We start from the raw sequence: 230,686 nt of genomic DNA, 5'->3' as shown, positions 1-230,686 counted from the left end.
GCGCATCGCGATGGCGATGAGCTCGGCGGCGTTACGGTCGAGCGCGTCGGCCACGGCGACCAGCGCTGCAGCCCGGGCGCGCGGTTCGGTCGCGGCGAAGGCGCGCGCGACGGCGGCGGCCCGTTCGGCGACGCGGTCGAGGTCGGATTCGGTGGAAGTCGGCATGGGTCGGTCCGCTCTGTGCTGGAGTTCGGTCACTGCTGGAGTTCGGTCACTGCTGGAGTTCGGTCACTGCTGGAGGTCGGTCACTGCTGGAGGTCGTTGACGGGGATCAGAAGACGAAGCCCTCGGGGAACGGGTCCTCGTCGTCGAGGAAGTACTGGCCGAGCCCCGTCACCCACGCACGACCCGTGATCGTCGGCACCACGGCGGGCAGGCCGCCCACGGTGGTCTCGCGCAGCAGCCGCCCGGTGAACGCGGTGCCGATGAACGACTCGTTGACGAAGTCGGTGTCGAGGGCGAGCTCGCCGCGCGCGTGCAGCTCGGCCATGCGGGCCGAGGTGCCGGTGCCGCACGGCGAGCGATCGAACCATCCCGGATGGATCGCCATCGCGTGCTGCGATCGCACCGCGTCGGAGCCGGGGGCGATGAACTCGACGTGATGCACGTGGTTCGCGCCGTCGAGCTCGGGATGCCGCGGCGGCGCCTCGGTGTTGATCGCCTCCATGATCGCGAGGCCTGCGGCGATGATGTCGTCCTTCCTGGCGCGGTCGAACGGCAGCTCGACGTCATCGAGCTCCACGAGCGCGTAGAAGTTGCCGCCGAAGGCGATGGAGTACGGCACGGCGCCGTAGCCGGGCACGTCGATCGAGGCATCCAGTCGCTCGACGAAGCTCGGCACGTTCTCGATCGTGACGTGCACGGCCCGGCCGCCCTCGACCGCGACGCGGGCGACGACGAGCCCGGCGGGCACGTCGAGCCGGATCTCGGTCACGGGTTCGACGACGTCGACCATGCCCGTCTCGACGAGCACCGTCGCGACGCCGATCGTGCCGTGACCGCACATCGGCAGGAAGCCGCTCGCCTCGATGAAGACGACGCCCCAGTCGGCGTCGTCGCGTGCCGGCGGCTGCAGGAGCGCCCCCGACATCGAGGCGTGGCCGCGCGGCTCGTTCATGAGGAGTCCGCGCAGCCCGTCGAGGTGCTCCATGGCGTAGAGACGCCGTTCGTTCATAGTGGCGCCGGGGATCCGGCCGACGCCGCCGGTGACGACGCGCGTCGGCATCCCCTCGGTGTGCGAGTCGACGGCCGAAACGACCCGGCGCCCCCGCATCAGCGGGCCGCCAGTGCGGCGAGCGCCCGCTCGGTGTCGGCGGTGACCTGGGCGCGGTGCTCGTCGCTGAGCGGGCCGCGCGGCGGACGGGTCGGTCCGCCGTAGGAGTTGCCGCAGATGTCCATCGAGAGCTTGATCGCCTGCACGAACTCGGTGCGCGAGTCCCAGCGGAAGACCGCGACGAGCTGCGTGTAGAGCTCGCGCGCTTCCTGCCACTTGCCGTCGGTGAGCAGGTTGTAGAGCTCGACGGCCTCCTTCGGGAAGGCGTTCGGGTAGCCCGCGAACCAGCCGACGGCCCCGTTCACCATCATCTCGAAGAGCACGTCGTCGGCGCCGGCGATGATGTCGATGTCGCAGCGTTCCTTGATCTCGTAGACCCGGCGCACGTCACCCGAGAACTCCTTGATCGCGACGACCTCGGGGATCTCGGCGAGCTTCGCGACGAGCGACGGCGCGAGGTCGACCTTCGTGTCGAAGGGGTTGTTGTACGCCATGATCGGCAGGCCGACCTTGGCGACCTCCTCGTAGTGCGCGATGACCTCGGCCTCGTTCGCACGGTAGAGCGTCGGCGGCAGCAGCAGCACGCCGTCGGCGCCGTCTTCGCGCGCCCACTCTGCCCACTTGCGGGCCTGGTGGCTGCCGACGCCGTGGGCCCCGGCGATGACGATGCCACGGCCGTCGACGGCCTCGACGGCGACCTGGATCACCTTGCGCCGCTCCTCGTCGGTGAGCGAGGAGTACTCGCCGAGCGAGCCGTTGGGGCCGACCCCGCGGCATCCGTTGCTCATCAGGAAGTCGACGTGCTCGGCGAACTTGTCGTAGTCCACCGCGAGCCCGGCGGGCGCCGAGCTGTCCTCGGTGAAGGCGAGCGTCGTGGCGACGACGACGCCGCCGAGGTCCATGGTGCTGGTCATCTGATCTTCCGTTCTCTGGTCCGCCGTTCGCGGATCGGTAATATGTCACATATTACTACTGGACGTCGACGGCGGCAACCGTCGTTCCGGCATCGTCGCAGCGTGCGGGCTCCGTGTCGACCACGGTGCTTCCCCGCCCGAGCGCCGCAACCTCGCCGAGCCGCACCGGCGCGAGCACCGGCCGCCGGTCGAATCCCTCCGGCGACCCGCCGGCTTCGGCCACGATCGCCTCGACGGCCCGGCCGCAGGTGCGCCCCTGGCACGCGCCGAGACCGGCCCGCGTCGCGAGCTTCATCGCCCGAAGCGGCGCGTCGGCCCGGTCGGCGATCGTGCGGCGCGTGACGTTTTCGCAGCGGCAGATCACGGTGTCATCGGCGAGCCACGACGTCCAGCCCGGCCGGATGCCGTGGGCGCGTTCGAGTCGGGCCGCGAAGGCGCCCATTCGCCGCCGTACCGCGAGCGGCCCGCGCATGCGGTCGTCGTCGAGCGATCCGCCCGCAGCCATGAAGCCGGCCACAGCGCCCTCGGCGAGCGCGGCATCCGCACCGCCGATGCCCGTGATCTCACCTGCCGCGTAGACACCGGACACGCTCGTGCGCTGGGTGTCGTCGACGACGACGAACCGCCCGCGGCGATCCCCCTCGATCGCCGCCCCGAGGGCGATCGCGACCTCGAGGCGCGGCGTGAAGCCGTGCCCGAGCGCCACGGAGTCGCACGCGACCTCGCGCTCGCTCCCGGGAACCGGCCGCCAGTCGGCGTCGAGTGCGGCGATGACGACGCCCTCCACCCGGTCGGTGCCGAGCACGCGCACCACGCCGCTGCCGATCCGATACGGGATGCGGTGGCGGGCGAGGGCGCCGACGTATTCGACGAGTTCGCCCGCCTTGCCGGCGAGCTGCCACGGCCGCGGCAACCAGCCGGCGGCGAGCCCGCCGATGCGGGACGCCTCGTGCACGCCGACGACCTCGGAGCCCGCGATCGCGAGCGACTGAGCGACCGGCAGCAGGAACGGCCCGGCGCCGCTCACGACCGTGCGCCGCCCGACGGTGACGCCGTCGCGCTTGGCGAGCGCCTGCGCGGCGCCGGCGGTCGTGACACCGGGAAGGGTCCAGCCCGGCACGGGGAGGGCGAGATCGTGGGCCCCGGTCGCGACGACCACGGCATCGGCCTCGATCTCGAGCGCCGTTCGCGACGTGGCATCCGCTGGACCGACGACGGCCCGCAGTCGCACCACGCCATCGGATGCCTCGGCCGACCACACGCTCGCACCGGTGTGCACCTCGGCGCGGTCGAGCACTCCCTTGAGCCGTTCGAACCGCGCCCAGCCGTGCTGGAGCCGCCGGTCGGTGAGCTGCTCATGATGCCGCCAGTACTGGCCGCCGAGCCGGCCGCCCTCGTCGAGCAGCGTCACCTCGGCTCCGGCAGCAAGGGCGGCCTGGGCCGCGGCGAGCCCGGCAGGCCCGCCGCCGAGGATCGCCACGCGCCTCGCGCCGGCGCCGGCCGCTGCCGCGCCCGTCACGCCCGCACCTCGCGCTCCACGCGGTCGCCGTCGACGGCCTCGCGCTGGCACGCCCGCACGCCTTCGACGCCGTTCACGGTCACGAGGCAGTCGTGGCACACGCCGATGCCGCAGAACACGCCGCGATCGCCGGTCTGCGCCGAGCGCCACGCGGTGCGGCCGGCCCCGATGAGCACGCCGGCGATGGTCTGTCCGTCGCGCCCCTCGAGCGGTTCGGCGTCGACGGTGATGCGGATCATGCGGTCTCCTGCAGGCTGGCCCGGCCCGGGAGGAACGGGGCCGGGTCGAGAGCGGTGGTCGTGCCGAGCACGGCGTGCGCGACGAGTTCGGCGGTGGCGGGCGCGAGGCCGATGCCCGCGCCCTCGTGGCCGGTGGCGTGCACGAGCCCCGCGACATCGGGGTCCGCGCCGATGACCGGCAGGTGGTCGGGCGCGTACGGACGGAACCCGAAGTAGCTGCGCAGCAGCACGGTCTCCTCGAGGAACGGGAACAGGCGCACCGCCTTCGCCGCGATCGCCGCCGCCGGCGCGACACCCGGCCGATCGTCGAACCCGACCCGCTCGCGGCTCGAGCCGATGAGCACCGTGCCGCCCGGGGTCGACTCGACGACCGTCGAGGTCTGCAGCGCGGCGTCACCCGAGCCCACCGCGCCGACGTAGTCGCTGTCGTAGACCTTGTGGAAGACGCGCTGCGGCATGGGCGTCGTGACGAGGATCACGCCGCGCCGCGGCCGGATGTCGAGGCGGGCACCGAGCCGAGCCGCGACCTCGCCGGCCCAGGGCCCCGCACAGTTCACGACGACGTCGGCCTCGATCGGCCCGGCCGTCGTCGTCACGCCAGAGAGGCCGCCCGGCCGGCCGAGCGGGCCGGTCACCTCGCCGATCACCAGTCGGGCGCCGGCGCGGATCGCCGTGTCGAGCAGGGCCTGCGTCGCCGTCGACGGCTGGATCTGGGCGTCGTCGGGATAGTGCACGGCGTGCACGACCTCGGGCGACAGGAAGGGCTCGGCCGCGGCGAGCGCCGCGACATCCATCGCCTCTGCGCGGATGCCGGTGGCGCGCTGCGCCTCGGCGAACCGCTCGAGCGCGGCCTCACCGCCGCCGAACGCGACGACGATGCCGCCCTTCGCCTCGAACTCCGTCGCCGGCTGGCCGTTCGGTCGATCGGCGTCGAGCCGCTCGGCGAGCGAGCGCCACATCGCGTTCGAGGCGACCGCGAGGTCGGCCTCGGCTCCCGGTGCCTTGTCGCTGACGAGCAGGTTGCCTTCGCAGCGACTGGATGTCTCGCCGGCCACGCCGACCCGGTCGATCACGACGACCTCTGCGCCGCCTTCGACGAGTGCCAGCGCACATGCGGCACCCACGATGCCCGAACCGATCACCGCGACGCGCACGATGCACCTCCTTGCCGCAAGTCAACCACCGAGGTACGCCTCGATGACACGTGGATCCTTCGCGAGATCCGCTGCGGGGCCCTCGAGCGTCGCGCTGCCGGTCTCGACGACGTACGCCCGGTGGGCGATCTTCAGCGCGGCGCGAGCGTTCTGCTCGACGAGCAGCACGGTCGTGCCCGCGGCGTTCACCGCGGCGATGATCTCCATGACCTGCTTCACGACGAGAGGCGCGAGCCCCATCGAGGGTTCGTCGAGCAGCAGCAGCTTCGGCCCGCCCACGAGTGCGCGCCCGATCGCGACCATCTGCTGTTCGCCGCCCGAGAGGGTGCCGCCCTGCTGCGCACGCCGCTCGGCGAGGCGCGGCATCATGGCGTACACCTCGTCGAGTCGCGATGCGATCGCCTTCTGGTCGCGCACCGTGTAGCCGCCGAGCAGCAGGTTCTCGTGCACCGTCATGGTCGAGAAGATCCGTCGCCCTTCCGGCACGTGGATCAGTCCTGCCGTGACGATGTCCCACGGCTTGGCCGTGGCGAGATCCATGCCCTGCCAGGTCACCGAACCCGATCGCGGGCGCACGAGCCCCGAGAGCATGTTCATGGTCGTCGACTTGCCGGCGCCGTTGTTGCCGAGCAGGCACACGATCTCGCCCTCGCCGACCGTGAAGCTCAGTCGGCGGAGTGCGTGCACCCGGCCGTAGACGACGTCGGCGTCGCTCACCTCGAGTGTCGTGGTCATCGTGCATCCTCGCTCTCGTCGACGCCGAGGTAGGCCTCGATGACGGCAGGATCCCGCTTCACGTCCTCCGGAGCGCCGTCGGCGATCTCCTTGCCGTAGTTCAGCACCACGATGCGCTCGGCGAGTTCCATGACGAGCCCCATGTCGTGTTCGATGAGCACGACGGCGACGCCGAGCCCCCTGATCTTGCGGATGAGTCGCATGAGCGCCTGCTTCTCGTTGAAGTTCAGGCCCGCGGCCGGCTCGTCGAGCAGCAGGAGCTTCGGGCTCGTGGCGAGCGCCCTCGCGATCTCGACCCGGCGCTGCTCGCCGTACGGCAACTGCGTGACGTAGAGCTGTTCGTCGTCCTCGAAGCCGACGAAGTCGAGCCAGCCCCGTGCTTCGCGCACGCAGGCCGCCTCGGCTCGGCGATACCCCGGTGTGTGCAGCAGCGTCGCCCAGAAGCCCTCGCGGAGGTTCGCGTGCATCGCCGTGGTGACGTTCTCGAGCACCGAGAGCTCGCGGAACAATCGGAGGTTCTGGAAGGTGCGCGCCATCCCCCACTTCGTGACTCGTGACGGGATCACCCGGTACAGGCCGAAGCTCTGCAGGAGGTTCACGAGCCCGAGCCTGCGCCAGATCCTAGGAACGGTCCGCACGATCGCCTTGCCGTCGAAGACCACGGAGCCGGCGGTCGGCAGGTAGAAGCCCGAGATGCAGTTGAAGGCGCTCGTCTTGCCCGCGCCGTTCGGGCCGATGACGGCGAGGATCTCGCCCGCGCGCACCTCGAAGCTGAGTCCGTCGACGGCCGTGACCCCGCCGAACTGCAGCCTGAGGTCGCGGACCTCGAGCAGGGCGCTCATGCGCGGTCTCCTTCGTGTGCGTCGGTCGTCGGCGTGCCGTCGACCGATTCCATGACGCTCGCCGGCACGGCGGTCGCCTCGGTGAACGCCGGCGGTGTCGGCCGTGTGCGCCGAAGCCACGGGAGCACTGCCGTGGCGGGCCAGAGCCCCGACGGGCGGAACAGCATGACGACGACGAGCAGCACGCCGAAGATGAGGTACCGCCACTCGGCGAAGTCGCGCAGCAGCTCGGGCGCCAGCGAGACGAACAGCGCACCGATGATGACCCCGGGCGTGGAGCCCATGCCGCCGAGCACCACGGCCATGAGGATGAGGGCCGAGTAGAGGAACTGGAAGCTGTTCGGGCTGATCGCCGAGAGGTGCGTCGCCATCAGCTGGCCGGCCATACCGGCCCAGACCGCACCGATGATGTACGCCGAGATCTTGGCGATGTAGGTGTTGATGCCCATCGCCTCGGCGGCGTCCTCGTCGTCGCGCACGGCCTTCCAGGCACGGCCGAGTCGACCCTTCGCGAGACGCCCGGCGCCGATCACGCCGACCACGATCACCACGGCGGCGACGAAGTAGTAGAACACCACGCGCTCGGGGAAGTCGATGCCGAAGAGGTTGAACCCGTCGTCGAAGCTCCACGGTCCGAAGCTCCAGGTCGGGATGCCGTGGATGCCCGAGGGGCCGCCGGTGATCTTCAGGTTGTTGGCGGTGATGCGGATGATCTCGCCGAACCCGAGGGTCACGATCGCGAGGTAGTCGCTGCGCAGCCGCAGCGTCGGCGCGCCGATGATGATGCCCGCCGTGACGCAGGCGACGATCGTCGCGATGAGCGCTGCCCACATGGGCCACCCGAGCACGGTCGTGAAGATGCCCGAGATGTAGGCGCCGACGGCGAAGAACGCGATGTAGCCGAGGTCGAGGAGGCCCGCGTAGCCGACCACCACGTTCAGGCCCATGCAGAGCATCACGTAGATGAGCGCACTCGTGGCGATCGACATCGTGTAGCGCGAGGCATCCATGAACGGCAGCACCGCCACCAGGAGGACCGCTCCGACGCCGAGCGCGCGCATGAAGCCCTGCTGGGAGGTGAAGACGCCCCTCGGCGGCCGGGGCCGCTCGAACCGGGGCGCGGGGGCACGCAACGAAACGTGCTTCAGGGCGTGATCCAGATCGCGCACCATGTCACATCCTCTCCACGACGCGGGCGCCGAGCAGGCCCGTGGGCTTCAGCGTCAGGAACAGGATGAGGAACCCGAAGGCGAACACGTCCCGCCATTCGCCGCCGAACCAGGCTGATCCGAACGACTCGAGCATGCCGAGCAGCACCCCGCCGAGCATCGCGCCGTACAGGTTGCCGATGCCGCCGATCACCGCAGCGGTGAACGCCTTCAGCCCGATGATGAAACCCATGAGGAAGTCGATCGACCCGTAGTAGGCACCGGCCATCACGCCCGCGGCTCCGGCGAGCGCGGAGCCGATGAAGAACACCATCGCGATGACGCGGTCGACGTTGACGCCCATGAGCTGCGCGCCGGTGGGGTCGAGGGCGATGGCCCGCATCGCGCGGCCCTGACGTGTGCGCTCCACGATGTGGGCGAGCACGAGCATGAGCACGGCGGCGATGACGACGAGCACGATCTGCGACGCGGTGACGCGCATGCCGAGCACGTCGAACCCGCTCGACTCCAGGCGGATGGGGAACGCCTCGGGATTCGGACCGAAGATCTGGCGCACGCCGTACTCGAGCGTGAACGAGACGCCGATCGCCGTGATGAGCACCGCGAGCCGCGGACTCCGGCGCAGCGGCCGGTAGGCGATGCGTTCGATGCCGACGCCGATGAGGCCGGTGGTGACCATCGACAGCAGGAGCACGACGAGCAGGAGCGGGATCGAGGTCTCGTTCGAGATGCCGAACGCCGAGAGGGTGAAGAACCCCACGAACGCGCCGAGCATGTAGATGTCGCCGTGCGCGAAGTTCAGGAGCTTGATGATCCCGTAGACCATGCTGTAGCCGAGCGCGACGAGGGCGTAGAACGATCCGACGATGAGACCGTTCCAGATGAGCTGCATCATTGCAGAGGAGTCCTTCCGACGAGTCGGGGCGGGGCCGGAGCCCCGCCCCGCTGCGTCAACCCTGCAGGTCGTCCTCGAGGACGAACGCGCCGGTCGTGGGGTCGATGGCGACGATCACGAATCCGCCGCCCGACAGGGTGTGGGTGTCGGTGAACGTGAGCGGTCCTGCGAAGGTGTCGAAGTCCGAGAGGCCCTCGAGCCCGGCCACGACGTTGTCGAACTCGGTGTCGCCGGCATCCTCGATGGCCTGCGCCATCACCCGCACGGCGTCGTACGCCTGGGTCGAGTAGGGTCCGGGCGGGTCGCCGGCGAGCTCCTCGTAGTCGGCGATCCACTGGTCGGCGCCTTCGATCATGTCGGGCGTCTGCGTGAAGGTGCCCACGACGTTGTCGGTGTAGCCCTCCCCCGCGATCTCGGCGAACTTGGCGTCGACCGAGCCGTCGGCGACGAGGAAGACGCCGTCGAATCCGGCGTCCTGCGACTGACGGGCGATGAGTCCGCCCTCCTGGTAGTAGCCGGTCCAGTACACGAGCGCGGGCTTCTGGGCGGCGAGCGTCGTCGCGACCGCCGAGTAGTCGTTTTCACCCGGGGTGATGGTCTCGCTCACGACGACGTCGAGCCCGGCAGCGGTGGCCTGTTCGGTGAACGCGGCGGCGAGGTCGGCCGAGTAGCTCGTCGCGTCGTCGACGACCGCGACGTTCGTCGCGCCGATCTGCTTCGCATACGTCACTGCCGCTTCGGCCTGCTGGTCGCCGGTGCCGTTGATGAGGAAGACGCCGGGCAGGCCCTGGTCGACGAGTTCGTTCGAGTTCGCCGCCGGGATCACCATCGGGATGCCGGCCTCGTCGAAGATCGGCAGCGTCGGGAGCGTGGCGCCCGAGCAGTAGCCGCCCACCGAGGCGACGATGCCGTCGGTGACGAGCTTGTTGGCGCCGGAGACGGCGGTCGTCGCGTCGCACGCGTCGTCTTCGACGAGCAGTTCGAGGTCGCGCCCGAGCACGCCGCCGTCGGCGTTGATCTCGTTCACGGCGAGCTGCGCGCCGTTCTCCATGTAGGCGCCGAAGGCGGACTCGCTGCCCGAGAAGGGCGCGAGCATGCCGATCTTGATGGGCCCGTCGTCGGCGGCTTCCGACCCTCCACCGGCGAGGCCGCTCGAGCACCCCGCGGTCAGTGCGAGCACGCCGGCTGCGGCGGCGATGTGGAGGACGCGCTTGCGGCGTCGAGATCCGAACTGCATGTGACTCTCCTTCGAGTACGACAGGCCTCATCGCCGAGCGGCGATATGTGACATATTACCGCCAGAGACGCGCCGCGCAAGTCGGAGCACGACGAACGGCGGGGGCGGCCCCGAAGGGCCGCCGATCACCGCGACGGATGCCGCGGCATCACGCCTCGCGACCGCCGATCGCGGCCCTAGTCCTCGTGCTCGCCGCTCCAGATGCCGCCCACGTGCCCGATGTGCCGGCGCATCAGCTCGGTCGCGGCATCGCCCTCACCGTCGAGCAGGAGCTGCACGAGCTCGGCGTGCTCGAGCGCCGATTCGGTCAGGGCGCCCTGCTCCGCGAGCTCGACGAGCCCGGTCAACCGCGTCTGCTGGCGCAGCTCGCCCACCAGCGAGACGAGGAACTGGTTGCCCGTCAGTTCGAGCAGCGACAGGTGGAAGGCGGTGTCGGCCTCGAGGTAGTCCTGGAACCGTCCCTCGTCGCCGGCGCGCACGATCTCCGCAGCGAGCGCGCGCAGCTCACCGGCCGCCTGCTCCGACATCTGCCCGGCGAGCTGGCGCATCGGCGGCACCTCGAGCAGCAGGCGCACCTCACGCAGCTGCCGGAGTTCGTCGAGCGAGACCTCGGTCACGCGGAAACCGCGGTTGCGCATCGGCGACAGGAAGCCGCGGCGCGCGAGGTTCAGCATCGCCTCGCGCACGGGCGTCGCGCTGACCCCGAACTCGGCGGCCATCGTGGGAACCGTGAGCACCGCACCCGGCTCGTACTCACCCGAGACGATGCGCGACGACATCGCGCGCTCCACCTGCTCGCGCAGGCTCACGACCTCCGCCAGCAGCGACGAGTCATTCATGGCCGGCTCCCCTGGTACGTCATGCACCACAGCGTAGTCGTGGCAGCCTCCCCAGATGGCGTACGGTGACCCGCGTGCCACCGCGGATCGACCCCATCGTGAAATGATTGCCGTGCGCCGTGAGGCACGGAAACGGGGGTGCACGCATGGCGATCGAGTTCGCACGATCGGCACGGTCCAGCGTGGGACTCGAATGGGAGATCGCCATCGTCGATCGCACCACCGGTGAACTCGCGTCCGTCGCCGGCCAGGTGCTCGACGCCCTCGATGCGGGGAGCGAGGGCGAGCATCATCCGTTCATCACCTCCGAGCTCTTGACGAACACCGTCGAACTCGTGAGCGACGTGCACGAGACGGTCGCCGGCGCGGTCGCCGATCTCGAGCATCAGCTCGGCGAGGTGCGCGCCGTCATCGACGAGATCGGCGACTACGACCTGATCTGCTCGGGCTCCCACCCGTTCAGCCAGTGGTACGACCAGCACCTCACCGACAAGCCGCGGTACCACAAGCTCATCGAGCGCACGCGCTGGTGGGGTCGCAACATGATGATCTGGGGCGTGCACGTGCACGTGGGCCTCGACGACCGCGACAAGGCGCTGCCCATCCTCGACGGGCTGCTCGCCTACCTCCCGCATCTGCAGGCGCTCTCGGCGTCGAGCCCGTTCTGGGCCGGCGTCGACACGGGCTACGCCTCGAATCGGGCGCTCATGTTCCAGCAGCTGCCGACCGCCGGACTCCCCTACCCGCTCGCCGACTGGCCGGCGTACGAGCGGTACGTCGACGATCTCGTGCGCACGGGCGTCATCGACGACCACAGCGAGGTGCGCTGGGACATCCGCCCCTCGCCGAAGTGGGGCACGATCGAGGTGCGCGTCTGCGACGGCCTCTCGACCGCAGCCGAGATCGCCGCGATCGGCGCCCTCGTGCAGTGCCTCGTGGAGTGGATGAGCACCCGGCTCGACGAGGGCGGCACCCTCACCGTGCTGCAGCCCTGGTACGTGCGCGAGAACAAATGGCGGGCGGCGCGGTACGGGCTCGAGGCCGAGGTGATCACGGATGTCGCGGGCACCGAGCGCCCCGTCGCCGACGACCTGCGCGAACTGCTGACCACCTTGGCGCCGATCGCCGAGCGCCTCGGCTGCGGTGTCGAGCTGCAGCAGGTGCGCGCCATGCTCGACTCCGGCGCGAGCTACGCCCGCCAACTGCGGGTCGCCGAAGCCGCAGGCGGCGATCTCAAGGCCGTGGTCGCCCATCTCGCCCGCGAGCTGCGCGACGGCATCGAGCTTGGTCCGCCCGCGGAATCCGGCACCGCCTGACGACGTGACGAGCGTCGGCTAGCCCGGCAGCCGCCGCGTGCGGATCAGCTCGGCGTACCAGAGCGCGCTGTCTTTCGGCAGACGCTCGAAGGTGTCGTAGTCGACACGCACGATGCCGAAGCGCTTGGAGTAGCCGTAGCCCCACTCGAAGTTGTCCATGAGCGACCACACCTGGTAGCCGCGCAGGTCGACGCCCCGCGCCATCGCGCGGTGCGCCGCGGTGAAATGACGGCGCAGGTAGTCGGTGCGCTCGACATCGTGCACGGCGGGGCCCGCCTCCCCGTCGACCACGACGTCGGGGAAGGCGGCGCCGTTCTCGGTGACCATGAGCGGCAACTCGGGGTAGCGCTCGCTCAGCGAGACGAGCAGGTCTTCGAGGCCCGAGGGGTCGATGTTCCAGCCCATGTCGGTGTACGGGCCGGGCTGCACGAGGAACTCGACGTGCTCCGACCCCGGCCACGGCGTGCCGCCCATGTCCTTGTGGCCGTCGGCGTTCACACGCGGCGAGACGCCGTCCCACATGTCGACGGTCACGGTCGAGTAGTAGTTCACGCCGAGCAGGTCGATGGGCTCGGCGATGAGCTCGGTGTCGCCCGGCAGCACGAACGACCAGTCGGTGACCGCCGCCGTGTCGGCGATGACATCGGCCGGGTAGCCGTCGCCGAGCAGTGGCCCGAGGAACACCCGGTTCGCGAGTCCGTCGATGCGGCGGGCGGCTTCGGCGCCGCCGTCGCCCGAGGGGCGGATCACGTGGAGGTTCAGCGTGATCGAGTAGCCGGGGTCGTTCGTCACGACCCCGCGGAGGGCGGCGATCGCGAGGCCGTGCGCGAGGTTCAGGTGGTGCACCGCGGCGAGCGCCTTCGCGCCGTCCATGAGCCCGGGGGCGTGCGCGCCGGAGCCGTAGCCGAGGTAGGCGCTGCACCACGGCTCGTTGAGCGTCGTCCACACGGCCACCCGGTCGCCGAGCCGCTCACCGACGATGCGGGCGTAGTCGGCGAAGGCGTAGGCGGTCTCGCGATTGGTCCAGCCGCCCTCGTCTTCGAGCGCTTGCGGCAGGTCCCAGTGGTAGAGCGTCGCGATCGGTCGGATGCCGCGGGCGATGAGCCCGTCGACGAGGCGCTCGTAGAACGCGAGGCCCGCCTCGTTCGCAGGGCCGCGACCGGTCGGCTGGATGCGCGGCCAGGCGATCGAGAACCGGTATGCCTCGAGGCCGAGCCGCACCATGAGGTCGAGGTCCTCGTCGAGGCGGTGGTAGTGATCGCAGGCGGTGTCGCCCGTGTCGCCGTTCCAGACCTTGCCGGGGGTGTGACTGAAGGTGTCCCAGATCGACGGACCCCGTCCGTCTTCGTGCACCGCGCCCTCGATCTGGTACGACGCCGTGGCCGAACCGAAGAGGAAGTCCTCGCCGAACTCGAGGCCGGTGTCTCGGTAGTCGGGGGTGCCGATCGCCATCGTCCAGTGCTCCATTCTCAGCAGCGAGTGCGCCGTGGATCTCACTGTACCGCGCTTCACTTACAGCGCTGTAAGCAAAACCAGCTGGTGCCTCGTCTGCCCGCCACGGCGCCGCTCCGGAATCACCTAGGGTCGAGGAATGGAGACTCCGCCGATCCTCGAGACCGCAGCCTTCCGAGCTGAGCTCCAGCCAGATCGGGGCACGAACGGCGGCTACTCCCTCGTCATCGACGACGTCACGCAATCGCACGTGAACCCCGACGACCCGCGCGACCTGCAACTGCCTTATGTGCGCCGCATCGCCGCCGTGCTCGCCACCCTGCCGGGCGAGACGCCGGCCGTGCTGCACCTCGGCGCGGGCGCCCTCACGCTCCCCCGCTACGTGCACGCGCTGCACCCCTCGAGCCGTCAGCGCGTCGTCGAGCTGTATCCGGAGCTGCTCGCGTACGTGACGCAGCACGTGCCGCTGCCCGTCGACGCGCCGATCGAACTCGCGATCGGCGATGCCCGCGCCGAGGTGCAGCGACTCGCGGGCGACGGTGACGACCAGTGGGACCTCGTGCTCGTCGACGTGTTCTCGGGCGGCGCCGTGCCGCGCCACGTCACGACGATCGAGTTCTTCACCGAACTCGTCACGCTGCTGGCGCCCGGCGGCGTGCTCATCGTCAACTGCCTGAACGGCGCCGAGCCGCAGGTGACCGGCGACACGCTCGCCGCAGTGCTCGAGCTGCTGCCCGACGTGCTCGTGATCGGATCGGAGGCCGTGCTCAGACGGGTCGCGGCCGGCAACACGATCATCGTGGCGTCGCGGCATCCGCTCGACCCCGAATCGGTCGCGCAGTGGCTCTCGACCGACCCGCTCTCGATGGCCACCGGAGCGACCGTCGTCGACGGGCCGGCCCTCGAAGAGCTCTCGGGAACGACGCGTCACGACGCCCGGTAGGCACGCGCGACGCACCAGAACGCCCCGCGCCGATGATCCACGACACGCCCGCCTGTCCTTCGGACGGTCAGCGGGGTGGGCGCCTCGACCGGTCCTCGCGGAGCACGGCTGCGAGCTTGATCCGGTAGACCGCGAGCACTGCGAAGAACGCGCTCAGGTCGACCTTCTCGGAGGTCGGGTCCTCGAGCTCCTTGAGCCGGATCGGCCGGATCTTCGCGAGCTCGGCGACCTGCTTGTGCGTCGCGTTGCCACGGCTCTTGACGAGGAAGTCCGCCAGCGCCGCCCGGTCGCCGAGAACACGATGCGTCTCGGTGGCGAGGTCGATGCGACTGTGGCCGATGTGGAGGTGGCCGCAGTGCTGGCAGGCGTACCAGCTCGTCGAGGGGTCCTCACGGAGCTTGCCCGGAATCTCGATCTCGCTCCGATAGCGGCGCTTGAACTCCCACCGGCCGCCCCGCTCGGTCTTGCATTCGCGGGGCGCGTTCGCAGCATCGAGCACCAGCTCTGCCATGCCTGCGCACCGAGGCGTGCAGTACAGCCCCTGGTAGACCGGAACCCCCGGTCCGCCGAGCTTCTGCGCGCACTTCCTGCAGCGCTGCCGTTCGGGGAAGAGCTTCTCCTGAGCCATCGAGCGACGCTAGCGGCGCAGCATCTTCTGCAGGGCCGCGAGCTCTTCCTCGCTCGGTGCGGCCTTCGCGCCGCCGCCGCCCAGGCCGAAGCCCGAGCCGGTCGGTGCCGTCGCAGCACCGGGGGTCGCACCCGAGGCGATCGCCGCATTCTCGGCGGCGCGCTTCGCGGGGTTGCCCGACCGCGACGAGTTCGACTTCTTGCCCTTGCCACCCTGGCGCTTGCCGCCGCCGTGGCTGCCGCCGCCGGGCAGCGGACCCATGCCGGGGATCTGGGGAACGCCGCCGCGAGCGACCGTCTTCATCATCTTCGCGGCCTGCTCGAAGCGGGAGACGAGCTGGTTCACGTCGGTGACGGTCATGCCCGAACCCTTGGCGATGCGCAGGCGTCGCGAGCCGTTCAGGAGCTTCGTGTTCTCGCGCTCGGCGGGGGTCATCGACTGGATGATCGCCTCGGTGCGCACGATCTCGCGCTCGTCGAAGTTCTCGAGCTGCTGCTTCATGCCGCCCGCGCCCGGCAGCATGCCGAGCATCTTCTTGATCGACCCGGCGCCGCGAAGCTGCTGCATCTGGCCGAGGAAGTCGTTGAGCGTGAACGAGTCGGTCGCGAACTTCTCGGCGACCTTCATCGCCTCTTCTTCGTCGAACGCCGACTGGGCCTGCTCGATCAGGGTGAGGATGTCACCGAGGTCGAGGATGCGGCTCGCCATGCGGTCGGGGTGGAACGGCTCGAAGTCGTCGAGGCCCTCACCGGTTGACGCGAAGATGATGGGGCGACCCGTGACGGATGCCACGCTGAGCGCGGCACCACCGCGCGCGTCGCCGTCGAGCTTGGTGAGCACGACACCGGTGAAGTCGACGCCTTCCTGGAAGGCCTTCGCGGTGTTGACGGCGTCTTGACCGATCATCGCGTCGATGACGAAGAGCACTTCGTCGGGGTTCGTCGCCTTGCGGATGTTCGAGGCCTGCTTCATGAGCTCGGCATCGACGCCGAGGCGGCCCGCGGTGTCGATGATGACGACGTCGTGCAGCGCGCGCTCGGCGTGCTTCACCGCGTCCTTCGCGACCTTGACGGGGTCGCCCGTGCCGTTGCCCGGCTCGGGGGCGAAGACCGGCACGCCGGCCTGGCCGCCCACGACCTGGAGCTGGTTCACGGCGTTCGGGCGCTGGAGGTCGGCCGCGACGAGCAGGGGCGTGTGCCCCTCCTTCGCGAGCCATTTCGCGAGCTTGCCCGCGAGGGTGGTCTTGCCGGCACCCTGGAGGCCCGCGAGCATGATGACCGTGGGCGGGTTCTTCGCGAACTGCAGTCGACGCTGCTCGCCGCCGAGGATGCGGACGAGCTCCTCGTTGACGATCTGCACGACCTGCTGCGCCGGGTTCAGTGCCTTGTTGACCTCGTCGCCGAGCGCGCGCTCGCGCACGTGCGCCGTGAACTCCTTGACGACGTCGAGCGAGACGTCGGCGTCGAGGAGCGCGCGACGGATCTCGCGAACGGTGCCGTCGACGTCGGACGCGGAGAGCTTGCCCTTGGTGCGGAGATTCTTGAAGGTCTCGGCGAGGCGGTCAGACAGGTTTCCGAAGGTAGCCATGGTTCGCCAAGTCTAATTGAGGTCGGATGCCGCCTCTGCCGCACGCTCGCAGCACACGGCCGCGCGTGGCGGGCGCCGGCGAGAGCTCAGTGCGCTCAGGCGTCGAAGCGGAGGTCGACCATGTCGCGCTGGATGTCGATCGACGCCACGAGGCGCGAGTCGATGTCTTCGGGCGCGAGCCCGAACTCGAACTCGGCGAAGTGCTCGCCGTCGCCGTCGGCGTCGGGCCGGAGGTCGACGCGCACGAGGCTCAGCGAGCGGAGCGCGTCGATGTCGCGGTCGCCGGAGTCGCGAGTGATCGCGTCGGCCGCGACATCCGCCTCGTCGCCATTGAGCACGGAGCGGAGGAACAGCGAGACGGGGCTCGAGCCCGAGTCGAGCTGGCCGACGAAGACGCCGCGCAGCTCGTCGTCGATGAGTTCGAGTTCGCCGACCATCGTCGCCGCCGCGTCGAGCGACGCGGTCGAAACCTCGTCGGAGTCGGCGTCGAGCACGACCTCGACGTCTTGGTCGCCGTACTCCTTGCGCTCGGCCCAGTAGTCGCCGATGAGGCCGAAGTAGTCGTGTTCGATCGCCATGTCGTTCTCCTTCTCAGCCGACGAGCTTCTGCGCGAAGACGTGCGGCGTGAATCCCGTGAGGTCGCCGATGCCCTCGCCCTGGCCGATGAGCTTGATGGGCAGGCCGGTTTTCTCCTGCACCGCGAGCACGAAGCCGCCCTTGGCGCTGCCGTCGAGCTTCGTGAGCACGAGGCCGGTGACCCCGCCGTGCTCGATGAACGCCTCGGCCTGGGCGAGGCCGTTCTGGCCCGTGGTCGCGTCGAGCACCAGCAGCACCTCGCTGATCGGCGCCTGCTTCTCGACGACGCGCTTGATCTTGCCGAGCTCGTCCATGAGCCCGCCCTTGGTGTGCAGTCGCCCGGCCGTGTCGATGATCACGATCTCGGTGCCGTCGCGCTTGGCCTGCTCGACGGTCTGGAAGGCGACGGATGCCGGGTCCTGACCCTCGCGCTCGGGGCGCACGATGCCGACGCCGGCGCGTTCGGCCCAGGTCGCGAGCTGGTCGACCGCCGCGGCACGGAAGGTGTCGGCCGCGCCGACCACGACCGTGCGGTCGAAGGTGCGCAGGAACTTCGCGAACTTGCCGATGGTCGTGGTCTTGCCGACGCCGTTGACGCCGACGACGAGCACGACGGCGGGCCGCTCGGTGAGCTTCAGCGTGGGGTCGTACTTCGCGAGCCGTTCCTCGACGATCTCGCGGAGCATCCGCTGCACGTCTTTGGGGTCGGTGGTCTTGTACCGGTCGACCTGCGCGCGGATCTGCGCGACGATCTCCTCGGTGACCGAGGGGCCGAAGTCGGCCCGGATCAGTGCGGACTCGAGGTCGTCCCACGTGTCCTCGTCGATCGTCTTCGCGCCGAAGACCCCGCGGAGGGCCGCGCCGAGCGACCAGGATGCACGTTCTGCCATGTCTCCAGCCTAGAGCGCATGCCGGCTACACCGATCCAGCGGAGCACCGCAAGGGGTTGCCCGTCGTGCTCGGGAACGGGAGTCTCGGAGCAACGGAAGGAATGCGGATTTGATGGTGGGATTCCACGCCTCGCACGAACAGCTCCCGCCGAGCCGCCTGCTCGAGGCGGTGCGGCACGCCGAGCAGGCCGGCTTCGACGCCGCGATGTGCAGCGACCACTTCGAACCCTGGAGCGTGCGCCAAGGAAACTCCGGCTACGCGTGGAGCTGGCTCGCCGCCGCGCTCGAGGCCACCCGGTTCTCGCTCGGCGTCGTCACGGCACCGGGTCAGCGCTACCACCCGGCGATCGCCGCGCAGAAGATCGCGACCCTCGCCGAGATGTACCCGGGCCGGTTCTGGGCCGCGATCGGCAGCGGCGAAGCGATCAACGAGCACGTCACCGGCGACCGGTGGCCCGACAAGGCCGAGCGCGACGCGCGGCTCGTCGAGACCGTCGACGTCATGCGTCGCCTGCTCGAGGGCGAGGAGGTCTCCGCCGCCGGCCGCATCCGGGTCGACCGCGCGCGCATCTGGAGCCTCCCCGAGGTGCACGCTCCCCTGTTCGCGGCGGCGGTGAGCGCCGAGACGGCGCGCGGGGCCGCCGCCTGGGCCGACGGTGTCATCACCATCGACCAGTCGCGCGACGAACTTCGCGCGTTCATCGACGCCTATCGGGATGCCGGCGGGCGCGGGCCGATCTCGGTGCAGGTCCACCTGAGCTGGGCGCCGACCGACGACGAGGCGCGGTCGATCGCGCACGATCAGTGGCGCCAGAGCCTCGTCCCGGCGCACCTCGCCTGGGAGCTCGAGACTCCGGAGGCGTTCGACGAGCGCACCGCGGGGGTGTCTGCCGAGCAGGTCGCCGAGACACTGCCCGTCTTCGCCGACACGGCGCGGCACCTCGAGCACCTGATGGCCATCGCCGAACTCGGGGTCGACCGCATCTTCCTGCACCACGTCGGCACCGAGCAGGCCGCATTCATCGACGCGTTCGGCGAGCACGTGCTGCCGGCGCTCAAGGAGGTCGACCGATGAGGATCACCGACCGCAGCGACCTGTGGTGGAAGACCGCAGTGGTCTACTGCCTCGACGTCGAGACCTACATGGATTGGAACGACGACGGCTTCGGCGACTTCGAGGGCCTCGCGCACCGCCTCGATCACCTCGCCGAGCTCGGCGTCACCTGCATCTGGCTCATGCCCTTCCAGCCGAGTCCCGATCGTGACGACGGATACGACATCACCGACTTCACCGGCGTCGATCCCCGGCTCGGCTCGCTCGGCGACGTGGGCGAGTTCACCCGCACGGCCCGCGATCGGGGCATGCGCGTCATCATCGACTTCGTCATGAACCACACCTCCGACCGGCATCCGTGGTTCACTGCGGCGCGACGCAGCCGCAACTCGCCGTATCGCGACTACTACGTCTGGCGTGACGAGCCTCCGGAGAAACCTGCGAAGAGCGTGTTCCCCGGCGAGGAGGACAGCGTCTGGGAGCTCGACGAGCGGAGCGGCCAGTACTACCTGCACAGCTTCTACCGGCATCAGCCCGACCTCAACATCGCCAACCCCGCGGTCCGCGACGAGATCGCGAAGACCATCGGATACTGGCTCGAGCTCGGGATCTCGGGGTTCCGCGTCGATGCGGTGCCGTTCCTGATCGAGCCGCCGGAAGGCGTCGACATCGGCGACCCGCACGAGTTCCTCCGCGACATCCGCCGGTTCCTGCAACGCCGTTCGAGCGAGGCGGTGCTGCTCGGCGAGGTCAACCTGCCGTACGACCAGCAGCTCGAGTTCTTCGGCCGGCCCGGCGACCCGCCCGAGCTCACGATGCAGTTCGACTTCCTCGGCATGCAGGCGCTCTACCTCTCACTGGCTCGGGAGGACGCACGCCCGCTCGCCGAGTCGCTCGCGAAGCGCCCAGCGCTCGAACCGGAGGCGCAGTGGGCGAACTTCGTGCGCAACCACGACGAGCTCACCCTCGACAAGTTGACCGAGGCCGAGCGCCAGGAGGTGTTCGACGCGTTCGCCCCCGAGGAGTGGATGCGCGTCTACGATCGCGGCATCGCCCGCCGCCTGCCGCCGATGCTCGACGGCGACCCCCGCCGCATCCGCATGGTCTACAGCCTGCTCTTCTCGCTGCCGGGCACTCCCGTGCTGTTCTACGGCGAGGAGATCGGCATGGGCGAGAACCGCGACGAAGGCGGACGGATGACCGTGCGCACGCCGATGCAGTGGACCTCCGGCAGGAACGGCGGCTTCTCCCGTGCCGCGCCGCGCCGGCTCCCTGCGGCACCGCCCACGGACGGCTACGCACCAGAGCACGTGAACGTCGAGTCGCAGATGCACGACCCCGACTCGCTGCTCGGCGTCATCCGAAGCCTCGCGGTGCGCTATCGCAGCTCCCCCGAGATCGGCTGGGGCCGCCCTGAGGTGCTGCCGAGCGGGCAGGACGCGGTGCTCGCGCATCGCATCACCGCGGATGTCGGGCGTTTCGTGGCGGTGCACAACTTCGCGCCGACCCCGACGGTCGTGGCACTCGAGCTGGGCCCGGTGCCGCCCGATGCGGTGCTCTCAGACCTGTTCGCCGTGGACACCTTCGAGCTCGATGAGCGCGGACGGATCGACGTGCACCTCGATGCCTACGGGTACCGCTGGTTCCGCATCGTCGAACCCGACGACCGCCGTCTCACGTGAGCTTGCGACACCGTCGCCGAGCGGATGCCGCGGCATCCGTCAGCTCGCCTTCGCCTCGCGCTCCTCGCGCACGCGCTGCCCGACGACGGCCGACACGCCGTCTTGCCGCATCGAGACGCCGTAGAGGGCGTCGGCGATCTCCATCGTGCGCTTCTGGTGCGTGATCACGATGAGCTGCGAGTCGTCGCGCAGCGACTCCATGGTCGTCAGCAGACGCCCGAGGTTCGCGTCGTCGAGCGCCGCCTCGACCTCGTCCATGATGTAGAACGGGCTGGGGCGCGCCTTGAAGATCGCGATGAGCAGGGCGACCGCGGCGAGCGAGCGCTCACCGCCCGAGAGCAGCGAGAGCCGCTCGATCTTCTTGCCGGCGGGCTTCACGCTCACCTCGATGCCCGTCGTGAGCATGTTCTCGGGATCGGTGAGCGTGATGCTGCCGACGCCACCCGGGAAGAGCACGGGGAAGACCTCGGCGAACGCCGCCTGCGTGTCGTCGAAGGCGCTGCGGAAGATCGACTCCATCTTGCCGTCGATCTCCTCGATGATCGTCAGCAGGTCCTTGCGGGTGTTCGCGAGGTCGGTGAGCTGCTCGGTGAGGAAGAGGTGACGCTGCTCGAGCGCCGCGAACTCCTCGAGCGCGAGCGGGTTGACCCGGCCGAGCTGGGTGAACTTGCGCTCGGCCTGCGCGAGCCGCCGCTGCTGCTCCTCGCGCCGGAACGGGCGGGGTTCGCCGTCTTCGTCTTCGGCCGGGATGAGCTGCTCGGGCCCGTACTCGTCGACGAGCACGTCTTCGGTGAGGCCGAGCTCCGACTCGGCGCGCTCGACGAGGCCGCCCACGTGGAGCTTCTTCTCGTAGATGCGCAGCTCGAGGCCGTGCACGTCTTCGGTGACCGACTGCAGTCGCTCGCGAACGGCGGCCTCCTCGCGGCGCACCGCCTGCAGCTCCTCGTTGCGGCTCGCGCGTTCAGCCTCGGCTCGCCCCAGCGCCACACGGGCTTCGGCGACGGATGCATCGACGGAGGCGAGCGCGTCGGGCAGTGCGTCGGCGACCCTGGTGGCCGCCTCGAGCTGGGCCCGACGGATGACGGCGCGCCGCGCGGCATCCGCTGCTGCCTGTCGCTCCGCCTCGAACTGGGCCTCCATCGCGCGGATGCGGGCCTCTTCGGCGCGAACGCGCTCCTTCGCGGTCTCGAGTCGCAGCTTCGCCTCGACCTCGGCCTCGCGGGCCGCCTCGAGTGCGGCGAGCGCGCCGTCGCGGGCGGCCGTCTCGAGCACCGGTCGCGGCTCGGCGCGCGCGGTCTCGAGCGCCGCCTTGGCAGCGGTCGCGAGCTGCTCGGCCTCGGCGACGCGCTCCTCGGCGAGCGCGGCCGCCTGACGCAGACGCTCGGAGTCGGCGTCGGCCGCCTCGGCCTGCACGCGTGCGCGGTTCAGTCGCTCGGTGCGCTGGGCGAGCTGCGCGTCGAACTCGCGCAGCGCCGCGAGCGCGCGCTTGGACTGCTCCTTCGACTGCTCGACGATCTGGCGCTGCTCGGTGAGCTCGAAGCGGGCGCGCTCGATCTCGGCGCGCACCTCCTCGAGGCGGGCGGCGGCGCGATCGCGTTCGGCGATGAGTTCGATGCGGCTCTGCTTGCGACCCGAGCCGCCGCGCAGCACGTAGCGGCCGACGACGGTGCCGTCCTTCGTGATGACCGTGGCGGGCGTCGAGCGCTTCGCGAGCGCGGCCTCGGCGTCTCGTGCGGCCGCGAGGTCGTCGGCGATGAGCACCTCGGCGAGGAGGCCGAGCACGCCGGCAGGTGCGGTGACCACGTCGGATGCCGCGGTGAGCCCTGCGACCGGAGCCGCCGCAGCCGGAGCGGTTCCCGCGTCGGCGAGCGTCAGGGCGACCCGGCCGAGCTCGGCGCGTTCGGCGTGCTCGAGGGCGCGGAAGGCCGCTGCCCGGTCGTCGACGAGCACGGCGTCGCTCAGCGAACCGAGTGCCGCGGCGATCGCCGGTTCGTAGCCGGGCTCGACCTGCAAGGCCTCGGCGAGGAGGCCGCGCACGCCGCTGACTCCGGCCTTGGCGAGTGCCGCCGAGCCGTCCTTCTGGTCGAGGGCGAGCGAGAGCGCCTGCGTGCGCGCGCCGAGGGCGCCGTGTTCGCGTTCGCGTTCGTGCAGCGCCTCCCGGATGCGCTCGATCTCGGCCTCGGCCTCGAACACCGCCCCCTGGGCGAGTTCGTACGCCTCGTCGAGGTCGGTCTCGGCGGTCTCGCCGTTGTCGGCCTCGGCCTCCGCCGCGACGAGGGCGGTGGCGGCTGACGCACGCCGCTCGGCCGCCGCCTCGAGGGCGTTCTCGTGACGCAGCACCTCGCCGCGCACGGCGGCGAGCTTCGACGCCGCCGAGTCCGCCTGGCCGGTGAGCTTGGAGAGCTCGAGGTCGTAGGCCGAGACGAGCGCGCTCTGACGGGCGATGCCCTCGTCGACGGTGTCGAGCTCGGCGCGGCGGCGCATGGTCGCCTCGTGCGCGTCGTCGAGGGCGGATGCCGCGCTGCCGACGCCGTCTCGGATGCCGGTGAGCTCGGTCACGGCCTCGTCGATCATCGCGCGGGTCACGCTGGGCGAGACATCCGTCTGCTCGGCCGCGCTGCCGAGCAGAGCGATGCGCTGGCGGGCGAGGGAGTCGAGGGAGCGGAGGCTGCCCTGCGCCTGCTCGAGCGCGAAGGTCGTCGATCGCGCTCGGTCGACGGCGTCGCCGACCTGCGCCTGCTCGAGCCTGGTGACCTTGGCCTGATGCTGCTCCAACTGGTCTTGCAGCACGAGGCGTTCGGCGTGACGCTCGTGCTCGCTCTTGCCGTGCTCGTCGAGGGCGCGGCGGAGGCCGACGACCTCGTCGGCGAGCAGTCGAGCCTTGGCGTCGCGCATGACGGCGGCGATCGTCGCCGCCTCGCGGGCGACCTCGGCCTGGCGCCCGAGCGGCTTCAGCTGCCGCCGGATCTCGCCCGCGAGGTCGGAGAGGCGGGTGAGGTTCGCCTGCATCGCGTCGAGCTTGCGGAGCGTCTTCTCTTTACGCCGACGATGCTTCAGGATGCCTGCGGCCTCCTCGATGAAGCCGCGGCGGTCTTCGGGCGTCGCCCGCAGCACCTGGTCGAGCTGACCCTGGCCGACGATGACGTGCATCTCACGGCCGAGGCCGGAGTCGCTCAAGAGCTCCTGCACGTCGAGCAGGCGGCAGTTGTCGCCGTTGATCGCGTACTCGCTCGCACCGTTGCGGAAGAGGGTGCGCGAGATCGTGACCTCGGTGTACTCGATCGGCAGCGCACCGTCGCTGTTGTCGATCGTGAGGCTCACCTCTGCGCGGCCGAGCGGGCCGCGGGTCGAGGTGCCCGCGAAGATGACGTCCTCCATCTTGCCGCCGCGGAGGGTCTTCGCGCCCTGCTCGCCCATCACCCAGGCGAGGGCGTCGACGACGTTGGACTTGCCGGAACCGTTCGGCCCGACGATGCAGGTGACGCCCGGTTCGAACGCGAACGTCGTCGGCTGTGCGAAGGACTTGAAGCCCTTGAGCGTCAGGCTCTTCAGGTACACGTCCCACCCTCTCCTGGTCGCGAGAACGCTGGGGTCTACGGTATCCGAGGTTCGGGCCCCCGCCGCGCACGCGCGCCGTCCGCTGTGCGATCCGATCTTGTCGCCGGGAGACGCTGCCGATATCCTGATCGGCTGCCCACCGGGCGGCGAGGAGGCTCGGAATGACACTCGACATTCGACCGGTTGCGGTTCCGGAACGACTCGGCACGCCCGAGGCCGTGGAGTTCGAGGCGTACGTCGAGGCCACAGCGGTGGCCGACGAGTCGGTCTGGGGCCACCGTCGCTTCTCATACGACGCACCCGAACTGCTGCCCGAGTTCCTCGACGGTCGGTACACCGGCCGACGTGCCTTCGCCGCCTGGGACGGAGGTCGCTGCGTCGGCCGCGCCGATGTGACCTGGGAGCGAAGCGACGGCGCCCGCGCCGCCGAGATCACGGTCGGCGTCGCCGTCGACCAACGCCGACGCGGCATCGGCAGTGAACTGCTGCGCCATGCCGAAACTCACGCGCGGTCGATCGGACGCGAGGTGCTCGTGGGCCGCTCGGATGTGCCCGTCGCCGGCCTCGACCTCCCCGGCGCCCGTCTCGAGGCACCCGACGGCACCCGATCGATCCCGGCGGCCGATCCCGGGGCCGCATTCGCGACCCGCCACGGCTATCGCCTCGGTCAACTCGAACGCATGAGCGGGCTCACCGTGACGGGCAGGGCGGCGGAGTTCCGGTCGATGCTCGCCGATCACCTCACCGCGCGCGACGCGGTCGCCGCCGACTACCGGCTCGTCGGCTGGATCGACCGGGCCCCGGAGGAACTGCTCGACTCCCTCGCCGTGGCCCACGCCTCGATGTCGACGGACACGCCCGCCGGCGGCATCTCCTACGACGAGGAGGCGTGGGACGCCGATCGAGTGCGGTCCGAGGAGACCCTCGCACTCGCGGGCGGCCGCACGACGCTCGCGCAGGCCGCCATCGCTCCCGACGGTGCGGTCGCCGGGTTCACGGAGCTCTCGCTGCCCGCCGACTCGATGGCCGTGTTCCAGTGGGACACCATCGTGCTCGGCCCTCACCGGGGCCACCGCCTCGGCATGCTGCTGAAACTCGGCAACCTCGTGCGACTCGGTGAGACCGCGCCCGAGCGTACCGACGTCTACACGTGGAACGCCGACGAGAACGACCACATGCTCGCCATCAACATCGCGCTCGGCTTCACGCTCCGCGGGATGAGCGCGGAGTGGCAGCACGACTGACCGGAGTCACGCCGTACCGCGCCACGATCGTCTGCACGGCTTCGTCGACCACGTTGCGCGTCTCGTGCTCGCTGAGCGACCAACCGCCATGGATGAGGCGGGGCCAGAAGACGACGGTGGAGATCATGCCGAGGAACTGCGCTGCCGCGGCATCCGGATCGTCGATGCGCGCCGATCCGGCGGCGTCCTCGGCTCGGAGGTAGCGCCCCAGCGCCGCGAACACGGGCAGTGTGCCGAAGTCGAAGGTGCGTTCCCGCAACTCGGGGAACCGTTGCGACTCGCCGATCAGGGTGCGAATCAACTGCTCCATGCGGGGGCGGTTCAGCAGCTCCACGTATGCGGAGCCCAAGGCGGTCAGACCCGCGCCGAGATCGCCGGTCGGCGGGTCGACGACGGCTCCGGCCGGCGCACCGCCGGCCTCGAGGACCATCGCCTCGAAGAGCTCGGCTTTCGTCGGGAACTGCTTGAACAGCGTCGCCTTGGAGACCCCCGCGTGCTCGGCCACGCGCGTGAGCGAGGTGCGGTCGTATCCGTGCTCGAGGAACAGGGCGGTGGCCGCGTCGACGATTGCCGCACGGTTCGTGGCGGCGATCCGGCGGTGATACGCAGAGAGTTCGCGGGGCATGCATCCAGTATGCCAGAGAGGTGAGTCGCTTGACTCATGACTCGGTGGTTGCTACTTTGCCAGTGGTGAGCCACGTGACTCACCTCAAGCAAAGGAGCTGAAATGGGCAAGCTCATCTATTCGATGATCACCTCGCTCGACGGGTACGCCAAGGCGGCCGAGGGCGACCTCGGCAACGGAGCCGAAGACGAAGACGTGCACACGTTCATCGGCGACGCCTTCCGCAACGTCGGCACCTTCCTCTACGGCAGGCGCATGTACGAGACGATGGTCTTCTGGGAGACCGTCGACGCCCAGACCGACGTGCCGCCGTACATCGTGCAGTACGCCGACGGATGGAAGGCGGCGGAGAAGATCGTCTACTCCACGACGCTGGAGACGGTGTCGAGCGCGAAGACCAGAATCGAGCGCACATTCGACCCCGATGCGATCCGCAGACTGAAGGCGGAGTCCGACCACGACCTCAGCGTCGACGGGCCGAATCTCGCTGCCCAGGCGATCGCGGCCGGACTCGTGGACGAATACCACCTCTTCGTCACCTCGAGCGTGGTCGGCGGCGGTACCCGGTTCTTCCCCGACGGCGTGCGTCTGGATCTCGAGCTGTTCGCGCAGCGAGCCTTCGACAACGGACTGATCTATGCGGGCTACCGCGCCCGTTGACCTTCGGGATACGCGGCGGCCCGCACCGCATCACCGCAACCGCTGGCACCTGGGGCAGAAGTGCGAGCCTCGGTTCATGAACTGCTCGCGCACCATCGGCGTGCCGCAGCGCGGGCAGGGCTTGCCCGCGCGCCCGTAGGCGTTCAGCGAGTGCTCGAAGTACCCGGATGCCCCGTTGACGTTGACGTACTGGGCGTCGAAGCTCGTACCGCCCTCGGCGAGCGCCTTGCCGAGCACCTCGCGCACGGCGCCGAGGAGTTCGCGCGCCTTGCGGCTCGAGAGCGACGACGCGGGCTGCTCGCCGTGCAGCCGCACGGCCCACAGGGACTCGTCGGCGTAGATGTTGCCGATGCCGCTGACGACGCCCTGGTCGAGCAGCACGCGCTTGATCGCCGTGCCGCGCTTCGCGAGTGCTGCGAAGAACGCGCGCTCGGAGAACGCCGGGTCGAGGGGATCCCGCGCGATGTGGGCGACCTGCGCGGGCACCTGCCGCGCCCACTCCCCCGTGACGCCGTCGGAGAAGCCGCCGATCTCGCCGTCGGCCGTCGGCACGAGGCGGTCGATCGCGAGGGAACCGAAGATGCGCTGATCGACGAAGTCGACCCGCAGCTCACCGTGCTCGGGATGTTCGAGGTGCACTCGCACACGAGCGTGCGCGTCGTCACCGGGATGGTCGGGCGTGCGAAGCAGCATCTGCCCACTCATGCCGAGATGCCCGACGATCGCGCGGCCGTCGCGCCGCTCGTCGCCCGAGATCGGCAACCAGAGGAACTTGCCGCGACGCACGGCCGCCTCGATGCGGGCACCCGTCAGCAGGGTCTCGAATTCACCGGATGCCGCGTCGTGCCGCTTCAGCGACCGAGGCTCGAGCACCTCGACCGCCGAGACCATGGCACCGGTGACGGCCGGCGCGAGCCCGGCCCGCACCACCTCGACCTCGGGCAGCTCAGGCACGTCAGGCTGGGTTCAGCAGGGTCCAGGCCTCGAGCGCGGCGGCCATCTCGGCCTGCTTCTTGCTCGACCCCTCGCCCGACGCCTCGACGAGGTCGCCGACGGTCACCGTGGCGACGAAGTGCTTGTTGTGGTCGGGTCCGCTCTCGGCGACCGTGTAGGCCGGTGCCGTGGCTCCACGACGAGCTGCGATCTCCTGCAGGCTCGTCTTCGGGTCCATGGCCGCGCCGAAGCGCGCCGGATCCTTCATGAGCGGCGCGACGAGGCGCAGCACGAGCTCGGTGGCGGTGTCGCCACCGGCGTCGAGGTACACCGCGCCGATGATCGCCTCGACCGTGTCGGCGAGGATCGACGGCTTGTCGGCGCCGCCGGTCATGGTCTCACCACGCCCGAGCCGGATGAACCGGCCGACGCCGATGGTGCGACCGACCTCTGCCAGCGCGACACTCGAGACGAGGCTCGCCCGCCGCTTCGCGAGCTCCCCCTCGTCGAGATCGGGGTGGTCGCGGAACAGCTTGACCGTCACGGCCTGCCCGAGGATCGAATCGCCCAGGAACTCCAAGCGCTCGTTGGTCGGGATGCCGCCGTTCTCGTACGCGAATGACCGGTGCGTGAGCGCGAGCTGGAGCAGGGCGGGATCGATCGAGATCTGCAGGCGTTGCTGCAGCTCCTCGAGCGCGTGATCCACTGCCCCGTTGAGCTCCGTTCGCGTCACGACCGGTCGTTCGGGTATCTGGGGCCGACTAGACGTCGGCGACCTTGCGGCCCTTGTACTCGAGGAAGAGCGGGGTGCCCGCCGAGTCCTCGACGACCTTGGCGCGGTGAGGAAGGCTGTAGGTGACCTTGCCGTTCTCGACCGTCTTGACCAGGGTGGGGACCTCGGCCTTCCACTGCGCGCGGCGCATGTGGGTTCGGGCGCGTGACTTCTTCCGCTTCGGAACAGCCATGACTATCTCTCTTCTCTCTGCTGGTCGGCGCCGGATGCGTCATCCGGGCCGCTGTCTTCGGAAGCCTGGAACCCTGCGAGCGCGGACCATCGTGGATCGCTGTGCTCAGGGGTGACGAGTTCCGGATGATCGGCCAGTCGGAGCCCGGTCTCGAGGTCGAGTCCCGGGCAATCCGGTCGGCACACCGGCTGGAACGGCAGTGCCAGCACTACCGCATCTCGGATGAGTGGTTCAAGATCCACGTGGTCGTCTTGAACCTCATACTCGATGGCTTCCCCAGAATGATACCCGAAGAGTTCTTGGAACTCGACTTCGACGGGCAGCGCGATGTCGATGAGGCATCGGCCGCACTCTCCCTCGGCCACCGCGTCGACCTCTGCGGTGACGAGGATGCCCTCGTGCACCGACTCGAGACGGACGTCGATGTCGAGCTCGGATCCGGCGCGCACGGCGACGAGTCCCTCGCCCATCTGGTCGCCGGCGGCGACGACGAACGGGTGCTCGCGCATCTCGCCGGGACGGTTGACGAGGTCGCGGACGTTCACACGGAACGGGGAATACTTGATGGCCACGATCGACGAGTCTACGCGCCGAGGGATGGGCGTTCGCCGAGCGCCCGGCGTGCGGCGTCGATGAGCGATCGCGGGGCGAACAGGGCCCGCGCGCGCACCGCCGGTGCGGCATCGGCGAGCAGGGCCGCACGCACGGTCGCGAGATCATCGAACAGGGCGGATGCCGCCGCCGTCGATGCGGCGTCGGGACCGTACCGTTCGCGTTCGACGGCGTCGCGGAGTTCGAACAGGGCGGCCCTCGCCTCAGCACCTCCGAATGCCTCGCGCTCGGCGACCGAGGCGGCGAAGGCCCGGGCGGTCTCGGCGTCGTCGCCGCCGGCCCCGAGATCGCGAGCCGTCGCGATCACCTCGTCCCACGCGGCATCCGCTGGCCGTTCGCCCTTGATGATGCGGCGGCGGCGGGTCCAGCGCTGCCCGAGGCGCAGCAGCGCCGGGAGGAGGAGCACGAGCAGCACGACGAGTGCCACCGGCACGCCGCGCTGCCACCACGCGTTCGCCGTCGCACCACCGCCGGCCTGCCCGGCGAGCCCGCGATCGGGGTCGAGTTCGGGCCGTCCGCTCGCCCCCGGGGTGACGGGCGCCGTGCTCGGCGCCGCGGCTCCGGTGCCGTCACCCGCACCCGGTCGCGAGTAGCCGGGCACGGTGCCGCGCCCGGGCGTCGGCTCGAACGGCACCCACCCGACTCCCTCGAAGTAGAGCTCGGGCCACGAGTGCAGGTCGTGCGAATCGACTTCGATGCGCTGCACGCCGTCGACGCGCTCCTGCGTCGGCGCTCCCTGCGTGTAGCCGAGCGAGATGCGCGAGGGGATGCCGATCTCGCGCGCGAGCACCGCCATCGTCGAGGCGAAGTGCACGCAGTACCCCGACTTGGTCTCGAGGAACTTCGCGATCACGTCGAAGCCGCCGCCGTCGTAGCCGTCTGCGACCGGTGACTCGGTCGAATAGTCGAACTGGGAGGAGCGGAGGAAGGACTGGATCGCCACCGCCGCGTCATAGCGGGAGGTGGTGCCCGCGGTCACCGCCGCCGCCGTGTCGGCGATGATCGCCGGCATCTCCTCGGGCAGTGCGAGGTTGCGCTCGAGCTCTGCGGGCACTTCGGTGCTCGCCTCGCGCAGCTGCGCGACCGTGGGATCCACCTCGAGGCGAGTGGCAACGTATCGCTGCCCGGCGGTGTTCGTGTCGACGCTGCGCACCGAGAGCGACCCCTCGTCCCAGAACCAGGAGCCGTTGAGGCCCTCGATGCGCGAGGTGGGATACGGCACGGGGAGCCACGTCGTGCGCACTTCGTCGACGACCACCTCGATGGCGTGTTCCGAGGTCTCGACCTCGTCGGAGAGGCCCTCGGGCCGCGGCATCGCATCGACCGTGTTGTCGCCGTCGACCGCAGCGTCGCTGGCGCCCCACACCTCCCCCTCGAACTCGTCGAGCGTGAGCAGGGTGAAGTACGGGCGGTCGGCGTTGCGTGCGAAGTAGTGGAACGCCGGACTCGCCTCGGGGCGCCGCAGGTCGCGCCCCAGGTCGATGAAGGGGCTGACGCCGCGACCGAACAGCGTGCCCTGGCTCGGCGACCCGAGCAGCAGGCTCGAGGAGATGCTCGGCGTCGACGCGGCCAGGATCGACGCGGTGAGGAGGCCGACCGCGGCGAGGCCGAGCGACGCGCCGAGCGTCGAGACGATGGGCACCCGGTTGGGCGGCACGACCGTCGCGGCATCGTCGCCTTCGGCGCCGGCGGCGAGGCGCGCCCGCCGCCGCACCCGCACGTCGACCCTGAGCAGCAGCAGATACGCCGCGGCGGTGAGCACGAGGGCCGGGGCCTCGGCGCCGGCCTCGATGATGAAGCCCGGCACGACGACGGGCACGAGCGCCGGCACCGCGGCGAGCGCGGGCACCCTGAGAGTCTGCACGAGCACGTCGACGACGAAGGCGAGCAGCCCGATGCCGAGCGCGAGGGCGAACAGGAGCGGCGGCACGGGGATCGCGGGCACCGACTGCTGCTCGATCGTGCGCTGGGCGCCCGACATGAGCTCGCCGAAGGCCTCGAAGGTGCCCTGAATCGGGATGACGAGCGCGATGCTCGTCCCGCCACCGAACACGAGGGTGAGGAGGGCGAGGAGCACCACGAGTTCGAGCACGGGCACGAGGGAGGCCGGGGTGCGCAGCGCACGGAGGCCCGCGCCGGCGAACAGCACGCCGCCCGCGACGAACGCGCACAGCCACCACCACCCGCTGCCCGCGATGAGCGGGCCGAGCGCCATCGCGGCGGTGGCGAGCAGCAGAAAGGACGCTGCGGTCAGGGCGAGCCGCTGGACGCGGGAGAGGGGAACCGGATCAGGGCGCATCGCTCACTCCCGGTTCGACCGGGCCGCGACGCGCCGCGGTGTTGCGCGGTGTCGCGGGCTGCACGCGGGTGGTGCCCGACCACGCCGCTGCGATCTCCGCAGCCCGGCGCACGCGTACGACACGCCAGTCGGCCTTCTCGAGCAGGTCGACGATGCCGGGTGCCACAGCCTCGGTCGCGAAGGCCACGGCGGGTTCGATGCTCGATCGCAACGCCACGAGCGAGCGGGCGTCGTGTTCGTCGGGGTCGACGAGCACGGCGAACCCCGGCATGCGGGCATCACGGCCGCGCGAGCCGGCGCCGTGCTCCCGCGCGCTCGGCGCGGTGCGCGCCGAGGCGGAACCATTGGGTCCGTCGAGACGGGCGAGGTCTTCGAGCATCAGCCGATCGCCGCCGGGCATGCGGTAGCCGGCACCCGACTCGCCGGAGGCGAGTCCTCGCTCGGGGTCATCGAGGCGATCGCAGCGCACCCGATACCCGTGCTCGAGCAGGTGCATGCCGATCGACGCCGCGACCTCGACGCCCAGTTCGAAGCCGAAGTGCGGCCCCTCGTCGCCGTCACGACGACGTCCGGGCTGCTTCGCACGCCCCGCGAGCGTCGTGTCGAGGATGATTCGCGCCTCGGGGTCGCCGCGCTGCTCCTCTTCGCGCACCATGAGCTCGCCGCGCCGGGCGGTCGCCGCCCAGTTCACCCGTCGCAACGGGTCGCCGTAGCGGTACTCGCGTGCGATGAGCTCGTCGGAGTTCGGATGGGTGCGCAGTTGCAGGCCGTTGAGCACGCCGTCGACGCTCGCCGCCGAGCCGAGCGCGGTGTCGAGCGGCGTCACCCGCGGCGTGACCAGGACCTCGTGGGCGACCCCGATGTCGCGATCGACCCGGGCGAGGCCGAACGGATCGGCGACGCCGACCCGCAGCGGGCCGATCGGATACACACCGCGGCGAGGGGTGCGCAGTCGGTACTCGACGCGCACCGTGTCGTCTCCTGAGGGCAGCATCGACTCGTAGGGCCCCATCGCGGGCAGGATCGCCTCGGGCGCGGCCGTGAGCGTCGACGGCACTCGGTCTCGCCAGTGCGCCCCGTCGAAGGTTCGACGCGAGCGGTTCTTGATGACGAGCGCCACCCGAGTGGACGTGCCGGCCTCGACGACCGGCGGAGCGAACCTGCGGGTGACCCCGAGGCTCGGCTTGCGCAGTCCGACGAAGAGGGCGGCCACAGCCGGCATGGCGATGCCGACGAAGGCGAGCACGAGCACGTCGCGCGAGTCGAACCAGAGCGACACCGCGAGCAGCAGCACCCCCACGATGACGAGCGTGGCACCCCGGCGAGTGAGCCGCGGCCAGGTCGCGATTCGGGTCGAGCGGGGGCGCCACATGTCAGGTCCTTCGCGCGCTGCCGACCGGAACCGGCGTCTCCCCCACGATTCGGCGCACGATGGCGTCGATGAGCGGCCCGCTGTCGCGGTCGTGCGCCCCGACTGCGCGGCTCGTCGGCACGAGACGGTGCGCCAGCACCGGCACGGCGAGCGCGTCGACGTCGTCGGGCAGCACGAAGTCGCGGCCGTGCATGGCCGCGTGCGCCTTCGCTGCACGGATGAGCTGCAGCGTGGCTCGAGGACTCGCACCGAGTCGCAGCTGCCGGTCTTCACGCGTGGCTCGCGCGAGGTCGACGGCGTACTCCTTGACGGGCTGCGACGTGAACACGTGCTGCACCGCCTCGATCATGCCGCGGAGCTCGTCGAGGTCGACGACCGGCTGCAGCGTGTCGAGCGGGCTCGACGTCTCGCGGGTCGCGAGCATCGCGAGCTCGTCGGACGACGAGGGGTAGCCCATGGAGATGCGGGCCATGAACCGGTCGCGCTGCGCCTCGGGCAGCGGGTACGTGCCCTCCATCTCGACCGGGTTCTGCGTCGCGATGACGGTGAACGGGGGCTCGAGCCGATAGGTCGTGCCGTCGGCGGTGACCTGACGCTCCTCCATGCACTCGAGCAGGGCCGACTGGGTCTTCGGGCTCGCGCGGTTGATCTCGTCGCCGATCACGATGTTCGCGAACACCGGCCCGTGCTTGAACTCGAACCGCCGGCTCGCCTGGTCGAACACCGAGACGCCGGTGACGTCGCTCGGCAGCAGATCGGGCGTGAACTGGATGCGGCTGACGGTCGCGTCGACCGAGCGGGCGAGGGTCTTGGCGAGCATCGTCTTGCCCACGCCCGGCACGTCTTCGATGAGGAGATGGCCTTCGGCGAGCAGCACCGTGAGCGCGCTCGTGACGGCCTCGCGCTTGCCGGCGATCACGGCCTCGACGTTCTGCACGATGGCAGCCGCTCGCGCACCGACCTCGTCGATGCCCATCTTCGCCGCGACCGCCGTCGTCTCGGTCATGGCGTCATCGCCGCCTGGAGGTATTCGGCCACCGCCGGCGGCACGTACGGAGCGACGTCGCCGCCGAGCGCGGACACCTGGCGCACGAGCGAACTCGACACGTGCGCGTTCGCCGGGTCGGGCAGGAGGAACACCGTCTCGACCCCCGCGAGGTGGCGGTTGACGATCGCCATGGGCGTCTCGTAGGCGACGTCGAGCTGCGACCGCACGCCCTTCACGAGCACGGAGGCGCCGACGTCGGTGCAGTAGTCGACGAGCAGTCCCATGCTCCACGAGGCCACGACGATGCGCCCCTGGATGCCGGCTTCGGCGATCGACCGCTCGATGAGCGAGACCCGCTGCGCGATCGGCAGCAGCGCCGACTTGTCGGGGTTGTGCACGACGACGACGTGCAGCTCGTCGTAGAGCCCGGCGGCCCGTTCGATGACATCGAGATGGCCGCGCGTGACGGGGTCGAACGATCCTGGGACGACGGCGATCCGCTGCATACGCACCAGCGTACTGCCCGTTCCGCCCTGCGCGAGGGGCTGTGGAGAGTCTCAGCCCTTGCTCAGGTATCCGCTGGTCTCCTCGTCGAGGCGGCGACGCACCGCAGCAGCGAGCGCCGGGTGCGCAGCGAGTCCGCCACCGCGCTCGAGCACCTCGTGAGCCATCTCGCGCGCCTCGGCGATGAGGTCGCCGTCGCGCACGACCTTCAGAAGCTTGAGCGACGAACGCCCGCCCGACTGCACGGCGCCGAGCACGTCTCCCTCCTGCCGCAGCTCGAGGTCGGCCTGGGCGAGCTCGAAGCCGTCGAGCGTCGCGGCGACCGCCTCGACGCGCTGCAGGGCGAGCGAGCCGGGCACGGCCGACGTCACGAGCAGGCAGAGGCCCGGCACGGAGCCTCGGCCGACCCGGCCTCGCAACTGGTGCAGCTGCGAGACGCCGAATCGGTCGGCATCGACGACGACCATGGCGCTCGCGTTCGGAACGTCGACGCCGACCTCGATGACCGTGGTCGCGACGAGCACGTCGATCTCGCCCGCGGAGAAGGCGCGCATCGCCGCGTCCTTCTCGTCGGCCGACATGCGACCGTGCAGGGGCGCGATGCGCGTCTCGGCGAAGCGGGGGTGGGCGCGCAGCTCCGCGAGCACGGCGACGACGGATGCCACGGGGGCCGCGGCATCCGCTCGGCCGTCGCCGTCGCTTGACGCGACCTCGCTCGGGCCGGCGGGCCCCTCGTCTTCGACGACCTTCGCCTCGATGGCGGGACAGACGACGAACGCCTGCCGCCCGAGCGCGAGTTCTTCGGCGAGCCGCTCCCAGATGCGCGGGCGCCAGGTCGGCCGGATCGCGAGCGGCACGACCTGGGAGGTGATGCCGGCGCGCCCGGCGGGCAGCTCGCGGATGGTCGACACGTCGAGGTCGCCGAACACCGTCATCGCGACGGTGCGCGGGATCGGCGTGGCCGTCAGCACGAGCACGTGCGGGGGGCTCTGCCCCTTCAGGCGCAGGGCTTCGCGCTGCTCGACGCCGAACCGGTGCTGCTCGTCGACGACGACGAGACCGAGATCGGCGAACGAGACGTTGTCGCCGAGCAGCGCGTGCGTGCCGACGACGATGCGGGACTGGCCCGCTGCAGCGCGCAGCAGGGCCTTCTTGCGCTCGGCGAGCGGCAGTTGGCCCGTGAGCAGGGTCGGCATGAGCTCGGCCGCGAGATCGGGACCGAGCATCTTCGCGATCGATCGCAGGTGCTGGCCGGCGAGCACCTCGGTCGGCGCGAGGAGCGCCGACTGACCGCCCGAGTCGGCGACGGCGAGCATCGCGCGGAGCGCCACGACGGTCTTGCCGGAACCCACTTCGCCCTGCACGAGCCGGTTCATCGGCACGGGCTCGCCGAGATCGTGCGCGATCTCGCCGCCGACCTCGAGCTGGTCGCCGGTGAGCGTGAACGGCAGCGCCGCGTCGAACCGCTCGAGCAGGCCGCCGGGAACCGGCTGTCGGGCGGCGGTCGTGTGCGTGCGCAGCTCGGCGCGGCGCTCGAGCAGCGCCGTCTGCAGCACGAAGGCCTCGGTGAAGCGCAGCGTGCCGCGCGCGCGCTTCCAGTCGCCGTCGCGCTCGGGGCGGTGCACGAGTTCGAGCGCCTCACGATGCGCCAGGAGCGACTTCGCGGCGCGCACCGCGGCGGGCAGCGGATCGTCGAGCGGGGCGAGTCCGTCGAGCACGAGCTCGATCGCCTTCGCGATCTGCCAGCTCGCGAGCGTGCTCGTCGCGGGGTAGATCGGGATCGGCGCCTCGGCCCAGCGCTTGGCCGCCGCATCGCCCGCCTCGAGCGGCGTGGCGTCGTCGAACAGCTCGTAGTCGGGGTGCGCGAGCTGGCGCTGCCCCTTGTAGTCGCTCACCTTGCCGGCGAAGATTCCACGGCGGCCGGGCCGGAGATCCGCCGCCCGCCAGCGCTGGTTGAAGAACGTGAGGGTCAGCACGCCCGTGCCATCGGTGATCTTCGCCTCGACGATCGAGCCGCGGCGAGCGCGCATGGACCGCTCGCCGACCTCGATCACCTCGGCGATGATCGTGATGTTCTCGTCGAGCGGCAAGGTCGCGAGCGCGGTGAGCTCCCCCCGCATCGCGTAGCGCCGCGGGTAGTGCGCGAGCAGGTCGCCGACGGTGCGATGCCCGAATCCGCGCTCGAACGCCTGCGCCGTACGGCCGCCGAGGGCGCCCGACAGTCGTGAGTCGAGGGTGAACGAACCGGGCGCGATCTCGGCGCCGGTCGTCGCGTCGCGCCCCTCGGTGTCGCGCCCAACGGTCATGGCTCGATCGTAGGCTCCGCCTCCGTCAGCGCGGCGAGCTCCGCCTGCACGTACGGATCGTCGGGGCGCGCTTCGGCGAGTTCGCGCTGCAACGCGAGCGCCTCATCGGTGCGGCCGAGGGTGCGCAGGCACCGGGCGACCGACCAGCGGGCGACATGGCGCTGTTCGGCGGTGCCGTAGCGGTCGGCGGCGTCGACGGCCTGCTCGAAGTGGGTGAGGGCGCCCGCGGCCCGGTCGCCGTCGTGCATCGTCCAGCCGAGGTTGTTGTGCAGGGCCACGCCCCAGCGCAGCACGCGGGCGTCGCGCACCCCGTCGAGCACGTCGAACCCTTCGGCCGCCCACTCCTCCTCGTGCCCGGCGTCGTTCAAGGCGAGCATGTGCAGCGCGTCGAGCACGAGGAACGATGATCCGGCGAGCGCGGCCTCGCGCACGCCGCGGGTGAGCTCGGGAACCGCGTCGGCGGGACGGCCTGCGGATGCCGCGAGCCGGCCCCGCTCGATCGCCACACGAGCCCGGAGCTCTGCGGCGTCCTTTCCGCCATCGGCGGCGGGAACGCCCGCCGCAACGCTCTCGAGCGCGGCGAGCGCCTCGTCGGGGCGGCCCTGGATGCCGACGGCCCGCGCGAGCTGCGTCGCCATCACGGCACGCAGGTGCGCGGAGTTGCCGTCGTCGTCTGCGGCCTCCCGGAACCGCTCCTCACTGGCCGCGGGGTTCCCGAAATCCCAGAGTCGGTCGATCATCTGCTGTTCGGCGCCGCGGTGTCGGGACGGTTCGGCGGGCACCTGGTCGGTCGAGTCATCCACCCTCCCATCATGGCAGCGCCCGGAGGTCGCCCGTTATGCTCGCCTGAGCATGACCCGCATCATCGCCGGATTCGCCGGCTCACTCACCCTCCGGGTGCCGCGCTCCGGCACCCGCCCCACGAGCGACCGCGTGCGCGAGGCGATCTTCTCCGCGCTCGAGGCGCGCGACGCCCTCGACGGCGCCCGCGTGCTCGACCTCTACGCCGGCTCGGGCGCGCTCGGCCTCGAGGCGGCGAGCCGCGGCGCCACCGACGTCGTGCTGGTCGAACGCGCCAAGCCCGCGGCCGAGGTGTGCCGGGCCAACGCCGACGCCCTGCTGAGGGCGGCGAAGAGCGGGCGGCGGCCGCACCTCCGCGTGGCCGTGCGCCCCGTCGCCGCGTATCTCGAGACGGCCGCCGCGGGCGTCGACCTTGCGTTCATCGACCCGCCGTACGACCTCGACGAGGGCGCGCTCGCGCGCGACCTCGAACTCCTCGCACCCCTGCTGGCTCCCGACGCCGTCGTGATGGTCGAACGCAGCTCCCGCTCCCCCGAGCCCGCATGGCCCGTCGGCATCGAGCCGGAACGACGCCGCGACTACGGCGAGACGACGCTGTGGTGGGCGACCACGGCTCAGCCCGACCTGCCGTCCCAGCCCGAGTAGGGGTCCCAGCCCGCCGAGTCGATCGCGACACCGTCGACGAAGAGCCGGCCCGCGGCATCGGTGACGATCCCGATGCGCTCGAACGGCTCCGGCAACGCAGTGCCGGCCGGGAAGGTCGCGAGCAGGCCGTGGTCCTCGCCGCCCGCCAGGGCGAGCCGCACATCCGGCCCGAGCGCGGCCGCCGTGAAGTCGATGCCGACTCCACTCGCCTGTGCGATGCGGCGGGCGTCCCGCGCGAGTCCGTCGGAGACGTCGAGCATCGCCGTGGCCCCTCCGATCGCGGCGGCGACGCCGGCGGCGACCGGCGGCGACGGTGCCAGCTGGGCGGCGACGAGTTCGGGATGCCTGGCGCGCAACGCCTCGGCGGCAGCGGCGTCGGGTTCGCCCGCGGCATCCGTCGCCTCGCCGAAGAGCAGGGCGAGACCGCGGGCGGCGTCGCCGCGAGCGCCGGCATGGGCGACGACGTCGCCGGGACGGGCGCCGCTCCGAGTCACCGGCGACCGGCCCTCGAGGTCTCCGAAGGCCGTCACCGCGATCGTCAGCACCGCGGAGGCCGTGAGGTCGCCACCGACGACGCCCGCGCCGGGCGCGAGTGCGGAGAGCCCTTCGCGGAGGCCGTCGGCAATGCCCTCGAGCACCGAGGCGTCGAGCGACGGCGGCGCGGCGATCGCCACGACGAGCGCGGTCGGACGCGCGCCCATGGCGGCGACGTCGGTGAGGTTCGTGGCCGCCGCCTTCCAGCCGAGCTCGAACGGCGTCGACCAGGCGAGCCGGAAGTCGGGACCCTGCACCATGAGGTCGGTGGTCACGACGAATCGCCCGTCGGCGGCGGCGACCACCGCCGCGTCGTCGCCCGGGCCGAGGATCGCGGCGTCGGCCGGGCGCAGGCGCGGCAGGATGCGCGCCAGCGCGGCGTCTTCACCGAGTTCTCCGACGGTACGGGGCAGGGCAGCGGGGTCCGTGCGGTCGGGCTCGTGCATGCCTTCACGCTAGCGTGCGCGCCGGCCGCGACGTCCAGCTCCGTTCCGGCTGCTCGCGATAGCCTGAACGGGATGTCCGATTCACCCGTCGCCCCCCGGTCTCGCTCGAGACGCCGCCTGCTCGCCGCCGCCATCGCCGCCGCCTCGACGCTCGCATTCGCCGGCTGCAGCCAGCCCGTGCCGATCGAGACCGCGCCGCTCGCGAGCGATCCCGCGTGCGCAGCCGTCGTCGTGCGCCTTCCCGACACGCTCGCGAAGGACACCGAGGCCGAACAGTCCGAGCGCGAGACCAACGCGCAGGGCACCGGCGCGTGGGGCGAACCGGCATCCGTCATCCTGCGCTGCGGCGCCGAGACGCCGGGCCCGACGACCGATCGCTGCGTGAGCGTCAACGGGGTCGACTGGGTGATCGACGAGTCGGATGCCCCGAACTACCTGTTCACGACCTACGGGCGCACGCCGGCCGTCGAGGTGCTCGTCGACAACGACGTGGTCTCGGGCACGACCGTCATCACCGAGCTCGCGGCGGCGGTCTCCGTGATCCCGGCCGACGGCGGCTGCACGACGCTCGACGAGACGTTCGACGAGACGACGGGCTGACGCCCCTCAGCGGCTGATGCCGCTCAGCGACTGATGCCGCTCAGCGACTGCCGCGCGCGTACCCGCCGTCGATGAGTTCGGCGATGAGGTCGGGGTACGCGAGCCCCGACTGCTGCCAGCAGGTCGGGAACATCGAGATCGGCGTGAAGCCCGGCATCGTGTTGATCTCGTTCACGACGAAGCCCTCGTCGGTCAGGAACACGTCGACCCGGGCGAGCCCCTCGCCGCCGATCGCCTCGAAGGCGTGGCGCGCGACGCGCTGCAGCTCGAAGAGCTCACCGTCGCCGAGCTCGGCCGGGCAGATCAGCTCGACGCCCGGAGCATCGAGGTACTTCGCCTCGAAGTCGTAGAACTCGCGGCCGCTCACGACGACCTCGCCGGCGACGCTCACGCGAACCGGGCTGCCGGCACCGCCGAGCACCCCGCACTCGATCTCGCGGCCGATCACGGCCGCCTCGACGAGCACGGTGCCGTCTTCGGCGAACGCGATCTCGAGAGCGGCGTCGAGCTCGGCCCAGTCGGCGACCTTCGTCACTCCCACCGAGGAGCCGGCGCGTGCCGGCTTCACGAACACGGGCAGGCCGAGCGCCTTGGTGCGGCGCTCCCACAGCTCGCGGTTCTCATCGAGCGAGGCCCGGGTCAACGTCACCCACGGCGCCACGGCGATGCCGGCGCCCTCGAGCACCGTCTTCGTGAAGTGCTTGTCCATGCCGATCGAGGAGGCGAGCACGCCGTTGCCGACGTACGGCAGACCGAGCAGCTCGAGCAGCCCCTGCACCGTGCCGTCTTCGCCGAAGCGGCCGTGCAGGATCGGGAAGACCACGTCGATGTCGCCGAGCGAGCGCTCGCCCGCGGCATCCGTCACCGTCAGCTCGCGCGACGACGCGCTCTCGGGCCAGCGCACCCGGCTGCCGTTGTCGACGACCTCGGGCAGGTGCGCCGGGTCGAGGGCGAAGCGGTCGGGGTCGTCGGACTCGAGCACGAACGCGCCGTCGTGGGTGATCCCGACCGGGATCACCTCGAAGCGGCTACGGTCGATCGCCCGGAGCACCCCGCCCGCCGTAGCGCAGCTGATCGAATGCTCGCTGGAACGCCCTCCGAACAGCAGAACCACTCTGAGCTTGTCCATCGATCGTCCTTTCGCCCTGCGGCTCGTCATCTGTTGTGAGGTGGGGCGCGATGTCCTTCGGGTCGAGGGTGCCCGCGAGCACCTGTCGAACCTGTTCGACGATGGGCATGTCGACGCCCATCGCGCGCGCCAGTTCGAGGATCGGCCCGACGGATGCGAGCCCCTCTGTGGTCTGCTGCATCTGATTGACGACGTCGTTCAGGTGGTAGCCCTGGCCGAGCAGTCGCCCGGCGGTGTTGTTGCGCGAGAGCGGCGACTGGCTCGTCGCGATGAGGTCGCCGAGCCCCGCGAGACCGGCGAGGGTCTCGGGGTGCGCACCGTAGGCGACCGCGAAGTCCGTCATCTCGACGAGGCCGCGCGTGATGATCGACGCCTTGGTGTTCTCGCCGTAGCCGACGCCGTCGACGATGCCGATCGCGACGGCGATGAGGTTCTTCAGCACGCCGCCGAACTCGGTGCCGATCACGTCGGTGTTCACGAACGAGCGGAAGTATCGGTTCCGGGCGACGGATGCCACGGCCTGCGCCGTCTCGAGGCTCGTCGACGACACGACGGCGGCCGTCGGCTGCTCCTTCGCGATCTCGAGCGCGAGGTTCGGCCCCGAGATCACGGCGATCTGCGCCGGATCGATGCGCAGCACCTCGGCGATGACCTCGCTCATGCGCTTGCCGGTCGACTTCTCGACGCCCTTCATGAGCGAGACGACGGATGCCTGTGCGTGCAGGTGCGGCGCGATGATCGCGAGGTTCTCGCGCAACGACTGGCTCGGCACCGAGATGTAGACCTGCTCGGCGCCCGCGAGGGCGAGGTCGAGACGGCTCGTGGCCCGGAGGTTCAGCGGCAGGTTCACGCCCGGGAGGTAGTCGCTGTTGCGCTTGGCCTCCTGGATCTCGCGCGCCAGCTCGGGGCGCCGTGCCCACAGCACCACGTCGGCGCCGCCGTCGGCGAGGATCTTCGCGAAGGTGGTGCCCCAGCTGCCGGCGCCGAGCACGGCGACGCGCTTTCCGGCCGCCTTCCGGCCTGCCGCCTTCTTGGCGGGAACTCTAGTCTTCAAGGCGCCCCGTCTCCTTCTGACCGTGCTGCGTCGGATCCCAGCGCTCGGCCGGAGCCGGTTCGCCGCGCACCTCTGCGAGCAGTTCGGCGATCGCGTCCATGAGCTCGCCCGTCGCCTCGAGCAGGGTGCTCTGCGTGAGCGGCTTGCCCTGATAGGCGCTGAGGTCGAGCGGTTCGCCGATGATGACGTCGATGGTCTTCCGCGGGAACGGGTGGATCTTCTTGCCGTAGCGCGGCATGAGCTCCTGCGTGCCCCAGTGGGCCGCGGGAATGATCGGGATGTCGCGTTCGAGCGCGATGCGCACGGCGCCCGTCTTGCCGCGCATCGGCCACAGGTCGGGGTCGCGGGTGAGCGAGCCCTCGGGGTAGACGACGACCATGCGCCCCTTCTCGACGAGCTCCTCGGCCGCCCGAAGGGCCCGGTGGCTCTTGCTGCCCGCACGCTCGACCGGGATCTGCCCGGAGGTGCGCAGGAGCCAACCCAGCACGGGGTTCTTGAAGAGCGAGGCCTTCGCGAGGAATCTCGGTGCGCGACCGAGCTTCCACACAGCTGCCCCGATCACGAGGGGATCGATCTCGCTGTAGTGGTTCGGCGCGAGCACGAACGCGCCCGACTGGGGCATCCGCTCACGGTGGTGGAACCGGTAGCGGACCGCGAGGCCGAGCGGCGGGAGGGCGATGGCGGCGAGGAGCCAGAAGAACGACGGTCGGCGGGTCTCCGAACGCGGCTTCATGGAACTCGTCGAGGGAGTGTCGTCGTGTGGCACTCCCCCATTATCCTTCGAGTTCGAAGTCCGCCCCGAGGAGCTCCAGCTTCGTGATGAAGTTCTCGTAGCCGCGGGCGATGATGCCGACGTTGGAGACCGTCGAACGGCCGTCGGCCGTCAGCGCCGCGATGAGGTGACTGAAGCCGCCGCGCAGGTCGGGCACCTCGATGTCGGCGCCCGTGAGCCTCGTCGGGCCCGAGATGATCGCCGAATGCTTGAAGTTGCGCTGCCCGAAGCGGCAGGCCGCCGAGCCGAGGCACTCCTTGTGCACGTCGATCGACGCGCCCATCTCGACGAGCGCGTCGACGAAGCCGAACCGCTGCTCGTAGACGGTCTCGTGCACGATGGAGACGCCCTTCGCCTTCGTGAGGGCGACCACGAGCGGCTGCTGCCAGTCGGTCATGAAGCCCGGGTGCACGTCGGTCTCGATGATCACCGGCTTCAGTTCGCCACCGGGGTGGAAGAAGCGGATGCCGTCCTCCTCGATCTCGAAGGCACCGCCGACCTTGCGGAAGACGTTGAGGAAGGTGAGCATCTCGGGCTGACGCGCGCCGCCGACGAAGATGTCGCCCTCGGTCGCGAGCGCCGCAGCGGCCCAGCTCGCGGCCTCGTTGCGGTCGAAGAGCGCGCGGTGCGTGTAGCCGTCGAGCTTCTCGACGCCCTCGATGCGGATGACCCGGTCGGTGTCGACCGTGATGATGGCGCCCATCTTCTGCAGGATGTTGATGAGATCCATGATCTCGGGCTCGATCGCCGCGCCCGAGAGCTCGGTGATGCCGTCGGCGAGCACCGCGGTCAGCAGCACCTGCTCGGTCGCCCCGACGCTCGGGTAGGGCAGCGACACCTTGGCGCCGTGCAGGCCGCCGGGCGCCGACATGCGGATGCCGCTCGGCAGCTTCTCGACGATGGCGCCGAAGTTGCGCAGCACCTCGAGGTGGTAGTCGATCGGGCGGTCGCCGATGCGGCACCCTCCGAGGTCGGGGATGAACGCCTCGCCCAGCCGGTGCAGCAGCGGTCCGCAGAACAGGATCGGGATGCGGCTCGACCCGGCGTGCGCGTCGATGTCGGCCATGTGCGCGGTCTCGACCGCCGACGGGTCGAGGATGAGCTCGCCCTCGACGCCGTGCGTCACACTGACGCCGTGCACCTCGAGCAGGCCGCGGACGATCCGGACATCGCTGATGTTCGGCACGTCCTTCAGCACACTCGGAGTGTCGCCGAGGATGGCCGCGACCATCGCCTTCGTGACGAGGTTCTTCGCGCCCTTCAACTCGATGCGACCGCGGAGCGGCTTGCCGCCGTTGATCGTGATCTTGTCGACGTTCAGCCCGACTGCCGTTCCATGGTTCTTGGCATCTTGCCCGAGTGTGTTCACAGACTCCCTGATTCCGCCGGCTCCCTGATGGGGAGCGTCTTCGGCCGCCACGATTCTCGATGAGACTCGAATTCGGCGATTGCTGCTTCATCTCTGAGGGTGAGCCCGATGTCATCGAGCCCCTCGAGCAGCCTCCACCGAGTGTAGTCGTCGATCTCGAACGGCACCTTCAGCGACCCTACGGTCACGGTTCGCTCAACCAGATCGACGGTCACCTCTATTCCCGGGTCGGCCTCGACGACCTCCCAGAGGCGCTCCACGTCCTCATAGGCGACCTGCGCGGCGAGCAAGCCCTGCTTGCCCGAATTGCCGCGGAAGATGTCGCCGAATCGCGAGCTGATGACGACGTCGAATCCGAAGTCGCGCAACGCCCAGACCGCGTGCTCGCGGCTCGAGCCGGTGCCGAAGTCGGGGCCGGCGATGAGCACCTTCACGCCCTGGTGCTCGGGGCGGTTCAGCACGAAGTCGGGGTCCTGGCGCCAGGCGTAGAAGAGCGCGTCGTCGAAACCGGTCTTCGTGACCCGCTTCAGGAACACCGCGGGGATGATCTGGTCGGTGTCGACGTTCGAGCGGCGCAGCGGAGCAGCAGTGCCCGTGACGGTGGTGACCTTCTCCATGATCAGTTCCCCTCCCCTTCGGTCTGCAGATCCCAGGGGCTCGAGAGGGTTCCGCGAATGGCGGTGGCAGCGGCCACCAGCGGCGACACGAGGTGCGTGCGGCCGCCCTTGCCCTGGCGCCCCTCGAAGTTGCGGTTCGAGGTCGACGCGCAGCGCTCGCCCGGGGCGAGCTGGTCGGGGTTCATGCCGAGGCACATCGAACAGCCGGCGAAGCGCCATTCGGCGCCGAAGTCGGTGAAGACCTTGTCGAGGCCCTCGGCCTCGGCCTCGAGCCGAACGCGAGCCGAGCCGGGCACGACCATGACGCGCACGCCCTCGGCCTTCTGCTTGCCCTTGATGATCGAGGCGAAGGCGCGGAGGTCTTCGATGCGACTGTTGGTGCACGAGCCCATGAAGACGGCGTCGACCGCGATCTCCTTCAGCGGCGTGCCGGGTTCGAGCGCCATGTACTCGAGTGCGCGCTCGGCGGCGGCACGCTCGTGCTGGTCGTCGATCGACGCGGGGTCGGGCACGGTCTCGGAGAGCGAGACGCCCTGGCCGGGGTTCGTTCCCCACGTGACGAAGGGCTCGAGGGTATCGGCGTCGATCGACACCTCGGCATCGAACTGCGCTCCCTCATCGGTGGCGAGCGTCTCCCAGTAGGCGACGGCGTCGTCCCAGTCGGCGCCCGACGGCGCGTGGTCGCGACCCTCGAGATACGCGTACGTCGTGGCATCCGGTGCCACCATGCCGGCGCGGGCGCCGGCCTCGATCGACATGTTGCAGATCGTCATGCGGCCGTCCATCGAGAGCGCGCGGATGGCGCTGCCGCGGTACTCGAGCACGTAGCCCTGGCCGCCGCCGGTGCCGATCTTCGCGATGACCGCGAGGATGATGTCCTTCGCCGTGACCCCGGGACGCAGGGTGCCCTCGACGTTGATCGCCATGGTCTTGAACGGCTTCAGCGGCAGGGTCTGCGTGGCGAGCACGTGCTCGACCTCGCTCGTGCCGATGCCGAACGCCATCGCACCGAACGCGCCGTGCGTCGAGGTGTGCGAGTCGCCGCACACCACGGTGATGCCGGGCTGCGTGAGGCCCAGCTGCGGGCCGACGACGTGCACGATGCCCTGCTCCTTGTCGCCGAGCGAGTGCAGGCGGATGCCGAACTCGGCGGCGTTGCGGCGCAGGGTCTCGATCTGCGTGCGGCTCGTCAGGTCGGCGATGGGCTTGTCGATGTCGAGCGTCGGCGTGTTGTGGTCTTCCGTCGCGATCGTCAGATCCGGCCGTCGCACGGGGCGGCCCGCCATGCGTAGGCCGTCGAAGGCCTGCGGGCTGGTGACCTCGTGCACGAGGTGCAGGTCGATGTAGATCAGGTCGGGGGTGCCGTCTTCGCCCTGCTTGACCAGGTGGGCGTTCCACACCTTCTCGGCCAGGGTGCGCGGGGCGTCACCCGTCGCGACAGCGTTGTTCGTGGGTGCTGCGTTCATGCGTTCGTCTTCCTCAGATCCAGGGGTCAGCCGACGACAGACTCCGCGGCGGGGAAGGCCTCAGAACGAAGCCCCGCCGCGGCAACGAAGGAGAAGACGTCGTCGTGCGCGCACGTCTTCAGGCTAACACCTCGAAAACGTCGGGCCCGCCAGATGACGACGTGCGGTCACGCCCGCTCGACGCGCACCGCGAAGGTGCCGAGCTCGACACGATCGCCCGGCGAGAGCACGACGCGCTCGCCCGGATCGAGGTCGCGCTCGACGCCGTGCGCATCGGTCACGAGCACGCCGTTCGTCGAATGCAGGTCGGTGATCGAGAGCTCGGCGCCCTCGAGATCGATGATCGCGTGGGTCTTCGACACCGACTTGGCGGCATCGACGACGGGCACGAGCACCGCGTGCGGCCGCACCGGCACGGGCGCGGGATCGCGACCGAGCACGAGCGAACCGCCGACCTGGAACCGCTGGCCGTCGTCGAGCGAGAGCACCCACGGGCCATGCGGCAGCGCCTCGGCTTCGGGCACGACCGGTTGCGGCGGTGGCGCAGGCGCCACGGGCGTGAATGTCGGGAATGCGGCCGGCGCCACGGCAGGCGCGCGCCGCGGCGGCGCCTCGACGGTGTCGGGGATCAACCCGGGAGGCGGAACGATGAACCCCTCGTGTTCCACGGCTCCACTCTAGGCGAGCGCCCGACGACGGCGCAGCACCCGCGTCATCCTGCTGCGGGTGCTGCGGCCTCGCCGCCTCCGGGCTCAGCGGGCTTGGCCGGCTTCGCGGGCTTGGCCGGCTTGGCCGGCTTCGCGGGCTTGGCCGGCTTCGCGGGCTTGGCCGGCTTCGCGCCCGAGATGTCCACCTGCGCCCAGTCGCGCTTCGAACGGATGCGGAAGCGGCTGAAGAGACGCCGGAGACGACCGGATGCCGCGCGCGCGAGGCCGACCGCCTCGCTCGCGGCGTTCCAGCTCTCGTCGACGACGCTCTGCTCGACCTCCTCGCCGCTGAAGACGGCCCGGTCGGTGGCATCGGCCAGCGGCATCACCCGGATCCCGCTCGCGGGCGCATCGGCGCGGATGACCCGCACCGGGCCCGTGTCGGTGTGCGCTCCGCGCGCATCGCCGAGACCCTGCTCGCGCAACTGCCGTTCGATCACGGTGGCCGTCTGACGACGGCTGCCGACACGCGGCACGTCGAAGCCGAGCTCGGCGAATTCGTCGGTCAACTCGTCCCAGGCCCCCGCGACGCGTCGATCTCCGGAACCGCGGTTGCGCCGCCGACTGCGACGGCGTGCCTTGATCGCGGCGATCACGAGCATCGTGCCGAAGAACAGCAGCAGCGGGATGCCGACCACACCGGCCGTGATCCATGCCCACAGCGGGATGACGAACGGCTGGTTCTTCTTCTCGTCGTCGCTGTCGTCGATCTCGACGGCGGTGAGCAGGTCCTCGTCCTCGTTGTCGCTCCGCGGAGGCTGGCGCACCTGGGGCTGCGGCTCCGACTTCGGCTTCGGCGTCTGGTCCTGCGGGATGTCGGTCTCGTCGGGAGTCGGGTGGAAGGCCACCCAGCCGACGTCCTCGAAGGCGACCTCGACCCAGGCCGTGACGTCATCGCCCACGACCTCGACGGATTCAGCGTCCTCGCCGATCTGGGGTGCGAATCCCATGACCACCCGGGCCGGATACCCGAGGTACCTGGCCATGAGCGCCATCGCCGAGGCGTACTGCTCCTCGTCACCGATCATCTGGCTCCGCGTGAAGAGCTCGATCATGCGGTCGGCGCCGTGTCCGGCGCGTGAGGGGACGGCGTCAGAGGCGAGGCCGTGACTCAGGAAGCCCTGCGTCTTCAGCGCCGTCTCGATCGCGCGAAGCTGCTCGATGGGCGTCTCGGCGTCGCCTGCGAACTCCTGCGCCTTGGCGACGACGACGTCGGGCGTGTTCTCCACGGGCGCGAGGTCGATCATCGCTGCAGGGGTGTCGACGAGATCGTCGTCGTCGATGCCCTTCTGCAGCGTCGCGTCGATCGAGTAGCGATACGCCTCGTCGACGCCGCTCGTCAGCACCGCGGTGCCGGACGCCGGGTTGTAGCGCAGGTCCCCCGCGCTGTCGACGCTCGTGGCGTCGTCGAACGTCAAGCGGGTCGGATACCCGACGCCCGGCAGCCAGACGTCGTCGTATCCGGCGATCTCGATCTCGGCCGAACGTTCGGCGCCGGCGCGCATCAGCTCGGGCAACGGCAACGTCTCGCCGACGAGTTCGAACCCGCCGTCGGACGAGACCATGTCGTCGGGGCCGGCGACGTTCCAGAGCCGGCCGTCGTACGAGTCCATGCTCGCGAGCCGGATGACATCGCCCGGCTCGAGTCCGGTCGCCGTGAAGAGCGGCGTGTCGGCCAGATCCTTCGTGTATGCGCGGAAGCCCGCGAGCGGGCTCGGGAAGGCGAGCGGATCGAACGGCGGCGTGATCTCCTCGCGCAGCACGAAGCGATCGGGCTGGGTCGGGGCGAGCGCGGTGCCGGCGAGGGCGCCGACGAGCACGGCGCCGGTGACGAGCATGCCCGTTCCTGCGAGCTTGCGGCGCCGGAGCCTGGTCGCTCCCTCATCGCTCGCCGCGGGAGCCGCCTGCCGGCGCCAGCCGAGCCAGATGAGCGCGATCGCGGCGAACGCGACTCCGCGGACTCCGGCGAAATAGGTCTCGTCGGTGCCGAGCAGGATGCCCGAGAGGAACAGGAGCGCCGGACCGATGAGCAGCACGCTCGCCCGAAGCGGCGTGCGGCGGATCGTGAGCCAGCGGCTCGCGAGCATCGTGCCGACGAGCGCGACCAACCAGGTCGCGAAGTAGGGCACCACCGGGATGTAGTACGGCGCTTCGACCGGCGTCTGCAGGGTGACGATGTCCGCCCAGCCCCACACGGCGCCGAGCGCGAGGCCCGCGAGCGTCTCGAGGCTCGGCACCACACCGAACAACGACTGGGCGGGCATCGTGAGCGCACTGCCGAAGAGGAAGTAGCCGAGCAGGGCCGCGAGCACGTTCGTGACGACGCCGAGGCGGAGCACGTAGCCGAGCACGCCGAACGCGGTGCCGACGACGAGACCGCCGACCCCGGCGATCAGGAAGTTGCCGTCGCCGAACGAGGTCTCGTATCCGAGGACGCCGAGGAGCGAGAGCACCGAGATGATCGCGACGTCGGGCCACGCCCGGGCCGGAAACGGCCGTGTGGCCGACGGGCCGGTCGGCGCGGCGGCGTCCGCGACGCCGGAGGGCATCTGCGAGGAGTCGGTCACGGTCGCACCCGCCGCATCACCCGGGGCAGATCGCCGATCGCACCGATCGTCACGACCGTGAGGCCCGACACCTTCGCGATGCGCGACGGCGCACCGAACTCGGCTCGGAACCCGATGGTCTGCGTGTCGAGGCCGAAGACGGTCTCGGCGGCACGGAAGTCGGCGAGGGGCACCTGCGAGCCGCCGACGATCATCACGACGCTCGGCGGCGGCAGGCGCTTCGTGGAGTCTCGCGCGAAGTCGCGCAGGTTCGCGTGGTCGCCCGAGGTCTCGACCAGCCGCGAGGAGTCGTCGAGCAGCGACGTCGGGGTGGCGGTGGAGAGCGGCATCCGCTCGCTCACGATGCTCATCCTGGTGCCGTCGCGCACGACCTGGACGCCGATCGACGCGGTGATCGAGATGGCGAGTTCGAACTCGTCCTCCGACGCGTAGGCGTCGCGGTCGGTCGTGTGCACGATCGTGAGCTGCGACCGACGGGTCTCCTCGAACTGGCGCACCATGAGCTGGCCGGTGCGGGCCGAGGTGCGCCAGTGCACGTTGCGAAGCGCATCGCCCGGTTCGTAGGAACGCAGGGCGTGGAAGGAGATGTCGTCGTTCGTGATGGTCTTCGTGACCTCGCCCTCGAGGTCGCGCACGAGGCCGGAGGCGCTCGGTGCCAGCCGAGCCGTCACGGGATGCACGAAGAGCTCGACCTCGTCGGTCCAGCGCACGGTGCGGCGCAGCAGTCCGAGCTGGTCGCCGCGCACCGTGATCGCGGGGCCGGCGACGATGACGGCACGACGATGCGTCGGCACGGCGAAGAGCTCGTCGTGCTCGGCGCCCGGTGCGAGCACCGGGACCACGAACTCGGCGACGGCGCCGCCGACCGGCAGCTCCATGCGCGACGGGATCGACGGCTTCGCCGCGATGTTCGTCACCAGCATGCGGCCGAGCGCGCGCTCGCCCGCGACGACGCGGTGCGGGTTCAGCTCGATGTGCACGCTGAAGTTCGCGCGGCCGAAGACGAACGCGACCGCGACGAGGAGTGCGGCGGCGAGCGTCGCCGCGACGAAGCCGAACTCGATCCAGCCGAAGATGCGGCTGAGCGCGAACGCCGCCACTGCGCCGGCGAGCACGATCCAGCCGAGGGGCGAGACCACGCTCGTCACCGGCGCCGCGAACCCGAAGACGCGGCCCAGGGCCTGGCCCGACAGCCGGAGCGCATTGCGGACGCCGCCCGTGATGGCTCGCCAGAGACTCCGCAGGGCGATGGCGGTCTGCGAGGGCACGCGCGGAGCGGCGGCCTCCGGGCGTTCGGGCGCGGCGGTGCTCGTCATGCCGCGCGGTACGCGGGCGGTTCGATGTCGACCAGCACTCGGCTCACGATGTCTTCGGCGGTGACGCCGGCGAAGTCCGACTCGGGGTCGACGATGATGCGGTGCGCGAGCACGGGCACTGCCAGCTCGCGCACGTCGTCGGGCGTGACGTAGGTGCGGCCCTGCGACAGCGCCCAGGTCTTCACGGCACGCGCAAGTGCGAGCGCACCGCGCATGCTGACGCCGAGCGTGGAGTCCTTGTGGGAGCGGGTCGCGGTCACGATGTGGTTGAGGTAGGCGAGCACGGATGCGTCGACGAACACCTCCGACGCCAGCTGGGCCATCGCCGCCACCGACCCGGGGGCGATGATCGGCGAGACCTTCGAGGCACGGGCGCGGTTCGAGGAGTCGAGGAGCAGGGCGACCGCGGTGTTGTGGTCGGGGTAGCCGAGCGACGTCTTGATGAGGAAGCGGTCGAGCTGCGCCTCGGGCAGCGTGTAGGTGCCGGCCTGCTCGACGGGGTTCTGCGTCGCGATGACCATGAACGGGCGGCCGACGTCGTGGCTCACGCCGTCGACGGTGACGCGTCCCTCCTCCATGACCTCGAGGAGTGCCGACTGCGTCTTCGGGCTGGCCCGGTTGATCTCGTCGGCGAGCACGATCGAGGCGAAGATCGGGCCCTTGTGGAACTCGAAGACGCCCTTGCCCTGGTCGTAGATCGTGACGCCGGTGACATCCGACGGCAGCAGGTCGGGGGTGAACTGGATGCGCGAGTTCGAGCCGTCGAGCGTGTTCGCGAGCGCCTTGGCGAGGACCGTCTTGCCAGTGCCCGGCACGTCCTCGAGCAGCACGTGGCCGTCGCTGAGCAGCGCCGTCACCACGAGCCTGATGACCTCGCGCTTGCCGAGGATCGCCTGGTCGACGTTGTCGACGAGCTTGGCGAATGCGTCGGCGAACCAGTCCGCCTGTTCCTGTGTCACTGACATACGTGCTCCTCTGAGATGTTCTGGCCTTGGTGGTGACGCCGGGTCACCAGGTGTTGAAGCTGATGCTGTTCCACTGACTTCCGCTGATGGCTCCGAGCGTGCGAGAGGTGCCACCGCTCACGTTCTCGAAGTGCACCGCGATCGTCTCGCCCGCCGATCGCACACCGAGGTGGTTCTGCAACTGTGCGCGGCCGTCCGCTCCGATGGACATGGTCTCCTTGTAGCTGCCCACCGCGCCGCCGTTGATCGTGGCGTAGACCTTGTAGGTGCCGGGATCCATGTTGCTCCAGGTGATGCGCACCTCGGCGCATCCGCCGCCGCCGCTCTGGCACGACATGCTCGCGCCCTTTCCGATCGATCCCGACGGCTGCGGGTTGCTGACGACGGTCGAGGCGGTCGCGCCGGGACCCGTCTGGCCGCTGCCCCGGTTGATCGCCTGCACCTCGACGGTCCAGGTGCCCGCGCTCGCGCCGCCGGTCGACGCCGACGTCGCGTTCGTGTAGTTCCAAGCCCCGCCGTTCAGGCGCCACTTGTACTGCAGGGATCCGCCGCCGGTGATCGACGGCTCGCTCCAGTTCATGTTCAGCGTGGCGGGCGCGGTGCCGCCCGCGCTGATCGACACGTTGCGCGGGGCTGTGGGCGTGCCGTAGGGCGTCACGGTCTCGCTCGCGGGCGATGCCGCGGAGCTGCCCTTCTCGTTCCTCGCGGTCACGGTGAAGGAGTACCCCTGACCGTTGGTCAGGTTGTCGATCGGCTGGTTCGATCCCGCGGCGTCCGCCGGGAAGGTCTTGCTGCCGCCCGACCAGCGCACGGTGTAGTCGATGATCGGCGAGTTGTTGGTCGCGGGCGCCTGCCACCTCACGGTCGCGGCCGCGTCGCCGGCGGATGCCACGGGCGGCGCGGGCCGGTCGGGCGGGGCACGCACGATCACGGTCGCCCGGCCGGTCACCTCGCGCAACGGATCCTTCGTGCCGTCCTGCACCCGGTAGACGATGCTCAGCTCGCCCGTGAACGTCGGGCCGGTCGTCACCGTGATGTCGGAGGCGGTGTAGCTCACGCTCGCGGTCGACCCGACCGACGCCTGATCGATCTGGGCGTCGATGATCCTGAGCGGCACGCCGTCGGACTCGAACGGGTTGAGGTCGTTGGCGAGCACGTCGATGCCCTTGCTCGTCGCCGGCTCCATCTCGACGGGGCCGTCGTCGCGAACCTGCGCGGTCGGCCGTGAGGAGCTCACGACCTCGACGTCGATGGATCCGGGAACCGAGAACTCCTTGTAGTCGACCGTGAACGTGAGGGTCGTCTTCGTGCCGGGCTGAACGCCGAGCGGGGAGCCGACCGTGAGCTTCGACCCGTTGAGGCTCGCCGTGAAGTCCTCGCTCTGACCCTGCAGGCCGTTGTACGTCAGTTGCTGCAGCACCGCGTCGCTCGGGTGACCGCTCGACTCGCGAAGATCGATCTCCTGCGCGGCCTCGCCCGCCTCGACCTGCACGGTGCGGGGGGTGAACGTGGGCGGCACGTCTTCGAAGTTCGGGTCGCCGACAGTCACGTTGATCGTGAGGAACGCCTTCCGGCCCTTCGGGTCGGTCGCGCTCTCGCCGTCGGTCACCTCGAACGTCACGCTCGACGGACCGCGGAAGTCCTCGGCCGGGGTGTAGGTGAGCGTCGAGGCATCCGTCATCGGAGACGTGCCGTCGCTGTTGGACGCCGTCGCGGAGAGGATGCGCGCCGGCTTGCCGGAGGGCACGATCACGATGTCGCCGAGGTTCCACGAGATCGTGCCGTTCATGCGCACGATCTGCGGGCCGAGGTCGGCGAGGTAGGGAGGCGGGAAGACCTGCTCCTGCTCCTTCTGCTCGTCGTCGTCGGCGACGACGTTCGGAGGCACGACGATGAAGGCCATCGCCGTCAGGTCGTCGATCTCGTTCGTCAGGCGGTAGGCGATCGCCTGGCGCTCCGACGTCGGGGTGACCTTGACGGTGCCGTCGCTCATCACCTCGGCGTTCTCGGAGTTCGGCCCCTCGACGGCGACCGTGAGGTCTTCGACGAGTCCGCCGGGGTTCTGGGCGTCCTTCAACGGGTCGACGGTGACGCTGCTCTTGTCGACGACCTGCTTCGGCTCGACGATCTTGTCGTGCGCGGTCGGCGGTTCGATCTTCGCGTCCTTCGCGACGAGCACCTGGATGAACGCGCCGTCGGCGCCGCCGTGCCCGTTGGTGATCTCGTACCGCACCGAGCTGCCGCCCTCGGCCTCGGGCGCCTCGACGAGCACGCGGTTGTTCTTCACGCTCGCGGTGAGGCCGTCGCCCACCTCGGGCAGCTTCTTCTGCACCTTGATCGGGTAGCCGCTCGGGTCCGAGTCGTTCGCGAGCACGTCGATCGCCGCGCGACGGCCGGGCCGGAGCTCGACGACGTCGTCGACCGCGTTCGGCGGCAGCGCCTCGGTCGGTCGCGGAATGACGCCGATGCGGATCGTGCCGGTCGCGGAGGCGCCGCTGGTGTCGGCGACCTCGTAGGTGAAGCTGTCGGTGCCGGCCGAGCCCGCGTTCGCCTCGTAGCTGATGTGCGTGCTGCCGATGTCGGTGATGCGACCGAGCGAGGGCGGCGTCGTGATGCCGACGAGCGTGACGGAGTCGCCGTCGGGGTCGAGACCGTCGAGGGGGATGTCGATCTTGACGGCGGTGCCCTCGAAGGTGCGGGAGGTCAGCGGCAGCGGCAGCGGTGCGCGGTTGCCCTCGGCATCGGGAGCCACGACCGTGAACCGCACGACGGCCGAGGCCGACTGCTCGTAGTCGTCGGAGATGCGGTAGCCGACGGTGTAGACGCCGGGCTTCTTCGGCGCCTGATAGCGCACCGTTCCCTCGGAGGTGAAGGCGAGCCCGCCGGCACCACTGACATCGGCGAGCTCGCTGTCGAGCGTGATCGGCGCGGCATCGGGGTGGTAGTCGTTCTCGAGCACCGGCACGGTCACGATGTCGCCCGCGCGCACGGCGACCGCGTCGTCGACCGCGACCGGCGGCTGGTGCTTGACGAGCGGTGGAACGGGCACGACGGTGACCGTGGTCGTCGAGGTCGCGATGCCGTCGGAGACGGTGTACGCGAACTGGAGCTGTTCGGTGAGCGCCTCGGACGCCGTGATCCTCGCGACCGCGTTGTTCAGCACCTCGACCGAGAGCAGATCGCCGGATGCCTCGGTGTCGACCGTCTGCACGGCGAGCACCCGTCCGCTCGGGGACACGTCGTTGATGAGCACCGGAAGGGTCGTCGGCTCGCCCGGACGGAGATAGGCGGTGTCCTTGACCGCGATGGGCGGTGGCGCCTCCCCGGGCGCCTCCTTGACGTCGACGCGGATCAGGCCGACGCTCGTCGCCGCGCCGGCGCCGAGGTTGTAGATGAAGATGTGGCTGCCGACCTGCCGGGACGAGAAGGCGATGGCGCCGCGCTCGAGGTTCGGTGTCACGGAGGCGCTGGTCGGCGTGCCCTCGACACCGAGGAGCGCCAGCGGCTCGCCCGACGGGCTGAGGTCGTTCACGAGCGGTTCGATCATCACCGTCTCGCCGGCGAAGACCTCGGCGAAGTCGGGCGTGCCGACCGGGTTCAGCGCGCCAGGCTCCTTGACCTCGACGGTCAGCACCCCGGCCGAGGTGACCGTGCCGTCGGAGACGACGAACTGCACCTCCTTGGTGCCGAGCTCGCCGGTCTTGTGCTCGAAGGTGACGAAGCCGTCGGGTGCGAACCGGACGGAGTCGCCGGTCGTCGGCGAGGCGCTCACGAGGAAGACGTCGTCTCCGTCGGGGTCGATCCAGTCGCTGAGCACGTTGTAGCCCATCGCCTTGCCCTGCTCGACGCTGATCGCGCCCTCGCGGATGGCGACGGGCGGGTTGTTCTCAGCAGTCGGGCGGATCGTCACGTCGACGTGGGCCTGAGCGACACCGAGCCGTCCGTCGTCGGCCGTGTACTGGAACGACACCGTGCCCGAAGCCCCCGGCGCCGGGGTGAACTGCAGGGCTCGGCCGCCGTCGATGACCTCGAGCTTGCCCGACTCCTCGGCGATCTCACCGACGTTCGTCGCGGTGAGCACGTCGCCGTCGGGGTCCGTGTCGTTCTCGAGCACCTCGAGCAGCGTGGTGCGGCCCGGTCGCACGCCGAACTCGTCGTCGCGCGCGGTGGGCGGACGGTTCGTCTCGCTGCGTTCGGCGAGCGTGTCCTCGAAGGTCTGCTGGGAGGCCTTCTCGTCGCCCTCCTCGGCGTCGCTCTCGTCGGGCGGGGTCACTTCGTCCCAGTTGTCGACGAGACGCATGTTGGAGTCGACGAGCCACACGTTGCCGTTCGACAGGTTGTTCAGCGCGATCACGCTGCGATTCACGCGGAACTCGAGGCGCGAGCCGGCGGTGACCTGCTCGATGGTCTGCACGGCCGGTTCCCGCCCGTCGCAGGCGCTGACGTATCGGCCGACGCCCGCCCACGCCCCGTGGGCGCAGCCGTCGAGCCAGACCGGGCTGGCGACCTCGTCGGCAGTGGTGGGCGCGTCGATGTCGGCGGCGATCGTCTCGACGTCCCCGCCCGCGAGCGGAACCCGCAGGAGGCCCTCGCCCGTCGCCAGGAGCACCGAGTCGCTCTCGGCGCCGACCTGCTGGATCTTGAGTGCCGTCTCGTCGAGCTTCCGCGCGCTGCCCCCGATGATCAGGGCGTTCTTCTCGGTGTCGAGCACCACCGGCTCGTCGCCCACGATCGACAGCTGGTGCTCGCCGATCGCCGGGAGCGCGCTCTTCTCGGGACCCGCGCCCGGCGACGGGATCTTCACGAGCTGGTCGTCGGCTGCGGAGCTCGCGTACACGACGCCGTCGTTCGACACCGCGATGTGGGCGCCCTTGCCGAGCTGTGCGATCGGCTCGGTGTCGGCCGGGTTCAGCTGCAGGTCGCCCGCGGCGCCGGTGACCCAGAGCTCGCCCTTCGGCGAGAGGATCGCGAGCGTCTCACCGCCGTGGTCGACCTCCGACCCCGGAGGAGCGGCGATGCCCTGCCCGAGGGTGGTGAATGCGGGATCGATGCGCTCGATCGATCCGAGACTCTCGTCGTAGAGGAAGACGTCGTCGCCGTCCTGCAGCACATCGAACGCATTCGACGCCGTGTTGACCGCTGCGTCGAGTTCTTCGATCTGACGGTTGAGCCGACCGGCGAGCAGTTCCTTGCCGTTCGTGACCCAGACCTCGCGAGCCGAGAGGTCGACGTCGGTCACGGGAAAGCCCTGGTGGAGCACGGCGAAGGTGAGCGGAACGCCGGCGAGCAATGAGATCGCGACGGTCGATGCGGCGGCTTTGCGCGTGCGCACCCACGACGCGAAGGTACTCACTCCGTCACTCCCCTGTTCCGCTCGACCTCGGGACCGGCGCCGGGCTCAACCCCCACACCGGGGTACACGGTAACACGATCGTCGCGCGAGTCCACATGGGCAGGACTCCCCTCGTCGCACTGCGCGAGGCGCCGGTCGGAACCCCCGCTGCTCAACAGTCGGGCACCGTGCGCGCGCCGCGGTTCGTGTGGGCGGCGAGCACGAACCATCCGTTGTAGACGCCGCTCGCCTGGACCATGTAGAAGTAGCTCTCGCCCCATCGCTGCGAGCGGCACACCGCGTCGATGACCGTGCCCGCCGGGATCATGCCCGCGGGGTTCATCGTGCACCCGCGCTCGGCGTTCGTCGGCGGGTTCGTGTAGGTCTCGTCGGGTTCGGGGCAGGTGCTCTGGGTCACCGTGGTGCCGTTGACCGGAGTCCAGGGCGCGGTGGGCGTCACGGTGCCCGACATGGTGCGCGGCCCGCATCCGGCGACGTTGCACGCCTGCACGAAGTATCGGGAGCCCGACCCGTTCGAGCCGGTCGCCGACGCCGAGGTGCCCGTCGCGGTGCCCGATCCGCCAGGGGTGCCCTCGAACGTCCACTCGTACCGCGAGATGCCGCGTCCGCCGTCGTTTGCGGGCGGCGACCAGTTCAGCGAGAGTCGCGCGTCGCCGGACGCCGACGCCACGAGGTTCGCGCCCGCGGGCGCGCCCGGCAGGCCGAACGGGGTGCCCGACGCGCTCGTCGGCGACGCACCCGAGGTGCCGATGCCGTTGGTGGCCTCGACCTGGAAGCGATACGCCGTGCCGTTCGCCAGACCCGAGATCGTGTGCGCGAGTCCTGCGGCATCGGCGGCGAAATCGGCGCTGCCGCCGTTCCACGACAGCCGGTAGCCCGAGATCGCCGAGTTGTTGTCGGGCGGAGCCGACCAGCGCACGCTCACCGAACCGTTCTGCTCCGAGACGATCACGGGCGCTTTCGGCACCTCGGGCCGATCGCGAACCGTCACCATGACCCGGCCCTGGGTCTGGCGGGTCGGATCTTTCGTCGCGTCTTGGATGCGGTAGATCACGCTGAGGGTCCCCGTGAACGAGGCGCCGGTCTGCACGGTGATCCCCGTCGACGTGTGGGTCACCGACGCGCTCGAACCGACATCCGTCTGGTCGATCTCGGCGGCGACGACCTGCAGCGCCGTTCCCGGGAACGGATTGACGTCGTTGGCGAGCACGTCGAGCGTCTGCGAGTCGCTGCGGACCATCTCGAACGGCCCGTCGTCGAGCGCCTGGGGCTTCGCACGTGTCGATGAGACGACGGTGACGTCGACGTAGCCCGGCACGGTGAACTCGCCGAGCACCACGTCGAACGTGAGCCGCGTCGCCGTTCCCGTCGGGACGCCGAGTGGAGCGGAGACGGTCAGGATGCCGCCGGCCACGGTCGCCTCGATCTCGGGCGTCGTGCCGCGGAGGTTCGCATAGCCGACGCGCTCGAGCATCGCCGGGTTCGGGTGATCGGTCGATGCTCGGAGGTCGATCGCGAGCGGCGCTTCGCCGGCCTCGATGGTCTCGGAACGCGGAGTGAAGACCGGCGGCGTGTCGGCGAACTCGGGGTCGCCGACGAAGACCGGAATCGTGAGGAAGACGTTGCGCGGGTCGCCGGACTTCGCATCTGCCCGGTCGCTGACCTCGAAGGTGACCGACGCCTCGCCGCGATAGTCCCGCTTCGGCACGTACTGCAGGGTCTGCTCGTCGACGAACGACGACTCCGCCCAGTTCGTGCTCGTCGCACTCAGCGATCGCACCGGGCGACCCGACGGCGCCACGACGATGTCGGAGACCTGCCAGGAGATCCGCCCGTTCATGGGCACGACGATCCGATCGAGATCGGCGAGGTACGGATCGGCCGCGTCCTCGCCGGCGGCCGGAACGACGATGAACGCCATCGCGTCGAGCTCGTCGAGCTCGTTCGTGAGCCGGAACGCGACGGCGAATCTGCGCGAGCTCGGCCGGACCTCGACGGTGCCGTCGTCGAGGACCGTCGCCCGGCCGGCGTTCGGCCCCTCGAGTCGCACGACCAGCTCGTCGACGAGGCCGCCCGGGTTCGTGGCATCGCGCAACGGGTCCACCCGCACCGTGTCGACGCCCACGACGTCGACCGGCTCGACGACCTGATCGGCCGCGGTCGGGGGCAGCACGGTCGCGTCGTGCTTCACGACGACCTGGACGAATGCGGTGTCGGCGCCGCCGTGCCCGTTCGAGACCTCGTATCTCAGCGTGAACGCGCCTTCGTGTTCGGGCGCCGTGACGATCACCCGCCGGCGATCGTCGATCTCGGCCTCGAGGGCGTCGTCGACCTGCGGGAGGTCGACGACGCCGAGCGCTCGTCCGCTCGGGTCCGAATCGTTCAGGAGCACCTCGACGGACGCACGACGCCCCGGCTTCATCTCGATCGTGTCATCGACGGCGTTCGGCGGAGCCGAGGTCTCGGGCGGCGGGATCACGCCGATCCTGATCGACCCGGTCGCGCGCTCGCCGAGCGCGTCGTGCACCTCGTAGGTGATCGTGTCGGTGCCGCTCGAGCCCTCGAACGCCTCGTACGTGATCGACGTGCTCGTCTGGTCGACGACGCGGCCGAGCGCCGCCCCGCCGAGCACGCCCGTGAGGACGAGCGAATCGCCGTCGGGGTCGAGTCCGTCGAGCGGGATGTCGACGGTGACGGCGGACCCTGCGAACGTGCGCGAGGTGAGCGGCGGCAGGGCCGGGCCGGTGTTCCCCTCGTCGTCGCGCGCGACGACGGTGAAGGCGATGCTCGCGCGGGCGGTCTGCTCGAAGTCGTCGACGACGGAGTAGACCGCCGTGTAGGTGCCTGGCTCTTCCGGCGCCTGGAATCGCACGCGGGACCGATCGACGAAAGCGACGCCGTCGCCGAGCTCGGTCGAGGCGAGTTCGGGCAGCACCCGCATCGCAGCGGCATCCGGGTGGTAGTCGTTGCCGAGCACGTCCACCGTCGCGATGTCGCCGGCGCGCACCTTCGCCGCGTCGTCCACCGCGACCGGCGGCTGGTGCTTCACGAGCGGGGGCACCGGAACGACGGTGACCGTCGCACTCGACGATCCACTGCCGTCGGAAACGGTGTACCGCAGCTGCAACTGCCGGTCGAGCGCCTCGGCCGCGGTGATGCGCAGGGCGGTGTTGGTCAGCACCTCGACCGACACGAGATCGTCGATCTCGGCCGAGTCGACGGACTGCACGGCCAGCACACGACCCGACGGGGACACGTCGTTCGCCAGAACCGACACCGTGGTCGGCTCCCCCGGGCGGAGGTAGGCGATGTCGACGACGGCGATGGGCGGCGGGTCGGCTTCGGGCTGATCGACGATCCGCACGCGAATGAGGCCGACACTGACGGATGACCCTGCGCCGAGGTCGTACAGCACGGTGAAGTCGCCGGGCTCGGGCGAGGAGAACGCGATCGTGCCCCGTTCGAGATCTGGCGTCGCGGTGAGGCCGTCCGGGATCTCATCGATGCCGAGCAGGGCGAGCGGAGCGCCCGACGGGCTGAGGTCGTTCAGCAGCGGTTCGACGAGCACGGTCTCGCCGGCGAAGCCCTGCCCGAAGTCGGGGGTTCCCACGGGGTTCAGCGCCCCGACGGCCTGCACATCGACGGTCAACGTGCCGGACGCGGACGTCTGCCCGTCGGAGACCGTGTACGCGACCTCCTTCAGCCCGAGTTCGCCGCTCCGATGCTCGAACGTCACGAATCCGTCGGGGCTGAACCGCACCGTGTCGCCGCCGGTCGGCGATGCGTTCACGAGGAACACGTCGTCGCCGTCGGGATCCGTCCAATCGGACAGCACGTTGTAGCTGATCTGCTGCCCCTGCTCCACAGCGACCGCCGCCTCCCGCGAGGCGGCCGGCGCCGCGTTCTCGCCGACCGGGACGATCCGGACGTTCACGGCCGCCTCGGCGGCGCCCGATCGTCCGTCTTCCACGGAGTAGCGGAACGAGACCGTACCGGCCGCGCCGTCGGCCGGCGTGAACTGCAGCGCACGACCGTCGTCGATCGTCTCGAGTCGGCCGAGGGATGCCGCGACATCGGAGACCGATTTGATCGTGAGCACGTCGCCGTCGGGGTCGGTGTCGTTCTCGAGCACCTCCAGCAGCGTCGTGCGATCGGGTCGCACCCCGAGCTCGTCGTCGCGCGCCGTCGGCGGGCGGTTGGTCTCCGTGCGCTCCGCGAGCGTGTCCTCGAACACCTGCTGGGCGCTCTTCTCGTCGCCCTCCAGCTCATCGGATTCCTCGGGCGGCGTGACCTCCTCCCAGTTGTCCACGAGGCGCAGGTTCGCATCGACGAGCCAGGTGTTGCCCGAGTTCAGGTCGTTCAGCGCGACCACGTCGCGGTTCACCCGGAACTCGAGCCGGGCGCCGACCGTCGAAGGGACGATGCGCGATCGGACCGGTTCGGCGTCACGGCACTGCACGACGTACGACGACGATGTCGCCCGTGCCGCGTGCACGCACCCCTCGACGAACACCGGCGCGGCGACCTCATCGGCCGAACGGGCCGGCTCCGACCCCGCGGCATCCAGGTCGATCTCGCGCACCGACCCCCCGTCGAGCGGCACCGCGAGGAGCGCGTCGGCGCCGGCGACGTACGCCGTGTCGTGCTCGGGCCCGGACTGCTGCAACCGCAGCGCCTCGCCGGGCAACTCGATCTCGCGCCCCTCGACGAGCAGCACGTCACGGTCGGTGTCGAGCACGACCGCGCGGTCGCCCACCGCGGCCAACTGGTGCGCTCCGAACTCGGGCAGGTCGGTCGTGAGCGGTGCGGCCCCATCGGGGGCGAGTCGGTGCAGCACGTGCGCACCCGGCTCGGTCACGAAGGTCGTGCCGTCGGCGCCGACCGCGACCTCTGCGTCGGCGCCGACCTCGATCACGGGCTTCGTGCCTGCCGCGTCGAACGAGAGTTCGCCGCCGGCGGGGATCGCCCACAGTTCGCCGCGCGGCGACAGCACGGCGAGCATGTCGCCGCCGAACGCCACGCGGGAGCCGATCGGCACCTCGACGCGCTGCGTCAGGGTGGTGAAGGCGGGGTCGATCCGCTCGATCGACCCTGCGTCGCGATCGTAGAGGAAGACGTCCGCCCCGTCCTGGAGCACGTCGGCGCCGTTCGACTGCGTCGCGACGGACGCATCGAGTTCTTCGATCTGGCGGTTGAGCCGACCGGCGAGCAGTTCCTCGCCGTTGGTGACCCACACCTCGCGCGCTCGCAGGTCGGGATCGGTCACGGGGAACCCGCGATGCACGACCGCGACCGTGACACCGCCGACCGCCATCAGCGACAGCACCACGCCCGAAGCGAGCCCCTTGCGAGCCCGCAGCCAGGCGATCGGGCTCACTCTTGGGCCGCGTCGAGCAGGGGGAGGTCGTCGATGCTCACGAGGCGCGTCGCGACGGCATACTCCACGAGCCGCGCGCGACGGTTCGTCGCGAGCTTGCCGCGACCGCCGCGCAGCCCGTCGACGCCGATGCGGTCGAGCTTCTCGCAGACGTTGTCGAGCTTGCGGTTGAACGTCGTCATGCTCCAGCCCAGGCGGGCTGCGGCCTCGGCCGAACTGGGGACGAGCGCCCGCCCGCCCGCCGGCTGCGACAGGACGTTCTCGGCCAACGAGACCACGAGCAGCCGCTGGCTCGAGGTGAGCGTCACGGGCAGGATGGTCGTGCCGCCGTCGGTGGGCGCCGCGGTCAGCGACGTGTTGTAGAAGTCCTCTTCGGCGTGCACCGTGAAGTCGTAGGTCGTCGCGCCGGCGCTGAACATCACGTGCACGGTCTGGAACACGAGCGGCAGCTTCGCGCCCGGCGCGAGCCACGCCTGCACGCTGCCCGTGGCGTCGGAGATCGTGGCCGAGAGGATCTGGCCGACGTTCGAGAGCCACCAGAGCCCGTACTCCGCCGACAGGGTGAGGAACGTGCGATGCAGGTACGGGTTGTCGTCGATCGTCAGATCCGACTCGCGACCGATCGTGAAGGGCGCTCCGTCCTCGACGGTGTAGGTCTCACCGCAGTACTCCACGCGAAGCGGTCTCATGGCGTGCACCCGGTCGCCGCCTCGGACACCTTGCTGCCTCGCTGCACCTGCACCTCGATGCAGGTTCGGATTCCGGAGGAGGTGCCCTCGACGGTGATCGTCGAGTCCGTGGAAACCTGCGGGTCGCCCGAGCCGTCGGACAGCTTCCAGCGGTAGCGGTCGCCCTGCTCGGGGTCGGCGTGCGACACCTCGAACGTGACGCTGGAGCCATCGGCGCTCGCGACCCCGGTGGAGACCACAGGAGCCGGAATGGTCTGCCCGATGACGGCGTTCTCGCCTTCTGGCTTGTCGGTCGCGACGACGGGCGAGCCGGCCACGGAACCGGACATCGCGATCGCGACGCCGATCACAGCGGCGACGACGAGCCCGGCGACGATGCCGACGATGGGTCCGACCCGGCTGCGGCGCGGCGAAGCGGATGCCCCGGGCGATGAGCCGGATGTCCCGACCGGGCCGCCGGGGCCACCAGGACCGGCAGGCCGCACGATCGTCGACTCAGGCGCGGTCGTCGCCTGCGAGAACGGCGAGGACGGCGAGAACGGCGAGGACGGCGAGCCGATGGTGCCGGCGGGCCGCACGATCGTCGCATCGGGCGATTCGGCGACTCGAGGGCGACGCACGACGGTGCCGTCGTCGACGACCGCGCCGACGGTCGACGCCGATGCCACGGGAGCCTGCGCCTGGATCTGCTGCGGCGAGCGCGCCCGCGTGGCGTCCTCGTCACTCGACGGAGTCCGCGGCGCCTGCGCGTCGACCGTGCGCACGGAACGGGCCCGCGTCGCATCGGCGTCGTCGGGCTCGGCCTCCTCCCGCGCGCTCGCGAGGTTCGGCACCTCGATGTTCGTGGCGGCGTAGCCGAGTTCGAGTTCGACGCGCTGCAGCGCCCTGGCGAACTCGACGGCGCTCGGGTAGCGATCGTCGCGCCGACTGGCCATGCCCTTGGCGAGCACGGCGACGAGGCTGCGCGGCACGTCGGCGCGGTCCATCGGCGTGATCGCCCCGCGCTCGATGCGGCCGATGAGGTCGAGCGAGCCGTTCGAGCGCCCGGGGATCTCGAACGGGGTGCGCCCTGCGATCAGCGTGTGCACGGTCGCCGCGAGTGAGAACACATCGCTGCGGGTGTCGGGGCGCGGATCGTCCTCGAACATCTCGGGAGGCGACCACGGCACGCTCATGCCGACCGCGGAGGGGCCGGAAGCGGTGCCGGAGGCGAGATCGCTCGCCGTCACGGTGTGCACGGGCAGTTCGCCCTCGAGGTTGGAGGAGATTCCGAAGTCGGTGAGCGCCGGCCATCCGTAGTCGTTCGTGAGCACGTTCGCCGGCTTGATGTCGCGGTGCAGGATGCCTGCCGCGTGGGCCGTTGCGATCGCGCCGGCAAGGCGCACGCCCGTGCGCAGCGCGTCTTCGATCGACAGCGGCTGCCGCTTGTACCGTTCGGCGAGGCTCGGTCCGGAGCAGTACTCCATGACGAAGTACGGACGGCCGTCGGCCGAGACGTCGGCATGGAAGATGGTGACGATGAACGGATGCGCCGACAGCTGCGCCATCAGGTTCGCCTCGGCGACGAACTGCGCCTTGGTGTCGCGGCCGAGACCCTCGGCGAGCAGCACCTTGACCGCGACCTTGCGTCGCGGCAGCTTCTGCTCGTAGAGGAAGACGTCGGCGAACCCGCCCGACCCGAGCAGCCCGTGCGCGGCGTAGCCGGGCAGCTCCGGCGGTGTGGACGGGGCGCGACGCATCAGCCGCCCACCACTTGGATGGTCCATCCGCCGCCGAGGTCGACGACGGTGCCGGTGAGCACGGGGGTCGGCTCGCCCGATCGCAGCTTCACGGGGGCCTTGCCGGGCGCCACGACGTGGGTGCCGTTCCGCGAGTGCAGGTCGGTGATGACGACGGTGTCGCCCTCGAGGGCGAGTCGCACGTGGCTGCGCGAGATGTCGGGGTCGCCGAGTCCGATCGTGATGAGTCTCGGGATGCGACCGCCGGACACCTTGCTCACGCTCGGGGCTCGCCCGAGTACGACCTCGTGGCCGATCGATTCGAGGGTGCCGTCGGGCATCCGGATGCTGGCCTGAGCCGCAGCGGCCGGCGCCGCCGGCGCTCCCCCGGCCGGTGTCGCCACCGCCCCGCGCGCCGCGCGCTCCTCGCGGAGCCGCCGGATGTCGATGCTCGCGACGGTCATGCCGTCGTGGTCGCCGTCGACGGATTCCGCTGCGACGACGACGGACGGCGGCCCTGCGGGCAGTCCGCCGGCGAAGGCGGAGGAGGAACCCGCGATCGTCTCCTCGTCGGGCACCGGCACCATCGTGAGCTCGACCGGCGCGGTGACGCGGGCGGGCGGCGCGGGTGGCGGTACCGGTACCGGTACCGGGGCGGGTGCCCGCACGAGCGGCGGCGCCGGTTCGGGCGCGGCGACCGGCTCGGGCGCGGCGACCGGTTCGGGCGCGGCGACCGGTGCGGCAGCAGGAGCAACCGGCGAGGCGGGCGCAGGGGCCGAAACGGCGGCGATGGCCGCCGCCGCACCCGGCCGGGGTTCGGGCGCGACCGGTTCGACGCACTCGGAGACGATCGAGCGCAGCGGCACCACGCCTTCGACGACGGGCAGCGGCGGCGCAGAGGCATCCGCAGCGCCGTCGACGACGATCTCGATCATGGCGGAGCCGTCGAGCACGCGCTCGACCCAGGTCGACACGCCCGCGTCGTGGATCTCATCGGCGGCGGAGCGCACGCTGATGGGGCCGCGCACGACGACCCGCGCCGTGCCGGCCGCCTCGTCGCGCACGACGAGGGCGAACGGGGGCGTGGCGGCGAGTCCCTGCGCGGTGAGCCGGTCGAGCACCAGGGACGTCGGGTCGCCGGTGCCGAGCTCGGGCCAGAGCGCGGTGAGCCGGTCGGTGGCGTCGGCGCGAACGACGAGGATCACACCGCCGCGAACCGCGGCGAACCACGCCGCCTCGGAATCATGCCGGTACGTCGCCATCTCCGCCTCCCCCAGTGCGCGGCCGTGTCTCTTCGACCGCTCTCGACAGCCTCCCGCGCCGATCGCGCGTCGTCTCGTCATCGTCGTCGTCGGCCCCGAGCACGGACTCGACGACGATCGCCGTCACGTTGTCGCGACCGCCGTGCTGCAGCGCGGTGTCGACGAGCTCGCCGGCGAGCCCCGCCGCGTGCCCCGCGTCGCCCGCGAGGATGTGCGCGATCGTGCGATCGTCGACCTCCTTCGAGAGGCCGTCGCTGCAGACCAGGAACACCTGCCGCCCGGCGGCGGGGATCAGCCAGACGTCGGGGTCGACGAACTCGTCGGCGCCGAGCGCGCGCGTGATGACGTTGCGTTCGGGGTGCCGTTCGGCGTCTTCGGGCTGGATCAGTCCGGCGTCGACGAGCTCCTGCACCGCCGAGTGGTCGACGCTCAACTGGTCGAGGGTGCGGCCGTCCCAGGCGTACACCCGCGAATCGCCGATGTTGAAGACCATCCAGTGGAAGCCGGCGCCGTCGCCGGCATCGACGAGGGCGACGCCCGACAGCGTCGTGCCCGCGACCGCGGTGCCCTCTTCGCCCGCTTCGCTCAGCGCGCGAACGGCATCGTTCGAGCTGTGGATCGCGTCGAGGACCTGCTCGGGCGACGAGGGCACACCGAACTCCAGGTGCCGGGAGAACGTCTCGATGACGGCCCGGCTCGCCGCGTCGCCGCGAGCGTGCCCGCCCATGCCATCGGCCACGAGATAGATCGGCGCCTCGGCGAGGAAGGAATCCTCGTTGACGCTGCGGACACGACCGACATCGGTTCGCGCGCTGTGCGCGATGAGCGCAGCCCCGCGGGTCAGGGCGACGACGCCCTCGCCATCACCTGACACGGTTCTCCTCGGATCGAGCGGGAAGGTCGGCAGCCGCAGCGATGCATCTGGCGCCGAGCCTCCACGCTAGCAAGTCCGCGGCCGTCTCGATGACGCCTGTGGAACCGGCGGTCGCATGACGGCCTCAGACCGCGCCGGCACTTCCCCGTCGAGCGTGGCCGAAGGGCTCGAGCGGCCCCACCCGCGGTGCAGGCTTCATCGGACGCTCCGCACGCGGTAGATCAGGATGCCGCCGAGCAGCATGATCGCCGCGGCGACGACGTAGAGCTCGCGATAACCGGCGAAGCTCAGCACGAGCCAGGCGACGAGCGGTGCGATCGGCAGGTTCTGCGCCGCGTTGATGAGGCCGAGGTCGCGGGCCCGATTCGTGCGGTCCGGCAGCACGTCGGTGACGAGCGCCTGGTCGACGGAGAGGAAGACGCCGTAGCCGAGGCCGAGGAGCACGGCGGCGACGATCGACGCATCCCAGGTCGGCACGATCGCGAGCAGCAGCGCCGCCGCCGCCTGCAACGCCGCGGCGACGAGCACGAAGATGCGCCGGGCGCGGAGTCGATCGGAGAGCAGGCCGCCGAGCCACCCGGCGAGACCGCAGGCGACCAGGTAGACGAGGATCAGCACGAGCATGCCGGTGTCGGGATCGTCGACCTTCAGCACATCGGAGAGGAAGAAGAGCAGGTAGGCCGTGCCCACCATGTTGCCGGCGTTCACGAGCACGCGCGAGGACATGGTCCAGTAGTAGTCGTGGTTCGGTCCGAGCGGCGGGAACCGCAGTGCGGCCGCGAAGCGCTTCGGCGCGGCATCCACCGGCGGCAGGGGGTCGCGCGAGCCGAGCAGGAACGGCACCGCGCAGGCGAGCGCGAGCACGCCGATGATCGCCCAACTGCCGCCGACGTCGGGCACGAGCATCGTGACGATCACCATTCCGATCGCGAGGGCGAGCACCTGCGGCACGCCCATCGCCGCCGAGGCGCGACCGCGCTGGAAGCGCGGCACCTGGTCGGCGATCACGGCGGAGAGCGCCACGAGCACGGCCGCGTATCCCAGCGCGACCAACGCGATGAGCACGGCGATCGCGATCGGGTCCCGCTGGATCCCCACGAGCGCGAACGAGACGCCGCCGAGGAGGAATCCGCCGAGGATCCAGGCCCGGCGGCGCCAGCCGGGCAGGCGCGTGCGGTCGCTCAGGATGCCGAACACGGGCACCGAGACGAGGATCACGACGGAGGACTCGCCGATGAGGAACGCGGTGAGCGCGACCTTGTCTTCAGGGGCGACGAACTCCGCGAGCTTGGCCATCATGAACTGCCCGGGCAGCATGACGAGGAGCCAGAGGCCGAACCATGCGAGTGCGAAGCGGAGGAGCCATCCGATCGAGACCCGCGACGGCACGGGGCCGGCAGGTTCGGCGGGCGCGTTCAGGGGGTCGGGCTCGTTCGCCCGGTCGACGTTGACCATGCAACGAAGTATGAAGTGGGACGACCGTCCGAGTCAATCGTCCCACTTCAAAAGATGGAGTGCACCCGCGCGCCACCGCCCGGCCGGGCGGTGGCGCCCGGGACTCAGCGACCGTCGGTGTGCGAGTCCTCGGTGAAGTGCGGCACCTCGTCCATGAGCTTGTGCCCCCGCGACTTCGCATCGTGACGGGCCTTCACGAGGCTCGCGACCGTGGCGACGGCCATCGCCGCGAGGATCACGCCGAGCGACATCCAGGTGGAGATCTCGGGCGCCCACTCGATGGGCTCGCCGCCGTTGATGAAGGGCAGCTCGTTGACGTGCATGGCGTGGAACACGAGCTTGACGCCGATGAACGCGAGGATGAAGGCGATGCCGTACTTGAGGTACTCGAGGCGCTCGAGGAGGCCGCCGAGCAGGAAGTACAGCTGGCGCAGGCCCATGAGTGCGAACACGTTCGCGGTGAACACGATGAACGGACTCTGCGTGATGCCGAAGATCGCCGGAATCGAGTCGAGGGCGAAGAGCAGGTCGGTCGTGCCGATCGCGATGAAGACGATGAGCATCGGCGTGAAGAAGCGCTTGCCGTCGATGACGGTGCGGAGCTTCACTCCGTCGTACTCGTCGGTGATCGAGACCCGGCGGCGGAGGATCCGCACGATGAAGGTGTCCTTCTCCTCCTCGTCGTGGTCGCCGCGCACCTGCTGGATCGCGGTCCACACGAGCCAGGCGCCGAAGATGTAGAAGATCCACGAGAAGTTCTCGATGAGCGAGGCGCCGAGCAGGATGAAGATGCCGCGCAGCACGAGCGCGATGATGATGCCCACCATGAGCACCTCCTGCTGCAGCTTTCTCGGCACTGCGAACTTCGCCATGATGATGACGAACACGAAGAGGTTGTCGATCGAGAGGCTGTACTCCGTCAGCCAGCCGGCGAGGAACTGCCCGGCGAACTCGCCGCCGGCGAAGAAGTACATGAGCCCGGCGAAGATCAGCGCGAGCACGACGTAGAAGACGACCCAGAGGGTCGACTCCTTGATCGACGGCACGTGCGGCCGCTTCAAGACGAGCAGGAGGTCGGCGATGAGGATCAACGTCAGGACGACGAGGGATCCGACTTCGAACCAGATGGGGAGTTCGAGCAACGTGATGCCTTTCGGAGTTTGCGGGGACGACGGAATCCGAAAGTCTCTCCCCCTGCAGATTCGCAGGTCCCACGCCCGGAGCGGCTGCGACGGCGCTCGTACTGACGATCGTGGGTCGAGGCCGTGGCCCCGCGGGATACTCCCCTTCGCTCTCGCGAGTCTAGTCGAACGGCGCACCCGCTCGGCCGCCGACGCTCACGGTTCCGGGTCGCCCCGCGCCCGTAGACTCGTGCTCCCACCAGAAGGAGAGTGCCTGTGAGCTCGACACCCCCCGCCCGCCAGTACCGCCCGACCCCGGGCTCCGCCCTCGTCGGCTACGCGATCTTCGCGAGCCGCTGGTTGCAGGCGCCGCTGTACCTCGGGCTCATCGTCGCCCAGACGATCTACGTCGTCGTCTTCATGGTCGAACTCTGGCACCTCGCCGAGGGCGTCATCGCACATCCCGAGAAGATCGACGAGGCGGACATCATGCTCGCCGTGCTCGGCCTCATCGACGTCGTGATGATCGCGAACCTGCTCATCATGGTCATCATCGGCGGCTACGAGACGTTCGTCTCGCGCATCAACGTCGACGGCCACCCCGACCAGCCCGAGTGGCTCAGCCACGTCAACGCCAACGTGCTGAAGGTCAAGCTCGCGATGGCCATCATCGGCATCTCGTCGATCCACCTGCTCAAGACCTTCATCGAGGTCGGCGACATGACCGACGGCGTCGCCAAGGGAACCGAGACCGGGCAGGACTACACGTGGGAGGGCGTGATGTGGCAGGTCATCATCCACTCCGTCTTCATCCTGTCGGCGCTCGCGCTCGCACTCATCGACCGCATGTCGTACCACAAGGTCGCCCCGCACGAGGTGCACGACGGCATCCCCGTCGCCTATCCCGTCGCCCCGGCGGGTTCGGTCGGCCCGGACGCACCTGCGCCCGTCGAGACCGGCGCTCGCCACTGACACGACGTCGGGCGCGGCATCCATCGGATGCCGCGCCCCGACGTTCATCGCCCCGGGCGCGCCGCTGACCGTTCGTGCCCCGAAACGCAGAAAAGCCCTCGCGAAACGCGAGGGCTTTTCCACTTGTGTTGTCGCATGTCACATACGTGACCCCAGCGGGATTTGAACCCGCGCTGCCGCCGTGAGAGGGCGGTGTCCTAGGCCGCTAAACGATGGGGCCGAATCGACAACTTGAAGAGTATGACACAGCTTCGGGGCCGCTGCAAAATCGAGGCCGCCGCAGCATCCGTTCCCCCGCCCTCACCCGATCGCGCGCACCAGCTCGCGTCGAAGTCAGACGAACACGGCGAGCGCGCCGGGGACGATCTCGACATCGATCGGCAACTGGCCGATGCGCTCGCCATCGGCGTAGGCGACGATGTCGTCGGCCTCGATGCGCACCTCCCGACCGGTGAGGAACTCCACCGCGGGATGGTCGGTGTGACGCCCCGCGAACACCTTGGGGAAGACGGCGACGAGCCGGGCTCTCGAGATGGGGTGCACGATGAAGACGTCGAGCGACCCGTCGGAGAGATCCGCGTGCGGCACGATGCGCATGCCGCCGCCGATCGACGAGTTATTGGCCACCGAGACGAGCATGGCCCGCTGCTCGCGCCGCACGCCGTCGATGGTGATCGCGTAGCTGCGAGGGCGGAAGGTGACGAGCTCGCGCACCATCGCGAGCGTGTAGCGGCTCGGACCCTTGGGGCGGGTCATGCCGTTCGCGCGTTCGTTGACGACGGCGTCGAAGCCCGTCGACACGACGGACGCGAACCAGGTGCGAAGTTCGCCATGCCGGATGAGGCCCGCGTCGATGAGTTTCGGCGGCCGGCCGAGCGCCCCGACGAGCGCCTCGATCGCCGCGGCCGGATCGTCGAAGGGCAGGCCCAGGCCGCGCGCCAGGTCGTTGCCCGTGCCCGCGGCGACGATGCCGAGCGGCACGCCGGTGCCCGCGAGCAGGTTCACCCCGAGCGAGACCATCCCGTCGCCGCCGACGACGACCAGCCCGTCAGTGCCGAGCGCGAACGCCGATTCGGTCGCGCGCCGCAGGAGTTCGAAGTTGTCCTCGCGGAGCACCGTGACCTCGTGCCCCTCGTGCGCGAGCCGGTCGGCCACCGACTGCCCGACCGCACGATTGCGCCCGAACGAGGCTGCGGGGTTGATCGCGACGAGGAGTCGCCGTGGGGCGCTGGACATGGTGCGATTCTGACAGGCCGCGGCCTTGCGCGGCGACGACGCCAAGGTGTTGGCTCGGAGCATGCGCCTCACGAAGCTCGAACACGCTGCACTCGTCATCGAGGACTCGGGCGACAAGCTCTACATCGACCCCGGCAAGTTCACGACGCCCATCACCGAGTCGGCGGGCGCCATGGCGGTCGTCATCACGCACCGGCACGACGATCACTGGACTCCCGAGCAGCTGACCCGCATCGCCGAGGCGAACCCCGATGTGCGCTTCTTCGGGCCGGCCGGGGTCGCCGCCGCCGCGACCGGCTTCCCGGTCGAGACGGTCGAGGCGGGCGACGCCGTCGAGGTCGGCCCGTTCCGCTTGCGGTTCTTCGGCGGCCGGCACGCCGTGATCCACCCCTCGATCCCCGTGATCGACAACCTCGGCGTGCTCGTGAACGACGCGCTCTACTACGGCGGAGACTCGTTCACGGTGCCGGGCGTGCCCGTCGATGTGCTCGCGGCGCCAGCTGGCGCGCCCTGGATGAAGATCAGCGAGGCCATGGACTACGTCGTCGAGGTCGCGCCCCGACGCGCGTTCCCGACCCACGAGATGGTGCTCTCCCGGGCGGGCAAGGCGCTCTCGAACGCCCGTCTCGCGTGGGCGACGGAACAGGGCGGCGGCGAGTACCTGCCGCTCGAGCCGGGCGACACGCTCGACTTCTGACGCGGCGGGATCCGATCAGGCCACGGATGGCTCGGGGCTCTCGACCTTCACGAGGAACGTCTGCGCGAGCGGTTCGGCGAGCGGCGTCATCCGCACCTCGACGCGAAGCCTGCCCGTGGCGCCGGGGAGGAACCAGACGAGGTGGTCGGGCGAATCGCACTCGGCGTCGACCGGCGTCCGGCTGGCCGCCGTGCGCCCGCCGACGGCGGCCCATGCCGCCTCGATCGTGGCCCGACGCTCGTCGTACGGCACGTCGAGGCCGACGTTCGTCGCGAGCACGGCCGACGCCGCGACATCCGACCAGTCGTTCACGAGCCCGCTGAGGGCGACGGATGCCTCGAGCGTCGCGGGCCATGGCGCCGGTGACGGCGACACGGGCGCTACGCGGTCGGCGGCGTCGAGCACGATCGCGAGCGCGAGCTCGGCCCCCTGGGAGACCCGCGCGTACGTCGCGTTCTCGAATGCCACGACGCCCAGGCCGGATGCCGCGTGCCAGCGCATGTGCGCGCTGAAGCCCGGGTATCCGCCCGAATGCGAGACGATCGCGCCGAACCGGTCGTCGAACTCCACGAAGAGGCCGAACCCGTAGCCGTACACCACCGGCGACGGCGGCGTCGGCGCTCCGGGCAGCGCCGGAGGGGTGTGACGCTTCGGGGCGACGCGCATGAGCTGCTGCATCTCCCGCCGGCTCGCCGCGCTGAGCGGCCCGCGCTCGGCGCCCGTCGACGCCTCGGCCAGCCAGCTCCCCCAGGCCGCGAGACTCGTCACAGAGGCGAAGAGTCCGCCGATCGCGGAGAAGACCCCGGGGCCGGTGAACGGGAGCGCGAGCCATCCGTTGCCCTCGACCCGGCGGTGACCCGTCGCGTACGGAACCGCCTCCTCGGCGGACAGCTCGAAGCGCATGTCGAGGCCGAGCGGCTCGATGAACTCGTGCGTCACGAAGTCGGTGAACGCGACGCCCGACACCCGCTCGATGATCTGGCCGAGCACGGCGTAGCCCAGGTTCGAGTACTCGAACCCGGTGCCTGGAACCGAGGCGCAGCGGATGCCGGCGGCCAGCGTGGCGCTGAACTCCTCGCGCGTCATCGACTCCTCGCGATCAGCCCACGGGTCGTCGGTCGGCAGGCCGCCCGACATGGTCATGAGCATGCGCACGGTCGGATCGACCTCGAGGTCGCCCGGAATCTCCGGCACGAACTCTGGCACGAACGAACGCGCCGTGGCGTCGAGGTCGAGCAGGCCGCGATCGCGCAGGAGGAGCAGTGCCGCCGCGGTGAAGCTCTTCGTGCAGCTCGCGATGCGGAACAGCGTGTCGGGGCCGGGTGCAGGGCGCGCAGGGTCCAGCGACGCGATGCCGGCACCGCCGCTCGCGACGACGCCGTCGCGATCGAACAGGGCCCAGCTCCCGCCCAGTGCCGTTGCGGCCTCGATGCGCTCGGCGAAGACGGCCTCGACGGCCTGCAGGGTGTCGGTTGCGACGGTCATTGCACTCCCTCATGCGGCCCCCGGTCGGGGGCCGCAACCAGCGTACAAGTCGGAGGATTCGCACGAGATCGTGGCGGGCGCCTGTCGCTCTCCGACAACGGGGCATGGTCTTCGGTGCGCAATCGTTGGCGATTCGCACACAACTTGTGGGGTGTACGTTGACGAAACCTCAGCCGCTGATACGTTCATGTCACTTCGGGGTCGCTCCGCTCCCCCGCGATGCCGATGTCGGCGTCGTCGGAGGCGAGCGCCCCGCGCCTCACGCGCTCGGCCCACCCTCCCCGAGCGACGGCGGCGGCCACGGCACCGGTCGCGAATCCTGCACCCCCATCTCGGCGCGCACTGTCGCGCGCCCGCACACCTGGAGTCTCAATGTCGAGAATCGAATCCGCCTCCGAGCACCAGCACGGCGCCGGTCTGAAGATCGCCGTCATCGTGCTCGCGCTCGCGCTCGCAACGATGACGACCCTGTTCCTGCTGACGACGAACAAGATCGCGGGCGGCTCCGCCGAGCTCGCGGCGGGCGCGACCGAGGTCAGCGACGGCTCGGAGCAGGTGGCGGCGGGCGCCGGCGACCTCTCGGCAGGGTCCGTCGACCTGAGCGAGGGTGCTGCGGACGCCGCCGCGGGCGCCGAGAAGCTCTCGGCCGGGGCGATCTCGGCAGCCCAGGGCGCCGAACGCCTCCGACTCGGTGCGGCGAAGGCCGCGACCGGTGCCGTGACGTTGGCCGAGGGAGCGGCGACCAGCGCGACCGGCGCCGCCGAACTCGCAGCGGGCGCCGACAAGGCCTCAGCGGGCTCCGTGAAGCTGTCGGACGGCATCACGCGTGCCGCTGCCGGTGCGACCGACGTGCGCAATGGCGTGTCGCTCGTGGCGGCGGCGAACGGGGAGATCGCCACCAAGTCCTCGACGCTCAGCCAGGGCGCACGCGGCATCGCCGGCGGAGCCGCGACGATCCGCGACGGTGTGCTCGCGGTCGACGCGGGCGTCGGAGCCCTTGCCGCAGGTGCAGTCGCGGTGCAGAAGGGCACCGACGTCGTCGAAGCCGGAATCGGCCAGGTCGGCGCCGGGGTCGACTCCCTGAAGACCGGCGCCTCCAGCCTCGCCATCGGCGCGGGCGAGCTGTCCATCGGGGCCCAGAAGCTGGCCGGAGCGAACACGTCGCTCGCCGACGGGATCGCCGCGCTTCGCGGCCAGCTCGCAGCATCGGGCGCACCCGACTCGGTGCTCGGGGCGCTCGACCAACTGCAGGCCGGGGCCGAGCAGGCGTCGAATGGCGCGACCGCCGTCGCAGGCGGCGCGAACGGGCTCGCCACCGGCGCTGCAAACCTCGAGGCCGGTGCGACCGCACTCGGCGGCGGCGTCGCCAAACTCGCCGACGGCGCGACGAAGCTCTCCACCGGTACGGACGACCTCGCGACCGGCGCCTCGACGCTCGGCGAGAAGATCGCACCGCTCACCGCAGGCTCGAAGACGCTCGCCGACAAGACCCTCGTGCTCGCGGCCGGCAGCAGCCTGCTCGCCGGCGGCACGGCCGAGCTGTTCGCCAAGACCGGCGACCTCGTCGCAGGCAGCGCCCGGTTGAACGCGGGCACCGCGGAGCTCGATCAGAAGGTCGACGAACTCGTCGCCGGCACCCAGAAGGTCGCGACCGGAGCGACGAGCCTGTCGTCGGGCGCCGACCGCCTCCTCGTCGGCGCCAACGACCTCTCGGCGGGCGCGGGCGCCCTCGGCACGGGTGCGGCGAACCTGGCCGCCGGCGCGGGAACCCTGCAGCGCGGCGCATCGGATCTGGCCGACGGCACGGGAACCCTCGCCGACGGCGCCGCGACCCTCTCGACCGGTGCAGGGGATCTCGCCGACGGCACCGCGGAGTTGAGCGACGGCAACGCGCTCGTCGCCGAGGGCAGTGCGACTCTCGCGAACGGCGCTGCGGGTGTCGCCCTCTCGAGCGTGATGCCGTGGCTGCTCGTCGCGCTCGGGCTCGGCGCGGCGGCGATCGCCGTGTGGATCACCCACCGCGTGCGGTTCGCCCGACGGGAGTCGGTCACCGCCTGAGCGATGCGACCGGCGTGAGCGGGTCAGTGGCCTCGGTCGTCTCGGCGACCGGGGCCATTTCCACGATCACCGGGAGCCTGGTCGTCAGGCGCCTGGTCGTCGGGAGCCTGGTCTTCGGGAGCCTGATCGTCGCCGATCTCCTCGCCGGTGTCGCCCTGCACCTCGGTGCTCCGGTCCGCTCGCGGCGCGACCGGAGTTCCGGGCGGAGCGACGGTGAACTCGGAACCGCCGTACTTCGCGGCCGCCACCGACATCACCATCGGCCACATGCGGTGGCGGGCGGTCGCAGCCGTGCCGGTGTCGAAGTCGATCCCTCGCTGGTTGGCATCGCCGTAGAGACTCACGACGCCGGCGACCGTCGCCACCTTGGAGCTGGCACCGGCCATCCAGGTGTCCTTGTTGCCGTCGGTCGTGCCGGTCTTGCCGATCAGCGGCACATGCGGCTCCACGTTCCGGTTCGACTCGGTCGCCGTTCCGCTCGTCATCACGAGCTGCATCGCGTAGTGCATCGCCGCAGCGACCTGGGGTGAGACCGCGGGCGTGCACTTCGATGCCGGAACCGGAACCTCGTTGCCGTTGCGATCGACGATCTTGTCGATCGCGACGGGCGTGCAGGCGACGCCGTTGTTCGCGATGCCGGCGAACGCCACGGCGAGACTGAGCGGCGCGACCTCGTTCGTGCCGAGCACCGACGAAGGACCCTGCACCAGCGGATCGCCGTCGGCGCGGTGCATGCCGAACGCCTCGGCGGTCTTGCGGATGCCGCAGAGATCGAGCTTCTTGGCCATGCCGAGGAAGCCGGTGTTGATCGAGCCGATCGTCGACTGGAGCGCCGTGTAGTTCGCGCCGGATTCGTTCGAGTCGTTCTTGGGATTCCATCCGGCATCGGCGACCACACCGCCGAGACAGCTGTCGGCGAACGCGCCCCAGTTGGACTTCGGACGGGAGTCAACGCGCTCGGTCAACGCGTGGCCCTCGTTCAGCCACTGCGCGAGCGTGAACACCTTGTAGGTCGACCCCGGCTGGAATCCGCTCGAACCGCCCTGCGTGTAGTCGGTGTTGTAGTTGATGCTCTCGAACTGGGGGCCGGAGTCGAGCACCTTCGGGTCCTGGCTGTACACCTTGTTCTGCGCCATCGCGAGCACGCGTCCGGTGCCCACCTCGACGCTCGAGATCACGCCGCCGACGTCCCACCCGGGGTACGTCTGCGGAACGTGCTGGGCGATCGCGTTCGCCGCGGCGTTCTGCAGGTCGAGATCGAGGGTGGTGTACACGTCGTAGCCGCCGCGACGGAAGTTGCGCATGCGCGTCTCCTCGTCTTCGCCGAACGTCGGATCCGTCTGCAGCACGTGCTTCACGTAGTCGCAGAAGTACGCCGACACCCCGGCGGTCTGGCACCCGGTGCTCGGCTCCTTGATGACCGGCTCGACGGGCGTGGCCATCGCCGTGTCGTACTCCTCCTGCGTGATCTTCTGCTCATCGCGCATGTGGAAGAGGATGTAATCGCGACGATCCTTGTTGCGCGCGTAGCCGTTCGCCGCGCCGTTCGTCTCGCTCTCGGGCTTGTCGAGTTGGAACTCGACCGGGTTGTTGACGATCGCGAGCAGCGACGCCGCCTGGGCGAGTGTGAGGTTCGCCGCGCTCGTCGAGAAGTAGTAGTTCGCCGCGGCCTCGATGCCGTAGACGGTGCCTCCGAAGCCTGCGATGTTCAGGTAGCCGAGCAGGATCTCGCTCTTCGAATACCGCTTCTCGACGCCGATCGCGAGGCGCATCTCCTTCAGCTTGCGCTCGATTCCCGCACTGCCGTCGGACTCCGTGGCCGACTCGTAGCATTTGGTCTTCTCGGCGTCGACGAGGAGCGCGCGGTCCTCGTAGGTGAGCGCCTCCACCTCTTCCTCGGTGAGGTCCTCGACGGCGGTGATGTGGGCGTCCGCTTCGCATTCCTGCACGCGGACGTTCTTGACGTACTGCTGCGCGATCGACGAGCCGCCCTGCGTGTCGCGCCCGGTGGCGGTCGTCATCGCCGCTCGGATGGTGCCCTGCAGGTCGACGCCGCCGTGGTCGTAGAACCGGGGGTCCTCACCGGCGATCGCGGCATCCTTCGCATATTGGTTGATCGCGTCCCAGCCGACCTCGACGCGATTCTGGTCGTAGAACGACGCCAGCAACTGCGCGGAACCGTCGGGAGCAGTCGCGTAGATGTTGCTCTTCTCCGAGAGTTCGTCGATCTCGAGGTATCCCGGAAGGTTCTCGAACATGCCGATGCTTCCGGATGCCGCGATGCCCACGGTCGCGATCGCGGGCGTCACTCCGGCGACGACGAGCATGGCGGCACCGACGCTCGCCGCGATGAGTCCCACGAAGCCGCCGATGACGCCGAGCGGCGTTCGCGTCTCCTGGAAGTCACGATTCCGCATGTTCCCAGAACCCATGGCTCACCCAATCCCCTGCGGCGTCTCGCGATCGCGTTCGAGCCAGTAGGGAGACTCGATCTGTGCCGACACACTCAATGGAATCGCAGCGCACCTCGGAAGTCCAGCCCACATGCCGGTCTTCGGGAACCGTCTGTCCCGGAAAACGAAAAAGGCCCGGATGACCGGGCCTTCTTCTCACAATTCTGGCTGGGGTACCTGGACTCGAACCAAGAACAACGGTACCAGAAACCGCCGTGTTGCCAATTACACCATACCCCAATGGCTGAAACCGAAGTCCCGCGCCGACATGTAACTCTAGCCTACGGCGCGACGCCCGCCAAACTGAGCAGCGCTCACCCGGCGGGCGCCCGCGCGCGTCAGGCGAGCAGCGCCGTCAGACGGTCGATGCGCTCGATCGAGTCGAGCTTGCCGAGGATCTGCATGGACTCGAAGAGCGGCGGGGAGATGCGACGGCCGGAGATCGCCGTGCGCACCGCTCCGAAGGCGACGCGCGGCTTCAGCGCGAGGCCGTCGACGAGGGCCGCTCGCAGCGCCTCCTCGATCTGCTCGTGCGTCCACTCCCCGGCGGGCAGCCGGTCGAGCGCCTCGCGCGCCGCAGCGAGCACCGCGGGGGCATCGGCCGTGAGCGCGGCGACCGCGGCCTCGTCGAACTCGAGGCCCGCGGCATCTGTGAACAGGAAGCCGAGCATGCCGGGAGCCTCGCCCAGCAGGGCGATGCGCTCCTGGACGAGCGGTGCCCCCTCGGCGAGCACTGCCTCTTCACCCGGCGTGATCGGGATGGAGACGGCACCGGCCGCCTGCAGGTACGGCACGGTGCGCGCGGCGAAGTCGGCGACGTCGAGCTGACGGATGTGGTCGCCGTTGATCGCCTCGGCCTTCTTCAGGTCGAACCGGGCTGGGTTCGGGTTCACGTTCGCGACGTCGAACGCGGCGATGAGCTCGTCGCGCGAGAACACGTCGCGATCCGCCGAGAATCCCCAGCCGAGGAGCGCGAGGTAGTTGATGAGGCCCTCGGGGATGAACCCGCGGTCGCGGTGGTGGAACAGGTTCGACTCGGGATCGCGCTTGGAGAGCTTCTTGTTGCCCTCGCCCATGACGTAGGGCAGGTGGCCGAAGCGCGGCACGAACGAGGTCACGCCGATGTCGATGAGCGCGTGGTAGAGCGCGATCTGACGCGGCGTCGACGAGAGCAGGTCTTCGCCGCGGAGCACGTCGGTGATGCCCATGAGCGCGTCGTCGACCGGGTTCACGAAGGTGTAGAGCGGCGCGCCGTTGGGGCGCACGACGACGAAGTCGATCGTCGACCCCACCGGGAAGTCGATGCGGCCGCGCACGAGGTCGTCGAAGCCGAGGTCGACCTCGGGCACGCGGAGGCGCAGGGCGGGCGCGCGGCCCTCGGCGCGGAACGCCGCCTTCTGCTCCTCGGTGAGGTCGCGGTCGAAGTTGTCGTATCCGAGCTGCTTCGGACGACCGTTCGCCTCGTTGCGAGCATCGATCTCCTCGGCCGTCGAGAACGACTCGTAGAGGTGACCCGAGGCCTTCAGCCGCTCGACGACCTCGAGGTAGATCTCACCGCGCTGCGACTGCCGGTAGGGGCCGTGCGGGCCGCCGACGTCGATGCCCTCGTCCCACGTGAGGCCGAGCCACGTGAGTGCGTCGAGGATCTGCGCGTAGCTCTCCTCGCTGTCGCGGGCGGCGTCGGTGTCTTCGATGCGGAACACGAAGGTGCCGCCGGTGTGGCGCGCGTAGGCCCAGTTGAACAGGGCGGTGCGCACGAGGCCGACGTGCGGCGTGCCGGTCGGCGATGGGCAGAAGCGCACACGGATGTCGCCACCGGTGGCCGTGGTCGTGGGGTGAGCTGTCTCAGACATACGCCTCAATGCTACCGAGCGGCGAGGGATTCGAGCGCGGCGATCGCCGCACCGACGGCGGGCACCCGCTCGGCGCCGCGCGCGGTCACGAGGTGCAGCGAGCGCACGTCGGCGCGCGCGGTCGGCCTGGCCACCACGTTCTCGTGCCTCGGCGATGCGGCGAGCGCGAGTGCCGGCAGCAGCGCCACCCCGAGCCCCTGCGCGACCATGCCCTCGACGGCCACGAAGTTGTCGGTCTCGAAGGCGATGCGCGGCACGAACCCAGCGGCGTCCGCGAGCTCCAGCAGGTGCCCGCGACACCTGGGGCAGCCGGCGATCCACGGCTCGTCGCGCAGCATGCCGAGATCGACGAAGTCGGATGCCGCGGCGGCATGACCGGCGGGCAGCACGAGCCGCATCGGCTCGTCGCCGTACACGCGCACATCGAGTCCGCGCGCGCTCGCCTGGTGCGGGTCGTCGCGATCGCCCGGGTAGCTGAACGTGATCGCGAGGTCGGCCTGGTCGGCGCGCACGGCCCGCACCGCCTCGGGCGGCTCGGCCTCGACGTAGGTGACGTCGATGCCGGGGTGGGCGGCGGCGAGCGCCGCGATGAGCCGCGGCACGAGCGTCGCCGAGGCGGACGGGAAGGCCACGAGCCGCACACGTCCGGCACGGAGCCCACGGAGTTCGGCGAGCTCTCCGGCCGCCGCCTCGAGCGCCGTGGCGACGTCCTGCGCATGGCGCGCGAGCACCCGGCCCGACTCCGTCAGCCGGATGCCGCGACCCACTCGCTCCACGAGCGCGATGCCGGTGCGATCCTCGAACCGGCGCAACTGCTGGCTCACGGCGGGTTGGCTGTAGCCGAGCCACTCGGCGGCCGCGGTGAGCGAGCCGTGCTCGGCGATCTGGTGCACGACGCGCACGGTCTGCAGGTCGAGGGCTGCGGCGAGGGCGTCGATCGAGGCATCCGACATGTCTGAATCATAACCTCAGCGCATGTGTGTGATCATTCGCCGGGCCTTGTCGAATGAATCAGACTCGCTGAGACTGGATCCATGCACCACACTCGCGAGCGGTACGCCGCAGGACGCGGCTACCTCGCCGCCTGCACCATGGGCCTGCCGGCCGACGTCACTCGCGACGCCGTACGACGCGACCTCGAGTCCTGGTCGGCGGGCACGGCGTGCGGCGTCGAGTACGGGAGGATCCACGACCGCGCCCGGGGTCACGCGGCAACGCTGCTCGGCCGCGCGCCGAGCGAGATCGCCACCGGCTCGCAGGTCTCGGTCTTCGCCGGGTTCGTGGCCGCCTCGGCACCTGCCGGCGCCGAGATCGTGTGCGTCGACGGCGACTTCTCGTCGGTGATCGGCCCGTTCCTGGCCCGAGGCGACCTGCGTGTGCGCCACGTGCCGCTGGCCGAGCTCGCGGGCGCGGTGAGCGACTCGACCTGGCTCGTCTCCTACTCGCTCGTGCAGTCGGCGACGGGTGAGGTCGCCGACGCGGCATCCGTCGCCGCAGCGGCACGTGCCGCCGGCGCGCTGACGCTCGTCGACACGACCCAGGCCACCGGCTGGATGCCGACCGATGCGATCGACGCCGACGTCGTGATCTGCCACGCGTACAAGTGGCTGTCGGCGCCTCGCGGGGCCGCCTTCGCCGCCTTCTCGACCCGAGCGGTCGACGAGCTGACGCCGCACGCGGCCGGCTGGTACTCGGGCGACGACCCGTGGGCCTCGTGCTACGGCCCCGAGCTGCACCTCGCCGCGGGCGCGCAGCGCTTCGACGTCTCCCCCGCCTGGCAGGCCTGGGCGGGAGCGGAGGCGGCCCTCGAGCTCGCCGCATCGCTCGACATGGCAGAGGTGCGCCGGCACGACGTCGGGCTCGCGAACGCGTTCCGCGCGCGGCTCGACCTGGCCCCGTCCGACAGCGCGATCGTGGCGTGGCCCGACCTCGACGGCAGCGCGCTGGCCGCGCTCGGCGCCGCCGGCATCACCGCGTCAGGGCGCGCCGGTCGGGCCCGCGTCGCCTTCCACGTGTGGAACGACGACGAGGACGTCGACCTCGCGGCATCCGCTCTCGGTCGCTGATCGCGCGTCCGGCGCCTCGCTCGCGAAGTGACGCGGATCGCTGTTCAGCGCGCCTCTCCGCGTCGATTCGCGTCACGTGACGGCGGGTCGCGTCAGTTCGCCGAGCGCACCGGGTTCGACAGCGTGCCGAGCCCGGTGATGTCGACCTCGACCGTGTCGCCGTCGGCGATCGGCCCGACGCCGGCGGGCGTGCCCGTGAGGATGACGTCGCCGGGCAGCAGGGTGAACACGCTCGACGCGTAGGCGATGATCGACGCGACCGAGTGCACCATGTCGGAGAGGTTGCCCGTCTGGCGGCGCTCGCCGTTCACGCTCGTCTCGATCGTGGCGGTCTCGAAGTCGACGTGGGTGTCGATCACTGGTCCGAGCGGGCAGAACGAGTCGAAGCCCTTTGCGCGGGCCCATTGGCCGTCGCGCTGCTGCAGGTCGCGGGCCGTGACGTCGTTCGCGATCGTGTAGCCGAAGATGTAGTCTTCCGCGTCGTCTTCGGAGACGTTCTTCGCGATGCGCCCGATGATGACCGCGAGCTCACCCTCGTGCTCGACCCGCTCGCTCTGCTTCGGCAGCACGATCGCGTCGCCGGGGCCGACCACCGAGGTGTTCGGCTTCAGGAACAGCAACGGCTCGGCCGGCGCCTCGCCGCCCATCTCCTCGGCGTGGTCGCGGTAGTTCTTGCCGACCGCGACGACCTTCGAGCGAGGGATCACCGGTGCGAGCAGCTTCGCATCGGTGAGCTTGACGCGCTCGCCGGTGGGCTCGTAGCCCGCGAACATGGGGTCGGCCTTCAGCACGACGAGCTCGTGCTCCTCTTCGTCGACGATGCCGAATGCGATGGTGTCGTCGTGGCTGAAACGCGCGATCTTCATGCGTTCAGCCTACCCACGGGCCCGCGCGCCGAGTCGCAGGACCGCCCTCGGGACACGCCGCACCGGGGCGGCGTGTCGTGCGAAACGTCCTGCGACTCAGCGACGCGACCCGGTCGGAACGGCCTCGGCGGGGGCATCCGGGATGAGTCGCTTGCCGAGGCTCGTGACGTCGTCGGCCTGGTAGCCGAGGCTGCGGTAGAACGCGATCACGCCGGCGTTCGTCGACCGGACCTGCAGGTTCAGCTTCGGGCAGCCGCGTTCGGCGAGGAGCCGCTCGGCCTCCGCCATGAGCAGCGCCCCGAGTCGCTCGCCGCGCCGGTCGAGGTCGACCGCGAGGTAGTTGACCCAGCCCCGATGGCCGTCGTAGCCGACCATCGCCGTCGCCACGACGGCGCCGTCGGACTCCCCCACCAGGAAGAGCTCGGGCTGCACGGTGAGCTTGCGCTCGATGTCGCGATACGGGTCGTTCCACGGCACGACGAGGCCTGCCGAACGCCACAGGGCGACGACCGGCTCGGTGTCGGCGACGTCGAACGGGCGGATGCGGATGCCGCCGTCAGCCGGGCCGCCGGTCATGCGTCGAGACGGGTGAGCCATCCGTGGCGGTCTTCGACGCGGCCGTACTGGATGTCGGTGAGCTCCCGGCGCAGCGAGAGCGCCAGCTCGGATGCCCCGGCTCCCGTGTGCACGATCTCGAAGTCGGTGCCGAGCAGACGCCCGATGGGCACGACGACCGCGGCGGTGCCGCAGGCGAAGGCGCCGACGATCTCGCCGGAGTCGGCACCGCTGCGCCACTCGTCGAGCGAGATGGCGCGTCGCTCGACCGCGTGGCCGCGATCGGTCGCGAGCTGCAGGATCGAGTCGCGCGTGATGCCCTCGAGGATCGAGGGCGACTCGGGAGTGACGAGCGTGCCGTCGCGCTTGACGAGCACGATGTTCATGCCGCCGAGCTCTTCGAGGTTGCCGGCGTCGTCGAGGAAGGCGACCTGCTGGCATCCCTTCTCGTATGCCTCGGCCTGCGGCAGCAGGCTCGACGCGTAGTTGCCGCCGGTCTTGGCCGCTCCGGTGCCGCCCTTGCCTGCACGGGCGTAGTCGGTGGAGAGCCAGATGCTGACGGGCTCGACGCCGCCGGGGAAGTAGGCTCCCGCCGGGCTCGCGATCACGTAGTAGGCGACCTTCTTCGCGGGACGCACTCCGAGGAACGCCTCTTTCGCGAACATGAACGGCCGCAGGTAGAGGCTCGTCTCGGGCGCGCTCGGCACCCAGTCCGCGTCGACGGCGATGATCTGCTTGAGCGACTCGATGAAGATGTCGCTCGGCAGCTCGGGCAGCGCCATGCGACGGGCCGAGCGCTGCATGCGGGCGGCGTTCTCGAACGGCCGGAAGGTGTGGATCGAGCCGTCGGCGTGACGGTAGGCCTTCATGCCCTCGAAGATCTCCTGCGCGTAGTGCAGCACCGCGGCGGCGGGATCGAGCGAGATCGGGCCGTAGGGCGAGACGCGCGGGCGGTGCCAGCCGCCCTTCTCCGACCAGCAGATGTCGACCATGTGGTCGGTGAAGTGATTGCCGAAGCCGGGGTCGGCGAGCACCGCCTCGCGTTCGGCGGGCGTCTTCGCCTCGCCGTTGCGGATGACCTGCCAGATGAGACCGGCTGCCGACGGGGCCTGGAGCGGGAGGTTGATCGTCATGAGTTTCGTCCTTCGATGCGCTGGGATCAGTCGAGTGCGCCGATGCGTGCGGCGATGGCGTCGCCGACCTCGGAGGTCGTGCGCCGGGAGTCGCCGCGTTCGGCGATGTCGGCGACGACCGCCCGCTGCACCTTCTGCGCGGCCTCGGCCCGGCCGAGGTGGTCGAGGAGGAGGGCCACGGAGAGGATCGCGGCGGTCGGGTCGGCGATGCCCTGGCCGGCGATGTCGGGTGCCGAGCCGTGCACCGGCTCGAACATGCTCGGGAACCGGCCGTCGGGGTTGATGTTGCCCGACGCCGCGAGGCCGATGCCGCCGCTGATGGCGCCGGCGAGGTCGGTGAGGATGTCGCCGAAGAGGTTGTCGGTGACGATGACGTCGAAGCGCGCGGGGTCGGTGACCAGGAAGATCGTCGCCGCGTCGACGTGCAGGTAATCGACCGCGACATCGGGGAACTCGGCCGCCACGGCGTCGACCGTGCGCTTCCACAGCGAGCCGGCGAAGACGAGCACGTTGGTCTTGTGCACGAGCGTGAGCTTCTTGCGAGGGCGAGCGGATGCCGCGGCGAACGCGTAGCGCACGACGCGCTCGACACCGTAGGCGGTGTTGACCGAGACCTCGTTGGCGACCTCGGCCGGAGTGCCGACGCGGATCGCGCCGCCGTTGCCGACATACGGGCCCTCGGTGCCCTCGCGCACGACGACGAAGTCGATGTCGCCAGGGGCTGCGAGCGGACTCGCGACGCCGGGGTAGAGCACCGACGGGCGGAGGTTCACGTAGTGGTCGAGCTCGAAGCGGAGCTTCAGCAGCAGGCCGCGCTCGATGTTCGCACCCGCCAGACGCGGGTCGCCGGGCACGCCGCCGACCGCCCCGAGCAGGATCGCGTCGTGGCCCTTGATCGCCGCGAGGTCGTCGTCGGTCAGCACGTCGCCGGTCGCGAGGTAGCGGGCGGCGCCCAGGGAGAACTCGGTCTGCTCGAACGCGACCCCCGACCCCTCGGTTGCCGCAGCGAGCGCCTTCAGCGCCTGCCCGACGACTTCAGGGCCGATCCCGTCACCGGGAATGACCGCGAGCTTGACCGTGTCCACCATGAATGCTCCTTCGTGCGCCAGCCCTTCCAGCGTACTGGCCGCGCGCGCACGTGACACCCGCGCGACGACGCAGTCACTCACTCGTGTGCGGCCGCGCCCTTCGGGTTGCGAAGGGCCAGCACTGCCACCACGGCGGCGGCGACCATGAGTGCGACGCCGATGAGCGAGGTGATCACGACGCCCTCATCGAACGCCAGGGCCGCGGATGCCGCGAGCTGATCGCCGATCGCAGTGGGCAGCTGTTCGGCGACCGTTGCGGCGCCGGCGAGCGTCTCGCTCGCGGTGGCGGCCTGCGCGGCGGTCAGCCCGTTGGGCAGCACGATCGCGGCGCTGTAGTGGGCGGCGAGGATCGAGCCCAGCACGGCGGTGCCCAGGACGGCGCCGAGCTCGTACGCGGTCTCGGAGACGGCGGAGGCGGCGCCCGCCTTCTCGGGCGGTGCGCTCGAGAGGATGAGCTCGTTCGAGACGGTCTCCGCCGCGCCGATGCCGACGCCGAGCATCATGAAGGCGATGACGACGGGCGCGATCGAGTCGGCGGTCGCGAAGCACGCGATGACGGCGTAGCCGCCGGCCGACAGCAGCAGCGCGACCGGCACGAGCACCCGCGGTCGCACGCGCCGGGCGATCGGCACGACGGCGAGACCCGCGATGATCATCGCGACGAGTCCCGGCAGCAGCGCGAGTCCCGCTGCGACCGGACTCAGCCCGGCGATGAGCTGGAGGTGCTGCGACACGAAGTAGAGGAAGCCGACCAGCGCGATGACGCTGAAGAGGTTCACGAGCACGGCGCCGCCGAACGAGCCCTGTCGGAACAGCCGCACGTCGAGCATCGGCGAGCGGCTCTTCAACTGACGGCGCACGAACCAGATTCCGCAGAACAGGCCGAAGACGATCGCCTGGATGCCGAAGCCCGCGAGCCCCTCGGTGGCGAGCGACTTGATGCCGAACACGACCGGCACCATCGCGGCGAGCGAGAGCAGGGTGCTCGGGATGTCGATGCGTCCGGGCGCGGGGTCGCGGCTCTCGGGGATGAGGAGCGGCACGAGGATCAGAAGCGGCACCAGCACGGGCACGGCGAGCAGGAACACCGACCCCCAGTGGAAGTGCTCGATCAGCACGCCGCCGACGAGTGGGCCGAGGGCGCTGCCGGCGGCGAAGCCGGAGGCCCAGATCGCGATCGCGAGGCGGCGCTGCTCGCGCTCGACGAAGACGGTGCGCAGCAGCGACAGGGTCGAGGGCATGAGCATCGCGCCGAAGAAGCCGAGCGCGGCACGCGAGGCGATGAGCGCCTCCGCGGTCGGCGCGAACGCGGCGACGACCGAGAGCACGGCGAAGCCGACCGATCCGATGAGCAGCATTCGGCGGCGGCCGTAGCGGTCGCCCGCACTGCCCATCGCGACGAGGAGTCCGGCGAGCACGAGCGGGTAGGCGTCGATGATCCAGAGCTGCTGGGCGGCGGTCGGCGCGAGGTCGAGCGAGATCGCGGGCAGCGCGAAGCTCAGCACCGTGTTGTCGACCGAGACGAGCAGCACGGGCAGCATGAGCACCGCGAGCGCGAACCAGGCGCGCCGGGGCGCGCGAGCGGTCGGCGTATCGGGAGCCGGTGCAGCGGTCGTCTCGTTCGTGTGCAGTGCGGTCTGGTTGGTGTCTGTCATCTCAGGCTCGTTCGTCTCAGGCGGTTACTGTACCGTCCAGTTGGTATAGTAACAGACATGCCCGAAGCGTCGTCAGTCCTCCCCCGATCAGCCAGACTGAGATCATGAGTCGCCCGCCCGCCGCCCGAGAAGCCGTGCTCGACGCGTTCGAGCGCATCATCATCGCCGACGGCGAGCGGCACGCCACGCTCGATGCCACCGCACGAGCGGCCGGAGTCTCGAAGGGCGGCCTGCTCTACCACTTCGGTTCGCGGCACGCGCTCATCGCCGGCCTCATCGAGCGCCTGCACCGCCTCGTCGACGAGGACGTCGCCCGCATCCATTCGGCACCCGACGGACCGATCTCGTACTTCGTGCGCTCATCGGTCGACGTCGAGTCGGCGATCGACCACAGCTTCGTCGCCACGGTGCGGCTCGCGCAGGGCGGCGACCGTCAGGCCGCCGCCGCGATCGACGCCGTGCGCTCGCGCTGGCTCGAGGAGATGGGGCGGCACATCGACGACCCCGCGCTCGCCCTCGCGATCACGCTCATCGGCGACGGCCTCTACTACCACTCGGCGCTGCGCGCCGAGGTCGACGCGTCGACGCTCGAGACGGACGACATCGGACCGGCGCAGATGGACGCGCTCGTCGCCCTGCTCGAGCGCATCGCGCAGACCGGCAGCTAGACGACGGATGCCCCGGCGCGCGCTGCAGGCAGCGGCACGCCGGGGCATCCGGTCGTTCGGAACGCGCTACTCGGTGATGTCGACCTCGACGAAGAGGCTCGCGTCGATCGCCTCGCGCACGCGCTCGAGCACGTCGGCGGGCACCGGGGAGTCGACGGTCAGCACGCTGAGCGCCTGCCCGCCCGCCTCGTGGCGTGCGATCTGCATGCCGGCGATGTTGATGCCGGCCTCGCCGAACTCGCGGCCGTAGACCGCGACGATGCCGGGGCGGTCGGCGTACTCCATGACGATGTGGGTCGTCGCGATCGGCACCTCGAGCTCGAAGCCGTTGACGGCCACGAGCTTCTCGATCTGCTTCGGACCGGTGAGCGTGCCCGAGACCGAGACCTGGCGGCCGTCGGCGAGCGCACCCGTCAGCGAGATCACGTTGCGGTACTCGGGCGACTCCGCCGCCGTGATGAGGCGCACGTCGAGGCCGCGCTGCTCGGCGAGCAGCGGCGCGTTCACGTACGAGACGGTCTCGCTGACGACGTTGGTGAAGACGCCCTTCAGGGCCGCGAGCTTCAGGGCGCTCACGTCGTAGTCGACGAGCTCGCCGCGCACCTCGACGTCGAGGCTCGTGAGCGGGCCGTTGGCGATGCCGGCGAAGAGCTGGCCGAGCTTCTCGACGAGCGGGATGCCGGGGCGCACGTACGGGTCGATGACCCCGCCTGCGACGTTGACCGCGTCGGGCACGAGCTCGCCGGCGAGGGCGAGCCGCACCGACTTCGCGACCGAGACGCCCGCCTTCTCTTGAGCCTCGTCGGTCGAGGCGCCGAGGTGCGGCGTCACGACGATGTTCGGCAGGCCGAGGAGCGGCGAATCGCGCGGCGGCTCGGAGACGAAGACGTCGACGGCCGCACCAGCGATCGTGCGGTTGACGAGCGCGTCGTGCAGTGCGTCCTCATCGATGAGCCCGCCGCGTGCGACGTTCACGATGAAGGCGGTCGGCTTCATGCGGGCGAACTGCTCGGTGCCGATCATGCCGGTCGTCTCGGGCGTCTTCGGCATGTGGATCGTGATGAAGTCGCTCTGCTCGAGCAGTTCGTCGAGGCTCACGGTCTGCACGCCGAGCTGCTGCGCGCGCGCAGCGGTGATGTACGGGTCGTAGGCGATCACGTTGGTGCCGAACGCCTGCAGGCGAGCGGCGATGAGCGCGCCGATGCGGCCGAGGCCGATGATGCCGATCGTCTTCTCGTAGAGCTCGACGCCGGTGTAGGCCGAACGCTTCCACTCCCCCTGCGCGAGCGCGGAGTGCGCCGCAGGGATGTGACGGGCGAGGCTCAGGATGTGGCCGACGGTCAGCTCAGCGGCAGAGATGATGTTCGACGTCGGCGCGTTCACGACCATGACGCCGGCCGCGGTGGCGGCCTTGATGTCGACGTTGTCGAGGCCGACGCCGGCACGGGCGACGACCTTCAGCTTCGGCGCGGCGGCGATCGCCTCCGCGTCGACCTTGGTCGCGGAACGCACGAGGATGGCGTCGGCATCGGCCAGGGCTGCGAGCAGCGCGGGCCGGTCGGTGCCGTCGACGGATCTGACGTCGAAGTCGGGACCGAGGGCCTCGACGGTGGCGGGCGAGAGTTCTTCGGCGATCAGCACGACCGGCTTTGACACGAACGATTCCTTCGGGGTGATGCGCGCGCACGACACTGCGACTTGCGGTGGGATGCGCCACACGCCTTCGGGGCGCCTACCCGTTCACTCTACTGGAGCGCGCATTCCGCGCCCGTTGTGTGACGCCGCGTGCATCAGGAGAGGTCGAGACCGCCGAGCTCGAAGAACGCGGAGACATCGGCGGCGAGCACCTGCACGAGCGCGAAGCCCGCGAGGAAGAGCACGACCTGCGCGAGCGGAGCGCGATGCCGGCCGAGCCAGAACGCCGTGCCGAACACGAGGAGCGGCACCGCGATGCCGACCACGAGCAGCGCCCACCCGCCACCGGTGATCGCGACGCCGAGCTCGTTCGCCGTGATGTTCAACCCGACGAGGTTGCCGACGGCCTCCCAGACGTCGTAGGCGTAGAAGACGCCGAAGACCACGGCGATCGTGATCGCCAGCCAGAGCGGCGTCGCCGAACGGACCGGCGTCCGGTCGACGCCCGCCGCGGTCGGCCCGGTGGGAGTGGGCCCGGTGGGTACGGATGCCTCGGTCATCTCAACCTCGCAGCAGGAACGGAACGGGAACGAGCAGCACGGCGCCGGCGATCAGCCAGATGAGCCGCGCGCGCCGGTTGCCCGACGCGAGCCACAGCACCGCGCCGAACCACAGGGGCGCCGCGAGCACGGCGAACCAGCTGCCGAGCTCGTACATGAACTGCGCGACGGGGTCGGCGAAGAGCGGCGCGGCGCCGAGCGCCGAGACCAGCCACCCGATCGCATAGAGCAGGTAGACGCCGCCCAGCACTCCGAGCACGACGAGTTCGGCCGAGCCGGTCTGCGCCGGGGCATCCGTCGTGTCGGCTTCGTCGACGGATGCCGCGACGTCGCGCTCGTCGGTGGGGTCCGCCGCGACGGGCCCGGGTTCCGCAGGTGCGGGCGCGCCGACGGTCTTCCAGCCGGGCGCGAGCGTCTGGTCGTCGTCGCCCTCCCAACGGAGCGCGTCGTCGTCGTCGGTGTCGCGGGTCATGAGCACCACATTAGCGATCGCCGAGGGGCGCCAGGCGGTCGCGGCACCCGGTCAGCGTCGAACGGAGCCGGCGGCCTCGACAGCCGCAGCGACGAGGGCGGCATCCGTCATGTCGAATCCGTCGACGCCGCCGCCGGGGCCGCTCGCTCCCCCGCGGGTCGCGGTGCCTCGCGCCGAGAGGTGCACGGCGTCGATTCCGGCGGCTGCGAGTGCGGGGATGTCGTCGATGCGCACCCCGCCGCCCGCCATGATCTCGAGCGGACCCGAGTCCGCGGCCATGCGCGCGAGCGTCGCGAGGCCGGCGCGGCAGTCGGGTGATCCGCCCGAGGTGAGCACCCTGCGCACGCCGAGTGCGTGCAGCGCGGCGACCGAGCCGAGCGGGTCGGAGCTCGCGTCGACGGCGCGGTGCACCGTGACGTCGAGGCCGGCCGCGGCGTCGACGAATCGCCGCACGGCCTCGAGGTCGACGTCGCCCGCGTCGGTGAGTGCGCCGACGACGACGCCGTCGGCACCGGCGGTCGCAGCGGCGCGGATGTCCCGGACGATCGTGTCGAGCTCGTCGGCGTCGTAGACGAACCCGCCGCCGCGGGGCCGCACGAGCACGTGCACGAACGCCGGCACCCCGCACTCGCGTGCGGTGCCCGCCGCGGCCTCGATGAGACCGGCGGACGGCGTGAGCCCGCCGAGGCCGAGCGCCTGGCAGAGCTCGACGCGCGCGGCGCCCGCGGCGAGGGCGACGCGCACCCCCGCGACATCCTGGACGGCGATCTCGACCGGCAGTGTTCGTGGCATTCCCGACACGCTACCCGTTCGCCGGGCGCTCCCCGTTCGCCGGGCGCCGGCGACTCACGACTGCGTCGCGCACCACGCCGATCGCGCGGCGACCGCGCCGCGCACGAGCTGGACGTCGGTGCGGTCGACCGTCTCGGCGCCGCCGCCCGGACCGCTCGGCGCGGGATCGATCACCGAGCGCCGAGCCGACAGGTGCACGGCGGCGAGTCCGAGGTCGAGCAGCGCGGGGATGTCGACCGCGGCGACGCCGCCCCCGGCCATGACCTCGAGGCGGCCGCCGGCGGCCGCCTGCATCGCGGCGAGCTCGTCGACCCCGTCGATGCTGCGACGTGCGGCACCCGAGGTCAGCACGCGCGAGATGCCGAGCTGCGCGAGCGTGTCGATCAGCCCGCTCGGTCGCGCGACGGTGTCGATCGCGCGGTGGAAGGTCGTGTGCAGTCCGTCGGCCGCCTCGATCAACCGGGCGACGACGGGTTCGTCGACGGTGCCGTCTGGGCGCATCGCCCCGATCACGACACCGGCGATCCCGGTCGAGCGCAGGGCGCGGATGTCGCGGACCATCGCCGACACCTCGCGGGCGTCGTAGACGAATCCACCGGCGCGCGAGCGCACGAGCACGTGCACGGCATGGTCGGCACCGAGGCCGCGCGCGGCCTCGACCGACTCGAGCACGGTGCCGATCGACGGTGTGAGGCCGCCGGTGACGAGGGCGCTGCACAGCTCGACGCGATCGGCGCCGGCGGCGATCGCGACCGCGGTGCCGCCGGCGTCCTGCACCGCGATCTCGACGGCGGGCACGGTCACGACCGGTCGAGCGTTCACGGCGTCACGCGGGCGACGGCGATCGGCTCGCCACGCAGCGCTTCGGGGATCGACACGGTTGCCCCGGCGCTCGACGACTCGACGGCGGCATCGCCCGCGCCCAGCCAGGTCACGCGCCCGGCACCCGCGAGCTCGGACGGCAGGCGGAGCTCGCCGGCGGCCGGATCGATCGCGTGCACGAAGACGTCGCCGCCGTTCGCCGTGTACGAGGCGGGCGCGCCGATGCGGTCGCCGGCGCGGAGCCACGGGCGCGTGCCGTAGACGGCGTCGCCGTTGACCTCGAGCCAGCGGCCCATCGCGCTCATGCTCGCTGCCTGGAGCTCGGGGATCGAGCCGTCGGCACGGGGTCCGACGTTGATGAGCAGGTTGCCGTTCTTCGAGACCACGTCGACGAGCAGACGCACGAGCGCGTCGCCCGACAGCGAGTGCTCCGGGCCCTCGGCCTCGTTGTAGCCGAACGAGAACCCGAGACCGCGCGTGGACTCCCACGGCGACTCGACGATGTCCTCGACGTGCGTGTACTCGCGCGTCAGGAACCCGTGGTACGGCACGCCCCAGCGGTCGTTGACGACCCCCGACGGCACGCGCTCGAGGTAGCGCTCGAGGAGCGCCGCGACCGCGAACTCGTCACGGCCCTTGCCGCCGTCGGGCCAGTCGATGTCGTTCCAGAGGATGTCGGGGCTGAACCGTTCGACCAGCTCCTCCAGCTGCGCGGCCGAGTAGCGCGAGAAGCGCTCGTCGTTCCGGCGGTAGCGGAAGAGGTCGGTGTCCGACTCGATCGGCGGGAAGTCGCTGACGTGCCAGTCGAGCGCACCCGAGAAGTAGACGCCGAACTTCGCACCCGCGGCGCGCGTGGCGTCGTGGAACTCGCGGATGAGGTCGCGGCGGGGTCCGCGGCGTGCGGCGTTGAAGGCCGTCGTCTCGGTGTCCCACAGGCAGAAGCCCTCGTGGTGCTTCGTGGTGGGGATCACGTACCGGGCGCCCGCCGAGACGAGCGAGCCGACGAACGCATCGGCGTCGAAGGTCGAGGCGTCCCAACGGTCGGCGAGGTCCTCGTAGCTCGTGCCGGTGCCGTAGACGTCCTGGTGGCGCTGCCACGTCGGGCTGCCCGCGATACGCACGGTGTTGCCGTACCACTCGGCGTACTGGTGGTGCGCGTACGCGTCCTCGGTGGGCACGCCGCGGCCGTCGTGCGGGGTTCCCCACGCCGGCACCGAGTAGAGGCCCCAGTGCACGAAGAAGCCCAGCTTCGCGTCGCGGTACCACTCGGGCACGCCTGCGGCCGGATAGACGGGGGCGTCGGCACCGAAGTCGGGGCCGATGCGGGTCTCGAAGTTCAGCATGTCGTTCCTGTTCGGGGTGTCAGCGGGTGTCAGCGGGTCGGTCGACGGGTCACGAGGGCGACGAGCGCGGGCTCAGGGGCATCCGTCTCGAAGGGGAAGACCCCGGGCGCGAGGCGACGGTGTCCGAGACGCAGCAGGTCCTGGTCGACGCCGCCGGGAGTCAGCGCGAGCTTCCAGCCCTGCGCGAGTTCGTAGAGCTCGGGCTCGAGGTAGCCGATCTTCACGACGACGATGTCGGCCGCGTGCGGGTCGAGCCCGAGCATCGTGAAGTCGGCGAGGTGGTGGAAGGGCTTGCGCCGCTCGGTGATGATCGCGTGCACGCCGCCGGCCTTGATGACGACCTGCGTCCCGGCGTCCGCGTCGCCGTCGGTGATGGAGAACACGGTTCCCGCGATCGGCACCGGGCCCGACGGCCCGCCGTCGACGCGACCACCGACGAGCACGGCGATCTCTCCGCCCACGCCGGCCTTCCTGGCGACCTCGACGGCGGCCGGGTCGAAGATCGACGCGTGGATGACGGTGAGGTCGCCGCCTGCGAACTCCGGCCGGTCGAGCAGTTGCCCGAGGGTCCACGAGACGTCGCCGGCGCCGCCGGCGGTGGGGTTGTCGCCCGAGTCGGAGATCAGGTACGGCCGTTCGTCGGTCGCGGCGAGCGCGGCGTCGATCGACTCGGCCAGCGGCAGGGCGTCGGCGACGAACTCGAAGTCGTCGCGGGCGTCCCAGTAGGCGCGGGCGAGCCGCTCGGCCTCGGCGGCGATGACCTGCCGGTCGTCGCCGGTGACGACGACGGCGGCCTGGCAGCGGGGCTCGTCGGCCCAGGCGTACCCGACCCACACGGCGGCATCGACGACGCCCGCCGTGTGCTCGGCCACCGGGACCTCGGCGTAGATGCCGCGCGCGGGCTCGAGACGGGTGCTCGTCTTCTCGCCGGGCAGCAGCACGGGCACCTGCAGCCAGGCCTTGTACGGGCGGCGCTCGAGCACGTCGGCGCCGACGGAGGAACGCAGGCGGGTGAGCAGGTTGAACACCGCCCGCTCCTTGGTGTTCCACACGTCCTCATGGGGAGCCATGCGGTAGCAGGTGATGAGGTCGACCGCGTCGAGCAGCTCGCGCGAGACGTTGCCGTGCAGGTCCATCGACGTCGAGACGAGCGTGGCGTCGCCGAGCTCGGCGCGCACCGCACGGGCCAGGTCGGCCTCGGCGTCGACCATGCCGACGACGCTCATCGCGCCGTGGATGTCGAAGAAGAAGCCGTCGAACGGCCCCTGGGCGCGGATGCCGGCGATGATCGCACGCTTCATCCGCTCGTACGTCTCGGGGGCGACCGCGCCGCCCGGCAGCGAGCGGCCGTGGGTCAGCGGCACCCATTCGGCAGCACCGCGCAGCTCCGATCCTTCGGAGAGGAACGGGTAGTAGGCCATCAGCGCGCCGCCCTCGCGGACGGTGAACGCCTCGTCGCCGCTCAGGTGCGGCGAGAAGGTGCTCGACTCGATCGAGATGCCGGCGATGCCGATGCGGGGCCGAGCGAGTCCGCCCGGTTCCACGGCGCCGAGCGGCCCCATCCAGATCTCGGATGCCTCCGGCGCGGTGGTCGCTGCGTCGTTCACGTTCTGCTCCTCGGTGGTGTTCTGCATCGGTCTCGGCTCACGCCGTCATGCCGACGGGCGATGCCGGTGCGGCATCCGCTTCGGTGTCGAAGACGATCGCGGCCGGATCGTCGGCGAGCGGCCAGGCGAGCGCCGCGGCACCGAGTGCGACGGCGCGACCGCCGAGCAGCGCCGGGTGCACGGTGAGGGCGATGCCCGAGACCGGCTCGTTCTGCGCGAGGGTCCTGGACAGCGAGGGCTCGAGCACGTCCCACGCCTCGCGCACTCCCCCGCCGACGACGACGTTGACGACGTCGAGGAGGTTCGCGGCGGTGGCGATCGCCAGGCCGAGCGCGTGGCCCGCGGCGTCGAAGACCGCCGTGGCGTCGGCGTCGCCGACTCGTGCGAGCTCGGCGATCTCGAACCCCGGGGTGCCGACTGCGCCGACCCGTTCGGCGTAGCGGGCCTCGATCGAGCGTCCGGAGGCGAGCGTCTCGAGATGGCCGACCTGCCCGCAGGTGCACACGAGGTCGCTGTAGCCGGGCGTGTGGCCGATCTCGCCGGCCGCGCCGTGCGGGCCGCCCATGATGCGGCCGTCCATTGCGATCGCGCCGCCCACGCCCGTGCCGAGCGTGATGCCGATGGCATGCTCCGAGCCGGCGACCGAGCCCCAGCGGAGCTCGCCCATCAGGAACGCGTTCACGTCGTTCTCGGCCGAGACCGGCACGCCGAGCGCCGTCGACAGCTCCGGTCCGATGGCGTAGCCGACCCAGTCGGTGAACGACTCGGATGCCGCGCGCACCGTGCCGCTGGCCTGGTCGATGACGCCCGCGGCGCCGACGCCGGCGGCGACCGCGGTGAGCCCGGAGCTCTGCTCCAGCGAGCGGACGAGTGCAGCGGCGGCCGCCGTCATCGCGGCACCGCCCTCCCGAGCCGGCGCCGGAACGACGCCTGCCGCGAGAACGTCTCCCGAACGGTCGCAGAGCACCGCCGAGATCTTGGTGCCGCCGATGTCGAGACCGGCGACCACGTGGTGGGAAGACATGGCGGTTCCTGATTCAGTGCGGAGTTCGGCGGAGCGGGACGAGCCGTCCGCCACTATCGGCCACCCAGGCCGGCCATCGCGATGCCCTTCACGAGGTGCTTCTGCAGCACGATCACGAGCACCGTGGTCGGCACCATCGAGATGATCGCCGCGGCCATCTGGAGGTCCCAGCGCGTGCCCTGGAGTCCCGAGAACGATGCGAGACCGACGGGCAGGGTGCCGTGGGCGGCGTAGTCGACCGTGACGATGAGCGGCCAGAGGTAGCTGTTCCAGAAGGAGAGGAACGTGAAGACCGAGAGCACGGCGACGGCCGACTTCGCGAGCGGCAGGATGATCTGCAGGAACGAGCGGATGGGGCCCGCCCCGTCGACGCGCGCCGCCTCCTCGAGTTCGAACGGGATGCCGCGGAAGAACTGGCGCATGAGGAAGGTGCCGAACGCGGTGAACGCGAAGGGCAGGATGAGCGACTGGTACGTGTCGACCCAACCGAACCACTGCATCACCTGGAACATCGGGATGACGAGCACCTCCTGCGGCACCATCAGCGTCGCGAGGAAGAGCACGAAGACGGCGTCGCGGCCCTTCCAGCGGAGGCGCCCGAACGCGTACCCGGCCGTCGTCGACACGGCGAGCACGACGAGCGTGCCGGTGATCGAGACGAAGAACGAGTTGCCGATGTAGGTGAGGAAGGGGCCGTACGCGAAGACGTCCGCGAAGTTCGACCAGCGCATCTCCGACCCGATGAGGGTCGGCGGCATCGAGAACATCTCGGAGTTGGGCTTCAGCGCCGAGAAGAAGGCGTAGACGATCGGCGAGACGAAGATCGCGGCGGCGACGTAGACGGCGATGTGGGCGAAGACGAGTCGAACGCGGCCGCGTTTCGTGAGCGGTTCGCGACCGCCCGCTCGCTCGTCGGGCTCTGCGGGAGCATCCGCCTCCGCATCGAACACCGCGGTCGCGGCCGGGAGCGTGTCAATGCTCATAGTGCACCCACTTCTTCTGCGCGCGGAACTGCAGCGCGGTCAGGATGATGATGATGGCGAAGAGGATCCAGGCGGCCGCTGCGGCGAGGCCCAGCTCCTGGAACTTGAAGCCCTGGTTGTAGATGAACTGCACGAGCGGCTGGGTCGCGTTGCCCGGACCGCCGCCGGTGAGCAGCTGCGGCTGCACGAAGACCTGCAGCGCCGTGATCATGGTCATGATGCTCGCGAAGAACAGCGACGGCGAGATCATCGGGAGCGTCACGCTCCAGAGCATGCGGAAGCCGCGGGCGCCGTCGATGCGCGCCGCCTCGACGACCGACTCGGGCAGCTGCTCGAGCGCTGCCGAGAAGATCAGCATGTTGTAGCCGAGGCCCTGCCAGACCGACATCATGACGACCATGATCATCGCCCACTGCGGGTCGGCGAGGAAGTTCGGCAGCTCGACCCCGAACCAGGTCTGGGAGAGGCCGTTGAAGAGGCCCTGCGGCTGCAGCATCATCTTCCACACGAGCACGTTCGCGACCATCGGGGTCACGACGGGGATGAAGAAGAGCACCCGCAGCATGCCGCGACCGCGGATGCGGGCGCTCAGCGAGATCGCGAGGAGCAGCGACAGCCCGACGCTGATCGGCACGTAGAGCAGGGCGAAGACGAAGGTGTTGCGCAGCGCCGGCCAGAAGTCGGGGCTCTGGGTGAAGAGCTTGACGTAGTTGTCGAGCCCGACGAACGTCTTCTCGCCGAACGTGGGCCAGTTGAAGAAGCCCATGACGATGGACAGGACGACGGGGACGACCGTGAACAGGGCGAGGCCCGCCAGGGCTGGGCTGACGAAGCCCAGCGCCTGACGGGATTCAGCTCTGGCGAGCGTCCCTCGACGAGGTATCTGCTTGGTGTTCGACATCTCGAGAGGGTCCTTGCCGGTGGTGCTTATTCGCCGAACTGCTGCTGAGCGGACTCGAGCACGTTCGACATGGATTCCTGGCCGTTGTAGACGCTCACCAGCTGCGGCTGGATGTACGTGCCGACCTTCGACCAGTTGTCGCTGACCTTCTGGCCTTCGACCTGCTCGAACGCCTTCGTGAAGACGGCCTCGACCTGGTCGCGGTGCTGCTCGTCGATCGACTCGAAGTAGAGCGGCTGCGACGACACGCGCGCCGGGTAGCTGCGACCCGATGAGGCGATGTAGTCCTGCGCGTCGGCGCTGAGGAGCGAGCCGAGCACCTTGAGGGCGTCTTCCTTGTTCTCGCAGTCCTTCGCGATGCCGAAGCCCGAGCCGAGGATCAGGCCGAGCGAGCCGTTGTCACCGGTGGGCAGCGTGGTCATGCCCGCGTTGAAGCCGGAGTCGTTGTCGAGGTAGGTGACCGCGTTCCAGGTTCCGTCGACGGCCATGGCGGCGTTGCCGCCCGAGTACTGGGTCTCGCCCCAACCCGCGTCCGATGCCGATGCGACGGGCGCCGCGACCTTCTCGTCGGTGACGAGGCCCGAGTACCAGGTGGCCGCATCGACGAAGTCGGGGTTGGTGAGGTCGAGCGTGCCGTCGGTCTCGACGGGCTGCGTGCCCGACTTGGCGATCGGCAGCGCCTGCCACTGGAAGTCGCCCATGCCGACGGCGAAGCCGTACTTGCCGTCGGTGGTGGCGGCCTTCGCGGTCGCCTCGAACTCGTCGAAGGTCCAGCCGGGCTGCGGGACTGCGGCGCCGGCGGCGTCGAGCATGTCCTGGTTGTAGTAGACGAGCATCGTCGCGATGTCGAAGGGCAGGCCGTACATGGTGCCCTTGTTCGAGAGGATCTCCTCGCTGCCCGGCGCGAAGTCGGCCGGGTCGAGCCCGGCGGTCTTCAGGTCGGCGTCGGTGAGCTCGGCGAACCCTGCGGTGTAGCTCGAGAGCATGCCCGAGTTCATTCCGGTGACACAGGCCATGTTGCCCGAGGCCGTGTTCGTCGTGAGCTTCGTGAAGAAGTCGCCCCACGGTGCCGTGCGGAGTTCGATCTTCAGGTCGGGGTTCTGCTCCTGCGCGATCGCGAGCTGCGCGTTCAGCGCGTCGGTGTCGGACTGGCTGCCCGCCCACATGTCGATGACGATGGTGTCGGACGACGCCTCGGCGCCTCCGGTGCTGCAACCCGTCATCACGAGTGCGGCGGCGGTCGCGACCGCCATCGCGCCGACGTGGATCTTCTTCATTGAATGTCGCCTCCTCAGGCATCAGGACACATGAGCTGGCCAAGTTTTTTCGACCGTCGAATGAACTTTGTCAACCTTGTGCGTAAAGTCATCATGCCAGACAGGGCAAACTTCGCCAACTTTCGTCGGATGTCTGGCGCAGATCCTTGAATTTCGGCGGGTTGATCGCCCAAGAGGCTCGAAGATCGTACTAATCTCAACTTACTTCGACCTCGAAAGAAGCCGCATGTCACAGCCGACACCGCCGACGCACCCGACGTCGCCCCCACAGCACGCCCGCCAGATCGTCGAACTCATCGCCCGAGGCGAGGCGAGTTCACGCAGCGATCTCTCGCGCATCCTGGGCCTGGCGCCCTCGACGGTCTCGCTCCGCGTGGCCGAACTCACCGAGCTCGGCGTGCTGCACGAAGAGGGCGTCGGCATCTCCAGCGGCGGCCGTCGCCCCCGCATCCTCCGACTCCGCGGCGATCGCGGCAGCATCCTCGTCGCAGACCTCGGCGGCGGCCACGCGCGCATCGGCCGCGTCGACCTCAGCGGCGCACTGCTGGCCACCACCACGATCCCCGTCGACGTGGGCGACGGCCCCGAGGCGACCCTCACGGCGATCGCCGCCGCGATGCGCGGACTCGCGACCGAGGTCGACCCCGAGTTCCGCGGCATCCGGGGCGTCGGCGTCGCCCTGCCGGGCCCGGTCGACGTCGACACGGGCATCGTCGACCAGCCGTCGCGCATGCCCGGGTGGCCCGGGTTCCGGGTGCGCGACTGGCTGAGCCGCGAGTTCGGCGTGCCCGCCGCCGTCGACAACGACGCCAACCTCATGGCGCTCGGCGAGCACCGTGCGCAGTTCGGCGCGACCCGCCACAGCGTCACGGTCAAGGCCGGAACCGCCATCGGCAGCGGCATCGTCGTCGACGGCGTGCTGCACCGCGGCGCCACCTGGGCGGCCGGCGACGTCACGCACACGCGCATCGACGCCGCTGACGACCGGCCCTGCTCCTGCGGCAACACCGGCTGCCTCGAGACCGTGGCGAGCGGCGCGAGCCTCGTGCGGCAGATGAACGAGCGCGGCATCACGGTGCACACGACCGCCGACGTGCTCGCCCTCGCCCGCGACGCCGACCCGGTCGCCACGACACTCGTGCGCACGGCCGGCACGTATCTCGGCCAGGTGCTCTCCACGGTCGTGAACTTCTTCAACCCCGACGCGCTCTTCCTCACCGGCAGCATGTCGTCGAGCGAGCCGTTCATCGCCGCCGTGCGGAGCCGCATCTACGAGGGCTGCCACCCGCTCGTGACCCAGCGCCTGCGCATCGAGGCGGCGTCGACCGGCCCGAACGCCGGCCTCCTCGGCGCCGCCCGACTCGTGCTCGACGAGCTGACCTTCAGCTCCGACGAGGCGGCGCCTACGGCGCGCTGACCCCGGTTCGGGCCAGCGTCAGCTCGATCACCGGCACCGCGACATCCGGCTGCCTGACCGGCAGCGACACCGTGAGGGTGCCGGCCTCCTCCCCCGCCGGGCGCATCACGTTCGCCACCTGGTCGGGATCGGTCTCACTCGTGCGAAGCCAGGAGCCGTCGTGCAGGAAGCGCGCGTACGAGACCCTGCCCGCGAGCCCGGGCAGATGCACGAAGCCGAGCGGCCAGCTGAACAGATGCAGGTAGAGGCGGTCGCCGCGGAGCGTGTACACGCCCTCGCGCGGCGGGATGAACGGCGCATGCCCGGCGCCGACGATCGCGCCGTGGTGCAGGTCCATCCACTCGCCGATCTCGCCGAGGAGGCTCCGGTCGACGGGAGGGATCGTGCCGCGCCCGTCGGGTCCGACGTTCAGCAGCATGTTGCCGTCCATCGAGACCGAGTCCGCGAGCATGCGGATGAGCAGCGGCGCGCTCTTGAAGTCGACGTTGTCGCGGTGATACCCCCACGAGCCGTTCGTCGTCTGGCACGCCTCCCACACGACGGGCTCGCCGCCCTGCACGAGCGGCTTCGTCGGCTGGTACTGCTCGGGCGTCACGAAGTCGCCCGGCACGCCGAGCCGGTCGTTCACGAGCATGTCGGGCTGAAGCTCACGGCACAGTGCGAGCAGGCCCGCCGCGTCCCAGTCCTCGGGCCCCTTGCCCTCCCAGCCCTCCTTCGTCTCGGGGTACGTGAAGTCGAAGAAGAGGTAGTCGATCGTGCCGTAGCGGGTGAGGAGTTCGCGCACCTGCCCGTGCAGGTACTGGCGGTAGCGCTCCATCGAGCGGCCCTCGTTCAGGGCGTGCGCTTCGGGGTCGTCGCGACGCGGGTGGTTCCAGTCGACGGTGAAGTCGGGATGGTGCCAGTCGATGAGCGAGTAGTACAGGCCGACCTTGAGGCCGGCGGCCCGGCTCGCCTCGACGTGTTCCGCGACGAGGTCGCGATCGCAGACCGCGCGGGTCGTGAAGTCGGTGAGGTCGGAGTCCCACAGGCAGAAGCCGTCGTGGTGCTTCGTCGTGAGCACGCTGTAGCCCATGCCGGTCGCGACCGCCGTTGCGGCGATCGCCGCGGCGTCGAAGCGGTCGGGTTCGAAGTGCTCCACGTACGGCAGGTACTCCGCGTCGGTCAGTCGCTCGTACGTCTGCACCCACTCGTGGCGGGCGGCTCCGCTGTAGGCACCGAAGTGCACGAAGAGCCCGAATCGGGCGGTGTCGAACCAGTCCTGTCGCATGTCGTCCTTCTCATCGCGGCGGTCGCATCCATCCTGACACACAGACATCGGATGTCTCGGCCGCGCCCTCCACCGGTCGCCCGCCTCCGACCGTGGACGCCACGGTGACGATTCCGCGTCGATCCCTCGCCCCGCACCCGGGTTCCAATATGCTCATCGCGGCACCCATCCCGCGAAAGGACGAACGTGGCAGAGCAGGGCAAGAAGAAGGTCGTACGAGTCGAATCCACGGCGCCGGCGGGCGACGGCGGCGGCACGGCCGTCGCCGAGTCCACCGCTCCGACCTGGACGCCGACCCCCGAGGCGAAGAAGCAGGCCATGACGTTCCGCCTGATCGCCGGCGGCCTCTGGCTGCTCGCGATCGCCGGCGAGGTGTTCACGATCTTCTGGGTGCTGCGTCAGGTACCGGTGAACATGGTGCTGCTGATCATCCTGATCGTCGTGATCGGTGCGCTCGCGATCGGCGGCTCGCTGCTCTGGAAGAGGGCGAATCGCCTCGACCCCGCGTCGAAGGAGGACAAGGTCCGCTTCTTCGTGCAGAACCAGCTCGGCGCGATCATCGCGGTCATCGCGTTCCTGCCGCTGATCATCCTGATCTTCACGAACAAGGACTTGGACGGCAAGCAGAAGGCGCTCGCCGGCATCATCGCGATCGTCATCGGCGGCGGCGCACTCGCCCTGGGCATCGACTACGCCCCGCCGTCGGTCGAGCAGTACACCGAGGAGTCGAACGTCATCGTCCAGCTCACGGGTGAGGACATCGTGTACTGGACGAAGTCGGGCTCGGTCTTCCACGTCTGCTCCGAGGTGCCCGACGTGAACAAGGAGTCGAAGGACGGTCAGATCTACGAGGGCACCGTCGCCGCCGCGCACGCCGCCGGTAAGGACCGCCTCGTGAGCTACTGGCAGCGCGAGGCCGTCAACTACTGCGGCTACACCCAGGAGCAGGTCGACGCGGTGGAAGCGGGCTCCGCACCTGCGGACGAGGAGTCCGTCGAGGCTCCCGAGGAGACCCCGGCCGCGGAGTAGCACGCTCCCCGTCTCACGATGAAGGCCCGCCCGGATCACCGGGCGGGCCTTCATCGCGCTCGCGGTCAGAACACCGGAATGCCGTTGCGGACGAGCCGCCAGTTCTCGACGTGGAACACCGCCGGGTCGATCGTGCCCGCCGCCGAGGCGTACGAGACGATCGCCTCGCGGATCGCGACCTGCGCGTTGTAGACGACGGGTGCCGCAGCGATGTGCGGGAACCCGCCGCCGCCCGACTGACGGTAGTTGTTCACCGCGACGAGGAACCGCTGGTCGGGCGCGACGGGCACGCCCCCGTACGTCATGCCGACGATGCGCGACCCGTACGGCTGCGCGATGTCGACCGAGTAGTCGACGCCCGAGAACTGGTCGTAGTTGTAGTCGGGCGTGTTGCCGGCGTTCGTCCATGACGCGGGCGCGACCGGCGCATCTGCGGCCACCTGGATGAAGTACTTCGCCGAGTACTCGAGGTAGTCCTTGATCTGCGCACCCGTGAGCACCGAGGCCATCAGCGTGTTGTCGTAGATGTACAGCCCGGCGACGTCCTTGATCGTGACTGGCCCCTGCGGGAAGCTCGCCGCCCGATTGAACGGCGCGGCGATCGAGACGATGGGCAGGGCCGCCTCGGGCGTGCCCGCGACTGCAGCGGCGACCGTCGCCGTCTGCACCTCGTTGACGTAGTCGAGGATCGCCGTGTCCTTCCAGCACGCCTCGGCGGCCGACATCGACTCGGTCGAATTCGCGACCGGGGTGTTCATGTAGGTCACGACGGCGTCGTGCTGGTCTCGCACGAGCGCCACGAACGCCGGATCGTCGACGACGGTGTTCGTGTTGAGCGTCGTCGCGGTGTGCGCGACGACGCCCCACTTGCCGCGCACGAACTCGAGGTCGAGGTCGAAGACGCTGAGGCGCTGGCCCCAGTTCTTCGGCTCGCTCATGATGACCTCGGCACCCGTCTGGGTATTCGTGACGAGACGCTGCGGGATGTCCTGGTGCGCGTGCCCGAAGAGGATCACGTCGATGCCGGGCACCTGCTCGGCGACGAGCTTCGCCGCGTTCTCGACCGGCAGGTCTCCCCCGTACGACGAGGTTCCGCTCTCGCCCGAGTGCGCGCTCACGACGATGATGTGCGCGCCCTCGGCACGCATCACCGGAACCCAGCGCGCGGCCGTCTCGACGAGGTCGAGCACCTCGACCTGGCCCGACACGTTCGCCTTGTCCCAGATGACGACGCCGGGGTTCGTCAGGCCGAGCACGCCGACGCGCACGGGCGGGAGCCCCTTCGCCGCCTTCATCGTCGTGATCGTGTACGGGCGGAACCGGGGAACCTTCGTGGCCGCATGCACCGCGTTGGCCGCGAGCACCGGAGCGTCCATCTGCGAGATCCAGTTGTCGAGGAAGTCGAGGCCGTAGTTGAACTCGTGGTTGCCGAGTGCCACGGCGTCGTACCCGAGCGCGTTCATCTGCGCGGCCACCGGGTGGATCGCGCCCGTCTCGGTGACCGGTTCGACCGTCGCGTAGTAGAACCCGAGCGGGGTGCCCTGGATGGTGTCGCCCGCGTCGAACAGCAGCGTGCGCTCACGGCCGCGGTCGGCGCGGATCTGGTTGACGACGCTCGCGACTCGGGAGAGGCCGACGGCATTGCTCGGCACTCCGGGCCTTCCGTCGTTGAAGACGGCGTCCTTGTAGTAGTCCCAGTTGACGACGTTCGCGTGCAGGTCGGAGGTGCCCATGATCGTGATCGTCACGGCCTTGGCGCCCGGGGCGGCGTTGGCGGCCTGGGCCGCACCCGGCCAGCCGGCCGCGGCGAGGGCGCCGGCGGCCGACATGCCGACCAGGACGTTGCGCCGACTGAGGCCGGACTTCTCGGGGAGGGTCTCGTCGTCGGGCACGGCGCAGGAGCACCAGCGAGGGGTGGGTTCGGGGTGGTGGTGTGAGAGTTCGCTCATGGCACCACATGCGACCACAACGGGCACCCCCGTGACAAGGGTTTCCCGGCAATGCGCGCTGCTCATTCGTGCACGGCACGAGAACGGCCCGCCCCGGAGCATCCGGAGCGGGCCGTTCAGTGCTGCGTTGCAGCTGGTCTGTTCGCTGCGACTAGCGCGCGACCTCGCCGTCGACGTAGTCGTCGTCGTTCGAGGCGTTCCAGGCGAAGAGCTTGCGGAGCTCGCGGCCGGTGGCCTCGATCGGGTGCGCCTCGCCCTTGGCACGGAGCTCGAGGAACTCCTTCTGGCCGTTGTCCTGATCGTCGATGAAGCGCTGCGCGAACGCGCCCGACTGGATGTCGGCGAGCACGGCCTGCATGTTCTCCTTGACGTGCGGGTCGATGACGCGCGGGCCCGAGACGTAGTCGCCGTACTCGGCCGTGTCGGAGACCGACCAGCGCTGCTTGGCGATGCCGCCCTCCCACATGAGGTCGACGATGAGCTTCAGCTCGTGGAGCACCTCGAAGTAGGCGACCTGCGGCTGGTAGCCGGCCTCGGTGAGGGTCTCGAAGCCGTACTGCACGAGCTGCGAGACGCCGCCGCAGAGCACGGCCTGCTCGCCGAACAGGTCGGTCTCGGTCTCTTCGGTGAACGTCGTCTTGATGCCGCCGGCGCGCAGGCCGCCGATCGCCTTGGCGTACGAGAGGGTGAGCGGCCAGGCGTTGCCCGACGCGTCCTTCTCGACGGCGACGATCACGGGCACGCCGCGGCCGGCCTCGTACTCGCGACGCACGGTGTGGCCCGGGCCCTTGGGAGCGACCATGACCACGTCGACGCCCTCGGGCGCCTCGATGTAGCCGAAGCGGATGTTGAAGCCGTGGCCGAACACGAGGGTCTTGCCGGCGGCCAGGTTGTCCTTGATGGACTCCGCGTAGATGTGACGCTGGTACTGGTCGGGCGCCAGGATGACGATGACGTCGGCCCAGGCAGCGGCGTCGGCGACGCTCTTGACCTCGAAGCCGGCCTCTTCGGCCTTGGGCTTCGACTTCGAGCCCTCCTTGAGTCCGATGACGACCTCGACACCCGAGTCGCGGAGGTTCTGCGCGTGCGCGTGGCCCTGCGAGCCGTAGCCGATGACGGCGACCTTCTTGCCCTGGATGAGGGCGAGGTCGGCGTCCTTGTCGTAGTAGATCTCAGCCATGATGCTGTCTTTCTCCTTGATCGGGGATGGTGCAGTTCGTGAAAACGGTCAGTTCTTGAAGACGCGCTCGGTGATGGACTTGCCGCCACGGCCGATCGCGAGGAGGCCCGACTGGGCGATCTCCTTGATGCCGTAGGGCTCGAGCACCTTGAGGAACGCGGTGGTCTTGCCGGAATCGCCGGTGACCTCGATCACGAGCGCATCGGTCGAGACATCGACGACGCGGGCACGGAAGAGGTTCACCGCCTCGAGCACCTGCGAGCGCGTCGTGTTGTCGACCCGCACCTTGATGAGCAGGTGCTCGCGCTGCACGGCCTGTGCGGGGTCGAGCTCGACGATCTTGATGACGTTGACGAGCTTGTTGAGCTGCTTCGTGACCTGCTCGAGCGGCAGGTCTTCGACGTCGACGACGACGGTGATGCGGCTGAGCCCCTCGATCTCCGAGTGGCCGACCGCGAGCGATTCGATGTTGAAGCCGCGCCGGGCGAAGAGCCCCGCGACGCGCGTCAGCAGACCGGGCTTGTCCTCGACGAGGAGGGAGAGAACGTGCGTCGACATGGTCAGTCCTCCTCGCTGAATGCCGGCGAGTGGTCGCGGGCGTACTGGATGTAGCTGTTCGAGACGCCCTGCGGCACCATCGGCCACACCATCGCGTCGGCCGAGACGACGAAGTCGATCACGACGGGGCGGTCGTTCGTCTCGAGCGCCAGCTTGATGGCGTCGTCGATCTCCTCCTCTTTCGTGACTCGGATCCCGAGTGCGCCGTATGCCTCGGCGAGTGCCACGAAGTCGGGGATGCGCACGCTGTCGTGGCCCGTGTTCAGGTCGGTGTTCGAGTACCGGCCGTCATAGAACAGGGTCTGCCACTGGCGCACCATGCCGAGCGAGGAGTTGTTGATGATCGCGACCTTGATCGGGATCTTGTTCAGCGTGCAGGTGGCGAGCTCCTGATTGGTCATCTGGAAGCATCCGTCGCCGTCGATCGCCCAGACCACGCGGTCGGGCTCGGCGACCTTGGCGCCCATCGCGGCCGGAACCGCGTAGCCCATCGTGCCGGCGCCGCCCGAGTTCAGCCAGGAGTTGGGGCGCTCGTACTTGATGAACTGCGCCGCCCACATCTGGTGCTGGCCGACGCCCGCGGCGTAGACCGCCTCGGGGCCGGTGAGCTCGCCGATGCGCTGGATGACCTGCTGGGGTGCGAGCAGTCCGTCGGACGGCGTCGAGAACCCGAGCGGGAACTCGGCGCGGAGGCCGTCGAGCGTCGCCCACCACTCATCGAGGTCGGGCGAGCCCGAAGCCCCGGCGATCGCGTCGCGGTAGGCGGCTTCGAGGTCGACGAGCACGTCTTTCGCGTCGCCCACGATCGGCACGTCGGCGACGCGGATCTTGGAGATCTCGGCCGGGTCGATGTCGACGTGCACGACCTTGGCGTTCGGCGCGAAGAGCGCCGCCTTGCCGGTCACGCGGTCGTCGAAGCGGGCTCCGAGGGCGATGAGCAGGTCGGCCTCCTGCAGCGCGATCACGGCGGGCACCGTGCCGTGCATGCCCGGCATGCCGAGGTGCTGCTGGTGCGAGTCGGGGAAGGCGCCGCGGGCCATGAGCGTCGTCACCACGGGGGCGTTCGTCGTCTCGGCGAGCGCGAGCAACTCCTGCGACGCACCCGAGCGGATGACCCCGCCGCCCACGTAGAGCACCGGGCGCTTGGCCTCGGCGAGCAGCTGCGCCGCTGCGGCGACCTGCTTGCCGTGCGCCTTCGTGATCGGCCGGTAGCCGGGCAGGTCGACCTTCGGGGGCCAGCGGAAGACCGCCTTCGCCTGCTGCGCGTCCTTCGTGATGTCGACGAGCACGGGACCCGGCCGGCCGGTCGTGGCGATGTGGTACGCCGCCGCGATGGTCGCCGGGATCTCCGCGGCATCCTTCACCAGGAAGGAGTGCTTCGTGATCGGCATCGTGATGCCGACGATGTCGGCCTCCTGGAATGCGTCGGTGCCCATGAGGTTCGAGAACACCTGGCCGGTGATCGCGAGCATCGGCACCGAGTCCATGTGGGCGTCGGCGATGGCCGTGACGAGGTTCGTCGCGCCGGGGCCCGACGTCGCGATGGCGACGCCGACCTTGCCCGACGACGAGGCGTAGCCCTCGGCCGCGTGGCCGGCGCCCTGCTCGTGCCGCACGAGGATGTGGCGGAGCTTCTTGCTGTCGAGCAGCGGGTCGTAGACGGGGAGGATCGCGCCGCCGGGAAGGCCGAACACGTCGGTGATGCCGAGCATCTCGAGTGCACGGACGACCGCCTCGGCGCCCGTGAGTTCCACGGGAGCGCCGGAGGGCACTGGGGCGGGCGATGGCACGGGGTTGGATTCCGTGGTCATTCGGTTCCTGTTCTGGTGGACGGTGTGTGCGGGAAGCGCTGCACTCAGCCCGTCGTGGCGCCTTCAGCGGCGGAACGCACGAGCTTCGAGTACTTCGCGAGGACGCCACGGGTATAGCGCGGGGGAAGCGGAGCCCAGCCTTCACGGCGGGCAGCCAGCTCGGCATCGTCGACCAGTAGGTCGATGGAACGAGCTGCGATATCGACCCGTATGAGATCACCATCGCGCACGAAGGCGATGGGACCTGCGTCCACCGCTTCGGGTGCCAGATGGCCGATGCAGAGGCCGGTTGTGCCGCCTGAGAATCGACCGTCCGTCAAGAGTAGTACATCTTTTCCGAGTCCGGCGCCCTTGATGGCTGCCGTGATGGCGAGCATCTCGCGCATGCCGGGGCCGCCCTTGGGGCCTTCATAGCGGATGACGACCACGTCGCCCGCCGTGATCTCGCCCGCCGTGAGCGCGTCCATGGCGGCCCGTTCGCGCTCGAACACGCGCGCAGGGCCCTCGAACGTGGCCGCGTCGAAACCCGCGGTCTTGACGACCGCGCCCTCGGGAGCGAGCGAACCGTGCAGGATCGTGAGCCCGCCGGTCTCGTGGATCGGGTTGTCGAGCGTGCGGAGCACCTCGCCGTCGAGCGGCGGGAGGTTCAGCTCCTCGAGGTTCTCGGCCATGGTCTTGCCGGTGACGGTGAGCACGTCGCCGTGCAGGAGGCCGGCGTCGAGCAGCGCCTTCATGAGCACGGGCACGCCGCCGCGACGGTCGACGTCGTTCATGACGTACTTGCCGAACGGCTTCAGGTCGCCGATGTGCGGCACCTTCGCGCCGATTCGGTTGAAGTCGTCGAGGGTGAGCTCGACCTCGGCCTCGCGGGCGATCGCGAGCAGGTGCAGCACGATGTTGGTCGAGCCGCCGAGCGCCATGCCGACCGCGATGGCGTTCTCGAACGCCTTCTTGGTGAGGATCTGGCGAGCGGTGATGCCGTGCTTCAGCAGGTTGACGACGGCCTCGCCCGAGCGGTGGGCGTAGTAGTCGCGGCGACGGTCGGCGGATGCCGGCGAGGCCGAGCCCGGAAGCGAGAGGCCGAGCGCCTCGGCGACCGAGGCCATGGTGTTGGCGGTGTACATGCCGCCGCAGGCGCCTTCGCCGGGCGCGAACGCGCACTCGATGCGGTGGGCGTCTTCCGCGCTCATGGTGCCGGCCTTGACCGCACCCACCGCCTCGAACGAGTCGATGATCGTGATGTCCTTCTCGGTGCCGTCGGACAGGCGCACCCAGCCCGGCGCGATCGAGCCGGCGTAGAGGAAGACCGAGGCGAGGTCGAGCCGGGCGGCCGCCATGAGCATGCCGGGGATGGACTTGTCGCAGCCGGCGAGCAGCACCGAGCCGTCGAGCCGCTCGGCCTGCATGACGACCTCGACCGAGTCGGCGATGACCTCGCGCGAGACGAGCGAGAAGTGCATGCCCTCGTGGCCCATCGAGATGCCGTCGGAGACCGAGACCGTGCCGAACTGCAACGGGTAGCCGCCGCCGCCGTGCACGCCCTCCTTCGCCGCCTGCGCGAGACGCGCGAGCGAGAGGTTGCAGGGGGTGATCTCGTTCCACGAGGACGCGATGCCGATCTGCGGCTTGTCCCAGTCGGCATCTCCCATGCCGACGGCGCGGAGCATGCCCCGGCTGGTCATGGCTTCGATACCGTCGGTGACGGTGCGGCTACGAGGTTTGGGATCGAACTCCGACATGCATCGAGTCTATGGCCAGCGCGAAGGGCCCCCGTGCGTTGTGTCACGGGCATCGGCGAGGCGCTCGAGCAGGTCGGCGACGTCTTCCGGACTGCGCACGCGATGGGCCGCGAGCGACCTGCCCTGACCGACCTTGACACCCAGATCCTCGGACTCGAGGGCGGCGAACGCGTCTTCGTCGGTGACGTCGTCGCCGACGTAGATGACCGCGCTCGCACCCGAGTGCTGTCGGAGCCGGTTGAGCGCCTCCCCCTTGTCGCTCGGGCGCACCGAGAACTCGATGACGCCCTTCCCACCGCGCACGGTGAGCTCGGGGATCTCGGCCTCGACGCGAGCCTTGGCGACCCGTTGCAGGTCGCTCGCGGCATCGGGGGCGACCTTGCGCGTGTGCAGCGCGAGCCCGGCCGGCTTCCACTCGACCCATGCGCCGTCGACGCCCGTGGAGACCTCCTCGAGCACGCTGGTGAGGTGCTCGAGGGCCGCGAGTTCGCCGTCTCGGAGGTCGATCGTGACGCCGCCCGTGTCGAGCTGCAGCTCGACCCCGTGCGATCCGCTCATGAGCGTTCCGGTCGGCGGGTCGGCGACCTGCTTGAGGCTCTCGAGCGCCCGCCCCGACACGATCGCGACCCGGGTGTCGTCGGCCGCCGCGAGGCGTTCGATCGCCGCGCGGGCACGATTGGTGGCGCGAGCGTCCTCCGGTCGGTCGACGAGCGGAGCGAGCGTGCCGTCGAAGTCGAGGGCCACGAGCAGCCGGTCGGTGCGGGCCAGGCGCGTGATCGCGGCATCCAGCCCGTCGGGAACGCCGCTGGCGATGATGCCGGCGCCGGTGAGGGTCTTCAGGAACGTCGACGACCACTTCGCGACGTCATTCTCGCGCACACGCTTGCGGAGCGCCCGCATGCGCCGAGCCCGTTCCTTGCGCGGCATCTGCGCCGCCTCGACCATCGCGTCCTTCAGGCCCTCGATGTCGTGCGGGTTCACGAGGATGGCCTGGCGAAGCTCGTCGGATGCCCCGGTGAACTCGCTGAGCACGAGCACGCCGTCGTCGTCGAAGCTGCAGGCCACGAACTCCTTCGCGACGAGGTTCATGCCGTCGCGGAGCGCCGTCACGAGCATGACGTCGGCGGCGAGGTAGAGGGCCACCATCTCCTCACGCGGGTAGCCGTGATGGAGGTAGGCGATCGCCTGGTGGCCGAGGGTCGAGTGGTCGCCGTTCAGGCGCCCGACCATCAGCTCGATCTCGTCGCGGAGCTGGCGGTACGTCTCGACGCGCTCGCGCGACGGGCTCGCGACCTGCACGAGGGTGACGTCTTCGACCGACAGGCGGCCGTCGCGCAGCAGCTCGCCGAAGGCCTTCAGCCGATGCCGGATGCCCTTCGTGTAGTCGAGGCGGTCGACGCCGAGCATGATCGTCTCGGGGTTGCCGAGGCTCTCCCGGATCTCGTGGGCGCGCGCCTGCACGTCGGGACGCCGCGCGAGCTCCTCGAACCCGGCGGAGTCGATCGAGATCGGGAACTGCCTGGCGACCACGTGCCGCATCTCGCCGTCGGGACCCGGCACGTCGAGCACGCTGCCGCGCGTCGCGTAGCCGAAGAGCCGGCGCACCGCGCGGGTGAAGTTGCCCGCGTCGGCGGCGCGCTGGAACCCGATGACGTCGGCGCCGAGCAGTCCGTCGAGCACCTGTCGCCGCCACGGCAGCTGCGAGTAGATGCCGTATGCCGGGAACGGGATGTGGTTGAAGAAGCCGATCACGAGATCGGGGCGCTTCTCGCGGAGCATCCGCGGCACGAGCTGCAGCTGGTAGTCCTGCACCCACACGACGGCGCCGGGCGATGCCGCGCGCGCTGCCGCCTCGGCGAAGCGACGGTTCACCCGCACGTACGCGTCCCACCATTCCCGGTGGTACGACGGCGGTGCGATGACGTCGTGGTACAGCGGCCAGAGGGTGTCGTTGGAGAAGCCCTCGTAGTACTCCTCGAGCTCGGACTCCGTCAGCGGCACCGGGATGATGTTGATGCCGTCGTACTCGAACGGGGCGAACTCCCGGTCGGCGACGCCGGCCCAGCCGACCCAGGCGCCGTCGGCGGCGCGCATGACGGGTTCGAGGGCCGTCACGAGCCCGCCGGGCGAACTCTTCCACGAGGTCTCCCCGTCGGGACCCTGCAGGTAGTCGACGGGCAGTCGGTTCGAGACCACGATCATGTCGTAGGCGGCGTCGACGTAGAGCCCGTCGCGTGATGATTCAGGGGCGTTCATAGAGCGGATGTCCCTCCTCGCGCTGTGCTCAGGCTAACAGCCGAGCGGCGCGGGGTCCGGCCGGATCGGCCGGGCCCCGCGCCGCACGGTGCTGCGCGGAGGCGGCTCAGCCGAGTGCGGCCGCCGCGAACCCGATCGAACGGATGCCGCGGCGCCGGCCGACCACGAGGGTCGTGCCGAGCACGCCCACGAGACCGAAGACGACGAGCACGCCCGCCGCCATCGCGACCGATCCCCCGGCAACGCCCGAGACGATGAACTGCATGCCCTGCACCGCCCAGGTGAGCGGCAGGAACGGGCTGATCGCCTGATACGGGCCGCTCAGCGCCTCGACGGGGTACAGCCCGCCCGAGGCGGTGAGCTGCAACGCGACCAGCACGAGCGAGACGAGCAGCCCGGCCCGGCCGAGCCAGACCGTGAGGAAGGCGTGCAGCGCGGTGAACACCAGCGCGAGCAGGGCCGCGAACGCGAGCGTCTGCGGCAGCAGGCTCCAGGTGACGCCCATGGTGCCGTGCAGGAGCAGCACGACGGCGACCGCCTGCGCGAGGGCGATGAGGCCGGCCCGAGCGAGGGTGCGCCAGACGAGCCCGCCGGTCGAGGCCGTCGAGCGCAGCGCCTCACGGCCGAAGGGCCGGAACACGAGGAAGTGCGCGAGTGCGCCGAGCCACAGACCCACCGGCACGAACAGCATGCCGATGACGTCGCCGATGCCCGCGATCTCGTGGTCGCGGCTGGCGTCGACCGTGACGGGTTCGGCGATGACGTCCGCGGTCTTCGAGGCGTCGATGTCGGTGAGCGCGGTCGCGCTCTCGGCACCGGACGTGAGACCCGAGGCGAGGGTGTCGGCACCGCTCGCGAGCTTCGTGGCGCCGCTCGCGGCATCCGCTGCACCGCCCTGGAGCGCACCGAGGCCGCCGGCGAGCTCGTCGAGACCCGTTGAGAGGCCGTTGGCGCCGTCACGGATGCCGCGCGAGCCTGCGGCGAGCTGGGCCGCTCCGGCAGCCGACTGGTCGATGCCGCCCTGGATGCCGTCGATCGCGCCGCGAGAGGCCGCCGAAAGCTGCTGCCCCCCGGTCGAGAGCTGGCCGAGCTGGCTGCGGACTCCGTCGATCGTCGCGGGGATCCCGGCGAGCCGCGGGTACTGCTCGACGAGTTCGGGGTGATCGGCGATGATGCTCGCCAACTGCTCGGACGCCGGCCCGAGGTAGCCGTCGACGGTCGCCACCCCCTTCGCGATGCCGCCGGTGTAGGCATCCCATTGGTTCGAGATCTCGTCGAGTCCGGCCGCGCCGGCGCTCAGCTCGCCGAGGCCGCTCGCCAGGCCGTCGACGCCCTGCGTGTACTGCGTGACGCCCGCGGCGTACTCGTGGGCGCCGCTCGCGGCATCCGCTGCACCGCTCGTGGCCGAGGCGACGCCGCTCGAGAGCGTGCCGAGGCCGCCCGCGAGGGAGCCGACACCGCTCGAGAGCTGCGTCGCGCCGTCGGCGGCATCGCCGAGCGAACCGCCCATCGTCGCGAGGTTCGTGTACAGGCCCTCGAGGTACTGCGCCGTCAGCTCACGGCCGAAGGTCGCCGACATGGCGTCGCCGACCGACTGCGCGACCGAGCCGGCGAGGTAGCCGTGGGCGTCGTCGGTGCGGATGTCGAGGTTCGCCTGCGTCGGATCCGACCCCGAGAGCGAGGTCACCGACTCCGAGAAGTCGTCGGGGATCGTGAGCACCGCGTACGCGTCGCCCGAGGCGAGGAGGTCGGCGGCCTCCTCGTCGTTCGAGATCGTCCAGTCGAAGCCCGAGGTCTCGGGATCGGTCAGCTCGGTCACGAGCAGGCGGCCGGCGAGCACGGGCTGCTCGGTGCCGTCGGGCAGCGTCAAGGTGACCATCTCGTCGTTGTTCACGACGACCGCCGGGATCTGCTCGAGGTTGTCGCCGCCGTTGCCGACGGCGCCCGAGACGAGGCCGGCGACGGCGAGCGGCACGGCGACGACCGCGGCGAGCAGCACGCCGTAGCGCACGCGTCGCTGCGCGGGGGTCGACCCGAAGAGTCGGGAGAGTCGGGTGCTCATCGGAGGGCCTCCTGGGTGCGCGAGACGGGTTCGAGGGTGCGGATGCCGCGGGCCGCGAGCTGCGGCGAGACCGCGGGCGACACGGCCGACCGGCCGAGGCCGACGATGACCGTGACCTGGGCGGGCACGAGCGCGGCGAGGGCGTGCCAGAGATCGCCGGTGGCCGAGCCCGGATCGTCGTCGAGGTCGATGACGACGGCCTTCGGCCGTTCGGCGAGCGCCGCAGCGACGGCGACGAGGGTGCGGGCTTCGACACCGAGTGCGGAGAGCGGCGTCTCGGTCGTGAACCGCGGCCCGTCGGGGCCGTGGCCGGCGGCCTCGGCGGCCCGCTCGGTCCAGGTGCGCACGAGCGAGTTGGACGGAGCGATGCGGTACCACGGGCGGGTGGCGTCGAGGCGGCCGGCGATGAGCTCGCCGACGGTGCCGCCCGGCGCGGCATCCGCTGCCACCTCGGCGATCGCGACGCCGCGCATGACCGTGCCGGCGCCCGAGGGCAACGGCGAGCCGAGCACGGCGAGTCGGCCACCGACCGGCGCGAGTCGGCCCGCGAGGGTCGCCGAGACCACGCGACGATCGATGGCCTCGCCCTGCACGACGAGCACGCCGCCTGCCGGCACCTCGACCGTCAGCGGGCCGATCGGCCGTTCGGGCAGCCCGAAGACGGCGGACTCGGCGTTGACCGCGGCGGGACGGGACGCGGCCCACTCCTCCTGCTCGAGGTGGGTGCGCAGGCCCTCCCCCTCGATATCGACGTTCGGCAGGATCCTGGCGAGCCACTTCGGCAGCCACCAGGCGGCGTTGCCGGCGAGCGCCATGGCGGCGGGCACGAGCGTCATGCGCACGAGGAAGGCGTCGAATGCGACGCCGACGGCGAGCGCGAAGGCGATGCCCTTGATCACGCCGGCCCCCTCGGGCACGAAGGCGAAGAAGACGAAGAACATGATGAGCGCGGCGGCCGTCACGACGCGTGCCGCGTGCTGGAAGCCGTGCACGACCGACTTGCGGGCGTCACCGGTCTTCACGTACTCCTCGCGCATGCCCGAGACGAGGAACACCTGGTAGTCCATGGCGAGGCCGAACAGCACCGCCATGAGCAGGATCGGCAGGAAGCTCAGGATCGGCCCCGGCTCGACGTGCAGCAGGTCGGCGAACCATCCCCACTGGAAGATCGCGACCGTCACGCCGATCGCCCCGAACGCCGAGAGCAGGAAGCCGAGCGCGGCCTTGATCGGCACGAACACCGAACGGAAGACCATGAGCAGGAGCACGATCGAGAGCCCCACGACGATGAGCGCGAACGGGATCAGCGCGTCGGCCAGCCGGTTCGAGATGTCGATCGCGACGGCCGTGTAGCCGGTGACGGCGATGGGCGTGCCGTAGTCGGCCGTGATCGAGGGCTCGAGCTCGCGGATGTTCTCGACGAGCACCTTCGTCGCCGGGGCATCCGGTGCGCTCTCGGGGATGACCTGGATGATCGCCGTGTCCGCCGTCGGATTCGGCAGCCCCTGACCGACGAACGCGACGTCGTCGAGTTCGCCGATGCGGGCGCCGATCGCGTCGAGGTCGCCGAAGATGTCGGTCGTCTGGGTGATGTCGACCGTCACGATGAGCGGGCCGTTGTAGCCGGGCCCGAAGCCGTCTTCGATCATCTCGTAGGCCTCGCGCTGGCTGGAGCCCTCGGTGCCCGAGCCGTTCGGCAGGTTGAGGTCGAGACTGAGCGCCGGCACCGCGGCGGCGCCGAGCAGGCCCACCACGATCACGAGGAACACGACGGGCGCCTTCAGCACGAGGTCGACCCAGCGGCGGCCCATCGTGCGCTTGCCGCTGTCGTCGTCGGCGTTCGCGCGGCGGTGGGCGCGACTGCCGGGCTTCGGCACGAGCTTGCGGCCGAAGACGCCGAGCAGCGCCGGCAGCAGGGTGACGGCGCCCGCCACCGCGATGAGCACGGCGAACGCGGCCCCGACGCCCATGACGCTGAGGAACGGGATGCCGACGACGAGGAGGCCGAGCAGCGCGATGATGACGGTGAGCCCCGCGAAGACCACGGCGCCGCCGGCGGTCGCGACCGCCTCGGCCGCGGAGTCCTCGGGATCCTGGCCGCGAGCGAGCTGGTTCCGATGCCTGGACAGGATGAAGAGCGCGTAGTCGATGCCGACCGCGAGTCCGATCATGACGGCGAGCATGGGCGCCGTCGACGAGACCGTCGTGAACGCCGCGACGATCGAGATGCCGCCGAAGGCCGCGCCGACGCCGACGAGCGCGGTGAGCAGCGGCATGCCGGCCGCGAGGAGGGAGCCGAAGGTGATGACGAGCACGACCGCGGCGAACAGCACGCCGAACACCTCGGTGATCGTCAGGCCGAAGCTCGTCTCCTGGAAGACGTCGCCGCCGAACGCCACCGCGAGGCCGGCGTCGCTGCCGATCTCGCCCGTCGCCTCGACGGCCTCGAGCGACTCGGGGGTGACGTCGGTCACCTGGCCGTCGAACTGGATCTGGATGTAGGCGGTGCGACCGTCGCCCGAGATCTGGTCGCCCGCGTACTCGTCGAACGGGCCGAGCACGCTCGCGACGCCGTCGACCTGTTCGAGCTCGGCCTCCATCGCCTCGATGGCGGCGCGCGTCGAGTCGGCCTCGACGGTCGCGCCGTCGGGGGCTTCGACGACCGCCTTGGCCGAGGCGCCGGCGGTCTCGGGGAACACGGCGGCGAGCTGGTCGATCGCCGTCTGCGACTCCGTGCCGGGGATGGCGAAGGAGTCCTGCAACTGGCCGCCGAGGGCCAGGCCCGTGCCGAGCAGTCCGCCGAGCAGGAGCACCCAGGCGACGATGACGTACCAGGCGCGGCGGAAGGCGAAACGACCGATGCGGTGGAGGAGGAGAGCCATGGGTCTGCCTATCGGGTCGGGCGGCCGTCGGCCGTCAGCAGGAGTTCGGAGAGCACGGAGATGAGGGCGTCGCGCACGTCGTCGTCGGCGAACTGCTGGTCTCCGTCGAGGAACGTCGCGCCGGCGACGAGCGTGTAGGTGGCACCGGCGAGCGCGACGCCGAAGCGCATCTGTTCGGCGAGACTGGCGTCATCGGCGCAGATCGAGTCGGCGAGACCCCGGATGGCGGTGTTCGCGCGTTCGATGACCGGCAGCCCGCGCAGCGACTGGCCCTGGTTCACGAAGGTGTGCACGGCGAGCCGGTTGCCGAGCAGGAAGTCGACGAAGCGTTCGATGAAGACCGCCTGCGCGGCCGCCGAACGGCCGCCCGCGACGAAGTCGCCGAGCAGGGATTCGAGCAGGTCGATCGACGGGCCGATCGCGGCCTCGAGCAGCGCTTCCTTCGAGGCGTAGTGGTAGAGCACGCTCGACTTCGAGTAGCCCGCGTGGTCGGCGATCTGCTGCAGCGAGCTCGCGGCGAAGCCGACGGTGGCGAACTGCTCGAGCGCGGCCTGGCGCAGCTCGTCGCTGGCGCGCACGCGGGAAGGAACTGGTGCATCGGAGGGCATGATCCCACGGTAATTGACCGATCGGTCAGCTCCTGCACGATCGGTCAGATTCACGGATGTCTCTCAGCCGACCGAAACGGCGCGGTAGCGTTGCGGCATGCGCAAGTACCTCTTCAGCGGTGCCGTGATCGGCGCCATCATCGGCGGCATCGGCGTGGTGAAGACCACCGCCACGGGGCCCCGCGACTGGCGCCTGCTGCTCATGTGGGTCTCGTGGGCCGCGAGCCTCGCGATCGCGATCGGCACGGTCGCCGAAGAGACCAAGCAGGGCGAACTCGGCGAATAACGCCGCCGCGCCGGCGTTGCACGGCGTGTCACTCGCATTCCGCACCACCGTGCCCGAAACTGGGACGAACGACCCGAGAACCCACGAGAGGGGCCACCGATGTTCCGCCGCTGGCGCCGTGCACGGCTTGCCGCCCAGGCCTCCGCCCATGTAGCCGCCCCGACGCCGCACCCTTCTGCGGCCGACCTTCGCGGCGAGCACATCTTCGAACTGCTGAACTCGCGGCTGTCCGAGTTCATCGGGCCCGGCGGCGGCTGGTCGCTCGTGCGCAAGTCCGACGGCGACACCGATCGCATCTTCCACGCGATGCTCACGCACCAGATCGCGGCCGAGCTCACTCGCGCGATCCTCGAGGAGCGCGATTCCGTCGCCGTCGTCGTGCCCGCCGGTGAAGAGACCATGGCACTCGGCTGGGAGCCCGCACCGCTCATCGTCTGGGCCGACCCGGTCGAGACGACGGCGCCGGTCGAGGCCGCCGCGCAGACGGACGTCGACGACGAACTGTTCGCTGAGGCATCCGTCGAGGCTGCCGCGCTGCCCACCATCGGTGCGGCGACGGCACTCGAGGCTCGCGCAGCCTGAGTCGATCGGCTCGCTGCGCCGCTCGACGGCGCACGGTGAACGCCCGATCGCGTCAGCGGACACGGTGCTCCAAAATCGACCGTGCATTCTTGTATCGCCAGCCGAGAATGCGCCTCGCCGCACCTCGTAGCGTGAATTCCGGGCAATCGCCCGCACGCCACGAGAGGGGAACCCCTTGAGCTCCGCCCACAGCACCAGCACGAGCAGCACGAGCACGACCGCGTCGAATACGACGCCGCCGGCTCGTCCACGGCGCAGCAGCGCCCGCGACCTCGCCCAGATCGCCGTGTTCGCCGCACTCATCGCCGCGTTGGGCCTGCCCGGGGCCCTTACGATCGGCGGCACCGCGGTGCCGATCACCTTCCAGACCCTCGGCGTGATGCTCGCCGGCGCCATCCTCGGCGCACGCAAGGGCACCCTGTCCGTCCTCCTCTTCATCGTGCTCGTCGCCGCCGGCCTGCCGCTGCTCTCGGGCGGGCGGGGCGGCCTCGGCGTGTTCGTCGGCCCGTCGGTCGGCTACCTCATCGGGTGGCTGCTCGGCGCCGCCGTCATCGGCTGGGCGACGGCGCGACTGCTGCCGCGGTACCCGATCGCGCCGGCCCTTGCATGGACCGCACTCGGCGGCATCGTCGCCATCTATCTCATCGGGGTGCCCGTCTTCGCCGCGATCACCGGCACGCCGCTCCACCTGGCGATCTCCGGATCGGCCCTCTTCCTTCCGGGCGACCTGCTCAAGGTCGTCGTGACCGTGCTCGTCGCGAAGGGCGTGCACCGCGCATGGCCGGGGCTCATCGAGCCGCGTCCGTGGCCGTGGGCGTCGCGCTCGGGTTCGACCGCCGGCACTGCCTCCGACTCGACCGCGTCGGACCGCTCGGCGTGAGCGACTGGCTGCGGGGACCGCGGGGCGGCCTCGCCCTCGCGTTCGGCGGCGACGCCGTGCGCTACGGCGAGCTCGCCGACGCGGTCGCCGCGGCCGTGCTGCCGAGCGGCGACGGCCTCGTCGCCTGCCCGGTCGGCACCGACCCCGTGCGCCTCATCACGCTCGTGCTCGCGTGTCTCGAGCGCGGTCGCCCGGTGCTCGTCGGCGGCGACGCGGCGGATGCCGAGCGGATCTCGGCCGCCCTGCCCCTCGGAACCGAGCTCGCGCTGCTCACCTCGGGCTCCTCCGACCCGGCGGGGGTCCGACGAGCGGTCGCCCGCACGAACGCATCCTGGCTCGCATCGGCGGCCCCGCTCGCCGAGGTCGCCGGCATCCGAGCGAACGACCGGATCGCCGTCACCGGGCCGCTCCATGTCTCGATGCACCTCTACGCAGCGCTCCACGCGCTCTGGTCGGGCGCCGCGGTCGGCGACGAGCTCAGCGGCGCGTCCACCCTCCACGCGACGCCGACCCGCCTGGCACGCCTCCTCGAGGGCGACACGCTGCCCGCGGCGGCGGTCGTCGCCGGAGCCGCGATGAGCGATGCCCTGCGCGAGCGGGCGGCGGCACGAGGCATCCGCGTGACCGAGTACTACGGCGCCGCCGAACTCTCGTTCGTGGCGGTCGGCCGTGGCGGCTCCCTGGCACCCTTCCCCGGCGTCGAGGTCGAACTCCGACCGACCGCCGCGGGCCGCGAGCTCTGGGCGCGCTCCCCCTACCTCGCCCTCGGCGTCGTCGGCGGAGGCATGCTGCGCCGCGACGACGACGGCTTCGCCACGGTGGGCGACCTCGCCGAACCGGTCGGTCCAGAGATGTTCCGCATCATCGGGCGCGGCGACGCCGCGATCACGACTGCGGGCGCGACCGTGCTGGCCGAGGACATCGAGGCACGCCTCCTCGCACTGCCCGGGGTCGTCGCGGCCGTGGTCCTCGGCGAGGCCGATGAGCTGCTCGGCGAACGGGTCGTCGCCGTCGTCGAGCTTGACGAGACGACGGATGCCACCGCGGTCATCGCCGCCGCCCGGGCGCGACTTTCCACGGCCGAGCTGCCGCGACGCTGGTTCGTGAGCGCCATCCCGACGACGATGTCGGGAAAGCCCGCGCGCGGACTCCTCCGGGTCGCGCTCGCAGCGGGAACCCTCGGCCCGGCGATCCCGTCGACGTCCGAGCGGAGCGGCGCATGATGCCGGGCCTCGACACCCGCTCCGCGCCCGTCATCGTCGCCCCGCTGCGATCGGCGATCGGCACGGCGGGCCGCAGCTTCGCCGCGCACACCGTCGACGCGCTCGCGGCCCCGGTGCTCGCCGAAGTCGCCGCGGCTGTCGCACCGAGCGGCCTGCCGATCGACGACGTCGTGGTCGGCAACTGCATGGGCCCGGGCGGCGACCTCGCCCGAGTCGCCGCGCTGCGCGCCGGGCTCGGCACCTCGGTGCCCGGCGTCACCGTCGATCGGCAGTGCGGCTCGGGGCTCGACGCCGTCATGCAGGCCGCAGCCCGAGTCGGCGCCCGACAGGGTGAGCTGTTCCTCGCCGGCGGTGCGGAGTCGGCGTCGACGGCGCCGCACCGCACCTGGCCGGAGACGGGCGAACGCTATGCGCGCGCCCCCTTCGCCCCGGAGGGAATCCCCGATCCCGACATGGGTCCGGCCGCCGACCGGTTGGCTGCGCTGCGCGGCATCTCCCGCGAACGGCAGGACGCCTGGGCGGCCCGCTCGCACGCGCGCGCCGCCGCAGCGCAGGCGAGCGGCGTCTTCGACAGCGAGATCGTCGCGATCGCGGGCGTCGGGCGGGACGACCGCCCGCGGGCCTCGATGGACGTCACGAGGCTGGCGCGATTCGCGCCCGCGTTCGCCGCTGACATGTCCGATACCGCTGAACTCGCTGACCCCGGCACGGTCACCGCGGGCAACTCCTGCGGCTTCTCCGACGGCGCCGCGATGATGGCGGTCACGACCGGTCGAGCCGCACGCGACCTCGGCCTGCCGTCGCTGCGCATCGTGGCGACGGCCGTCACCGCAGGCGATCCTGCGCTGCCGGGCATCGGCGCGGCGCCTGCAGCCCGCCTGGCGCTCGCGCGCGCCGGTCTCGCGCCCGCCGGCCTCGGGTTCGTCGAGATCACCGAGGCGTTCGCGGCGCAGCTCCTCGCGGTCAGCGACGACCTCGGGCTCGACGAGTCGATCATCTCCGCCGACGGCGGCGCCATCGCGCTCGGGCATCCCTGGGGAGCGTCGGGCGCGGTGCTGCTCGTGCGACTCGCCGCCCGCATGTTCGCCGCCGATGACCCCCGCCCGGGGCTCGCCGCCTGTTCGATCGGCGGCGGCCAGGGCATCGCAATGATCGTGGAACGGACCGCATGACCGAGATCGTCTTCGACCACGTCAGCCACGACTTCGACGCCGAGCGCGTCGTCGACGACGTCTCGCTCGTGCTCCGCGAGCACCGCATCGGCATCGTCGGCGCGAACGGCTCGGGCAAGTCGACCCTCGCCCGCATGATCAACGGCCTCGTCTCACCGACGGCCGGCTGCGTCTCGGTCGGCGGGCTCGACCTCGCCCGGCACGCGCGCGAGGTGCGCCGCACCGTCGGCTTCGTGTTCACGAACGCCGACAACCAGATCGTCATGCCCACCGTGCGCGAGGATGTCGCCTTCACCCTGCGCCGGCACAAGCTCGAGAAGGCGGATGCCGCGGCGCGCGTCGAGGCGGCGCTGCACCGGTTCGGCCTCCACGAGCTCGCCGACCGGCCGGCGCACCGGCTCTCGGGCGGTCAGAAGCAGCTGCTCGCCCTCGCCTCGGTGCTCGTCGCCGAGCCGGCCGTGATCGTCGCCGACGAGCCGACCACGCTGCTCGACGCGCGCAACGCCAGACTCGTCGGCGAGCACTTCGCCGAGCTGCCGCAGCAGCTCGTCGTCGTCAGCCACCAGCTCGAGCTGCTCGACGGATTCGACCGCGTCATCGTGATGGAGGCCGGGCGGGTGGTCGCCGATGATCGGCCCGAGGTCGCGCTCGAGGCCTATCGCGAGATCATCGGCAGCCCGCGATGATCGGGGTCTTCCATCCCGGCCGCTCGCTCGTGCACCGGACGCCCGCGCTCGCGAAGCTCGGCCTGCTCGCCGTGCTCGTCACGGTGATCGCCCTCCAGACCTCGCTCGTCGCGCTCGGCGTCGCCGCGGGCCTCGTGGCGGCCCTCTTCGTCGTCGCGTGGCTCCCCTTCGGGCTCGTCTGGCGGCAGATCGTCCCGATCCTGTGGCTCCTCGCGTTCGCCATCCCGGTGCAGGTGATCTTCGGCGGGTGGGAGGCCGCGGCGACGATGGCGGTGCGCCTCGTGCTCGCCGTCGCGCTCGCGGCGCTCTACACGCTCACGACGCCCGTCACGGCGACCCTCGATGCCATGCAGACGCTGCTCCGCCCCTTCCGCCGGTGGATCGACGCCGACCGCGTCGGCCTCGCGCTCGCCCTCACGATCCGGTGCGTGCCGCTCCTCGCCGACATCGTGCGCGAGGTGCTCGAGGCGAGGAAGGCGCGCGGCGCCGAGGGATCGGTCGTGGCGCTCGCCGTGCCGGTCATCGTGCGGGCGCTGCAGACCGCCGAGCATCTCGGCGATGCGCTGACCGCGCGCGGCTTCGACGACTGATCGCGGCTGCGGCCGCGCTCTCCGGAACCGCTGTGATCTCCGAGCGCAGGCGTCACGGAGACGCACCTCAGGCGTCGAACGGCGCGGCGCCTGCCGCTGCGCGAGCGCGATCAGCCAGCGCGAGCAGCTTCTCGGTGCCATCCAGCGTTCCGAAGGATGCGGCCGCGCGACCCATCCGATCGCGGCCCTCGGCATCGCGCAGAAGCGGAATGACGAGCGAAGGCACCGGGGCGGGACTCGTCCGGCAGTCGCGGAGCACCCGATATCGGCGTCTGCGTATCGTGCGTGTATCGAAAACCGGATACTCGGCGGCAACACGGCGATGGTTTGAATGCTGTCTATGCATCCATCCGCCTCAGAGCTCGTCGTGCATGACGATGCGATCCGCGAGAACACGGCGAGATTCTCGGCCATGACCGAGGGCCGGATCATGGCCGTGCTCAAAGCCGACGCGTTCGGACACGGGGAGATCGCTCGCTCGGTCCTCGAGTCCGGGGCGACCTCTGTCGGCGTGACCTCCGTCGATGAGGCTCTGGCGTTGCGGGCTACCGGTGTCGGAGCGCCGATCCTCAGTTGGCTCAACACGCCCGACGCCGACTTCGAGACGGCGGTGCGAGAGAACGTCGATCTCGCGGTGCCGAGTGTGGAGCTGCTGTGGTCGATCGGTCGGGCAGCGCTGCGTGTCGGGAGACCGGCGCGCGTGCACCTGCACCTCGATGTCGGCATGGCCCGCGACGGCTGTTCGACGCGCGACTGGTCCACGCTGTGCACGCTCGCTCGTGAGCATGAGGCGCTCGGCGCGGTTCGAGTGGTCGGGGTGATGGGCCACCTGTCGTGCGCGGACGAGCCGGAGCATCCGCAGAACGCGCGGGAGCGTCTGGTCTTCGAGAGCGCGGTTCGAACGGCCAGGCGCCGTGCGCTCGCGCCCCGCATCCTTCACCTCGCGGCAACAGCCGCGACGTTGAACGGCGTCGGGTCGGGTTTCGACGTCCACCGGATCGGAGCGGGGCTGTTCGGCATCGATCCCTCGTCCCGCACCGACGTGTTGCGGCCGGCCGTGACACTGACCTCGAGCGTCGTGTCGTCGCGCGAGGTGGCCGCGGGCACCGGAGTGGGCTATGGCCTCGACTTCGTCGCACAGAACCGTACGAACCTGGCCCTGCTTCCGGTCGGCTACGGTGACGGGCTTCCGCGCGAGGCGTCCGGGCGGGCGGAGGTCTTCGCACGAGGGCGACGACGGCCCCTCGTCGGCAGGTTCTCGATGGACATGGTCGTCGTGGACACGGGCGATGACGTGCTGCGACCGAACGAACGCGTCACCGTCTTCGGCCCCGGCGCGCAAGGAGAGCCCACTGTCACCGAATGGGCCGAGTGGTCTCGCACGATCGAGCACGAGATCGTCACTCGCCTGGGCAACCGCAGCCCGCGCATCCACCGCACGATCGAAACTTCGAGTCCGTCACAGGGAGACAGGTCATGACGCAGAACGACCGTGCCCGGATCGCCGTCATCGGCGGTGGAGTCAATGACGAGCACGACGTGTCGCTCGCTTCGGCCGCCGCTGTCCGTCGCGCCGTCGTCGAGTTGGGGCTCGACGCCGTTCCGCTCACGATCGGGGAGGACGGCGCTTGGCGTGACGAGGACGGCGGGGTCCTGCCTGCACACGGTGCCGTCGAGGTGCTCGCGGAGTGCGATCTCGCGTTTCCCGCCCTGCATGGCGTCAACGGCGAGGATGGCTCGGTCGCCGGGTTCCTCGAACTGTCTGGCGTGCCCTATGTGGGCTCCCCGGTGCGAGCCGGTGCGCTCGGGATGGACAAGTGGATCACGAAGCTGATCGCCGATGCGCTGGGCATCGCCACCGCAAGGGCGGCGGTCGCCGGTCCCGGTGTCGCAGCGAGCGTCGCCACGACGGGTCTGGAGCCCCCCTTCGTCATCAAGCCGGCGACCGGTGGCTCGAGCAATGGCGTCTTCGTCGTTCCCGATCGAGGCGGCGTCGCCGAGACGGTGACCCTCGCTCGAGCGTTCGGTGAGCTCGTGCTCGTCGAGGAGTACGTGCTGGGGCGTGAAGTGGACATCGCCGTGTTCCGCGACCGGGACGGCGAGTTGCGCCTCGGCTCCACCCTCGGGATCGGTGTCGACCCCGGCGGAGTGTTCGACCGGACGCAGAAGTACGACGGCAGCGCGGAGTTCACGGTGCCTGCCCCGATCAGCGAACGCGACGAAGCATCGATTCGTCACGCCGCCGTCCTCCTCTACGAAACACTCGGCTGCAGCGGGGTGGCGCGTTTCGACTTCTTCGTCACCTCTGCCGGAGTGGTGCTGAACGAGGTGAACACGGCTCCCGGGATGACGGAACAGTCACAGGTTCCCCGGATGTACGCCGCGACCGGCCTCGACTACGTCGGGTTGATCGGAGCGCTCCTCGAATCCGCCGAGCGGTCGCCGTTCCGAAACTCGATGCCCGTATGAGCGGGGACTCGACCGCGCCCCCCGCTCGGTCGGCTTGGGCGGATGCGCTCAAGGGTCTGCTGATCCTGCTCGTCGTCTTCTGGCACGTCGTGTTGAAGACCTACCTGCAGATCGATTGGCGAATCGGCATGCCGATCCCCGGTGCGTGGGGCCTTGCCGGCGATGTCATCTGGCCGTTCCTGATGCCGCTGTTCCTCATGATCTCGGGTTGCTTCGCGGCGACTGCGCTCGCTCGTCCGTGGGCGATCGTCTTCCGCACCCGCGTCGTCCGCTTCCTCTACCTCTATCTCCTGTGGACCCTCATCCACATGATGACCATGTGGGCGTTCGAGGACTTCCCCACGTTCGTGCCGCGCAGCGTCGCCGAGTTCATCGACGCGGTGACCATCAGCCCCCCGAACACCTGGTATCTCTACGCGCTCGCCCTGTACTTCCTGGTGGCGAAGGGACTGCGACGCCTCCCGCGGTGGCTCCTCATCGGGGGCGCCGCCGCGTTGTCGGTCACGGTTTCGGCGGGGCTGATCGACGTGGCGAGCAACCGCGGTTCGCTGCTGTACAACCTCCTCTTCTTCCTGCTCGGCCTCTCCTTCGCCCCGCAGATCCGCCGTTTCGCCGCGCGCCCGCGACCATTCGTCGCGGCGACGTCGATCGCGGTGTACCTCGTTGCCTTCGGTGTGATGAGAGTGACCGGATCGGAGGCAGTGCCCGGTGTGTGGCCTGCAGTGTCGCTCATCGGAGTCGGCATGGGGATCGTGGTCGCACCGATCCTGCCGAGGATCCCGGGCCTCGGGCGCGGGCTGGGCTGGCTGGGCGTTCGCACGCTGCCGATCTACCTGCTGCACATGCCGGTACTCGCCCTGGCCGACCTCGCCCTGGTGGGCTGGCTCTCGAATGCCCGGATCGCGGTGCAGCTCGCCGCAGCCGTCCTGCTCCCAGTCGCCCTCACCGCGTTCGTCGTCGCCGTGAGCACGATGCTCGGCCACCTCATCGTTCGCGACCGACTGCTCTGGTTGTTCGATCTTCCGGCACGCCGCCCACCGGCTGGGCTCTCGCGCCGCGAGGCCCCGCCCCGGCCGCGGGCCCGACTCGCGTGGCGCACGACGGTCGCGGTCCTGATGGTCACGGCGATCGGGGTGTCGACGATCCGCGCCACGGCGATATCGGGCTGCCCGGCCGAGGCTCCACGCCAGCCCGCGTCGCACGCGGGAGAGGTGAGCATCGGGGCAACCGGCGACATGCTGCTGTACGACGTGAACCACTCCGTGCCCGCCGACCGCGGTCGTGGCCACTTCGACGATGTACGTCCCTGGTTCACCCAGGACATCGTCACCGGAAACCTCGAACAGGTCATTTCCGCCGACACGGGATACGACAAGTGCGGACAGCACGCGGACTGCCTGGCGTTTCGGAGCGCGCCGGACGCGGCGGAACAGTTCGCCGGATTCGATCTCCTCAACCTTGCGAACAACCACACCGGCGACTTCGGACGCGCCGGATACGCGAACACGAGAGCGCACCTCGCCGACGCCGGAGTCCGAACGGTCGGCGACCGCAACGAGATCGCCTGCACGCAGGTCGGTGACATCACGGTCGCGATGCTCGGATTCGCGCCCTATGACGGTTTCAACCGGGTCACCGACCTGCGCCACGTGCGGCAGGTCGTGCGGGCGGCCGCAGCACGCGCGGACATCGTGGTCGTCCACGCGCACATGGGCGCCGAGGGCGCCGGGGCGGATGCCGTGACACCCGGAACCGAGGTCATGTACGGCGAGAACCGCGGCGACGTCATCGCGTTCTCGCATGCGGCTGTCGACGCGGGCGCCGACCTCGTCCTCGGCCACGGACCCCACGTGCTTCGGGGGATGGAGTCCTACCGCGGAAGGCTGATCGCGTACAGCCTGGGCAACTTCGGCGGCGGTGGCGTCTTCGGCGCGGAACAGTCGACGCGATACGGCGCCTATCTCGCCGTCCGGTTGCGCGCCGATGGAACGATGATCGACGGACAGCTGCGCTCCGTCCGCTTCGAGCAGCGCGACGGGAGACCCGTCCGAGATCCTGACGAACGGGCGGTCGAGCTGATCGATCAACGAAGCCGTCGCGACTTTCCCGGGACCGCCGCGAACATCGAATCCGATGGCTCGATCTCACCTCGTCGCTGATCCCGCCGCGCTTCAGGGCGCGGAGGCATCCGTACAACCAGCGTCCCGCATCGAGCAGGCGCCGCGGCGGCCACGGCGTGCGATGCGCGGCTTGCCGGGGGAAATGAAAAAGCCCCGAACCCGGCGAGAGGTTCGAGGCTTGATCGTGCACCCCCTCGGACTTGAACCGAGAACCCACTGATTAAGAGTCAGTTGCTCTGCCGATTGAGCTAGAGGTGCATACTGCGTTGTTTCGGCCCGGATTTTCTACAACCCGAACCGAGGAATCACAGTATCAGGAGAATGCACTGTTGCGCCAATCGAGGCGAGCATCGGCGCGTCGCGGGCATCGTCGGCACCGGTCGACCCCGTCGTCCGCACCCGATGATCCGCCCGCGATAGCCTGATCGAGTGACCGCCGATTCCGCCTCCCAGCTCACCTCCGACCTCGCACTCGCGCTCGAACTGGCCGAACTGGCCGACGCCGTCTCGATCGGCCGATTCCGCGCGATCGACCTCGACGTGCAGACGAAGCCCGACCGCTCCCCCGTCACCGAGGCCGACCTCGCCGTCGAGCGAGCGATCCGCGAGCGCCTCGCGGAGGCACGCCCCGACGACGGCATCCTCGGCGAGGAGTTCGGAACGGAGGGCGACGGGGCGCGTCAGTGGATCATCGACCCGATCGACGGCACCGCCAACTTCCTCAGGGGCGTGCCGGTCTGGGGCACGCTCATCTCGCTCGCGATCGACGGCGTTCCCGTCGTCGGCGTGGCATCCGCACCGGCGATGGGCCGGCGCTGGTGGGCCGCCACGGGCCTCGGCGCCTGGACCACGACCTCGGCGGCCGAAGCGGGCGCGAGCGGGCCGCAGACAGGCGACGGTGCGGCCGCCGGCGGGGCATCCGTACCGGGTGCGCGGCGACTGCAGGTCTCGGGGGTCGCCTCCCTCGCCGACGCCTCCCTGAGCTTCCAGAGCCTCGCCCAATGGCGCGATGCCGGCTACCTCGACCGCCTGCTCGCCCTCTCCGAGCGCGTCTGGCGCGACCGCGCCTACGGCGACCTGTGGTCGTACATGCTGCTCGCCGAGGGCCTCATCGACATCACGGCCGAGTTCGACGTCAAGCCCTACGACCTCGCCGCGCTCATCCCCATCGTCGAGGAGGCGGGCGGCCGCTTCAGCTCCGTGACCGGCACGCCCGGGCCGTGGAGCGGCAACGCGCTCGCGACCAACGGCGCACTGCACGACGACGTGCTCGCGGCGCTCGCCGACGAGGCGTAGGCGGCGGGCGTGGAGGTCTGCGTCTTCACCGAGCCGCAGCAGGGCGCGAGCTACGATGACCAGCTGGCACAGGCGACGGCCACCGAGCGGCTCGGATTCGATGGATGGTTCCGCTCCGACCACTACCTGGCGATGGACGACGCCGATCCCATGCCCGGCCCGACCGACGCCTGGACGACGCTCGCCGGTCTCGCCCGCGAGACCCGGCGCATCCGGCTCGGCACGCTCGTCTCCTCGGCGACGTTCCGGCACCCCTCGGTGCTCGCCATCCAGGTCGCACAGGTCGACGACATGTCGGGCGGCCGGGTCGAGCTCGGCCTCGGCACCGGGTGGTTCGCCGAGGAACACGAGGCGTACGGCATCCCGTTCCCGGCCAAGCGCTTCGGACTGCTCGAGGAGCAGCTCGAAGTCGTAACCGGACTCTGGTCGACCCCGGTCGGCGAGCACTACGACTTCGCCGGCGAGCACTACCGGCTCGTGCACTCGCCGGCACTGCCGAAGCCAACGCAGGCGAGCGTGCCGATCATCGTCGGCGGTGCGGGTCCGAAGCGCACCCCGGCGATCGCCGCGCGATTCGCGAGCGAGTTCAACATCGGGTTCCGCGACGAGCACGTGGTCGCCGAGACCTTCGCCCGGGTGAAGCAGGCGTGCGAAGACATCGACCGCGACCCCGCCACCCTCCGCACGAGCGTCGCCCTGCCCACCGTCGTCGCGACCTCCGACGCCGATTATCGGCGACGACTCGCCGCCATCGACGAGGACCCGGCCTCATTCGCCGACGTCAACATCGCCGGCACCCCGGCCGCGGCCGTGGAGAAGATCCTGCGACTGCGCGACCTCGGCGCCGACCGGGTCTACCTCCAGCTCGTCGACCTGCGCGATCTCGACCACCTCGAGCTCATCGGCGCCGAGGTGCTGCCGCACCTGCGCTGACCCGTGCGACATGTCGCGGGCTCCCGCTAGGCTGACCTCGAAATCAACCGGATGGGGCGGGGGCGCCGGTCGATCGACGCGCGCCCTCGCGGTCATCCTCACCCGAATCGAGAGGCCCTACCCCTTGAACACCACCATGCGTCGCACACTGACGCGCGCACTCGTCTCCGTCGCCGCGGCCGCCGTCGTGATCCCGCTGAGCGGGTGCGGCCTGATCAGCAACCTCGCCGGCGGCAGCGCACCGCAGCCCGAGCGCGACGAGACCACGCAGGAGATCGTCGAGGAGGGCGACGCCGACGTCTTCGCCCTCATGGTCGGCGACTGCATGAACGAGGTCTCCGAAGAGGTCGTCTCCGAAGTGCCCGTCGTTCCCTGCGACCAGCCCCATGACGAAGAGGTGTTCTTCGACCTCACGCTCGAGGGCGACGTGTACCCCGGCGACGACGCCATCCAGTCGCAGTCCGACGACGCCTGCCTCGCGCAGTTCGAGCCCTTCGTCGGCACGGCGTACGACGTGTCGACGCTCGCCTTCTACGCCTACCGTCCCTCGCAGGACAGCTGGGAGCAGATGGACGACCGCGTCGTCTCCTGCGTGATCTACGACCCGGCCGGTCAGGTCACCGGCACGCTCGAGGGCGCGGCCCGCTGATCGACGGATGCCGCGTGGCGCGCCATCGGGCGTCGCCACGCGGCATCCTCATGCCAGGCACCGGCTCACGCCGTCGTGCGCGGTCGCCGGCGACTCCACGCCACGCCGGCCAGGCAGAGCGCTCCACCCACCAGGCCGAGCAGGGTGGGCAGTTCGCCGAGCAGCAGCCATGAGAGCAGCACGACGATCGCCGGCACCGCGAGCGTCGCCGACGCCGTGGCACCTGCCGAGCTGCGCTTGAGCACGTATGCCCAGAGCAGGAACGCCACGGCCGACGGCCCCACCCCGAGGTAGATCACGGCGAGCACGGCGGGAGCCGGGGCATCCGAAAGCTCGACGACGGTCTGCGGCAGGAACGGCAGCAGCACCAGCGCGCCGACCACGCAGCCGATCCAGGTCGCGCTCAGGGCGTCGGACGAGCGCAGCGCGACCTTCTGCACGAGCACACCCGATGCATAGAGGATCGCGGCGAGGATGCCGAGGACGATGCCGATCGGCTCGCTCTCGGCCCCGATTCCGCCGGTCGCGATGATCACGACGCCGGCGAACGCGATCGCGATGCCGACCATGAGCGGTCGCGGAAAGCCCTCCTTCAGCAGCACGCCGGCCGCGAGGGCGACCATCAACGGCGCGATGTTCACGAGCATCGCGACCGTCCCGGCGTCGAGATGACGTTCCGCCATGTTGAGCACCAGGGTGTATCCGGCGAACCAGAGCGCCCCGTAGACGGCGATGAGCACGAGGGCGCGCGGGCCGGGCAGCGGCGGCCGCCGCCAGACGGCGATGGCCACGAGCACCACGGCTCCAACGGCCTGCCGTCCGAGCGCGAGCGGTCCTGGCGAGATCGTCTCGCCGACCGCACGGATCGCGATGAACGCCGAGGCCCACAGCACGAGCACCACGACCATGGCCGCGAGCACCCTCCAGTCGATCGGGCCGGGGCGTGTCGTGGCCTGCGCCTGACGAAGGGCGGCGCTCGAGGGCTGTTGCATGGGTTCAAGCCTGTTGCGCCCAACACCACAGCACAAGCGAATGATTCTACCGATCCATTCAGTAGCACTGTACGATCAACCCATGGTGGATCCGCATCGCCTCCGGGTGTTCCGCACCGTCGTCCAGACGGGCTCGATCAACCGCGCCGCCACGCGACTCGGCTACACGCCGTCGGCCGTCAGCCAGCACGTCAGCACCCTGCAGCGGGAGACCGGGCTGACGCTCATCGAGAAGCGCGGTCGCGGCATCGTGCCGACCGCGGCCGGCCTCGCAGTGGCCGAACGCGCCTCGCGGGTGCTCGATCAGATGGCCGACTTCGATTCCCTCGCCGACGACCTCCGCTCGGGTCGCAGCGGCACGCTCCGCATCAGCTGCTTCTCCTCCGCGAACCGTGCGTGGATGCCGGCGATCGCCGCCGCGATGCTGGCGGAGTTCCCCGACCTGCGACTCGAGCTCAGCCTCGTCGAACAGCACGGGCAGCTCACCGGTGAGCCCGATGTCGAGCTCTACGTCGCCGAATCGGTGCGCGGCGATCGAGACCCGGCCGTCGCCGACGGCGTCGCCGACGGCTACGACATCGAACCGCTCCGCACCGAGGGCTACGTGGCCGTCGTCCCGCAGCAGCATCCGCTCGCCCTGCGGCATCGGCTGAGCCTCGCCGTCCTCGCGGACGAACCATGGATCGACAACGACTACGCACGCGGGCCGTGCCGCGAGATCATCCTGTCGGCCTGCGCCGCGCGGGGCTTCGCACCCCGGTTCCGCCTGCAGGCCCCCGACTATGCGACCGCGTTCGACTACGTCGCCGCCGGCGTCGGCATCACGGTGCTGCCGAGGCTCGGAGCCATCCGCCTGCCCGACGGAGTCGCGCTCGTGCCACTCGACGACGACGACGTTCGACGCCGCATCATGCTCCGGGTGAAGCGCTCGATGCGCACGCACCCCGCCGTGCATCGAATGACGGCGCTGCTGCGCGACGTCGCCCGCTCCTGACCGACCAGGTCATGCCCGACGACGCCTCGACACGAACCGGGCAGCGAAATGCCCGGCCCCGCGAATCACGGTGCCGGGCATCTCAATCCACTGTGCGACAACGACCGATGGTGGAGATGGGGGGAATTGAACCCCCGTCCATCGCTGTGATTCCACGCCTTCTCCGGGCGCAGCCTGTGCAAGCGTTCTACTCGGCCCCGACCTTTGCCACAGGCGCCTAGGTCGACGGGCCCAGCCTGAATGAAGTCCCGCGTGTCGCTCAGGCGACCACACGCAGCAAGTTCCCTAGATGACGCCAGCTACCGGGGCGGGAACAGACCCGCGGGCTGACGGACTATCGGGCTCGCTTATGCAGCGAGGGCGAAGTCAGTGCGCTTTGCATTGGCACTTATTGTTTTCCAGAGATCGTTTACGAGATAACCCTGGATCCTCGGCCCGCTTCTCGTGGGTTCGCAGACGATGTCGAAACCGATCATCCCCATGAATCGCCGTCGCTGATCGCCCAGTCGGAACTGAGCATGCAGCCTGGCGGGCCGTTGTCGCACTGTGGAGTTTTCAATGAGCAAGAGCTCAAACCCCGGATGCCCATCGTTGAAACGGTGAGTACCCGGCCTTACAGTCTAGAACAGGCGCGGCCGCTCCGCCATTCCCGAGCGGATTCACCTGGAGGTCCATGTGGCTACCGTCATCGCCGTGCGCGGCACCGCCGAAGAACGCATCGCTCCCGAGCTCGGCGCCGTCTCGCTCTCGGTGAGCGTCTCGGGCGCCGAACGCGACGCGACGCTCGAGCGCACGTCGACGGCCCATCAGCAGCTCGTCGCCGAGGTGCGCGCGCTCGAGGCATCCGGTGCACTCGACACCTGGTCGGCCGGCCAGCTCCGCGTCTCCTCGCATCGTCCGTGGAACAACGAGGGCAAGCAGCTGCCCGTCGTGCACCAGGCGAGCGCCGACGTCGAGGTGGTCTTCACCGACCTCGAACGGCTCGGCGACTGGGTGAGCACGATCTCGCTCGGCGACTCGATCGGCATCGGCGGCATCAACTGGCGGCTGACGGATGCCACGCGCAAGCGCACCCAGGAGGCCGCACAGCGCGCGGCCGTGGCCGACGCCGTCGCGAAGGCCGCCGTGTACGCCGCGGCGCTCGGGCTCGGCACACCGGCCCCTGCCGAGCTCGCGGACACCGGCCTGCTCACCGCCCAGCCGGTGCCGCAGGGCGGTCGAGGCGAGCGGATGTACGCGATGAGCCTGTCGGCCGACATGGGCGCAGGGGGCGGCCCCGCGGAGTTCACGCCGGCGCAGCTCGTGATCGAGGCCTCGGTCGAGGCGCGGTTCACCGCAGAGCCGGCCTGAGCCGACCAGGGCGGGCGAGCCGGCCGCAGCCGGCGTCATGGCCGATCAGGCGGGTTCGATGAGCAGCTGCTCGAGCGCCGCGATCGCACTGAGTTCGAGACCCGACGTGAGGAGGTACTCGCGCACCGAACCGTGCTCGCGTTCGACGAGCTCGATGACGTCGTCGAGCGCCTCGCGCGGGCTGCCGCCCAAGAGCGTGCGCAGCGCGGGCGAGTCGGACACCCCGTAGCCCGCCATTCGCGCGATCATGCCGTCGAGCCACTCGCCGGCGAGATTCGCCTCGGTCGAGGCGTAGTCGGCCACGACGGACTCCCGATCGACGCCGACCGCGAGCAGCGCGAGGGCGATGACGATGCCCGTGCGATCCTTGCCCGCGGTGCAGTGCACGACGACGGCACGGTCGCCGGCGGTCGAGATCTCGCGCAGCGCATCGACCACGACGGAGGTGTGCTGGGTCACGATGCGCTCGTAGAGCGCTTCGAGCGAGATGCCCGCCATGCCCTGAGACGCACCAGAGCCCTCGAAGACGGGCAGCCGCAGCACCTCGACGTCGAGGTCGCCGAGGTCGTCGGGCATGCCCGCGACCTCCCGCTCGTCGCGCAGATCGATGACGATGCCGACGCCGAGGTCGCGGAGCCGCTCCTGGCCGGCCTCGCCGAGACGGGCGAGGCCGTCGGACCGGTAGAGCACCCCGTCGCGGACGGTGCCGGTCGCTGCCGGCAGCCCGCCGACATCGCGGAAGTTGTAGGTGCCGGGAACCGGAATGCGCGTCGAGGTCTCCATCGTGCCGAGCCTACACGCGCTCGCCGGGCCGGACCCGGGCTCGGATCACGAGCGCGGCGGACGGCTCAGTCGCCGAGGTTCTTCCGGCTCGCCATGGCGCGATCGGCCTCGCGCTTGTCCTGGCGCTCGCGCAGCGCATGGCGCTTGTCGTACTCGCGCTTGCCCTTCGCGACCGCGATCTCGACCTTCGCGCGCCCTCCCGAGAAGTAGATCTGCAGGGGCACGAGGGTGTAGCCGCCCTGGCTCGTGCGGTGGCTGATCTTCACGATCTCCTGCTTGTGCAGCAGGAGCTTGCGCTTGCGACGCGGCGCGTGGTTGTTCCACGTGCCCTCGGTGTACTCGGGGATGTGCACGGCATCGAGCCACATCTCGCCGCCCTCGATGAAGGCGTAGCCGTCGACGAGCGACGCACGCCCTTCGCGGAGCGACTTCACCTCGGTGCCGGTGAGCACGAGGCCGGCCTCGTAGGTGTCCTCGATCGTGTAGTCGTGGCGCGCCTTGCGGTTGGTCGCCACGACCTTCTGACCGGTCTCCCTGGGCACGAGCGACTCCTTGCATCGAATAGCGGATGCCCCGGGGCATCCGGAGCAGCCGTTCAGTCTAGCTGCTGACTGCCGGGCGTGTCGAAACCCGGCCGATCAGACCTTCAGGTACCTCGTGATCGCGATGCCGGCCGAGACCGCGGCGAGCACGACGCCGACGAGGATCAGGAGCGGCACCACGAGCAGCGCGTCCGAGAGGTCGACGAATGTGAACGAGAGGTTGTCGGCGAGGTAGCCCTGCACGAAGAAGACCACGATCGCCACCACGGCGCCGCCTGCCAGCAGGGATCCGATGAGTCCGGCGAACACCCCCTCGAGGATGAAGGGTGTCTGGATGAACCGGTTCGAGGCGCCGACGAGCCGCATGATGCCGAGCTCTCGCCGTCGCGAGAAGGCCGAGAGCCTGATCGTCGTCGCGATGAGCAGCGCCGCGGCGACGAGCATGATGGCGGCGACCGTGATCGCGGTGTAGCTCGCCGCGTTCAGCACGTCGAAGATCTGGTCGAGATAGCGGCGTTGGTCGACGACGCCCTCGACGCCCGCCATGCCCGCGAAGCTCTCGACGAGCACCGCCGCCTGCGACGGGTCGACGAGGTTCACCCAGAACGTCTCGTTGAGCACCTCGGGCGTCACGTAGTCGGCGGCGGGGGTGCCCTTGAACTGCTCCTGGAAGTTCGCGAACGCCTGATCGTGGTCTTCGAAGTAGAACTCGTCGATGTACTTCGAGAGTGTGTCGGAGGAGAGCTGCTCCTCGATCGCCGCCTTCTGCTCCTCGGTCGCCTCGCCGTCGGTGCATCCGGCGGTCGTCGACACGCTCGTGCAGAGGTAGACGGCGACCTGCGCCCGGTCGTACCAGTAGTTCTTCATCTGGCCGATCTGCAGCTGCAGCAGTGCCGCGGTGCCGACGAAGGTCAGCGAGATGAACGTGACGAGCACGACGGAGACCACCATCGAGGCGTTGCGGCGAAGGCCGTTCGCAGCCTCGCCGAGTACGAGTCCGAGCCTCATTTCGTGGGCCCCACTTCCTGGTCGTCGTCGCCTTCCCGGGGGCCTCCCGGGGCCCGGAGTCCGAGGCGTTCGGCGAGCGTCAGGTGTTCGGATGCCGCAGCGCCGCCGGTCGTCTTGGGCTTCAGCTGCTCGGGGTCGACCTGGATCGTGCCCGTCGCGGCCGCCGTGATCTCGGCGGCGGCATCGGTCACGGCGTCGGTCGCCTCGGGCTCGACGTAGAGCGGTTCGGCATCGCGCATGACCTCGGGGGTGACCTTCGGCGCGGCCGCGGTGACGACCGGTGCCGCGGCGGGCGTCTCGGAATCATCGGGCTCGCTCGCAGACTCGGGCTCGCCTGACGCGCCGGACTCGTCCGGCTTGCCGGGCTCGCGGTGAGGCACGACCTCGACGTCGCGCACGGTCTGCCCGTCGTAACCGGCGCTGCGCTCGTCGCGCACGATGTCGCCGGCAGACAGCTCGATGACCCGCCGGCGCATCTGGTCGACGATGCCGGCCTCGTGCGTGGCCATGACGACCGTAGTGCCGATCGCGTTGATGCGCTCGAGCAGGGTCATGATGCCGGCACTCGTCACGGGGTCGAGGTTGCCGGTCGGTTCGTCGGCGAGCAGGATCTGCGGCTTGTTCACGATCGCCCTCGCGATCGCGACGCGCTGCTGCTCACCACCCGAGAGCTCGTGCGGCATCCGCTTGCCCTTGCCGTCGAGTCCGACGAGCTTCAGCGTCTCGGGCACCGCCGACTGCACGTAGCCCCGCGACTTGCCGATGACGCGCAGCGTGAACGCGACGTTCTCGTACACCGACTTGTTCGGCAGCAGCCGGAAGTCCTGGAAGACGACGCCGAGGTCGCGCCGGAAGTAGGGCACCTTGCGCGTCGAGATCGAGCCGAGGTCCTGACCGAGCACGTGGATGGCGCCCTTCGACGGCTTCTCCTCTTTGAGGATGAGCCGGAGGAAGCTCGACTTGCCGGAGCCGGAGGCTCCGACGAGGAAGACGAACTCCCCGCGGAGGATCTCGACCCCGATGTCGTTGAGGGCGGGCCTCGCCTGGCCGGGGTAGGTCTTGGTGACGGAGTCGAAGCGGATCATCGGAATCGAGCCTAAGGAAGGAGCAGGCGAAAGTGGGCAGCGACACCGGGAATCCGGGTCGCCGCCCACGGGAATCGGGACGACCGGCTCGAGATGCCGGCGAACCCGACCATCGGGACGACCGGCTCTAGATGCCGGCGAACCCGACGATCAGGTAGAGCACGAGCGACGCAGCCGCCGCGATGCCCGCGTACGGCAGGATCGCCGTCATCAGGTTGAGCGGCTTGATGCCGGTCGACCGCGACGCGAGGATGATGCCGTCGCCGTAGAGGCAGGTGGTCGAGCCGAGCGCAGCACCCGAGAACACCGCGGCGCCCGCGATGATCGGGTTCACGTCCATCGCGAAGGCCAGCGGGATCACGATCGGCGTGATGACGGCGGCGAGATCCCAGAACGAGCCGGTCGCGTAGGCGTAGACGCCGCAGACGAGGAAGACCATCGCGGGCAGCAGCGCCCCGTTCATGACCGGCTGGGTGGTCTCGATCACCCAGTCGGCGAGGTGCAGGTCGATGTTCATGTGCTGCACCATGAAGGCGAGCGCGGTGAGCACGATGACGAAGATCATGCTCGCGACGCCGTCGAACGCGGCCTCGAACACGGCCTTGACCTTCAGGCGCCGCTGCACGAGGTACATGACCATCGCCACGAGGAGCGCGGCGACCGTGCCCTTCACCACGTTGACGTCGGTGAGGATTGTCACGGCGATCATGACCGCGATCGGCACGAGGAAGTTCCACGGGCGCGGCTTCGCGTACTCGGGGGCGCGGGTCGCGACGGCCGTCGCCGTGGCGGTCGGGGCGGGCGCCGTCGCGACGGCGCGCTCCGCGTCGTCGCCCGACACGGCGAACTCGCCGACCTCGGCGTTCACGGGCAGCCCGCCCTCGGCCTCGCGCTCCTCGGCGGTGGTGCCGACGGGGAACACGTCGCCCGTGGCATCCGCTCGTGCGATGTCCTTCTTCAGGGCGCCGAGCTTCGGGAACCAGCCGATCGCGACGAGCGCGGCGATCGCGATCGCGATCCAGCCGAAGAAGATGAACGGGATGGCCTGGAGGTACGCGCCGAAGCCCGAGCCGTTGGCCGTGACGCCCTGGGCCTCGAGGAGGCCGGCGAAGAACAGCGCCCACGTCGAGAACGGCACGATGACGGCGATCGGCGCCGCCGTCATCTTCATGATCGTGCCCAGCTCGGTGCGCGGCACGTGGTAGCGGTCGGTGACGGCCTTCATCGAGGTGCCGACGGTGAGCACGTTCAGGTAGTCGTCGACGAAGAGCACGATGCCGAGCAGGAAACTCAGCACGGTGGACTTGCGCCGCGAGTTCACGAAGCGCTCGGCCCACGCGGCGAACTCCCGCACGGCGCCCGAGCGCTCGAAGAGCGTGATCAGGATGCCGAAGAGCACGACGATGAGCACGAGCCACTGCAGGGTCTCGTCGGCCATGGCGGTGCCGAGGTAGCCGATCCAGGAGTCGAAGAACTCCCAGCCGCCGAGCAGCACTGCTCCGGCGAGGGTGCCGCAGAGCATCGCGAAGAGCGTGCGCCGCGTGAGCACGGCCACGACGAGGATGATGACGACGGGGAGGAGCGCGAGCGCGCCGACGTCTTGCATGGTTGCCTCTGATTCGAAAGGGGTCAGGCGGCGGATGCCGCGAACACGGGTTGCCCGTCGACGATCGTCGTCAGCACGGGGAGGTGCAGCAGTTCGTCCGCGTCGACGTCGAGCGGGCTGTCGGCCCAGACGACGAGGTCGGCGCGGTATCCCGGCGCGATGACGCCGAGATCGCGGTCGCCCTGGGCCTCTGCGGCCCAGACGGTGTAGCCCTGTAGGGCTTCGTACGGCGTGAGCACCTGGTCGGGCTCGAACACCGGGGCGTCGTGGTTGCCGGGTTCACGGCGGAGCCGCGCCCAGGCGAGCCCGATGCGCGCATCGGTCTGCGCGACGGGCCAGTCGGAGCCGAGCGCCACCGGGGCTCCGGCGTCGATCATGTCGCGCACCCGCCAGCCGAGGGCGGCGCGCTCGGGACCGAGGCGCTCGGCCCAGAAGTCGGAGCCGTCGGCCTTGCGCCACTGCATGTGCAGCGGCTGCACCGATGCGGTGATGCCGGCATTGGCCATGCGGCGGAGGTCGCGGTCGGCGAGGAGTTCGAGGTGCTCGATGCGGTGGGCGGCGGTGCCGTTCGAGTGCACGCCGGCGGCGAGGTAGGCGTCGATGGTCTCGCCGATCGCGCGGTCGCCGATCGCGTGGGTGGCGATCTGGAATCCGGCCTCCGCGTAGCGGTGCACGACGCGTTCGAACTCGTCGGCGTCGGCCCAGAACGAGGTGCCGCCGTCGCCGTGGGTGTCGGGTTCGTAGAGCCAGCCGGTGCCCGTGTCGATCACGCCATCGGCGAAGAGCTTGACGAGCCCGCCGCGCCAGCGCTTGCCGCTGCGGTCGCGCTGCGCGAGGTAGTGGCGCGTGCGCTCCTCGTCGTAGCCGGGGTTGTGCGCCATCGCCGAGACGATGCGCACGGGCAGGCCGCTCGGCGCCTCGGGGTCGGCGGATGCCCCGCCGTCGAGCTCGTCGAGCAGGTCGAGGTTCGCGGGGTTGCCGTCCATGATGCATCCGCCGGTGATGCCCGACGCCGCGAGGCCGCCGAGGATGTCGCGCACCCGATCGAGCGTCTCTGCACGCGTGTACTCGGGGGCGGTGCGCAGCACGATGTCGAACGCCGAGTCCTCGCGGAGGCATCCGGTCGGCCGGCCGGCGTCGTCGACGACGATCTCCGAGGTGTCGCCGAAGCGACGTGCACCCGTGATGCCCGAGCGGCGCAGCGCCTCGGTGTTGGCGAGTGCGGTGTGCCCGTCGAAGAAGAGCAGGAACGCCGGGGCGCCGTCGGTGGCTCCGTCGATCGCGGCGGCGGTCATCGACAGGCTCGTGAAGAGGTCGTAGTCGAGGTTCCAGCCGCGTACCCAGCCGCCGGCCGTGCCGTCGGCGACGCGCGCGGTCTCGTCGGCGAGCACGCGCAGGAACGTCTCGGGGTCGCGTGCTCCCCCGAAGTCGATGCCCACGGCGAGCTCGATGCCCTGGATGGGGTGCATGTGGGCGTCGATGAGGCCCGGCGTGACGGATGCCCCGGCGAGGTCTTCGACGACGGTGCGCGGGCCGCGGTAGTCGACGAGGTCGGCGGCGTCGCCGACCGCGAGGATGCGGCCGGCCCGGATCGCGACGGCGGATGCCTCGGGCTGGCGCGGGTTCATCGTGATCACGCGCGCTCCGATGAGGATGGTGTCCGCGACGACCCGCTGCATGTGTGTGCCCGCTTTCCCGTCCGCCTTCGTCGGCGGCCAAATTTAATGTGGTTAAATTCGGGCACACGCTACTCCCGAATACGCTCATCGACAAATCCCTCGCGTCGCCCACCTCGAAGGAGCCCTGTGAGTCCCACCCCGGCCAAGCGCAGCGCGGGCCGTCCGCGCACGCCGGTGCTGAGCGCCGAGCAGATCGTCGATGCCGCGTTCGCCCTCTCCCGCACCGCCGGACCCGACGGCTTCACGATGGCGGCGCTCGCCCGTTCGCTCTCGGTGCATCCCCCGGCGCTCTACCACTACTTCGGCGGCAAGGCCGATGTCGTGCGCGCGATGCGCGGCCGCGTCGCCGAACTGCTCGACGTGTCGGGGTTCGACACCCCCGAGATGACGCTCGCCGACGCGGTGCTGCGCTGGGCGCACTCCTACCGTTCGGCGTTCGCCACCCATCCCGCGGCCATCGCGCTGCTCGCGACCACGGCGATCGACGGCCAGGAGCGGTCGGTCGCGAACTACGAGTCGATCACGCGGCGGTTCGTGGCCGAGGGCTGGCCGGTCGGCGGCGCGGTCGACGCGATCGTCGCCCTCGAGTCGTTCATCATCGGCTCGGCGCTCGACACGCTCGCACCGGCCGACATCATGTCGCCGGGCGCTGCAGCGCCCCTCGCGCCGAACTTCAGCCGTGCCGAAGCACTGCGGAGCGTGAAGGCCGCGGCACAGGGCGTGCAGCCGGCCGACCGCTCGTTCGACCTCGGACTCGCAGCCCTCATCGGCGGCCTGCCCGCGGCGCTCGCCGCAGCGGTCGAGGCCGAACGCGTCTGACGGCGCCCGAACCCGCGACTCAGCCGACCGGGGCCGGAGGCATCCGCTTCGGTCGGGTGTCTACTCGGTGGGGCGCTTGCGCCACTTGATGCCGGCGGAGATGAAGCCGTCGATGTCGCCGTCGAAGACGTGGCTCGGATTGCCGACCTCGTACTCGGTGCGGAGGTCTTTCACCATCTGGTACGGCGCGAGCACGTAGGAGCGCATCTGGTCGCCCCAGCTCGCGGTGATGTTGCCAGCGAGCTCCTTCTTCTGCGCCGCCTCCTGCTCCTTCTGGATGAGGAGGAGCCGCGATTGCAGCACGCGCATGGCGGCGGCACGGTTCTGGATCTGCGACTTCTCGTTCTGCATCGAGACGACCGTGCCGGTCGGGAGGTGCGTGATGCGCACGGCGGAGTCGGTCGTGTTGACCGACTGGCCGCCGGGGCCGCTCGAGCGGAAGACGTCGACGCGGATGTCGTTCTCGGGGATCTCGACCTCCTGCGCCTCCTCCATGAGCGGGATGACCTCGACGGCCGCGAAGCTCGTCTGGCGCTTGCCCGCCGCACCGAAGGGGCTCATGCGCACGAGTCGGTGCGTGCCGGCCTCGACGCTCAGCGTGCCGAAGGCGTAGGGCGCGTCGATCTCGAACGTCGCCGACTTGATGCCCGCCTCTTCGGCGTAGCTCGTGTCCATGACGGTCGCCTTGTAGCCGTGCTTCTCAGCCCAGCGCAGGTACATGCGCATGAGCATCTCGGCGAAATCGGCGGCGTCGACGCCGCCGGCACCCGCGCGGATGGTGATGACCGCGGGGCGGTCGTCCCATTCGCCGTCGAGCAGCGTCTGCACCTCGAGGTCGCCGATCGCCTTCTGCAACGACTCGAGCTCGGTGCGGGCCTCTGCGGCGCTGTCTTCGTCGCCCATCTCGTTGGCGAGCTCGATGAGCACCTCGAGGTCGTCGAGTCGCGAGTCGATGCTCGTGACGCGGGCGAGCTCCGACTGACGGTGGCTGAGCGCGCTGGTCACCTTCTGCGCGTTCGCGGTGTCGTCCCAGAGATCGGGCACGCCGGCCGCTTCTGAGAGCCGTTCGATGTCGGCTTTGATGGCGTCGACGTCGACGACTGCGCGGATGTCGCTGAAGGTGGATCGCAGCGCGGCGATCTCCTGCGAGAGGTCAAGATCCAACATGGCGTCCCCAGCCTACGCGAGTCCCCTGCCCGCATGGTGCACCGTCCGCGCGGGTGTAGCGTCGAATCGATGACCGATTCCACGCCCCGATTCTCCTGGCGCTCGATCATCCTCCCGGTCTACCTGCCGACCCTCGTCTTCTCGCTCGGCGAGGGCGCGATGATCCCCATCGTGCCGCTCGTGGCGACCGAGCGCGGTGCCTCGCTCGCCCTCGCCGGCCTCATCGCCGCGATGCTCATGGTCGGCGAGCTCGCCGGCGACCTGCCTGCCGGATGGCTCGTCGCCCGCATCGGCGAACGCAACGCGATGATCGGGGCGGCGATGCTCGCCGTCATCGGCGTGCTCATCGCCATCGTCTCCCCCACGCTGCCCGCACTCGCCATCGGCGTCTTCCTCCTCGGGCTCGCGACTGCCGTGTTCGGGCTCGCCCGGCATGCGTTCCTCACGAGCTATGTGCCGGTGCGCACTCGAGCGCGGGCGCTCTCGACGCTCGGCGGCGTGTTCCGAGCGGGCTGGGCCGTCGGCCCCTTCGTCGCGGCGGCGATCATCGCGTCGACCGGGTCGAGCGAGTCCGTCTTCTGGGTGCTCGTCGGGGCGTGCTTCGCCGTGATCGGCGTGCTCGTGCTGCTGCCCGACCCCGAACGCGTGTTCGGTGCGGCGAGGCTCGCGCGTGAGGCATCCGCCGCTTCAGCCGCGACGGCGACGGATGCCTCGGGCGCCCCGCTCACCGCGGGCGAGGCCGAGGCGGCGGCGGAGTCGTCGCCGAGCGTGTTCCGCGCGATCCGCGAGAACCGCGGGGTGCTCGCCCGCATCGGCACGGGGGTGGGGCTGCTCGCCGCGGTGCGCGTCAGCCGCACGGTCGTGCTGCCGCTCTGGTCGGTCTCGATCGGCATGCCCGCCGAGCAGGCCGCCCTCGTGATCGGCATCTCGGGCACGATCGACTTCGCACTCTTCTATGCGAGCGGCCAGATCATGGACCGGTTCGGGCGGCTCTGGAGTGCGATCCCGGGCCTCCTCGGCATGGCCGTCGGGCACATCGCGCTCGCCTTCACCCACGACCTGCCGTCGAACGCGCTCTGGTTCACGGTCATCGCCGTCTGGCTCGGGCTCGCGAACGGCGTCACGAGCGGCATCATCATGACCCTCGGCGCCGATCTCGCGCCGAAGCAGAACCCCGCGCCGTTCCTCGGCGCGTTCCGCATGATCGGCGACACCGGCGGCGCCGGGGCACCGCTCATGATCGCGGCCGTGACGTCGATCGCGTCGATCATGGCGGCGAACGTCGCCGTCGGCGTGCTCGGACTGGTCGGCGCGGCGATGCTGTGGCGCTGGATTCCCCGTTACGTGCCGCATCGGCGGCGCTGAGGGGCCGACTCAGCTGATGGCTGGAGTTTCCTCGTGCTGTGGGGTGGGGCTCCGGCCTCAGCCCGTGGGCGTGCCGTACGAGAGCACGACGAGGATCAGCTGGAACAGGAACACGAAGCCGCCGACGGCCACGGCGCCGATCCACAGCCAGCCGGCCACCAGCGTCGGGTCGTTCTTCACCTCGCGCCGGCCGCGGAGCCCGAGCACCACGGCGAGCGCCGACAACGGCAGCGAGGCGAGCGCCGGGGTCAGCAGCGCGAGCGCGGCGAGCACGACCGCGATGATCGCGATCCAGGCGTAGCGACGACCGTCGGCCCGCCCCGACCCGCTGCCGGCACCGCGGCCCGAACCCCAGGTCATCGCCCGTTGACCTTCTCGATCGCCATGACGAGGATGACCCGGTCGGCCTTGTCGGCCGGCGCCTGCTCGTTCGGGTTGCCGTAGCGCTTGCCGAGCCGCACGTACATCGCGCCCTCGGGGTCGGGCAGCGCCTCGACGAGTCGGCCGCGCACCTCGACGTACTTGAGCGGGTTCTCGGGGTCGGTCATCTCGAGCGTCATGCGCGGGTCGGCCTGGAGGTTCTTGAACTTCGCGCGCTTCGAGGTGTGCGTGAAGCGGATCGTCTGCGTCTCGGGGTCGAACTCGAACCACATGGGGTTCACCTGCACCTCGCCGTTCGGCCGCACGGTGCCGAGGTGCGCGAACACGGGCGCGGAGAGGATGCGGGCGAAGTGGTCTGAGATCTCGACGGTCATGCCTCCAGTCAATCGCACGCCGCCGGTTCGGCGGAACTCATGGGGCGACAACGTGACCGGAGTGTCAGCCTCGTGCCGGGAGCGCGCGCAACGCGATGGCTTGGCTCGTGGCGAACAGCGCGATGTCGATGGAGACGGCCAGCACTGCGACGACGATCAGCACGGATGCCGCAGCTGCCGAGACGAGGCCGACCGCGAGTGAGGCGAGCACGTTGGCGATCCCGACCAGGCCGAGCGCTCGTCGCAGGGGCAATCGGGAGAGCATCCACAGCACGCCGCCGGCCCAGACCACCACCGCGACGCCTGCCGCAGCGATCACCAGCGTGGGCAGCGCGACCCCCTGGGCGATCCACCCGGCACCCAGCGCCACGGCCGCTCCGAGCACGGCGCAGTACGCGGCATCGAGGCGCAGGCTCCACCGACCGAACCGTTCACCGTTGATCCGTCGCATCCTCACCCTCTCGCTGCTCACGCCTAGTGGAACACAGAACGCGCCGTCGCCGTCACCTCGATCGGCACCGAGACCGGCAGCAACTCGGTGTGGATGGGTGCGTACCAGACCGCGCGCATGGTGACCGTGGCGCTCTGACCATCGGCGGATGTCGCGCGCACGAGTTCGACGTCGTGCAACTCGTGCACCGCGTCGGCGAGGTAGGAGGTCGCTGCATCACCGACCTCGGCGTCGTCGAGCTCGAGCGAGAGGTGGTCGCCCTCGACCTGCACGTCGTCGAGACTCCAGGCCTCGGCCGCGGCGAGCGCGGTGCCGTCGGCGAGAGTGAAGAGTCGCTTTCGTTCCAGGTAGAGCGAGGTCGCGGACACGACGACCATGATGAGCGAGAGCCCGAGCACGCAGTAGAAGATCGTCAGCAGCAGGGTCGAGCCCTGCTCGTCGCGGTCTCGGTCGCAGTCGACGTCGGAGTCGACGTCTGCGTGGCACGAGCGACTGCGGCGCATCACGGGCCGCTCCCGGCGCCGAAGCGCGAGACCGTCTGCGTCGCGCTCGCTTCGAGCGGCACGCTCGCCGCCTGATGGAGCGCGAGCACGTCGGGAACGAGCGGCAGGGTCACGCTCGCGGTGACCGACACCCGCACACGTTCACCGGGAGCGAGACAGTCGCCTGACGGCGCGCACGACACCGAGACGGATGCCGCGTCGACGTCGATCCCGTAGTCATCGAGGGCGACGAATACGGCACGCTGCACCGCGGCATCCGCTGCCCCCGCATCGACCGCCTGCACGGCGACCCTCGCGGCCTGGCGGGCTGCCCCCTCGACGGCCAGGGCGCCGCCCTGGATCGCCGCCATCGCGATCACGAGATAGACGAGCGGCACGAGCAGGATCATGCCGACCGTCAGGAACTCGAGCGAGGCCGAGCCCTCGTCACTCGAGAGTCTCGAGCGCAGCATGCCCGGTCACCTCCAGCACCCGATCGAGGCCGAGGAGCCCGACCACGGGCAGCGGTGCCCGCACGGTCACCGACACCATGGCGATTCCGTCGACGGTGCTGGTGCCGGCTTCGACGTCATCGGCGTAGTCGGGCGAGACGGCGACGCCGATGAGCTCGCGTGTGCGCGCGATGCCCGCCTCCTCGCTCGATCCTGCGAGCGCGGCATGGCGTGCGCCCTCCGCCGCGGCATCGAGCACCGTGTTGCGCACGTGGAGCGCGAGTGCGAGCTGCACGACGGCCAGTGCGAGCACGGTCAGCAGGACGCCGACGAGCGTGAACTCCGCGACGGCCGAACCGCGTTCCTCTCGCGCGAGGAGACCGAGCAGTGTTCGTCCGTTCAGACGCCGAGCACTCGGCTGATCGCCTGATCGAACACGCCGGACAGCGCCGGACCGGCGAGGCCCCAGATCACGATCACCAGCCCTGCCGTCATGAGCGTGATCAGCACCCAGCCGGGCACGTCGCCGCGTTCGTCCTCGAACCGCCGCTTCACCAGGTCGCGCATGTGTATTCCTTTCGTCGGAGCACGGAGCCGTGCAGTCGGTGCGGTCGCGAGCCATCAGAAGCCCGCCTGGAGCACGAGGTATCCGGGGAACAGGGCGAAGGCGATCGTCACCGGAAGGATCAGGAAGATGAGCGGCACGAGCATCGCGACCTCCTTGCGGCCGGCCTGCTCGATGATCGTCCGCTTGGCCTCTTCCCGCGCGTCGCCGGCCTGAGACCGGAGGACGGAAGACAGCGGGGCGCCTCGCTCGAGTGCGCCGAGCACCTGATCGAGCGCTCGCGACAGCGCGGGGTGGTCGAGGTCGTCGCGGAGTCGGACGAGCGCTTGCCCGAGCGGCACGCCGGTGCCGACGGAGGCGACGGTCGCCGCGAACTCCGTCGGCAGCACGCCGGCCCCGTTGCCGAGACGCGCGACGCGGCGGATCGCGTCAAGCATGCCCTCGCCGGCGGTGAGGCTCAGCGTGAGGAACTCCAGCACCGTGGGCAGCTCGGCCGAGATGCGCGCGAGTCGGCGGCGAGCGGCACGCTGCAGCACCCAGTCGCGCACGATGACGCCGAGCGCCGCGGCGAGGAACGGCATGGCGATGCGCGCGATCACGGGGAGTGCGCTGAACGACGGCGCGAGGATCGCCATCGTCGCGCCGATCGCGAAAGCACCGGCGCCCCAGGCGAGTTGCTCGCCCCGGAACCGCTCGACCGATGCCGTCGACCCGGCCTGACGCAGGCGTCGTGCGATCGTGTCGGCTCCGCCGAGCCACTCGGAGGCGATGGTGCGCACGGCGCGGATGATCGGTCTCGTGAAGAGGCCGAGCACCGGTGTCGGATCGGCCGGGCGATGCGCGAGCAACGAGCGAGCTTCGCCCGAGATGTCGGCGACGTACGGAGCGACGCGTTCGATGAGCTTCGGGCGGCCGATGCGCGGCACTGTCGACACGACGAGCCAGAGTCCGAGCCCGAGCACCGCGCCGCACAACAGGCCCAGCGCCGGCACGCTGTTCAGTGGAACCATCGGCGCTCCTCGGGAAGGCGGCCCAGCGCGACCATCGCCTGATAGGCCACGATCGTCACCACGACGCCGGCGATGATCAGCGCGGCACCGGCAGCGGAGTCGTAGGCCACGATGGCCTCAGGGCGGGATGCCAGGACCACGAGCAACAGCCATGGCGCCGCGACGCCGAGGCGAGCGGCGTTTCGGATCCACGACTGTCGCGCGACGACCTCTGCACGAAGCGCCGCGTCTTCACGCAGGTATCCCGAGAGCCCGCGCAGCACCGCGGTCACGTCGCTGCCACCGACCTCCCTCGCCATGCGCAACGTCTCGAGGATGCGGTCGGCGACGGGATCGGCCAGCGTGCCCTTCAATCGGTCGAGACACGCGCCGAAGTTGCCCGTGCGTCGGTACTCGTCGTCGAACACCGCGAATGCGGCCCTCGTCGACGACGGTCCGAGCTCGGCCAGCGCACCGATGCTGTCGGGCAACGACATGCCGGCGCGCACGGACGACACGAGATGGTCGACCACGTCGGGCCAGACCGCACGATTGGATGCGCGCCGGCGGGTGGCTCGGGCCCGGATGACGAGCGGCACGAGTGCAGCACCCAGCGCGGTCGCCACGATCGTGAGCACGGGCACGAGGAAGACCGCGTGGGCGATGGCGCCGGCGAGGAGCGCGAGGAGCGCCGCGACGATCACGATCACCGCGATCGGCACGCCGGCGAGACCCGCGAGCGCGAGTTCATCGGCAACTCGACTCGATGTCGCGCGGCCGCGGCCGGGCTCGGCCTTCGCCGGCCAGAGGAGCGGCGAGAGGGCGAGCAGCACGCCGAGCCCGAGCAGGGCGCCGAAGACGAGTGCGCTGCTCATCGTGCCGCCGCCGCGAGCACGATGTCGGGGTCGAGGCCCGCGGCCCGGTACTTCTCGAGTCGTCGCGGAGCTGCGCCCGTCGAGACCAGTGCGCCGTCGCGGGTGACGAAGAGCGCCTCGGCGTCGACGGATGCCCCGGTGCATCCACCTGTCGGTGCCGCGATCTCGGCAACGCGTCGGTGACCGTGGCGATCGATCGCAAGGTGCACGACGAGATCGATGCAGCTGGCGACCGTGGGCACGACGAACGCGGAGTCGATGTTGCGACCCGCGAGCAGTGGCAGGGTGCACAGCTTCGCGAGTGCGTCGCGCGCCGAATTGGCATGGATCGTGCACATGCCGGGAAGCCCCGAGTTGAGGGCGATGAGCAGGTCGAGGCTCTCCGCCTCGCGCACCTCGCCGACGATGAGGCGGTCGGGCCGCATACGGAGCGCCTCCTTGATGAGGCGTCGCAAGGTGATCTCTCCGGTGCCCTCGAGGCTCGGCTGACGGCACTGCAGGGCGACCAGGTCGCGCACGTCGAGGTCGAGTTCGAAGGTCTCCTCGACCGTGACCACGCGATCGCCCGAGCGTGCGCCCGAGATGAGCGCATTCAACATCGTCGTCTTGCCGGTGTGGGTGGCGCCCGACACGAGGATGTTGGCCCCGGCGAGCACGCTCATTCGCAGGAATTCGGAGGCGTGCGGCGTGAGCGAACCGAGTTCGACGAGCGCGGCGAGCGACTTGATGCGGCGTTGGAACTTGCGGATGTTGACCGACCAGTGCGCCCGAGCCACATCGGGAATCGCCACGTGCAGTCGCGAACCGTCGGGCAGGGTGGCATCGACGAACGGCGACGAGAGGTCGACGCGTCGACCCGAGTGCTGCAGCATCCGCTCGACGAGCTCTCGCACCTCGCGATCCGACAGCACGACGGTCGTGAGCTCCGCGACGCCGTGTCGCGCGACGAACACCTTCGTCGGTGCGTTGATCCAGATCTCCTCGACCGCCGGGTCTTCGAAGAACGGCTGCAGCGGCCCGTACCCGGTGATCGAAGCCAGGACCTCACGCGTCGTGCCGAGCTCGTCGCCGAGCTGGGCATGCGCCCCCGAGAGCGCACGCTCGCTGTAGCGCCGCACCTCTTCATGCGTGTACCGGGCCGCCGCCGAGTCGTCGCGCGCGAGATCGACGCCGTCGCGCAGCACTCGCGTGCGCACCCGGTCGGCGATGGTGCGCACGGGATCGGTCATGCGCACCATCATGCGATGCAGCGGATGCCTCGCCCCGAAGTTATCCACAAGCCGGCGTGCGCACCGCTGCTGGGCGCAGCGCCGGCGCGTCCACGGGCCGCCGGCCCGTCAGTAGAATCGGCTCACTCGAAGCGGAGGCAGCATGAGCATTTCACTCGACTCGGATGTCGCGCGCGCGGCCATCGCGAAGCGCGATCTCGTCGTCGATCTCGCCCGTGTCGCGTGCGTGCTGCTCGTCGTGGTCATCCACCTGCTCATGATCGGAGTCGGCATCGGAGCCGACGGGGCGATCATCGCGTCGCGCCCGCTCGAGGCCCAGCCGTGGTTCGCCGCCGCGACCTGGGCGGGGCAGATCATGCCCCTGTTCTTCGCGCTCGGCGGGTTCACCGCCCTCACGGCATGGCGCAGCCTCGAGCGACGCGGCGGCGACCAGGTCGACTTCGTGCGGGGCCGCGTGCTGCGGCTCGCCCGACCGGCGCTGCCGCTCTTCCTGTTCTTCTCGGTCGCCCTCGGCGCCGCGACCCTCGCCGGTGTCGATGCCGCACTGCTCGACACGGTCGCCACGGGCGTCGGCAGCCCGCTCTGGTTCCTCGGCGCGTTCCTGCTCGCGCAGTCGTTCGCCCCCATGATGGTGCGGCTGCACGAGGTCGCACCCGCCCGAACCATGCTCGTGCTCTTCGCGGGCGCCGTGGCGGTCGATGCCGCGCGCATCGCGACCGGCATCGACGAGATCGGGCTCGCGAACCTCGTCTTCGTCTGGTTCTTCGTGCAGCAGCTCGGGTTCTGGTACTCCGACGGATGGTTCAGGGCTCGTCGCCCCTGGCAGCTGCTCGGGTTCGTCGTGCTCGCCTTCGCAGTGCTCGGCGGTCTCGTGGCGGCGGGCTGGTACTCCCCCGACATGCTCGTCAACCTCAACCCGCCGACCGTGCCGCTCGCGCTGCTGGGCATCGCCCAGGTGAGCCTGCTCACCCTCGTGCACCGCCCGCTCGCCGCCCTCATGCGAGGCAAGCGCATGCAGGCGGGCGTGTTCTTCCTCGGCGCCCGCGCCATGACGATCTACCTCTGGCACCTGCCGGTGATCATCGCGGTGGCCGGCATCGCCCTGCTCGTTCCGCCCCTGTCGCCGGCCCCGGGCAGCCCCGCCTGGTGGGCGACGCGACTGCTCGTGTTCGTCGTCGTACTCGCCCTCGTGCTGCTCGTCTCGATGCCGCTCTCGCGGTTCGAGACCGCATCGACGGCCATCCCCGAGGGCCTCCGGCGTCCGGATGCCGCGGCGACGTGGACCGCGATGGCGCTCACCCTGCTCCCGGCGTTCGCCGTCATGCAGTTCTTCCTCGACCTGCCGATCGCCCTGATGGGCGCGGTTTGGCTCGCGATCGCCCTCTGGCTGCTCCGAAGCCGGCGCCCGCAGAACGCCTAGACTGATCGGGCACTCGCGGGAGTGGTGAAATCGGCAGACACGCAGGATTTAGGTTCCTGTGCCTTCGGGCGTGTGGGTTCAAGTCCCACCTTCCGCACGCGATGGCGCGAAATCCTGCCGTAGGGTCGGCGGTCGCGCTAGCGTCGAAGCACAGACGTTTCAGGAGGAACACATCATGACCGATTTCGTTGACCCGCTCGAAGAGCCGCTGAGCCTCGACCGCGACCCCAACCGCCCCGAGTCGCTCGACCCCGACATCAACGAGGAATGGGTCGAGTACGACGCCGACGGCAACGAGATCAAGAAGGACGACACCTCGGCCTGAGCGGTCGAGGAGACGGCTGAGCGGTCAGCGACGCTGACCGCTCAGCCGAAGCCAGAGGCAGAGCCGAACGATCAGACCGACGGCGGCCCAGCCGCGATGCGCGCCCTCGCAGACGCCTCGACGCGTTCGGCGGGCACCGACCAGTCGGACTCGAGCCACCATGTCGCACCCGCCTCGGCCCACGGCTGCACGATGGCGGCGTCGGCCGCGGCATCCGTGCCGGTGGTCGTGCCTTCTTGGATCACGTCGAACGGCCGCTCAGCGAGCCCGAGACGGCCGCGCTCCTCACTGATCCAGGCGATCGCCTCGGCTGCGATCTCGGGGGTGAAGAGGCGTGTCTGCTCGTCGGCGCTCTCGGGAGAGTTGCCCGGGGGCGCATAGTTGGGGATCCACCCGTCGTACCGGGCGACTCGGCGCATCGACTTCATGCGCGGCCAGAGGCCCACGACCCACGTCGGGATACGGGGCTCCTGCACGATCGCGGGCGGCAGCATCGACTCGGTGCGCTTGGCCCGGTAGTGCTGCCCCTCGAACTCGAACGGCTCGGCCCGCCAGAGCTGCTGCATGAGCCCGAGTGACTCGTCGAGCAGTTCTGCGCGCTCGCGACGCCCGGGGTCGTCTTCGAAGATCCAGAACCGCGGCTCGGCCTCGGAGACGCCGAGCCCAGCCGAGAGGATGACCCGCCCGCCCGAGAGTCGATCGACCGTCATCGTCTGCCCGGCGAGCTCCCACGGTCGCCGGCGCGGCACCGGCGTGAGCATCGTGCCCAGCTTGATGCGGTCGGTCACCATCGCGGCCGCCGCGAGCGTCGCCCACGGGTCGGTCGCCCAGATGCCCTCCCAGACGAAGAACCCGTGCCACCCGGATGCCTCGGCGAGACCCGCCAACTCGACTGCAAGGCTCGGATCACTGCCCGTGTAGATGAATCCGTATCGCATCCACCCGAGGGTACGGGCGGCCACCGACATCCGTTCGCGTCCTCGTGCGACGAACTCCAAGCGCCGTTCAGTTTCGACCCCCTATGATGTAAGGCAAACCTAACCTCACCGAAGGGTCGCCCCATGACGATCGCCCCCACTGCCCCGGTCCGCACCGACGCCGAGCCCCTCGACGTCGCTGCGCTCGTTCGCGCGGCATCCGCCGACGACCACAAGGCAGCAGAATCCCGTGGCTACATCGTGCAGCTCATGGGCGGCGAGCTCTCGCTCGAGGAGTACACGCGCTACCTCGCCCAGTTCGGTTGGGTCTACGAGGCGCTCGAAGAGCGCGGCAGCCGCGACGGCGACCCGGCGGTCTTCGACCCCGAGCTGGCCCGCATGGCCGCGATCGACGCCGACCTCGCCGCGCTCGGTGCCGCCGACTGGCGCACCTCGCACCCGGCACTGCCCGCGACCGTCGAGTACGCCGCCCACCTGCGGTCGGTCTCCGACGATGACGTGCGCTACCTCGCGCACCACTACACGCGCTACCTCGGCGACCTCTCGGGCGGCCAGGCCATCGCCCGGCTCGTTGCACGCCACTACGGCGCCACCCCCGAGCAGCTGAGCTTCTACCGCTTCGACATCGCCGAAGACGGGGTCGTCCGGTACAAGCGCGGCTACCGCGAGGCGATGAACGACCTCGCACTGGCGCCCGAGCAGGTCGACGCGCTCATCGCCGAGGTCCGCACCTCGTTCCGCATGAACAGCGCGATCTTCGAGGCGCTCTCCGCCTGAGCCCGACGGCCCATTCGGCCGGTCGTTCTGACGCCCGGCTCACCCGATGGGGTGAGCCGGGCGTCATACTCCAGGCGGATGCCGCGCGCGAACGCCCTCGGTAGACTGCAACGAAACCACGCCGCTGCTGACCCGGCAATCGCCGTGTCTCGACGACGACAGGAGATCCCGCAGTGATCCACACCGCCCTCATCCCGTGGCTCGACCCCGAGACCATCATCGGCGGCGCGGGCCCCTGGGCCCTGCTCGTGGTGTGCGGCATCGTGTTCGCCGAGACCGGCCTGCTCGTCGGCTTCCTGCTGCCGGGTGACACCCTGCTCGTGATCTCGGGCCTGCTCACCCACACCTCGCTCGTGTTCGGCGTCGACATCTGGTGGGTCTGCCTCGCCATCGGTTTCGCCGCGTTCCTCGGCGGCGAGGTCGGCTACCTCATCGGCCACAAGGCCGGCCCTGCGATCTTCGAACGCAAGGAATCCGGCATCTTCAGCGTCAAGAACGTCGAACGCACGAATGCGTTCTTCGAGCGCTTCGGCGCGCTCGCGATCATCCTCGCCCGCTTCGTGCCGGTCGTGCGCACGTTCGCCCCGGTGGCCGCGGGCGTCGGCCACATGAACTACCGCAAGTACACGCTGTACAACCTCATCGGCGCGCTCATCTGGGGCGCCGGCCTGACCTACTTCGGCTTCCTCATCGGCTATATCCCGCCGGTCGCCGACTTCGTCAAGGAGTACATCGACCTGATCCTGCTCGCCGCGGTCGGCGGCACGGCCGTCATCACGCTCTGGCACTACCTGCGCGAGCGGTCGAAGGCGAAGAAGGCCGAGCGGGCGGGCGAAGACGTCATCACCGACGAGACCGAGGCCGAGCATCTCGTGCTCGACCCCGAGGTCTTCGAGCGCGGCCCCGAAGAGAAGTAGCCCGCCGCCAGGCGCATCGCAGCATCACGGATGCTGCGGCTGCTCCCGTTCCGCCCGGCCCGCCGGCTCGAGTTGGAACGTCGAGTGCTCGACGTCGAAGTGGTCGCTGAGGCATCCGCCCAGCTCGTCGAGCAGTTCGCCCGTGCGCCCCGAGGCGAAGACCTCGGGCTCGACCTCGACGTGCGCACTGAACACGTGCGAGCCCGACGTGATCGCCCACACGTGCACATCGTGCACCGCGACGACACCCTCGGTGCGCAGGATGTGCGCCCGGATCTCGGCGACGTCGGTGTCTTTCGGCGCCGATTCGAAGAGCACCCGCGCGACGTCGCGGAGCAGTGACAGCGCTCGCGGCACGATGAGCGCGGCGATCAGGAGCGACGCGATCGGGTCGGCGGCATCCCACCCCGTGAAGACGATCACGAGCGCCGCGGCGATGACGAGCGCAGAGCCGATCAGGTCGCCGAGCACCTCGAGGTACGCCCCGCGGAGGTTGATCGACTCCTTCGCCCCGCCCCGCAGCACGAGCATCGCGGCGACGTTCGCGACGAGGCCGATGGCGGCAACGACGAGCATCGGCACGCCCTGCACCTCGTGGGCCTCGCCTTCCGCCCCGCTCACGAGGCGGCCGACGGCGCCGATCGCGACCGAGACCGCCACGACCACGAGGATCACGCCGTTCACGAGCGCCCCGAGGACCTCGGCCCGTCGGTACCCATAGGTCTGGCGATCGGTCGCAGGTCGGGCCGCGACGAAGGCGGCGACGAGGGCGACGACGAGCCCGATGAGATCGCTCGCCATGTGCCCCGCGTCGGCGAGCAGGGCCAGGGAACCGCTGAAGGCTGCGCCGATCACCTGCACGACGAGGAAGGCGCCGATGATCGCGATGGCGATCCAGAGTCTGGTGCGGTTCGCGGTTGCTGCGTGGTCGTGATCGTGTGCCATGTCACGTCCAGCGTAGGCCGGGAATCGGCGATCGGCCGTAGATAGGAATGAGTCGCGTTCTCAGCCGCTCGTCAGCTCAGCCGAGCCCCGTGCGGAACCCTTCGCGCCAGCTCGGCCAGGTCGGCGTCCACCCGAGTTCGCGCTTCGCCTTCGCGTTCGATGCCCCTCGCGCCTTCGTCATCATCGAGACGCCGTGTTCGCCGATGAGCGGCTTCGCCACCCACGCGGGCACGTGCATCGGCGGCTTCGCGCCGATCGCCTCGGCGAGCGCCGGCAGCCACTCGGAGACCGGGGCGGGTTCGTCGTCGACGACGTTGTACACGCCAGGGGCGCCCCGAAGCACGGCCGCAGCGGTGGCCGATGCCGCGTCGTCGGTGTGGCAGAACGAGGTGATCCCCGTGCCGCTGCCCACGAGCGGGAGCTTGCCGGCCTCGAGCATCGTCACCATCTCGCCGCCGCGTCCGAGCGCCTGCCCCGGGCCGTACAGCGCGCCGTAGCGGAGCGCCAGTCCGCCGGCACCGGTCGCCGCCTCCTCGACGTACCGGATCGCGGCGAGCGACTCCTTGGAGGCATCCGTCGGAGTGGGGTCGAGCGGATCCTCCTCGGTCTTCACCGCGCCGCCGGTTCGCTCGTACGGCCAGCCGGCGTAGCTCTGCGCGATGAATCGCACGTCGCCCACCTCGGCACCCGCCGCCAGCAGGTGATCCGTGGCCCGCGTGCGCAGCTCGTTCGTCGTGGCGAAGGTGCGATCGAAGTGCTTGAGGTCCGACACCCCGCCCCCGAGCGCGGTCAGCTCGTGCACGATCACGTCGGGCCGGGCCTCCAGCACGGCAGCGCGCACGGATGCCGCGTCGAGCCCGTCCATCACGAGACCGTGCGCCCCGGTCGCATCGATCGCGGCCACCCGTTCTGGCCTCGTCGTCGTGCCGAACACCTCATGCCCGTCGGCCAGCAGCAGCGGGACGAGCTTCGATCCGATGGCGCCCGTGGCGCCGGCGATGAATACGCGCATGTCCTTCTCCTTCTCCTTCTCGCTCTCTCACCACCCCCGACGAGGAGGCCATCCCATCTGTGACACCGCCGCCGTCGCGATGCGACCTCGACGGCGGCTGTGCCATTCTCGAAGCATGGCGATCACCGGCGAGACGCAGGAGGCCCTTCGACCCCTCATGTTCTCGATCGCCTATCGCATGCTCGGCAGCGTGGCCGATGCGGAGGACGTCGTGCAGGACGCCTACCTGCGCCTGCACGAGCAGGAGATCGCCGGAGCGGAGATCCGCAATCCCGACGCCTTCGCCGTCACGGTCACGACTCGGCTCGCCATCGACGTCCTGCGTTCGGCGCGGCGCAACCGCGAGGTCTACGTCGGTCCGTGGATGCCCGAGCCACTGCCCGACGACGACGCCGATCCCGCCCACCGCATCGAGCGCGACGAGACGCTCTCGTTCGCGTTCCTCGCCGTGCTCGAGCGACTCGGCCCAGTGGAGCGGGCCGTGTTCCTGCTGCGGGAGGTGTTCGCGTACGACTACCGCGAGATCGCCGAGGTCGTCGATCGCGACGAGGCCGCGTGCCGCCAGATCCTGCACCGGGCGAAGGCCCGCGTCGCCGAGCAGCGACCGCGGTTCGACGGGATCGACGAACGGGACTCCGCGCTCGCCGACGCGTTCTTCGCGGCGCTCGAGGCGGGCGACGTCGACGGTCTCATCGACCGTCTCGCGGACGATGTCGTGTTCTACGGCGACGGCGGCGGCCGGGCGCCTGCCATCCAGCACCCCATGCACGGCGCGGTCGCCGTGGCTCGTTTCCTCGCCGGGCTCGTTCGACGCGGGGCCCTGGTCGGCGTGCGGTTCGAGCTGCGCTCAGTGAACGGCGGCCCGGCGCTGTGGGTCCGCGGCCCCGACGGCGCGCTGCTGAGCGTGCTCATGGTGCAGTTCGTCGACGGCGCGGCGCAGGTCATCGCGAATCAGCTGAACCCTGAGAAGCTCGCACATCTCGCACCGGTCGGCGACCTGTACGCACTCTTCGGCGGCCGGGCCGGCAGCTGACGACGCCATCGCGCCGAACGCTGCACGCGGCGGGCACGACTGCCCGAGGCATCCGATCGATCAGGCCGGCGCGATCCAGCGCAGCGGCACCTCGATCGTGACCTCGGTGCCGCGGCCGACGACCGTGTGCCAGTCGATCGTGCCGCTCAGCTCGCCCTGGATGAGCGTGCGCACGATCTGCGTGCCGAGCCCCTCGCCGACCTTGCCCTCCGGCAGGCCGGACCCGGTGTCGCGCACCGTCACGGTCAGCGTCGTCTGCGAACGATCGGCCGAGATCTCGACGTCGCCCTCCTGGCCCGCGAGTCCGTGCTCGACGGCGTTCGTGACGAGCTCGGTCAGCGCGAGCGCGAGCGGCGTCGCATACTCGCTCGGCAGCACGCCGAACGAACCCGAGCGCTTGGGGTGGGCCGTCGTGTTGTGCGCCGCGGCGACCTCGGCGACCAGCAGCAGCGTGCGGTCGAACACCGCATCGAAGTCGACGTTCTGCGAGAGCCCCTCGGAGAGGGTGTCGTGCACGACCGCGATCGCGCCGACGCGGCGCATGGCCTGCGTCAGCGCCTCGCGCGCCTCGTCGGAGTGCGTGCGACGCGCCTGGATGCGCAGCAGCGACGCCACCGTCTGCAGGTTGTTCTTCACCCGGTGGTGGATCTCGCGGATCGTCGCATCCTTGGTGATGAGCTCCTGCTCCTGGTGGCGGAGCTCGGTGACGTCGCGGCTCAGCACGATCGCACCGATACGCTCGCCGCGGTGCCGGATCGGGATCGCGCGGAGCGAGACCGTGACACCGCGCGACTCGACGTCGGTGCGCCACGGGGCGCGGCCGGTCACGACGAGCGGGAGCGACTCGTCGACCACGAGCTTGCCGGCGAGCAGCCGGGTCGTCACCTCGGCGAGGGACTCGCCCTCGAGCTCGTCATCGAAGCCCATGCGGTTGAACGCGGAGAGGGCGTTCGGGCTCGCGAAGGTGGTGATGCCGTCGACGTCGAGGCGGATGAGGCCGTCGGAGGCGCGCGGGGCGCCGCGGCGAGGCCCGGTCGGAGCGCCGAGGTCGGGGAAGTCACCCGACGCGATCATCTGGAAGAGCTCTTCGGCGCACTCGTTGAACGTGAGCTCCTGCCGGCTCGGCGTGCGGGTGGCACCGAGGTTCGTGTGCCGGGTGATCACGGCAACCGGCTCGGGCGCGACACTCGTGCCGGTCGTCGTGAGGCGCCGCATCACGGGCACGGCGCGCACACGAGTGGGCATCTCCTCGTACCAGTCGGGGGCGGAGGAGTCCACGATGCGTGCGGTCGAGTAGGCCTGGCCGACGAGCTCGCGCCACTGCGGCTTGATCTCCTGTCCCACGAAGTCTCGGTAGAACAGCGTTGCGGCGCTCGACGGACGCGAATGGGCGACGGCGACGAACGAGTCGTCCCCGGACGGCACCCAGAGCACGATGTCGGCGAACGCGAGATCGGCGAGCAGCTGCAGGTCGCCGACGAGCATGTGCAGCCAATCGACGTCGGCCTGACTGCTGCGGCCCTGGGCGAGGACGAGATCACTGAGGGTCGACACCGTCCAAGCGTACTGCCCGGGCGCGTCTCAGCCGGTCGCCGCCCTCCGCAATGTCGGAATCGCGAAGCCGCGACGCCGCGCCGGCTCGGGTGCCGGGAGGAGCGACTCGAACGCGTAGTCGCGGATCGCCATGCGCAGCGGTGACCTGGGCGCGGCGTCGCGCAGCGTGCGAGCGGTGAGGATCGCGGCATCGGTCGCCTTGGAATCGTGCGGCAGCAGCGTCGCCTCGCTCAGGCCGCCGAACCGGCGCAGCGTCTGGCGCACCTGGGCGTGGGCGTCGATGCCGAGGGCGCTCGTACGAACGCGGTTCACGACCACGTCGACCCGATCGTGGTCGACGAGGTCGACGAGGTCGACGTGCCCCCGGAGCAGGCGGGACAAGCCGACCGGGTCTGCGAGGCCGACGGCGACGACGCGATCGGCCGCTGCGAGCGCCGCGAAGGTGGCCGCATTGCGCCGCGGGGCGAACTGGTCGCTCGTGAGCTCCTCATCGTGCTCCAGACTGAAGCCGGTGTCGACGACCACGTACTCGGCCCAGGCCCGCATCGCCTCGATCGCCGCCGTCACGCGGTCGCGGGAGAGCTCGGGCCAGCGGCTCGGGCCGACGAGGCCCGTGAACACGTTGAACGCCGCACGGGGAGCGGAGTAGCGCTGGGCGATGCGCTCGAGCTCGACGCGATCGAGCGCATCGGCGCCCGCGAGTCGGCACGCCGACGCGAACCCGGGCGCCTCGTCGAGCAGGCCGAGCGCCGGCGCGATCGCGCCACCGTACGGGTCGCCGTCGACGAGCGCGACGGTATGGCCGGCGGCGGCGATCTCGGCGGCGAGGTTCACGGCGAGGGTGCTGCGACCGGGCGCTCCACCGGGCCCCCAGACGGCGATGACGGATGCCGCCCGCTCCTGCCTCGCGTGCAGCTCGCCCACGCGCGACGGCACCGGAACTCCCCCGCTGACGAGGGGTTCGATCTCGATCCACGGCGCCTCGTGGTCGACGACCTCGTGCAGTCCGAGTTGCGACGCATGGGCGCGCTCGGCGTCGGTCGCCGCGAGCGCGATCAGACGGATGCCCCGCTCGTCGCAGCCCGCCAGCAGCTCGGCGCTCAGCGTGCTGCGGGCGGCGCCGACGAGTGCCACGTCGGGGCCGAGCACGTCGAGGTTCTCGAGCAGGTCGCGCCAGCCCGCCAGTCTGGCGACGATCGTGTGCCCGTGCTCGACGATGTCGGCGATGATGCGATCCTCGGTGGAATCGTCGAGCGCGAGCGCGAGGCGTGCCATGTCATTCTCCTGTCGGGCGGGCGGGCACGAGGTCGATCGCGTCCCCGGACGCGAGCGCCCCGAGCAGCGCCGCCACCTTCTCGCGGGGAACCAGCACCTCGACGGAGGCGCCTCCTGACGAGACCATCCCCTCGCTCTCGATGACGCCGGAGATCTCGGCACCCGACACGAGCACGGTGGGCGGCTCGTAGCCGCCGCCCTTCCTCTCGGCGGCGGTCCAGACGTCGACTCGCGTTCCGGCTGCGACGTCGGCGGGAAGCGGGCCCCTGCTCGGCACGACGACGGTCGCGAGTCCGGCACGGTCGGTCGCGTCGACCGAGGCGTCGGGCACGAGCTCGCCGGCCTCGATCGTGCGTGCGACCACGAGACCGCCCTCGGGGAACTCGCCCGCGACCAGATAGCGCTGAGCGCTCGCGCCGAGACGCACGGACTCGGTGTCGAGGTCGTCGACCTGGATCCGTGTACCCGAGGCGAGCGTGTCACGGGCGACGTAGACCTCGACGCCGTCGTCGAGTCCCGACACGAGGGTCCAGACGCCGAAGGTCGACCCCGCGATGAGGGCGATGCCGATGATCAGGCGCGGGTCGAGCCGGAGTGCGCCCCGCTCGCCCCGGTCGCGACGTGTCGTCATGTGCGTTCCCTTCGGAGAGGCGCCGGGTCGCGCCGGCGTCTATCGTCACCCGAAGCTCCGACACGGTCCCGAAGTTATCCACAATCACCCCGGCCGACCCGTGACCGGTCGATAATCAAGACATGACCTCTCCAGGTTCGGGCGACGAGATCGGCCGGTTCCTCACGCTCGCAGACGCGGCCGAGATCCTCGCCGTCGATGTCACGGCGGTCGACGAGCTGATCCGATCCGGTGAGCTGCCCGCGATCCGCGTCGGCACCGCGGGGCCGTGGCGCATCGAGCGATTGCAGCTCGAGGTCTGGATCGAGCTCCAGTACGAGGAGACCCGGAAGTTCTCGGCCTGGAACCAGGGCGAGTTCTCGAACATCGCCGAGCTCTCGGGCGCCCGCACCGGGCGGCTCCGGCCGGTCGACTGACGGGGCCCGTCAGCGGAAGTCGACGACCAGGAGCCGCGAGAGCGGCACGATGCGGTACCCGTGCACCGCGCTGTCGCGGCGCGGCCGGTCGGCGTCGTGCAGCGCGAGATCGAGATGGTCCCGTGCGACCCGGTCGATGGTGCCGTGCGACTCTCCGTCGACGGTGCTGACGCGCACGGGGGTCCGCCGACGACACAGGTCGCGGAGCACGAAGGGCAGGCCGATGCGTTCGGCGATGCGAGCGGATGCCTCGGGCACCGACTCGAGGCTCGGCTCCAGCTGAGCGCGCGTGGGGAGCACCGCTGCGATCGCCGCGATGGGCACGACGCACTGGAGATCGTTCTGCGCAGGTTCCGCCGTTCGGCCGCTGACCCAGTCGCGACCGAAGACCTGCGGGCGAAGCGAGAGGATCCGGCCGCCGTGCAGCTCGATCCGCACGAAGGCACCGTGGTCGTCGGGGTCGGACCGCGCGATCGCGGAGAGGCGGTCGCGCAGGGTCAGCCGGCCGAGCCGGAGGCGCTCCTCCTCGATCGCGAGCGCCCGCTCCTCGTCGCGCTGCTCCTGATCGATCTGCGACTCGAGGTCGTCGAAGAGCAGGTCCCAGCGCATGCAGCGACGCTACATGGCGGCCTCTCGATTCCGAAACGTTATCCACAGGCGGGGAAATCCCTTGACACCAATTCGGAGACTCGCCTACGGTTCACACAGGAATCACCCGATGTCCCCCACTCGGGGGTGATCCTGTCGCTCGGTCGAGAGGCCCTGCGAGCCACTCCTCCCCCATGGAGCACAGATGACCGCACGCGACGCGATCGGCGCCCGAACCGCCGTGAATCGCAGTTCGACGGCGCGCCTGCTCGGCGACGACGACGAGTTCTTCGCCCGACAACCAGCACGCCGCACCGAGTTGCCCGACCCCGAGCCGCTCCTGCGCAGCCTCACCCATTGCATCATCGAGGCGCTCGCGGGCGCCCGAGATCTCGAACAGCTCGCCAGGTGGGTCGACGACGACGTCTACCGCAACCTCTCGAAGCGGGTCGTGCTCGCGGCTCGTGCGCGACGCGCCAAGGGTCAGGCCCCGCAGCGGCCCGCATTCTCAGTCGGGCGGGTGCACATGTACGAGCCCGCCGACGGCGTCCTCGAAGCCGTCGTGATGGTGCACCAACGGGCGCGCTCGCGAGCGGTGGCGATCCGCATCGAGGGGTTCGACCAGCGCTGGCGCGCGAGCGCCATCGGCGTGCTCTGATCTCCGGCGCACCGAGCTCGCTCAGGGCACCGGTACCGGGTTCGCCCTGAGCTCCTCCGTGTGGCGCGCCCTCGCGCCGGCCGCTGCGATGCCCGTACGCGAGAGACCCCGGCCGGTGCAGTGCACCGACCGGGGCCTCGTCGACGGGTGTCAGTTCCCCTTGCGGTCCTGGGCCCGACGCTCGGCGCGGTTCTGCGGAGCGACGTCGCCACCGGTGCGCTGCCCGAAGGCGCCACGCGACTCCTCGGCCGCGGGTGCCTGGCTCTCGGCGACGGCACGGCGCGCGCGCTGCGTCGCCGCCTGCTGCACCTGGCCGCGCTGGTTGCGCACCTCGACACCGCCTGCATCGCTCGGCGCCGAGTAGCTGAGCTTGTCGTCGGATGCTCCCTGGCGGCCGAGCCCCTTCGCCTCGATCTTCGCTCCGGCGGCTCCGGGCTGCGGTGCCACCTCGACCTCGAGGTTGAAGAGGAAGCCGACGGTCTCCTCGCGGATCGAACCCATCATCTGCTGGAACATCGCGTAGCCCTCGCGCTGGTACTCGACCAGCGGGTCGCGCTGCGCCATGGCGCGCAGGCCGATGCCGTCCTTCAGGTAGTCCATCTCGTAGAGGTGGTCGCGCCAACGACGGTCGATGACCGAGAGCACCACGCGCCGCTCGAGCTCGCGCATGGCGGGCGAACCGAGCTGCTCCTCGCGACGGGCGTAAGCGACCTTCGCATCGGAGAGGATCTCGCGGCGGATGAAGTCGCGGTTGACCCGCCCCTTCTCGCCGGCCTCGGCGACGACCTCGTCGATCGTGATGCCGATCGGGTAGAGCGTCTTCAGCTCGGTCCAGAGGGCGTCGAAGTCCCAGTCTTCCGGGTTGCCCTCGGCGGTGTGGCTGTCGAGCACCTCGTCGATGACGTCTTCGAGGAACTTCTGCGTGCGCTCGTGCAGGTCGTCGCCCTCGAGGATGTGGCGGCGGTCGCTGTAGATCGCCTCTCGCTGACGGTTCAGCACGTCGTCGTACTTCAGCACGTTCTTGCGGATCTCGGCGTTGCGAGCCTCGACCTGCGACTGCGCCGAACGGATGGCCCGCGAGACGACCTTGGACTCGATGGCGACGTCGTCGGGCACGCCGCGCGACATGAGGCTCTCGGCGGCACCGGCGTTGAAGAGGCGCATGAGGTCGTCGGTCAGCGACAGGTAGAACCGGCTCTCACCGGGGTCGCCCTGACGGCCCGAACGACCGCGCAGCTGGTTGTCGATGCGGCGCGACTCGTGACGTTCGGTGCCGAGCACGTAGAGTCCGCCGGCGGAGAGCACCTTCTCGGCCTCGACGGCGACCTCGGCCTTGACCTTCTCGAAGACCTCGTCCCACGCGGCCTCGTACTCCTCGGGAGTGTCGACCGGGCTGAGACCGCGCTCGTGCATGAGCTGCACGGCGATGAACTCGGCGTTGCCGCCGAGCATGACGTCGGTACCACGACCGGCCATGTTCGTCGCGACGGTCACGGCGCCGTGGCGGCCCGCCTGCGCGACGATCGCGGCCTCGCGAGCGTGGTTCTTCGCGTTCAGCACCTCGTGCCGCACGCCCTTCTTGGCGAGGAGGCGCGAGAGGTACTCGCTCTTCTCGACGCTCGTGGTGCCGACGAGCACGGGCTGGCCCTGCTTGTGGCGCTCCACGATGTCTTCCACGACCTGGGCGAACTTCGCCTCCTCGTTCTTGTAGACGAGGTCGGGCTGGTCGATGCGCACCATCGGCTTGTTCGTGGGGATCGGCACCACGCCCAGCTTGTAGGTCGACATGAATTCGGATGCCTCGGTCTCGGCGGTACCCGTCATGCCCGAGAGCTTCGAGTAGAGCCGGAAGTAGTTCTGCAGCGTGACGGTCGCGAGGGTCTGGTTCTCGGCCTTGACCTGCACGCCCTCCTTCGCCTCGATCGCCTGGTGGATGCCCTCGTTGTAGCGGCGGCCCACGAGGATGCGGCCGGTGTGCTCGTCGACGATGAGCACCTCGCCGTTCATGACGACGTAGTCCTTGTCGCGCTTGAACAGGGCGTTCGCCTTGATCGAGTTGTTGAGGAAGGAGATCAGCGGGGTGTTCGCCGACTCGTACAGGTTGTCGATGCCCAGATAGTCTTCGACCTTCTCGATGCCGGGTTCGAGCACGCCGACGGTGCGCTTCTTCTCGTCGACCTCGAAGTCGACGTCGGGCACGAGTCGCTTCGCGAGGTTCGCGAACTCGGTGAACCAGCGGTTCGCCTCGCCGGAGGCCGGGCCCGAGATGATGAGCGGGGTCCGGGCCTCGTCGATGAGGATCGAGTCGACCTCGTCGACGATCGCGAAGTGGTGGCCGCGCTGCACCATGTCGCTCGCCTGCCAGGCCATGTTGTCGCGCAGGTAGTCGAAGCCGAACTCGTTGTTCGTGCCGTAGGTGATGTCGGCGGCGTACTGCTCGCGTCGCACCTGCGGGTTCTGGCCGGCCACGATGCATCCGGTGGTCATGCCGAGGGCGCGGAAGACGCGGCCCATGAGCTCCGACTGGTAGCTCGCGAGGAAGTCGTTGACCGTGATGACGTGCACGCCGCGGCTCGTGAGCGCGTTGAGGTACGCGGCGGTCGTGGCGACGAGCGTCTTGCCCTCACCGGTCTTCATCTCGGCGATGTTGCCGAGGTGGAGCGCGGCGCCGCCCATGAGCTGCACGTCGAAGTGGCGGAGGCCGAGCGTGCGACGGCTCGCCTCGCGCACCGCGGCGAACGCCTCGGGCAGCAGGTCGTCGAGCGACTCGCCGTTCGCATAGCGCTCGCGGAGTTCGACGGTCTCGTTCCGCAGTTCGTCATCGCTGAGCGCCTGGAAACCGTCTTCGAGGGCGTTGATCGCCGCTGCGTAGTTCTCCAGCCGCTTGAGGGTGCGGCCCTCACCGACGCGGAGGACCCTTTCCAGAATCGAAGCCACGAATGTTCTCCTGTTGTCGTTGGGCGCACGGCCGCGGATGGAGTCCGGGCACGCCCGCTGCCGCCTTGCAGACGGCTATCTTAGCCATGCTAGCGGTGAACGAGCTGCGCCTTCCCGACCCCGTCGGACGCTCGGCCGGAGCCGAACGGCCCGGCGGGGTCGGCGAGTGCAACGACTCAGGTGGTCGCCGTCACGCGGTGACGCGCTGGAGCTCCACCGGCGAGGTCTCCGGGGAACGGCCCTCGACGTGTCCGTCGAGCCCGATGACTCCGTAGTCCCAGCCCTTCCGGCGGTAGACCACGCTCGGCCGACCCGATTCGGCATCGATGAAGAGGTAGAAGTCGTGCCCGACGAGCTCCATGAAGTACAGCGCGTCGTCGACGGTCATGGGCGTCGCGGCGAACACCTTGCGTCGGATGACGACGGGCGTGTACACCTCGTCTTCGTCGACATGCGGCTCGAATTCGTCGATGGCTGGAATGCTGCCGGTGCGCACCTGCGCGAGCACCTCCGGAGCGGCGGCCTGCACCCCGACTTCGGAGAATCCGGCGTCAGTCGCCTCGCGGAGCGAGGTCGGCCGTCGGGATCCGCCGCGATGGACCTTCCGGCGATCCTTCGCTCGCCGGATGCGCTCGAGCAATCGCCCGAGTGCGACATCGAACGCCGCGTACTTGTCGGAGCCGTCTGCCTCGGCACGGACCACGGGCCCCTTGCCGACCAGGGTGAGCTCGACACGGTCGGGCCCGGGGTTTCCGTTCTTCTCGTTGTGCCGACTGAGCTTCACGTCGAGTGAGATCGCGCGCTCTGCCAGATGCGACACCTTCTCGGACTTCTCCGCCACGTAGGCGCGGAATCGGTCCGTGATCCCCAGGTTTCGTCCGACGATGTTCAGTTCCATGACGACCTCCGTTCACCGACGTGTCACCCGGCTCTGAAGGGTGGATCGACCACGCCTGTCCTGCCACCGTAGCCCCCTTGCGCGGCGATGTCACGGAGTGTTTCCCGTGAGCTTGCCGCATGTCGCGGGAACCTGCGCGGCGTCTCGGCGAGCACCGCGATCGCCGCCGTCCGACCGCCTGCCGCATCGATCGCGCGCACCGCCTCGACGAGCGTCGACCCCGTCGTGACGATGTCGTCGACGAGCAGGAAGCGACGGCCGTCGAGCCCGGCACCACGGTCGTCGAGCGGTCTCGTGAGACTCCCGAACGAGCGGGTGGCGGCTGCCGCGACCAGCCCGCCGGCCGCATTGCGCCGCCGCGCCGCCGCGTCCAGTCCGGCCTGGTCGGCGCGCTCTCTCGCGAGGGCGAGCACCGGCGCCACGCGGATGCCGCATCGCCGCAGCAGCACCTCGACGGGGACGTAGCCGCGCGACCGGCGAGCCGTCGGCGTCGACGGGATCGTGCACACCTCGACCGTTGCGCCGACCGCCACGTCGGCGAGCGCGGCGCTCACCGTCTCCCGCAGTGCGGGGGCGAGGTGCGCCGCGGCATCCGTTCGCGCGCCGTCCTTGAAGGCGCCGAGCACCGAGGCGGTGGTGCCCGAGTACTCCAGGCCGGCCCAGATCACGAGACCGGCGCGATCGATGCGCCGGGGCGCCCCCGCGAGTGCGGCGCGGCACGACGCGCAGACGGCACGGTCGGGTGCACCACAGCCGGAGCACTCGACGGGGAGGAGCACCGCGAGCGCGTCGCGCACGGCCTCCCGCGCGACGGCGAGCAGCGGAGCGCGTTCACGCCCGTTCATGTGACGGAGGATTCGGCCATGACTCCCAGACTCCTCCGCCGGAAGGCGGGAACCTCCGGCGAGCGCGCAAGGTACGGAGACCGGGTGCACCCGCCCGTTGTGGAGGGCCGGTCGGCTCAGTCGGGCTGCTGCGAGGCGATCAGACGGATGCCGCTCGCCCGCGCCTGCCAGCCGACACCGCTCGGTGCTTCCAGCACCTCGGCTCCGGTCAGCACCCGGAGATCCTGCACGCTGTTGCCGCCGTCGATCGCGATGCCGCCCTCAGGACCCTGCCGGGGCACGGCGACGCCGCCGAGCTCCTGCCTGATCACCCGGGTGCCACCACCGGGCACCGCCGTGAGCGAGGCCACGGTGCGGGCGTCGAGCCAGGTGACATCGAGCGGCGTGCCGTCGACGTCGTCGAGGCCGAGCGTCACCCGGCTCAGCGCGGTCGGGGTGCCGGCGGCATCCCGCTGGATCGAGGCGGCGACGAAGTGCGTCGTGTCGCCGTCGCCGAGGAGCGCCACGAGCCGAGTGGAGTCGCGCGAGATCTCGAGGGCCGCGATCGACGATCCCGTCCACGGCACCGGCAGTTGGATCGGGTCGAGGGACCGGTCGCCGGGGTAGACGACCAGTTGCCCGGGAAGGCCGGCGGGCACCGACCAGACCGCACCGGTGCCGTCGATCGCCGGCACGATGAGTCCGTCACGCGGGTCGAGCTGCTCGGGCTCCTCACCGGCTCGCACGACCGAGACCACCCCGTCGGCCGCACGCACGGCTGCGGCCTCGCCGTTCGCGCCGAGCGCCGCGCCGGTCGGGACCAGCGCCTCGACCTGCGGGGACAGATCGGGGATCTGCTCGACGCCCTCGCCCGACGTCGCGAGGTAGCCGAACGCCGTGCCGTCGAACACCACGGGTCGCGGATCGACCGTCGGGTTCTTCTGCGGCGCGGGCGAGAGCTGGGGCACGTCCTGCTCGACGCCGTTCAGCGACAGATCCACGGACTCGACGTTGCGCACCCCGTCGAGACTCTCCTGCAGTTGCAACTCCATGCGCTGCACGCTCGCGACGTCGTCGTCGGTCGTTCCCGAGAGGTCGACGCTCGCCACCTGGCCTTCGATGGGCACGGACCCCGAGTCGAGCCGTGTTCCCTCGGGGAACGCGGTGTGGACGCCTGCCGCGAGCCAGTCCGACGGGCCGACGAGCAGCGCGCGCACGATGCTCGTCTGGACGGAGTCGCGGCCCGCGAACCAGCGCAGATCGGGCACGAGGAATTCGAAGTCCGGAGAGAAGAAGTAGAGCGGATAGCTGCGGAAGACCTGCGCGAACGTCGTCTCGTCGACCAGCAGGCCAGGATTCGCGAACGAGATGCGCCACTGCCCGTCGTCGTTCTGCTCGAGCTTGTACTTCAGCTCGACCGGCGCACTCGACTCGGAGATGTCGTACTGCCCCGTCGCGGTGAGCTGCGCCGCCGGAGTCGCGTCGACGACGATCTCCGTCTCGCCGAGCCCGGTGAACTTCCGTTCGCCGGGCACGTCGATCGTGGCGCCGGCATTGGCACTCCACTCGTCGGCGAACGCCGGCGTGAGGTAGTCGCGCGCGGCCTGATAGTTGTTGCGCGGGCTCTGCGCGGCATCGATGAACCCCTCGACGATCTGCTGCGGCGTCGCGTCCTTCGCGGGCGGCGCCACGATCGTGTCGAGTTCGGGTGCTTCCTCGACCACGGCGGGAGAACCGGCGTTGACCCCGCCCGAACTCGGAATGGACACGCAGCCGGCGAGCAGCACCGGCACGGCGACGGCCGCGATCGCCGCAAGCACACCTCTACGCATCGTGCGCCTCCCATCGACCTGCGGGGGTCCCCTTGGCCGACGCGGCACGCCCTGCGGCATCCGTCTCGACCGTCGCCTCGGTGTCGATCGCACCCACCACACCCGTCGGCGGCGGCCCGGTGGCCTCGATGTCGGCGGGCTCGAGCGGCAGCGGCGAGACGATGTCCTCGTCTGCGGGCACGCCGGACCGCGGCAGCGTGAGACGGAACACCGTGCCGGAGCCCCGACGCGACCAGACCTCGAGGGTGCCGCCGTGGGCGACGGCGTCTTCGAGTGCGATGGCGAGCCCGAGGCCGGTGCCGCCGATCGTGCGCGTGCGGCTCGGATCGGCCCGCCAGAAGCGGTCGAAGACGCGGGCGGCCTCGTCGGCCGTCATGCCGAGCCCGTAGTCGCGCACCGACAGTGCGATCGCGGTCTCGTTGCTGTCGACGGCGACGACGATCGGACGCCCCTCGCCGTGCTCGATCGCGTTGCCGAGCAGGTTCCTGACGATGCGCCGGATGCGACGCGGGTCGACCTTCGCGTCGAGGTGCCCGCCGGGCGCCTCGAGCCGGAGTTCGCTGCCGCGACTGCGGGCGAGTTCGTGCATGGACTCGATCGCGTCGCCCGCGAGGTGCACGAGGTTCGTGGGCTCGGTCGCGAGCTCGACGGAGCCGGCGTCGTAGCGACTGATCTCGAGCAGGTCGGAGAGCAGCGTCTCGAACCGCTCGGTCTGCGTGTGCAGCAGCTCGACGGTTCGGGAGGTGGGGCCGGGGAAGTCCTCGCGCTGGCCGTAGAGCACGTCGCCCGCGAGCCGGATGGTCGTCAGCGGCGTGCGCAGCTCGTGCGAGACGTCGGAGACGAAGCGCTGCTGCATGACCGAGAGGTCGGCGAGCTCGCGGATGCGCGCCTGCAGGCTGTCGGCCATGCCGTTGAAGGAGGCGGCGAGCGTCGCGAGCTCGTCCTCGCCCTTCTCGGGCATGCGCACGCCGAGGTCGCCGGCCGCGAGCCGTCGGCTCGTGGTCGCCGCCGACCGGATCGGCTCGATCACCCAGCGCACCACGAGCAGCGTGATCGCGCTGAGCAGCACGAGCAGCGCCACCGCGCCGATCGTGCCGACGAGCTGCATGAAGGCGAGCGTCTCCTGCGCGGCGGCGAAGTTGTAGCCGATGTACAGCTCGTACTCGCCGACCCCCGGCACCGCGATCGAGCTGCCGACGACGACACCCGGGTCGCCTTCGAGGGCGACCGACTGCCAGTACTGCCCGTCGGGATCGGCGCGCACATGCTCATGGAGCTCGGGGGTGATGACCCCGCCCTGGAGGATCGGGGCGATGCGTGTGGGAGGAGCGAGCGTCACCGATGCGCCCGCCGGCTGGAAGTAGGCGATCGCCGAACTGCCCGACACGCTGCGCACCGTCTGCACGACCGCGGCCATGGACTGCTGCATCGATGCACGGTCGGCGGCATCGGAGCCCTCGAGGATCCGCTGCGCCGCGATCGTCGCCTCGTTGGCGTCGCCCAGGGCATTGTCGAGCTGCGTCTTGAAGAGGTTCGACGCGATGCTGAACGAGATGTACAGCCCGATCACGAAGATCGCGAGGGAGGAGAGCGCGAAGGTGATGACGACGGTGCGGAACTGCAGCGAGCGCCGCCACAGTTCGAGGGCGTGACGCGGCAGGTCGACGAGACGGAGCCGGATCTCGCGCCACCACCCCGTGCTGAACCCGGCAGGGGCCTCCGCCTGCGACATCCGCTCCCCTAGGTGGTCGCGCCGGCGCGATACCCGACACCGCGCACCGTCATCACGATGCGGGGGTTGTCGGGATCGTGCTCGACCTTGGCCCGGAGCCGCTGCACGTGCACGTTCACGAGCCGGGTGTCGGCCTTGTAGTGGTAGCCCCACACCTGTTCGAGCAGCATCTCGCGGGTGAAGACCTGCTGCGGCTTCGACGCCAGCGTCAGAAGCAGGTCGAACTCGAGCGGGGTGAGGTTGATGCGGGCGTCGCCGCGGCGCACCTCATGGCCTGCCGCGTCGATCGTGAGGTCGCCGATGCTGAGCGTCGACACCGCCTGATCGGGCGTGGGGCGCAGCCGCGTGCGGATGCGCGCGATCAGCTCCTTCGGGTTGAAGGGCTTGACCATGTAGTCGTCGGCGCCCGATTCGAGGCCCTTGACCACGTCGGCGGTGTCGGTCTTCGCGGTGAGCATGATGATGGGCGTGCCGGACTCGGCCCGGATGCGCCCGCACACCTCGATGCCGTCGATGCCCGGGAGCATCAGGTCGAGCAGGACGAGATCGGGCTTCGACTCGCGGAATGCGGCGAGCGCTCCCGTGCCGTCTGCGCAGAAGAAGGGCTCGAACCCCTCGGTGCGCAGCACGATGCCGATCATCTCGGCGAGGGCCGTGTCGTCATCGACGACGAGTACGCGTGGGTTCATCCTTCATTCCTGTCAGCACCGCCGGGTCACGGCTGAAACCAGTGCCTAAACCCTAGTCGCTCGGGGCGGGAAGACCACCAGAAGGCCCCTCGGCGACGCCCGGCGCGTCGGTGAAATGTGCGAGCATGGTGGGAATCCGCCGGAAGGAGCCCCACAGGTGTCAGACCACGATTGGCAGGCGCCCGGTGGTGCTCCCGTTCCGCCGCAGGTTCCGGATGTCCCGGCCGCAGCCGGGTTCGATCCTGCGGCCTTCCCGCCGCCGACCGCCGCGGCGCCCCCCATGTCCGCGGTGCCCCCGACGGCCCCCGTGCCGCCGTCGTACGGCCCCCCTCCCGTCGCCGGTGCACCACTCGGCTGGACGCCTCCGCCGAAGCCCGGCCTCCTCCCGCTGCATCCGCTCGGGTTCGGCACGTTGCTGTGGGCGCCGTTCGCGGTGCTCCGGCGCAACCCCGCAGCGACGTTCGGCACCGGACTCGTGGTGCAGCTGATCTCGGCGATCGCGACGATCGCCGTCATCGCGCCCTTCATGTTCTTCGTCGTCACCCGGGTCGAGAGCGCGAGCAGCTCCGCCGACGCCGACGCGCTGATGTCGGGCGCCGTCGGCGGCTTCCTGCTGCTCATGCTGGTGCCGATGCTGCTGTCGCTCGTCGCGAGCGCGTTCCTGCAGGGCGTCATGGTCGTCGACGTCGCGAGCGGCACGCTCGGCGACCGGCTCCGGTTCGGCGCGCTCTGGAAGGGCGCGGCGAAGCGCATCTGGCCGCTGCTCGGCTGGACCGCGATGGTCGCCGGTGCGATCACGGTCGTGTTCGGCGTGCTCGTGCTGGCCATCGTGCTCGCGGCGCTCGTCGGCCCGGCCGCGCTCCTCGTCGCCGTGCTCATCGGCCTCCTCGCCGGTCTCGGCCTGCTCGTGCTGGGCGCATGGCTCGGCACCAAGCTCTCGCTCGTGCCGAGCGTCATCGTGCTCGAGGGCGTCGGCATCCGGACGGCGATGCGACGTTCGTGGCAGCTGACCACCGGCTACTTCTGGCGCACGCTCGGCACGCTGCTCCTCGTCGGGATCATCCTCTCCATGGCCTCGCAGATCGTCGTGCAGCCGGTCTCGCTCATCGGCACGATCCTCGCCGCGATCATCGACCCGACCGGCGCGGGCGCCGCCATCGCCATCACCGTCGTGACCATGGTCGTGACCCTCGTGCTCTCGCTCCTGATCGGGGCGATCACCGCCGTCGTGCAGGCCGCCCTCGTCGCCGTCATCTACATCGACCTGCGCATGCGCACCGAAGCCCTCGACCTCGAACTCGTGCGGCACATCGAGCAGCGCGACGCCGGCATGCCGGTGACCGATCCCTACCGTGCCCCGGCGCCCGCGCCGACGCGTCCCGACGCGGCCTCCGCTCCCGCATGGCCGTGATCCGGCTGCGCGGCACCCCGCTCGACCCCGATGCGCCCGAGGCGCGTCGGTGGCTCGAAGACGAGCTGACCGGGCCCGAGTACCAGGCGGCGAAGCCGAGTCCGTTCGACGTGGCGATGCAGGCGATCCGCGACTGGTTCGTCGGGCTCTTCGACGGCGCCACCGGCCTTCCCGGCCCGCTGCTCACGCTGCTGCTGGTGCTGCTCATCACCGCCGTCGTGGTCGTGGGCCTCCTCGTCTTCGGAGTGCCGCGACTCCGGCGTCGTCGTCGGAGCGAAGTGCCGCTCTTCGACGACCACGACCTCCGCGACCTCGACACCCTTCGACGGGCGGCGACCGCGGCGGCGAGCGCAGGCGACTGGCCCCTCGCCATCGAGGAGCGATTCCGCGCCCTCGTGCGCGGTCTGGTCGAGCGCGAAGTCGTCACCGTGCATCCGGGCACCACGGCGCGGACGTTCGCGGATGCCGCGGCGGTGTCGTTCCCCGATCTGGCGGCGGAGCTGCGCGATGCGGCTGGCGGGTTCGACGGCGTGCGCTACCTCGGCCGAGCCGGCTCGCCCGACGAGTACGCCCGGGTGACGGACCTCGAGCGACGGGTCGCCGACGCGCGCCCGGCGGGGCGGGGCGACCACGAGGCATCCGCCTACGACCGGCACGCCGTCGAGGCCGCTCGATGACCGCGACGATCGAGACCCGGGACGCGAGCTCCGGGACGCCGACTGCGGGCGGCGCCGGAGGCGGCGCCACCGCACCCGCGGTGACCCCCACGGTGCGGGCGTTCCTGAAACGGCACCGCATCTGGCTCGTGATCGCCGCAGCGCTCGTCCTCGGCGCGCTCCTCGTGATGGCGATCCAGGGCGGCGCGCGCACGCCGGGCGCACCGCTCGCGGCCGACAATCCCGCTCCTGCCGGCGCGAAGGCACTCGTCGAGGTGCTCCGCGATCACGGGGTCGTCGTCACCGAGGCGCGCTCGTTCGACGCCGCGATCGACGCCATCGGCGGCACGACGACCGTGCTGCTCTACGACGAGTACGCGCTCCTCGACGAGCGCCGACTGACGGAGCTCTCCGAGGCGGCCGACCGCCTCGTCGTGGTCGAGCCGGGCTTCACCGCCCTCGAGACGCTCGCACCCGGTGTCCGGTTCGCAGGTGCCGCGAGCGGACCGATCGACGTGGTCTCGTGCGACCTCGGTCCCGCCGAGCGGGCCGGGTCGCTCTCCGACGGCCAGCGACTGGTCACCGTCGACGACGAGGCTGCCGACGACGGCTGGCAGGGCTGCTTCCGCGACGGCGAGTTCGGCTTCGCGGTCGCGACCGGTCCGGCCCCGAGCGGGGCCGAGCTCACGATCGTCGGGTCGACGAGCGTGTTCGCCAACCAGACGATCACCGAGGCGGGCAATGCCGCGCTCGCGATCGGCCTCACGGGCGGGACCGACGAACTCGTCTGGTACCTGCCCGGCCCCGGCGACGTCGATGCCGCCGACGCCCCGACCCTGGCCGAGCTCACGCCGGGCTGGGTGAGCCCCGTGATGACACTCGCGATCGTCGTCACCATCGTCGCGGGCATCTGGCAGGGGCGCCGGTTCGGACCGCTCGTCGTGGAGCGCCTCCCCGTGCACGTGCCCGCAGGCGAGACGAGCCGGGGTCGCGCCCGGCTCTACGCTCGCACGGCCGCCCGTGCGCATGCACTCGACCAGCTCCGCATCGGCACGATCGTGCGCCTCGCGCGCATGCTGCGACTGCCCCGTTCGGCCGGCGTCGACGAGGTCACGGATGCCGCGGCGCAGGCGACCGGCCGCGACGGGGCATCCGTGCACCGACTGCTCGTCGACGACCTGCCCGCCGACGATCGCACCCTCGTCGACCTCGCCGCCGGGCTCGCGGAGCTCGAGTCCGACGTGCAGCGATCCCTCGACCCGCGGAGCACCGCGAACCCCGATCGTGACGACCCCACAGGAAGGCGACCATGACCGATCCCATCTCCGCTCCGGCGATCGCTGCCACCGACGACGAGCTGCGCGCCGCACTCAACCGCGTGCGCACCGAGGTCGGCAAGGCCGTCGTCGGGCAGGACGGCGCCGTCACAGGCCTGATCATCGCCCTGCTGACGCGTGGCCACGTGCTGCTCGAGGGCGTGCCCGGCGTCGCCAAGACCCTGCTCGTGCGCACGCTCAGCCGCACGCTGCAGCTCGACACGCGACGTCTGCAGTTCACTCCCGACCTGATGCCGGGCGACGTCACGGGTTCGCTCGCCTACGACCCGCGGTCGGGCGAGTTCGCGTTCCGCGAAGGCCCGGTGTTCACGAACATCCTGCTCGCCGACGAGATCAACCGCACGCCGCCGAAGACCCAGTCGGCCCTGCTCGAGGCGATGGAGGAGCGGCAGGTCTCCGCCGACGGCGTGACCCGCCCCCTCCCCGACCCGTTCATGGTCGCGGCGACGCAGAACCCGATCGAGTACGAGGGCACCTACTCGCTGCCCGAGGCGCAGCTCGACCGGTTCCTGCTGAAGCTCGTGCTCGACGTGCCCGAGCGCGACGCCGAGCTGTCGCTGCTCCGCCGGCACGCCGACGGATTCGACCCGCACGACCTCGCCGCCGCGGGCGTCACCCCCGTGCTCGGCGCCGCCGAGCTCGCCGCGGCGCGCGCCGCGGCATCCGCGGTCCGCGTGGAGGACGACGTGCTCGGCTACCTCGTCGACCTCGCGCGTGCGACGCGACGCAGCCCGTCGATGCGGCTCGGCGTGAGCCCCCGCGGCACCACCGGGCTCCTCGCCGCGGCCAAGGCGTGGGCGTGGCTCACGGGCTACGACTCGCTCACCCCCGACCACGTGCAGGCGATGCTGCTGCCCGTCTGGCGCCATCGCGTGCAGCTCCGGCCCGAGGCCGAGCTCGAGGGCGTCTCGATCGACGCCGTGCTGCGCTCGATCATGCAACAGGTGCAGGTGCCGCTCTGAGATGACCCGGATCCTCTGATGGCACTGACCGGTCGGTTCGCCCTCCTCGTCGCGCTCGGCGTCGTTCCCGTCGTCCTGGCGGGCGCCGCCGGCGCGCCCGAGGCATGGCTCGCACTCGTCGGCTGGCTCGTGCTGGTCGTGGGGGCGGGCGTGCTCGACCTGTCGCTCGCCGCCTCGCCGCGGCGGGTGGCGCTGCGCCGCGAGCTGCCCGACCGGGTGCGGCTCGGCGAGCCCGTGACGGCCGTGCTCAGCGTCGAGAACCTGGGACAGCGGATGCTCCGCGCCACCGTGCGAGACGGCTGGGAGCCGTCGGCCGGGGTCGCCGGCCGCAACCGCACCGCGGTGCGTGTTCCCCCGTTCGAGCGCCGGCGCATCACGCTCGGGCTCACCCCGTGGCGGCGCGGCGACCGACGCAGCGAGCAGGTCACGATCCGATCGGCCGGCCCCCTCGGGCTCTGGTCGCGGCAGGCGACGCTCTCCGCGCCCGGCCGGATCCGCGTGCTCCCGCCCTTCCACTCGCGCGTGCACCTGCCGTCGCGCCTCACCCGCCTGCGCGAGCTCGACGGACGCACGCCGCTCCTCATCCGCGGCCAGGGTACGGAGTTCGACTCGATCCGCGAGTACGTGCGGGGCGACGACGTGCGTTCGATCGACTGGCGCGCCACGGCGCGGCACACCGACCCCGAGGTGCCCGGCAGCGCGCGGCTCATGGTCCGCACCTGGCGTCCCGAGCGCGACCGGCGCATCGTGATCGTGACCGACACCTCGCGCACGGCGGCCGCCCGCATCGCCGACGAACCGCGCCTCGACACCGCATTCGAGGCATCGCTCCTGCTCGCCGCGCTGGCGTCGCACGCCGGAGACAAGGTCGACTTCCTCGCCTGGGACCGCCGCCTCCGCGGCAGAGTGCACGGCGCCAGCGGTCCGGCGCTGCTCGCCCGCATGGTCGACACCATGGCGGGCATCGAAGCCGAGCTGATCGAGGCCGACTGGGCCGCCGTGCCGGCGCAGGTGCGCCGCATCACGAGTCGGCACGCGCTGGTCGTGCTGCTCACCGCAGCCGATTCGCCCGGAACCACGCGCGGACTCCTCTCGATGCTTCCGCAGTTGACCTCGCGGCACACCGTGGTCGTGGCGTCGGTCGCGGACCCCGCGCTGATCGACGCTTCGCGTGCGCGCGAGGACCTCGAGCAGGTCTTCGCGGCCGCGGCGGCCGAGCGGGGCCTGCTCGACGGCGAACGCGTCGGCGCCGCGGTGCGCCGGCTCGGCGGCCTCACCGTGACCGCGGCCCCGCAGGAGCTCCCCCCGGCGCTCGCCGACCTCTACCTCGAGCTCAAGGCCTCCGGTCGGCTCTGACCGCGTCGGACGGCAAGCGAAGACCGGCGCCGGGCGCCGGGCTTCGATGCAGTGCGACGTCGCGAGACGTCGCGAGACGCCGCGAGACGCCCCGCGACGCTGCGCGCCGCCGATGCCCAGCGAATTCACAACATTCGCGCGCAGTTCCCGCGCAGCGGGTCGAGCGATCGATAGGTTCGCTTCAGGCACCAGGGGGTTGGTGCCGATCCTGACTTGTCTCCCCCCTACGAAAGGACCACTGTGTCTGACGCATCAACGACGGTCGAGGCTCCCTCGACCGCGCAGAAGCTCACCGCCGAGTTCATCGGCACCTTCATCCTCGTCTTCGGTGTCATCGGCACCGTGTTGTTCGCCGCCGGGTTCAGCGGCGGAGAGGGCGGCCTGAACGTCGGCTTCCTCGGCGTCTCCCTGGCCCTCGGCCTCACGGTGGTCGTCGGCGCGTATGCGTTCGGCCCGATCTCGGGCGGGCACTTCAACCCCGCAGTGAGCATCGGCCTCGCCGTCGCCGGCAAGTTCTCGTGGAAGGCGGTCGGCCCGTACATCGCGGTGCAGATCCTCGGCGGCATCCTGGCGACCACCGTGCTCCTCGGCATCCTCTCGGCCGGCCCGCTGTTCGACATCGCCAAGTTCACGGGCGCCTCGACCGGTTACGACGAGCTCTCCCCCGGCGGCTACGGCCTCGGCTCGGTCTTCCTCATCGAGACCGTTGCGACGGCGATCTTCCTCTTCGTGATCCTCGGCGTCACGAGCAGCCGCGCGGCCGTCGGCTTCGCCCCGCTCGCGATCGGCCTCACGCTCACCCTGCTCGCCCTCATCGCGATCCCGGTGTCGAACGCCTCGTTCAACCCCGCCCGCTCGATCGCCACCGCACTCTACGGCGGCGGCATCGCGTGGAGCCAGCTCTGGGTGTCGATCGTCGCCCCGATCCTCGGCGCCGTCATCGCGGCCCTCATCTACAAGCTCGTCTTCGACCGCTCGAAGCAGCTCGCCGCGTAACCTCACAGTCCACGATGGCGGATGTCCCACGGGACATCCGCCATCGTCGTCTCTGCCGCCCTCGAACGACGCCGACGCTCAGCCGGCGACGATGCGCTGCGATCCTGCGTCGAATTCGACGAGGTCGCCGGTCTCGCCCGCACGGCTCGCGCGGCCGCCCAGCACGAGCATGTACGCGAGGAACCCGCCGAGCGCCACGACGCCGATGCCGATCTTGACCGGCCACGGCCACGGAGCCGGGGTGACGAAGCCCTCGATCAGCCCTGCGACGAAGAGGAAGAACACGAGGCCGATCGCAACGCTGAAGAGCGAACGGGCGTCTTCGGCGAGGGCGACGCCGCGCGGACGGCGCCCGGGCGCCACCCACGCCCAGAAGATTCGGAGACCGGCCGCCGCGGCGACGAAGACGCAGGTGAGCTCGAGGAGCCCGTGCGGCGCGATGTAGAGGAAGAACGTGTCGGCCTCGTCGTAGGCGAACATGACCGCCGCGTTGATGCCGAGGTTCTGCGCGTTCTGCAGGATCACCCACGGCACCCACACGCCCAGGATGCCGAAGGCCACGCACTGCGCCGCGATCCAGGCGTTGTTCGTCCAGACCGCTCCCGCGAACGATGCAGCGGGGTTCTCCGAGTAATAGGCGACGAAGCCCTCCTCGGCGAGCTGGCGGAGCTCCTCTTCACTGCCGAGCGCCGCGAGCACGCGCGGGTCGGCGCTGATCCACCACGCGTAGAGCGCGGCCACGACGACCGTGACGACCGCCACGGCGAGGGTCAGCCAGCGGAGCCGGTAGAGGGCGGCCGGCAGGCTCACGACCGCGAACCGCGTGAACTGCCGCAGCGGGTTCTCGGGTGCGCCGGTGAACGCCAGCCGGGCCCGGGCGAGGGTGACCGAGAGGCGGTCGCCGAGCGGCGTCGCGCCCGCCGTCGTCTGCACCAGCGAGAGGTCGGATGCCGCGCTCTGATAACGCTCGACGAGCTCGTCGGCCTCTGCGCCGTCGAGCCGGCGGCGGCGTGCGAGCGCGTCGAGCCGCTGCCAGTCGTCGTGACGGGCGGAGGCGAGCGCATCGAGGTCCATCTGCTTGAATACTACCCATGGCAGATGCCCCAGTCGTCGCACAGCGCGTGGCCCGATTCGACGACGAGGGCGTGGTCACCGGCGAGGCCGTCACGCTCGACGTGCGGCCCGCGAGCGCCATCATCCGCGCCGGCGGCGCGATCATCGACGTGCTCGTCTCCGTGCTGCTGATCGTCGGTCTGCTGCTCGCCCTCTCCGGGCTCGGCATCGACCAGACGGGCTTCCAGGCCATCCTGATCGCGGGCATCGTGACCTGCATCGTGATCGTCCCCACCGCTGTCGAGACCGCGTCGCGCGGTCGTTCCCTCGGCAAGCTCGCGCTGGGCCTCCGGGTGGTGCGCGACGACGGCGGCGCGATCGGCTTCCGGCACGCGTTCATCCGCGCGCTCACCGGCGTCGTCGAGATCTACCTGACCTTCGGCGGCCTCGCCGTGCTCGTCGGATTCCTGAATCCATCGTCGAAGCGGCTCGGCGACCTGCTCGCGGGCACCCACGGCCAGGTCGAGCGCGTGCCGAAGCTGCCGTCGACCGCGTTCGGCGTGCCGCCCCAGCTCGTGTCGTGGGCGGCGATCGCCGATGTCGCGCGCCTGCCCGACCCGTTGGCACGCCGGGTCGCCGCCTTCTTCACGAACGCCGCACACCTCGTGCCCGAGAGTCGCGCGCGCGTGGCGGCCGCCCTCGCCGCCGAGGTGGCTCCGTTCGTCTCGCCGCTGCCCGATGCGCCGCCCGAGCTCTTCCTCGCAGGAGTCGCAGCGCTCCGGCGTGAACGCGACGCCGTCGCCCTCTCACTCGTCGACGCCCGGATGGCCTCGCTGGCCCCCGTGCTCACGGCGACGCCGCCGGGCTTCCCCCAGCGCTGAGCCGTCGGCACGCCGGCACGCGACGGGACGGGCCGGTCGGATGCCGCGAGCCGCGGCATCCGCCCGCCGTCTCAGTAGCGGTAGTGGTCGACCTTGTACGGCCCCTCGACGGGAACGCCGATGTAGGCCGCCTGCTCGGGCGAGAGCTCGGTGAGCACGACGCCGAGCGCGTCGAGGTGCAGGCGGGCGACCTTCTCGTCGAGGTGCTTCGGCAGCACGTAGACGCCCACCGGGTACTGCTCGGGGCGGGTCCACAGCTCGATCTGGGCGAGCACCTGGTTCGTGAACGAGTTCGACATGACGAACGACGGATGCCCCGTGGCGTTGCCGAGGTTCATGAGGCGTCCCTCGGAGAGCACGAGGATCGAACGGCCCGACGGCAGGCGCCACTCGTGCACCTGCGGCTTGATCTCGATGCGCTCGGCACCCTCGAGCGATTCGAGCCCGGCCATGTCGATCTCGTTGTCGAAGTGGCCGACGTTCGCGACGATCGCGAGGTGCTTCATGGCGAGCATGTGCGAGGTGCGCACGACGTCCTTGTTGCCCGTGCACGTGACGAAGATGTCGACCTCGCCGACGACGTCGTCGAGGCGGGCGACCTGGTAGCCGTCCATCGACGCCTGCAGGGCGCAGATCGGGTCGACCTCGGAGACGATGACGCGGGCTCCCTGGCCGCGCAGCGCCTCGGCCGCGCCCTTGCCGACGTCACCGTAGCCGACGACGAACGCGACCTTGCCGCCCATGAGCACGTCAGTGGCGCGGTTCAGGCCGTCGGGCAGCGAGTGGCGGATGCCGTACTTGTTGTCGAACTTCGACTTCGTGACCGAGTCGTTGACGTTGATGGCCGGGAAGAGCAGCCCGCCCTCGGCGTGCAGCTCGTAGAGGCGGTGCACGCCGGTCGTGGTCTCCTCGGTGACGCCCTTCAGTTCCTCGGCGATGCGCGTCCAGCGGTCGGCGCTCAGCTCGAGGCTCGTCCGCAGCGTGTCGAGCACGACTCGGTACTCGTGGCTCGCGTCATCCGTCGCCGCGGGCACGACGCCCGCGGCCTCGAACTCGCGGCCGCGGTGCACGAGCAGTGTCGCGTCGCCGCCGTCGTCGAGGATCATGTTGGGGCCGATCCAGTCGGCGCCGGATGCCGCGGCCTCGGCCGACCAGTCGAAGATGCGGTCGGTGCACCACCAGTACTCCTCGAGCGTCTCGCCCTTCCACGCGTAGACCGGCACACCCGCAGGCGCCTCGACGGTACCCTCGGGGCCGACGACGACCGCCGCGGCCGCCTCGTCCTGCGTGGAGAAGATGTTGCAGCTGGCCCAGCGCACCTGCGCGCCGAGGGCGACGAGCGTCTCGATGAGCACGGCGGTCTGCACCGTCATGTGCAGGCTGCCGGCGATGCGAGCGCCCGCGAGCGGCTTCGACGCACCGAATTCGGCGCGGAGGGCCATGAGGCCGGGCATCTCGTTCTCGGCGAGCCGCAACTGGTGGCGGCCGGCTTCGGCGAGCGAGAGGTCGGCGACCTTGTACGGGAGGGCGGTGGTCGCGGGCAGCGTGGTCATGAGCCCATTCTGCCAGTTCGACCTCAGGCGGAGATCCGCCTCCCGGCCGGCGTCACGACCGGGTTCAGCCGCGGATGAGCGCGAGCACCTCGTCGCGGATGCCCGACATCGTCGGGGCATCCTGGCCTTCGGCGTTCAGACGCAGCAGCGGCTCGGTGTTCGACGGCCGCACGTTGAACCACCAGAAGGCCTCGTCGCCGCTCGTCATGCCCGTGACGGTGAGACCGTCGAGCTCGTCGAACTCGGCGCGATCGGTGAACGCCTCGACGATGCGCGTGTACGCGGCGGGCACGTCGTCGACGACCGAGTTGATCTCGCCCGACAGCGAGTACGGGGTGAACCTGGCGGACATCTCGGAGAGCGGAGCCTGCTGCGCGCCGAACTCGGCGAGCACGTGCATGGCGGCGAGCATGCCGTTGTCGGCGCCCCAGAAGTCGCGGAAGTAGTAGTGGGCCGAGTGCTCGCCGCCGAAGACGGCACCGGTGGCCTTCATCTGGTCCTTGATGAGCGAGTGGCCGACGCGGGTGCGCACCGGCGTCGCGCCGGCGGCCTCGATCGTCTCGGGCACGAAGCGCGAGGTGATGAGGTTGTGGATCACCGCGACATCCGATTCGCCCAGGGCCTGGACCCGGGCGATCTCGCGGAGCGCGACGATCGCGGCGACGGCCGACGGGTTCACGGCGCCGCCCTGCTCGTCGACGACGAAGCAGCGGTCGGCGTCGCCGTCGAACGCGAGTCCGAGGTCGGCACCGTGCTCGACGACCGCGCGCTGCAGGTCGACGAGGTTCGCGGGCTCGAGCGGGTTCGCCTCGTGGTTCGGGAAGGTGCCGTCGAGTTCGAAGTAGAGCGGCACGATCTCGAGCGGGAGGGCGGACAGACCTGCAGCGGTGCCGAGCACCGCGGGCACCGTGAGCCCGCCCATGCCGTTGCCCGCGTCGACGACGATCTTGAGCGGTCGGACGCCGCTGAGGTCGACGAGCGATCGAAGGTAGGCCGCGTAGTCGGCGAGCACGTCGACCGTCGTGACGGCGCCCGGCACGGCGACCTGCGCGATGCCCTGCTCGAGGTAGTCGGCCGCGCGATCGCGGATCGCGGCGAGGCCGGTGTCGAGCGAGATGCCCTGGGCGCCCGCGCGGGAGAACTTGATGCCGTTGTAGGCGGCGGGGTTGTGGCTCGCCGTGAACATCGCCGCCGGCGCGTTCATCGAACCGGAGGCGAAGTAGCTCTCATCGGTCGAGCAGAGCCCGATCGAGACGACGTCGGCGCCGCGGGAGACCGCACCGCGGGCGAAGGCCTCGGCGAAGCCAGGCGAGGAGTCGCGCATGTCGTGGCCGACGACGACGGTGCCGCCACCGGCTCCGACCTCGTCGACGAACGCCGCGGCGAGGGCTTCGACCGTCTCGGCAGTGAGCCCGTCACCCACGATTCCGCGGACGTCGTAGGCCTTCACGATCGCGTCGAGGCGCGCTCGTGCCTCGGAAGATGCAGCGGAATTCATGCCTTGAAACCTACCTCACCGATGCTGACGTGCCGCACGACCTGCCACCCGACGGGCGCCGACGTGCGCTCGGCGTGCCGGGCGCAGAGGTCGTAGCCGTGGGGCTCCCGCGTGATCGCGAGCGGGCCGAGCACGGCCATCGAATCGGCATAGTCGAACGTGAGCGTGGCAACCGCTTCGGCAGCGCAGGCAGTGCGCGAACAACGTCTCATGGCTCCACCAGAGTAGCGAGCATCGCGGCCGATCGCCGGATACGACTCGGTACGATGGAGGGCATGCCCCGCTCCCGTCGTGTCGCCTCCGAGCCGCGCTCGCCCCGACGGCTCGCCCGAGACCGCCACGGCCGCGGCCTGCGCTCGGCCGTCACCGGGCCGCACCTGCCGATGCTGCACAACCGGCTCGACGAGTTCGACGTGACGGTGGGCACGACCGCGGCCTATCTGCGTGGCCTCTGGCCCGAGCTCGAGGGCGTCGTGTTCGAGGTCGCGCAAGGGCCGGCCGAAGCCATCCACGACGACCACGTCGACCGGTGGAAGGTCTTCCACGACGAGCGTCGCATCGTCTTCTACCGCCTGCCCATCGTGCGGTTCCTGCGCCTGCAGGAGGGCGAGGAGCGGGAAGAGAAGCTGCTCATCGAGAGCTGCGTCTTCCGCGCGATCGCCGACCTGCTCGGCAAGGATCCGTGGGAACTCGCGCCAGGACGCTACCGCCACCTCTGAGCGCCTCCACGCGCCCTCGGTGACGCGCCGCTACCGCGGGAACACGCGGATGGGCGCGTCGAGCGGCCCGGGCGGCTGCACCCCGAACGACGCGAGCTCGCCATCGTCGTCGAACGACACCGAGGCGTGCACGCCGGCGATGCCCGCGAGCCTCACGATCGAGTCGGCATCGACCTCGACGGATGCCGCGGACCCCGCGTCGATCGTGAGGGCGCGGGTCGATCCATCGATCGTGAGCTGCACCTCGGCGACGGCATCGCCCTCGTTCGCGAGGTGGAGCACGGGCGAACCGCCATCGGGGATCGCGACGACCGCATCGTCGAGGAGCGGCGAGGTCGAGACCGTCCACGCGAAATCGCCCGCTGCCGCGATGTCGGCGGCACCGGGTGCCGCCGGGGCGTCCGCTCCGCCGACGGCGGCGCGCGCCGCCGCGACGATGGGCCCGTCGGCCTCGAGTCGCAACGTGTAGGCGCCGGCCTCGAGCACACCGAGCGGCACGTCGGTCGCGCGCCCCGGTTGCAGGGTCGCCTCGATCGTGGCGCCGGCGGCGCTGCCGGTCTCGGGAACCAGCCCGATCGACACGTCGACGGGTTCGTCGCCGGTGGCGAGCAGTCGGACGGCGGGGAAGGCATCGCCTTCCGCGTGATCCTCGGCGGGATCGATGCCCCCTGCCTCGGCGACCACGAACCCGGGGATGACCTGGGTGTCGGCCGGCATCGCGGCAGCGCCGGTGAGCTCGACCCCTGCCGGCGCGAGGCCGTCGACGGCGGACTGCTCGAGCGCCGCGGCGATCGTGCCGCCGGTGCTCGTGACGTGCACCACCGGCGACGTCAGGTTCGGGGCGATGCCGGCGAGCGAGACGACCCGCTGACTGCCGGCTGGCACGATGATGCCGAGCGCCGAACCGGCGTCGATCGCACCGGTCTCGCCCGTCACCCGCACGTCGACGGTCGCAGCGACATCGGTGGGGTTCGCGAGCAGCACGAGGCTCGTGCGTCCGAGCGTCGTGGCACCGGCGACGAGCCACGACTCGGAGGTCGCCTCGGCGCAGGCCGTGGCGGCGAATCCGGCGATCGTCTCGGTGTCGGCCGATTGCGACTGCGCTCCGGCGATCAGTCCGGCATCGACGGTGCCCGGCTCGACCTCGATCGCCACGGGGGTGCCGTCGCGGTCGGCGCGCGGGTTCTCGGGCGCGTCGAGCGGGGTCTCGGTGATCTCGGCGTCTTCGGGATCGGCGCCGACGGTCACGTCGGCATCGCCGATCGACGACGCGGTCGTCGCGGCGGCCGCGTCGTCGGCGAGGGTGAGCAGCGGGCCCGGGCAGACGCGCTGCTGGCGGCTCTCGGCGGGCTGCACGACGAGGGACGGCGGTGTGACCCGGTGCTCCGGCCAGGGCACGAGTGCGGCGGCTCCGAGTGCAGCCACGGCGAGCGCGGCCGCCACGAGGAATCCGGCGGCCCTGCCGCCGATGCGGGCGATGGATCGCATGCGGTCAGCGGGCATCGTCGTCTCCCTTCGTCTCGGTCGGTTGGGGCAGGTCGGATGCCCCGCTCGTGGGTTCCTCGTCGGGCGACGGGGGTTCTCCAGGCGTCGACGGCTCCGGCGCATCGGTCGCGGGTGCGTCCGGCGCCTCCGGTGGCGCCGCGTCGTCCATCGGGGCGGGGCCGGTCGAGGCTGCGGGCTCGGGCTGGTCGGCGGTCTCGGGCTCGGCCAGGTCGCCGGTCTCGGGCTCGGCCTCGGCCAGGTCGCCGGTCTCGGCCTCGGCCGGATCACCGGTCTCGGTCTCCGCAGGATCGCCGGCCTCGGTCTCGGCCTCGGGCTCGGCCGGATCACCGGTCTCGGGCGCCCCTCCGGCGGCGGCCGCCTTCCGCGACCTCACGGTCCGGCGCGGGCGGCGCTGCACGGAGCGCCGGTCGGCTTCGCGCCCGGCACCGGTCGGAATCGAGAGCAGGAGCGTCGCACCGAGCACGATGAGCTGCACGGCGCCGATGATCGCGGTGAGCGCACCGCCCGCGTTCGGCGGGATCTGCGCTGCCGGTGCGTCGGGCTCGGCGGCGCTGAACCTCCAGAGCGTTCCGAAGTCGGTCTCGCCGACCGCGATGAGGGCGGAGTTGCCGTCAAGGGCGGTGCGTGCACGGTTGGCGGTCGCCTCGGCCTCGCGATGGTCCCCCACGGGCGGGGCGAGCAACACGAAGGAGACGCCGAAGTCGCGGATCGCGGCATCCGGATCGAATCCGCTGCGGGAGGCGAGGTTGCCGGCGACCTCGGCGAGCTGCGCCTCCGATTCGCTCATCTCCTCGAGCGTCTGCTCGAGGGTCGACTGCTCATCGAGCGTCGTGCCCGTTCCGTGCTCGAGGGTCGACCGGATGCTGCCGTCGGACTCGGGCTGGATGCGCAGCGTGGTCACCCTCGGATCGGTGTCCGCCTCGGCACCGACGAATGCCGGCAGCGTCCGCTCTGCGGCAGGGCCGATCGCGGTCTCGGCGGTGGCGATGGCGAGACCTGTCGGCACCACTGCCGCGATGGTCGTCACGGCGACGAGCCATGCGATCGCGGCACCGCCCCGACGCACGGCACTCAGCGCGATGACCGCCGCGAACACCAGCCCGAGCCAGGCGAGGCTCAGCCCCGCACCGGTCCAGAGCTGCACGGCGGCCGGCCCGGCCACCGCCACCGCGATCTGGCCCGCGGCCACGGCGGTCGCGAAGCCGAGCAGCACGATGCCGAGGCTGAGCACGGCCGCACGGATGCCCGGCGCGAGCACGGCCGCCAGCGCGGCGACGATGAGCGGCACCACGAGGAGCGTCACGAGGAGCTTCGGGTCGATCACGGCGCCGTCGCCGAGCAGGGCCGACCACCCGCCCCATGGCTCGCCCGGGAATCCGAGGGCGAGCTGCCACACCGAGGGAACCGTGCTCTGGAGCGGCAGCCCGGGGTCGGCGAGCAGCGCGATCGGAGCTCCGCGTCCGAGTTGCTCGAACACGAGCGGCGCGAAGAGCACGACGGCCGGCAGGGGCAGGCCCGCGAGGCGCACGGCGGCACGACCGCTGACCGCGAGTCCGACGATCCAGGCCAGGAGCAGCGCCGGCGCGAGGCTCGGTGCTGCCGCGATCACGGCCGCGAACAACAGGGACGCCGTCGCGGCGGCCGCCCACGACGTCGCCGCACCGAACACGGCGAACGCGAGCCAGCCGAGCAGCACGTGGGCGAGCACGGCGCCCGGTCGCCCATCGCCGAGCGCCACGAGCAGTGGCGGGGCGAGTCCCCACACGAGCGCGGCGACGGCACGCACCGAGCCCCGCTCGGTCAGCCGGGAGGCGGCGAACCACGCGCCCAGTGTCGCGGCGGGCACGGCGACGAGCCAGAGCAGCACGAGTGCGAACGACGGCGCCCAGAACGCCAGCGAGCCGAGCACCGCGAGCACTCCCGCGAACGGATCGGCGGCGCCGACGAAACCGGCGCCGATGTCGCGCCATCCGTAGGCCGCGTTGCGCCACAGTTCGTCGAGACCGCTCGAGAGCGGGAGGATGCCTCCGCCGCTGAGGCCGCCGGCACCGAGCAGCCAGGAGAACAGGGCGACGCTCGCGACGACCGAGACGAGCAGCACCCATCCGCCACCGGTTCCGAGGAACTGCAGCTCGTGCTTCCTGCCCCGAGCCCTGGCGCGACGCTCCTCCGCGGCGTGCTGTCGCCGCCGGCGAACCTCGTCGGGCGGCATCCGGAGCGGCGCGATCGCCGACCACCCGGTGGTGCGCGCCGCCTTCAGCCGACGACGGGCGCGAGCGACCTTCATGCCGGAGAACATGGTGCCGAGCGCCGCGGCGAACTCGCCGGTGATCGCACCCGGCGACTTCACGAGCAGCAACCGGATCGAGCGGATGATCGCGAGCGGGAGGTAGCTCAGCCAGTGCACCGGGACCACGACGGCCGGTGCGTACACCAGGCGCCGGTGCAGCGCTGCTGCCCGCGCGGCGCGGGTACGGCGCCGGGTCGCACGGGCGCGCGGATCGGCGGACGGCCCGACGACGCCGTCGCCGGCGAACCGCACGTGCGCGTCGGGCACGACCGAGACCCGGTGGCCGGCGAGGCGCGCCCTGATCGAGAAGTCGAGGGCGTCGTCGACGGTGGTCAGCGCCGGGTCGAAGCCGTCGAGCGAACGCCACACCGTGTGCCGCACGAGGATCGCGGCGGAATCGAGCCCGAGCACGTCACTGAGGCCGTCGTGCTGCCCCTGGTCGAGCTCCCCCGCGACGAGCGCGACGCTGCGACCGAACCGGGTCATCGTTCGGCCGAAGGTCGCGATGCGGTCCGGGTCGTCCCATTCGCGGAGCTTCGGCCCGGCGATCGCCACGGACTTCGCCGTCTCGAGCGTTGCGACGAGTCGTTCGAGCGCTTCGGGCGCCGGAGCGGTGTCCTCTGCGAGGAGCCACAGCGCATCCGCGTCCGACTCCGGCGCGTCGAGCACCCGGTCGGCCGCGCGCACGGCCTCGCCGAACGAGAGACGCTGCGAGAGTTCGACGATATGCGTCGGCGACGCGGCCGCGGCGATCTCACGCGCGCCGGCATCGGCTTCCGTGAGCACGACGACGAGGGCATCGGGGGCGCGGCGCTGGGCTCGAATCGCTTCGAGGGAGCGTCTGAGGTGGTCGCCACCGTGATGTGCGACGAGGACGGCGGTGACTCTGGGGAACATCGGGGTCAGCCTAGGCGGCACACCCCGCGGCATCCGTCACCGCTCCGGGCGTGCCTCGAAACCGCGAGTCGAATGTGCGGCGATCGCGACGCGCGTGCTCGCCCCGGCGATCCCGGCGGATGCGAACGCGCAGGGCCGCCGAACACGACGGTCTCGGATGCACGACACGAACAGGACGAACGCGAGCGCGGGGCCCGCCGAAGCAGGCCCCACGACTCAGACCGCTCGTTTGCGGAGCTTGCGCCGCTCCCGTTCGGAGAGCCCGCCCCAGATGCCGAAACGCTCGTCGTTGCCGAGCGCGTACTCGAGGCACTGATTGCGCACCTCGCATCCGGTGCAGATCTTCTTCGCGTCCCGCGTCGATCCGCCCTTTTCAGGGAAGAACGCCTCGGGATCTGTCTGCGCGCATAGCGCGTCGCTCTGCCATGCCAACGGATTGTCATCGTCTGAGACCGAACGAACCCCCGGAACGCCCAGCCTGACCGGATCGACGAACCAATCGTCAGGTACTCCAGAACGATATTCAGGATTGCTCATATCGTCTCCCACCCAGTTGTACCGACCACCCAGAGGGTGTGTCACGACCAATTACACCGGTGTAATTCCCGTGAGTCAAGTCGCAGATGGTAAACCCTCAATGCGCCGTCGAGGCTTGATGACCCGCTCGACACGCCGGGACGTTGAGCAGACGTTATGAATCGGATGCTGCGCGGCGGGCCTGCCAGGCGCTTTCGACCATCTCGGAGAGGGTGTGCCGCATGCGCCAATCGAGGTCGCGTGCCGCGAGCTCGCCGGATGCGACGATGCGCGCGGGGTCCCCGGCGCGACGCTCGACGGTCTCGGGCGAGAACTCGATACCGGTGACCTCGGCGACCGCACGCATGATCTCACCGACCGAGACACCGTCTCCGGAGCCGAGGTTGTAGACGGGTTCGAGGGTGTCGCCGGCCTCGAGTCTCCGAGCCGCGACGACATGCGCCTCCGCGAGATCGGCGACGTGGATGTAGTCGCGCACGCAGGTGCCGTCGGGTGTCGGGTAGTCGCCGCCGTTGATGCGGGGGGTGCGACCGTCGAGCAGCGCGTCGAAGACGAGCGGGAAGAGGTTGTGCGGGCTGACGTCGAAGACGTCGGGCGTGCCGGAGCCGACGACGTTGAAGTAGCGCAGACTCGTGTGGCGGAGACCGGCGGCCTTCGCCTGGTCGGCGAGCAGCCACTCGCCGATGAGCTTCGACTCGCCGTAGGGCGACTCCGGGTGCTTCGGCGTCAGCTCGGTGACGAGATCGACGTCGGGCGTGCCGTACACGGCGGCGCTCGATGAGAAGACGATGCGATCGACGCCCTTCGACTCCATCGCCGCGAGCAGCGTGGTGGTGCCGGTGACGTTCTGCCGGTAGGTGTGCAGCGGACGCTGCACCGAGACGCCCGCGTACTTGAAGCCGGCGAGGTGCACGACACCCGTGACGCCGTGCTCTTCGATCGCGCGCTCGATGGCCGCGCCGTCGAGGATGCTGCCGTGGACGAACGGGGTCCCGGCCGGCACGAACTCGCTCCGCCCCGAGGACAGGTCGTCGAGCACCACGGCTCCGATTCCCTGCGCCGCGAATGCACGTACGACATGCGCGCCGATGTAGCCCGCTCCCCCGGTGACCAGCCAGCTCATGTTCCCACCTTCCGGCACGGCGTCTCCGCACCGGAACGATCGTATCCGGGGTCTGCCTCGCGCTCGCCCGGGAGGCGATCGGGCCCGCGCCGGAGGCGCTCGGGGATGCGCCGGGAGGCGCTCAGGGACTGCGCCGGGAAGCGCTCAGACGGTTCGTGTGGGCTGGTTCTCGGCGTGACGGTTGCGGTCGCGGATCTCGGGTCGACCGTAGCCATCGGTGTCGAGGCGGAGCACGGTGGCGAGCACACCCCAGACGGCGAGTCCCGCAAGGACGAGGAAGATGATCGTGGTCATGGCAGTAAATCTATGACTTGTGAGATCCTGCCGAAAGTGGCAGAGTAGCCATCAAACGACCTATTCCTGCCAACGGAGGCCGCCGTGCTCCAGACCATCGCCTGCATCGCCATGCCCCAGATGGCGCCGTTCGAATTCGGCGTGCTCTGCGAGGTGTTCGGCATCGACCGCAGCGACACCGGCGGCCCCACGTTCGACTTCCACGTCGTCGCCGCGGAGCCCGGGGCGATCCCCACCAAGCTCGGCTTCGACATCGTCGTGCACGAGGGACTCGACTTCGCTCGCACGGCCGACCTGGTCGCCGTGCCTGCCGCCCTCATCGACGAGCCCGTCGACGACCGGGTCTCCGAGGTGCTGCGCGACGCGGTCGAGCGCGGCGCGTGGGTGCTCTCGGTCTGCTCCGGCGCCTTCACGCTCGGCCGGGCCGGCGTGCTCGACGGTCGGCGTGCTACCACGCACTGGATGTACACGGAGCGGCTCGCCGAGATGTTCCCCCAAGCCGACGTCGACGCCGACGTGCTCTTCGTGCAGGACGGCAAGGTCGTCACCGGAGCGGGCACGGCCGCGGGCATCGACGCGGCGCTCCACATCGTGCGCACCGAACTCGGGGCGAGCGCCGCGAACATGATCGCGCGCCGCATGGTCGTGCCCCCGCAGCGCGACGGCGGCCAGTCGCAGTTCATCCAGACTCCCATCGCCGAGTGCCGAAGCGACTCCTTCGCCAAGATCACCGAGTGGATGGTCGAGCACCTCGACGAAGACCTCACCGTCGACCTCCTCGCACGCAAGGCGCTCATGTCGCCGCGCACGTTCGCACGGCGGTTCCGGGCCGAGACCGGCACGACGCCCAACGCCTGGCTCAACCGCCAGCGATTGCTGCGGGCTCAGCAGCTGCTCGAGGAGACCTCGTTCACCCTCGAGGAGATCGCACGGGACACCGGCTTCGGCGCGGCCGCCGTCATGCGGCACCACTTCGTGAAGGTGCTGCAGACGACGCCGACGGCGTACCGCCGGCTCTTCGGCATGCGGGTCGCCTCCTAGACGGAGGGCTGCACCGTAGTCCCCGTCGTCGCGATCCAGGCGATGCCGGGGCCGCTGATCTCGAGCGCTGCCTCGTCGGGCGTCACGTACACCGATTCGCCTCGCCCGAGCGCGACGGACGCCCCGGTGCCGCCGCTGATCACGACGTCGGCGCCTTCGACGACGACGATCGCCGGCCCTTCGAGGGAGACGCGCGAACGCCCCACGGCGCCTGCCGCCGGCTCGACCCGGTACAGCTCGAAGTCGGGCACGCCGGGGCGATACGAAGTCACTCCCGGCGAGACCTCCACCGGGGCGAGATACGGCGGGGCGATCGGCGTGAAGTCGAGCACGTCGAGCAGTTCAGCCACGTCGATGTGTTTCGGCGTGAGGCCACCGCGCAGCACGTTGTCGCTTGCCGCCATGAGCTCGATGCCGAGGCCGTCGAGGTAGGCGTGGATGTTGCCCGCCGCGAGATACAGCGCCTCGCCGCGCACGAGGCGCACCCGGTTCAGCAGCAGCGAGATGACGACACCGGCGTCGCCCGGGTAGGCGTCGGCGAGTGCGCCGACCGTCTCGAACGACAGCACGTAGCGCGAGGCGAGGGCGGTTTCGGATGCCGCGAGTGCTGTTACCCGGTCAATGACCCACGACGCCTCGCCCGTGTCACCGCCGCGGCCGTCGCGCAGCAGCCACTCGACGGTGTCGCGGAGTGCGTGCTCGCCAGACAGGTGGGATTCGAGCAGATCGAGTGCACCGGGGTCGGGCTCGGGCGCCTCGGCATCCGCTGCCCGAAGCACCTCGAGCACGCCGCGCACTTCATCGAGTGGCCGGAATCCCGAAAGGGCATCGAAGGTGTCACTCACCGCGACGATGAGCTCGGGCTTGTGGAACTCGTCCTTGTAGTTGCGGTCGTACGCGGTCAGCGGCACGCCATCGGCCTCTTCGCGGGCGTACCCGGCGCGAGCCTGAGCGGGTGTGGGGTGCGCCTGCAGTGATAGCGGCGCCGCCGCTGCAAGCACCTTCATGAGGAAGGGCAACCGCGCAGCTTCGGCGAGACGGGTACCAAGCGACTGTTCGGGGTCGGCCTCGATCCAGGCAGCGAGATCGGCGTGGCCGACGGATGCTGGGTCGAGCAGATGCGCCGGCGAGCCCGGGTGCGCTCCAAGCCAGAGTTCTGCCTCGGGCGACCCTGTGGCCTCGAGTCCGCGGAACCCCGCAATCGCCGCGGTCGAGCCCCATGCGTAGTCCCGTGGAGTATTGCCGATCACCATGAACATGCTCGAGGGGTCCTCTCGGTCGTCTGGATCAAAACTACCAAGACTCAGCGCCGCCCTGATCGAGCATGCACCCCTCCGGCCATACGGTGGAAAGAAGAAGGTGAGGAGTCTGGAATAATGTGCTGGCGCGGCGCCCCGCCGACCGATTGGCAACATTTGTTGCAGAGGAACCCATGAACCAAGATACGACCACCCCCGGCGCGGAACTGTTGGCCGAACCGGTTGAAGATTTGCATGCACGCCTTCGGGTGGCCGAGTCGGATGTAGAGCGCTTGCGAGTGCTTGCTGAGTCGTACCGTCTCGCCGCGAAGGCACGTGCTGAAGAAGTTACGAAACTGATTCGGGCCGCAGAAGTCACCCCGAGAGTCGATGAGGCCGAGGTCCAACGGCTGAAGAGAGAACTTATCGAGCTCAGGGCGTTTCGTGCCAGACGGTCCATGCGAGCGGTCTCGGTCCTGATTCGCCCACTCGAGACTCCCTATCGCCACGTAAAGCGGGCCGTTCGCAGCTTGGTGAAGCGAAATGGCTGAGCCGCGGACCGGTGATTTGAACCTCTCGCACTACTCGCGCAAACTCACCGACGTCGGCGGCACCCTGGTTCGGCTCGAGGCTGCACCATCGGCAACCGTCGTCATACCGGTCTTCAACGGCGGCGAGGTCGTTCGAGCCTGCGTCGCTGCGGTTCGCGCACACAGCTATGGGCGCCGTGTCGTTGTCATCGATGACGGGTCAACCGATCCGCTCACGTTGGACATCCTCGCCGAAGCGGAGCACAACGGCGTCGAAGTCGTGCGGAATCAAGAGAACATCGGCTACACGAGGACTGCGAACCGCGGTTTCGATCTGACGGGCGACGACGATCTCATCTTGCTGAACAGCGACACGATCGTCGGCCCGCTCTGGATCGAGCGGCTCCGCTGGGTCGCCTACTCGCGAAACTCCGTCGCATCGGTGTCAGGGGTTTCTGACAATGCAGGCGCATTCGCAATGCCCGTTGCGGGTCAGCTCAACGATTGGCCTCTCGCGTCCGAACCAGAGGCTTGCGCGAGGTTCGTTGCCCAGAACGTTCAGACCTTCTCTGTGACCGCGCCGACTGGTCATGGGTTTTGCTGGTACCTCAGACGAGATGCGATCGAGGCCGTCGGCCGCCTTGATGAGCACGCATTCCCGCGAGGATACGGTGAAGAGAATGATTGGAGCATGCGGGCGGTCGCCGGTGGAATGGAGCATCTCCTCGCACCGCAGGTATTCGTCCAACACGCTCAGGCGGTATCGTTCGGCTCTTCGCGGCAGGCACTCATGGCAGAGGCGCGCGAGACGTTGGGCGTACTTCATCCGAGCTACCGGAGACTTGTTCGAGAATGGCTCGATTCGGGTCCGATGCTCAAGCTGCGCGACGAGTTCGAAACAGTTCGTGCAAATTCGAGTGAATCTCGCGCGCTTCCGCGCACGCTCTACGTCATTCATCAGTCCGGTGGCGGCACCCCCCAGACGAATCAAGATCTGATGGACGCTCTCGACGACGAGCAGGAGGGCTTCCTGCTCGTCGCTCGCGACAACTACGTCCGACTCGAGCGACGAACTGCCGGTACGGCAGTACTGCTCGAGGAGTGGCGACCGGCAGAACGGTTCAGCATCCGCGACACCTGGCGACCTGACTACGCCGAGGTACTTGCGTCGTGGATCATGAAATATGCCATTGAACTCATCCATGTTCGGCACCTGATCGGCCAGCCGCTTTTGACACTGCCACGTGTTGCGAAGACCCTTGGCGTGCCGTTCATCCTGTCGACGCACGACTTCTACTACGTCTGCCCCTCGATTCACCTCCTCGATGAGAATCTGAAGTTCTGCGGAGGAGTCTGCACTCCCGGCGCAGGACAGTGTCGGCTTCCGAATCGATTCACGCGCGGTGCCCCGAACTTGAAGCACGAGTGGATCGGAGAATGGCGCGATCGTGCCGACGAGCTGTTCGGTGCCAGCCGTCACATCGTCGCCACCACCACGAGTGCCGCAGGCATCTACGCGGAGAACTTCCCGGACCACGCGAGCAAGCTCATTCTCATCGAGCACGGGCGCGATCTGAGCACCAATTGGGATACGGTACGCTCCGGCCGGGAACGTCGCCCCGGTCCACTTCGAATTGCGTGTCCCGCGCGATGGGACGTACACAAGGGCATCGACTACCTACGCAGCCTCGTTGAGCTCACGTCACCCGATGTCGAGTGGCACATCCTTGGTGAACGAGCCGAGCAAATCGGCGGCCAGAACGTTGTACTGCATGGCGAGTACAACCGCGATTCGCTTCGCCCACTCGTCGATGAGATCGATCCGGACTTCATCGGCCTATTCTCGATCTGGCCCGAAACGTATTCACACACCCTCACAGAAGCATGGGCCCTCGGCATCCCAGTGCTGGCTACTGATATCGGCGCGGTCGCCGACCGGATTCGCGCGCATGGTGGCGGCCACCTCGTGCCCGTGGATTCGCCGGCCGCCGCTGCGGAGTACCTCCTTCAGCAGAACCTGATCGATGAAGCCGCGGTGCTCCGCAATTCCGCGCGTACTTCGATCCGAACCCGTGAAGCGATGGCTCAAGACTATGCACGGGTGTATCGGGAGACTCGAATCCCGCGGAGCTACCCCGAGCTGCTGGTCACGCAATGATGACGGCCCCGATCGCCCGCCCGTCCTGCCAGGGCAGCAGCTGTGAGTGAGAGGGCAGGCGGCGGGCTTGTCGGGCAAGGCTCTGGCGGAAAGTTGAGCGATGGCCTGAACGGTCACCGCAATTCCCTAGGTTTCCTGCGGCTGTTCATGGCTGTTCTCGTGATCTTCTCGCACGCGTTCATTCTCGGAGGATGGGGTCACGACCCGGTTGGACGTCTGACTCATCAACAAGAGAGCGCGGGCGGGTTCGCGGTGGTGGCGTTCTTCGCGATGAGCGGCTACCTCGTCACGCAGAGCGGTGCTGCCACTGACGTTGTCCAGTTTCTTTGGCGAAGATTCTTGCGAATCTTCCCGGGGTTCTGGGTGGTCTTGCTGCTCACCGCCTTCGTGGTCGGCCCTTTGATGTGGAAGTTGCATTATGGGCAGAGCCTGGGCAGTTACTTCTCGGGTGATACCGATGGCGGGCCGCTCGACTATGTCGCTCGTAATTTCGATCTGACGATCGAACAGCTCGGCATTCATTCACTCTTCTCTGACGGTCCGTTCGGCGAATCGACTGGCGGGAGGAGCTCCGTGAATGGATCCCTCTGGACGCTTGCATACGAATGGCGCGCGTATCTCTTCATCGCGGTCCTCGTCCTCTTCGGGGGCGTGAGGAAGCTACGGTTCGTCGCCCTCGCAGCGGTTCTTTTGCTCGCGATCGGTCTGGCTGCGGGCACATTCGCGTCTCCAGCGCCTTCGTCGCCGCTGCCGTTCGTCGACGCGAAATTCGCGAAAGTCGCGCTGGCATTCGCCGTCGGGTCGTGCTTAAGTGCCTTCTCCGACCGTGTTCCGCTCGATGACCGGCTGGGCTGGTTCTCCTGGCTGGTAGTCGCGGCGTCACTGCTGCAAGGCGGATGGCTTGTCGCCGGAGTCATCGCTCTGCCCTATGCCCTCCTCTGGACGGCTGTGAGACTCCCCGCCGTCTTTCAGAAGATTGGAGCGCGGAACGACTACTCGTACGGCGTCTACATCTACGCCTTTCTGATCCAGCAGGTCACCGTTGCCATCGGCTGGAACTCATTCGGATATGTGCCGTGGGTGGCGGCGACGCTCGCCCTCACTTTCGCCGCCGCCTGGGCAAGCTGGCATCTCGTCGAACGTCCTGCGCTGCGTTTGAAGAATCGGGGACCAGGACTCGGTCTGGCGCATTGGCGGAGTCGACTCTCCTCGATATCTCAGACCTCCTCCCATCGGAAGAGCGGTCGTTTCGGGGGCTCCTCCGATGCATCCTCCGGGGCGAGTCAGCGGGCGGTCGAGCTTTGAGTAACCGAACCAGCTGCGATGATCAAGACTGAATGGGGCGATCGATGACCATACAACCGCCATCACGGGCCATCCTCATCACCCAGTCTCAACTGCGTCGGTTTGCTGGATCAGAGATTGTCACTCTCGAACTTGTCGAGCATTTCGCTTCGACAGGCTCGCCCGTTGTCGTCGTGACCCATGCATTCGAAAGCCCGATGCGGGAAGAGATTCTGAACGCGGGTGACGTCGAAGTCATCCTGATGTCAGATCCGAATCTGTCGGATCGATTGGGCCAGTACGACTTTGAACTCGTCTGGATCCATCATTGTGTGATCCCAAAGATTGTCGCAGCGGGCGACATCGACGCGCCCATAGTCTTCAACCACATGTCTGGGGTGCATCCGATCGAACACCCGATGCTCCCGTCGATCGAGCGGCAACTCGCAACGCTTTCCCTGTTCAACTCCGAAGAGACGATGGAAGCCCAATCGGCTCGTGGCGCGCTTGCATCACTGAGTCACGAACGGATCCGGGTCTTTCCGAATCCAGCACCCGACGCATTCACGGCGATGCCTGCTCTCAACGCTCGTGCTCGACCTCGACTTGCGATTGTGTCGAACCACATCCCAGATGAGCTTCTCGAAGCAGTCGCCCTGCTCGAGGGTCGGATCGACTTGGATCTATTCGGGGAGTCCACGGCTAAGGCCACAACGCAGCTGTCGCGCATCACTCCGAGCCTCCTCGGCGAGTACGACGCCGTCGTCACCATCGGTAAGACAGTCCAGTACGCTCTCGTCGGTGGGCGACCGGTCTATTGCTACGATCGCTTCGGCGGGCCCGGGTGGTTGAATCCGTCGAATCTGGAGAAGTCCGCACACCATAACTTCTCCGGCCGCGGCTTTGGACAGAAGACTGCCGAGACGATCGCCGACGAATTGGAGAACGGACTCGTCGATGCGAAAACGCATCTCGACGAGATCGCAGACCGGATTGGCGACTGTTACCTTCTTAGCTCACAGATTCCCCGGGTAATCGAATCCTGCAGAACGTCGCAGCGAAACACTTGGGCGCTGAGCCGAGAGGATCAGACCGCTTTGGAGCTCCTCCAAGACCTCACCGCCACCTGGGTCTCAGCCGTGGAGGGCAGCGCGAAACGCGAGCGCGGGCGCCGCAAAGGGCTCGATCGGATCGCCGTGCTCGAGCAACAGCGGGCGCATCTCAAGGCGAAATCTACGGCGTTCGAGAAGCAGCGCGACCGGGCGAGACAGCACGCACGAGAACTACGGGAATCTCTCGATTCGAGCCTGGCAGTTGTCGAGCGCGAACGCGACGATGCGCTTTTCGCGGCGTCGAATTCACGCGATGCCGCGGACAGGGCAACCGCAGCTGCTGAGGCTGTCGCTGCGCGGCTCGACCGCACGGAGCGCGAGTTCGACGCATTCCGGTCGAGGCGGATCATCCGTCTCGCCGAGCGCATCGCTAGACCCTACGGCGCCGCGTTGAACATGGTGCTACGCCATCGTTCGCGCGGAACGTCGACGAGGTGAGTGTCACTTCAAGAAGTACCGCCGACAAGATCACATCGATCTGGATACGCCAGTGGGCGACACCGACCAGGACGCTCGCACTCTCGAGAATCGCGTTCGCGGGCGGACTCCTCTTCATCTGGGTGCCGACCGATGCTGCACCGCTCGGCCGCTTAGCCGGCGAACTTTTCGCACCGCCCCTCGGGCCGATGGCCGTGTTACCGGAGTTCCCACCAGAGGCATTCCTCCTCGCGCTGGAGCTCCTCTCGCGCGCCGCCCTCATCTTGATCTTGATGGGCTGGCGAACGCGCGACGCGTCGCTCGCGTTCGCGCTCTCCGAATCGATCCTCGCAGGTACGCGCTACAGCACCGGCAAGATCGACCACGATATTCTCCTGTACACCGTAGTGCCAGCAGTGATGGCGTTTTCGGGATGGGGAGAGACGATGTCGATTGATTCCTACCAATCGCGCATCCGCCGCAGAAGCGATCATTCTGCGCTCGCCGTCGCGGCCGTGGCACTCGCGGTCGGTGCAATGTTCTTCACGTCGGGTCTGGCAAAGGCCGCAACCGGCTGGCTTCGCCCTGATGGCTCCGCTCTCGAAGCATGGGCGACGCTCTACGCGAACTCCTACGGTCTTCCCCCAGCCGGAACCCTCTTGCTCGAAACACTTCCCGGATGGGCTTGGAAGTGTCTGGATCTCGCCACAGTACTGTTCGAGTTGGGGTTCTTCGTGGCGATCGCCCTCCGACCGGTCGCGCGGTTCTACGTGATCGGCGCTGCGATATTCCACATCGGAATCCTCTTCGTGCTCGGAATCGACTTCTCGAAACTGGTCTTGGTCTATCTGATCCTGATCGGGACCCTTGGAGCGAAAACACCGAGTGACCGAGGGCATCCCAATCAGCGCGAGCGCCCGGCGCTTGTCGTATGGCGCTGGCCAATCGCGATCACACTCGCGCTGTTGTCGCTCTGGCAATATGTCGCCGAGCTCGATATACGCACAGTCGTACCTCACATGCCGACCGTCAACTCGAGCGCGACAGTCGGGCTGCTCGTTTTGTTGATCTTCACCACGTTCGCGGCGATCACCGTCCGACGTTCTCCCGAGTGCGAGCTACAACCTCGGCTCCCTCCGATACACGGCCTGGCAGCGGCGTTCGCCGTGGCGTTCCTCGCGTGCAGCGCACCGGTCATCACGTACCTTGCCTCGGAACCATATCCGTCGATCATGGGGCCCCTTTTCATGGGGAACCAATCGACCGGAGGTGTGATCAACACCACAACACAGTCGTTGGCGATTCGATCGAATAAACACGAGCGCGCGATCAGCGCCACCGAGTTGTTCGGCATCACCGAACCATATGCAACCAACTTGGCACTGTTTCACTTCCCGGCGCCAGCTGACGGAGCCTCTCGGTTTGCAGAACTGAGTACGCTCGGGCACAGGTTCGCTGCGCTCCCGCTGCATGCCCGGTTGTCCGACGCTCAAAGGGTCGAGGCTGGCGCCCTCCCGGGGCTCGCGACCGGAGACGAGCTCATCGTTCGTTGGACGCGTACGGAGTATCGCGAAGGAGCACAGACCGACACGCGGGTTGAGCTCGAATACGTGGTCTCAGCCGAGTAGCCGCCCCGACAACCCGCCCGCCAGGCGGTCTCCTCGCCGCATCCGGTCTTGAATCCTTACGTTTCTCGATCTCCGTCACGTGCTCAGGCGCGCATCCTCAAAATCGAACGTGCCAGTACCGGACTACGCCGTGCCGTGGTCCAGCACAACACCGCACGTGCACGGGTCCAGTCGACCTGCTCCGCGACCACCTTCGCCGAGTACGGGCACAACCAGGCCGTCCCCCAATGTCCTCAATCGATGATGAACGTTGCGCGAGCCCAACTGGGGAAGGCTTGCGCGACGTGCTCAATCGCGACACCGCTGGCCACTATTACCGAACAGCACAGAGATCTGCCCCTGCGCTCAGACGTCAGCTCGAAGCGGCCGAGCACCCGGGCGGTTCGGTCGCCGATATGTCGGACTTCGCACTTACATGAACACCCTGGCACCACACCCAGAGAGCGAGGCCGCGATCGGGCTGCGGCCCATCGCGGCCGCTCTCACTCGCGCCCGAGCCCCCGGTACTGGAACCCAGCGGCCTTCCATGTGGCGACATCGAGCACGTTGCGCCCGTCGATGATGCGCGCCGAGCCCATGAGCTCGGCGACACGAACGGCGTCCAGTGATCGGTACTCGTCCCACTCCGTGACGAGCACGGCGAGCTCCGCGCCGGCGAGCGCCGCCTCGACGTCGGTCACGTAGTCGAGCTGCGGATGCCTCATTCGCGAGTTCTCGATTCCGTGCGGGTCCGTTGCGACGACGTCGGCGCCGAGGCCGTGCAGTCGTGCCGCGACGTCGAGCGCCGGCGAGTCGCGGACGTCGTCGGAGTCGGGCTTGAACGTGAGCCCGAGCACGGCGATGCGCTTCTGGAACACCGATCCGCCGAGCAGTTCGACGCTCAGGTCGATGACCCGTTCACGACGACGCAGGTTGATCGCATCGACCTGGCGGAGGAAGGCGACCGACTCGGCACGGCCGAGCTCCTCGGCTCGGGCGGTGAATGCGCGGATGTCCTTCGGCAGGCAGCCGCCTCCGAATCCGATGCCCGCGTTGAGGAATCGCCGCCCGATGCGTGCGTCGTGCCCGATCGCGTCGGCGAGGGTCGTGACATCCGCACCGGTCGCCTCGGCGATCTCGGCCATGGCGTTGATGAAGCTGATCTTGGTGGCCAGGAACGCGTTGGCCGCCGTCTTGACGAGCTCAGCGGTCGGGAGGTCGGTGACGATGCGCGGTGTGCCCGCGTCGATCGCGACCCGGTAGACCTCGTCCAGCAGCGCTGCCTGGCCCGGATCCGTGACGCCGTACACGAGCCGGTCGGGGGTGAGCGTGTCGGCGATGGCGTACCCCTCTCGCAGGAACTCGGGATTCCATGCCAGGGAGGCTCCCGTCTCGGCGAGCCGCACTGCGAGGTCCGCCGCGGTTCCGACGGGAACCGTGCTCTTCCCGACGACGAGTGCTCCGGGCTGTACCACCGCGCGCAGCGCGTCGATCGCCGCGTGGACGAATCGGAGGTCGGCGGCGTCCGAATCGGCCTGCTGGGGCGTACCGACCGCGAGGAAATGCACCTGGGCGCCGGCCGTCTCCGTGATGTCGGTGGTGAAGCGCAGTCGCCCGCCCTCGACGCCGTCGAGGAGCAGTTCGGCAAGCCCCGGTTCGTGGAACGGCGCCTCGCCCGCCGCGAGCGTCGCCACCTTGGCGGGGTCCGTATCGACGCCGACCACATCATGGCCGAGCTTGGCCATCGCCGCGGCATGCACAGCACCGAGATATCCGCAGCCGATCACCGAAATCTTCATGTTCCACCTTCTTGTCCGACCACTATTGTGCTGGACGCGAACGGTAGCCTTGAACGCATGACCTCAGCCCGTCGCCCGCCGCTCATCGGCGCCTACGCGACGTTCGCGCTCTTCACGGTGCTCGCAGGCCAGTTCTGGCGCAATCTGCTCGGCTGGTGGGGGTTCGGCATCGTCGCCGCAGTCGTGCTGATCGGCGCCATCGTCATGGTCGTACAGGTGAGGCCGAGCTGGATCTGGCGCCGCGTGCCGAAGTCGACGCTCGTCTTCGTGCTGCTCGCGACGGTTTCGATCGCGTGGTCGTTCTACCCCGGGGCATCCGCCCTCGGTGTGGCCATCACCCTCGCGACCACCTTCACCGCCGTCGCCCTCGTGCTGTGCCTCAACTGGACGCAGTTCGTGCGCTGCCTGGGCGGGGCGCTCAAGTGGGTGCTCGGGCTCTCGCTCGCCTTCGAGCTCTGGGTCGCGATCTTCGTCGGCGGGCCGCTGCTGCCGAACTTCCCCGATTTCGAGGTCACCGGCGAGAAGCTGCCGATGGCCTTCTACTGGTCGCGCGGCCTCCTCTTCCACGGCGGCCCCATCGAGGGCATCGTCGCCAGCCGCAACCTCCTCGCGATGGTCGCGCTGCTCGGGCTCATCGTCTTCGGCGCCATGCTCGCGGCGGGCAGCGTCCGGCGGGGCTCCGGCATCGCATGGATCGTCGTCGCCGGTCTCGTGTTCGCGCTCACCCGCTCGGCGACCATCATCCTCGTCGCCGTCATCGTGCTCGTGGCGCTCGGCTTCGCGCTCTGGGCCCGGCGGGTCGGACCCGAGCATCGGCGCGGGGTCTACTGGACCGCGGCGGCGGCGCTCGTGGCTGCCGTCACCGCACTGATCGTCTTCTGGGATCGCCTGCTCGACCTGTTCGGCAAGAGCGAAGACCTCACCGGCCGCTTCGACATCTGGAACTCCGTGGTCGGGCTCGCGGTCGAGCGCCCGTGGTTCGGCTGGGGCTGGGTCGGATACTGGGTGCCCTGGGTCGAGCCGTTCGAAGAACTGGCGGTGCGCAAGGGCGTCACCTACCTGCAGGCGCACAACGCCTGGCTCGACGTGTGGATGCAGCTCGGCGTCATCGGCGTGATCGCATTCGCCTCGATCGTGATCGGCGCCATGTGGCGCTCCTGGTTCCTCGCCGTCGACCGGCCGATGGATGCCTCGGGGCGCCCGCTCCCCCACTCCGCCGCCGCTCTCGTGCCGCTGCTGCTGCTCGTCGCGCTCGTCGGCCAGAGCTTCGCCGAGAGTCGCCTCCTGATCGAGAGCGGCTGGCTGCTGCTCATCGCGATCGCCTGGTCGACCAAGCGGCGCCAATGGGAGCACGAGCCGTTGCCCGCCGAGCCGTTGCCGGTGCCGGCGTCACGGATGCCCCCTCCCGAGGTCGCTCGATGAGCCCAGCCTCGCTGACCGGGGACGACCTCCGATGAGCTCGCCCGGAGTCGGCCGGGGCCGCAGCGACGGCGCGGCCGGCCCATCGCAACTGAGCATCGCGCTGCGCGAGTTCGTCGGCTCGGCCCGCTTCGCCCAGGCGCTCACGCTCACGGCCGTGGGCCTCTCCTTCTCGACGCATGCCGTGCGCAGCATCATCGGCACGCCGGGCCTGCTCGCCGCAATCGCCGGGCTCCTCGTGCTCTGCGCCGCCTCACTCGTGGCGCGCTGGCGTGCCGTGGAGTGGTACGGCATCCTCCCGCTCTCGATCCTCGTGTTCATCGGGTGGTGCACGGCGTCGGCGCTGTGGAGCAGCCTGCCTGCACTGGCATCCCTCGCCCGCGTCGGCTACCTCGTGGCCTTCGCGTTCATCGGCGTCTACATCGCCCTGATGCGCGACACCATCCAGATCGTGCGTGCGTTCGGCGACGTCATGCGGACGCTCCTCGGCCTCTCGATCGTGCTCGAGGTCGTGTCGGGCATCATCCTCGACGTGCCCATCCGCGTGCTCGGCATCGAGGGCGGCATCGCGGGGCTCGGGCCGATCCAGGGCATCTTCGGATCGCGCAACATGCTCGGGTTCGTCGCGCTCATCGCCCTACTCACCTTCCTCGTCGAATGGCGCATGAAGATCGTGCAGCGCACTCGCGCCATCCTCTCGCTCACGCTCGCCGGGCTGTGCCTGATCCTCTCCGGATCGCCGACGACCTGGTTCGCGCTCGGCGCCGCGCTGCTGGCGCTCGCGGCACTCTACGGCCTGCGGAAGGCCTCCGCGCCGACGCGCTGGCGCTGGCAGATCGCCCTGCTCGTCACCGGCGTCGTGACGATCGTCGCGGCGTGGATCTTCCGCATCCGCATCATCGAGCTCCTCGACGCACGCAGCGAGTTCGACGTGCGCCTCGACGTCTGGCGGGAGCTGTCCCGGTATCTGAACCTCAACCCGCTGCAGGGCTGGGGCTGGGTCGGGCCCTGGCCGGATGCCCCGCCGTACACGTGGATCGAGCTCGCCACGGGCCGGGCTCACGGCACGGCGCTCAACGCCTACATCGACGTGTACTTCCAGGTCGGCGTGATCGGAGCGCTGCTCTTCATCGCGCTGCTCGGGGTCGCCCTCGTTCGCGCGTGGTTGCTCGCGTCGACGCGGCGCAGCGTCGTGTACGTGTGGCCCGCCCTCATGCTCGTCGCGATCACGGTGACCTCGTTCGCCGAGAGCTTCGCCCTCTTCGAGGGCGGGTGGATGCTGCTCGTCGTGTGCGCGGTCAAGGCCGCGCGCGACATGAGCTGGCGCGACGCCCTGCGGCGGGAGTGAATCCCGACGTTCCGTCGCCCTGAATCCGAGCGGCCCCTGAAGCCGTGTCCACTACACTCCTTCTGTCAGCACCCCTCTCGAGGAAAGCTGTCAGCGCCCCACTAGGAAAGGCAGATGTGCGAACCGCCCTCATCGGTTACACCGGCTTCGTCGGATCCAACCTCGCTTCCCGCCACGAGTTCGATGCCGTCTACAACACCCGGAACATCGCCGAGATCGCGAACGAGTCGTTCGATCTGGTGGTGAGCGCCGGCAACCGTGCAGACTCCCACCGGATCAACCGCAACGGACCGGAGGATCTCGCCGAGATCGACGCGCTCGCCGATCGCCTCGACTCGGTGCGCATCGGCAAGCTCGTGCTCGTGTCGACCGTCTGCGTGTACGCCGGCGGCTCGACGCCGACCGAGTCGACCCCGCTGAGCCCCGAGGACCTCACTCCCTACGGTGCCAACCGTCTCCACCAGGAGCAGCGCCTCTCCGCCGCGCACGACACCCTCGTGATTCGGCTCCCTCAGCTGTACGGCGACGGCCTGAAGAAGGGCATCATCTACGATCTCGCGAACGACTACCGCGTGGAGCACATCCGGCCCGACGCCGAGTTCCAGTACTACGATGCCCGACGCCTCTGGAACGACATCGGCGTCGCGCTCGAGGCGGGCATCGATTCGTTGAACCTGGCCACTCCGCCACTCCGCGCCGACACCGTCGCACGCGAGGGATTCGGCATCGACGTCTCGCAGAACGACCCCGGACCGGCCGACCCGTTCGCCGCGATGTACAGTCGCGACATGCGCACGGAGCACGCCGGTCTGTTCGGAGCCTCCGGCGGCTACCTGCTCGACGAGGCCGCCGAACTCGACGGCATCCGCGAGTTCGCCCGATCGATCCGAGAGGTGGTCTGATGTACGAGGGACACAAGGTTTCGGCGATCGTCACGTGCGCCGGCAAGGGCACGCGTTTCGGCTCGAACAAGCTGCTCGTCGAACTCGACGGGATGACCATCATCGAGCGCACCGTTCGGTCGATGATGGTGCCGATCATCGACGAGGTCGTCGTGACCGTGAGCCCCGAGCACGAGGCCGAGTACCGGCGGATCCTCGTCGAAGAGGGCGGACTCGAGGTGACGTTCGTGCACGGCGGCGCCGAGCGCCACCTCTCCGCGATGAACGGCCTCGAAGCGACCACGGGCGACATCGTGATCACGCACGACGGCGTCAGGCCGTTCGCCACGGCGGAGCTCATCGAGCGCGTCGTCTCGGCGACGGTCGAGCACGGAGCCGCGATGCTCGGCATGCCCAGCACGGTGCAGGTCAAGCTCGTCAGCGACGACGGATTCATCGAGGGTTCGCTCGACCGATCGCACTCCTGGCTCGGCCAGACGCCGCAGGGCTTCAAGCGCGAGCTCCTCGATCACGCCTATCGACAGGCCGTCGAGACCGAGTACTCTCGCGTGAGCGACGACGCCGACCTCGTCGCCGAGTTCGCAGGAACCTCGGTGCGCATCGTCGAGGGGCATGTGAACAACATCAAGATCACGACCCCGCAAGACCTCGGCACGGCTCGGCTCATCGTCGAGCACCTCGTCGAAGACGAGTAGCAGCGCTTCTCCCCCTCACTCAGCACTGCTGACCGTCACAGAAAGACCCGCCACATGCTCAAGGTCAGCGTCGTCGTTGCGACGTACTCCTCCGGTCCCGGCCTCGACAAGCTGGTGGCCTCCCTCGATGCGCAGACGATGCCCGCCGAGGAGTTCGAGGTCATCTTCGTCGATGACGGATCGCCCGATGACACCGTGGCGCGACTGCAGCGGATCGCAGCCACCCGGCCGAACGTCCGAGTCGAGCGGATCGAGAACTCGGGGTGGGCCTCACGTCCGAGGAACGTCGGCACCGACCTCGCCGTCGGCGAGTACATCCTGTTCATGGATCACGACGACGAGCTCTATCCCGACGCGCTCCGCGCGGCCAGCGAGTTCGCCCGACGCGCGGGTGCCGATGTCTTGAACGGCAAGGAGGCCCGCACCCACGACCCGGGTTGGGCCCTCGACACCTATCGCGGCGACCGTGAGCAGGACCTCGGTCGCGAAGACGCGCACCCGTTGATCCCGATGAACCCGCACAAGCTCTACCGAGCGGCCTTCCTCCGCCAACACGGCATACGATTCCCCGAAGGGCGCCGGGTCTTCTGGGAGGACGCGTTCTTCAACATCGAGGTCGCCGCCCACGCGACGACCATCTCGACCCTGACCTCGGTGCCGTTCTACCACTGGGTGCAGACCGACGGCAGCGGATCCACGACGTTCAAGCGATCCGACCCTGCATGGTGGGAGTACCTCGACCGGGTGCTCGAGTCAGCTGATCGGCACCTCGGCCGCGACTCGCTGCAGTCCCACCAACTGCGACGACACCAGTACCGGAGCCGGGTGCTCAGCTCATTCGTGCCGGCCCATGAACGACGCCCTGCGTCGGAACGCCAGCTCATCGAGGAACGCGCGCGCGCACTGCAGGCGCGGTTCATGGACCCCACCGACGATGCCGCGTTGGATGTCGGTGCGCTCGCGGTCGCACGGGCGCTCCGTCTCGGTGATGCCGCGGTGCTCGCACACGTCGCCAAATCGGCTGGCACCGACCGATTCGAGCCGGCCACGCTCACCTCCGTTCGGTGGGAGCAGGGTCGCCTGGTCATCGCCGCCACGTCATCGACCGTGCGACGGCTTCCCGGCGGCGGCACCTTCCGTATCGACGACGAACGCGTGCTGGCGGTCCCTGCCGAGGTGATCGGACGCATCGGCACCCCGGACGACTTCGACGTCACCGACGAACTCGACGCCAGTTCGGGCGCGTTCGCAGTGCGCGGACGCTCGTCGCGCATCGCATGGCTCACCGGCGGCGAAACGACGGCCCGCGAGGTCTCACGCACCGACGACGGTCACGAGGCACGCTTCTCGATGAGCGTCGCCGGACAGATCGACGTGCGCGCTGCCGCGGCCGGCGTCGCGCTCGACGCGCAGGTGTGGGACGTGTTCCTGCGCATGCACCGCGCCGGCCGCGTGCAACAGCCCCGCCTGCGTGCGAGCACCCCCGCGCTGCCGACGCTGATCGACGGCCGACCTGCGGTCGCCTACACGAACCGCGACGGCTTCCTCAGCATCGACCTCGGCGGCACGGTGACCTCGTTGTTCGATGGGTCGACCCCGACGAAGGCGATGTCGGTCGTGCAGCACGACGGCCTGACCAGCGTCACCGTCGATCTCCCGGGCGTCCCGGTGAGCGGCGATGGAACCGGCGACGGCCAGGTCGAGCTCACGTATCGCCGGGATGGAATCCGCTCACAGCTCGTCGGAACGGCACGGCGCCTCCTTCGTCGGGAACACCCGGCGACACGCTTCCCGGTCCGGTACGCGGTGACGGAGGACGGCGCGCGCGCCACCATCGAACTCCCTTCCGAATCCGGACGATACCAGTGGCGGCCCTCGGAGAGATCGCCCGGTCTCCCATCCTGGGCGCTGAGCGTCGCGAACGGCGCGGCGAACCTGACGGTCGACCGTGCCTGAGCAGCAGGCCCAGCCGGCCGTCGCCCCTCGGGTCAGCATCGTCGTGCCCACCTACCGTTCGGGCCAGGGGCTCGAGCGGCTGTTCGGCTCGCTGCGTGCCCAGACTCTGCGCTCCGACGAGTTCGAGATCATCATCGTCGACGACGGATCGCCGGAGGAAGACGCGGCACGGATCGCCGACCTCACGGCGCGCCAGCCGAACGCCCGCTTCCATCGCATCGACCACTCCGGATGGCCGAGTCGCCCGCGCAACGTGGGAATCGATCTCGCCGCCGGCGAGTTCGTCCTGTTCGCCGACCACGACGACGAGCTCTATCCGACGTCATTGGAGAATGCGCTCGAAACACTCGATCGCACCGGTGCCGACGTGTTCGCGGGTAAGGAAGCACGGACCGACCAGGCGAAATGGGGCCTCGACGTCTTCGACGGCAACTACGACGACGCCGGTCTTCGCGAAGACGCGCATCCGCTCGTGCCGACGAACCCGCACAAGCTCTACCGTGTCGCGCTCCTGCGCGAACATGCCGTCCGCTTTCCGGAAGGCGGCCGACAGCTGTGGGAGGACGTGCACTTCAATGTCGATGTCGCGCGCCACACCTCACATGTGGCGATCCGCTCCGATGAACCGTTCTACCACTGGGTTCGCGACGGGCGCACGACGTCGACGAGCTTCGGCGAGAACGTCGAGGAATGGTGGACGGCGCTCGGCCTCGTCATCGAACACATCGCCGCCGGCCTCGATCGCGATACCGCCCGACGCCAGCGCGGACTCCTCCTCGGACTCCAGTTCCGCGAGCGGGTACTGCCCGCAGTCGGACCGGCGCTCCTGCAACGTTCACCGGCCGACCGGGCACTGGTGCTCGCGCACGCGACTCGGCTCGTCTCGGACTACGCCGACCCCGAGATCGTGCGCTCCCTGCCGAAGCACCTGCAGGCACGGGCCCATCTGCTCCGGATCGGGCGGCCCGACCTGGTCGAGTCGCTCGCAGCATTCGATGACGGGATCCTCGGAATCAGCTTCGCCTCGTCGGTCGAAGTCGGGAATGACGGGGTCAGACTCGAGACGTCGACCACCTGGATGGCGCACCACGGCGGATTCCTCGATGTACGGATCGACGGCGGGAAGGTCCGCCGTGCGCTGACGCCGGAACTCGAACGCGAGCTCGGCCCCGAGCTCCTCATGATCGACGACGACATCGCCTCGGCATCGAGTCGGATCGGCCTGCGCTCCCGCGACACGGCAATGACGTGGCTGGTGCCGACGGAGACCACGATGCAGGTGAGCGACGACCCGTACTACCCCTCGGTGACGGCGAGGTCGGTGGCCTTCGTCGACCCGGAGACGCTGCGTCACGGGCTCCCGATGGCCGACGGCTACTGGGACTTCAATGCGCGGAACGAGCTCTTCGGCGTGATCAACCATCGTGCAGTTCGAGCAGTCCGCCACGGCGGGCGATCAGAGGGAGCCCGCGACCTCCGCGTGTACGCGAACATCCATGGAAACCTGAGCCTCCAGATCCGCTGAGCAGGCTGTTCAGCCGACGGTTCAGCCGACGAGGGCGGGCGTCAGTCGTTCCGGGTGCTCGTCGGCACCGGCTGCGCACGCAACGGCATGTCCTCGCGAAGACGATCGAAGACGAGGTCGTAGAGTTCGACGACACGCCGGTTGTCACGTCGGACCTCGTTGAGTTCCGCGCGCAGCTCGCGCACTTCGCTCTCATAGGCGATGACCCGAGCGAGCATCGTCTCGTCGCTTGCGTTGACCCGTGCAAGCATCCGAAGGTTGCGATAGGCGCTCGGCATCGTCCGGGCGGCGATGCGTTCGATGTAGTTCTTCATCAGTCGTCTCCATTGTCGGTCGTCGGTCGCGTTCTCGTGGACCGGATCACGAACTCCAGCTGTTCCCGCCGCCCCTGCGGTGTCTCCCGGCGAGCCGTGGACACGAACTCGACGCTCAACGCGTGATCCGAGATCTCGGCCTCGAGCCACTCGGGCGGATAGTGCCAGCTTGTGGGGTCGCTGCGTTCGAACCAGCCGGGCAGGTCGGTATACGTGGTCCCCCACGCGACAGCGCCGCCCCGCAGCACGAGTTCGAGGAACGAGAAGATCGCATGACGATTCGCGAGGGTGATCCCGTGTATGGTGTCGGCGATCCGCACGTGCCAGACATCGCCGGTCGCGAGCAGGCTGGCACCCAGCGCGAACAGGCCATGGCCGTCGTTGAAGTTCGTGTAGGCGAACGACGCGCCTGGCTCGGCATTCGCCGAGGCGATCGAGAGCGCCTCGTGACTGAAATCGATCCCGAGCACCCGGCGTCCGGTCGAGGCGATCAGGTTGGTCGACTCGCCGGTGCCGCATCCGAGGTCGAGCACCGCGGCATCAGCCGGCAGCCCTTCGGCCCATGCGATGACGCTGTCCGGGTCGGCGGCCTTCGGCTGAACGCCGTCGAGCGAAAGGTATCGCTTCTCCCAGTAGACGCGAGCACGGTTGTAGACGCCGAAATTGTTCTCGAAGCGACGACGAGTCCATTGCGAGGTGTCGAAGACGAATGAGGGATCCGGCACAAGCCAGTTCGGGCCGTACGCGTACTCGAGCCATGCTTCCGGTCGCTTCGGGGCCGGAAGAGCGACTCCGTCCACCTCGACCCGTTGCACCGGCAGCAGGTCGTCGGGGGTGACCTCGGGGCCGCGAAGCGCGAACGGCTGGCAGTACAGTCCATCGCGGAAGTACCCGGTGAAGATGTCGACGTAGTGCTCGACGTGGCCCTGATCATCGAAGAAGTCGATTTCGAGGTGAGCGAGGCTGTGGCGGACGACCGTCATTCCGGCACGAACGAGCGCGTTCTCCATGCGATAGCTGTCGAGGGCGATGTCCGCCGGGTGGGAATGCTCACTCAGGAAGGCGAGGTCGATGTCGTCGTCGTGGGGCAGCAGGCCGCCGGTGCGCATGTAGCCGAGGAGGCTGCCGCCGACGATGTAGACGTTGAACCCGTCGCGCTCGAGCAGTGCGACGAGCGACTGTGCATTCTCGAGGAGTCGCTCCCGCAACCGGACGTTACCGCCCTCGAAGACCGGACCGAGTCGCTGCCATTTGTTCATCGCGAGCGGCCTGCCGGCCGCATCGCGCAAGTCGATGCGACGTTCGGATCGCCCGAACCGCAACTCGTCGGTGACGAGTTCCTCGCTGTTCGCCGAGTTCCGGATGCTCACCTCGGTTCGACCGTCGAAATAGGGGCGCAGCGACTTCGGCCACACCAATCGACCGTCGGCGATCTCGTCGACGCCGACCGACCATACCCGGCGCCCGTCGAAGAGAACGTCGACCGTACCGATCCCGTCGAGGAGCGCGGGATCGATGCGGAACACCCGCTTGGACGAGCTCATTTGGCGTTCATGGCTTCGACGGCTTCGGCGATCGGGCCATCGAAGACCTTCCGCCCCTTGCGGATCACCACACCCCGCTCGCACAGCTCCTGGACCATGCCCATGTTGTGGCTGACGATCAGCATCGTCTTGCCCGCCTGAGCGAGCTCGTGGATCTTCTCGGTGCACTTCTGGCGGAACGGCGCATCGCCGACCGACAGGATCTCGTCGACGAGCAGCACATCGAGTTCGACGTGGATCGCGACCGAGAACGCCAGGCGGAGGAACATACCCGACGAGTAGTGCTTCACCTCCTGATCGATGAACTCGCCGATCTCGGAGAACGCGACGATGTCGTCGAAGCGTTCATCGATCTCGGACTTGTTCATGCCGAGGATCGCCGCGTTGAGATAGACGTTCTCGCGACCGGAGAGGTCGGGGTGGAAGCCCGCACCGACCTCGATGAGGCCGGCCACCCTGCCGCGGGTGAGGACTCGGCCGGAGTCCGGTTCGAGCACACCCGAGACGAGCTTGAGGAGCGTCGACTTGCCGGAGCCGTTGTACCCGAGAAGCGCCACGCTCTCGCCCTCGGCGACGGTGAAGCTCACCTCGTCGAGTGCGTGGAACGGCGTCGATCCGACCTTCTTGCGCTTGACCCAGGAGACGAACGCCTCCTTCAGGGAGTGCGTGTGCCTGATCTGGAATGTCTTGCGCACGTCCTGGACGATGATGCTGGGACGATGCTGCGTGATGATCTCGCTCATAGGTCTTGTGCGAAGCTCCGTTCGAACCGGCGGAAGACGAGCTGTCCGATGACGATGAGGACCACGCCGATCCCGACCGAGGTGAGGATGTCGGTGCCGATGCTCGGCGCGAGCGTGTCGGCGTAGTCCGCCGCGCTGGTGGTCGGCGCCCAGAACGCGAAGTGGAACAGTTCCACGGACGTCGTCAGCGGATTCAGCATGTACAGGCGGAACGCCCACTCGGGGAGCGACGCCTGCACCATCGCGATCGTGTAGAGCACCGGGGACGCCCAGGTCGACAGCATCCGGATGATCTCCACGAAGTTCTGCGCATCGCGATACCGGACGTTCAACGCTCCGAAGAACAGTCCGAGGCCGAGGCTCATCATCAGCACGATGAGGAGGCCCAACAGGAACGCGCCGACGGTGAGGAGGGTTGGAGTCCAACCGAGCAGGATGCAGGCGAGCAGGAGGATCGCGACCTGGGGCAGGAAGTGGATGAACGCGATGATGATCGACGCGATCGGGAACAGCTCCCGCGGCAGATAGATCTTGCGCACCAGGGCACGGTTGTCGACGATGGAACTCGTCGCATTGCCGAACGCCTCGTTGAACAGGTTGATGGCGACGACGCCCGCGAAGAGGTAGACCGCGAAGTTCTCGACGTCGCGGTGGAACTGCAGCACCACGCCCATCACGAAGTAGTAGATGAAGAACTGCGCGGCGGGCTTCACGTACGACCACGTCCAGCCGAGGACGGAGTTGCGATAGCGCGTCGCGGTTCCCTTGCGGATCAGGAGCCGGAGCAGATAGCCGTGGCCCAGAACGTCGAGGATGCCACGACCGCGCCCGGGGGTGACGAACCCCGTCAGGTCGCCAGATGTCATGTGGGTTGTCTCCAAATCAAAAGGGCTCCCGTCAGTCCGAAGCCCCACGGCATACTAGCCGAGAATGCTGCGCGACCGTCGTGCGTCAACCGCGCGGAATCCCCGCGATGGTGCGCGAGTCGAGCACGAGGATGCTCGCGCCGGACGGCGGGGCCGTGGCGCCGATGGCGATGAGCTTCCCCGCCGTCGGACGGTAGACGGCCCCCGTCCCGGCATCCTTCACGTAGAGATCACGAACGATGTCGGCACCGCCGACCGTGAGGGTCGAGCACGCCTCAGGTGTCAGGGCGACGACCGGGAACCCTGCGATGAGCGACGGCGCCACGCGCCTCAGCACGCCTTGGGATGCCACATGCGTCTGGCCGGCGCATTGGACGAAGACTCCCAGCGCGGGTGATTCCATGGCGAGGAGCGCCGGTTCCGCAGGGTGCACGATCGAGTAGCGACTCGCGATGCCGAGGTCGGCGGCCACTCCCCAGTTCGGCAGCGGATGCTTCGCCACGCCGTCGACGAAGACGACGGCACTCGAGTTCGATGCCCGCACGAGCGTACCCGGCGCCGGAGCAGCCCCCCTCACGGGGAGCACCGAGAGCGTGTCGGCAGCGACAGGCAGCGGCGCAGGTACGGCACCGGCGTTCGCCTCGCGCATTGCGGCCGCGCTGATCGGAGCGAAACCGCCGGCCACGGCGACCCGGTAGCTTCCTCCCGAAGAGAGGAAGAGCGGAGTCCCGATCGGCGCACCGGCGTCGGGAATCGTTGCGCAGATCGACGGGTGCAGTCGCGTGAAGGCATTGCCTGCGAGCGCCATCTGGCTGACCACTCGCTTGCCGCCGCCAGTGACGGCATAGACGTTCGATGGACCGCATTTCGCGTAGGTCCCGAGCGCCACGGCCGATCGCACGTACCCCTCCCTCGCGTCCGCCGAGACCGAGGTCAGCGTACGCGGCTGCCGGTACTCGGTTGCGAGCGACCACCTGGGCAGATGAACGATCTCCCACCCGTTGACGAGGAACACCTCGCCCGAGTCCGAGAATTTGACGAACCCGCCGATCGGCAGCGCCGCGGTTCCCTTCGGGTATCGCTGGAGGGTGGTGGCCGCCACGTTGACCAGCGTGGGCGTCGTTCCCCCGTTCTGTGCGATCAATTGCTGTGGCGAAGTGATGTGACGGAGTCGTCCATCGTGCACGGCATAGACCGCGGAGGCTCCGATCGCCTTCATGAAGAGCGGGCCGGTGACGACGGCCGGAGACTTCGGGAGGAGCGCGCACGTCTCCGCCTCGAGCGTCATGAACGGAAGTCCACCGGTGTCGCCGCTCGCGATCCGCACGAGCTTTCCGCTCGAAGCCGCGTACATCGTCGAGCCGCAGCTCAAGAGCAACCCGACGTCACCGGCTCGCGAGTATCCCGAGATCACGTCATCGGAAACCGTCGTGTAGGTCTTCGGGATGCCGTACTCCGCGGCGAACGTCCAGTCCGGAAGGTAGTAGGTGCGACTCCGCCCATCGACGTACAGCACCTGGCTCGACGTCGCCGACTTCACGAACGAGTTCGGTGCGGCGAGGGTGCGACCGTTGGAGTACCGGGCGAGCACAGCCGGTTGCATCCGTGCCTCGTACGGCCGTACGCCACCGTTGAACGCCGTCGAGGCCGAGCCCACGAGCGAGTAGGCCGTCGTGCCCTCGATCATTCGCGTCACGCCCGTCGAGTCCTTGGCGAACTTCGTCATCGGACTGCCGACCTTGAAACGCGTGAAGATGTCATCGGTGATCGTCAGGTATCCGTCGCCGCAGCCATCGCCCCACATCGCGACGAGCGCGCAGGACGAGAACCGGTGCGTCGCGCCGTCCTGGATGAGGGCGATCTCGCCGGTGCGCGCGTTCTTGACGAACAGCGATGCGAGCCGCCCCGTGGGCATCGAGTCGAGGAACGCCTGGCTCACGAGCTGTCGGGGTCCGAGGACCGCGAGGAACTCGGAGTAGTCGGTCGCGAGCACATGGTGCTTCACGCCGGCGGAGAGCAGGAACACGTCGGTCCCGGTCTCGGACCGTACGAGCGTGCTGGGTGCCCCCTTCGTGCTCCCGAACCAGTCGGTGTACATCCGCCAGAAGTTCCGGTTGCCGTACGACGAGCATCCGTCTCCGGTCCCATAGAGATTCGCGAGCGCGGCGGCGTTCGGTCGATACGGCGTGTAGAGATAGAGGCCGGCAGTCGCCTGGTTCTGGATGAAGACGCGTGACGAGCCGCACGCCGCATTCGGATTCCACGCGATCGTGTTCCACTGTCCCGCGATGTACCCTCGACCGTCAGGGCGGGCACGGTACTTCTTGAACTGCCAGGACGCGTGGTAGACCTGATTGAAGAATCCGTAGTAGGTCGTGTCGCAGTCGGCAGTGTCCGGACATCCGTAGCCGGTCGCCGATCGATACTGCCGGGTCGTCGGCCAGGTGTCGCTCACCAGGCCCTGCTCCTTCTCGAGCAGCACGAGCAGCACTTTCGGGTTGATCCCGCACGCCGAAGACACTCGCACGATGATGGAGGCGGCCGTTTCGGCGGTGCGTCCCGTGATCGCGGCGCATCCCTCGCTTCGCGCCGGCTGAGAGGTCGTGTTCTGGCGGAAGTCCTTCAAGCAGACGTATCCTGCGCGGCAGCTCGGCACCTTCGCCACGAGGAACGCCTGCACCTGAGCGACCGACATCGTGCCCGGTGCGTAGAAGATCTCGTCGCTCATGATGTTGCCGGGATCGAACTGGCGCGCGTCGGCCGCGACCGCCGCTTCGGGCGCGGAGCCCAGTGTCGGCGGTAGCGCGACGAGGACGCTCGTCGCGATCGCAGCCGCCGTCAGAACCCCGCACAGTCTTTGCCAACGCATAGACCGACCCCCGCCTTCTTGCTGTCCACCCACAGCTTCGACTCCATTCGACCCCAAGGGAATCGACTGCGTCAATGCTAGGGAGCCTCGCGTGGGGCGGCGGGAGAACACGCTGGCCGAGAACGAGGTCGCGGGCCGTCGCACGACCGCGGGTACAATCGAGGGTCGGCCTCCCCTGGCCCGGCGCATGCCTACCGAACGGAGAATCGCCTTGGCGAATGATGTCGATCTGGTGGTGGTCGGATCCGGCTTCTTCGGACTCACGATCGCCGAACGCTGCGCGACCGAACTCGGCAAACGGGTTCTCGTGATCGACCGCCGCGACCACATCGGCGGCAACGCCTACAGCGAGATCGATCCCGAGACGGGCATCGAGGTCCACCGATACGGTGCGCACCTCTTCCACACCTCCAATCCGCGGGTGTGGGAGTACGTCAACCGCTTCACCGAGTTCACGCCGTACGTGCACAAGGTGTACACGACGCACCGGGGCGAAGTCTTCCCGCTCCCGATCAACCTGGGCACGATCAACCAGTTCTTCCGGTCCGCCCATGGACCCGACGCCGCGCGAGCGCTCGTCGCTTCGCAGGCCTCGGAGATCGAGGCCGGTGACGCGAAGAACCTCGAGGAGAAGGCGGTCTCGCTGATCGGGCGCCCGCTCTACGAGGCATTCATCCGCGACTACACGGCCAAGCAGTGGCAGACGCCGCCGCGCGAGCTGCCCTCGGAGATCATCTCCCGCCTCCCCGTGCGCTACACGTACGACAATCGGTACTTCAACGACGACCACGAGGGCCTTCCGGTCGACGGCTACACGGCGTGGCTCGAGCGGATGGCCGACCACCCGCTCATCGAGGTCCGGCTCTCGACCGACTTCTTCGACGAATCGCAGCCGATCAACAAGCGCGCGCTCGCCGGTACCGTCCCGATCGTCTACACCGGTCCGATCGACCGGTACTTCGACTACGCCGAAGGCGAGCTCTCGTGGCGAACGCTCGACTTCGAGCGCGAGGTCCTTCCCGTCGGCGACTTCCAGGGGACGTCGGTCATGAACTACGCCGACCCCGACGCGCCGTTCACCCGCATCCACGAGTTCCGGCACTTCCACCCCGAACGCGACTACCCGAGCGACAAGACCATCGTGATGCGCGAGTACTCGCGCTTCGCCGAACGCGCGGACGAGCCCTACTATCCGGTCAACACGCCGAGCGACCGGGAGAGACTCCTCGCCTACCGCGAACGCGCCAAGTCGGAGCCCGACGTGTACTTCGGCGGTCGCCTCGGCACCTACCAGTACCTCGACATGCACATGGCGATCGGCGCAGCACTGTCGATGTTCGAGAACCGGCTGAGCCCATCGTTCGGATGACCCATGGCTCGTCGCTCGGCGAGCCCGCCCACCGAGAGCACTAAGGATTCCATGACTCCGCACCCCGTCGTGCTGCAGCGCGTGATCTTCCCCGAGCACGGAGACCCGCAGGCCCTTCCTCTCTACCTCGACACCGCGTCGGGCACCGGGACCAGGAAGTCCTCGCACAGCGGGCTCGCGTGGCTCCGGGGGCGACGCGGCGTCGAGCTCCCGGCATTCGAGTCGGTGTCGCTCGCCGCGTACTTCAATGCGTTCCCGGCCAGCTACTGGGCCCGTTGGACGACGCTCACGGGTACGCGGCTGCGCATCGAGACCGAGGGCGCCGGGCGGATCATCGTCTTCCGCTCGAACGCACGAGGCGTGATCCAGCGCCTCGACGGCGTCGAGGTCGACGGAACGGCGACGACGGAGTTCGAACTTCCCTTCAACTCGTACCTCGACGGCGGATGGCTCTGGTTCGACCTCATCGCCGCTGATCGCCCGTTGTCGGTCGTGCAGGCCGACTGGCTCGCCCTCGACGGCGAATCGGTGGATGCCGACGGAACGGCGACGGTCTCGATCACGACGCTCAACCGCGGCGACTACTGCACGAAGCTCCTCGCCGAGATCGGCGGTGACGACGACGCCATGGCCTTCATCGACCGGGTGCAGGTCGTCGACCAGGGCAGCGAGCGGATCGTCGAGAACCCCGGCTACGGGCTCGCCGTCGAACGGCTCGGCGATCGCCTCCGCGTCATCGAGCAGGCGAACCTCGGCGGCTCCGGCGGGTTCTCGCGCGGCATGCTCGAGACCGTCGAGGCCGGCGACTCCGACTACGTGATCCTGCTCGACGACGATGTCGAGATCGAACCGGAGAGCCTGCGACGCGCCATCGTCTTCGCCAATCACTGCACATCGCCGACCATCGTCGGCGGGCACATGTTCGACATGTACGACAAGTCGAAGCTCCACGCCTTCGCCGAGGGCGTCGAGCCCCAGACGTTCGACTGGGGCTCGCTCACGCCCTCCCGCCACGACCTCGCGGAGTCGAACCTGCGTCAGACGCCGTGGCTGCACCGCCGCTTCGACGTCGACTACAACGGCTGGTGGATGTCACTGATCCCCGTGTCGATCATCAAGGAGATCGGGTTGTCGATCCCGGTCTTCATCAAGTGGGATGACGCGGAGTACTCCCTGCGCGCCAGGGAGCACGGGTACGCGACCGTGAGCCTTCCCGGTGCCGCCGTGTGGCACGTCTCATGGGTCGACAAGGACGACTCCCATGACTGGCAGGCCTTCTTCCATGCGCGCAACCGCCTCGTCGCGGCGCTGCTCCACTCGCCGGCGCGCAACGGCGGGAAGCTGTGGCGTGAGAACTTCGCCCTCGATGTGAAGAACCTCTTCACCATGGACTACTACACCGTCGCGATGCGCCATGCCGCGATGCGCAACGTGTTCGAGGGGCCGGCCCAGCTGCACACCGACATGGTCGACCGGTTGCCGCGGGTGCGCGCGCTCGGGGCGGACTTCCGCGAATCCACGCTCATCCGCGACACCAGCCGACTGCCGCTCCTGCCTGCTCGCGCCGTCGAGGCGACACCCGGACGCGCCGACCCCCGACCCCGCGGTCCCCGGCTCCTCACCTGGTCGCTGCGAACGGCGTGGCGCCATGCCTTCAGCCGACCCGCAGCGGACGCGGGAGTGCGCCCTGCCGCGCACCTGCCGTATCAGGACGCGCGGTGGTTCGAGGTGCCGAACCACGACAGCGTGCTCATCAGCAACGCCGAGGGTTCGGGAGTCACGTGGCACGTCCGCGATCCCAAGCTGTTCCGGCGGTACCTCCGGGATTCGCTGCGACTGAACCTTCGATCGCGCAGACAGTGGCACACGCTCGCAACGCAGTATCGAGCCGGTCTCGGCTCGATCACCTCGGCCGAGACCTGGTCGCGGTCGCTCGGCCTCGACGAGCGCTGAGACTCAGCTGACGCCGAGACCACCGAAGGTGTGACGCGCGAGGCTCCGGAACCCGGCGGCATCGCGCGCCACCACGGCCTTCGGGAGGTCTGCGGCCGAGTGCAGCCGCGACGTCAGGTGGAGCTTGGCCGCACGTGCAGCCTGCTGCCAACCGAGTGCCTCCATGTCCCGCGCGGCCTCACCGAAGACGACCCGTTCCTGGGCGAACTTGGAGCCGTCGGGGGCGGTGACGGCAGACACGCTCTCGGCGTGGCGACGATACCGGAACACGACCTCGTCGTCGACGACCAGGGTGCCGTCATCCTTCGCGAGTTCGAGGAGCATGGCGAGATCCTGCACCACGTCGAGGTCGAGGCGGAACTCGTGACGACGCAGTCGAGCCACGTTCCAAGCGAGCGAGGGGAAGTAGGTCCAGTTGGCACGGAGCAGGCTCCGCGCCATCTCTTCACCGGCGAGCGTGCGAACGCCGGTGCCCCGCGGCGCGTACAGCGCCTTCACGCGATCGGCGAGCGGACGATGCACCCCGCCGTCGGAATCGACGACCTCGACCCCGGGCTGGATGACTGCGGCATCGGGGAAGCGCGTCGTGAGCTCCTGCACCCGCGCGACATACCCGGGCAGCATCAGGTCGTCGCATCCCATGATCACCGCGAACGGATGCTGCATGAGCGTGACGCACTTGCGGTAGTTCCGGCTCGGCCGCAGGTTGACCTCGTTGCGGATGTAGGTCACACGCGGGTCATCGATCGACTTCGCCCATTCGCCCGCGCTGAGGTCGGGGTAGACGTCGTCCACGATCGTCAGACGCCAGTCGTCGTCGGTCTGGGCGAGCACACTCTCGACCGCGAGCTTGAAGTGGTCGATTCGACCATAGAACGGCATCATGATGTCGAGGGTCATGGTTCCATCGTCCCATGACGGCCGAGATGCTCCGCACCCGCCGACGAGCCTGCCGGGAGACTGACGCAGGCCGGACTGCGCTCTCCGGCCGACCACGGTTGGTATGCTCGAACTCATCATGAATGAATCACTGGGGCGCGTATTGGTGATCGTCCCGGCTTGGAACGAAGAGGCGAATGTCGGCAATACGGTTCGGGAGATCCGCAGCCGCGCGCCGCAGTACGACATCGTCGTCGTGGACGACGGCTCGACCGACAAGACGGCCCGGGTCGCCCGTGACGCCGGCGCCACGGTCATCCCCCTGCCCATCAACCTCGGGGTCGGTGGCGCGATGCGCGCCGGGTTCACCTACGCACAGCGCCACGACTACGACGCCGCCATCCAGGTCGACGCCGACGGCCAGCACGACCCCGCCGAGATCGTCCGTGTGCTCGACGGACTCTCGAGCGCCGACATCTCGATCGGCGCGCGATTCGCCGACAAGGGCGACTACGAGGTCAAGGGCCCGAGAAAATGGGCGATGCTGTTCCTCGCCGGCGTCATGACGAATGTCGCCCACACCCGTCTCACGGATGTCACCTCGGGATTCCGCGCGGGCAATCGGCGTGCCATCGACCAGTACGTGCGGTATTACCCTGCCGAATACCTGGGTGACACCCTCGATTCGCTCGTGGCGGCCGTGCATGCCGGGCTCACGGTGACCCAGATCCCCGTTGCGATGCGACCGAGAGCGCACGGCACGCCGAGCCAACATCCGATCGGAGCGACCATCTATCTGCTCAGGTCCGTTTTCGCCCTCGGGCTCGCCCTCATGCGGCCCCGTAAGGCAACAGGAGGAAGCGCAGCATGATCATCGCCTTCGGCATCGCCCTTGCGCTGATCCTCGTGAGCATCGTCGTCTACATGCTCCTCAGCCGGAAGCTGCGTGAGAAGTACGCCATCCTGTGGATCGTCATCGGGCTGGTGGTACTCGTGCTCGGCATCTTCCCGCAATTGCTCGAGTGGTTCACCGTAGCCCTCGGCGTGCAGGTGCCGTCGAATCTGCTGTTCTCGCTCGCGATTCTGCTCCTGCTCGGGGTGAGCCTTCACCTGTCGTGGGAGATCTCCCAGGCCGAGGATGAGATCCGGCGGGTCGCCGAGGAGTCCGCGATCTTGAACGCCGAACTCGAGCGGTTGTCCCGCAGGATCGACCAGTTGAGCATGCCGACGCCAGAAGAGCCCGAAACGCCTGCGAACCCAGCGGCGTAACCGCTCCGGCAGTCGACCGCGCCATGCGGCCGCCCTCGCGGTGGGGCCGCATGGAGATCAGCATCGTCGGACGACAATCCCGGGCGATGCCACGCCAAACATCCCGGCGACCCGCGCCGAACAGCACCTCGCGCGCCCGCGCCGAACAGCACTCGCGCGCCCGCGTCAACCGCAGAGGGCGCCTGAGCGGCTCCGGTGGCGTCCGGCGTGCCGCCGCTCACGCCAAGGCGCTCAGACCGACGCGACGGCCTTCGACCGCACCGGCCGGGGCTTGCCCTTCGCCAGTCGCATCACCGGACGCTCGATGAGGATCCAGCTGAGATAGGCGAGGACTGCGGTGAGCACCGCCGTGACCCCGATGTACACGGCCATGCCGTACTGGGAGAGGACCGGAAGCATCAGGAGCTGCTGCATCGGCCAGGCATAGATGTAGAAACCGTAGGACACGTCGTTCTTGGCGATGAACCGCGGCTGCGGAACGACCGTGGACAGGTAGAGGAGTCCGTAGGCCATGAACGGGGCCGACAGTTGACCGCCCCAGCCGGGGATCGTCGCGATGAGACCGGCGGCGACGACGAGCGAGGCGATGCCGACGAACGGACTGAGCCCGAATCGGGCGATGACGTAGTAGACGAGCGCCCCGCCCATGAAGTACGGGAGCAGTCGCATCAACAGCACGAAGTCCTCATTGAGGCCGAGACGGCGGGCGAAGTCGATGTTCGCGTGGATGATGACGCTCAGCACGAAGACGGCCGCCACGACCACGGGCGATCGCCGCACGATCGCGAGCGAGCCCAGCAGCCAGATGATCAGGTAGCAGAGGAACTCGTAGTAGAGCGTCCAGAGCGAACCGTTCCAGGCGGACGGGTACGGAACGGTCGTGAGTGTGCCCGAGATGTCGTAGTGACGCATCTTCAGACCCGAGTTGCCCCAGATGAACTCCAACGGCGTGGTCGGCGTCGTGAGGAAGCCGGCGAGCGTGCCGCGTTCGACGATCGCGGCGATCGGCGCGAACACGAACGCCATCACCACGAGGCACACGATGAAGGCCGGAAAGATTCGCGCGATGCGGTGCACGAGGAAGTCGCCGGCGGAGTTCGTGAAGCGGCTGGTCGTGATCAGGAAACCACTGATGACGAAGAAGCCGGCGACCGCCCAACCACCGAGGTTCTCTCCCTGAATCGTGGGACCGACGCCCTCGCCGGCCGTGTACCACGCGTGCGCGAAGAGCACGAGACCAGCCAGAAGCAACCGGAACAGGTTGAGGCTGTTCGCTCGCGCCGGGAATGGACCCCCGGTGAGGAGCTGGGGAATGGTCACTTCAGCAGGTTCCTCGAGGCCATCTCGTCGAGCGACTTCTGATAGTTGTCGCCCTCGACCGGCTCCGTGAGCACCCAGTCCACGAACCGCCGCACGCCCTCGTCGAAGTCGACGGTCGCCGAGACGCCGAGCATCTCGGCCGCACGGCTCGTGTCGGCGAAGTTGTGCCGGATGTCGCCGAGGCGGTAGTTGCCCGACACCGTGGTCGGGACCTCGCGGCCGAATGCGCTGAAGAGCGCGGCAACCACGTCGGAGACCGTCGTCGCCACGCCGCTGCCGACGTTGATGATCTGGGATGCGGCACCGGGCACGGTGGCGGCCAGGTAGGTGGCGTTCACGACATCGTCGATGTACACGAAGTCGCGGCTCTCGAGACCGTCTTCGAAGATGTTGATCGGCTTGCCCTGCCGAATGAGCGTCGAGAAGATCGAGAGGATGCCCGTATACGGGTTCTTCAACGACTGGCCCGGTCCATAGACGTTCTGGTAGCGCAACGCCACCGGTTCGACGCCGATCGTCGGAGCGACGGTCATCACCAGCGACTCCTGTACGTGCTTGGTGATCCCGTACACGGATGACGGATGGATCGTCGCGGTCTCGCTGGTCGCCACCAACTCGAGCGGCCCCTCGACGCCGGGCTGATGCACCGCGAAATCACCGGCGGCCATCGCTGCGTCATCACGATGCGGCGGGTAGACGAGGTCGCCCGCCGGAGTGCGGTACGCGCCTTCGCCGTAGATCGATCGTGACGACGCCACGACGATGCGTTCCACCTGGTGCTCGCCGTTCGCAAGCGCATCGAGCAGCTTCGCCGTGCCTCCGACGTTCGCCTCGACATATCGATCGATCTCGTACATCGACTGCCCGGTGCCGGTCTCGGCGGCGAGGTGGACGATGATGTTCTGACCCTCCACGGCAGCCGCGATGTCAGCGGCGGAGGTCACGGTTCCCTTGATGACGGTCGCGAACTCGCGGACCGTCGCCAGCAGGGGCGACGTCGTCTCCGGGTCTTCGCCGTGCACCTGCGGGATCAGGCTGTCGAGCACCGTGACGCGATACCCCTCGTCGGCGAACCGCCGACCGAGGCGACTGCCGATGAATCCGGCGCCGCCGGTGATCAGAACGTTGCCTTGCATGCTGTCGGTGCTCCGGAGACTCGGGATCGGGTGGACGGACCATCCGTCCACGCGCTCGACACTGCGGCACGAGGAAGTGGGATGGACTCCCGACATTCTAGCCGGAGGTCCGATCGACCCCCGGCAAGCACGGCACAGCGGCTGTGCGACGACGACCTGCACCCGATTCTCCGGATGGCCGGCCCACCCCTCCGCCGGAGTGGTCGCGCACGATCCTCGACAGACGAGCCGCGTGATAGGTTGGCTCACTATGCCTCGCGTCCTCGTCGATCTTCTGTCCTACACAGGCACCAAAGGGGGCATGGAGATCTATGCCCGGGAGCTGTACCGTCAGCTCCCCCTGATCGCGCCGGAGTGGGAGTTCATCGGCTTCATGAGCCGCGAGGGCTATCAGCTCGATCGGTCCTGGTTCCCCGGCGAGACGGTGGACTCGGGTATCAGCGGCGAAAATCGCTTCGCGTGGGCCCGTGGTGAGCTGTTCGAGGTGTCGCGGGCCGCGCGCGCCCATCAGGTCGACCTCGTGCACTGCCCGGCCACGCTCGGGCCGATGAAGACGACGGTGCCGACGGTCATGACGATGCACGACATGCTCTACTGGAGCCACCCCGAGTACATGTCGACGCCGCTGTACACCGAACCGGTCAAATGGATGGAGAAGGTCGCGTCGCGGAACGCGGCTCGCATCCTCACGATCAGCGAGGAGTCGCGCCAGGCGATCTTCCGGTATCTGGGTGTCCCCGAAGATCGAGTCGACCTCGTCCCCCTCGCGGGCACCAAGGTACCCGGTGCCGACCGCAGTCTCGCCTCGCAGCCTCATCCGATGGTGCTCGCGACGGGCAACCGCCGCCCGCACAAGAACTGGCCGTCGCTGATCCGCGCATTGCCGCTGATTCCGGTCGAGGAGCGCCCGCATCTCGTCGTCACCGGCAGCCACGGCGACGATCCGCTGAAGGCGGTCGTCGACGAGACCGGCATGCAGGACTGGGTGGAACTCAAGTCATGGGTCGACGACGACGAGATGCGGGACCTCTACTCCCGGGCCACCATCCTCGCGATGCCCTCCTTCGCGGACGGATTCTCGCTGCCTGCGCTCGAAGCCATGATGGCGGGGCTGCCCGTCATGATCAGCGACATCCCCGTCTATCGTGAAGTCGTGGGCGATGCCGCGCTCTTCATCGATCCGACCGACCTCGACTCCATCGCCGCGGCGATGCGCACCGCGGCCACTCGCCCAGACCTGCTCGCAGGGCTTTCCGAACGCGGTCGAGAGCGCGCGCGGATGTTCTCCTGGGAGCGCACCGCTCGCGGCACGCTCGAGAGCTTCGAGAAGGCGCTGGCGGCCGGCCAACGGCGTTGACCCGGGTGGCGAACGCCACCACGTGACGAAACGGAAACGGCCATCTCAGTCCTCGTGAGATGGCCGTTTCCGTACTCGATGACTCAGCTGACCGCGACGCGCTCGATCGTCTCGGCCACGAGGTCGATGCCTTCGCGAACAGGGTAGTGGTGGTTGCCCACGAACAGCCCATCGACGTCGACCTTGTCGGCGGCCGGCAGAGCGTCGGGGATCACCGCGTCGAGGTGGGCGACCACGGGGTTCCGTGCGAAGTTGCCCGCGACGATCGGACGTGATTCGATTCCGGCCTGCTCGAATGCCCGGACGACCTCGGCCCGGCGACCGGCCAGCCCGCCCTCGAGCACCATCGAGAAGCCGAACCAGCTGCTCTGCCCGGTCTCGCGCTGCGTGCGCACCTCTTCGATGCCCGCGAACCGTTCGGCGAAGTACGCCGCGTTCTCACGACGCCCCTCGACGAGTGCCGGAACCTTCTTCAACTGCTCGAGGCCCAGCGCGCCCGACATCTCGAGCGGGCGCACGTTGTAGCCGGGCAGTACGAAGCGGAACAGGTCGTCCCACGCATTGCCCGTCTTGTCGTGCACGTGGTTCTCGACCGGAAGGTCGCGAGTCCAGCCGTGCGAACGCAACGAGATCATCTCCTGGTAGAGCTGCTCGTCGTCGGTCACGATGACGCCGCCCTCCATCGTCGAGATGTGGTGCGAGAAGAAGGAGCTGAACGTGCCTGCGAGGCCCGCGGTGCCCGCGTTGATGCCGTCGGACACGGCGCCGAGCGACTCGCAGTTGTCCTCGAGGAGGACGAGTCCATGCGTGTCGGCGATGCTCCGCAGGCGAGTGAAGTCGTTCGGGTTGCCGAGCAGGTTGACGGCGAAGATGCCCTTGGTGCGCGGGCCGATGGACGCTTCGAGGAGGTCGAGGTCGATGTTCAGCGTGTCGAGGTCGATGTCGACGAACTTCGGACGGAGCCCGTACTGGGACAGCGGATAGTAGGTCGTGGGCCAGGACACCGCGGGGACGAGCACCTCGTCACCACGCTGCAGGTCGATCCTCGGGTCGAGCACCGCGGCTGCGATCGCGATGAGGTTGGCCGAGCTCCCGGAGTTGACCATGACGCCGAACTTCGCACCGAAGTGGGCGGCGAACTCGGCCTCGAACTGCTTGACCAGCGGGCCCATCGTGAATCGACCGCTCTCGATGACGCGCTGGAGCGCGGCGTACTCCCCGTCGTCCCAGGTCGTCGTCGCAAGCGGGTAGGCGGGCGTCGGGGTCATCGAGGATCTCCAATCGGGGAACGGGTGAGGAAGGCGCGGTAGCACTCGGCCATTCCGTCGCGGATCGCGGTCTGGGGGGCCCATCCGTGGGCGCGCGCGCGGCTCGAGTCGATGAGTCGTCGCGGCACCCCGCTCGGCTTCTCGGGGTCGAACTTCAGCTCGCCCCCGAACCCGACGACGTCAGCGGCGAGCTCGTAGTACTCGCGGATGCTGTGATCGGTGCCGGCGCCGACGTTCATGATGTCGGGCCACTCCGCGATGGAGTCGATGCTCGCCGCGATCCAGCGTGCGATGTCGGGAGCGAAGGTGAACTCGCGTCGGGCCGTGCCGTCGCCCCACACCTCGACGTGATCGCTGCCCGCTTCACGGGCCGCATGCGTCTTGAGCAGCGTCGACGCGATCAGGTGCGAGCGCGTGGGGTCGAACGAATCGCCCGGCCCGTACAGGTTCGACGGAAGGATCGAGCGATAGGCGCGCCCGGTCTGCCGCGCGGCGTACCGGACGGCGGTGATCCCGGTGAGCTTCGCGAGACCGTAGCCTTCGTTCGCCTGCTCCAGCGGACCCCCGAACAGCGCCGACTCGGAGATCGGGTTGACGGCGTCCGCCGGATACGCTGCGGCACTCGCCGTGTACAGGTAGCGGGGGACGTCGGCCGCGACGACCGCCTCGATCACCGAGGCGTCGATGATGACGTTGTTCAGCAGGTACGGCAGCGGGCGGGCAGTCTTGTCGGCGATCCCACCGACGGATGCCGCGGTGTGGATGACGAGCTCGGGGCGAGCGTCGCCGATCACGCGCCGGGTTGCCGCCGCGTCCGTGAGATCGACGTCTCGGCGGGACACGACGACCAACTCGTCATCGGGACGCTGCGTCGACCACGCGTCGGCGATGCTCGTCGCGAGCATCCCTCCCCCGCCCGTGAGCAGAACGCGCACGCGGCGTCAGCTCTGCACCTGGTCGACGTAGTGGCGACCCTCGACGTCGAGTGCCGCCACATCGGCGTCGACCATGATCTGAGCGAGACGAGGGGTGAGCACCTTCGGCTCCCAGCCGAGCAGGCTCTGGGCGCGGCCGAAGTCGCCGACGAGCGCGTCGACCTCGGTCGGGCGCAGGTAACGGTCGTCGAATCGGACGTACTTCTCCCAGTCGAGGCCCGCGTGCTCGAACGAGAACTGCAGGAAGTCGCGCACCGTGTAGGCGGTGTTCGTCGCCAGGACGTAGTCGGTGGGCTCGTCGTGCTGCAGCATCCGCCACATGCCCTCGACGTACTCCGGCGCGTAGCCCCAGTCGCGAACGGCGTCGAGGTTTCCGAGGTAGAGCTCGGACTGGAGACCGGCCTTGATACGGGCGACGGCGCGCGTGATCTTCCGCGTCACGAACGTGCCACCACGGCGCGGCGACTCGTGGTTGAAGAGGATGCCGTTCACCGCGAACAGTCCGTATGCCTCGCGGTAGTTGCGCGTGATCCAGTAGGAGTACACCTTCGCGACGCCGTAGGGCGAGCGCGGGTAGAACGGGGTCTCCTCGTTCTGCGGCGGCGGCGTGGCACCGAACATCTCGGAACTCGACGCCTGGTAGAAGCGGCAGTCGATGTGCGCTGCGCGGATGGCCTCGAGGAGGCGGATGGTGCCGAGGCCCGTGACGTCTCCGGTGTACTCCGGCTCGTCGAACGAGACGCGCACGTGCGACTGCGCAGCGAGGTTGTAGACCTCGTGCGGCTGGATCTCGTTGAGGAGGGTCACGAGGCGCGAGCCGTCGGAGAGGTCTGCGAAGTGCAGGAACAGACGGTGGTCGTCGGCCTGCGCAGGCTGGTAGATGTGATCGATCCGCGCGGTGTTGAACGACGACGAGCGACGGATGAGTCCGTGGACCTCGTACCCCTTCGAGAGGAGGAGTTCAGCGAGGTAGCTGCCGTCCTGACCGGTGATACCGGTGATGAGCGCGCGCTTGATCGGGGCGGGAGTGGTCATGTGAAAGTCTCCTGGACGTAGAGCAAAGCGAGGTGCCCGCGGGCATCGTCTGAGTCTAGCTGACTGGATGCGAGACGACTTCACGCGGCCTGACGCCGAGCGAATGGATCACGAGACCGACGATCGGCGCGGCGATCAGGGCGATGATCGTCCGGGCCACCGGGTCGATCGGCACGAGCAACGCACCGACCGTGACGGATGCCGCTGCGACCCATCCGGCCAGATACGGCACGTGTCGCCCCTCGCTCAGGAGCGCAGGGCCGGTCAGGCAGAGGAGCGCCACGAGGCCGGCGCTCGCCATCACGGCAGCAGCGACGCCCGGATCGACGTCGTACCGCCCCCCGGAGAGGATGTCGACGACCCACGGCCCCCACAGCCAGGCGCCGACGGCGAGCACGGCGGTGACCAGCGCGGTGAGAGCGCCGTATCGGACCAACCGAGGCCACACTCGTCGCCCTGCATCACGGAAGTCGACGATGAGGAAGCTCTGCAGCGCCATGAGCGGGATGATCAGCGGCGCTCGGGTGACCGTGATCACCAGCACGAGTCCCGCGAGCGTCTCGGCGGGGAACGTCGGGATCAGCGAGCGCAGGAGCAGCGGCAGTCCGGTCACCATGATTCCGGTCGCAGCGGCGGCGGTGACCGTTCCGAGGGTGTTCAGGCTCAGGCGACGGGCCGGCACGTCGAGGCGGAACCGGCCGACCACTGCCGCGCGATAGCCGATCCAGACGATGGCGAAGGCGAGGCCGAAGGGCGCTGCGACGAGGAAGGCGAGCAGGCCCGGCTCAGCCCCGAACAGCAACCCCAGCCCGACGGCCACCCCGCGCAACGTCGCGTCGACGACGGTGAGGATGGCGATGGGACGCCACAGAGACAGCCCGTAGAAGACTCCGGCCAGTGACGCGGTGAGGAGGTATCCGATCAGCCCGATGGCGAAGGAGACCGTCATCGCAACGGGCGCGGCGGCGAAGGCCACTTGGCTCAGGAGCAGCCCGACGACGATCGCGACCACGACCAGGGCAGCCGAGGCGAGGAGGGTGAAGTCACGGAGCGTCGTACTCTGCGGCGGCACGTCGGTGGGCTGCGTCGCACGAGTCACCTCCTGCTGCACACCTCCGACCGCCGCGATGAAGAGATAGAGCGTCGACCAGAACACCGTGAACGCGAGGTACGTCTCGGCGTCGCCGAGGAACGCCGGCGCCGCGAGTTGGATGAGGTAGCCGAACCCGCCCGCGATCGCGGTGGCCGCCAGGATGTAGACGAGCCCGCGCGAGCGCCCCTCAGTCGGAGACGTCATCGTGATGCACTGTGGACCCCTCGAACGGTTCGGATGACTGATGCGCGGGTCGTGCGCGATGCAGGCGGGGATCCTCCCGCCCGGGGCACCGCCCGCAGTTCGGCAAGCCTATCGCCCGGCGCCCGAGCCGCCGGGCCCCTCGAGCACGAC

Annotated in this window: 198 protein-coding genes, 4 tRNA genes and 1 other RNA gene (2 of these 203 cut by a window edge); 64 read left to right on the top strand and 139 right to left on the bottom strand. The window is 69.8% G+C overall.

Annotation, left to right across the window (positions count from 1 at the left end; genetic code table 11):
* From BUR99_RS02235 to BUR99_RS02180, 12 genes are all read right to left on the bottom strand, one after another.
* A protein-coding gene (locus BUR99_RS02235; protein ID WP_074258731.1) for an aldehyde dehydrogenase (NADP(+)) crosses the window boundary here: on the bottom strand, positions 1-165 show its start. Its footprint begins 1,329 nt before the window's first position; the window shows 165 of its 1,494 coding nt (coding positions 1-165); the start codon lies at positions 163-165; its stop codon lies off the left edge, out of view.
* A 106-nt stretch (positions 166-271) separates the two neighbouring features.
* Positions 272-1,273, bottom strand: coding sequence for a proline racemase family protein (locus BUR99_RS02230; protein WP_074258730.1), 1,002 nt, complete (start codon positions 1,271-1,273; stop codon positions 272-274).
* Entirely contained in the window at positions 1,273-2,187 is a 915-nt protein-coding gene (locus BUR99_RS02225; protein ID WP_074258729.1) for a dihydrodipicolinate synthase family protein, read from the bottom strand. The genes BUR99_RS02230 and BUR99_RS02225 overlap by 1 nt, the downstream gene beginning before the upstream one ends.
* 55 nt (positions 2,188-2,242) lie before the next feature.
* On the bottom strand, positions 2,243-3,706 hold the full coding sequence (locus tag BUR99_RS02220; RefSeq protein WP_074258728.1) for an NAD(P)/FAD-dependent oxidoreductase: 1,464 nt from the start codon (positions 3,704-3,706) through the stop codon (positions 2,243-2,245).
* A complete protein-coding gene (locus BUR99_RS02215) occupies positions 3,703-3,945 on the bottom strand; it encodes a (2Fe-2S)-binding protein (protein WP_074258727.1) in 243 nt (80 codons plus the stop codon). Before BUR99_RS02215 ends, BUR99_RS02220 begins: the two co-directional genes overlap by 4 nt.
* Positions 3,942-5,099 carry an NAD(P)/FAD-dependent oxidoreductase gene (locus BUR99_RS02210; protein WP_234980712.1) on the bottom strand — a complete coding sequence of 386 codons (1,158 nt, stop codon included), beginning with the start codon at positions 5,097-5,099 and terminating at the stop codon, positions 3,942-3,944. Before BUR99_RS02210 ends, BUR99_RS02215 begins: the two co-directional genes overlap by 4 nt.
* A 21-nt stretch (positions 5,100-5,120) precedes the next feature.
* Positions 5,121-5,834 carry an ABC transporter ATP-binding protein gene (locus tag BUR99_RS02205; RefSeq protein ID WP_074258725.1) on the bottom strand — a complete coding sequence of 238 codons (714 nt, stop codon included), beginning with the start codon at positions 5,832-5,834 and terminating at the stop codon, positions 5,121-5,123.
* Positions 5,831-6,676, bottom strand: coding sequence for an ABC transporter ATP-binding protein (locus BUR99_RS02200; protein ID WP_074258724.1), 846 nt, complete (start codon positions 6,674-6,676; stop codon positions 5,831-5,833). The genes BUR99_RS02205 and BUR99_RS02200 overlap by 4 nt, the downstream gene beginning before the upstream one ends.
* A complete protein-coding gene (locus BUR99_RS02195) occupies positions 6,673-7,848 on the bottom strand; it encodes a branched-chain amino acid ABC transporter permease (protein WP_074258723.1) in 1,176 nt (391 codons plus the stop codon). The genes BUR99_RS02200 and BUR99_RS02195 overlap by 4 nt, the downstream gene beginning before the upstream one ends.
* Before the next feature lies 1 nt (position 7,849).
* Complete coding sequence (locus tag BUR99_RS02190) at positions 7,850-8,740, bottom strand: branched-chain amino acid ABC transporter permease (protein ID WP_056009660.1); 891 nt, start codon at positions 8,738-8,740, stop codon at positions 7,850-7,852.
* Between the two features lie 55 nt (positions 8,741-8,795).
* Positions 8,796-9,977, bottom strand: a complete 1,182-nt coding sequence (locus BUR99_RS02185) for a branched-chain amino acid ABC transporter substrate-binding protein (protein ID WP_074258722.1) — start codon at positions 9,975-9,977, stop codon at positions 8,796-8,798.
* Positions 9,978-10,153: 176 nt separating this feature from the next.
* On the bottom strand, positions 10,154-10,816 hold the full coding sequence (locus BUR99_RS02180) for a GntR family transcriptional regulator (RefSeq protein WP_074258721.1): 663 nt from the start codon (positions 10,814-10,816) through the stop codon (positions 10,154-10,156).
* Positions 10,817-10,962: 146 nt separating this feature from the next.
* Between BUR99_RS02180 and BUR99_RS02175 the strand changes: the two genes are divergently transcribed.
* A complete protein-coding gene (locus BUR99_RS02175) occupies positions 10,963-12,132 on the top strand; it encodes a glutamate--cysteine ligase (RefSeq protein ID WP_074258720.1) in 1,170 nt (389 codons plus the stop codon).
* An 18-nt stretch (positions 12,133-12,150) separates the two neighbouring features.
* Here the strand turns inward: BUR99_RS02175 and BUR99_RS02170 are convergent, their stop codons facing one another.
* Positions 12,151-13,599, bottom strand: a complete 1,449-nt coding sequence (locus tag BUR99_RS02170) for a GH1 family beta-glucosidase (RefSeq protein ID WP_084183533.1) — start codon at positions 13,597-13,599, stop codon at positions 12,151-12,153.
* A gap of 124 nt (positions 13,600-13,723) precedes the next feature.
* Here BUR99_RS02170 and BUR99_RS02165 point away from each other — a divergent pair, with 124 nt between their 5' ends.
* Positions 13,724-14,527 carry a spermidine synthase gene (locus BUR99_RS02165; protein ID WP_074258719.1) on the top strand — a complete coding sequence of 268 codons (804 nt, stop codon included), beginning with the start codon at positions 13,724-13,726 and terminating at the stop codon, positions 14,525-14,527.
* Between the two features lie 67 nt (positions 14,528-14,594).
* Here the strand turns inward: BUR99_RS02165 and BUR99_RS02160 are convergent, their stop codons facing one another.
* From BUR99_RS02160 to ftsY, 4 genes are all read right to left on the bottom strand, one after another.
* A complete protein-coding gene (locus BUR99_RS02160; protein ID WP_143231343.1) occupies positions 14,595-15,155 on the bottom strand; it encodes a hypothetical protein in 561 nt (186 codons plus the stop codon).
* A 9-nt stretch (positions 15,156-15,164) separates the two neighbouring features.
* Positions 15,165-16,742: a signal recognition particle protein gene (ffh, locus tag BUR99_RS02155; protein WP_074258717.1), complete on the bottom strand. Its 1,578-nt coding sequence runs from the start codon at positions 16,740-16,742 to the stop codon at positions 15,165-15,167.
* A 95-nt stretch (positions 16,743-16,837) separates the two neighbouring features.
* Positions 16,838-17,320 (bottom strand): hypothetical protein, encoded by a 483-nt coding sequence (locus BUR99_RS02150; protein ID WP_074258716.1) that lies wholly within the window; start codon positions 17,318-17,320, stop codon positions 16,838-16,840.
* Positions 17,321-17,333: 13 nt separating this feature from the next.
* Positions 17,334-18,209, bottom strand: coding sequence for a signal recognition particle-docking protein FtsY (ftsY, locus tag BUR99_RS02145; protein WP_074258715.1), 876 nt, complete (start codon positions 18,207-18,209; stop codon positions 17,334-17,336).
* 112 nt (positions 18,210-18,321) lie between these two features.
* Between ftsY and BUR99_RS02140 the strand changes: the two genes are divergently transcribed.
* Together BUR99_RS02140 and BUR99_RS02135 are read left to right on the top strand one after the other, a co-directional pair.
* Positions 18,322-19,284: a TIGR03885 family FMN-dependent LLM class oxidoreductase gene (locus BUR99_RS02140; RefSeq protein ID WP_074258714.1), complete on the top strand. Its 963-nt coding sequence runs from the start codon at positions 18,322-18,324 to the stop codon at positions 19,282-19,284.
* Positions 19,281-20,945 carry an alpha-amylase family protein gene (locus BUR99_RS02135; RefSeq protein WP_074258713.1) on the top strand — a complete coding sequence of 555 codons (1,665 nt, stop codon included), beginning with the start codon at positions 19,281-19,283 and terminating at the stop codon, positions 20,943-20,945. Before BUR99_RS02140 ends, BUR99_RS02135 begins: the two co-directional genes overlap by 4 nt.
* Before the next feature lie 39 nt (positions 20,946-20,984).
* Here BUR99_RS02135 and smc read toward each other — a convergent pair whose 3' ends face one another.
* Entirely contained in the window at positions 20,985-24,503 is a 3,519-nt protein-coding gene (smc, locus tag BUR99_RS02130; RefSeq protein WP_074258712.1) for a chromosome segregation protein SMC, read from the bottom strand.
* 161 nt (positions 24,504-24,664) lie between these two features.
* Here smc and BUR99_RS02125 point away from each other — a divergent pair, with 161 nt between their 5' ends.
* Positions 24,665-25,747, top strand: coding sequence for a GNAT family N-acetyltransferase (locus BUR99_RS02125; RefSeq protein WP_074258711.1), 1,083 nt, complete (start codon positions 24,665-24,667; stop codon positions 25,745-25,747).
* Here the strand turns inward: BUR99_RS02125 and BUR99_RS02120 are convergent.
* Entirely contained in the window at positions 25,707-26,372 is a 666-nt protein-coding gene (locus BUR99_RS02120; protein ID WP_074258710.1) for a TetR/AcrR family transcriptional regulator, read from the bottom strand. The genes BUR99_RS02125 and BUR99_RS02120 overlap by 41 nt on opposite strands.
* Before the next feature lie 102 nt (positions 26,373-26,474).
* On the opposite strand from BUR99_RS02120, the gene BUR99_RS02115 reads away from it, so the two are divergent.
* A complete protein-coding gene (locus BUR99_RS02115) occupies positions 26,475-27,032 on the top strand; it encodes a dihydrofolate reductase family protein (RefSeq protein ID WP_074258709.1) in 558 nt (185 codons plus the stop codon).
* Positions 27,033-27,062: 30 nt separating this feature from the next.
* On the opposite strand, the gene mutM is transcribed toward BUR99_RS02115, so the two are convergent.
* The 10 genes from mutM to BUR99_RS02065 all read right to left on the bottom strand — a co-directional run bounded on the left by mutM (position 27,063) and on the right by BUR99_RS02065 (position 37,814).
* The gene (mutM, locus tag BUR99_RS02110) at positions 27,063-27,986 is read right to left on the bottom strand and encodes a bifunctional DNA-formamidopyrimidine glycosylase/DNA-(apurinic or apyrimidinic site) lyase (RefSeq protein ID WP_074258708.1); all 924 of its coding nucleotides are present in this window, start codon (positions 27,984-27,986) and stop codon (positions 27,063-27,065) included.
* Position 27,987: 1 nt separating this feature from the next.
* On the bottom strand, positions 27,988-28,671 hold the full coding sequence (rnc, locus tag BUR99_RS02105) for a ribonuclease III (protein ID WP_143231492.1): 684 nt from the start codon (positions 28,669-28,671) through the stop codon (positions 27,988-27,990).
* 55 nt (positions 28,672-28,726) lie between these two features.
* Complete coding sequence (gene rpmF / locus BUR99_RS02100) at positions 28,727-28,930, bottom strand: 50S ribosomal protein L32 (RefSeq protein ID WP_022891802.1); 204 nt, start codon at positions 28,928-28,930, stop codon at positions 28,727-28,729.
* A gap of 2 nt (positions 28,931-28,932) precedes the next feature.
* Positions 28,933-29,439 (bottom strand): YceD family protein, encoded by a 507-nt coding sequence (locus BUR99_RS02095; RefSeq protein ID WP_084183656.1) that lies wholly within the window; start codon positions 29,437-29,439, stop codon positions 28,933-28,935.
* Positions 29,440-29,513: 74 nt separating this feature from the next.
* The gene (locus BUR99_RS02090; protein ID WP_074258705.1) at positions 29,514-31,841 is read right to left on the bottom strand and encodes a transglutaminase TgpA family protein; all 2,328 of its coding nucleotides are present in this window, start codon (positions 31,839-31,841) and stop codon (positions 29,514-29,516) included.
* Positions 31,831-33,213, bottom strand: coding sequence for a DUF58 domain-containing protein (locus BUR99_RS02085; RefSeq protein ID WP_074258704.1), 1,383 nt, complete (start codon positions 33,211-33,213; stop codon positions 31,831-31,833). The genes BUR99_RS02090 and BUR99_RS02085 overlap by 11 nt, the downstream gene beginning before the upstream one ends.
* Position 33,214: 1 nt before the next feature.
* Positions 33,215-34,219 (bottom strand): AAA family ATPase, encoded by a 1,005-nt coding sequence (locus BUR99_RS02080; protein WP_074258703.1) that lies wholly within the window; start codon positions 34,217-34,219, stop codon positions 33,215-33,217.
* A complete protein-coding gene (gene coaD, locus BUR99_RS02075) occupies positions 34,216-34,707 on the bottom strand; it encodes a pantetheine-phosphate adenylyltransferase (protein ID WP_074258702.1) in 492 nt (163 codons plus the stop codon). Before coaD ends, BUR99_RS02080 begins: the two co-directional genes overlap by 4 nt.
* Positions 34,708-34,758: 51 nt before the next feature.
* On the bottom strand, positions 34,759-37,011 hold the full coding sequence (locus BUR99_RS02070; protein ID WP_084183532.1) for an ATP-dependent DNA helicase RecG: 2,253 nt from the start codon (positions 37,009-37,011) through the stop codon (positions 34,759-34,761).
* Positions 37,008-37,814: a tetratricopeptide repeat protein gene (locus BUR99_RS02065; RefSeq protein ID WP_074258701.1), complete on the bottom strand. Its 807-nt coding sequence runs from the start codon at positions 37,812-37,814 to the stop codon at positions 37,008-37,010. The genes BUR99_RS02070 and BUR99_RS02065 overlap by 4 nt, the downstream gene beginning before the upstream one ends.
* A gap of 49 nt (positions 37,815-37,863) precedes the next feature.
* On the opposite strand from BUR99_RS02065, the gene BUR99_RS02060 reads away from it, so the two are divergent.
* Positions 37,864-38,457: an RsmD family RNA methyltransferase gene (locus tag BUR99_RS02060; protein ID WP_074258700.1), complete on the top strand. Its 594-nt coding sequence runs from the start codon at positions 37,864-37,866 to the stop codon at positions 38,455-38,457.
* On the opposite strand, the gene thiL is transcribed toward BUR99_RS02060, so the two are convergent.
* Positions 38,427-39,437, bottom strand: a complete 1,011-nt coding sequence (gene thiL, locus BUR99_RS02055; RefSeq protein WP_074258699.1) for a thiamine-phosphate kinase — start codon at positions 39,435-39,437, stop codon at positions 38,427-38,429. The two genes, BUR99_RS02060 and thiL, sit on opposite strands and share 31 nt — an antisense overlap.
* A 72-nt stretch (positions 39,438-39,509) precedes the next feature.
* On the opposite strand from thiL, the gene BUR99_RS02050 reads away from it, so the two are divergent.
* Positions 39,510-40,037, top strand: a complete 528-nt coding sequence (locus BUR99_RS02050) for a DUF3515 domain-containing protein (RefSeq protein WP_074258698.1) — start codon at positions 39,510-39,512, stop codon at positions 40,035-40,037.
* Positions 40,038-40,077: 40 nt separating this feature from the next.
* Here BUR99_RS02050 and BUR99_RS02045 read toward each other — a convergent pair whose 3' ends face one another.
* From BUR99_RS02045 to BUR99_RS01960, 18 genes are all read right to left on the bottom strand, one after another.
* Entirely contained in the window at positions 40,078-41,166 is a 1,089-nt protein-coding gene (locus tag BUR99_RS02045) for a D-alanine--D-alanine ligase family protein (RefSeq protein ID WP_074258697.1), read from the bottom strand.
* Positions 41,066-42,157: an NAD(P)H-dependent glycerol-3-phosphate dehydrogenase gene (locus BUR99_RS02040; RefSeq protein WP_084183531.1), complete on the bottom strand. Its 1,092-nt coding sequence runs from the start codon at positions 42,155-42,157 to the stop codon at positions 41,066-41,068. The genes BUR99_RS02045 and BUR99_RS02040 overlap by 101 nt, the downstream gene beginning before the upstream one ends.
* 52 nt (positions 42,158-42,209) lie before the next feature.
* Positions 42,210-42,953 (bottom strand): lysophospholipid acyltransferase family protein, encoded by a 744-nt coding sequence (locus BUR99_RS02035; RefSeq protein WP_074258695.1) that lies wholly within the window; start codon positions 42,951-42,953, stop codon positions 42,210-42,212.
* Positions 42,954-42,993: 40 nt separating this feature from the next.
* Complete coding sequence (gene murA / locus BUR99_RS02030; RefSeq protein ID WP_074258694.1) at positions 42,994-44,361, bottom strand: UDP-N-acetylglucosamine 1-carboxyvinyltransferase; 1,368 nt, start codon at positions 44,359-44,361, stop codon at positions 42,994-42,996.
* Positions 44,358-44,978: a 3-isopropylmalate dehydratase small subunit gene (gene leuD, locus BUR99_RS02025; RefSeq protein WP_074258693.1), complete on the bottom strand. Its 621-nt coding sequence runs from the start codon at positions 44,976-44,978 to the stop codon at positions 44,358-44,360. Before leuD ends, murA begins: the two co-directional genes overlap by 4 nt.
* Positions 44,979-44,980: 2 nt before the next feature.
* On the bottom strand, positions 44,981-46,444 hold the full coding sequence (gene leuC / locus BUR99_RS02020) for a 3-isopropylmalate dehydratase large subunit (RefSeq protein ID WP_074258692.1): 1,464 nt from the start codon (positions 46,442-46,444) through the stop codon (positions 44,981-44,983).
* 167 nt (positions 46,445-46,611) lie between these two features.
* Positions 46,612-47,112, bottom strand: coding sequence for an FHA domain-containing protein (locus BUR99_RS02015; RefSeq protein WP_074258691.1), 501 nt, complete (start codon positions 47,110-47,112; stop codon positions 46,612-46,614).
* 44 nt (positions 47,113-47,156) lie between these two features.
* Positions 47,157-49,718 carry a transglutaminase TgpA family protein gene (locus tag BUR99_RS02010; protein WP_074258690.1) on the bottom strand — a complete coding sequence of 854 codons (2,562 nt, stop codon included), beginning with the start codon at positions 49,716-49,718 and terminating at the stop codon, positions 47,157-47,159.
* On the bottom strand, positions 49,715-51,034 hold the full coding sequence (locus BUR99_RS02005) for a DUF58 domain-containing protein (RefSeq protein WP_084183530.1): 1,320 nt from the start codon (positions 51,032-51,034) through the stop codon (positions 49,715-49,717). The genes BUR99_RS02010 and BUR99_RS02005 overlap by 4 nt, the downstream gene beginning before the upstream one ends.
* Complete coding sequence (locus BUR99_RS02000) at positions 51,031-51,999, bottom strand: AAA family ATPase (protein WP_200802651.1); 969 nt, start codon at positions 51,997-51,999, stop codon at positions 51,031-51,033. Before BUR99_RS02000 ends, BUR99_RS02005 begins: the two co-directional genes overlap by 4 nt.
* Positions 52,000-52,042: 43 nt before the next feature.
* Entirely contained in the window at positions 52,043-57,352 is a 5,310-nt protein-coding gene (locus BUR99_RS01995) for an Ig-like domain-containing protein (protein WP_074258689.1), read from the bottom strand.
* Positions 57,353-57,503: 151 nt separating this feature from the next.
* Entirely contained in the window at positions 57,504-62,729 is a 5,226-nt protein-coding gene (locus tag BUR99_RS01990; RefSeq protein ID WP_074258688.1) for an Ig-like domain-containing protein, read from the bottom strand.
* The gene (locus BUR99_RS01985; RefSeq protein ID WP_200802650.1) at positions 62,726-63,418 is read right to left on the bottom strand and encodes a hypothetical protein; all 693 of its coding nucleotides are present in this window, start codon (positions 63,416-63,418) and stop codon (positions 62,726-62,728) included. Before BUR99_RS01985 ends, BUR99_RS01990 begins: the two co-directional genes overlap by 4 nt.
* Positions 63,415-65,157, bottom strand: a complete 1,743-nt coding sequence (locus BUR99_RS01980; protein WP_074258686.1) for a serine/threonine-protein kinase — start codon at positions 65,155-65,157, stop codon at positions 63,415-63,417. Before BUR99_RS01980 ends, BUR99_RS01985 begins: the two co-directional genes overlap by 4 nt.
* Positions 65,157-66,398: an FHA domain-containing protein gene (locus BUR99_RS01975; RefSeq protein ID WP_074258685.1), complete on the bottom strand. Its 1,242-nt coding sequence runs from the start codon at positions 66,396-66,398 to the stop codon at positions 65,157-65,159. Before BUR99_RS01975 ends, BUR99_RS01980 begins: the two co-directional genes overlap by 1 nt.
* Positions 66,379-67,272: a PP2C family protein-serine/threonine phosphatase gene (locus BUR99_RS01970; RefSeq protein ID WP_234980711.1), complete on the bottom strand. Its 894-nt coding sequence runs from the start codon at positions 67,270-67,272 to the stop codon at positions 66,379-66,381. The genes BUR99_RS01975 and BUR99_RS01970 overlap by 20 nt, the downstream gene beginning before the upstream one ends.
* 195 nt (positions 67,273-67,467) lie before the next feature.
* Complete coding sequence (locus BUR99_RS01965) at positions 67,468-68,727, bottom strand: MFS transporter (protein WP_074258684.1); 1,260 nt, start codon at positions 68,725-68,727, stop codon at positions 67,468-67,470.
* Between the two features lie 104 nt (positions 68,728-68,831).
* On the bottom strand, positions 68,832-69,869 hold the full coding sequence (locus BUR99_RS01960; RefSeq protein ID WP_074258683.1) for a TerC family protein: 1,038 nt from the start codon (positions 69,867-69,869) through the stop codon (positions 68,832-68,834).
* 255 nt (positions 69,870-70,124) lie between these two features.
* On the opposite strand from BUR99_RS01960, the gene BUR99_RS01955 reads away from it, so the two are divergent.
* On the top strand, positions 70,125-70,820 hold the full coding sequence (locus BUR99_RS01955) for a TIGR00645 family protein (RefSeq protein ID WP_084183529.1): 696 nt from the start codon (positions 70,125-70,127) through the stop codon (positions 70,818-70,820).
* A 147-nt stretch (positions 70,821-70,967) separates the two neighbouring features.
* Here BUR99_RS01955 and BUR99_RS01950 read toward each other — a convergent pair.
* Positions 70,968-71,040, bottom strand: a tRNA-Glu gene (locus tag BUR99_RS01950).
* A gap of 113 nt (positions 71,041-71,153) precedes the next feature.
* On the bottom strand, positions 71,154-72,056 hold the full coding sequence (locus BUR99_RS01945; protein WP_074259420.1) for a diacylglycerol/lipid kinase family protein: 903 nt from the start codon (positions 72,054-72,056) through the stop codon (positions 71,154-71,156).
* Positions 72,057-72,117: 61 nt separating this feature from the next.
* Here BUR99_RS01945 and BUR99_RS01940 point away from each other — a divergent pair, with 61 nt between their 5' ends.
* Complete coding sequence (locus BUR99_RS01940; RefSeq protein WP_074258682.1) at positions 72,118-72,753, top strand: MBL fold metallo-hydrolase; 636 nt, start codon at positions 72,118-72,120, stop codon at positions 72,751-72,753.
* Positions 72,754-72,768: 15 nt separating this feature from the next.
* Here the strand turns inward: BUR99_RS01940 and BUR99_RS01935 are convergent, their stop codons facing one another.
* Entirely contained in the window at positions 72,769-74,238 is a 1,470-nt protein-coding gene (locus tag BUR99_RS01935; RefSeq protein ID WP_074258681.1) for a serine hydrolase domain-containing protein, read from the bottom strand.
* 372 nt (positions 74,239-74,610) lie between these two features.
* Between BUR99_RS01935 and BUR99_RS01930 the strand changes: the two genes are divergently transcribed.
* A complete protein-coding gene (locus BUR99_RS01930) occupies positions 74,611-76,296 on the top strand; it encodes a YhgE/Pip domain-containing protein (protein WP_074258680.1) in 1,686 nt (561 codons plus the stop codon).
* Positions 76,297-76,319: 23 nt separating this feature from the next.
* Here BUR99_RS01930 and BUR99_RS01925 read toward each other — a convergent pair whose 3' ends face one another.
* The 4 genes from BUR99_RS01925 to BUR99_RS01910 all read right to left on the bottom strand — a co-directional run bounded on the left by BUR99_RS01925 (position 76,320) and on the right by BUR99_RS01910 (position 81,555).
* Positions 76,320-78,713 carry a transglycosylase domain-containing protein gene (locus tag BUR99_RS01925; protein WP_074258679.1) on the bottom strand — a complete coding sequence of 798 codons (2,394 nt, stop codon included), beginning with the start codon at positions 78,711-78,713 and terminating at the stop codon, positions 76,320-76,322.
* A 201-nt stretch (positions 78,714-78,914) separates the two neighbouring features.
* A tRNA-Gln gene (locus BUR99_RS01920) sits at positions 78,915-78,989 on the bottom strand.
* A gap of 98 nt (positions 78,990-79,087) precedes the next feature.
* The gene (gene gltX / locus BUR99_RS01915) at positions 79,088-80,602 is read right to left on the bottom strand and encodes a glutamate--tRNA ligase (protein ID WP_074258678.1); all 1,515 of its coding nucleotides are present in this window, start codon (positions 80,600-80,602) and stop codon (positions 79,088-79,090) included.
* An 11-nt stretch (positions 80,603-80,613) separates the two neighbouring features.
* Complete coding sequence (locus tag BUR99_RS01910) at positions 80,614-81,555, bottom strand: LysR family transcriptional regulator (RefSeq protein ID WP_074258677.1); 942 nt, start codon at positions 81,553-81,555, stop codon at positions 80,614-80,616.
* 81 nt (positions 81,556-81,636) lie between these two features.
* On the opposite strand from BUR99_RS01910, the gene BUR99_RS01905 reads away from it, so the two are divergent.
* Entirely contained in the window at positions 81,637-82,668 is a 1,032-nt protein-coding gene (locus tag BUR99_RS01905) for an aminotransferase class V-fold PLP-dependent enzyme (protein WP_074258676.1), read from the top strand.
* A gap of 92 nt (positions 82,669-82,760) precedes the next feature.
* Here BUR99_RS01905 and BUR99_RS01900 read toward each other — a convergent pair whose 3' ends face one another.
* The 5 genes from BUR99_RS01900 to BUR99_RS01880 all read right to left on the bottom strand — a co-directional run bounded on the left by BUR99_RS01900 (position 82,761) and on the right by BUR99_RS01880 (position 87,965).
* Entirely contained in the window at positions 82,761-83,534 is a 774-nt protein-coding gene (locus tag BUR99_RS01900) for a fumarylacetoacetate hydrolase family protein (protein WP_074258675.1), read from the bottom strand.
* A gap of 96 nt (positions 83,535-83,630) precedes the next feature.
* Positions 83,631-84,110 (bottom strand): GNAT family acetyltransferase, encoded by a 480-nt coding sequence (locus BUR99_RS01895; RefSeq protein WP_200802648.1) that lies wholly within the window; start codon positions 84,108-84,110, stop codon positions 83,631-83,633.
* Positions 84,107-85,222, bottom strand: a complete 1,116-nt coding sequence (locus tag BUR99_RS01890) for a branched-chain amino acid aminotransferase (RefSeq protein ID WP_074258674.1) — start codon at positions 85,220-85,222, stop codon at positions 84,107-84,109. Before BUR99_RS01890 ends, BUR99_RS01895 begins: the two co-directional genes overlap by 4 nt.
* A gap of 26 nt (positions 85,223-85,248) precedes the next feature.
* Positions 85,249-86,310, bottom strand: a complete 1,062-nt coding sequence (locus BUR99_RS01885) for a 3-isopropylmalate dehydrogenase (protein WP_074258673.1) — start codon at positions 86,308-86,310, stop codon at positions 85,249-85,251.
* Between the two features lie 77 nt (positions 86,311-86,387).
* Entirely contained in the window at positions 86,388-87,965 is a 1,578-nt protein-coding gene (locus BUR99_RS01880) for an MFS transporter (RefSeq protein WP_084183526.1), read from the bottom strand.
* Between the two features lie 104 nt (positions 87,966-88,069).
* On the opposite strand from BUR99_RS01880, the gene BUR99_RS01875 reads away from it, so the two are divergent.
* The gene (locus BUR99_RS01875; RefSeq protein WP_074258672.1) at positions 88,070-88,633 is read left to right on the top strand and encodes a TetR/AcrR family transcriptional regulator; all 564 of its coding nucleotides are present in this window, start codon (positions 88,070-88,072) and stop codon (positions 88,631-88,633) included.
* A 66-nt stretch (positions 88,634-88,699) separates the two neighbouring features.
* Here the strand turns inward: BUR99_RS01875 and serA are convergent, their stop codons facing one another.
* From serA to BUR99_RS01820, 11 genes are all read right to left on the bottom strand, one after another.
* A complete protein-coding gene (serA, locus tag BUR99_RS01870) occupies positions 88,700-90,289 on the bottom strand; it encodes a phosphoglycerate dehydrogenase (protein WP_074259417.1) in 1,590 nt (529 codons plus the stop codon).
* 134 nt (positions 90,290-90,423) lie between these two features.
* Positions 90,424-90,828, bottom strand: coding sequence for a hypothetical protein (locus tag BUR99_RS01865; RefSeq protein ID WP_074258671.1), 405 nt, complete (start codon positions 90,826-90,828; stop codon positions 90,424-90,426).
* Between the two features lies 1 nt (position 90,829).
* Positions 90,830-91,300: a hypothetical protein gene (locus BUR99_RS01860; RefSeq protein WP_074259416.1), complete on the bottom strand. Its 471-nt coding sequence runs from the start codon at positions 91,298-91,300 to the stop codon at positions 90,830-90,832.
* A 51-nt stretch (positions 91,301-91,351) separates the two neighbouring features.
* A complete protein-coding gene (locus BUR99_RS01855; RefSeq protein ID WP_074258670.1) occupies positions 91,352-92,092 on the bottom strand; it encodes a copper homeostasis protein CutC in 741 nt (246 codons plus the stop codon).
* Positions 92,093-92,146: 54 nt separating this feature from the next.
* On the bottom strand, positions 92,147-92,914 hold the full coding sequence (locus tag BUR99_RS01850) for a copper homeostasis protein CutC (RefSeq protein ID WP_234980710.1): 768 nt from the start codon (positions 92,912-92,914) through the stop codon (positions 92,147-92,149).
* The gene (locus BUR99_RS01845; protein WP_074258669.1) at positions 92,911-94,257 is read right to left on the bottom strand and encodes an alpha-L-fucosidase; all 1,347 of its coding nucleotides are present in this window, start codon (positions 94,255-94,257) and stop codon (positions 92,911-92,913) included. Before BUR99_RS01845 ends, BUR99_RS01850 begins: the two co-directional genes overlap by 4 nt.
* Before the next feature lie 29 nt (positions 94,258-94,286).
* Entirely contained in the window at positions 94,287-95,819 is a 1,533-nt protein-coding gene (locus tag BUR99_RS01840; RefSeq protein WP_084183655.1) for a M81 family metallopeptidase, read from the bottom strand.
* Positions 95,820-95,901: 82 nt separating this feature from the next.
* On the bottom strand, positions 95,902-96,888 hold the full coding sequence (locus tag BUR99_RS01835) for an ROK family protein (protein ID WP_084183524.1): 987 nt from the start codon (positions 96,886-96,888) through the stop codon (positions 95,902-95,904).
* A 53-nt stretch (positions 96,889-96,941) separates the two neighbouring features.
* Positions 96,942-97,871 (bottom strand): carbohydrate ABC transporter permease, encoded by a 930-nt coding sequence (locus BUR99_RS01830; protein WP_084183523.1) that lies wholly within the window; start codon positions 97,869-97,871, stop codon positions 96,942-96,944.
* The gene (locus BUR99_RS01825) at positions 97,861-98,772 is read right to left on the bottom strand and encodes a carbohydrate ABC transporter permease (RefSeq protein ID WP_074258666.1); all 912 of its coding nucleotides are present in this window, start codon (positions 98,770-98,772) and stop codon (positions 97,861-97,863) included. The genes BUR99_RS01830 and BUR99_RS01825 overlap by 11 nt, the downstream gene beginning before the upstream one ends.
* A gap of 26 nt (positions 98,773-98,798) precedes the next feature.
* The gene (locus BUR99_RS01820; RefSeq protein ID WP_074258665.1) at positions 98,799-100,049 is read right to left on the bottom strand and encodes an ABC transporter substrate-binding protein; all 1,251 of its coding nucleotides are present in this window, start codon (positions 100,047-100,049) and stop codon (positions 98,799-98,801) included.
* Between the two features lie 226 nt (positions 100,050-100,275).
* On the opposite strand from BUR99_RS01820, the gene BUR99_RS01815 reads away from it, so the two are divergent.
* Positions 100,276-101,466 (top strand): ROK family transcriptional regulator, encoded by a 1,191-nt coding sequence (locus tag BUR99_RS01815; protein ID WP_074258664.1) that lies wholly within the window; start codon positions 100,276-100,278, stop codon positions 101,464-101,466.
* On the opposite strand, the gene BUR99_RS01810 is transcribed toward BUR99_RS01815, so the two are convergent.
* Positions 101,453-102,733: an alpha-L-fucosidase gene (locus BUR99_RS01810; RefSeq protein ID WP_074258663.1), complete on the bottom strand. Its 1,281-nt coding sequence runs from the start codon at positions 102,731-102,733 to the stop codon at positions 101,453-101,455. The two genes, BUR99_RS01815 and BUR99_RS01810, sit on opposite strands and share 14 nt — an antisense overlap.
* Positions 102,734-102,919: 186 nt before the next feature.
* On the opposite strand from BUR99_RS01810, the gene BUR99_RS01805 reads away from it, so the two are divergent.
* Positions 102,920-103,762 carry a hypothetical protein gene (locus tag BUR99_RS01805; RefSeq protein WP_200802647.1) on the top strand — a complete coding sequence of 281 codons (843 nt, stop codon included), beginning with the start codon at positions 102,920-102,922 and terminating at the stop codon, positions 103,760-103,762.
* A gap of 65 nt (positions 103,763-103,827) precedes the next feature.
* Here the strand turns inward: BUR99_RS01805 and BUR99_RS01800 are convergent, their stop codons facing one another.
* From BUR99_RS01800 to BUR99_RS01760, 9 genes are all read right to left on the bottom strand, one after another.
* Positions 103,828-105,711 (bottom strand): bifunctional metallophosphatase/5'-nucleotidase, encoded by a 1,884-nt coding sequence (locus BUR99_RS01800; RefSeq protein WP_084183522.1) that lies wholly within the window; start codon positions 105,709-105,711, stop codon positions 103,828-103,830.
* Positions 105,712-105,862: 151 nt separating this feature from the next.
* Positions 105,863-106,891, bottom strand: coding sequence for a ketol-acid reductoisomerase (ilvC, locus tag BUR99_RS01795; RefSeq protein ID WP_074258662.1), 1,029 nt, complete (start codon positions 106,889-106,891; stop codon positions 105,863-105,865).
* A gap of 48 nt (positions 106,892-106,939) precedes the next feature.
* A complete protein-coding gene (gene ilvN, locus BUR99_RS01790; protein WP_074258661.1) occupies positions 106,940-107,449 on the bottom strand; it encodes an acetolactate synthase small subunit in 510 nt (169 codons plus the stop codon).
* A 2-nt stretch (positions 107,450-107,451) separates the two neighbouring features.
* Positions 107,452-109,260, bottom strand: coding sequence for an acetolactate synthase large subunit (locus BUR99_RS01785; protein WP_074258660.1), 1,809 nt, complete (start codon positions 109,258-109,260; stop codon positions 107,452-107,454).
* A 44-nt stretch (positions 109,261-109,304) separates the two neighbouring features.
* Positions 109,305-110,999, bottom strand: a complete 1,695-nt coding sequence (ilvD, locus tag BUR99_RS01780) for a dihydroxy-acid dehydratase (protein WP_074258659.1) — start codon at positions 110,997-110,999, stop codon at positions 109,305-109,307.
* A 9-nt stretch (positions 111,000-111,008) separates the two neighbouring features.
* The gene (locus BUR99_RS01775; RefSeq protein WP_084183521.1) at positions 111,009-113,255 is read right to left on the bottom strand and encodes a bifunctional alpha,alpha-trehalose-phosphate synthase (UDP-forming)/trehalose-phosphatase; all 2,247 of its coding nucleotides are present in this window, start codon (positions 113,253-113,255) and stop codon (positions 111,009-111,011) included.
* A 106-nt stretch (positions 113,256-113,361) separates the two neighbouring features.
* A complete protein-coding gene (locus BUR99_RS01770; protein ID WP_074258658.1) occupies positions 113,362-115,317 on the bottom strand; it encodes a YhgE/Pip family protein in 1,956 nt (651 codons plus the stop codon).
* Positions 115,314-118,199: an MMPL family transporter gene (locus BUR99_RS01765; RefSeq protein ID WP_074258657.1), complete on the bottom strand. Its 2,886-nt coding sequence runs from the start codon at positions 118,197-118,199 to the stop codon at positions 115,314-115,316. Before BUR99_RS01765 ends, BUR99_RS01770 begins: the two co-directional genes overlap by 4 nt.
* A gap of 8 nt (positions 118,200-118,207) precedes the next feature.
* Positions 118,208-118,807 (bottom strand): TetR/AcrR family transcriptional regulator, encoded by a 600-nt coding sequence (locus BUR99_RS01760; RefSeq protein WP_074258656.1) that lies wholly within the window; start codon positions 118,805-118,807, stop codon positions 118,208-118,210.
* 97 nt (positions 118,808-118,904) lie between these two features.
* On the opposite strand from BUR99_RS01760, the gene BUR99_RS01755 reads away from it, so the two are divergent.
* The 7 genes from BUR99_RS01755 (at position 118,905) to BUR99_RS01725 (ending at position 124,226) form a co-directional block, all read left to right on the top strand.
* A complete protein-coding gene (locus BUR99_RS01755; RefSeq protein WP_074258655.1) occupies positions 118,905-119,093 on the top strand; it encodes a hypothetical protein in 189 nt (62 codons plus the stop codon).
* A 99-nt stretch (positions 119,094-119,192) separates the two neighbouring features.
* Positions 119,193-119,675 (top strand): hypothetical protein, encoded by a 483-nt coding sequence (locus BUR99_RS20170; RefSeq protein WP_074258654.1) that lies wholly within the window; start codon positions 119,193-119,195, stop codon positions 119,673-119,675.
* A gap of 175 nt (positions 119,676-119,850) precedes the next feature.
* Positions 119,851-120,555 carry a biotin transporter BioY gene (locus tag BUR99_RS01745; RefSeq protein ID WP_074258653.1) on the top strand — a complete coding sequence of 235 codons (705 nt, stop codon included), beginning with the start codon at positions 119,851-119,853 and terminating at the stop codon, positions 120,553-120,555.
* Positions 120,480-121,778 carry an AMP-binding enzyme gene (locus tag BUR99_RS01740; RefSeq protein WP_159440936.1) on the top strand — a complete coding sequence of 433 codons (1,299 nt, stop codon included), beginning with the start codon at positions 120,480-120,482 and terminating at the stop codon, positions 121,776-121,778. The genes BUR99_RS01745 and BUR99_RS01740 overlap by 76 nt, the downstream gene beginning before the upstream one ends.
* A complete protein-coding gene (locus tag BUR99_RS01735) occupies positions 121,775-122,950 on the top strand; it encodes a thiolase family protein (protein ID WP_234980709.1) in 1,176 nt (391 codons plus the stop codon). Before BUR99_RS01740 ends, BUR99_RS01735 begins: the two co-directional genes overlap by 4 nt.
* Positions 122,947-123,636, top strand: coding sequence for an energy-coupling factor ABC transporter ATP-binding protein (locus tag BUR99_RS01730; protein WP_074258652.1), 690 nt, complete (start codon positions 122,947-122,949; stop codon positions 123,634-123,636). Before BUR99_RS01735 ends, BUR99_RS01730 begins: the two co-directional genes overlap by 4 nt.
* Positions 123,633-124,226 carry an energy-coupling factor transporter transmembrane component T family protein gene (locus BUR99_RS01725; protein WP_074258651.1) on the top strand — a complete coding sequence of 198 codons (594 nt, stop codon included), beginning with the start codon at positions 123,633-123,635 and terminating at the stop codon, positions 124,224-124,226. The genes BUR99_RS01730 and BUR99_RS01725 overlap by 4 nt, the downstream gene beginning before the upstream one ends.
* A gap of 67 nt (positions 124,227-124,293) precedes the next feature.
* On the opposite strand, the gene BUR99_RS20165 is transcribed toward BUR99_RS01725, so the two are convergent.
* On the bottom strand, positions 124,294-124,452 hold the full coding sequence (locus tag BUR99_RS20165; RefSeq protein ID WP_159440935.1) for a hypothetical protein: 159 nt from the start codon (positions 124,450-124,452) through the stop codon (positions 124,294-124,296).
* 105 nt (positions 124,453-124,557) lie between these two features.
* On the opposite strand from BUR99_RS20165, the gene alr reads away from it, so the two are divergent.
* The 3 genes from alr to BUR99_RS19540 are packed head-to-tail and all read left to right on the top strand — an operon-like array spanning position 124,558 to position 128,854.
* Positions 124,558-125,706: an alanine racemase gene (gene alr / locus BUR99_RS01715; protein WP_074258649.1), complete on the top strand. Its 1,149-nt coding sequence runs from the start codon at positions 124,558-124,560 to the stop codon at positions 125,704-125,706.
* Positions 125,703-126,695 carry a D-alanine--D-alanine ligase family protein gene (locus tag BUR99_RS01710; RefSeq protein WP_074258648.1) on the top strand — a complete coding sequence of 331 codons (993 nt, stop codon included), beginning with the start codon at positions 125,703-125,705 and terminating at the stop codon, positions 126,693-126,695. Before alr ends, BUR99_RS01710 begins: the two co-directional genes overlap by 4 nt.
* Positions 126,692-128,854, top strand: coding sequence for a CapA family protein (locus tag BUR99_RS19540; RefSeq protein WP_084183518.1), 2,163 nt, complete (start codon positions 126,692-126,694; stop codon positions 128,852-128,854). Before BUR99_RS01710 ends, BUR99_RS19540 begins: the two co-directional genes overlap by 4 nt.
* A 146-nt stretch (positions 128,855-129,000) precedes the next feature.
* Here the strand turns inward: BUR99_RS19540 and BUR99_RS01695 are convergent.
* Positions 129,001-129,073, bottom strand: a tRNA-Lys gene (locus tag BUR99_RS01695).
* 171 nt (positions 129,074-129,244) lie between these two features.
* Between BUR99_RS01695 and BUR99_RS01690 the strand changes: the two genes are divergently transcribed.
* The 3 genes from BUR99_RS01690 (at position 129,245) to BUR99_RS01680 (ending at position 131,693) form a co-directional block, all read left to right on the top strand.
* On the top strand, positions 129,245-130,111 hold the full coding sequence (locus BUR99_RS01690; RefSeq protein WP_074258647.1) for an inositol monophosphatase family protein: 867 nt from the start codon (positions 129,245-129,247) through the stop codon (positions 130,109-130,111).
* Positions 130,112-130,120: 9 nt separating this feature from the next.
* Complete coding sequence (locus tag BUR99_RS01685; protein ID WP_074258646.1) at positions 130,121-131,044, top strand: LLM class F420-dependent oxidoreductase; 924 nt, start codon at positions 130,121-130,123, stop codon at positions 131,042-131,044.
* 136 nt (positions 131,045-131,180) lie between these two features.
* Positions 131,181-131,693 carry a septum formation family protein gene (locus BUR99_RS01680; protein WP_074258645.1) on the top strand — a complete coding sequence of 171 codons (513 nt, stop codon included), beginning with the start codon at positions 131,181-131,183 and terminating at the stop codon, positions 131,691-131,693.
* Positions 131,694-131,758: 65 nt separating this feature from the next.
* Here BUR99_RS01680 and BUR99_RS01675 read toward each other — a convergent pair whose 3' ends face one another.
* Positions 131,759-132,685, bottom strand: a complete 927-nt coding sequence (locus BUR99_RS01675) for a DMT family transporter (RefSeq protein WP_084183516.1) — start codon at positions 132,683-132,685, stop codon at positions 131,759-131,761.
* Between the two features lie 82 nt (positions 132,686-132,767).
* Here BUR99_RS01675 and BUR99_RS01670 point away from each other — a divergent pair, with 82 nt between their 5' ends.
* On the top strand, positions 132,768-133,679 hold the full coding sequence (locus BUR99_RS01670; RefSeq protein WP_074258644.1) for a LysR family transcriptional regulator: 912 nt from the start codon (positions 132,768-132,770) through the stop codon (positions 133,677-133,679).
* A 108-nt stretch (positions 133,680-133,787) separates the two neighbouring features.
* On the opposite strand, the gene ssrA is transcribed toward BUR99_RS01670, so the two are convergent.
* Positions 133,788-134,159, bottom strand: a transfer-messenger RNA (tmRNA) gene (gene ssrA / locus BUR99_RS01665).
* A gap of 195 nt (positions 134,160-134,354) precedes the next feature.
* Here ssrA and BUR99_RS01660 point away from each other — a divergent pair.
* Positions 134,355-135,029 carry an SIMPL domain-containing protein gene (locus BUR99_RS01660; protein WP_074258643.1) on the top strand — a complete coding sequence of 225 codons (675 nt, stop codon included), beginning with the start codon at positions 134,355-134,357 and terminating at the stop codon, positions 135,027-135,029.
* A gap of 45 nt (positions 135,030-135,074) precedes the next feature.
* On the opposite strand, the gene BUR99_RS01655 is transcribed toward BUR99_RS01660, so the two are convergent.
* From BUR99_RS01655 to BUR99_RS01630, 6 genes are all read right to left on the bottom strand, one after another.
* Positions 135,075-135,812 carry a tyrosine-protein phosphatase gene (locus BUR99_RS01655; RefSeq protein WP_074258642.1) on the bottom strand — a complete coding sequence of 246 codons (738 nt, stop codon included), beginning with the start codon at positions 135,810-135,812 and terminating at the stop codon, positions 135,075-135,077.
* A gap of 65 nt (positions 135,813-135,877) precedes the next feature.
* Complete coding sequence (gene smpB / locus BUR99_RS01650; protein ID WP_056655819.1) at positions 135,878-136,354, bottom strand: SsrA-binding protein SmpB; 477 nt, start codon at positions 136,352-136,354, stop codon at positions 135,878-135,880.
* A 96-nt stretch (positions 136,355-136,450) separates the two neighbouring features.
* On the bottom strand, positions 136,451-137,362 hold the full coding sequence (gene ftsX, locus BUR99_RS01645) for a permease-like cell division protein FtsX (protein ID WP_074258641.1): 912 nt from the start codon (positions 137,360-137,362) through the stop codon (positions 136,451-136,453).
* On the bottom strand, positions 137,359-138,447 hold the full coding sequence (gene ftsE, locus BUR99_RS01640) for a cell division ATP-binding protein FtsE (protein ID WP_074258640.1): 1,089 nt from the start codon (positions 138,445-138,447) through the stop codon (positions 137,359-137,361). Before ftsE ends, ftsX begins: the two co-directional genes overlap by 4 nt.
* 127 nt (positions 138,448-138,574) lie before the next feature.
* The gene (locus BUR99_RS01635; RefSeq protein ID WP_074258639.1) at positions 138,575-140,053 is read right to left on the bottom strand and encodes a Na+/H+ antiporter NhaC family protein; all 1,479 of its coding nucleotides are present in this window, start codon (positions 140,051-140,053) and stop codon (positions 138,575-138,577) included.
* A 23-nt stretch (positions 140,054-140,076) separates the two neighbouring features.
* Positions 140,077-141,732, bottom strand: coding sequence for an amidohydrolase (locus BUR99_RS01630; RefSeq protein WP_074258638.1), 1,656 nt, complete (start codon positions 141,730-141,732; stop codon positions 140,077-140,079).
* A gap of 126 nt (positions 141,733-141,858) precedes the next feature.
* Between BUR99_RS01630 and BUR99_RS01625 the strand changes: the two genes are divergently transcribed.
* The gene (locus BUR99_RS01625) at positions 141,859-142,551 is read left to right on the top strand and encodes a TetR/AcrR family transcriptional regulator (RefSeq protein ID WP_074258637.1); all 693 of its coding nucleotides are present in this window, start codon (positions 141,859-141,861) and stop codon (positions 142,549-142,551) included.
* A 60-nt stretch (positions 142,552-142,611) separates the two neighbouring features.
* Here the strand turns inward: BUR99_RS01625 and prfB are convergent, their stop codons facing one another.
* Positions 142,612-143,718 carry a peptide chain release factor 2 gene (gene prfB / locus BUR99_RS01620; RefSeq protein ID WP_074258636.1) on the bottom strand — a complete coding sequence of 369 codons (1,107 nt, stop codon included), beginning with the start codon at positions 143,716-143,718 and terminating at the stop codon, positions 142,612-142,614.
* 69 nt (positions 143,719-143,787) lie between these two features.
* On the opposite strand from prfB, the gene BUR99_RS01615 reads away from it, so the two are divergent.
* Positions 143,788-145,083 carry an MFS transporter gene (locus tag BUR99_RS01615; RefSeq protein ID WP_074258635.1) on the top strand — a complete coding sequence of 432 codons (1,296 nt, stop codon included), beginning with the start codon at positions 143,788-143,790 and terminating at the stop codon, positions 145,081-145,083.
* A 57-nt stretch (positions 145,084-145,140) separates the two neighbouring features.
* Here BUR99_RS01615 and BUR99_RS01610 read toward each other — a convergent pair whose 3' ends face one another.
* The 10 genes from BUR99_RS01610 to BUR99_RS01570 all read right to left on the bottom strand — a co-directional run bounded on the left by BUR99_RS01610 (position 145,141) and on the right by BUR99_RS01570 (position 150,881).
* Positions 145,141-145,443, bottom strand: a complete 303-nt coding sequence (locus BUR99_RS01610; protein ID WP_074258634.1) for a hypothetical protein — start codon at positions 145,441-145,443, stop codon at positions 145,141-145,143.
* Positions 145,440-145,838, bottom strand: a complete 399-nt coding sequence (locus BUR99_RS01605) for a PPOX class F420-dependent oxidoreductase (RefSeq protein ID WP_074258633.1) — start codon at positions 145,836-145,838, stop codon at positions 145,440-145,442. Before BUR99_RS01605 ends, BUR99_RS01610 begins: the two co-directional genes overlap by 4 nt.
* 64 nt (positions 145,839-145,902) lie before the next feature.
* Complete coding sequence (locus BUR99_RS01600; protein ID WP_143231338.1) at positions 145,903-146,289, bottom strand: hypothetical protein; 387 nt, start codon at positions 146,287-146,289, stop codon at positions 145,903-145,905.
* Positions 146,290-146,312: 23 nt separating this feature from the next.
* The gene (locus BUR99_RS01595) at positions 146,313-146,792 is read right to left on the bottom strand and encodes a Tad domain-containing protein (RefSeq protein ID WP_074259407.1); all 480 of its coding nucleotides are present in this window, start codon (positions 146,790-146,792) and stop codon (positions 146,313-146,315) included.
* A complete protein-coding gene (locus BUR99_RS01590; RefSeq protein WP_074258631.1) occupies positions 146,792-147,244 on the bottom strand; it encodes a hypothetical protein in 453 nt (150 codons plus the stop codon). Before BUR99_RS01590 ends, BUR99_RS01595 begins: the two co-directional genes overlap by 1 nt.
* Positions 147,219-147,611, bottom strand: a complete 393-nt coding sequence (locus BUR99_RS19765) for a TadE/TadG family type IV pilus assembly protein (RefSeq protein ID WP_074259406.1) — start codon at positions 147,609-147,611, stop codon at positions 147,219-147,221. Before BUR99_RS19765 ends, BUR99_RS01590 begins: the two co-directional genes overlap by 26 nt.
* A gap of 11 nt (positions 147,612-147,622) precedes the next feature.
* Positions 147,623-147,790, bottom strand: a complete 168-nt coding sequence (locus BUR99_RS20365) for a hypothetical protein (RefSeq protein ID WP_200802646.1) — start codon at positions 147,788-147,790, stop codon at positions 147,623-147,625.
* A gap of 54 nt (positions 147,791-147,844) precedes the next feature.
* Positions 147,845-148,798 (bottom strand): type II secretion system F family protein, encoded by a 954-nt coding sequence (locus BUR99_RS01580; protein WP_074258630.1) that lies wholly within the window; start codon positions 148,796-148,798, stop codon positions 147,845-147,847.
* The gene (locus BUR99_RS01575; protein WP_074258629.1) at positions 148,786-149,652 is read right to left on the bottom strand and encodes a type II secretion system F family protein; all 867 of its coding nucleotides are present in this window, start codon (positions 149,650-149,652) and stop codon (positions 148,786-148,788) included. Before BUR99_RS01575 ends, BUR99_RS01580 begins: the two co-directional genes overlap by 13 nt.
* On the bottom strand, positions 149,649-150,881 hold the full coding sequence (locus tag BUR99_RS01570) for a TadA family conjugal transfer-associated ATPase (RefSeq protein WP_234980707.1): 1,233 nt from the start codon (positions 150,879-150,881) through the stop codon (positions 149,649-149,651). The genes BUR99_RS01575 and BUR99_RS01570 overlap by 4 nt, the downstream gene beginning before the upstream one ends.
* A 142-nt stretch (positions 150,882-151,023) precedes the next feature.
* Between BUR99_RS01570 and BUR99_RS01565 the strand changes: the two genes are divergently transcribed.
* From BUR99_RS01565 to BUR99_RS20160, 3 genes are all read left to right on the top strand, one after another.
* A complete protein-coding gene (locus BUR99_RS01565) occupies positions 151,024-152,301 on the top strand; it encodes an acyltransferase family protein (RefSeq protein ID WP_074258627.1) in 1,278 nt (425 codons plus the stop codon).
* A gap of 15 nt (positions 152,302-152,316) precedes the next feature.
* A tRNA-Leu gene (locus BUR99_RS01560) sits at positions 152,317-152,398 on the top strand.
* Positions 152,399-152,476: 78 nt separating this feature from the next.
* A complete protein-coding gene (locus tag BUR99_RS20160; RefSeq protein WP_159440934.1) occupies positions 152,477-152,626 on the top strand; it encodes a hypothetical protein in 150 nt (49 codons plus the stop codon).
* A gap of 71 nt (positions 152,627-152,697) precedes the next feature.
* On the opposite strand, the gene BUR99_RS01555 is transcribed toward BUR99_RS20160, so the two are convergent.
* On the bottom strand, positions 152,698-153,564 hold the full coding sequence (locus tag BUR99_RS01555) for an LLM class flavin-dependent oxidoreductase (RefSeq protein ID WP_074259405.1): 867 nt from the start codon (positions 153,562-153,564) through the stop codon (positions 152,698-152,700).
* 123 nt (positions 153,565-153,687) lie between these two features.
* Between BUR99_RS01555 and BUR99_RS01550 the strand changes: the two genes are divergently transcribed.
* Both BUR99_RS01550 and BUR99_RS01545 read left to right on the top strand, forming a co-directional pair.
* On the top strand, positions 153,688-154,341 hold the full coding sequence (locus BUR99_RS01550) for a biliverdin-producing heme oxygenase (RefSeq protein WP_074258626.1): 654 nt from the start codon (positions 153,688-153,690) through the stop codon (positions 154,339-154,341).
* Between the two features lie 176 nt (positions 154,342-154,517).
* Entirely contained in the window at positions 154,518-155,258 is a 741-nt protein-coding gene (locus tag BUR99_RS01545) for a DedA family protein (protein ID WP_200802677.1), read from the top strand.
* A 24-nt stretch (positions 155,259-155,282) separates the two neighbouring features.
* Here BUR99_RS01545 and BUR99_RS01540 read toward each other — a convergent pair whose 3' ends face one another.
* A complete protein-coding gene (locus tag BUR99_RS01540) occupies positions 155,283-156,203 on the bottom strand; it encodes a cation diffusion facilitator family transporter (protein ID WP_074258624.1) in 921 nt (306 codons plus the stop codon).
* 76 nt (positions 156,204-156,279) lie between these two features.
* Positions 156,280-157,215: an NAD-dependent epimerase/dehydratase family protein gene (locus BUR99_RS01535; RefSeq protein ID WP_074258623.1), complete on the bottom strand. Its 936-nt coding sequence runs from the start codon at positions 157,213-157,215 to the stop codon at positions 156,280-156,282.
* 115 nt (positions 157,216-157,330) lie between these two features.
* Here BUR99_RS01535 and BUR99_RS01530 point away from each other — a divergent pair, with 115 nt between their 5' ends.
* Positions 157,331-158,248, top strand: a complete 918-nt coding sequence (locus BUR99_RS01530; protein ID WP_074258622.1) for an RNA polymerase sigma-70 factor — start codon at positions 157,331-157,333, stop codon at positions 158,246-158,248.
* Positions 158,249-158,308: 60 nt separating this feature from the next.
* On the opposite strand, the gene BUR99_RS01525 is transcribed toward BUR99_RS01530, so the two are convergent.
* Genes BUR99_RS01525 through BUR99_RS01515 form a run of 3 tightly spaced genes read right to left on the bottom strand, consistent with a single transcriptional unit; the run spans position 158,309 to position 161,708 of the window.
* Complete coding sequence (locus BUR99_RS01525; protein ID WP_074258621.1) at positions 158,309-159,802, bottom strand: sensor histidine kinase; 1,494 nt, start codon at positions 159,800-159,802, stop codon at positions 158,309-158,311.
* Positions 159,803-159,829: 27 nt separating this feature from the next.
* Positions 159,830-161,077, bottom strand: a complete 1,248-nt coding sequence (locus BUR99_RS01520) for a CpaE/TadZ family protein (protein ID WP_074258620.1) — start codon at positions 161,075-161,077, stop codon at positions 159,830-159,832.
* 1 nt (position 161,078) lies between these two features.
* Entirely contained in the window at positions 161,079-161,708 is a 630-nt protein-coding gene (locus BUR99_RS01515; RefSeq protein ID WP_074258619.1) for an SAF domain-containing protein, read from the bottom strand.
* Positions 161,709-161,830: 122 nt separating this feature from the next.
* Between BUR99_RS01515 and BUR99_RS01510 the strand changes: the two genes are divergently transcribed.
* Positions 161,831-162,124, top strand: a complete 294-nt coding sequence (locus BUR99_RS01510; protein ID WP_074258618.1) for a helix-turn-helix domain-containing protein — start codon at positions 161,831-161,833, stop codon at positions 162,122-162,124.
* A 9-nt stretch (positions 162,125-162,133) separates the two neighbouring features.
* Here BUR99_RS01510 and BUR99_RS01505 read toward each other — a convergent pair whose 3' ends face one another.
* Positions 162,134-162,733, bottom strand: coding sequence for a hypothetical protein (locus BUR99_RS01505; RefSeq protein WP_074258617.1), 600 nt, complete (start codon positions 162,731-162,733; stop codon positions 162,134-162,136).
* Between the two features lie 184 nt (positions 162,734-162,917).
* Here BUR99_RS01505 and BUR99_RS01500 point away from each other — a divergent pair, with 184 nt between their 5' ends.
* Positions 162,918-163,370, top strand: coding sequence for an Rv3235 family protein (locus tag BUR99_RS01500; protein ID WP_074258616.1), 453 nt, complete (start codon positions 162,918-162,920; stop codon positions 163,368-163,370).
* A 150-nt stretch (positions 163,371-163,520) separates the two neighbouring features.
* Here the strand turns inward: BUR99_RS01500 and secA are convergent, their stop codons facing one another.
* The 6 genes from secA to mtrA form a co-directional block, all read right to left on the bottom strand.
* Entirely contained in the window at positions 163,521-166,307 is a 2,787-nt protein-coding gene (gene secA, locus BUR99_RS01495) for a preprotein translocase subunit SecA (RefSeq protein WP_074258615.1), read from the bottom strand.
* Positions 166,308-166,497: 190 nt separating this feature from the next.
* Positions 166,498-167,205 (bottom strand): ribosome hibernation-promoting factor, HPF/YfiA family, encoded by a 708-nt coding sequence (gene hpf, locus BUR99_RS01490; protein ID WP_074258614.1) that lies wholly within the window; start codon positions 167,203-167,205, stop codon positions 166,498-166,500.
* A 23-nt stretch (positions 167,206-167,228) separates the two neighbouring features.
* Positions 167,229-168,050: a ComF family protein gene (locus BUR99_RS01485; RefSeq protein WP_074258613.1), complete on the bottom strand. Its 822-nt coding sequence runs from the start codon at positions 168,048-168,050 to the stop codon at positions 167,229-167,231.
* 116 nt (positions 168,051-168,166) lie between these two features.
* A complete protein-coding gene (locus BUR99_RS01480) occupies positions 168,167-169,861 on the bottom strand; it encodes an LpqB family beta-propeller domain-containing protein (RefSeq protein WP_074258612.1) in 1,695 nt (564 codons plus the stop codon).
* Positions 169,854-171,593 (bottom strand): MtrAB system histidine kinase MtrB, encoded by a 1,740-nt coding sequence (mtrB, locus tag BUR99_RS01475; RefSeq protein WP_074258611.1) that lies wholly within the window; start codon positions 171,591-171,593, stop codon positions 169,854-169,856. Before mtrB ends, BUR99_RS01480 begins: the two co-directional genes overlap by 8 nt.
* 8 nt (positions 171,594-171,601) lie before the next feature.
* The gene (gene mtrA / locus BUR99_RS01470; protein ID WP_074258610.1) at positions 171,602-172,282 is read right to left on the bottom strand and encodes an MtrAB system response regulator MtrA; all 681 of its coding nucleotides are present in this window, start codon (positions 172,280-172,282) and stop codon (positions 171,602-171,604) included.
* A gap of 157 nt (positions 172,283-172,439) precedes the next feature.
* On the opposite strand from mtrA, the gene BUR99_RS01465 reads away from it, so the two are divergent.
* The 6 genes from BUR99_RS01465 to aqpZ all read left to right on the top strand — a co-directional run bounded on the left by BUR99_RS01465 (position 172,440) and on the right by aqpZ (position 179,000).
* Complete coding sequence (locus tag BUR99_RS01465) at positions 172,440-173,693, top strand: glycerophosphoryl diester phosphodiesterase membrane domain-containing protein (RefSeq protein WP_143231336.1); 1,254 nt, start codon at positions 172,440-172,442, stop codon at positions 173,691-173,693.
* Complete coding sequence (locus BUR99_RS01460) at positions 173,684-174,370, top strand: DUF4129 domain-containing protein (protein ID WP_074258609.1); 687 nt, start codon at positions 173,684-173,686, stop codon at positions 174,368-174,370. The genes BUR99_RS01465 and BUR99_RS01460 overlap by 10 nt, the downstream gene beginning before the upstream one ends.
* A complete protein-coding gene (locus BUR99_RS01455) occupies positions 174,367-175,662 on the top strand; it encodes a DUF4350 domain-containing protein (RefSeq protein ID WP_084183510.1) in 1,296 nt (431 codons plus the stop codon). The genes BUR99_RS01460 and BUR99_RS01455 overlap by 4 nt, the downstream gene beginning before the upstream one ends.
* Positions 175,659-176,648: an AAA family ATPase gene (locus tag BUR99_RS01450; protein WP_074258608.1), complete on the top strand. Its 990-nt coding sequence runs from the start codon at positions 175,659-175,661 to the stop codon at positions 176,646-176,648. The genes BUR99_RS01455 and BUR99_RS01450 overlap by 4 nt, the downstream gene beginning before the upstream one ends.
* Before the next feature lie 18 nt (positions 176,649-176,666).
* Positions 176,667-178,004 carry a DUF58 domain-containing protein gene (locus tag BUR99_RS01445; protein ID WP_074258607.1) on the top strand — a complete coding sequence of 446 codons (1,338 nt, stop codon included), beginning with the start codon at positions 176,667-176,669 and terminating at the stop codon, positions 178,002-178,004.
* Between the two features lie 240 nt (positions 178,005-178,244).
* The gene (gene aqpZ, locus BUR99_RS01440) at positions 178,245-179,000 is read left to right on the top strand and encodes an aquaporin Z (RefSeq protein WP_074258606.1); all 756 of its coding nucleotides are present in this window, start codon (positions 178,245-178,247) and stop codon (positions 178,998-179,000) included.
* A gap of 78 nt (positions 179,001-179,078) precedes the next feature.
* Here the strand turns inward: aqpZ and BUR99_RS01435 are convergent, their stop codons facing one another.
* On the bottom strand, positions 179,079-180,074 hold the full coding sequence (locus BUR99_RS01435; RefSeq protein WP_074258605.1) for a stage II sporulation protein M: 996 nt from the start codon (positions 180,072-180,074) through the stop codon (positions 179,079-179,081).
* Positions 180,075-180,091: 17 nt separating this feature from the next.
* On the opposite strand from BUR99_RS01435, the gene BUR99_RS01430 reads away from it, so the two are divergent.
* A complete protein-coding gene (locus tag BUR99_RS01430; protein WP_074258604.1) occupies positions 180,092-180,934 on the top strand; it encodes an RDD family protein in 843 nt (280 codons plus the stop codon).
* A 71-nt stretch (positions 180,935-181,005) separates the two neighbouring features.
* Here the strand turns inward: BUR99_RS01430 and ahcY are convergent, their stop codons facing one another.
* The 3 genes from ahcY to BUR99_RS01415 form a co-directional block, all read right to left on the bottom strand.
* Positions 181,006-182,487 carry an adenosylhomocysteinase gene (ahcY, locus tag BUR99_RS01425; protein WP_074258603.1) on the bottom strand — a complete coding sequence of 494 codons (1,482 nt, stop codon included), beginning with the start codon at positions 182,485-182,487 and terminating at the stop codon, positions 181,006-181,008.
* Positions 182,488-182,551: 64 nt separating this feature from the next.
* Positions 182,552-183,985 (bottom strand): phosphomannomutase/phosphoglucomutase, encoded by a 1,434-nt coding sequence (locus BUR99_RS01420; protein WP_074258602.1) that lies wholly within the window; start codon positions 183,983-183,985, stop codon positions 182,552-182,554.
* The gene (locus BUR99_RS01415; RefSeq protein ID WP_074258601.1) at positions 183,982-184,197 is read right to left on the bottom strand and encodes a DUF3499 family protein; all 216 of its coding nucleotides are present in this window, start codon (positions 184,195-184,197) and stop codon (positions 183,982-183,984) included. Before BUR99_RS01415 ends, BUR99_RS01420 begins: the two co-directional genes overlap by 4 nt.
* 63 nt (positions 184,198-184,260) lie before the next feature.
* Between BUR99_RS01415 and BUR99_RS01410 the strand changes: the two genes are divergently transcribed.
* The gene (locus tag BUR99_RS01410) at positions 184,261-184,704 is read left to right on the top strand and encodes a hypothetical protein (RefSeq protein ID WP_074259402.1); all 444 of its coding nucleotides are present in this window, start codon (positions 184,261-184,263) and stop codon (positions 184,702-184,704) included.
* Positions 184,705-184,734: 30 nt separating this feature from the next.
* Here the strand turns inward: BUR99_RS01410 and BUR99_RS01405 are convergent, their stop codons facing one another.
* The 5 genes from BUR99_RS01405 to BUR99_RS20155 all read right to left on the bottom strand — a co-directional run bounded on the left by BUR99_RS01405 (position 184,735) and on the right by BUR99_RS20155 (position 191,351).
* The gene (locus BUR99_RS01405) at positions 184,735-186,207 is read right to left on the bottom strand and encodes a DUF5719 family protein (RefSeq protein WP_074258600.1); all 1,473 of its coding nucleotides are present in this window, start codon (positions 186,205-186,207) and stop codon (positions 184,735-184,737) included.
* Positions 186,197-189,397: a glycosyltransferase gene (locus tag BUR99_RS01400; RefSeq protein ID WP_074258599.1), complete on the bottom strand. Its 3,201-nt coding sequence runs from the start codon at positions 189,395-189,397 to the stop codon at positions 186,197-186,199. Before BUR99_RS01400 ends, BUR99_RS01405 begins: the two co-directional genes overlap by 11 nt.
* A 216-nt stretch (positions 189,398-189,613) precedes the next feature.
* Positions 189,614-189,934, bottom strand: coding sequence for a WhiB family transcriptional regulator (locus BUR99_RS01395; RefSeq protein ID WP_074258598.1), 321 nt, complete (start codon positions 189,932-189,934; stop codon positions 189,614-189,616).
* Positions 189,935-190,088: 154 nt separating this feature from the next.
* Entirely contained in the window at positions 190,089-191,057 is a 969-nt protein-coding gene (galE, locus tag BUR99_RS01390) for a UDP-glucose 4-epimerase GalE (RefSeq protein ID WP_074258597.1), read from the bottom strand.
* Positions 191,058-191,201: 144 nt separating this feature from the next.
* Complete coding sequence (locus BUR99_RS20155) at positions 191,202-191,351, bottom strand: hypothetical protein (protein WP_159440933.1); 150 nt, start codon at positions 191,349-191,351, stop codon at positions 191,202-191,204.
* An 84-nt stretch (positions 191,352-191,435) separates the two neighbouring features.
* Between BUR99_RS20155 and BUR99_RS01385 the strand changes: the two genes are divergently transcribed.
* Entirely contained in the window at positions 191,436-192,392 is a 957-nt protein-coding gene (locus tag BUR99_RS01385; protein WP_074258596.1) for a GlxA family transcriptional regulator, read from the top strand.
* Here BUR99_RS01385 and manA read toward each other — a convergent pair.
* Positions 192,389-193,651 carry a mannose-6-phosphate isomerase, class I gene (gene manA / locus BUR99_RS01380; RefSeq protein WP_074258595.1) on the bottom strand — a complete coding sequence of 421 codons (1,263 nt, stop codon included), beginning with the start codon at positions 193,649-193,651 and terminating at the stop codon, positions 192,389-192,391. The two genes, BUR99_RS01385 and manA, sit on opposite strands and share 4 nt — an antisense overlap.
* 522 nt (positions 193,652-194,173) lie before the next feature.
* Between manA and BUR99_RS01375 the strand changes: the two genes are divergently transcribed.
* From BUR99_RS01375 to BUR99_RS01360, 4 genes are all read left to right on the top strand, one after another.
* Positions 194,174-196,318 (top strand): glycosyltransferase, encoded by a 2,145-nt coding sequence (locus BUR99_RS01375; RefSeq protein ID WP_074258594.1) that lies wholly within the window; start codon positions 194,174-194,176, stop codon positions 196,316-196,318.
* 93 nt (positions 196,319-196,411) lie between these two features.
* The gene (locus tag BUR99_RS01370) at positions 196,412-197,623 is read left to right on the top strand and encodes an acyltransferase family protein (RefSeq protein ID WP_143231333.1); all 1,212 of its coding nucleotides are present in this window, start codon (positions 196,412-196,414) and stop codon (positions 197,621-197,623) included.
* 44 nt (positions 197,624-197,667) lie between these two features.
* A complete protein-coding gene (locus BUR99_RS01365; RefSeq protein ID WP_143231331.1) occupies positions 197,668-199,152 on the top strand; it encodes a glycosyltransferase family protein in 1,485 nt (494 codons plus the stop codon).
* The gene (locus BUR99_RS01360; protein WP_143231329.1) at positions 199,149-200,759 is read left to right on the top strand and encodes an HTTM domain-containing protein; all 1,611 of its coding nucleotides are present in this window, start codon (positions 199,149-199,151) and stop codon (positions 200,757-200,759) included. Before BUR99_RS01365 ends, BUR99_RS01360 begins: the two co-directional genes overlap by 4 nt.
* A 482-nt stretch (positions 200,760-201,241) precedes the next feature.
* On the opposite strand, the gene BUR99_RS01355 is transcribed toward BUR99_RS01360, so the two are convergent.
* Positions 201,242-202,537 carry a UDP-glucose dehydrogenase family protein gene (locus tag BUR99_RS01355; protein WP_074258590.1) on the bottom strand — a complete coding sequence of 432 codons (1,296 nt, stop codon included), beginning with the start codon at positions 202,535-202,537 and terminating at the stop codon, positions 201,242-201,244.
* A gap of 57 nt (positions 202,538-202,594) precedes the next feature.
* On the opposite strand from BUR99_RS01355, the gene BUR99_RS01350 reads away from it, so the two are divergent.
* The 6 genes from BUR99_RS01350 to BUR99_RS01325 all read left to right on the top strand — a co-directional run bounded on the left by BUR99_RS01350 (position 202,595) and on the right by BUR99_RS01325 (position 210,382).
* Entirely contained in the window at positions 202,595-203,959 is a 1,365-nt protein-coding gene (locus BUR99_RS01350; protein ID WP_074258589.1) for an O-antigen ligase family protein, read from the top strand.
* Between the two features lie 31 nt (positions 203,960-203,990).
* Positions 203,991-205,304 (top strand): O-antigen ligase family protein, encoded by a 1,314-nt coding sequence (locus BUR99_RS01345; RefSeq protein WP_074258588.1) that lies wholly within the window; start codon positions 203,991-203,993, stop codon positions 205,302-205,304.
* Positions 205,305-205,420: 116 nt separating this feature from the next.
* A complete protein-coding gene (locus BUR99_RS01340; protein ID WP_074258587.1) occupies positions 205,421-206,206 on the top strand; it encodes an NAD-dependent epimerase/dehydratase family protein in 786 nt (261 codons plus the stop codon).
* Positions 206,206-206,901, top strand: a complete 696-nt coding sequence (locus tag BUR99_RS01335) for an IspD/TarI family cytidylyltransferase (RefSeq protein ID WP_074258586.1) — start codon at positions 206,206-206,208, stop codon at positions 206,899-206,901. The genes BUR99_RS01340 and BUR99_RS01335 overlap by 1 nt, the downstream gene beginning before the upstream one ends.
* 54 nt (positions 206,902-206,955) lie before the next feature.
* Positions 206,956-208,857, top strand: a complete 1,902-nt coding sequence (locus BUR99_RS01330; protein ID WP_074258585.1) for a glycosyltransferase family 2 protein — start codon at positions 206,956-206,958, stop codon at positions 208,855-208,857.
* Positions 208,850-210,382 (top strand): glycosyltransferase family 2 protein, encoded by a 1,533-nt coding sequence (locus BUR99_RS01325; RefSeq protein ID WP_074258584.1) that lies wholly within the window; start codon positions 208,850-208,852, stop codon positions 210,380-210,382. Before BUR99_RS01330 ends, BUR99_RS01325 begins: the two co-directional genes overlap by 8 nt.
* A 41-nt stretch (positions 210,383-210,423) precedes the next feature.
* Here the strand turns inward: BUR99_RS01325 and BUR99_RS01320 are convergent, their stop codons facing one another.
* The 5 genes from BUR99_RS01320 to BUR99_RS01300 all read right to left on the bottom strand — a co-directional run bounded on the left by BUR99_RS01320 (position 210,424) and on the right by BUR99_RS01300 (position 216,718).
* Entirely contained in the window at positions 210,424-210,696 is a 273-nt protein-coding gene (locus BUR99_RS01320; RefSeq protein ID WP_074258583.1) for a hypothetical protein, read from the bottom strand.
* Positions 210,696-212,240: a LicD family protein gene (locus BUR99_RS01315; RefSeq protein ID WP_074258582.1), complete on the bottom strand. Its 1,545-nt coding sequence runs from the start codon at positions 212,238-212,240 to the stop codon at positions 210,696-210,698. Before BUR99_RS01315 ends, BUR99_RS01320 begins: the two co-directional genes overlap by 1 nt.
* Positions 212,237-212,983, bottom strand: a complete 747-nt coding sequence (locus tag BUR99_RS01310; protein ID WP_074258581.1) for an ABC transporter ATP-binding protein — start codon at positions 212,981-212,983, stop codon at positions 212,237-212,239. Before BUR99_RS01310 ends, BUR99_RS01315 begins: the two co-directional genes overlap by 4 nt.
* Positions 212,980-213,849, bottom strand: coding sequence for an ABC transporter permease (locus BUR99_RS01305; RefSeq protein WP_074258580.1), 870 nt, complete (start codon positions 213,847-213,849; stop codon positions 212,980-212,982). Before BUR99_RS01305 ends, BUR99_RS01310 begins: the two co-directional genes overlap by 4 nt.
* 85 nt (positions 213,850-213,934) lie before the next feature.
* Positions 213,935-216,718, bottom strand: a complete 2,784-nt coding sequence (locus tag BUR99_RS01300) for a hypothetical protein (protein WP_074258579.1) — start codon at positions 216,716-216,718, stop codon at positions 213,935-213,937.
* Between the two features lie 211 nt (positions 216,719-216,929).
* Here BUR99_RS01300 and glf point away from each other — a divergent pair, with 211 nt between their 5' ends.
* Entirely contained in the window at positions 216,930-218,087 is a 1,158-nt protein-coding gene (gene glf / locus BUR99_RS01295; RefSeq protein WP_234980706.1) for a UDP-galactopyranose mutase, read from the top strand.
* Positions 218,088-218,138: 51 nt separating this feature from the next.
* Positions 218,139-220,040, top strand: a complete 1,902-nt coding sequence (locus BUR99_RS01290) for a glycosyltransferase (protein ID WP_084183508.1) — start codon at positions 218,139-218,141, stop codon at positions 220,038-220,040.
* A 3-nt stretch (positions 220,041-220,043) separates the two neighbouring features.
* Here the strand turns inward: BUR99_RS01290 and BUR99_RS01285 are convergent, their stop codons facing one another.
* Positions 220,044-220,940, bottom strand: coding sequence for a glycosyltransferase family 2 protein (locus BUR99_RS01285; protein WP_074258576.1), 897 nt, complete (start codon positions 220,938-220,940; stop codon positions 220,044-220,046).
* A gap of 118 nt (positions 220,941-221,058) precedes the next feature.
* On the opposite strand from BUR99_RS01285, the gene BUR99_RS01280 reads away from it, so the two are divergent.
* Together BUR99_RS01280 and BUR99_RS01275 are read left to right on the top strand one after the other, a co-directional pair.
* Complete coding sequence (locus BUR99_RS01280; RefSeq protein ID WP_074259401.1) at positions 221,059-221,790, top strand: glycosyltransferase family 2 protein; 732 nt, start codon at positions 221,059-221,061, stop codon at positions 221,788-221,790.
* Positions 221,787-222,188, top strand: coding sequence for a DUF2304 domain-containing protein (locus BUR99_RS01275; RefSeq protein WP_074258575.1), 402 nt, complete (start codon positions 221,787-221,789; stop codon positions 222,186-222,188). Before BUR99_RS01280 ends, BUR99_RS01275 begins: the two co-directional genes overlap by 4 nt.
* Positions 222,189-222,419: 231 nt before the next feature.
* Here the strand turns inward: BUR99_RS01275 and BUR99_RS01270 are convergent, their stop codons facing one another.
* Positions 222,420-223,508, bottom strand: coding sequence for an acyltransferase family protein (locus BUR99_RS01270; RefSeq protein ID WP_159440932.1), 1,089 nt, complete (start codon positions 223,506-223,508; stop codon positions 222,420-222,422).
* Positions 223,505-224,644, bottom strand: a complete 1,140-nt coding sequence (locus BUR99_RS01265; RefSeq protein WP_074259399.1) for an NAD-dependent epimerase/dehydratase family protein — start codon at positions 224,642-224,644, stop codon at positions 223,505-223,507. The genes BUR99_RS01270 and BUR99_RS01265 overlap by 4 nt, the downstream gene beginning before the upstream one ends.
* Between BUR99_RS01265 and BUR99_RS19760 the strand changes: the two genes are divergently transcribed.
* Positions 224,643-226,001, top strand: coding sequence for a glycosyltransferase family 4 protein (locus BUR99_RS19760; protein ID WP_159440931.1), 1,359 nt, complete (start codon positions 224,643-224,645; stop codon positions 225,999-226,001). The genes BUR99_RS01265 and BUR99_RS19760 overlap by 2 nt on opposite strands.
* An 83-nt stretch (positions 226,002-226,084) precedes the next feature.
* On the opposite strand, the gene BUR99_RS01255 is transcribed toward BUR99_RS19760, so the two are convergent.
* The 5 genes from BUR99_RS01255 to BUR99_RS01235 form a co-directional block, all read right to left on the bottom strand.
* Positions 226,085-227,269 (bottom strand): DegT/DnrJ/EryC1/StrS family aminotransferase, encoded by a 1,185-nt coding sequence (locus BUR99_RS01255; RefSeq protein ID WP_074258573.1) that lies wholly within the window; start codon positions 227,267-227,269, stop codon positions 226,085-226,087.
* Positions 227,266-228,204 carry an NAD-dependent epimerase/dehydratase family protein gene (locus tag BUR99_RS01250; RefSeq protein ID WP_074258572.1) on the bottom strand — a complete coding sequence of 313 codons (939 nt, stop codon included), beginning with the start codon at positions 228,202-228,204 and terminating at the stop codon, positions 227,266-227,268. The genes BUR99_RS01255 and BUR99_RS01250 overlap by 4 nt, the downstream gene beginning before the upstream one ends.
* Positions 228,205-228,210: 6 nt before the next feature.
* Entirely contained in the window at positions 228,211-229,239 is a 1,029-nt protein-coding gene (gene gmd, locus BUR99_RS01245) for a GDP-mannose 4,6-dehydratase (RefSeq protein WP_200802645.1), read from the bottom strand.
* Between the two features lie 55 nt (positions 229,240-229,294).
* Positions 229,295-230,536, bottom strand: coding sequence for a hypothetical protein (locus BUR99_RS01240; protein WP_074258571.1), 1,242 nt, complete (start codon positions 230,534-230,536; stop codon positions 229,295-229,297).
* A gap of 108 nt (positions 230,537-230,644) precedes the next feature.
* A protein-coding gene (locus BUR99_RS01235; protein WP_143231324.1) for a hypothetical protein crosses the window boundary here: on the bottom strand, positions 230,645-230,686 show its 3' portion. 1,812 nt of this gene lie beyond the right edge of the window; 42 of the gene's 1,854 nt are visible here — the last part of the coding sequence; the start codon falls outside the window, past its right edge; it ends in the stop codon at positions 230,645-230,647.

The sequence above is a fragment of the Agromyces cerinus subsp. cerinus genome, from assembly GCF_900142065.1.
Lineage (GTDB): Bacteria > Actinomycetota > Actinomycetes > Actinomycetales > Microbacteriaceae > Agromyces > Agromyces cerinus.
This window is presented reverse-complemented; position numbering and strand designations above follow the sequence as displayed.

Bases quoted from the DNA above. Each gene is read 5' to 3' on its own strand.
- BUR99_RS01265 (WP_074259399.1), bottom strand. From the start codon at position 224,644: ATGCAAGGCAACGTTCTGATCACCGGCGGCGCCGGATTCATCGGCAGT.
- BUR99_RS01680 (WP_074258645.1), top strand. From the start codon at position 131,181: ATGCGTCGCACACTGACGCGCGCACTCGTCTCCGTCGCCGCGGCCGCC.
- mtrB (WP_074258611.1), bottom strand. From the start codon at position 171,593: ATGTCGCAGGCGGAGGCCCCTGCCGGGTTCAGCACGGGGTGGTGGCGC.
- BUR99_RS02150 (WP_074258716.1), bottom strand. From the start codon at position 17,320: ATGGCGATCGAACACGACTACTTCGGCCTCATCGGCGACTACTGGGCC.
- BUR99_RS02095 (WP_084183656.1), bottom strand. From the start codon at position 29,439: ATGCGCGAGCACCCGTTCGTCGTCGCCGCCGGCGACCAGATGGGCGAG.
- hpf (WP_074258614.1), bottom strand. From the start codon at position 167,205: ATGGAACTGAACATCGTCGGACGAAACCTGGGGATCACGGACCGATTC.
- BUR99_RS02185 (WP_074258722.1), bottom strand. From the start codon at position 9,977: ATGCAGTTCGGATCTCGACGCCGCAAGCGCGTCCTCCACATCGCCGCC.
- BUR99_RS01555 (WP_074259405.1), bottom strand. From the start codon at position 153,564: ATGCGATACGGATTCATCTACACGGGCAGTGATCCGAGCCTTGCAGTC.
- BUR99_RS01285 (WP_074258576.1), bottom strand. From the start codon at position 220,940: ATGACCCTCGACATCATGATGCCGTTCTATGGTCGAATCGACCACTTC.
- BUR99_RS01895 (WP_200802648.1), bottom strand. From the start codon at position 84,110: ATGACCGGCGGCCCGGCTGACGGCGGCATCCGCATCCGCCCGTTCGAC.
- BUR99_RS01420 (WP_074258602.1), bottom strand. From the start codon at position 183,985: ATGAATTCCGCTGCATCTTCCGAGGCACGAGCGCGCCTCGACGCGATC.
- BUR99_RS01240 (WP_074258571.1), bottom strand. From the start codon at position 230,536: ATGACGTCTCCGACTGAGGGGCGCTCGCGCGGGCTCGTCTACATCCTG.
- BUR99_RS02000 (WP_200802651.1), bottom strand. From the start codon at position 51,999: ATGTCAGTGACACAGGAACAGGCGGACTGGTTCGCCGACGCATTCGCC.
- BUR99_RS01345 (WP_074258588.1), top strand. From the start codon at position 203,991: ATGAGCTCGCCCGGAGTCGGCCGGGGCCGCAGCGACGGCGCGGCCGGC.
- ahcY (WP_074258603.1), bottom strand. From the start codon at position 182,487: ATGACCACGCTGCCCGCGACCACCGCCCTCCCGTACAAGGTCGCCGAC.
- BUR99_RS01485 (WP_074258613.1), bottom strand. From the start codon at position 168,050: ATGAACGGGCGTGAACGCGCTCCGCTGCTCGCCGTCGCGCGGGAGGCC.
- BUR99_RS01575 (WP_074258629.1), bottom strand. From the start codon at position 149,652: ATGAGCAGCGCACTCGTCTTCGGCGCCCTGCTCGGGCTCGGCGTGCTG.
- BUR99_RS02205 (WP_074258725.1), bottom strand. From the start codon at position 5,834: ATGACCACGACACTCGAGGTGAGCGACGCCGACGTCGTCTACGGCCGG.
- BUR99_RS01770 (WP_074258658.1), bottom strand. From the start codon at position 115,317: ATGAGCACCCGACTCTCCCGACTCTTCGGGTCGACCCCCGCGCAGCGA.
- BUR99_RS01755 (WP_074258655.1), top strand. From the start codon at position 118,905: ATGCGCAAGTACCTCTTCAGCGGTGCCGTGATCGGCGCCATCATCGGC.
- BUR99_RS01550 (WP_074258626.1), top strand. From the start codon at position 153,688: ATGACGATCGCCCCCACTGCCCCGGTCCGCACCGACGCCGAGCCCCTC.
- galE (WP_074258597.1), bottom strand. From the start codon at position 191,057: ATGAGCTGGCTGGTCACCGGGGGAGCGGGCTACATCGGCGCGCATGTC.
- BUR99_RS01930 (WP_074258680.1), top strand. From the start codon at position 74,611: ATGTCGAGAATCGAATCCGCCTCCGAGCACCAGCACGGCGCCGGTCTG.
- BUR99_RS01410 (WP_074259402.1), top strand. From the start codon at position 184,261: ATGCCCCGCTCCCGTCGTGTCGCCTCCGAGCCGCGCTCGCCCCGACGG.
- BUR99_RS02160 (WP_143231343.1), bottom strand. From the start codon at position 15,155: ATGGCTCAGGAGAAGCTCTTCCCCGAACGGCAGCGCTGCAGGAAGTGC.
- BUR99_RS01655 (WP_074258642.1), bottom strand. From the start codon at position 135,812: ATGGAGACCTCGACGCGCATTCCGGTTCCCGGCACCTACAACTTCCGC.
- BUR99_RS01590 (WP_074258631.1), bottom strand. From the start codon at position 147,244: ATGCTGCGCTCGAGACTCTCGAGTGACGAGGGCTCGGCCTCGCTCGAG.
- BUR99_RS19760 (WP_159440931.1), top strand. From the start codon at position 224,643: ATGCTGTCGGTGCTCCGGAGACTCGGGATCGGGTGGACGGACCATCCG.
- BUR99_RS01965 (WP_074258684.1), bottom strand. From the start codon at position 68,727: ATGGTCAACGTCGACCGGGCGAACGAGCCCGACCCCCTGAACGCGCCC.
- BUR99_RS02135 (WP_074258713.1), top strand. From the start codon at position 19,281: ATGAGGATCACCGACCGCAGCGACCTGTGGTGGAAGACCGCAGTGGTC.
- BUR99_RS01500 (WP_074258616.1), top strand. From the start codon at position 162,918: ATGACCGCACGCGACGCGATCGGCGCCCGAACCGCCGTGAATCGCAGT.
- leuC (WP_074258692.1), bottom strand. From the start codon at position 46,444: ATGAACGCAGCACCCACGAACAACGCTGTCGCGACGGGTGACGCCCCG.
- BUR99_RS02165 (WP_074258719.1), top strand. From the start codon at position 13,724: ATGGAGACTCCGCCGATCCTCGAGACCGCAGCCTTCCGAGCTGAGCTC.
- BUR99_RS01635 (WP_074258639.1), bottom strand. From the start codon at position 140,053: ATGCAAGACGTCGGCGCGCTCGCGCTCCTCCCCGTCGTCATCATCCTC.
- ilvC (WP_074258662.1), bottom strand. From the start codon at position 106,891: ATGGCTGAGATCTACTACGACAAGGACGCCGACCTCGCCCTCATCCAG.
- BUR99_RS01450 (WP_074258608.1), top strand. From the start codon at position 175,659: ATGACCGATCCCATCTCCGCTCCGGCGATCGCTGCCACCGACGACGAG.
- BUR99_RS01600 (WP_143231338.1), bottom strand. From the start codon at position 146,289: ATGCGACGGATCAACGGTGAACGGTTCGGTCGGTGGAGCCTGCGCCTC.
- BUR99_RS02190 (WP_056009660.1), bottom strand. From the start codon at position 8,740: ATGATGCAGCTCATCTGGAACGGTCTCATCGTCGGATCGTTCTACGCC.
- thiL (WP_074258699.1), bottom strand. From the start codon at position 39,437: ATGCACGAGCCCGACCGCACGGACCCCGCTGCCCTGCCCCGTACCGTC.
- BUR99_RS01975 (WP_074258685.1), bottom strand. From the start codon at position 66,398: ATGGCGACGTACCGGCATGATTCCGAGGCGGCGTGGTTCGCCGCGGTT.
- BUR99_RS01925 (WP_074258679.1), bottom strand. From the start codon at position 78,713: ATGCGGAATCGTGACTTCCAGGAGACGCGAACGCCGCTCGGCGTCATC.
- BUR99_RS01945 (WP_074259420.1), bottom strand. From the start codon at position 72,056: ATGTCCAGCGCCCCACGGCGACTCCTCGTCGCGATCAACCCCGCAGCC.
- BUR99_RS01515 (WP_074258619.1), bottom strand. From the start codon at position 161,708: ATGACGACACGTCGCGACCGGGGCGAGCGGGGCGCACTCCGGCTCGAC.
- BUR99_RS01940 (WP_074258682.1), top strand. From the start codon at position 72,118: ATGCGCCTCACGAAGCTCGAACACGCTGCACTCGTCATCGAGGACTCG.
- BUR99_RS01890 (WP_074258674.1), bottom strand. From the start codon at position 85,222: ATGACGATCAACCTCCCGCTCCAGGCCCCGTCGGCAGCCGGTCTCATC.
- BUR99_RS02225 (WP_074258729.1), bottom strand. From the start codon at position 2,187: ATGACCAGCACCATGGACCTCGGCGGCGTCGTCGTCGCCACGACGCTC.
- BUR99_RS01405 (WP_074258600.1), bottom strand. From the start codon at position 186,207: ATGCCCGCTGACCGCATGCGATCCATCGCCCGCATCGGCGGCAGGGCC.
- BUR99_RS20155 (WP_159440933.1), bottom strand. From the start codon at position 191,351: ATGACCACGATCATCTTCCTCGTCCTTGCGGGACTCGCCGTCTGGGGT.
- BUR99_RS01330 (WP_074258585.1), top strand. From the start codon at position 206,956: ATGCTCAAGGTCAGCGTCGTCGTTGCGACGTACTCCTCCGGTCCCGGC.
- BUR99_RS01460 (WP_074258609.1), top strand. From the start codon at position 173,684: ATGGCCGTGATCCGGCTGCGCGGCACCCCGCTCGACCCCGATGCGCCC.
- BUR99_RS01900 (WP_074258675.1), bottom strand. From the start codon at position 83,534: ATGAAGATCGCGCGTTTCAGCCACGACGACACCATCGCATTCGGCATC.
- BUR99_RS02035 (WP_074258695.1), bottom strand. From the start codon at position 42,953: ATGAAGCCGCGTTCGGAGACCCGCCGACCGTCGTTCTTCTGGCTCCTC.
- BUR99_RS01735 (WP_234980709.1), top strand. From the start codon at position 121,775: ATGATGCCGGGCCTCGACACCCGCTCCGCGCCCGTCATCGTCGCCCCG.
- BUR99_RS01595 (WP_074259407.1), bottom strand. From the start codon at position 146,792: ATGCGCCGCAGTCGCTCGTGCCACGCAGACGTCGACTCCGACGTCGAC.
- BUR99_RS02140 (WP_074258714.1), top strand. From the start codon at position 18,322: ATGGTGGGATTCCACGCCTCGCACGAACAGCTCCCGCCGAGCCGCCTG.
- BUR99_RS01760 (WP_074258656.1), bottom strand. From the start codon at position 118,807: ATGCCCTCCGATGCACCAGTTCCTTCCCGCGTGCGCGCCAGCGACGAG.
- BUR99_RS01395 (WP_074258598.1), bottom strand. From the start codon at position 189,934: ATGAGCAATCCTGAATATCGTTCTGGAGTACCTGACGATTGGTTCGTC.
- BUR99_RS02230 (WP_074258730.1), bottom strand. From the start codon at position 1,273: ATGCGGGGGCGCCGGGTCGTTTCGGCCGTCGACTCGCACACCGAGGGG.
- BUR99_RS01710 (WP_074258648.1), top strand. From the start codon at position 125,703: ATGACGCAGAACGACCGTGCCCGGATCGCCGTCATCGGCGGTGGAGTC.
- mtrA (WP_074258610.1), bottom strand. From the start codon at position 172,282: ATGAACCCACGCGTACTCGTCGTCGATGACGACACGGCCCTCGCCGAG.
- BUR99_RS01725 (WP_074258651.1), top strand. From the start codon at position 123,633: ATGATCGGGGTCTTCCATCCCGGCCGCTCGCTCGTGCACCGGACGCCC.
- BUR99_RS01505 (WP_074258617.1), bottom strand. From the start codon at position 162,733: ATGCGCTGGGACCTGCTCTTCGACGACCTCGAGTCGCAGATCGATCAG.
- BUR99_RS02085 (WP_074258704.1), bottom strand. From the start codon at position 33,213: ATGTGGCGCCCCCGCTCGACCCGAATCGCGACCTGGCCGCGGCTCACT.
- BUR99_RS01480 (WP_074258612.1), bottom strand. From the start codon at position 169,861: ATGCGTAGAGGTGTGCTTGCGGCGATCGCGGCCGTCGCCGTGCCGGTG.
- BUR99_RS01255 (WP_074258573.1), bottom strand. From the start codon at position 227,269: ATGACCCCGACGCCCGCCTACCCGCTTGCGACGACGACCTGGGACGAC.
- rpmF (WP_022891802.1), bottom strand. From the start codon at position 28,930: ATGGCTGTTCCGAAGCGGAAGAAGTCACGCGCCCGAACCCACATGCGC.
- BUR99_RS01815 (WP_074258664.1), top strand. From the start codon at position 100,276: ATGTCACAGCCGACACCGCCGACGCACCCGACGTCGCCCCCACAGCAC.
- BUR99_RS01290 (WP_084183508.1), top strand. From the start codon at position 218,139: ATGACTCCGCACCCCGTCGTGCTGCAGCGCGTGATCTTCCCCGAGCAC.
- BUR99_RS20365 (WP_200802646.1), bottom strand. From the start codon at position 147,790: ATGCGCGACCTGGTGAAGCGGCGGTTCGAGGACGAACGCGGCGACGTG.
- BUR99_RS02170 (WP_084183533.1), bottom strand. From the start codon at position 13,599: ATGGAGCACTGGACGATGGCGATCGGCACCCCCGACTACCGAGACACC.
- BUR99_RS02115 (WP_074258709.1), top strand. From the start codon at position 26,475: ATGGGCAAGCTCATCTATTCGATGATCACCTCGCTCGACGGGTACGCC.
- BUR99_RS01800 (WP_084183522.1), bottom strand. From the start codon at position 105,711: ATGAGCGAACTCTCACACCACCACCCCGAACCCACCCCTCGCTGGTGC.
- BUR99_RS01905 (WP_074258676.1), top strand. From the start codon at position 81,637: ATGCACCACACTCGCGAGCGGTACGCCGCAGGACGCGGCTACCTCGCC.
- BUR99_RS01675 (WP_084183516.1), bottom strand. From the start codon at position 132,685: ATGCAACAGCCCTCGAGCGCCGCCCTTCGTCAGGCGCAGGCCACGACA.
- BUR99_RS01605 (WP_074258633.1), bottom strand. From the start codon at position 145,838: ATGACCGTCGAGATCTCAGACCACTTCGCCCGCATCCTCTCCGCGCCC.
- BUR99_RS01810 (WP_074258663.1), bottom strand. From the start codon at position 102,733: ATGCGACAGGACTGGTTCGACACCGCCCGATTCGGGCTCTTCGTGCAC.
- ftsE (WP_074258640.1), bottom strand. From the start codon at position 138,447: ATGATCCGCTTCGACTCCGTCACCAAGACCTACCCCGGCCAGGCGAGG.
- leuD (WP_074258693.1), bottom strand. From the start codon at position 44,978: ATGGAGAAGGTCACCACCGTCACGGGCACTGCTGCTCCGCTGCGCCGC.
- BUR99_RS01885 (WP_074258673.1), bottom strand. From the start codon at position 86,310: ATGGTGGACACGGTCAAGCTCGCGGTCATTCCCGGTGACGGGATCGGC.
- BUR99_RS02215 (WP_074258727.1), bottom strand. From the start codon at position 3,945: ATGATCCGCATCACCGTCGACGCCGAACCGCTCGAGGGGCGCGACGGA.
- BUR99_RS01570 (WP_234980707.1), bottom strand. From the start codon at position 150,881: ATGACCGATCCCGTGCGCACCATCGCCGACCGGGTGCGCACGCGAGTG.
- ilvN (WP_074258661.1), bottom strand. From the start codon at position 107,449: ATGTCGACGCACGTTCTCTCCCTCCTCGTCGAGGACAAGCCCGGTCTG.
- BUR99_RS02180 (WP_074258721.1), bottom strand. From the start codon at position 10,816: ATGAATGACTCGTCGCTGCTGGCGGAGGTCGTGAGCCTGCGCGAGCAG.
- BUR99_RS01830 (WP_084183523.1), bottom strand. From the start codon at position 97,871: ATGAGCATTGACACGCTCCCGGCCGCGACCGCGGTGTTCGATGCGGAG.
- BUR99_RS01910 (WP_074258677.1), bottom strand. From the start codon at position 81,555: ATGTCGGATGCCTCGATCGACGCCCTCGCCGCAGCCCTCGACCTGCAG.
- BUR99_RS01860 (WP_074259416.1), bottom strand. From the start codon at position 91,300: ATGACCCGCGACACCGACGACGACGACGCGCTCCGTTGGGAGGGCGAC.
- BUR99_RS01775 (WP_084183521.1), bottom strand. From the start codon at position 113,255: ATGAACGCCCCTGAATCATCACGCGACGGGCTCTACGTCGACGCCGCC.
- BUR99_RS01845 (WP_074258669.1), bottom strand. From the start codon at position 94,257: ATGCTGAACTTCGAGACCCGCATCGGCCCCGACTTCGGTGCCGACGCC.
- BUR99_RS01275 (WP_074258575.1), top strand. From the start codon at position 221,787: ATGATCATCGCCTTCGGCATCGCCCTTGCGCTGATCCTCGTGAGCATC.
- BUR99_RS01315 (WP_074258582.1), bottom strand. From the start codon at position 212,240: ATGAGCTCGTCCAAGCGGGTGTTCCGCATCGATCCCGCGCTCCTCGAC.
- alr (WP_074258649.1), top strand. From the start codon at position 124,558: ATGCTGTCTATGCATCCATCCGCCTCAGAGCTCGTCGTGCATGACGAT.
- gmd (WP_200802645.1), bottom strand. From the start codon at position 229,239: ATGACCACTCCCGCCCCGATCAAGCGCGCGCTCATCACCGGTATCACC.
- BUR99_RS01540 (WP_074258624.1), bottom strand. From the start codon at position 156,203: ATGGCACACGATCACGACCACGCAGCAACCGCGAACCGCACCAGACTC.
- BUR99_RS02080 (WP_074258703.1), bottom strand. From the start codon at position 34,219: ATGACCGAGACGACGGCGGTCGCGGCGAAGATGGGCATCGACGAGGTC.
- BUR99_RS01765 (WP_074258657.1), bottom strand. From the start codon at position 118,199: ATGGCTCTCCTCCTCCACCGCATCGGTCGTTTCGCCTTCCGCCGCGCC.
- BUR99_RS01670 (WP_074258644.1), top strand. From the start codon at position 132,768: ATGGTGGATCCGCATCGCCTCCGGGTGTTCCGCACCGTCGTCCAGACG.
- BUR99_RS02200 (WP_074258724.1), bottom strand. From the start codon at position 6,676: ATGAGCGCCCTGCTCGAGGTCCGCGACCTCAGGCTGCAGTTCGGCGGG.
- BUR99_RS01865 (WP_074258671.1), bottom strand. From the start codon at position 90,828: ATGACCGAGGCATCCGTACCCACCGGGCCCACTCCCACCGGGCCGACC.
- BUR99_RS01435 (WP_074258605.1), bottom strand. From the start codon at position 180,074: ATGGACCTCGATGCGCTCGCCTCCGCCCGTCACGACGACTGGCAGCGG.
- BUR99_RS01785 (WP_074258660.1), bottom strand. From the start codon at position 109,260: ATGACCACGGAATCCAACCCCGTGCCATCGCCCGCCCCAGTGCCCTCC.
- BUR99_RS01580 (WP_074258630.1), bottom strand. From the start codon at position 148,798: ATGGTTCCACTGAACAGCGTGCCGGCGCTGGGCCTGTTGTGCGGCGCG.
- BUR99_RS01445 (WP_074258607.1), top strand. From the start codon at position 176,667: ATGGCACTGACCGGTCGGTTCGCCCTCCTCGTCGCGCTCGGCGTCGTT.
- manA (WP_074258595.1), bottom strand. From the start codon at position 193,651: ATGTTCATGGTGATCGGCAATACTCCACGGGACTACGCATGGGGCTCG.
- BUR99_RS01935 (WP_074258681.1), bottom strand. From the start codon at position 74,238: ATGACCGTCGCAACCGACACCCTGCAGGCCGTCGAGGCCGTCTTCGCC.
- BUR99_RS01565 (WP_074258627.1), top strand. From the start codon at position 151,024: ATGAGCATTTCACTCGACTCGGATGTCGCGCGCGCGGCCATCGCGAAG.
- BUR99_RS19540 (WP_084183518.1), top strand. From the start codon at position 126,692: ATGAGCGGGGACTCGACCGCGCCCCCCGCTCGGTCGGCTTGGGCGGAT.
- BUR99_RS02195 (WP_074258723.1), bottom strand. From the start codon at position 7,848: ATGGTGCGCGATCTGGATCACGCCCTGAAGCACGTTTCGTTGCGTGCC.
- BUR99_RS01985 (WP_200802650.1), bottom strand. From the start codon at position 63,418: ATGAGACCGCTTCGCGTGGAGTACTGCGGTGAGACCTACACCGTCGAG.
- BUR99_RS01400 (WP_074258599.1), bottom strand. From the start codon at position 189,397: ATGTTCCCCAGAGTCACCGCCGTCCTCGTCGCACATCACGGTGGCGAC.
- gltX (WP_074258678.1), bottom strand. From the start codon at position 80,602: ATGTCTGAGACAGCTCACCCCACGACCACGGCCACCGGTGGCGACATC.
- BUR99_RS01365 (WP_143231331.1), top strand. From the start codon at position 197,668: ATGACCATACAACCGCCATCACGGGCCATCCTCATCACCCAGTCTCAA.
- BUR99_RS02090 (WP_074258705.1), bottom strand. From the start codon at position 31,841: ATGCGCCCTGATCCGGTTCCCCTCTCCCGCGTCCAGCGGCTCGCCCTG.
- BUR99_RS01455 (WP_084183510.1), top strand. From the start codon at position 174,367: ATGACCGCGACGATCGAGACCCGGGACGCGAGCTCCGGGACGCCGACT.
- ilvD (WP_074258659.1), bottom strand. From the start codon at position 110,999: ATGTCGGAGTTCGATCCCAAACCTCGTAGCCGCACCGTCACCGACGGT.
- BUR99_RS01840 (WP_084183655.1), bottom strand. From the start codon at position 95,819: ATGGGGCCGCTCGGCGCCGTGGAACCGGGCGGACTCGCTCGGCCCCGC.
- BUR99_RS02070 (WP_084183532.1), bottom strand. From the start codon at position 37,011: ATGACCGTTGGGCGCGACACCGAGGGGCGCGACGCGACGACCGGCGCC.
- BUR99_RS01875 (WP_074258672.1), top strand. From the start codon at position 88,070: ATGAGTCGCCCGCCCGCCGCCCGAGAAGCCGTGCTCGACGCGTTCGAG.
- BUR99_RS01530 (WP_074258622.1), top strand. From the start codon at position 157,331: ATGGCGATCACCGGCGAGACGCAGGAGGCCCTTCGACCCCTCATGTTC.
- BUR99_RS20160 (WP_159440934.1), top strand. From the start codon at position 152,477: ATGACCGATTTCGTTGACCCGCTCGAAGAGCCGCTGAGCCTCGACCGC.
- BUR99_RS01730 (WP_074258652.1), top strand. From the start codon at position 122,947: ATGACCGAGATCGTCTTCGACCACGTCAGCCACGACTTCGACGCCGAG.
- BUR99_RS01835 (WP_084183524.1), bottom strand. From the start codon at position 96,888: ATGTCTTCCCACCACGTGGTCGCCGGTCTCGACATCGGCGGCACCAAG.
- ffh (WP_074258717.1), bottom strand. From the start codon at position 16,742: ATGGCTACCTTCGGAAACCTGTCTGACCGCCTCGCCGAGACCTTCAAG.
- BUR99_RS01820 (WP_074258665.1), bottom strand. From the start codon at position 100,049: ATGAAGAAGATCCACGTCGGCGCGATGGCGGTCGCGACCGCCGCCGCA.
- BUR99_RS01630 (WP_074258638.1), bottom strand. From the start codon at position 141,732: ATGCAGCGGGTCGTCGCGGACACCATCCTCATCGGAGCGCGCGTGATC.
- BUR99_RS01320 (WP_074258583.1), bottom strand. From the start codon at position 210,696: ATGAAGAACTACATCGAACGCATCGCCGCCCGGACGATGCCGAGCGCC.
- BUR99_RS01855 (WP_074258670.1), bottom strand. From the start codon at position 92,092: ATGCCACGAACACTGCCGGTCGAGATCGCCGTCCAGGATGTCGCGGGG.
- BUR99_RS01880 (WP_084183526.1), bottom strand. From the start codon at position 87,965: ATGACAGACACCAACCAGACCGCACTGCACACGAACGAGACGACCGCT.
- BUR99_RS02175 (WP_074258720.1), top strand. From the start codon at position 10,963: ATGGCGATCGAGTTCGCACGATCGGCACGGTCCAGCGTGGGACTCGAA.
- BUR99_RS02005 (WP_084183530.1), bottom strand. From the start codon at position 51,034: ATGACGAGCACCGCCGCGCCCGAACGCCCGGAGGCCGCCGCTCCGCGC.
- BUR99_RS01355 (WP_074258590.1), bottom strand. From the start codon at position 202,537: ATGAAGATTTCGGTGATCGGCTGCGGATATCTCGGTGCTGTGCATGCC.
- ftsY (WP_074258715.1), bottom strand. From the start codon at position 18,209: ATGGCAGAACGTGCATCCTGGTCGCTCGGCGCGGCCCTCCGCGGGGTC.
- BUR99_RS01610 (WP_074258634.1), bottom strand. From the start codon at position 145,443: ATGACCTGGGGTTCGGGCCGCGGTGCCGGCAGCGGGTCGGGGCGGGCC.
- BUR99_RS02050 (WP_074258698.1), top strand. From the start codon at position 39,510: ATGTCCGATTCACCCGTCGCCCCCCGGTCTCGCTCGAGACGCCGCCTG.
- BUR99_RS01310 (WP_074258581.1), bottom strand. From the start codon at position 212,983: ATGAGCGAGATCATCACGCAGCATCGTCCCAGCATCATCGTCCAGGAC.
- BUR99_RS02060 (WP_074258700.1), top strand. From the start codon at position 37,864: ATGACCCGCATCATCGCCGGATTCGCCGGCTCACTCACCCTCCGGGTG.
- BUR99_RS01825 (WP_074258666.1), bottom strand. From the start codon at position 98,772: ATGTCGAACACCAAGCAGATACCTCGTCGAGGGACGCTCGCCAGAGCT.
- BUR99_RS20170 (WP_074258654.1), top strand. From the start codon at position 119,193: ATGTTCCGCCGCTGGCGCCGTGCACGGCTTGCCGCCCAGGCCTCCGCC.
- BUR99_RS01375 (WP_074258594.1), top strand. From the start codon at position 194,174: ATGGCTGAGCCGCGGACCGGTGATTTGAACCTCTCGCACTACTCGCGC.
- ftsX (WP_074258641.1), bottom strand. From the start codon at position 137,362: ATGAGGCTCGGACTCGTACTCGGCGAGGCTGCGAACGGCCTTCGCCGC.
- prfB (WP_074258636.1), bottom strand. From the start codon at position 143,718: ATGTTGGATCTTGACCTCTCGCAGGAGATCGCCGCGCTGCGATCCACC.
- BUR99_RS01300 (WP_074258579.1), bottom strand. From the start codon at position 216,718: ATGCGTTGGCAAAGACTGTGCGGGGTTCTGACGGCGGCTGCGATCGCG.
- BUR99_RS01980 (WP_074258686.1), bottom strand. From the start codon at position 65,157: ATGCGTCGCGCCCCGTCCACACCGCCGGAGCTGCCCGGCTACGCCGCG.
- BUR99_RS01510 (WP_074258618.1), top strand. From the start codon at position 161,831: ATGACCTCTCCAGGTTCGGGCGACGAGATCGGCCGGTTCCTCACGCTC.
- BUR99_RS02120 (WP_074258710.1), bottom strand. From the start codon at position 26,372: ATGCCCCGCGAACTCTCTGCGTATCACCGCCGGATCGCCGCCACGAAC.
- BUR99_RS01415 (WP_074258601.1), bottom strand. From the start codon at position 184,197: ATGAGACGTTGTTCGCGCACTGCCTGCGCTGCCGAAGCGGTTGCCACG.
- BUR99_RS01350 (WP_074258589.1), top strand. From the start codon at position 202,595: ATGACCTCAGCCCGTCGCCCGCCGCTCATCGGCGCCTACGCGACGTTC.
- BUR99_RS01535 (WP_074258623.1), bottom strand. From the start codon at position 157,215: ATGCGCGTATTCATCGCCGGCGCCACGGGCGCCATCGGATCGAAGCTC.
- BUR99_RS02045 (WP_074258697.1), bottom strand. From the start codon at position 41,166: ATGGACAAGCTCAGAGTGGTTCTGCTGTTCGGAGGGCGTTCCAGCGAG.
- BUR99_RS01520 (WP_074258620.1), bottom strand. From the start codon at position 161,077: ATGGCACGCCTCGCGCTCGCGCTCGACGATTCCACCGAGGATCGCATC.
- BUR99_RS01335 (WP_074258586.1), top strand. From the start codon at position 206,206: ATGTACGAGGGACACAAGGTTTCGGCGATCGTCACGTGCGCCGGCAAG.
- BUR99_RS02125 (WP_074258711.1), top strand. From the start codon at position 24,665: ATGACACTCGACATTCGACCGGTTGCGGTTCCGGAACGACTCGGCACG.
- coaD (WP_074258702.1), bottom strand. From the start codon at position 34,707: ATGCAGCGGATCGCCGTCGTCCCAGGATCGTTCGACCCCGTCACGCGC.
- BUR99_RS01615 (WP_074258635.1), top strand. From the start codon at position 143,788: ATGACCGATTCCACGCCCCGATTCTCCTGGCGCTCGATCATCCTCCCG.
- BUR99_RS01430 (WP_074258604.1), top strand. From the start codon at position 180,092: ATGGCAGATGCCCCAGTCGTCGCACAGCGCGTGGCCCGATTCGACGAC.
- BUR99_RS01305 (WP_074258580.1), bottom strand. From the start codon at position 213,849: ATGACATCTGGCGACCTGACGGGGTTCGTCACCCCCGGGCGCGGTCGT.
- BUR99_RS01280 (WP_074259401.1), top strand. From the start codon at position 221,059: ATGAATGAATCACTGGGGCGCGTATTGGTGATCGTCCCGGCTTGGAAC.